Origin of the sequence: Halalkalirubrum salinum (assembly GCF_005543295.1) — an archaeon.
GTDB lineage: Archaea > Halobacteriota > Halobacteria > Halobacteriales > Haloferacaceae > Halalkalirubrum > Halalkalirubrum salinum.
Genome location: NZ_SRSG01000059.1, coordinates 130,397 through 301,713 on the forward strand (window position 1 = coordinate 130,397; position 171,317 = coordinate 301,713).

The following is a 171,317-nucleotide window of genomic DNA, read 5'->3' on the forward strand; positions in this document are numbered from 1 at the left end:
TGATAATCTGATCGACCATATTTGCGCTCTTTTCTCGCTCGCGTTCGGCAGCGCGCTCTTGCCAGCCGGCGATCGCCGCCTGAATCTCGTCTTCGCGGGCGACCGCGAGTTCGTCAACCTCCTGGATCGTCACCTCCTCGGCGGGTGCGACCGGGATGTCCGCCTCGAATAGGAGCTCCGAGGCGATATCCGAGAGCCCACCATCGCGCAGGACGATCCGTGGGTCAACGTCAACGAGCCGCTGAGCCGTGCTTCGGCCTGCGCCGCTGGCATCCCGGAGATAGATGACGTCTCCGGTTGCGAGGCCGTAGGCTTCCTCGGCGTCGGCGATCGCCCCCTTCGTGAACTGCTCGATGATTTTGACCGACACGAGGTTTCGCCCCTCTGCAATATCCGAGAAATCGGAGTGATCGAGTTTCCAGAGGCGCTTGAGCCGTTCGAGCTTCGCGTCGAGTTCATCCGCACGCGTTTCGGCGTCGTCGCGTTCGCGTTCAAGCCGATCGATCTCGCGTTTGAGCCGGGTGACCTCCCGTCGTTCGCGTGCCTCACGGCGCTCTTTTCGCTTGGCCTCGGTGAGCTGTTCTTTGTACGACTCGATCGTTTCGTCGCGTTCGTCGAGTTTTGCTTTGAGCGTCTCCACGTGCCCCGAGAGGCGATCGACCTGCTGTTCGAGTGCGGCGATCCGCTTTTGTTCGGGTGTCCGCTTGGGCTCCGGCTGGCTGGTGTCCTCTTCGGTTGTGTCGTCATCGTCCGACAGGGCATTCAACGCGGTCTCGACGGAGTGCTCACCAGCCACGACCTTCGCGATGACCTCTTCGCGATCGAACGCCGGCGGGGTCTTGTCGGTGATGCGATCGAACTGCTCGGCATGGTCATCGAAGGCGTACAGCGCTGCCGCCATCGCGTCGCGCTCGTGGTCGTTCTCGTAGCTCTCCTCGCGGGTCCGGTGGAGCTTTTCATCGACCGGGATGTCGCTGTTTGGATTCCAACCGGCGGCATCGAAGCTCCGGCGGAACTTCTCGACGGTTTCTGGCATCGGATAGACGTCGGCGGCAACGATCACCGGCCGGCCGTGTTCGATGATCCACTCGGTCACGGCGGCGGTGTCGGCGGTCCGACTGGAGTACGTTTCGAGTACGCGCCCATCAAGCGAGACGATCGCCACGCCCGTCGTCGTTCCCGGGTCGATCCCCACGATGACTCGATCGCGCCGCTGGACGAGTGGCCGATACTCAATCCCGTCGAGGCATTCGCGCTCAATTTCGATCCGCGTGTCGCCCGATCGGTTCGCCGACACCGGCAACTCGTCGGGGGTGGCCTCGACGGTGAAAACGGCGTTCGAGTAGCCGCCGTACTTCTCGGTCACGTCCATCTCGTACGCAAGACTGGCGTCGTCGAGCTTCGATTCGACTTCGCGGGCGCGTTTGCGGACGTTGCCATGAATCCGGCGAGTGTAGCGATCCTGGCTCCACCCGCCCTTGCCGGTCGATCGGCCCCGAGAGACCTTCACGGTCGTCGTGTTCGTGAAGGCAGCGACCTCGTGGCCGACGCCCATCGCGGCGAGGCGCGCGGCGGCTTCGGCCTCTCGCATCGGCTTTTTGTCGTACGGCACGCCGTGTCTGGAGGCGACTCGCGAAAGCGGTTCGGGGCGCTCTGCGCCGGTAACCTGGACAAGTTTCGTCGAAGACGGAAGCGATCGAAGCAACTGCACCAGCGCGCCTTTGTCTTCTGCGAGTTCGTAGGCGTTGTCCGTCCCGATCAGTGCGGGCTCTGTTGAATCGATCAGCCGCAAGAGCTTCCGGTAGGAGACGACGTCCCGGGTCACGGAGCCGTCATCGAGGATCACGAGCGCGTACGATGGCGCGTCCCCACGGATGTCGCCGCTTTGGATGTCGACGCCGAAGACCACCGAATCCAGCGCGTGTGTCCGGGCGTTCACGCCGCAGGATACGGCATCAGCAAATAAATAGCCCACGCCGGCACGATCACAGAGAACCGCTCGGTCGATCTGTCACCGGATGGCTGTTTCGTCAGTTGACAGCTGGCCCCGTTGGTTGGCCTGTCGACAATCTGTGGCGACTACACGGACGGTCTCTGCGAGCCGGTGATACGTTTGCGGGCCACGTTTGTGGACGAACGCGTGTACTGGTCCCAGCGGTGGGAGTTCTGCCCGTTCCGTCGCCGACATCATGATAACCGGGAGTGTTGGATCGATCGCCTTTGCCTCCGATCGTACTGCCGGCCCGTTCATTTCTGGCATGCGAAAGTCAGTAACGAGGCAGTCGATCGGTCGGCCGACACGGAGGAGATTTAGCCCGGCAGAAGGCGTAGGTACGGTGGTGAGCGTAAATCCTCCGAGCTGATCAAACGTATCCGCGAGCAGTTCGAGCGTGGCCTCGTCGTCGTCGATCGCGAGTACCCGGATTCGGCCTGGCATGGGTGGATGTTCGCTCGATCGGGTATAATGGCTGCTAAGAGGGCTATATAGCTCGACTGTACGCTATGGTTTGGTACTGATCGCCGCAACGATCGACAACGCTCACTCCTCCGCATCCGGGAACGGCACCTCGATCCGTTGGCCGTCCTCGGCGATGAACACCTCGCCGTCGAACTCGGCGGCGGCCGCTTCGCGAATTGCCGACGCATCACCTGCATATCGCGAGGAGATATGGGTCAACGCGAGTCGCTTTGCACCGGCCTGACTCGCGATGCTCCCCGCCTCACGACCCGTCGAGTGGGCCGTTTCTCGCGCACGACCGGCATCGTCCTCGGCGAACGTTGCGTCGTGGATCAACAGATCCGCATCCGTGGCTGCCTCGACGGTCGCTCCGACTGGCCGCGTGTCGCCGGTGTAGACGACTCGTCGTCCCGGTCGCGGCTCGCCAACGACCTGTTCGGGTTCGATTACGCGGCCGTCATCCAGTTCGACGCTTTCGCCGCGATGCAACCGGCCGTAGGCGGGCCCGGGCGGGATCTCGAGTTCGTGTTCTGCGGTTTCGCGATCGAACCGCCCGGGGCGATCGTCTTCCACCAGTGCATATCCCTGTGCTCGCGTGTGATGATTCGTCTCGAAGACTCGGACCTCGTAGTCTTCCATCCGCAGGGCGACGTTCCCCGGGGCGACCTCGTTGATCCTGATTGGGAACCCCGGCCGGTGGCCTGCAGCCTGGGTGAGGTCTTTGATTTCTTGTCTGGTTCCTGGCGGGACGTGGATGGCGAGGGAGGCGTCACGATCGTTAAAATCCCAGCTCTGGATCAGTCCCGGAATCCCGAGGACGTGATCGCCGTGGAGGTGCGTCACGAAGAGATGCGAGACGTTGAACCCGGTCCCAAAGCGCATCATCTGTCGTTGGGTACCCTCCCCGCAGTCGAACAAGAGGCGATCGCCCTCGCGGTTGACGAGCACCGCGCTCGGCGCCCGGCGGGTGGTTGGGACAGCCCCGCTGGTCCCGAGAAACGTCACGCGTAAAGACATACCTGCGTCTCATCGGCCGACCGATAAACCGGCTTCGGAACCGACCGATTCTTACCGTCCGATCGCTGAGTCATCCCTAATGGACGGGCCGCTCTGGATCGACACGCACGCGCCGGCGATCGAGGACCTCCCACAGGAGCCGGTCCGAAGCCGACTGCGTCGCGCGGTCGACGAGCCGATGAACCTCGTCGTGCAGGGACCGAAAGGCGTTGGTAAAACCGCCGCCGTCAGAGCGCTTGCGGACGCAGCCCACGAGGACTCCGACAGCGACCTCATCGAGATCAACGTCGCGGACTTCTTCGGGCGCACAAAAAAAGAGATCCGAAGCGATCCGCGCTTCTCGCAGTTTCTCACAGGCCGCAGCCGAATGGCAAAACGCGACATGATCAACCGTGTCCTCAAAGAGTCCGCGAGCTACGCACCCGTGTCAGGAACATACAAGACGATCGTCCTCGACAACGCCGAGGCGATTCGTGAGGACTTCCAGCAGGCCCTCCGGCGGGTGATGGAGAAACACCACCGAACCACCCAGTTCGTGCTCGCGACGCGACAGCCCTCAAAGCTCATCGCGCCGATCCGATCGCGGTGTTTCCCAGTCCCGGTTCGATCGCCGACGATCGACGAGACGATCGAGGTGCTCGAAGCGATCTGTACAGCCGAGGACGTTGACTACGACGTCGACGGCCTCGAGTTCATCGCCAGCGCCGCCGGCGGTAACCTCCGAAAGGCGATTTTGACCGCCCAGACGACCGCTTCGGGCTCGGAGGCAGTGACGATGCAGGCCGCCTACGAGACACTTGGGGAGATCGGCGACGACGATGCCCTGCTGTCGGCGTTGTCGGCGGCGCGAACCGGTGATCTGAAAGACGCCAGAAAGACGATCGACGACCTGCTCGACTCGGGGTATGACGGAAAGACGCTGCTCGAAGAACTGCTCAGGGTTTCCCGGAAGGGCGACTTCGACGCTGTCTCGGTTGCACGCCTGCACATGCTCGCTGGCGAGGCAGATTTCGACCTCGTGACCGGGCTCAATGCCACAATCCACCTCACGCACCTGATCGGCGCATGGGCGGCTGGTCGAACTGAACTCCGGGAGCCTGCACCCGCATGAGTCTCCGACCGTCGCTTCCGTCGATCGCCGTCGCGCCGGGCGCATGGCGATACGCCGCGGCCGCGTTTGCAGGTGCGGTGCTCTTGGTGCCGATCGCCTTTCCGGCGGCGATCGCTGCGCTCGTGCTCGGAATTTTTGTGTTGTGGTTTCACCGCGATCCCGATCGATCGCCGCCGGAGACTGGATTTGTCTCCCCCGCCGACGGCAGCGTCTCGGTCATCAGAACGGAGTCCGACGAGAACGGACGCGATCGGGTCCGGGTGGGCGTGTTCATGAACGTCACCGATGTGCACGTCAACCGCGCGCCGGCGGGTGGGATGGTTCGATCAGTCGACCACAGATCCGGCGCGTACAAGCCCGCGTTCTCAAAAGACTCCGATCGCAACGAGCGGGTCGTGATCGACCTCGACGGCTACGAAGTCGCGCTGATCGCCGGCTGGTTCGCGCGTCGGATTCATCCCTCGGTCGATTCGGGTCAGGAAGTTCACCGCGGCGATCGGATCGGGCACGTCTCCTTCGGCAGTCGGGCAGATGTGCTGTTACCGCCACGGTACAGCCTTGGGGATGTGTGTGTTGAGCGCGGTGATCGCGTCCGAGCTGGCGAGACTGTCGTAGCCGATCGGTAACTGAGCTAACGCGTCGATCGTTTCGAAGTCCTTTTGACCCGAGCGATCAGAGTCGACCGCATGGACGTAGATCGGGAGTATCTTCGGCAGATCGCCTTTTCTCTCGCCGCGGTCGTGCTCTTTTTTGCCGTACTGTTGGCTATTGGTTCCGCGGAGAACACGACAAACGGGCTCACTCCCGACGGTGCGATCGCCGTTGTCGGCGCGATAACCGGATTCATTATCATTATGGCCGCGATCGGGCTGTTCCTCGCGAAAAAGTGAGCACTGGGGTCGATTGTCAGCGTTCGGTTGCTGATTGCGTTTGAGATCATTCTCTCCAACACTGCGGTTCAATACACAGTCGTGTCCACTGGCGGGCACACTTATGTATTTCAATGAATTACATTGTATACATGGCGTCGATCAGTGCGCGGGTTCCCGACGACGACGAAGACGAACTTGAGGCAGTCAGTGAACTCTTGGACGAAGACAAGAGTACAATCATCCGCAAAGCACTCGCTGAGGGCCTGAAATCGATTCGCCGACGCGTTGCTATCGAACGGTATCAGAGTGGGGAGATTTCGGTCAACGAAGCTGCCCGGCTTGCCAACGTGAGCCTCGCAGAGTGGCTCGAGATCGCTCGTGAGCACAACCTTACGACCCAGCTCTCTCCGGAGGACCTCGAATTCGATGCTGCGGCTGCGCATGAGCTATGACGCGCATTTTTTGTGATGCCACGGCGCTCATTGCGCTCGGCGCGATCGGCGAACTCGAGCACCTCACCAGCTTTTCTGGGACGCTTGTTGTCCTTCAAGCAGTCAAAAACGAGGTGACGACAGAACCCGCCAACACAAATCTCAGTCACTTTGGTGAGACAGACGATATCGAGACGGCAGATCCGCGTATTCACGATCGGCTGGAGCAAGCCAAAACGGTCCTTGCTGAAACAGATGAGAATGGTGATGTGTTTCTCATTGCTGCGGTTCTCGCTTACAGGGCCGAGGATCGTCCGGTCGGTATCATCTCTGACGATCGGCGTGTTCGGACTACTGCTCGCGGTCTCGGTGCAACCGTAACGGGCACGATTGGGGTCGTCGTCAGGGCCGTAAAAGAAGGACTGCCTCGAGAGCAAGCGTACACACTCGTCGATCGAATTGACTCACACGGTCTTCACATGACCGGCAGTCTTCGAGCGAAGGCGTACGAACTCATCGATGCGGCTGCTGAGACAAGATCGATCGAGTAACCACCACTGTCCGGAGCGCGTGTCAGTTACGCGTTCGCTTCCCGCCAGTCGGTCACCGAATCGCCCCGCTCGTCGAGCTGTCGTTTGTAGTAGGTGAGCGGATCGCCAGCAACCGTCCAGTGGTCGTCTTCGTTGTGACACAGCCCGTACGCTGCGAGGGTCTCACAGGTCGGCGGAGGGTACTGTGTGCCGCGATTGTCGGCCAGATACTCCGTTTGGTAGCGAATGCCCTCCGGCTCAAGCGAGGCATCCGCACAGAAGGCGACGATCTCGTCGGGGTCCATCCCGATCCCGGTGAGAAACGCCATCAGTGAGAAACTCTCGAAGGGCTCCAGCTGGGTACCTGCTTCGGCCTTCTGCAGCAGATTTTCGACACAGGGTGGAAATAGCTCGCGGGCAACAAAGTCGATTTCTTCGATGGTCGTTCGCTGCGACAACAGCCGTTCGATGTCGGAGAGCTCATCCGACAGGGCGGTGGCGATCGGGTCCTCACGGGAGAGTCCCTCGAATGGTAGCCCTTCGGCGACTCGCTGGGCGATCGCCTCTCGAAGCAGCCGGTTCAGTCCCGTGCGCTGGACGCGAACCCGGCCGTCCCACACTTCGCGGTTGACGAGTTTCCAGCTTGGCCGCCACTCCGCGGACGTGAGCTTGAGGTACGGCCCAAGATCGATCCAGAACTGATCGCTCTCGCGGGCGCGAGTCGTGTCGACTTCGCCACGCTGTCTCCCGGCTCCTTCGTGGCTTCGATCGGGCGTCACTGCCGCTGAGAGGTCGAGTTCGGCCAACAGGCGATCCCGGTCGAGACGGTCGGTATCGGTGCTGCGGAGGTCATCGTCTCCGGCCGCGAGATCAGCTTCGAGCCGCTCGATCGCGGTTTTGGCCTCTGCTTGGGCGTACTTGTCGATCGCCGGGCTCGAATCGACGAGCGAGACGAGGATGCGGGCGATCGGGTACGACAGCAGCTCCTGTGTTTCGGTCCAGTCCTCTGGCGTCTCGGAGGCTGCCGTGCCCTCGAGCAGCGCGCGTTTGACCCGCTCGTGGGCGCGATCGACGGCCGGATCTGCGGAGTTGACGAGCGTGCCGAGATCGACATCGGCCGATCGAACCGCCTCCCGAGCCGCCTCGAAGAACGGGTAGCGGGCGAAGAGCGGGCGCATGTACGCACATCTGCGGGGGACTCGAATAAGCCCGACGGTCCGTCTCGGATACCTCCGAGCGGTTCGTTGCCGGTCGACGCTGAACCGGACAACTCTTTAGAACCGGACGAATAGGGGCGTATCGTGCCGCGCTTTCAGTACCCTTGCCCTGGCTGTCGGACGACAAACAGCCTCCACGACGCCGACTGTCGCTTCGAGGGGACGCCGTGGCCCGAGATCGAGAAGGCCTACACGGACATTATTGCCGTGCTCACGACCGGTGAGTGTACGGAATCGACGCTGCGATCCACGACCCACGGCGACTGGAGCGACAGACATACCGGCGCGCTCGAGACGCTCAAGCGCGATCGACGCGTCGACCAGGACGACGACGGGACGCTCCGGCTGTTGACTGCCGCTGAGTACAAAGAGCTCGTTTCGGAGCCGACGATCGAACCCATGCGGACGATCTACGAACGCGGCAGCGTTCCCGGTTGTCACGACCACGCGGTCTTTGCGATGATTGCGTGGTACGAGATGGTCGGACTCTCTTGGCGAGAAACTCGCGAGAACGTGATCGACTGGCTGCATTCCAGCGGGACGTGGGCCCGCGGCGGCTTCGAAGAATCCTCTCCTGGCGAACTCGTCGACACCAAACGGCACGTCTACGAGTCCGGCTACGGGTGGAAGCAGGCCGCTCAAGAGGCGAAAGCGGTCATCGATCGATCGCGGTAAGAGCCCTCAGTGGTCGGGTAGGATACAAATACTTGCTGCAGGTTAGTTGTCGCGCCCTATTCGAAGTTTGGCGACCGCAGTGTCCTAAAACGATCGTCAAAACGACGATCAGTTGTCGTTCTCGATGTCGATCGAACGCAACGTGGTGGAGCGATCGCCGTCATCGTAGATGAGGCTGACTGTCCCAGATGCACCAGTGGTTTTGAAGGTAACCGTGTTACCCGCGCTTAGTGATCCGTTGACCTGCCACCGTCCGTCTTCGTCAGCGACATCGTCACCGGGGTCGTCGACAGCACTGACATCACCGCTCAGCACGATGTACGCAGTCCCGTTCGAGATCTCGTCACCGCTGCGGTGTGTGAACGTCGTCGTGTTCGCGTCGCTGTCGTGTTCGGCGTCGAACGACGCGCTCGGCGTCGTATCGCCGATTCCTTCGCCAAGCCCGATCACGAACGTCCCGATGACGGCCGCGAGGATGACGGTAATCGCAACCATCAGGATAACACCGATGACCGGCGAGACAGCTCGTTCTTCAGCGAGTAATTGTGTGAATTTCATGATATGTACGAGAGTGGTCGACCGATTTTGGCAATTAATAACTTCTTAACCGTAATCGAGACGATCTCGTGCTGTGAATAATAGTACTCGCTGTAGAGAGATAAATACATCGTGACGCGTGTGTACACCTGCCGACAAGCGGTAGGAGTAGATTACCGATCGATATCGTAAGTATCTGCGATCATCCGTGCTAACACGCCGTCACGGCGGAAGACGATGTGGACCGCGACAAACGCGTGATCGGCGGGTTCGAGAACGAACACTGCTCGTTCGTTGTCGTCATCGAGGTCTGTCTCGGCTCGTTGGATGAGCGGCTCGATCGGAATCCCGCCAGTACGGATCGCGTCGATCGTCCGTCCACCCGGCCCGTCCGCGAAGACGTACAACACCCCGTTTGGCTCCGTGTCAGTGTTTTGTGTCACGATCGAGTGCATTCCCTCGCCCGCTGCCTGCGCAGTGTGCCACGCCTCGACCGCGGCCTCGTACATTCCCTCGACCACCTCAGCGTAGTAGATCCGATCGGCCCGCTCGACCGTCGCCTCGACGACCCGCGCCACGTCGCCGTCCCACTCAATTGTCGCCTCAACAATCGATCCGGCGTGCAGGTCGAGGTCCTCGATCGCGGCGGCGATCGGTGCGAGCGCGTCCTCGTTGGCGGTTTCGGGCGCGTCGATCGCGGTGACGGCCTCCGAAAGGGAGATCAGCCGCGCGAGGGATTGATCGCGATCAACCGAGAGCACCCGGTAGCGATCGGTCGTCGTTGCGTCCATCTGTTAGGCCACCTGCGCGGCGGTTTCGCGGATTACGCTGTCGAGGATCTCCGGCAGCGTTGGGTGATACGCGCGATCCGGGAGGTCGCGGACGTCCAGGCCGAGTTCGACGATCACCTGCATCGTCTTGGCCATCGTGTCCGCGTGGGCGTGCAGCCCTTGGTAGCCGAGTACGGTCCCCGTTTCGGCGTCAACGGTGAGCCGTGCGAGGCCGTGCGGGATGTCCTTGACTTTGAACACGCCGTCGTCTTTGGCCCACCGAGTCGCTTCCACCACCTCGTGACCAGCCGCACGAGCAGTCTCGGCGGTGTGGCCGACGCGGGCGAACGGATAGACGCTCGCTCCAGAGAACATTACGTGATGGTGGACGTTCTCGTAGGGTTCGGGTTCTGCGCCGGCCGCCATGTCGAGGATATTCTCAGCGGCTTTGTAGCCCTGTTCTTTGGCGACGTGGAGGATCGGCTCGTGGCTGTTGACGTCGCCGACCACCAAGACCCGATCGTCGTCGACCGCCTGCATCGTGTCGCGAACCCACCCTGACCGTGGATCGAGCACGGTTGGTTCGAGATTGAGCCGATCGAGATTTGGCTCTCGACCGGTGAACAAAAACAGCTGTTCGGCGTCGATCGTGTCGGCTTTTCCGTCGACTTCGACATGGAGCCGAACGCCGTCCTCGGTCGATTCGATCGCCTGCTCGTAGGTGTGTGTGCGGATGTCGATGCCGAACTCCTCGCGGTAGATCGCCATGAGTTCGTCGCCAAAGGCCGAGTCGGCCTCGTCGAGCGGGCGTGCGTCGTGTTCGACCACGGTGAGGTCCTCGACACCCGCCTCAACGAGGTACGGCGCGAGCTCGATTCCGACGTAGCCAAAGCCCATCATGATCCCTGAGTCTGGCAGGGTCGTCGCGTCGAGGACATCTGCGCTCGTCATGTACTCGACCTCGTCCATGCCCGGGAGTTCAGGGACCTTCGGAACTGAGCCGGTTGCGATGACGACGTAGTCGGGCTCGTAGGTCTCGTCGGCGACCATGACGGTTCGATCGTCGATGAACGTCGCCGGCTTGTGGATAAACTCGACGCCGTCGCGGGCGGCCATGTCATGGACGGCCCCACGGCGGTGTTCGGCGAAGCTGAGCACCTGTTCGTCTTTCGTCTCGACGACGCTCTTGAGGTCGATCGCGTGGGGCTCACCAGTCAGTCGCTCGTCGGCGCGGGCCTGATAGCGGTGGGCTGCCGCCGACAGCACGGCCTTCGAGGGCATACAGCCGTCAAGGATACAGAGCCCACCGCCCGGATCGCCGTCGTCGACGAGCGTGAGCCGATCGATCGGTCCCTCGGGGCCGACGTGGTCGACCAACCCTTCTGCGGTTGCGACGCCGGCGCTGCCGTACGCGCCGATCACGAGAACGTGCATACCACGGCTTTGCCCGAGGGCCACTTAGTTGTAGCAGACTCCGGCGGAGTCCGCCGGCAGCGGTCGGTCCGCGCTGTCTGACTGTGGGCAGTCGCTCACTCTGAGCGTCGCTGATCAGCGTGCCCTGGATAGTCTCGCTCGAAGCGATCCTCGATCGCCGGCCGATCGAAGCGGATCACCGTCGGCCGCCCGTGCGGACACTCGTAGGGATTCTCGCAGCCGTCGAGTGCCTCCAGCAGTCCGACGATCGATCCCTCGGTCAGCGACGTGTTCCCCGTCACCGACGGATGACAAGCGAGGTCCGCGAGGAGTTCGTCGGCCACATCGTCGATCGTCTCTGTGCCGCCGTCTGCGGCGGTCACCAGGGAAACAAGCACGTCTCGAAGGATCTCGGGCTCGACTGTCGCGTCGAGAATGGCTGGCACCTGTCCGACCCGGAGCCAGCGATCGTCGATCCGCTCGGCAGCGAATCCGAGTTCGGCGATCGACGCTCGGTGTTCGTCAAACAGCGCGGCCTCTCGGGCAGTGAGTTCGAGTTCGACCGGTGTCGCGAGGGCCTGGGCGGTCCCATCTGCTGCGAACGCCGCCTGGAGACGCTCGTAGTGCACCCGCTCGTCGGCGGCGTGCTGGTCGATCAACACGAGGCCGTCCTCGCTCTCGGCGACGACGTAGGTGTCGTACAGTTGCCCGAGGACGCGAAGCGACGGCAGTGCGTCATACGTTCGCGCGGCTGTCGCATCGTCGCCGTCCAGCGTCCGCTGGGTTCCCGTGTCGGCGATCGCTGCGTGTCGACTGGGATCTGTCGTCTCATCTGGTTGTGACGCAGCGGTGTTTGTCACAGACTGAGTCGTGTCGGTCACGGACGCAGCGGTATCCGTCTCGGATGTGGTCGGAGCCGTTAGGGCCGCCGTGGATTCGGATGAGTCAGTTGTCTCTGTGGGCGATCGATCCTGCGTGGGGGCTGCGTCAGTTGATCTCGCCTGCGTCTCGTCTCGTACAGTTTCGTCGGGGAGGGCGTCTTTTTTTGGGTTAGTCGATTTCTGTTCAGCCTGCTTTCGCTCCTCAGCCGCCTCCTCGCCGCCGAGTCCGTCGACCGTCCACGCCTGCGCGCTCTCGGGATCGATCGGTTCGGCGGTCGTACTCTGGCGATCGGCTGGTTCGGCGGTTGGGCGTTGGCGATCGGCTGGTTCGGCGGTTGGGCGTTGGCGATCGGCTGGTTCGGCGGTTGGGCGTTGGCGATCGTCCTCCTCGGGTGCCTCATTGTGATCGCGAGCGGTGTCGACGGCCGATCCGCCGACGACTGGCTCTTCGCTGGTTGCCGGTTCAATTTCAGTCTCCGCAGGGGCCGATCGCCCGCGAGGTGCCGACGACCGTATCAACCCGGCGTCAACCAGCGACTCGGCGACCGCAGCCTGCACGGTCTTCGAGACCGCCTCCTCCTCGTCGAAGCGGACCTCGAGCTTGCGCGGGTGGACGTTTACGTCGACAGACGCCGGCGGGACCGAGACGAAGAGGACGGCGAAGGGATACCGATCGGCGGCGAGTTGGCCGCCGTAGGCGTCAACCACGGCTTCCCGAAGCGTCGCGGCCGTCACGTATCGATCGTTGACGAACGTCGCCAGATACTCGCGGGTGCTTCGGTTTGTCTCGGGGTGGCTGACGAGCCCGTGGATTCGTTTGATCGGTCCTGAATCGGGCGTCTCGTCGATCTCGATCATTGACTCGGCGACCGTTCGGCCGTAGACGGCCAAGATCGCCGATCGAAGATCACCGTTGCCTTCCGTCGCAAAGCGCTCGCGGCCGTCGTGTTCGAGCGCGAACGCGACATCCGGATTCGCCAGCGCGTACTGCGTCACAACGGTCTGGACGTGATCGAACTCCGTGGCGTCGCGTTTGAGGAACTTCCGTCTGGCCGGCGTGTTGTAAAACAGCTCTTCGACCTCGATCGTCGTCCCAGTCGGACAGCCGACCGGCCGCGGCTCGTCTGCGTCGCCGCCCTCGACGCGTAGCTCTGCGCCGACGGGCTGAGCTTCGGGTTTCGATCGGAGCGTGAGCTTCGAGACCGCGGCGATCGTCGACAGCGCCTCGCCGCGAAAACCGAGGCTCGCAACGCCTGATTCGAGGTCGTCGATCGCGCGGATCTTGCTCGTCGTGTGCGGCTCGACAGCGATCGACAGCTCCGCTCGTGGAATTCCCGCCCCGTCGTCAGCGACTCTGATCCCGTCTGTACCGCCGCTCTTGACGGCGACGGAGATCCGCGACGCGCCGGCGTCGAGGCTGTTTTCGACGAGCTCTTTGACCACCGAGGCGGGGCGCTCGACGACCTCGCCCGCAGCGATTCGCTCGACTGTCGCCTGATCCAGCGGCTCGATCGACCGGCGATCGTCGCTCATGGACTGACGATCGTCGCTCACGGACCGATCACCGCCGCGCGTGGGCCGTTGTTCGTCGGTATTATCATTGATTACGATTCTGGGCGGCGAGCACTTGAACACGGGTGTTCGTTTATCGGGCGCACGGGAGTCACACGCCCGAATCATTCGAGCGATCGTCGACATCCTCGGGTCGATCGACATCCCGACGGATTCCCGGATCGGCGACCGCGACCAGCGCGCTATTGTCGCCGCCGAGGAGGATCGCTCGCCCGCCGATGTCTCCATCGACGTCACGAAGTGCCGAAAAATGGCTTCGATCGAAGAGCACCGGGTTCCCCCGTTGGCCATCGACGGCGGGCGCGAGGGCATCTCCAGCGTCGTCGGCATAGGCAGCGACGAGCGTCTGGATCGTTTCGGGTCGAACGAACGGCATGTCACCTAGCGCGATGACCACAGCATCGGCATCCGTGGCGGCGATCGCCTTGATCCCACGTGCGACCGATGTTGCTTGGCCGTCCGCGTAGCGATCGTTTTCGACGATCGTCACGTCAAGCCCGGCCAGCGCGGTACGGACACGATCTGCCTCGTGTCCGACCACGACAGTCACGCCGTCAAGATCGGCCGCGAGCAGGGTTTCGGCAACATGACGGACGATCGGCCGCCCGTCGACGTCTGTTACGAGCTTATTTCGATCGCCGAAGCGGCTGCTCGTTCCCGCAGCAAGGAGGAGTCCTGCAACCCGCAGCCCGTTAGTTACCGCCTCGTGGCGCGGTGGGTCGACGATCGGGAGCTCCGATCGATCCTCGTCCGTCATCGTTCGACCACAGGATACGGCACAACCTCAACGGAGTCGTCGGCGCTCAAGCCGCTCTCGGTCAGGACGAACCCGTCCGCCCGGGACGCGCGAGTGCTCGAAGAGAGAACACTCGGATTGAATGTCCGATCGTACACCGACAACCCTGATCCCGTCTGTCCGAGCGGGGTCACGACCCGATTAGCCGCATCATTCGTCAGGGTTCCGTCATTCGCGATCGTCACTGGAATCGCGTACGCGAACCCCTCGACGGGGAGTTCGACGTCGGCGTCGATCCGCGCAGACAGCTACGGGAGCGAGATATCTCCGGTAAAGATGGGACGTGCGACGAGCGTGGTGACCGCATGTGCACCGATCGGCTTGCCGGGGATCGCGAGCGCAACCGCGTCGTACTCGGGAAGATCCGCAACCGCGATCGGCTTTCCGGGCCGGAGCTTCACTCGGTGGAACAGGACATCGCCAAGTTCCTCGAGTGCACTGATGACGTAGTCTTTCTTCCCAACGCTCGTCCCGCCGGTGGTGATCACCACGTCATAGCGATCGGCGAGGGCGGCGATGCGATCGACGACCTGGTCGCGATCGTCCGGGACACTTCCCTCGTATGTCGCCTCCCCGCCCCACGATCGGACCAGCCCGGCGAGCATCGGCGAGTCGAGATCCTGGCTGCGCCCCTCGTGGATCTCTGTACCCGTCGCGAGCACGCCTGCGGTGATCCGCGCTTTAGCTGGAACCGTCTCGCATCCGAGATCGCCGAGCAGTATCGCGTCCTTCGGGCTGAGCCGATCGCCCGCGTCGAACAGCGTCTCCCCGGCGGCGACGTTGCTCGCTTTGGCGTAGACGTATGTTCCCGGCTCGATCGCTGTGCCGGTCAACTCCCCGTCCTCGACAGTTGCCTCCTCGCGTTTGAGGACCGCGTTTGCACCCGCCGGCAGCGGCGCGCCCGTCGCGATCGGGATCGCTTCGCCGGCCTCGATCGCGGGCGCAGTGTCCTCTGGAAAGACGTCCCCCTCGTGGACGGTCAGTGGATACGACTCGGTCGCGTCGATCGCGTACCCGTCCATCGTCGCGAAGCTCTCTGGGGGACTGTCGGCCTCGGCGACGATCGGCTCAGAGAGCGTCCGTCCAGCGATCGAATCGAGTGAGCACTCTTCGGTATCGAGGCGATCAAGGACTCGCTCGCGCAGCGCGAGTACGCGCTCGGCCCCCGCCCGCCAGGTCAGCATATCGTCGTGGCCGTGGTTAACGCCCCCCGTTGAGGATCCGTCTGACTCCGTCATCGCGATCGATCGCGGCTGTACACCCCGATCGGCCTCGACCTCGGCGGCGGCTCGCCGTATCAGATTGCTCACAGCATTGTCGCAGAAGCACTCGCGGTGTCGAACGATCGTGACCCGACTCACCTCAAAACCCGTGAGGGACACATCCATGAGCGAGTGTCGATCGAGCCGTCGGATTGACGGCTCCGATGGCCACCATCTTGGCTGGCCGCGTCGATCAGGCAGTTAACTTTGCGAAAACTATGTATATGCTATTCACATAGGCTACACCAATGGGAAACCTGACCGATACGAAAATCTCCGAAAAGAACCTCACGACAGTCCCCAAACCAGTGCGGAACTTCCTCGATCTCAAAGAGGGCGATCGTGTCGAATGGCACGTCGAAGACGGTCGTATCGTGGTCAAAAAACGCGAGCCGTGACTCGCCGCAGAATCATTTGATGACGAACACCGGAACGGACGCGTTGTCGACGACCCGATCGGAGACGCTCCCGAGGCTTTCGAGCTTCTCGCGCGGCGTTTTGCCGTGTGTCCCAATGACGATCACGTCGATGCCGTGTTCGTCGGCGTAGCGGACGATCGCCTTGTCGGGAGTTCCTTCGACGATCGCAGACTCGCTCTCGACGCCCGCCGTTTTGGCCTGGTCTTCAACCGTCGCGAGGGCGGTTTCACCCTGCTCGCGGAGGTCGCTGGCCACGTCCGTGCGGAGTTCCTCGGAGCTCGCCTGGACGATCCGTCTGTCGAGGACGTACAGCGCGTGGATGGTTGCGTCGTTGTCTTTCGCGAGCGGAATCGCGTGTGTGAGCGTGTTTTCGACCGTTTTGCTACCATCAGTTGGGATGAGAATTGAATCGTACATTGTGTGTTGTCCTTGGACCGATGAAGAATTAAATACCGGCCCCGATCGCAGACAGCCGAGAACGCGTCTGGACGGCTGGGCCGATCGTAGCCAATCGAGAATCCTTCTACGCAGTCAGCCCGATCGATCCGGTGGCTCCGCCCCGGTGTCTTCGAGTGACTCCTGCCACGACTGTACTTTCGCCATGAGTTCGATCGGAGATGTTTCGTTGACGTCGATCCCCGCCAACTCGGCCACGACAGACTCGGCTTCGGGATCGAGGCCAGCGTTGGACTTCTTTTCGTTGCTCTCTTGTCGATCGATCTCTTGATCGTCGCCTGCAGACCCGCCGTTGGTCGCCGCGCTAGCATTCCCTGTGGTGAACTGCCCGCTTGCGAGATCGAAGACGGCCTGCACGGGTTCGCTCCCCTCACCGCCTCTGGCCTCGATCGCCTTCTCCTCGCGGAGCCGATCGAGCACGTCGCCAGCCCGATCGACAACGGGGGCGGGCACGCCGGCGAGATCAGCCACGTGGACGCCGTAAGAGCGATCGGTCGGGCCGTCTCGGACCGTCCGCAGGAAGGTCACGTCGCCGTCGCGCTCATCGACGTCGATGTGGACGTTTTCGACCCGCGGGAGGTGTTCGGCGAGCGTCGTGAGTTCGTGGTAGTGGGTCGCAAACAGCGTCTTCGCGCGGATCTCGTTGTGGAGGTACTCGGTGGCCGCCCAGGCGATCGAGATGCCGTCGTAGGTGGCGGTCCCGCGGCCGACCTCGTCGAGAATGACGAGCGACTCCTCGGTCGCCGAATGAAGGATGTTCGAGAGCTCCTGCATCTCGACCATGAACGTCGATCGCCCCTGGGCGAGTTCGTCAAGCGCGCCGACACGGGTGTAGATGCCGTCGACGACGCCGATCGTCGCCTCACGGGCGGGCACGAAGCTCCCTGCCTGTGCGAGCAGCGTGATGAGCGCGGCCTGTCGCATATACGTCGACTTCCCGCTCATATTCGGCCCTGTGACGAGCAAGAGCCGGCGATCGCCGCCCAGCCGGAGATCGTTCGGGACGAACTCCGTCGTCGTCTCGACGACCGGGTGTCGCCCCGCCTCGATCTCGATCGTCCCCGGCTCCGTGAGTCTCGGTCGGGTCCAGCCGCGTTTGGCCGCGTGGGTCCCGAAAGAAGCGAGCGCGTCAATCTCTGCGAGCGCACGCCCGACGTCCTGCAACAGCGCCGATCGATCGGCGACGCGCTCGCGAAGTTCCTCGAACAGTTCCCGTTCTAGTTCGCCTCTGACCTCCTCGAGCCGAAGGATCTGGCGCTCGCGTTCGGCCAGTTCGTCGGTGACGAATCGTTTCGAGTTCTTCAGCGTTTTCACGTGCGTGAACGAGTCGGGCACGTCGTCAGCTTCGGACTTGCCGACCTGGATGTAGTAGCCGTCGGTCGTGTTGCGATCGACGGTGACGTGGGTGAGGCCGTACTGGCGTTTGACACGATCGGCCAGCCCGTCGATCCACTCTAGCGCCGCGTCGTGTTCGTCGATCAGCTCGTCGAGTTCGTCGTCGTAGCCGTACGCGAACAGTCTGCCCTGTGTGACGGTTGCCGGTGGCTCCTCGGCGATCGCCGCCTCGAGTTCTGCGGCGAGCGCTTCGGTGGCCTGTCGATCGGGCCGGTCGACGATCGCCGAAAGCGGCGACTCGGCGAGTTCGGTATCTGCGATATCATCGGCCAGCTGTGGGAGGATCGACAGCGTCGTTGCGACCGACGTGAGATCGCGGGCGTTGGCGCTCCCGCTTGCGGCCATGCTCGCGAGCCGTTCGAGATCGTAGCCCCCAGATAGCCGATCGCGGATTCGATCGCGGGCCAGTGCGGCGGATGCCAGTGCCTCGACGGCGTCGTGGCGACGCTGCAGCGCGGCTCGATCGCGGCTCGGCCGGGTGAGCCACTCTCGAAGCAGCCGTGTGCCAGGGGCAGTGACAGTGTGGTCGATCGTCTCGAACAGTGATCCCGATCGATCCCCGCGCATCGTCTCGACGAGCTCAAGATTTCGCTGGGTGGTCGCATCGAGGGCGACCCCAGAGTCGTCTGCGTACGCCTGCAACCGCGTCATTGACTGGGTCACCCCCACTCCGGTCGCGTCGACGTACGACAACACGGCGCCAGCGGCGGCGATCGCCACTGTTGAATCAACGCCAATGCTGTCGAGGGTCTCCTCGCCGAAGGTCGATCGAATCGCGTGCGTCGCCCGTCCAGGGGCGAACGCGTTCGTCTCGTGCAGTGTTACTGAACTGTCGAGATCCTCGCGAATTCGACTCAGGAAGTCGTCGTCGTTTCGCAGCCCCGGCCCGGGAAGGAGTTCGGCGGGGGCAAATCGGTATAGTTCGGCGTGGGCGTCGTCGATCGTCTCGGCTTCTGTGAGGAGAAACCGGCCAGTCGTTACGTCCGCAAATGTGAGGCCATACGGGCCGTCGGTGTTGTCGTCTCCTGTCGCAACTGTCCCAGCCGCGACAATCGCCGCGAGGTACTGTGCGGCCGCGTCAGTCGTCTCAAGCAAGGTCCCGGGTGTGACGGTTCGGACGATCTCGCGGTAGATCTCGCCGTCGTCGGTTTCGCGCTGATCGGCCACCGCAACCCGGTAGCCACGCTCGACGAGTGCTTTGAGATACGGCGTGAGCTCAGAGAGTGGCACGCCCGCCATCGGGTACGAAGAGCCGTGTGAGGACTTCTGTGAAACCGCCAGATCGAGCACCTCCCCGACCGTTTCGGCGTCATCAGCAAAGAACTCGTAGAAATCGCCGCACTGCATCGCCAACAGGTCGGCGTCGCTGTCGGCTTTCAGCGACAGGAACTCCCCGACGATTCCGTCTGCCATATCCGTGGTGTACGCGCGGCCGAATAAAACGCTGCGGGTCGGCGATCGCGCGGTGCGATCGCACCGCAGCTGTCCGGCTGATCTGTCCTGCACACCGCACCACCCACCTATATCATCGATCGCGGTCGAAATACCATCAAGATATGTTCGGAACGAGTGGTGTACGGGGACGGTTCGGCGAGGAAATCACCGCGGGGTTGGCGCTGTCGATCGGCCGCGCGCTCGTCGCCGATGGGGCCGATCGCGTCGTCATCGGACGGGATCCGCGAACGACAGGCCCGTTGCTCGCGGACGCGCTGGCGGCTGGAATCCGCGAGTGCGGCGGCGAGGTCACAGACGTGGGGATGGCGTCGACGCCGACGATCGCCCGCAGCGTCGCCTGGGCCGGTGCGGACGCGGGTGTCTCGATCACCGCCTCGCACAACCCGCCGACGGACAACGGAATCAAACTGTGGACGCCGTCGGGGATGGCCTTCGACGCCGATCGGCGTGCCCGGATTACGGAACTCGTCGAGCGGGAGACATTCGAGCCCGCCGCCTGGGACGCGGTCGGCGATCGCGAGTCTTTCGAGGGGGCGATCGATCGCCACGCAGCAGCGATCGCTGCGGCGGTCGATCCTGTCGACGGGCTTCGAGTGCTCGTCGACATCGGCAACGGTGCCGGCGGCGTGACAGTCCGCGCGTTGCGGTCGATCGGCTGCACAGTCGAGACGCTCAATGAGGGTCCAGACGGCCGGTTTCCAGCACGACCAAGCGAGCCCACCGCCGAAAACTGTACGACGCTGGCGGCTGCGGTCGCCGCGACGGACGCCGATCTCGGGATTGCCCACGACGGCGACGCCGATCGGATGATGGCCGTCGACAAGACTGGCTCGTTCGTTCCCGGTGACGCCCTGTTGGCGCTGTTCGCCCGCGATGTCGCCGACGCCGGCGATCAGGTCGCGATGCCGGTGAACACGAGCCTCGCGGTCGAGGACGCGTTGGCCGCGATCGACGCATCCGTGGTTCGCACGCGAGTCGGTGACGTGTACGTCGCTGAAGCGGCCCGCGAGGATGGTGTGGTCTTTGGTGGTGAGCCAAGCGGCGCGTGGATCTGGCCCGCGGCGACGCTGTGTCCGGACGGGCCGTTCGCCGCCGCACAACTGGCCGCGTTCGTCGATCGTATGGGCTCGCTAGCAGATGCGGTCGGAACGATCGAACAGTACCCCATCCGGCGTGAGAGCCATGAGACGACCGCGAAGGCCGCAGTCATGGAGACGGTGGCCGATCGCCTGACCGCAGAGTACGATTCGGTCTCAACGATCGACGGCGTTCGCGTCGAAACTGACGACGGGTGGTTCCTCGTCCGCGCCAGCGGGACCGAGCCGATCGTTCGAGTCACTGCTGAGGCACGGACCGACGACCGCGCGGACGAACTCGCGGCCGTTGGGCGATCGTACGTGACAACTGCGATCGAAGCGGAGGGCTGAACAGTTCGAAGCGTTCCCCGATCCAAACAGTGCGGATAGCCGAACGATATTTCCGATCGGTCCGTGACCCACTTGTATGGACGCCGTGATCATGGCCGCCGGAAAGGGAACCCGGATGCGGCCGTTGACCGAAACGCGCCCGAAGCCGCTGTTGCCTGTCGGGGGCACGACGTTGCTCGAACGCGTACTGTCACAGTGTGTCGGACTCGTCGATCGGTTTGTGCTCGTCGTTGGCTACGAGCGTGAATCGATCGAGGCGGCGATCGGCGATACCTTCGAGGGTATCCCAGTCGCGTACGTTGAACAGGCCGAGCGGCTTGGCACCGCCCACGCGATCGGCCAGACCGAAGACGTGGTTTCAGGTCCGTTTCTCGTACTCAATGGCGATGTCGTGGTCGATCGAGACGTCATCGAACAGCTCGCCGCGGCCGAGGGTCACGCGATCGCGGTGACGACCGTCGAAGATCCCTCCTCGTACGGTGTTGTCGATACTGAAGACGACGAGGTCACGGCGCTGTACGAAAAGCCCGACGACCCGCCGTCGAACCAGATCAACGTCGGGCTGTACGCGTTTCGACCGAGTGTGTTCGACGCGATCGACCGGACCGAATCGAGCGAACGCGGCGAGTACGAGATCACCGAGTCGATCGAACACCTCTTGACCGCCGGCGAACGCGTCGCTGCCGTCGAGTACGACGGCACGTGGCTCGACGTCGGCCGGCCGTGGGAGCTACTGGCCGCCAACGAGATCCTCTTGAGCGAACTCGGCGGATCTGGTGAGCCAGCCCAGCGCCTCGACGGCACCGTCGAGGACGGCGCGACGCTCAATGGTCCGGTGATCGTCGAGGAGGGCGCGCGAGTCCGATCGGGCGCGTACATCGATGGGCCGGTGATCGTCCAATCAGGCGCAGACGTCGGACCAAACTGCTACGTCCGCGGGGCGACCGTCGTCGGCGAAGACGTCCGGATCGGCAACGCGGTCGAGGTCAAAAACTCGATCGTGATGGCCGACACCGCGATCGGCCACCTCTCGTACGTCGGCGATTCGATCCTCGGCGAAGCCGTGAACTTCGGCGCGGGGACGATCGTCGCGAACCTCAGACACGACGGGGAGTCGGTTCGGATGACCGTCAAAGGCGATCGCGTCGACACGACCCGGCGAAAGCTCGGCGTCGTGGTCGGCGATCGAACGAAAACCGGAATCGACACCAGTCTGAACGCCGGGGTTATCCTCGGTGTCGGGGCTCGAACGGGCGTTGGCGAGGCTGTGACGCGCGATCGAGACGGCGAATAAAAAGCCAAAAGCGGCTGTGCGATCCGTACAAACCCGCGGAGCCGTCACCAGGTCAGTCCTTCGTAGATAATCCCGTCACGGCGATCGATCGCCCGTCGACCGTCAACGACGACGGGCGTCGCCATCGTGTCGAAGGCGTCGTCGAGCGCAGCGATCTCGTCCCACTCGGTGACCACGAGCGCGGCGGCCGCGCCGTCGACAGCCGCCTCCGGGGAGTCCGCGTACTCGATGTCGGGGAACTGCTCGCGCATGCGATCGCTCGCAACCGGATCGTAGGCGACGACTGTCGCGTCGCGTTCGAGCAGTCCCTCGATGACTGGAATCGATCGAGCGTTCCGGATGTCATCGGTCCCCGGCTTAAATGAGAGCCCGAGGACGGCGACTCGCTCGCCCGCCACGTCGACGTGCCGATCCATGAGAGAGAGAAGCTGCACCGGTTGTCGATCGTTTACTGTCACGGCCGCATCGAGCATGACTGGGTCGTACCCCTTTGCGCGGCCGGCCGCGGCGATCGCACTGACGTCTTTCAAAAAGCAAGATCCGCCCCAACCAAGCCCCGATCGGAGGAACCGCGCGCCGATCCGATCGTCCAAGCCGATTGCGTCGGCGACCTCGTAGCTGTCGACGTCGTAGGCCTTGCAGATGTTGCCGAGCTCGTTGATGAGGCTCACCTTCGAGGCGAGGAACGCGTTGTTCGCGTACTTGATCATCTCCGCCTCTCGAATGCCCGTCTCCACGACCGCGGTATCAGCGTTGGAGGCATCGACGAGCGGGTCGAACACCGCGTTGAGCCGATCGCCCGCGAACGCGGTGTCTGTGCCGAAGACGATTTTGTCGGGATGTCTGAAATCCTCGACCGCAGTGCCCTCTCGGAGGAATTCGGGGTTCATTGCGACCTCGAAGTCCTCCCCGCGCGTGAGGTCCCCGCCGGCTTCGACGGCCGGTGCGACGACCGTCTCTGTGGTCCCCGGGACGACAGTGCTTTTGACGACGACGAGGTGGCGATCGGACGTGGCTGCGAGCGTGGCGCCGAGGGTTTCGGCGGCCGCCTCGATGATGCTCGTGTCGTTGCTGCCGTCCTCGTTGGATGGCGTCGGCAACGCGAGGAACGTCACCTCGGTGTCCAACAGGTCCTCGTAGTCTGTCGAGGCCGTAAGCCGATCGCCTGCGTGAGTGCTGACGAGGTCCGCAAGGCCTGGCTCGTGGATCGGCGGCGTCCCCGCGTTGAGTTGCTCGACGATCGACTCGTCGATGTCAATATTCACTACCTCGTGGCCGAGGTCGGCGAAACATGCGGCGATCGTCGTGCCGACGTAGCCGCTGCCGACGATTGACACTCGCATGTCGGTTACTCAGCAGCCGCCGCGTCGGTCAGGCGCTCTTCGGCCTCGTCGCGGTCTTCTGGGTAGCCGATGTCGAGGCGCCAGCCGTCGATCGGGATCGCGTCGATCGTCCGCCCTGATTGGATCAGCAGATCGATCGCCTCACTGATCTCGTATTCGCCGCGGTTCGACGGCTGGACAAGGTGACATGCGTGGAAGATCGCGGGCGTAAACGTGTAGAAGCCGGTCATCACGAGGTTCGATGGCGGATCATCTGGTTTTTCGATCACGTCGGTGATCTCGCCGTACTTGTTCGTATCACAGACGCCGTAGCGGCTCGCGTCCTCCCAGTCGACTTCCTCGACGAGGAACGCCGCGTCTGCGCGATCTTCTTCCTGACGCTTGACAACGTCCGCGAGGTTGGCCTGGAAGATGTTGTCTCCGAGCATCAACATGAAGTCGTCATCGATGTACTCCTCGACGGTGAGTAACGCGTGCGCCAACCCAGACTGGTCACGCTGGTGGGCGTACGTGATCGGAACGCCCTCGAACTCGTCGCCGTAGTGTTCGATGATGTTCTCTTTGAGGTATCCCACGACAACGACGAACTCGTCTGCGCCGAGCTCGGCAAGCTGTTCGAAACAGTGCGTAAGGATCGGCTTGCCGGCTACCTCGACCATTCCTTTCGGTTTGTCCTCGGTAAGGGGGCGGAGACGCGTCCCCTTTCCTGCGGCGAGCACAACTGCTTTCATTGGTACATAAACCGACACCATCGATCGGAATATATCTTTGCATGCGATCGATACGAAGCCAGTTTTGATGTACGATGCCGCCGAATACGGACGTATGAAACTTGGTATTGTCTCGGATACTCATGACAACCTCGACCTGGTCGACGCGGCAGTTTCGACCTTCCAAACGACGGGCGTCGACGTCGTCATCCACTGCGGGGATTTCATCGCACCGTTCGCCGTTTCTCGGCTCAACACGGACGCCTTCGACGTCTACGGCGTTCGCGGAAACAACGACGGCGAGGAGTCGATCGGCCCGACGATCGACGAGTTCGGGACCTTCTGGGGCGAGTGTGGCACGGAAACGTTCGATGGGACGTCCGTGGCCGTCTATCACGGGACGAGTCCAACCCTGACAAACGCCCTCGCCGACTGCGGCGACTACGACTTCGTCTTCCACGGTCACTCCCACGAACACGGAGCCTGGAAGCACGGCGAAACCGTTCGCGTGAACCCCGGCGGATTACCTCTGTCGTTTGCCGACGACGCGTTCCACGTGGCGATCGTCGACACCGATCGATCGGGACTCGACGCTGTCACACACCACGAACTCCCGTAGCAATTCACCCGGAAAAATAGATCCGAAGTATCGCCAATTAATCGTCCGCCGAGTGCGGGACAACTCGCTGTCGGATCCCCTCGAAGAGACTCTCTAACCCGACGCCCAGTCGATCGTCAGTGATTGCCATGCTATCGGCTTGGCTCTCTCGATCGGTGATCGCACGGATCGCGTCGATGTTTTCGGGGACGACATCAGCTTCCTGATGGATCGACTGAAAGAGATACAGGTCACGACCGTCAGTGGAGATCGAGTCCGCCCAGATGCAGTTCTCCCAGAGGTCTCCCCGCGGCCGCCCGGTGTCCATTGCGAACTCTTTGAGCTTCCCGGTGCCGTCGATTCCGGCCTCTTGGGGCACTAAAAACAGCCGCGACTCCGCAGAAAGAAGCTCGCGCACCTCCGCTGCAGACGGCTCACTTTCGAGGGTGATATTGACGCTGTGGAGGTGCATAAGCGTCGCTGGGACCTTCACGCCCAGTGTGTCGATGTTCACGTCTGGGTAGATCGTGTTCACGTCCGGGCCGTGGTGGGACGGGACGGTGATCGGGTCGGGCAGAATGTCGTTGATCGGGCCGCGATCGACCTGGCCTGGATCGCCGCCACGGCGGATGAGCGTCACTCGCGCCTTCTCGACGCCGTACGTCTCTTGCAGCGGCGCGAGCAGACGCGACAGCCCGGTTGTGTTACAGGAGACGACCCGAACCACGTCGGCGTCGATCGCATCGTCGTAGTTCGCGCGGGCGACGAAACTCGCGTCAACAGCGTCGGCGTCCTCGCCACCCTGCAAAATTGCGGGCGTCTCGTACTGCCGATACAGTTCGCAGTTTGCCTCGCCAATCCCTGAGGGCGTGGCGTCGACGATGACGTCGCTGGCGATGATCAAGTCTTCGACCTCGCCGGCGAGGTCGATGCCCGCCTCAGCGAATCGATCGGATCGTTCGGGAATCGCCGCATAGAGCGGGTATCCCTTCCGGACGGCCGCTTCGGCCTCGTAGTTTGGCTGGGTCTTTGCAACACCGGTGAGCGTCATGTCGGGCTGGGCACCGATTGCATCGGCGACGCGCTTACCGATCGTCCCGTACCCATTGACGCCGACGCGTATCATATCTACTTCTCCCGTAGCCCAGGGTATAATTCTTTCGAGGATTTTGAAGAGAAATTAACTCCGCGGCGAGTAACGGATTGTCCCGTTCGCCGCGGCCTGGCTCGGCAGATCGGGGCGGCCAGCGAGGAGAACCCCTATGTCGATCGCCCCAAAATCAGGAGCCATGGACGACCACGGTATCCCGTCGGCGCTTGCTTCTGCAGTCAACACCGCGATCGAGCAGTGTCTAGACCTCTCGACTGACGAGTCGTGTTTGATCGTGACCGATGACGCCCGGGAGACGATCGGGACTGCACTCTACGCGGCTGCGGCCGACGTGACAGACGACGTGTCGATTATGCAGTATCCCCCGGGAGCACAACACGGTGAGGAGCCGCCAGCTGCCGTCGCCGCGGCGATGACCGCGGTCGATGCTTTTCTCGCACCGACGACAAAGAGTCTCAGCCACACCCGCGCTCGCGGGAACGCAACCGACGCAGGGGCTCGTGGATCGACCCTCCCTGGAATTACTGAGGCGGTGTTCACAACCGGGCTGGACGCTGACTACGAGGCGATCGCCGCCGAGTGTGCTGACCTCCTTGCGACGATCGGCGACGCCTCCGAGATCAGGGTGACGTCTCCGCAGGGCACCGATATCACGTTCGAGCCGGGCGATCGCGAGTGGCTCTCTGACACTGGATTAGTTCACGAGCCCGGTGACTTCTCGAACCTCCCGGCCGGCGAGGTCTTCATTAGCCCCGAAACAGCGACGGGCCGCTATGTCGTCGACGGGACGATGATGCCCTACGGCCGGCTCGATCCTGACCAGACGCTGTCGTTCGAGGTCGAAGACGGCTACGTGACCGAGGTGTCCGACGACGAGGTTCGATCACAGATCGAAACCGCCGCCGAGACGGTCGGTCGGGACGCGTACAACCTCGCTGAGTTGGGAATCGGGACCAACGTCGGTGTGACCGACCTCGTCGGGTCTGTGTTACTTGACGAGAAAGCCGCCGGTACCGTGCACATCGCGATCGGCGATGACGCTGGGATCGGCGGCGACACCGACGCCCCGCTGCACCTCGACGGCATTTTGACTGACCCGACGGTGTACGCCGACGGGGAGCCGATCGAGCTACCGTCACCGTCGCCAGCAGAATAACCAGCTCGCCACCGTGACACCAAGACACAGATAACCAGCTCGCCACCGTGACACCAAGACACAGATAATCAGCTCGCCACCGAGACAACGGCACGCACAGAGTCCGCACAAGCGCGCTTTTTTACGCGTTCGCCGGATAGACGGCCGCATGAGCGAGATTCACGCCGGCGATCGGATTACCGTCGCCTGTCCGGCCTGTTCGCCGGACGAACCTGTTATCCACGAGGTCCTCAAACCGGGTGGGACAGTGACTGTCAGGTGTATTGACTGCCACCACGTCCACAAGACACAGATCGAGACCACGGCCGACATCGAGGTTGCCGTCGTCGTCTCTCAGGGCGAGGAGTCATTTCACACGCAACTTGAGGCCGATCCGGACGAGACGATCGAGGCCGGCGACGAGTTCATTGTCGATACCGATGAGGCGATCCACCAGGTTCGGGTGACGTCGATCGAGATCGGCGACGATCGCCGGACGGAGCACGCGACAATGAGCGAGGTCAACACCGTGTGGACTCGCGTGGTCGACAACGTGAGTGTCAACGTGACGCTGCACCCAAAAGACGGCAACCGAGATCAAACACGGAGTCTCACGATCCAGGTGCCTGGTGACTACGAGTTCCGTATCGGCGAGACCGAGTCCTTCGGCGAGGAGGAGTTCGAAATTGAGGGAATCTACGTCCGAAGAGAGGTTGAGGGATACCGATTTGACAAACTCGATCACGAGGGTGATATGGTGTTTGCGAAAGACATCAAACGGATCTACGCGCGCGACGAGACGACAACCGCGTGGTCCGCGTGGTAGCGACGGATACGGTACCACGTCGCGGGGCGCTCGGGAGCGTGCAGTTGATTAGCCTCGATCGCTGAGTGCCTCCAATGGATCGTTCGACCCTCCGGGAGGACATGATCGACAGCCTCGAATACGGGCTGGAGCAACCGCTCTCGGGTGCGGTGTTGACCGCGCTTCGATCGGTCCCCCGTGAGGCGTTCGTCCCTGAGTCGCCGTACCAAAACCGCAGCAGCGAGGTTGCGGGTACCCGCGTGCTCGCCCCCGGAACGGTTGCGGCGCTGTTCGAACCGCTGTCGCTGACGCAGGGCTGTTCGGTCCTCATCGTCGGTGCAGGCGTGGGGTACACCGCCGCAATCGCCGCCGAACTGGCCGGCGAAACCGCTGTCCACGCGATCGACATAGATCGATCGCTCGTCCACCGCGCGCGAACGAACCTCGCAGACGCCGGCTACGATGGCGTCCTCGTCGATCGAGCGGACGGGGCGAACGGACTCGCCCACTACGCGCCGTTCGATCGCATCCTGATCGAGGCGGCGGTGGTCCGTCCCCCGACCGCGCTCCAATCGCAACTGGCTCCCGGCGGACGGATCGTGTTTCCGAAGGGGACTGGTGCCGGCGAGCAGCCGATCGTCGCGATGGAGGCCAATGCTGACGGCAGCCTCCGATCTGTTGGGGAGTTTGCCACCGGACAGTTCCGACCACTGCTCGCCGCGAGCGAACGATCGAAGAGCCGCCCACGAAATCGGATGCACCGCGAAGACGCTGAGTTTGCCGAACAGGGCTATTTTGCAAAACACGGCTGGGAACACGAGTGGATCGACTGGGACGATCGGCTGTAACCGGCCGATCAAAGCAGTTAGATGCCCACAACGCGTATGTTTGCTGTGTCCGAACGTCAAGGATCTGTCGGGGCCGAGGAGGGTGTCAGGGCAGACCCTGAACCTAAACCTGAATCTGAGATGGAGAGCGACGGAGAGGGGAATGAGTCGATCGATCCTGAGTCGATCGACCTCGAGGAGCTGTCGATCAAAGAGCGGATCGTGCTCGCGACCATTCAGCGCCCGACAACGGCGTTTGTGTTGGTGTTGTTGCTGTTGATCGCGTTCACGTTTTTGATCGCGTTTTTGATGTACGTGGCGTTCGCCGTGACGTGACAGATGGTCCCAGCTACGCGTCGTTGGGATGAGTCAATTCGTAATCGCTCGCCCAATTGATTGCGGGGTGGTCGATCTTCTGAATAGTTGCCTCCTCGATCGGAATCCAATACAGTGTCTCTGTCGGTGGATACCGAACCAGAAACACGTCGATACGACCGGTATATGGCTTTTCGTGGTAGTCTCCGTTCTTAGTGGTCTGTGAGTGGGTATTGAATCTGATAGTGTGTTCTTTGTTTTGCCAGGCGGTCTTGCACTGAACTCGGTATAATTGGTCGCCATCGTCAGCGATCAGGTCGTACGGATCGTTATCACCGAAAGGGACTGATACGCTGTATCCTAGTTCGATCAACGTGGTGAGTGCTTTGGCTTCAGTCTCATCGCCAACATCTTTGCTGTTTCCAGTCGACGGGAGCGTCGTCACGGTAAATTCATGCAGGGCCCAATCAGTCAAAAATCGATCTCTTGGCTGCGTTCGACAATGCTTGATATAAAATTGCATGAATTGATGAAGCGCCATATCCGTATTCCTGGGCTGCGTTCGACAATGCTTGATATAATATGTTCGAGACGAAATTTGAACCTCGGTCGCTCGGCTTGCGCCTCGCTCCCTGGTTCAAATCCCTTAGAAACCGATTTCCGATCACAGGATACTCACGGTCAGCGTGCTGACCGCTCGTGTGAGTGGAGATCGGAAAAACGCCCGAGGCGGGATTTGAACCCGCGTCACAACCGTGACAGGGTTGTATGATGGGCCACTACACCACCCGGGCAATAAAGACAGCGCCCGAGGCGGGATTTGAACCCGCGTCACAACCGTGACAGGGTTGTATGATGGGCCACTACACCACCCGGGCACGCTGTCTTATCGCATCCTATCGTATCCGGGAGGTACAAATAAGGCTTACCATCCGACGGCAGCGTGCGGATCGCTCCCGACCCAGCCGTTCGCAAAGGTTTTTATTAACTCTCCACGTGAGTACAGCTATCACGATCGCACCGTGGTCCGAGAGCGCCGCTGCCCAGCGACGCTTGACAAAGATTAAATGGACGGGTCCAATAGGGACCTGTAGTATCTCGTGATAGCCGTTTCTTCCCCCAGCCAAACGCACTCATGGTAGACGTAAGCCAACACGAACTAGTACCGGAACACATCCTGCTCGACGATGACTCGGAAGTCGAGGAGGTGCTCGAGGAGTACAACATCAAACGAACCGATCTCCCGAAGATCAAACGCAACGATCCGGCGCTGCCCGACGAGGCCGAACCGGGCGATGTGATCAAGATCGTTCGGGACTCACGAACCACCGACACCGCGATCGTCTATCGGTTGGTGGTACGATGAACCGACAGGATCGCCGCGTCGTCTCCCGAGAGTTCTTCTCGGACGATCGGCTCGCCGAACACCACTTCCGCTCGTTCAACAACTTCCTGAACCGCGGCATGCAGGAGGTCGTCGACGAGAAAGCGACGATCGACACCGATATCGGCGACAAAGAGGGCCAAGAGCCCGTCTACGTCGAACTCGGCGACGTCAGAATCCTGACGCCCCGGGTCCGAGAGGCCGACGGCTCCGAAGAACTCCTGTACCCACAGGAGGCCCGCCTGCGCAACATCACCTACGCTGCGCCGGTGTTCATGGAGATGTCGATTATCCGCGGCGGCGAAGAGGAACCCGAGACCGTCGTCGACTCGACGGAGACCAAGGTCGGCCGGATGCCGATCATGGTCGGCTCGGACAACTGTAACATCACCGGTTTCTCGGACGAAGAGCTGATCGAGATCGGCGAAGATCCCGTCGATCCCGGCGGCTACTTCATCGTCAACGGCTCCGAGCGGGTGTTGATGACGAGCGAGGACCTCGCACCGAACAAGATTCTCGCGGAGTACGACACGAAGTACGGCGACGAGATTCAGGTCGCCAAAACGTTCAGCCAGCGCCGCGGCTACCGCGCGCTGGTGCTTTGCGAGCGGAACCGAAGCGGGCTGCTTGAGGTCTCGTTCCCCTCGGTCTCCGGCAGTGTCGACTTCGTCACGCTCGTTCGCGCGCTCGGGCTCGAATCCGACGAGGAGATCGTCCACCGGGTTTCGGACGACCCCGAGATCGTGAAGTTCATGCTGGAGAACCTAGAGGAGGCCGACGTCCAGACCGAAGAGGAGGCGATCGAGAAACTCGGCAAGCGCGTCGCCTCCGGACAGGGCAAAAACTACCAGCTCAAGCGGGCAAACTACGTGATCGATCGGTACCTCCTGCCACACCTCCACGAAGAGGGTGTCGAAGAGGAAGACGTCCGGATCAACAAGTCGTTTTACCTCTGTCGGATGGCCGAGGCGTGTTTCGAACTCGCGCTCAACCGCCGCGAATCCGACGACAAGGACCACTACGCGAACAAGCGCCTGAAGGTCTCCGGCGATCTCATGAAGGACCTGTTCCGGACGGCGCTGAACAAGCTCTCTCGGGACGTCAAATACCAGCTCGAACGAGCAACGATGCGGAACCGTCAGCTGACGGTCAATACGGTTGTACGTTCGGACGTGCTGACAGAGCGGCTCGAACATCCGATCGCGACGGGCAACTGGGTCGGCGGCCGCTCTGGAGTCTCTCAGCTGGTCGATCGAACAGACTACATGGGCGTACTGAGCCACCTTCGGCGGCTGCGATCGCCACTGTCGCGATCGCAACCGCACTTTGAGGCGCGTGACCTGCACGCGACACAGTGGGGTCGGATCTGTCCATCTGAGACGCCCGAAGGACCGAACTGTGGACTGGTGAAGAACTTCGCGCAGGCGATGGAACTGAGCCAGAATATCGAGGACGAACAGGCGCTCAAACGAGAGCTCGCGTCGATGGGTGTCGAGGGGATTCCCGGCATCGAAGGCGTGAACCGAACGACACCGGCGGACGACTAACACATGGCGCAAGCACGAGAAGCGAAAGTATACGTTAACGGTAGCTTGGTTGGGACACACCCTGACCCCGAACAGCTCGCAAACCAGATTCGAGAGGCCCGACGGCGCGGAGACGTCTCCGAGATGGTCAACGTCTCAGTGAAAGAGCGCACCCGTGAGGTCATTGTCAACGCTGACGCGGGGCGGGCACGTCGCCCGCTGATCGTCGTCGAGAACGGCGAGCCGCTCCTCGGCGACGAGGAGATCGCAGCGGTCGAGGCCGACGAACTGTCGTTCGAGGATCTCGTCGATCGCGGCTATGTCGAGTTCATCGACGCCGAAGAAGAAGAGGACATCTACGTAGGCGTCGACGAGGACGAACTCACCGACGACCACACGCACCTCGAGATTGACCCACAGCTGATCTTCGGGATCGGCGCAGGGATGATTCCATACCCCGAGCACAACGCCTCGCCGCGGATTACGATGGGTGCAGGGATGATGAAGCAGTCACTCGGGCTGCCGTCGGCAAACTACCGGATCCGTCCGGATACCCGTCAGCATCTCATGCACTACCCGCAGCTGGCGATGGTCAAAACGCAGACGACAGAACAGATCAACTTCGACGAGCGCCCGGCCGCACAGAACTTTACCGTCGCAGTCATGTCCTACGAGGGGTTCAACATCGAGGATGCGCTCGTCATGAACAAAGGCTCCGTGGAGCGTGCGCTCGCGCGATCGCACTTCTTCCGAACCTACGAGGGCGAAGAACGACGCTATCCGGGCGGTCAGGAAGACCGATTCGAGATCCCGGATCAAGACGTTCGCGGCGCGCGCGGCGAAGACGCGTACACGCATCTCGATGAAGATGGGCTCGTAAACCCCGAGACGGTCGTTGACGAGAACTCCGTGCTGCTCGGAAAGACGAGTCCGCCGCGGTTCCTCGAAGAACCAGACGACATGGGCGGGCTCTCTCCGCAGAAGCGCCGGGAGACGTCCGTGACGATGCGATCGGGCGAAGACGGCGTCGTCGACACAGTGACGCTCATGGAGGGCGAGGACGGTTCGAAGCTCTCGAAAGTGAAGGTCCGCGACGAGCGGATTCCAGAGCTGGGCGACAAGTTCGCGTCCCGACACGGTCAAAAGGGCGTTGTCGGTCACCTTGCACCACAGGAGGACATGCCGTTTACCGAAGACGGCGTCGTTCCCGACTTGGTCATCAATCCCCACGCCCTGCCGTCGCGGATGACGGTCGGCCACGTGTTGGAGATGCTCGGTGGGAAGGTCGGCGCACTCGAAGGTCGGCGTGTCGACGGGACGCCGTTCCAGGGCGAAAACGAGGATGAGCTTCGCGGCGCACTCGAAGAACACGGGTACAAATCCTCTGGCAAGGAGATCATGTACTCGGGTGTGACCGGCGAGAAGATCGAGGCCGAGATTTTTGTGGGGATCATTTTCTACCACAAGCTGTACCACATGGTCTCGAACAAGCTCCACGCGCGATCGCGCGGGCCGGTGCAGGTCCTGACGCGACAGCCGACCGAAGGCCGAGCCCGCGAGGGTGGCCTCCGTGTGGGCGAGATGGAGCGGGAGGTGTTGATCGGCCACGGTGCGGCGATGGCGCTGAAAGAGCGGCTGCTGGACTCCTCTGACCGCGAGGAAGTGTACATCTCTGCAGATACTGGTATGGTCGCCGTCGAGGACAGAGAGCAGCGCCGGATCTACGACCCCGTGACCGGCGACGAGGACAACATCCACAAGATCGAGGTCAGCTACGCGTTCAAGCTGCTGTTGGACGAGATGAAGGCACTCGGGATTCGACCGACACTCGAACTCGTGGACGCGGTCTAACTGGAGGAACCCACATATGTCAATGCAATCACCAAAAGAAATCGGCGGGATCAGCTTCGGGCTGATGGACCCCGAGACGTATCGAGACATGTCCGCGACGAAGGTCATTACCGCGGATACCTACGACGACGACGGTTATCCGATCGACATGGGCCTCATGGACCCGCGGCTGGGTGTTATCGACCCCGGCTTGGAGTGTCGGACGTGCGGGCGACATTCAGGCTCGTGTAACGGGCACTTCGGCCACATCGAGCTGGCCGCACCCGTTATCCACGTCGGATTCACGAAACTCATTCGCCGGCTACTGCGGGCGACGTGTCGCAACTGCGGGCGGCTCACGATGTCCGAGGAGGCCAAAGAAGAGTTCCGCGATCGGCTCATCCGTGCTGAAGAAATCAACGAAGACCCCGACGACGTGCTGAAAGCTGCCGTCCGACAGGCGCGGAAGTCTTCGACGTGTCCGAACTGTGGCGAGCCGCAGGCGGACATCAAACACGAGAAGCCGACGACTTACTACGAAGTCCAGAACGTCCTCTCAGGCGAGTACTCCGAGCTGATCGCCGAGGCGATGCAGCCCGATCCCGACGACGAGGACGACGTTGGGATGGCTCCCCAAGAGCTGGCTGAGGAGGCTGATCTCTCCTTGCAACGGGTCAACGAGATCCTCGCCGGCGAGTTCCGGCCACGAAAGGAAGATCGTCGCTCTCTCGAGAAGGCGCTCGGGATTGATCTGACTGAAGAGGACATGAACAAGCTCATGCCCTCGGACATTCGCGATTGGTTCGAAGACATCCCTGATGAGGACATCGAGGTTCTCGGGATCGATTCAGAGAAATCGCGTCCAGAGTGGATTATTCTCACCGTCTTGCCGGTCCCACCGGTGACGACACGGCCATCGATCACCCTCGACAACGGCCAGCGATCCGAGGACGACCTGACGCACAAACTGGTCGATATCATTCGGATCAATCAGCGATTCATGGAGAACCGCGAGGCCGGTGCGCCGCAACTGATTATCGAGGACCTCTGGGAGCTGTTGCAGTACCACGTCACGACGTTCATCGACAACGAGATTTCGGGTACACCGCCCGCGCGTCACCGATCGGGTCGGCCGCTAAAGACCCTCAGCCAGCGCTTGAAAGGCAAGGAAGGCCGGTTCCGCGGCTCGCTGTCGGGGAAACGCGTCAACTTCTCCGCGCGGACTGTAATCAGTCCGGACCCGACGTTGAGTCTCAACGAGGTCGGGATTCCAGACCGTGTCGCTACGGAGATGACGATCACGATCAACGTCACCGATCGGAATATCGAGGAGGCCAGACAGTACGTTAGCAACGGTCCCGACCGGCACCCGGGATCGAACTATGTCAAACGTCCTGATGGCCGTCGCCTGAAGGTCACTCAAAAGAACTGTGAAGAGCTGGCGACGAAAGTCGAAGCCGGCTGGGAGGTCAACCGCCACCTGGTCGACGGAGATATTGTGATCTTCAACCGCCAGCCGTCGCTGCACCGGATGAGTATCATGGCCCACGAGGTCGTCGTGATGCCGTACAAGACGTTCCGGCTCAACACCGTCGTCTGTCCGCCGTACAACGCTGACTTCGACGGCGACGAGATGAACCTCCACGCCCTGCAGACTGAGGAGGCCCGCGCGGAGGCACGCGTGCTCATGCGCGTTCAAGAGCAGATCCTTAGCCCGCGATTCGGCGAGAACATTATTGGGGCAATCCAGGACCACATTTCGGGAACGTATCTGTTGACCCACGAGAACCCCGAGTTCTCCGAGACGCAGGCGCTTGACTTGCTTCGGGCAACCCGAGTCGACGAACTGCCTGGCGCTGACGGCACCGACGAGGTGGGCGAACCCTACTGGACGGGACGGACGATCTTTTCGCTCCTGTTGCCGGAGGATCTTCACCTCGAGTTCACCTCCTCGGCGGGCGATACAGTGCTCATCGAGAACGGCACGCTCGTCTCAGGGACGATCGACGAGGACGCCGTCGGCGCGTTCGGCGGTGAGATCGTCGACACACTCGTCAAGAACTACTCGGAGCGACGGGCCCGGATCTTTGTCAACGAGATCGCCTCGCTCGCGATGCGTGCGATCATGCACTTTGGGTTCTCGATCGGGATCGACGACGAGTCGATTCCGCCGGCGGCCGACGAACAGGTCGACGAAGCGATCGCGAACGCTTACGAACGGATCGAGGGGCTCATCGAGACGTACCGCAACGGCGAACTCGAATCGCTGCCGGGACGAACGGTCGATGAGACGCTGGAGATGAAGATCATGCAGACGCTCGGAAAGGCTCGTGACTCCGCCGGCGAGATCGCGGAAGACCACTTCACCGAGGACAACCCAGCGGTCGTGATGGCCCGATCGGGCGCGCGTGGGTCGATGTTGAACCTCACGCAGATGGCTGGCTGTGTCGGCCAGCAGGCGGTTCGCGGCGAGCGAATCAACCGTGGGTACGAGGATCGGACCCTCGCACACTACCAGGCGGACGATCTCTCCGCGGAGGCACACGGCTTCGTGGAGAATTCCTATCGTGGCGGGTTGACGCCGCGGGAGTTCTTCTTCCACGCGATGGGTGGCCGCGAGGGGCTTGTCGACACGGCGGTCCGGACCTCGAAGTCCGGGTACCTCCAGCGGCGGCTCATCAACGCGCTGTCGGAACTGGAAGCACAGTACGACGGCACCGTCCGGGACACCTCCGGGACGGTTGTCCAGTTCGAGTACGGTGAGGACGGCACCTCGCCGGTTCGGGTGTCTTCGTCGGCCGATCACGAGATCGACGTCGAGGGGATCGCCGATCGGATCGTCGAGGCGGAGTTCGACTCCGACGCGGAAAAGGAGGCATTCCTCGGCCGCCAGGAGCCGCCGACGAACCTCTCAGAGTATGCTGAGCCGCGCGGCTACGAGGAGGTGGAATCCGATGACTGAGTACGAATACGTCACTGCCGACATTGAAGCGATCGTCGAAGATGCTGACCTGCCGCGACGGCTGAAAGATCGCGTCTACGAGGTCATCGACGAACGCGGCGGTGTCACGACAGAGCAAGCCGACGAGATCGCGCGGGCGGTGTCCTCACAGTACAACGATACGCGGGTCGACGCACTCGATCCGGTCGGAACGGTGTCGGCGCAGTCGATCGGTGAACCCGGAACGCAGATGTCGATTCCGTACGACGAGAAGGTAATCGTCCGGCAAAACGGGGATACAGCTGTTACTGAAATTGGCCCATTTGTCGACGGAATTCTGGCAGGAACAGAGACCCGATCGATCGAAGATCACGAGGTCGGTCTCGCACCAACTGGTGTAGAAGTTCTGAGTCTCCGCGAGGATGAAAAGACCGACTGGAAACCAGTCGAAGAAGTGAGCCGACACGAAACACCAGACGAATTACTCGAAATCGGCCTCGAGTCGGGTCGGACGATTAGAGCGACCAAGTCGCACTCGTTTGTTACCCGTGAGGAGAATCGGGTCGTTCCAGTTTCCGGTGACGATCTCAATGCTGGTGATTGGTTGCCTGTTATTGGATCCTACGATACTACTGAACCGACAACAGAGATCGATCTCCGATCGGCCCTCCCAAGTGATTCGTACTGGTTTACGTCCACACTGACAGACGGCGGTGTCGACGCTGTTCCTGGTGGATCCGACCAACTTCGAAATAAGCGTCAGGCACTGTCTGAGGGTACACTGAAGACGGATTACGTGTATCCGAAAGGAGGCACAGTTGGTCTTCCACAGTCCTTCCCGCTTGATGAAGAGACTGGATTCTTTGTTGGTGCTTGGCTCGCGGAGGGGAACTGTACAGAGTACTATACGTCGATCTCCAACATCGATCCCGAATATCAGGACCGAATTCGAGCATTTGGCGATCGGTTCGACCTGAGTCGGAACGAGTACGAGAACACAAGCGGATTCTCGACCGGATACGATATTCGGCTCAACGGGACTGTGCTCGCGGACGTCCTTCGTTCGATCGCGACAAAAGACGGGCAGAAAGTCGTCCCGTCAGTTGCATTTGGAGCAACAGATGAGTTCGTTTCTGGCCTGCTCGCAGGGTACTTCGGTGGAGATGGAAATATATCAAAAAGTGCAATTCGGGCGAGTTCGACGTCTGAACAGTTGATTCACGGGATCTCCTTACTCCTTGCACGGTTTGATGTGTACGCAACCCTCGGCTCACAGGATAATTCGACGACACTGCGTATCCCGAAAAAGTACGCTCCGACGTTTGCTGAACACGTGCCAGTAGTTGGTGACCGTGGCGACCAACTAAGAGTACTTGTAGAGTCCGTTGATCCAGATGCTGCGGACAGCACGGACCAGATACCGAACTTCGGAAACGTCTTACGAGAAGTTGCAGACGCAGCTGGAATCCCCAAGAGACAGATCAACAGCGCCACGAAGCGCCAGCGCATTGGTCGCCGAAGACTTGAGCGGCTCGCCGATCGCGTTGAGAGTGAGGAAGCCGTAGATGGATTAGATGCGATGGATGCCATCGAACAAGCGATCGCTGGAGATGTTGTCTGGGAGCGCATCGAATCGATCGATCGCGTCGAGAGTGACCACCCGTACGTCTACGACTTCTCCGTCGAGGGCTTAGAGACATTCACGACTGCCCAGGGTGTTGTCACACACAATACGATGAACACCTTCCACTACGCGGGTGTCGCCGAGATCGACGTGACCCAGGGCCTACCGCGGCTCATTGAGTTGGTCGACGCGCGGAAGACGCCGGACACGCCGATGATGACCGTCTACCTCGAAGACGAGTACGCGATCGATCGCGAGCGGGCTCACGAGGTCGTCTGGTCGATTGAATCGACGAAAATTCTCGCGCTGGGTGACGTCTCGACGAACGTCGCCGATATGGTCGTTCGGGTCGATCTCAACGAGGACACCCTTCTTGAGCGGTGGCCGACAGTTGACGATGCGGGCGTTGTTGCGTCCGAGATCGCCGAGACGATCGAGGATGCACTTGGGGTAGACACTCGTCGCAGCGGGACGGCAATCGAGTTCGGCCCGAGCGAGCCGAGCTACCGCGAACTCCTCCAGCTCGTCGAACAGCTCCGAGATGTCGTGTTCAAAGGCATCGAGGAGGTCACGCGCGTCGTGATCCGCAAAGAGCAACTCGACGACGGCACAGAAGAGTTCGTGCTGTACACCGAGGGATCGGCGTTCGGCGACGTGCTCGCGATCGAGGGCGTCGACGCCTCCCGGACGACGTGTAACAACATCCACGAGATCCACAAGAATCTCGGAATCGAGGCAGCCCGCGAAGCCATTATTAACGAGACTGTCAACACGCTCGAAGAGCAGGGGCTTGACGACGTGAACGTCAGACACATGATGCTCGTCGCAGATATCATGACCAACCGCGGGACGATCGAGTCGATCGGTCGTCACGGCATCTCCGGATCGAAGGATTCGGTGCTCGCGCGGGCGGCGTTCGAGGTGACGGTGAACCACCTCCTGTCGGCGGCGATCCACGGCAAGGCCGACAGACTCGACGGCGTCATCGAGAATGTGATCGTCGGCAAGCCGGTGTCGATCGGGACTGGCGACGTGAAGCTCCGGATGGGCTCGATCAGCACCGACGGCGGCAAGCCTGCAGACGACTGATGCGAGTCACGCTTTCGGACGAGGCGATGCGGTTCATCGGGCTGTTCGATCAAGAGACCGGCGTCAGCCCCCGTGATTGTCTCGTCGAGAGCGATCGACTCGTGTTCGTGATCCCTGCCGGCGAGATGGCCGACGCGATCGGTCCCGGCGGCAAGACCGTCAAACGCTTCGAGCGGAAGGTCAGTCGCTCGATCGAACTCGTCGAAGACGCGGACACCCGCGAGGCGTTCATCGAGAGCGCGCTCGCACCCGCCGCGGTTCGCGGCATGACGATCTCAGAACAGAACGGGAACGTCGCGTTCGTTGAGGTTCCAGAGGCCGATCGGGGCGTTGCGATCGGTCGAGACGGGCGTAATATCGAAACTGCACGGCGACTCGCACGACGTCACTACGATATCGACGACATTCAGCTAACGTGAACCACGACGCGATTGAGAACGCGCGCACAACAGACCTGTGAGCTGAAACGACGACGTTTCTGGTCTCGAACGCGGCTCTTGTCGGCACTCGATCGGTCCACGCGGAATTCTTGTGTTACCGAAACGGACTCAGATCGCCGTAGCGCACCCTAAGAAGCGATCTCGACACGTTTTGGTGGATTCAAAAAGGGAGGCTTAAGTAGCTCGGTCGGAAACGCGTAGGTACTATGGCAAACGGCAAATACGCCGCCCGTAAGCTCAAACAGGACCGCCAGAAGCGTCGGTGGTCAGATTCGGAGTACGCTCGCCGAGAGCGTGGGCTCAAAAAGAAGTCAGATCCCCTCGAAGGTGCACCACAGGGCCGCGGTATCGTCCTCGAAAAAGTCGGTATCGAGGCGAAACAGCCCAACTCGGCGATTCGAAAGTGCGTTCGGGTCCAGCTGATCAAAAACGGCAAGCAGGTCACCGCGTTCTGTCCCGGTGACGGCGCGATTAGCTTCATCGACGAACACGACGAAGTGACGATCGCCGGGATCGGCGGCGCGAAGGGTCGCGCAATGGGCGACCTCTCGGGAGTGAACTATAAGGTCGAGAAAGTCAACGGTGTCTCGATGATCGAACTCGTCCGTGGGAACGCCGAGAAGCCGGTGAGATAAGATGGCAGAAAGCGAAGCTCCCGAGCCAGAACCCGAAGCCGACGAAGAATCCGAGGAGACCGCCTCCTCGAACGCACTGTTATTCGACGTCTGGGACGTCTCAGAGATCGAGTACACGGATCCGAGCACCAAACGGTACCTGAACGTGACGCCGATCGCACACACGATGGGCCGACACGCCAACAAGCAGTTCGAGAAGTCCGAGATCTCGGTCGTCGAGCGGCTTATCAACCGGCTGATGCAAAGCGAGGATAACTCCGGGAAGAAACAGAAGGCCGTCGGAATCGTCCACGACGCTTTCGAGACGGTCCACGAGCGGACCGAAGAGAACCCTGTCCAAGTGCTCGTTCGGGCGGTCGAAAACGCCGCACCGCGAGAGGAGACCGTTCGGCTGAAATACGGTGGAATCTCGGTGCCGAAGGCAGTCGACGTGGCCCCCCAGCGTCGCGTCGACCAGGCGCTGAAGTTCCTCGCGGACGGAACCGCGAGTGCGAGCTACAAAACAACGACGAGCGCGAGCGACGCGCTGGCTCAACAGATCATTGGCGCGGCAGACTACGACGTGCAGGCGTACGCGATCGCCCAGAGGGAAGAGCGCGAGCGCGTTGCCGCTGCAGCCCGCTAACGTCGCAGATTCTATTCTCTTTGTCTTTTTGTCTTTTTGCTCCGATCAGTCAGCAGCGACGCCAGTCGCGTACTCGCGGGTCACATCTACGAGCGACTTCCGGTACTCGCTTTCTGTCGGGTCGTCACCGAGCGATCGGAACCGTCGTTTGAACGCCGAGACATCAACGGATGGCGCGTCGTCAGCGGCAGCGTGAGCGAGGTCGTACAGCCGGTGGGAGCGATCGACGACGCTGTGGCGCTCGACGAGCGCAAGCGCGAATGCGGCATTGACGGCGGTGATTTCGGGATCTGATCCCGGCGTTTCTGGCGTCGAATCTGGACGTGGTCCCGGACGTGGTCGGTCAGCGACAGCGGCGGCGAGCTGCGATTCGAGGAAGCAGACGAGCTTCGTTGCTGGCGCAAGCGAGAGGGTGATGTCGTCAGCGTAGATGTCTTTCATATGGTTTGCGATCTGGTAGCAGTGGGTAAGTTTGCGGCGTTCGATCGACTCGCCAGTCAATCCCAAAAACAGCGCCTCTTCCACCGATTGGATGTGGGAGGGGTGTTCCTCCTCGTAACGGGCCATGTGGGCGTACTCGTGTAAGGCGAGTTCACGCGCCATGACGCTCGTTGCGGCCTGTCTGGAGATATTCAGGACGTGCCGATCGGGGTAGTGAGCTGCCCACGTGCGGACGTCGGGATCCTCTCGGATACGGACGTGCACTGGAAGTTGTAGATCGCGTTCTGTAGTAAGCAGGTCCGCCGCACTGAGAAACGGATCTGGCGGCACCTGCCCCAACACTCGGACATCCATGTGTATTAGTATCATGGATTGTGGACGTATTATTCTTCCGTGAGACCAGCTTGCGGCAACGTGTCGGGGAATGGAGTGCGATCGTGTGCGACCTTGTTGCACACATATCTGGGAGAAATCCGGGTGTATCCCGCGTATTCGGCCGAATCAAAGAACGGAGAAACACTATCCTTTTGACCCTCCTGCCGGTAAAGGACTGTATAATGGGCCGACGAAAGAAGATTGTACAAGAGTGTGAGAAGCTGATGGACAACCCGGAGAATATCCGGAACATTGCCATCGCTGCTCACGTCGACCACGGCAAAACGACGCTTTCGGACAACCTCCTCGCCGGGGCGGGCATGATTTCGGACGACACCGCGGGTCAACAGCTCGCGATGGATACGAAAGAGGACGAACAAGAGCGTGGGATCACGATCGACGCAGCGAATGTGTCGATGACCCACGAGTGGGAGGACACAAACCACCTTATCAACCTCATCGACACGCCGGGTCACGTTGACTTCGGCGGTGACGTGACTCGCGCAATGCGGGCGGTCGACGGGGCACTTGTTGTTGTTGACGCTGTCGAGGGCGCGATGCCACAGACCGAGACTGTCGTTCGACAGGCACTTCGGGAAGGTGTCAAGCCGGCACTGTTCATCAACAAGGTCGATCGACTCATCAACGAACTCCAAGAGGGTCCCGAAGAGATGCAACAGCGGCTCCTCGACGTCATCCGCGACGTGAATGAGCTCATCCGCGGGATGACAGAGGAGAAAGACTACGACTGGACGGTCTCCGTCGAAGACGGCACCGTCGCCTTCGGGTCCGCCCTGTACAAGTGGGGCGTCTCGATGCCGTCGATGCAAGAGACCGGGATCTCCTTCGGCGAAGTCATCGAGATGGAACAAAATGACCAGCGCCAGGAGCTCCACGAGGCGACGCCGCTGTCGGACGTCGTCCTCGACATGGTCGCCGAGCATTTCCCGAATCCGCTCGACGCTCAGCCACGCCGGATCCCAACGATCTGGCGCGGCGACAGCGAAAGCGAGTTGGCCGAATCGATGCGGCTCGTCGACGATGACGGAGAAGTCGTCTTTATGTCAACAGATATCTCAATGGACCCTCACGCCGGCGAAATCGCGACCGGGCGGCTCTTTTCGGGCACGATCGAGAAAGGCCAGGAGCTGTACGTCTCTGGGACCGCAGGCAAAAACCGCGTCCAGTCGGTTGGGATCTTCATGGGCGGTGAGCGCGAGGAGGTCGAGCGCGTTCCCGCCGGTAACATCGCCGCAGTGACCGGGCTGCGAGACGCGATCGCCGGCTCGACGGTCTCATCCGTGGAGATGACGCCGTTCGAGTCGATCGAGCACATCTCCGAGCCGGTCATCACCAAAAGCGTCGAGGCGACGAAGATGGACGACCTGCCGAAGCTCATCGAGATTCTCCAGCAGGTCGCAAAGGAGGATCCAACGATCCGGATCGAGATCAACGAGGATACCGGCGAGCACCTGATCAGCGGACAGGGCGAGCTCCACCTGGAGGTCATCACCCAGCGAATCCGTGACAACCAGGGCATTCCGGTCCACACCGGCGAACCGATCGTCGTCTACCGCGAACAACCTCAACAGCAGTCCCGCGAGGTCGAGGGTGTCTCGCCAAACCGCCACAACAAGTTCTACATCACGGCGGAGCCGCTGAGCCAGGATATCGTCGACGAGATCAAACTCGGGAACGTCTCGATGGACATGCCCGAACTCGAACGACGTGAAGCGCTCCAGGAGGCCGGCATGGACAAAGACACCTCCCAGAATGTCGAGCACATGTTCAAGACGAACATTCTCATCGACGACACGAAGGGGATTCAGCACCTCAACGAGACGATGGAACTCGTCATCGAGGGACTCGAAGAAGCCCTCGACAACGGCCCGTTGGCCGCCGAGCCGGTCCAGGGTGCGTTGCTTCGGCTGCACGACGCTCGGCTGCACGAGGACACGATCCACCGTGGGCCCGCACAGGTGATCCCCGCGGTTCGAGACGCCGTGCACCGATCGCTCATCGACGCGAAGATCAAGCTGCTCGAGCCGATTCAGAACGTCCGGATCGACGTTCCGTCCGAGTACATGGGATCGGCCTCTGGCGAGATTCAGGGTCGACGCGGTCGCGTCGACGACATGTACCAGGAGGGTGATTTGATGGTGATCGAAGGAATCGCCCCGGTCGAAGAGATGATCGGGTTCTCCTCAGACGTCCGCTCTGCGACTGAGGGCCGTGCGTCCTGGAACACCGAGAACGCCGGATTCCGTGTCATGTCCGATAACCTCCAGATTGACAAGATCACCGAAATCAGAGAGCGCAAGGGCATGAAGCTCGAGCTGCCGCCGTCGGTCGACTACATCTGAGCGCCCGCACTCACAGCGATCGATCGGTGCGTTGGCCCTGCCTGCCAATTGGTGTCGCATTTTTTAACACGATTCGCCTTCGACGAAGTCTTATAGCCAACGGAAATATACATCCATAGTACATGTGGAGGCAGCTACGACCCGCCACCCGACGTATCGAGCCGGAGCTCTCACGCGACGCGTCGGGATCCACAACACCGCCGCGATTGCCAACGGAGGGACACCGATGACCGCGACGGATCGAACCGAGACTCAGACCCACACCGTTCGCCTCGAACTCGTCGACGAGCCGGGTGAACTGCTACGAGCACTCAAACCCATCTCCGAGAACGGTGGGAACCTCATGTCGATCTACCACGAACGGGGGAACCTCACCCCACGGGGACACATTCCGGTTGAGATCGACTTCTCGTGTGCGCCCCACCAGTTCGAGACGATCGTCGATGCCCTGCGTGGGGAGGGCGTGAACGTGATCCAGGCAGGGACCGAGCGGTACGACGAGGAGCTCACAGTGTTGCTCGTCGGCCATCTCGTCGACACCGATCTCTCGGATACTTTACAAAAGATCGAAGCCTGCGCGAACGCGTCGCTGAAAGACCTCTCGTTGTCTGCCCCGAAGGGGACCGAGGAGGCCTCGAGCGCGCTGTTACGGTTGGCCGCTCGATCGGGAACCACCGAAGAGACGCTGTCGACGCTTCGGTCGATCGCTGACGGGAAAGACCTGCACGTGGTTGAACCGCTCACGGAGGGGAGCCGATGACCGGTCGGCTCGCGGTGATTGGCGCTGGCGCAGTCGGGCGCTCGGTCGTCGAACTTGCCGGTGAGTACGGCTACTCGGTGACCGCAGTCGCTGATTCTTCGAGTGCGGCGATCGACAGTGAGGGGCTTGACGCCGAGGCTGTGCTCGACCGGAAAGATGAAACAGGGAGCGTTGGGAATGAGACGCCTGAGGCGGCGTTGGACGCAGCATACGACGTTCTCATCGAGGCGACACCGACAACGCTCGGGGACGCCGAACCCGGGTTTTCACACGTCGAGGCGGCGCTCGAACGCGATCGTCACGCCGTGTTGGCAAATAAAGGCCCTGTCGCAGAGCGCTACGGTGACCTCATGGATCTCGTCGATGCCAGTGAGGGCGATATTCGGTTTGAAGCGACAGTCGGGGGCGCGATTCCGGCGCTCTCGACGATCGAAGACGTTGGTGCGACGAATATCACGGCCGCACGCGGTGTGCTCAACGGAACCGCGAACTTCATTCTCACCCGGATGGCCGCAGAGGGACTCGATTATGAGCACGTCCTCGCGGAAGCCCAGGATCTGGGCGTCGCGGAAGCTGATCCGACCTTCGACGTCGAAGGGACAGACGCCGCGCTCAAGTGTGTTATCCTGGCGAACGTGTTGGGCCAGGGCGATCGGGAGTTCACGCTCTCGGATGCGACTGTCGAGGGGATCACGAACGTCCCCGGCAGCGCGCTTGAGTTGGCCGCGGAGTCCGGCCGGACTGTCCGGCTTGTTGGTGAAGCTTCTCCGGGGGCAGTCCGTGTCGGGCCGCGGCTGATCCCCGAAAACGGGACGCTCGCGGTGAGTGGAACCCAAAATATCGTCCAACTTGAAACCGAACACGCCGGACAGCTGAACATCAGCGGTCGCGGTGCGGGCGGTCCAGAAACCGCAACGGCGGTGCTTTCTGACGTCGGTCGGCTGTTTTGAGTCTACAGAGAAAGCAGGCAGAGTGCCTCGGGGCTTGACCCCGAGAGTGAATGCCGTCACAATATTAAACAATTTAAGAGATTCGAGCTATAATACACTGACAACGACCAGAAACAAACATCTCAAAGTATGAACTAGATGACCTCTAGTTCTTTGCTGGTCGTTGGTTTGGAATTGCGACTCCTCTCAAAACCGTCCATTGGGCGTGAGACGGGAGTTGTCGGGTCGTGGTGGAGCGACCGACTCCCACGGACACATCGGCGTGTTCGAGTGTTAATTCCAGCCGACTCCAACCGGAGAAGGTCGGGAGGAATTAAATTCGCCTGCGGGTGCGGTGCAAACCCAAGACGGTGAAACCTCGGGGCTTGACCCCGAGGTACTTCACGAGGTTGGGTTGCGGTGTTGTCACTGTCTCGAATCGCGGTCAGAACAGACTCCGCGTCGTGTGTCACCCCCGCATGCGACAACAGTCCACAAACCGCAAGACGGCGAGCGGGTGATCGAGGGGTCGTATCGAAATGGTTTTAGGGTAAACAGCCGAAAGATCCCCACAGAGCGCCTTAGCGCGTGACATACCATGAGTGACAAACCACACCAGAACTTGGCCATTATCGGCCACGTTGACCACGGCAAGAGTACGCTCGTGGGCCGACTCCTCTTCGAGACAGGATCGGTCCCCGAGCACGTAATTGAACAGCACCGCGAAGAAGCCGAAGAGAAGGGCAAAGGCGGCTTCGAGTTCGCGTACGTGATGGACAACCTGGCGGAAGAGCGAGAGCGCGGTGTCACGATCGACATCGCCCACCAGGAATTCGACACGGATACATACTACTTCACGATCGTCGACTGTCCGGGCCACCGTGACTTCGTGAAGAACATGATCACGGGCGCCTCCCAGGCAGACAACGCGGTCCTCGTCGTCGCCGCAGACGACGGTGTCGCGCCGCAGACCCGCGAGCACGTGTTCCTGGCACGGACGCTCGGAATCAACGAACTCATCATCGGCGTCAACAAGATGGACCTCGTCGACTACAGCGAGGACACCTTCGAAGACGTCAAAGAGGAGGTCAACCAGCTCCTCAAGCAGGTTCGGTTTAGCGACGAGACCACCTTCATCCCGATCTCGGCATTCGAGGGCGACAACATCTCCGAAGCATCCGAGAGCACGGGCTGGTACGACGGCCCAACTCTCTTGGAAGCACTCAATGACCTGCCAGAGGTCGAGCCGCCGACGGACGCGCCGCTTCGGCTGCCGATTCAGGACGTCTACACGATCTCCGGTATTGGGACCGTCCCTGTCGGACGAATCGAGACTGGGACGATGAGCCCCGGTGACAACGTCTCCTTCCAGCCGTCGGACGTCGGCGGCGAGGTCAAGACAGTCGAGATGCACCACGAAGAGGTCCCGCAGGCCGGCCCCGGCGACAACGTCGGATTCAATGTCCGTGGGATCGGCAAGGACGACATCCGTCGCGGTGACGTCTGTGGTCCCGCCGACGACCCGCCAAAGGTCGCCGAGACCTTCACGGCCCAGCTCGTCGTGATGCAGCACCCAAGCGTCATCACCGCTGGTTACACGCCGGTCTTCCACGCGCACACCGCACAGGTTGCGTGTACGATCGAGTCGATCGATCAGAAGCTCGACCCCGCCTCCGGCGAGGTCGCCGAAGAGAATCCGGACTTCATCCAGTCCGGCGACGCCGCGATCGTCACCGTGCGACCGCAGAAACCGCTCAGCATCGAGCCGTCCAGCGAGATCCCAGAGCTCGGCAGCTTCGCTGTCCGTGACATGGGACAGACCATCGCAGCCGGCAAAGTGCTCGAAGTCAACGAGCGATAAATGCAGCAAGCACGCGTTCGCCTCGCGGGAACCAGCCCCGAGGACCTCGACAACATCTGCGACGATGTGCGCGAGATCGCCGAGAAGACAGGCGTCAGCCTGAGCGGACCGATCCCGCTGCCGACGAAGACGCTGGAGATCCCTGCGCGCAAGTCACCCGACGGCGAAGGGACCGCGACGTGGGAGCACTGGGAGATGCGCGTTCACAAGCGTCTCGTCGACATCGACGCGGACGAACGCGCGCTCAGACAGCTCATGCGTATCCAAGTGCCAAACGACGTGAGCATCGAGATCGTCCTCGAAGACTGAGATCGACTGCCGGCTGCGATCGAGTCGCGGCCACTCAGCTCACACGGCGCTAAGGTGTATCACACCTCGCTTCGATTTCTTTTCTTTTAGCTTCGGAGCGACTGCGATAGCGCTCGACGTTGGACACTCCTCGAGCATGGTCGTGTTTGGGAGACATGCAGCCGAGGCTCCCGGCGATCGCTTTTACTGGATACACAGCCTACGTGCTGTATGGCTCGCAGCCCGACGATCGAGGTGCTTGTTGTTTGTACGGTCGTCTTCGTCGTGCAATCGATACTCGGGTTGTTCAGTTCTCCGATCGCGACAGGGCTGTTCGCGCTGACCGGCCCCGTGGCGGTCAACCCGCTTTCGATCGTGACGAGCGTGTACGCCCACGCAGGGCTCGGCCACTACGTCGCGAACATGGTTGCGCTGTTGGTGTTCGGCCTGCTCGTCGAGCGGCGAACGACACGCGCCCGTTTTCACGTGTTCTTTCTCAGCGTCGGGATGCTCGCCGGTATCGCGGAGGTGACGATCGGCGGGCTCCTCCGGGGACCCGTGGCAGTGCTCGGTGCCAGTGGCGCGATCTTCGGGCTGCTGGGGTACCTGCTCGCGGGGAATACGGTTTCGCGGACGGTGTTCCGATCGATCGAGCTGTCTGGACGCGCCCAGCTCGCGCTGTTTGCGGTTGTGGCACTGGGTGTGACGATCGCCACGGGCCAGCCGGGGGTTGCACTCATCGCGCACTTTACCGGGTTGCTGCTCGGATTGGTCGCTGGTCGTGTTGGGCTGTTAGATGTGCGGCGATCGGGACACAGCACCGCATACGACGGCTAAAACAGAAGCTACAAGTATTGACGTCGGCTCTATTTTTGTGAGGGCTCGTAGATCAGTGGCAGATCGCTTCCTTCGCAAGGAAGAGGCCCCGGGTTCAAATCCCGGCGAGTCCATTCGTCTCACTTCGTTCGACTCATTCCCTCGCCAACCCTCGCGAATGCTTCGCGTTCGCTCGGTCCCGGCGAGCCCACTTTTGCCTTATCCGCTATTTTCGGGAGATTCAGATTCTCTACCGCCCACTGAGTATGTCATTACTGATTCGGTGAGAATTCGTTACGAGTCGTGACGGGGGTCATCGCTGGCCTGGATTCGCAGTCTTCGACTCGGAGACAGTCAAAATAATCACTCGGTCAACGGGACAGACTGACAAGCACACCGAGTGGGTCGGAAGTGGTAATCTCCGAAACGCTTTAGATTATAGTTCGCGTACTATGAACTATGTCTGACGCTCCACCTATCACGTACTCACCGGACGCGGCACACACTGCTCGCCGGTTTTTTGCCTTCCAAAAATTGTTGGGAACTCCCGAACTCGCCCGGTTCTACACGGATCTGCTGATCAACTCCCCGACGGCGGTCACCGCGGCCCGTGAGCGCCAGGGATGCTCGAAAAGCACTGCGTACAAGTATGCCAACACGCTGGCCGAGTTGGGAGTCGCAACTGAACTCGACGAATACGAGGACGGATCGGCCCTCTGGCGTGCCGACCCTGTGAGCGGCAACTGGACGGACGAAACGACGCTCGAACTCGGTCCAGTTATCATCGCCGTCTACGGGGCCACCAGCGTCGATGATGACCTCGAACTGTTCGTTGACCGTCACGGGAAGGCAGCACTCGCCCCCGCCGTCACGGCGACAATCGACTACCTGAAAGGCAACACGACACGCCGCGGCGTCGCGGATGACCTTGACGTCCCTGCTGTAGAGGCCATCGCAGTTACACAGGCGATCGAGCGGATCATCGCCGTGGTGAAAGACCACGATCCGACGCTCGACGACGTCACGTTCGACGTAGACGTCCACGACCGGGCGATCGAGCAGGCACCGTACCAGCGCAGCGATGAGTGAGCCGCATCCGTCGCCGTTTCCGACTGCGCTCATCCTCGATACGAGCTTTCTCCGGACGATCGGTGGGGCGGGAAGTGAGCCCTACCAGACGTTCGTCCAGTACGTCCAGGCCGAAGACCGAGAGCTGTACTTGAGTAGTGGTGTCGTCGAAGAACTCACCGAACAGCGTGGCTACATCAGCGTCGATTGGGTGGACCGAGCGGACACGACGGAGTGGATCACTCTCGCAGGTGAACTCCAACTAGGGGTCCGAGTACACGATGGACCGCGTGCCGGCGAAGTCATGGATCGGGTTCACGAGCGGTTGGCAGCGTTCGAACAGACGAACCCCGACGAGCTGCGAAAGACGGACTCGGAACTGCCGGCAGTCGGGGTGATGCTTCTCGGCTCTACGCCACACGGCTCCGTCGGGATTCTGATGGACGACCGAAACGCTGAACGAGCGATCACTGGCGTCATCGAGAACTCATACTACGAAGGACGCATCCGTGTCATCGATATTTGGACGGCAATTGAATACATGGAGTCACAACTCGGGTGAGCGAGGGAACCCGAGAGAAGCATAGAATTTATCCTCCGGTGTCACTACTGTCTGTTGCATTACCACAACGACTGGCGGACTAATCGCCTGACAGCACGGGGATTAAACGGATTTTTTGAAGTAGCGTAACGGAATCCCGGCGAGTCCACTCACTTTCTTCCGTCGCTTCGCTCCGTCAGTCGTTCGTGGACTCGCCGACCTTCGCGAAACCTCCGGTTTCGCTCAGTCCCGGCGAGTTAATTTGTCTCGCTTCGACGAGATTCCCGTAGCTCTTGATCGATCGGTGCCTGTTCCAGTGTGGTTTCTTTGGTCTCATACTCTGCCTGAGAGTACATGCTGAGATTTACAACGAAGAGAGAAATTCACCCATAAAAATAAGTCGTGTGTGTTGATATATTCTTCCAAGATTGATCCATGTCGTTAGGTACAAATCAACAGTTGGCAAGTGATGTTGTCTCAGCAATCAAGGAATGGACGCCATCAGAGGCTCACGGTCACGAGTCGAAGTTTCAAAACGAGTTGCAGGAGTATCTCGATTATCGACTAAACTCGGGCAGCAGCATGATCGGTGCAAATGAGCAAATTGTAGTCGAACGTGAACACGGCAATGTCAACGGAGATGTCGTTGTCAATGGGGCCATCGGGATTGAGATGAAACGTGACTTTTCGAACAACCAAGCCAAGAAACTACGCGGGCAAATTGAAGAATACCAGAGAGAGTACACTCATGTCATTGCTCTCGCTTGCGGTATTGAAGATATGGACGGGTGGCGAAAATTGAAAAACGACTACGAGAATCAGCCAGGTATAGGGATGAATCCAGACGATGCCCCCGTACGGTTCATTCACAAAGCAAAATCAAACTACGGAACAGGAGACTCCGCGAGTAATTACGAGCATGCAGATGGGAGCAGTCAGGGTGGGGCAGAATTAGAAGAACTCGCTGAAGTCATTGAGGGGGGCGTGAAAGGGTATCAATCACTTACAGATGGTGGACCTATGGACTCTGGTAAAGCCGTTATAGCTGTCGCCCAGGCCGTCTTTGTTGTTGGTTTTGTTCTTGTTCTTATCGGCGTTATTTTGTTCAGTTTTGTTCTGTGAATAGCCCATCCTGTTTAACTCTACTGAGACGCTGAGTAACTGATATGCATCGTGTTCGAGCAGGGAGATATATTTAATATGAGGATATGCTGAAATACTCATTTTTTGACACATACTTCGTACCGCATACGGAGGGTAATTCCAGCAACAAAAAAGCAAATTACGGCAGCGATCGAGGTGATTGAGAGTGTAGATTTATATCAAAATGGGTGTCTGTTACCCCGAGATGACGGGTTTCACCGATCGCCCATCCATCGAGAGATAAAATAGGGACGTAACGAATCAAGATTTGGCTTAGTGACGAGTGAAAGCGGGTTCTTGATCGGTGAGTGCGATTGTTAGAGCCGTCCTTACGACGATCTGCTGCATCGATCGTTCTTCATGCAACTCTTACTCATTTGATTAAATCAAAAGAAATCTTGAGTAGGTATGCGGTGATCTCGATCCGACGACAATCCAGCAGTTCAACACGTCAGTACTTGGAACTCGATATCGGATATCGATCGAAAGTAGATATCAATAGCGTAAGTATGTTATTTATTCGGATTCTCCGCTTGCCAGTGTGGTCGACCGATCTCCATCGTCGAACACCAATGAGACCGTTTCACCGGAGCTAACGTTACCCACTCTTAGTGATTCTCCCGCTGTTAGTTTTTCATTGATTTGTACTCGGCCGTCAACGTCGGTAGCATTAATGCCGTTAATGTCGCTCTCAGAAACGTCCCCAACAATGTATGACTGATTAACCGGGATAGAATCGCCACTTCTGTGAGTGAAGGTAATATTATCTCCTTCTGGTTCCACATCAAACGATGCCTGCGGCGTTGTATCCCCAACCCCATCACCGAGTCCGATCACGAAGGTCCCGATCACCGCAGCCAAAATTACGGTGATCGCCACCATGAGTATGACTCCTATGACGGGTGAAACGGCGCGTTCCTCTGTGAGTAACGTTTTGATTGTCATGATTGCTCCGTATCGACAGTGCACCAGTAGGAAGCACCCAACCCACACCGAGGGTGCCTCCGGGCAAGTCACCTGCCGTTATCCGTGAACATCCTGGACACGTATATAAAATATCGCCTCAAATTATCATGTATGAAACCTACAGTATATAAAACCGCTCTTTATCCCCAATTTAGAGCCGATCGCGACGACCGACGTTCTGTGCCCGTCCAGTCATATTATCTGATATGTTCCGTCTCTTAATAATTGATGTGAGTCACAACACAACGAAATTCTTTTTCTAGAGAAAGTTATCTTCGAAAATAGCCGTGCCTCGTTCGCTGTGGGAGCGTCGAGACTAGCTGCTGTAGCCCTTCGACTCGCTGTCGATCGGGCCAGCGAAAGTGCGATACAGGAATCTGAAGTACCAAAGCACCAGCAATAAGACGGGAAGCCCGAGGATCGTGGTCAGGTTGAGCGCAAGCGGAGAGACAACAACGGCATCGATGGTGAGCCCGCTTTCGGGATAGATCGTCGGGTAGAGGAGGGTGCCGACAAGCCCGACTAAGAGAAACGAGAGCCCGACGGTCGATCCGAACCAGAGCCGGTGTCGACCCTGTCTGGCGGCGACAATCCCACCGATCCCGAAAACGACGCTGGCAAGAACGACAGCGATCGCCGGCAGTGTCCACAAGAGGGCTCGAACGTTCGAGGGGTTGAGCCAGGAGACAACTATCAGCAAAAGGACAACGCCGCCGAGATAGGCAGCCGTCGACGCAGTGCCGTATCGAACCATTGTGTCGGCCAGTGAGCCGCTCGTTTTGGCCGCCAGAAAGGCTGCTCCGCTGGTCAGACAGAGCGCAACGAGGCCGACGCCGGTGAGCAGACTCGGAAGGCTGACCACCGACGTTCCGAAGATCCAACTGCCGACCAGTGTACCGAGAAGCAACGGGGTGACGGTGCTGCCGAAGACGAACAGCTGATCACACCGTCGGCGCCACGCAGGGTCCTCACGCTGTTCGCGGAGCTCAGGCGCGATACCGCGAAAGAGCAGTGCCATCACGATCGCGATCGCAAGCAGGTAGTGCTCGCTCAACAGCCGCGAGTAGACCGCCGGAAACGCTGCCAAGAGGGTCGTCCCAAAGGCGACAATCCAGACCTCGTTCGCGTCCCAGATCGGCCCAAATGCCGACAGCAGTGTTTCGCGATCGTGCTCGTCACGGGTGGCATACAGCATGCCGATCCCGAAGTCCATCCCGTCGAGGGCGACGTACATCGCCAGTGTGAACATGACGACGCCGAACCAGACGGTCGGCAGCGACTCGATGAGATACGAGTCGACCGGAATCAGCAGGGGACTAGTCATCGCCGCCCACCCAGGGGAGCTGCGGTCGATCAGACTCCGCAGGCGTTCGGACTCCCATCCGTTCGAGTTCGGCCTCGATCAGCCACTTGAGAACGAAACCGAACGCCGTCAACAAGGCGAGATAGAGGACGACAAACGCGAGGAGCGTACCCGTCGCTTCGGTGCCCGTCAGCGTGGTCGATACTGCATCGTTGGTCTTGAGGACATCCTGAATAACCCAGGGCTGTCGACCGATTTCAGTGACGTACCAGCCAGTTAGCAGGGCGATAAAACCCAACGGGCTTGCCAGCATCATCGCCTGAAGGTACCGGGTACTCTCGTGGAGTCTGCCCTGTCGAAGCAAGTACCCACCCCAGAGAGCAAGGCCAATGAACAGGAACCCGAGTCCGACCATTACGCGGAACGACCAGAAGACAAGTGCGACAGGTGGATTGTCGTCGTACTCGTGTAAGCCAATAACCTCGGCTTGGAAATCACCCCCACTGGCGAGAAAGGAGCCCAAAGCAGGGAGACTGATCGTAAAGAGGTTGTCCGTCCGCGGATCTGTGAGTGCGTCAACGCTTTTCGGCACGGCAATCAGATGGAGATCAGCCTGACCGGTATCGTAGTGAGCTTCCATGGCGGCGAACTTCTGTGGCTGGGTGTCGGCGACGTGTCGACCGTAGGCGTCTCCGTGGATCGCCTGAAACGGCGCAGTGATCAAAAGCAGGACGACCGCCATTTTGAGGGCGGTATTCCACGCCTTCGACGTGCGGTTGTGCCAGACGAAGTAGGCAGCGATGCCGGCGACGACCAGCGTCACTGAGATCACTGACGCGTTGATCATGTGGACGTACATCCACGGCATCCGCGGGGTGAAAAACGCCGCTATCGGGTCCGTGAGCGTGGCAATCTCCATTCCGTTGCGATCGATAAGCTCGAAGCCCTGTGGCGTCTGCATCCACGCGTTGACGACGAGAATCCAAAATCCAGAGAGCCATGCTCCAAAGCCGGTTAGCACTGCTGAAAGGATGTAGGTCCGATCGGAAACCCGCTCGCGACCGAATAGCAAGACACCGAGGAAGACAGCCTCGAGAAAGAAGGCCATCTTGGCCTCAAACGCTAAGGGTCCGCCGATTAGCTCACCGGCGACCTCAGAGAACACCGGGAAGTTCGTCCCGAACTGGAAACTCATCGGGATTCCCGTTACCGTCCCCATCACGAAACCGACAGCAAACACCCTGACCCAGAACTCCCGAAGGCTGGTGTAGGCTGCCGCGTCGCTTGTGACATCTTTCCAGGTGAAGTAGATAATAAACGGCGCCAGTCCGATCGAGAGCGCCGCAAAGATGATGTGTACAGTAATCGTCCAGCCGAACTGCGCTCTGCTTGCCAGTTCGGGAGATAACAGTAGACTGGTTTCTACGAGTTGGACCCCACCGCTCAGTACAGCGTTGGATGCGGCTATCATACGCTCTTGTCCCCGTAAAACAAGGCAGTGAGCTATCTATACAGTTGTGGTATGATAGTGAAATTCTAGTGTGAGAAATAAGCTATTTGCTGGTGTATTTTTGATACTCATACCAAATATAAGTGTTAATATTGTTTATTATATACTATAGCCCGTTGCACGTCTTCAAAATTAGTGCGAATCTACCCCCTATTTCGCTGCTTTTGCAGTACAAACCCCGACATTAGAGTACATATATGTCCGCTGGGGCCCAGCTAATAATGAAGATGCAATAGGCTATACTATACTGGTACCAATGTTCTGGTCCGATTATACCCCGCACATCTGTCGATCGACAGCTGTGTCACCGACAGAAGCCAGTCTTTGCAACCGCGGCGACGGCCTCGGCAACAGATCCCGGCTGGAGACCAAGTTCGTCGTCAGAAACCGATTCGAGGTAATCGATCGCTGCAGCCTTCTCAGGCACTACGTCTGGGTGTTCGACAGCGAAGTGGACCAACGCGATGTGTCCATAGGTATTCACGACCTCGTGGGAGTCTTCGAGAAGATCGAAAAGCCGCATTGAGGTCCGTGGGAACCGTTGGGGATCTTCGCCGAGGAGGTTTCCGGCGGCGATCGCTGCCGCCGTCCGGACGCGTGGCTCGCTCGCAGTGGCCGAACGAGCGATCGAGCGGTCTCCCTGGCTCACGCGCTCGGTGTCTCGAGACCCAACCTCTGCGAGCAGCGAGAGTGCACTGACCCGCAGGTTGGAACTCGGGCTATCGAGCCGTGAGAGCGCAGGATCAATTCCTTTTGTCGCAGCCTGCTCGTTTACTGTCGCCATCTGTGCGAGCGATCGGAGCCCAACGAACGCCAGCTCCGGATCATCCGACCGAGCGACGGTCCGAAACCCCTCACTCCACACCACGAGCTCCCGGGGGCAACGAATCCCGATCCACTCGATCGTGTCGCTGGCCCGACGGTGGACTGACCGGTCGAGAGATCCACTTTCCAACAGCACGAGCAGATCGCCGATCCGATCACCGGCTGCCGCCACATCAGTGAACACGAGATCGTACACTCGAGCAACGTATTCAGCCGACGACAGCGGTTCTGGATCCTCAGTAGACTCGTCGTCGAATCCACGGTCCGCGCGGACGTCTGTTTGAGTCGATCGATATACAGAGGGATCTGCTGGCTGTAGGTCGGTAACAGCATCGATCGACGGGACGCAGACAGATGACTGATCGGTGGCGTGGCCCGGTCTGATGTGAGAGCGCTCGTCGTGGTTTGAGGAGCCCGGGTTCGGTGCAACCATTATACGAAAACACCCATGATGTATGAGCTATCCAAACCACGGAAATTAAACTTTTGTCAGACAGTATCGAATCTGAGAATCAGCTAGCCACGTAGTGCCTCGACAGGTCGAAGCGTTGCAGCCTTGTACGCCGGGTATGCGCCAGAAATAAGACAGATGAGAACACCGAACGCGAACGCACCAAGCAGGTACAGACCGTTTGAGGCGACGAACACCACATCGAAGCCGATCGGTGAGATGAATACGAGTCCGATCGCTGCCAGTCCTGCCAGGACCGCCCCAAAAAAGCCACCAACGACACCGAGGAGCGCGGCTTCGGCCAACAGCACTCTGAGCACGTCGGCTTTGTGAACCCCGACAGCCCGGAGTACGCCGATCTCTTGTTTTCGCTCGTTTGTGCTCATCAGCATAACATTGAAAATACTCACACCGGCGACGACAAGTGAAATACCGGCGATGCCGAGGAGGAACCGGTTCAACAGCGAGAAGAACTCGTCGATCGTCGCAAGCAAACTCGAGAGCTCAAACACAGAGACTCGTTCTTCACGGGCGTTGAGCTGTGTTCGAATTCGATCGGCGATGGCCGTCGCTGCGGCTCCGGAATCAGCCTGAACGACGACTTGATCGTACGTCCGTCCGCCAATCGCAGATTCAGGAAGGACGACCGCGTTGTTCGGCGAGACCGGCGAGATTTGCTCTTCGGATTCGAGGATCGCGATTACCCGATAGCGTGCGCCGGCAACCTCAATTGCGCTGCCAACGTCGAGATTGAGCTCATCGGCAACAGCTGCGCCAACGATCGCACCCTGTCTATGGCGGTCGGGGATTGTCCCTGCAGCAGCAGTAAAGAGTATACCTGGCGTATCAGTCCCGTAGACCTGTCCAAGCGTTTGGCCGCCGCTGGCGCTGATGAGGGCGTTGTCCGTTCGAAGCGCAACCGCACTCCCATCCCCCCCTGTCGCGCGAGCGATCGCATCGACATCTCGAACGGTGAGGCTGTTCGTGCCAGTATCTTCGTTCGGGGTGACAATTACTTGATCACCGATCCCGCCGAGTTCTGCATCTGCAGACAAAGCGAGGACGTTTCCAAAAATTCCGAGCGATGCAATGGCGAACACACCAATGAGCACACCAAGGGCAGCCAGAGCAGTTCGAATCCGGTTGCGCCCCAGGTTTCGCACGGCCATTCTGATCGCCGGAATCGATCGATCGAGTTGCCGGCGAAGCCTTGTACGCAGAAGTTCACTTGTCACGAGAGATCACCCCGTCGATGAGTTCGATCGTCCGATCGGCGTATTCGCTCACCAACTCGTCGTGGGTGACGGCGATCACGCTCACGCCGCCATCGCAAATATGGCGAAACTCTTCGAGAATTGTGGCACCTGTATCGCGATCGAGGTTCCCCGTCGGCTCGTCCGCGAGGACAATTTCGGGCTCGTTGATGAGCGATCGCGCGATCGCGACCCGCTGTTTTTGTCCTCCTGAGAGCTCATTCGGGGTGTGGTCGGTTCGATCTGCGAGCCCAACCCGTGAGAGCAGCTCGATCGCTCGATCAGTCGCATCGCGATCACGATCGAACATCGTCGGCATAGTAACATTTTCCATGGCTGTGAGCGTTTCCAGGAGGTGAAAATCCTGAAATACAAAGCCGATTGACGCTTTTCTGGCACGGGTTCGTTCACGGTCGGAGAGCTCGGTCACGTCACGACCCCGCAGACGAACAGTGCCACGTGTTGGTGTGTCAAGTAGCCCGAGAAGATTCAACATCGTGCTCTTGCCGCTCCCGCTTGGTCCGACGATCGAGACGAACTCTCCAGTCTGGACCGTTAGATCGACACCAGACAGCGCCTCAACTGTCTCGCCGCCGGTTTCGTACCGTTTGACGACCGACTCGAGTGCGATCGCTTGTCGTCTCAGTTCGGGAGCAGGCGACGGTGAGCCAAGCGGACTGGTTTGGTTCATTGGCGGCGGTACACGATCGCGGTGACTCCGATGAGAACCGCCCCGAGTATCGAAATCACGGCTAGCCCAGCGACTGGAATACTCGATCCAAAGACCGCTCCACGAGAGGCACCTCCGTCGGACGCGCCGCCACGAGCGTGCGCATCATCATATGGAAGTGCAAACTGTTCGGTTCGGGTCTCACCGTCAACGCGGAAGGTCACCTCAACCGGCACAGTCGTCGCGTTGGCACCGTCGACAGTCGCGGTGAGATCGAACGGCGCAAACTCACCGGGTTCGAGCGTCCCGACAAAGTAGTCTCGCTGTGGGTACGTCGGTGCGACGTGTTCGGTCTCGTTGATTGTGACGACAACGCCGGAGACGGTTCCGCCCGCTGGATTCCCGAGGTTGCCAGTCAGCGTAAGTGTATCCTCGGATCGCTGTATGTCTGCGCCAGTAAGTGTCACGTCGCCAGCATCAGGGCGGTGGTCGTACTGAAGTACCGTCTCGTGGGAGCGGTCGCCCGTCTCGTATGTGGTATTGAACTGTACCGTCCCGGCTGGGACGCGGCTCAGATCAACCGTCGTGGTCGCCGACTCACCGGGGGCGAGCGGACCCTGAACAGTTACTCTGGGGAGTTCCTCGCCATCAACAGTTGGCGTCACGACGACCGCTTCGGCAGGGGCATTTCCGAAGTTCGTCACTGTCAGACGGACGCCTCCCATCGACTCACTCTCATCAGTATCGTCATCGTTATTCCCGCCCTGCCCCCCGAGGAGCCCATCCAGGCCGGCGATCCCACCGTCGGGCGATACGCTCACCCCGTCGTTCGAGGTGGCTTCGTCACTCGAGGCTACAGCGGCACTGACACCGAGATCAGCCACGAGAGGCTCAGCGGTATAATCGACGGGCCGATCGACGGTTGCTGTTGCACCGCTCGAGGTGGTGTAGGTAACCGAAATTTGGGCCGTCTCATTGCTGGCACTGCGTGGAACGACTGTCATCGATCGTTCGGCTGTTTCGCCAGGGGCAAGCGAGGCGATCGATCGCTGATCGGTCACCGCCTCTAGGTTCGCTCCAGAGACCGAGAGAACGACGTTTCTGAGCGGTTCGTTCGTCGGATTGCTCACATTCAGTGCGAGTGTGGTTTCGGTCCCCGCAACGGTTTCAACAGGATCAACGTCAACGAGCGGTGGCGCCTGTTCGACGACAATCGAGAGCGGACGAGTCGCGGTCGTTGTGTCACCGTCCTCGTCAGTGGTTTCAGCAACGACGCGGAGCGATCGCTCGCCAGACTCTTCGAACGTGGTTGTCACCGGAACGGTGAGGCTGCCGCCTGGACTGAGCGAACCAAGCGAATCCGCACTCGCGAGTTCGTCGCCGTCGGTCGTTTCAATCCGAACTGAATCGAGTTCCACGGCGGTCTGGCTCGCACCGTCGAGCGCGACCGTCACGTCGATCGTTGTCGGCTCACCGGTAACGACCGTCTCGGTCGTGGGTGTCGCCTCAGTGACTGTGAGCCGTGCGTCTGGAACGGCTGTCGCGACCGCGATCGCCGATGTTGCGAACAGCACGAGAACCGCTAGGAGGACCAATCGTCGCATCAAGTATTGTAGGGGACACACACGCATATGCGTGTCGCAGGCAGCCACCGACCATAGTCGTGCAAAGCTGGCGTCTCAGACCTCGTGTGTCGCTTCTTCGGGATCGTCGACAACCTCGATCCCACGGTTGTTCACCGCGTATGGATCGAGGCCGACCTCCTGGAGGTATTGTTTGTAGAGCCGTTCAGCGGTCTCGCCGTCTTTTTGTTTGTCGGAAGCGCGATCGGCCAGTTCGATAAGGTTCTCGGGGACATCGTTCTCGTGGACGATCCAGTGGTTGACGAGGTCCGAGAGCCGCCGGATCGGACTGGTGAAGTGCCCGTAGATGTCGAAGTTCAGCGCGTGGTGGCCGCCGAAGGGGTCGTTCATGTACTTCGCCCGCGGCATCACCTTGAGCACGGCGCGTTGGATTTTACTGAGCGATCGGCCGGGTGACTCTTCGAGTGCGGCGTTGACCGCCTTTCGTGGATCGTCCCACGACGCCCCCGGAATCGAGACGCCATCGAGTTCCTGGATCTCTCTGAGCGCTTTGTTCCACTGGTCCGGGGTCGGCTGGGGGTGGACGCGGTACATCGCCTCGACGCCGCGGTTCCACATCAGCTCGTGGGTGACCGCCTTGTTCGCCTTCAGCATGCACTCCTCGACGATCGTGTGCGCGCGATCGCGCGAGGGATTCAATACTAGCGAGCCGTCGGCCTTCCGCTGTTCGTGCATCTGGTCGGCCAACTCGTAGACGAGCGCACACTCGGCGGCAAGTGGCTCGCCCTCGGCGTCGATCCGGGCTTCGGTTTCGCTGTACGTGAGCCGCTCGTCGCTGTGGATGACTGATTTGTAGATGTCGAGTTCCTCGAACGACAGCGTCTCTTTGTCGATCTCCATCTCGACGGTGTGCGCGAGTCGATCCTCGTTCGGAACGAGAGAGCAGACCGTCTCGGCGAGCACCGGTGGCAGCATATGCACCGTGTACGACGGTAGGTACACCGTGTTACATCGCTTGACTGCCTCCGCCCACATGTCTGAGTCCGGGTGGACGTAGTGGCTCACGTCGGCGATGTGCACCCACAGCGTGTAGGTCTCTTCGTGTTCGGCGATGCTGATCGCGTCGTCGAAGTCCTGGGCGTCAATCGGATCGGTCGTCCACGTGGTGAGGTCTCTCAGATCCGCGCGATCGTCGAGTTCGGCGTCGATCTCGGCGGTCACGTCCTCGGTTCGCTTTCGAGCCTCGACCAGTACGTCGGAGGGGAATGAATCGCGGATCTCGAACTCCTCGAAGAGTTCCTCGCGTTTGGCCTCGAGGCGCTCGGCCATCTCCTCGGTGATTTTCACGGGGCCCTGGCCCTCGGCCGTGCCGGCGTAGGCCTGTTCGTCAGTCATACCGCTTACAACGAGGGTCGGGTAAAAAGGCGTGTCGGGGCGAGTGCCCTGGCAATTTGACGGCTCAAACGGGCAGCAACGCGACCCAATACTGGCCACCGATGACCCACCCGATCGCGATCGTAACCATGCCGATCGCGATCGGCACGAGCGACATACCGAACAGCCGAAGCGCGGTGCGGCGGACTGATGTATCAGAGACGACAAACGGCGAGCCGTCGAGAATTGCCGCCTTCGCCTCGCCGATCCCCGCGTCTGGATTCGGGCTCGTCGCGCCGACGACGGTGGCCTCGTCGCCGGCCAGAAGGTGTCGCTGGGTATACCGGCGGCGACGACCGGTTCCGATCTCGATCGGGCCGATCGACAGCGACGTCTCCTCGGAATCCACATCGTCGGTGTGTTCGATGAAGCGCTGGATCGGGTCGGGTGGGGTCTCTCCGCCGTCAACGACGAGACGGTAATCGCGGGCCAACGAGTACCGCGCGGCTGTCGGATCGATTCGGACGTCCGCGCTGCCAGCGTCGACGACGAATGGTACCCCTGCGGCTCCCTCGTCGATCGTTACCCACGATCGGGTTTTGCCCTGCTGTCGGCGCTCTTCGACCTCGTACTCGACGACCAGCGTTTCGTCGTCGGTGAACGGTGCTGGAAGCGTCTCGTCTACTGGACGAACAGGGCCCTGAACGCAGACGCGGGACTCGTCGTCGGCGATCGAGAGCCCGTCAGTCGGCCGCAAACGAAGGATACGGATCGCGGTCACCGAATGGGAGAGTCCGTAGACGATCAACGCCGCGCCGACCAACGCGAGGAGGCCGAAGACGACTGCAACAGACGGGATGGTACCGAAGTGTGCAGCGGTGGTCTCAAGCGGGGGGTGCATGTGCGCGCCGTCGTAACCGATCGGTGAAAACGTTGGGATCAGTGTCACGACACACACCTAGACAAACCGATAAATATGTATCGAGTCCTCCGGACGAGTAATAGCGGTATGTACGTGTCTGTGTCGGTATTTTTCGCTCATAGTTAGCTTTGTTTTAATCTGTTTCAACAGTATATTATGAACATTCTGTTGATTGTCTTGGATTCTGTCCGGGCAAAAAACTGTTCACTGTACGGCCATCGACGAGAGACAACTCCCGAACTCGAAGCCTTAGCGGCCGAAGCGACGGTGTACGACCACGCTAGAGCGCCCTCAAACTGGACGCTACCATGTCACGTCTCGATGTTCACAGGGTTGGAGACACACGTCCACGAGGTAACGGTTCATCACCGTCTCAATCCGGGGCATACGGTGTTTGAATGGCTGGCAAATGAGGGCTACAAAACCGGATTGTTCACCGAGAACGGGTTTCTGGCGTCTCACGAAGTCGGACTCAAAAATGCGTTTGAAACAGTCGAGACGATCCCAGAGAATGCCCATGATCGCTACCTGACCGGCAAAATCAACGACGGCCCAAACGGCTACTACTACGCCGATCGGTTCCTCTCATGGGCGGAAGATCGTGGTAAGCCGTGGGCAGCGTGTCTCAATCTCATGGACGGCCATCGACCGTTCGAGCCCGCACCGCCATACGACCACTGGGGCGATCAGCGTGCCCGAAGACTCCAACAAGAGCTCGACCTCCGGTGGGAGCCGACATTCCACGGTGGTGACCGCCCGTACTGGCAGCTCAACGGGCTCGAATCGTTGTACGATGGAGCAATCAGGCAGGCTGATGCGATCGTTGGCTACGTGACAGAGCACCTTCGCGAGCAGGGCATGTTGGAAGAGACCCTGTTGGTTGTCTGTGGCGACCACGGCGACGGGTTTGGTGAAGACGGCTACCTCCCCGGCGAGCCGCCAGCTGTCTCACACATCGTTCCGATGCACGAATCCTTGCTACACGTCCCGCTCATTGTACGGCATCCAGGCGGCAATGGTGGTGATCGAATCAGTAAACCAGCTGCACTCACTCGATTCCCAACAGTGGTACGGGCAGCCATTGACGGTGGCCGGGCGTCGTTTGTCCCCGAACACCTAGTCGTCTCAACAAAGCTACCCGTGACTGCAGATCTCAAACGCCAGTTCGAAGCTGCCAGCGAAGCGCCCGAGCCGCTGTTTGCACCGAGCCGTGCGGTTTACGACACCGTTGGCAGCGTAGTTCGCAAACGGTACCATCACGGAGACGCCGCAGGGACACTATTGACGCCGAGTGCAAACGCAAGCGTTGTCGATCGGATCGATAGGGATTCGGAAACGCTCACTCACACGGCGATCGATGAGGTGTTCAACAGATTCGAACCACAGGAGGTTCGATCGCCAAGACCAGACGACGAACTGCAGACAGAAACCAAAGAACAGCTTCGAGCGCTCGGATACTACTAGTTTGGCATCGGGTTAGGACTCTTCGATCGGGCCGTACTCCTCTTCCATGCGGTCGACGTACCGGCGCAAAAACTCCGCTTGGCTGAGTCCGTCAGCTTCGATCTCACAAATGAGCGCTTCGAGTTCGGTTCGCGGCTGGTGGGAGATGTCCTTGAAACACGGCTTACAGAGGTACTCGAACGCCTTGTCGTGTCGTTCCCACCGATTTCCCTCCTTGTCGTACTCGCGTGCATCCGCTCGCGGCACCGAGTCTCCACAGGCGATACAGACGACGGTGTTTTTGTCCCGGCCTCCGCGGGAGCCCCACATGCGACCCACTTCGTGGGCATTCGACTTAGCGTTTATCCGTGCGCTGGACGCACCCGACTGAAGAACGCGCGTTTTATTCGGCTCTCGATCGATGACTCGCATATGGAAGTCAAATCCCGCCACCATCTACGAAGCGACGCGATCGCGAAGCTACAGGACGCTGTCGACTCAGGACTCGGCGTCTCGATCGACGGCGATAGCTTCGAGCTCGTCGAGCTTGCAGATGCCGCGTTCGACATCGTCCTTGTGGATGGAGAGCCGTTCGTGTTTTACACTGACGACGAGCCGTTTTTGACCGTCCGCGGCGCGAACGAACACCCACCCGAATCCGGCATCGTCACCGTCGACGCTGGCGCAATCTCGTTTGTCTCCAACGGCGCCGACGTGATGCGACCGGGCATCACCGACGCCGACGAGTCGATCGAGGCGGGCGACCTCGTGGCGATCGCAGAGGAAACACACGGGAAGGTGTTGGCGATCGGCCGCGCACTCGTTGACGGCGATGAGATGGTCGGTGACTCCGGAAAAGTCATCGAGTCGATTCACCACGTGGGCGACGAACTATACGACCTCTCGATCTAACCGCGAAGTGGCTGCTGCAGGCATGCAGGGGACTACTCGGCAGCGTCGATGTCGTCGTCCTCGTAGGCGTCGGCGTACTTTTCGACGGTGGTTTCATAGCCGCGCAGCGCGGCCTCGTAGGTCGTCCGCAGGTCGTCGATCGGTGTTTCGGTCGCGTCGACACGAAGATCGTTGTAGAACCGCGAGTAGGCAAACTCCTCAGTCGAGGCGACCTGCAGCGCAGCGCTCTGAATCGGGAGGTCTTCGCGCTTATCGCCGCCCTCGGCGTGGCCCGTCGCGAGCGCATCGATGAGCCGTGAGGCAAGCGGTTCCTCGCCAAATGCGGTGGATTCGTAGGCCGCAGCGGTCTGTTCGATGACCGCTTCGCCGGTGAGAAGGTTCCCGGCGACAGTGTAGTTCTCACCGGTCGTGTGTCCGTACCAGTCTTTGCACGCATCGCCGGAGAACGCGAACGTCGTCTCGGCGTCCACGCCGTGGAGTTGGCGGTTCTCACGGCCCGAATCCGCATTCAACAGCGCCTCGAGGGCGTCGTCGATCGCAAGCCCATCGGCGAGATACTGTTGGCCTTTTCGACCGAGTTCGACGTTGACGAGACTCTGCGTGGCGATCGCGCCGTCTTCGGAGGCGAACGGACAGAGCGTTCCAACGCCGGGAAGCCGAGTTGTCACCGCGACGCCGAACCGAAGCTGAGAGTCGCCGTCGTCGTCCGTGTAGGGTTCTCGAACGCAGATGCTGAAGGTCATGGGCGGTATTTCTCGGGCAGTGACAAAAAGTCCGGTGTGGCGGCCCGATCGGCCGGAACCTAGCGTCCGGATGCGCGCAGTGCACCACGAGGTGAACGGTCGGGGGGTTACAATGTCCGTCTGACGTAAGAACTAACCTCCGAGCCTCGTTGTAGCGTGTATGGGCATCATGAGCAAGATCCTTGGCGGCGGTGGGGAGCGATCGACAGAGGACTACGTCGAACTGGACATGGATGATTTCGATGCGGCGAGCGCCGGCCCCGGACTCAGCGTTCGGATCGCCGAGATCAGCGACAAACAAGACGTAATTGCGATCAAAGACGCGGTGTACGACGGCGATCTCGTCATCGCAGACATCACCCGCCACAGTACAAGCGATCGAACGGTCGAACACATCATCGACGAACTCCGGCAGGTGGCTGACGAGGTCGACGGCGATATCGTCCAGAAAGGCGACGATCAATTGATTATCACGCCGACCGGAATCAGCGTCTCGCGACAAAAACTGAACTAATTGGTGACACCCAGCGGTGGTCCGGCCCGATCGACGACTACCGCTCGAACTCGGTGAGGTCCGGAGAGCGATCGGCGTCGATCTCATCGTGGACCTCGTGGTAGGTCTGCTGGTAGCGCCACAATTTTCGAAACAACACCAGCCCGAAGATACCCATGAATAGCCCGACGTAGGCGACGAAGGAGGCGAACTCCGGGATTCCCGTTAGACCGCGGATGACCGCAGAGCCGATTCCGACTGTCGAGTTGTACGTCGCGTGGATCACTGCGGCGATGAGCAATCCTTTCAGAATAATTGGTCCGCGGTTTTCGGGGTTGAACTTTGCGAGCCCGAGATAGTACCCCGCAAACGCCGAGTAGACGACGTGACCCGGACCAGCGAGCGCGCGGATCGCGGCGATCTCCCCGCCAGCAGTAAAGGCGCTGATCCCGAGGGAAAGATCTGCCAACATCCCAGATTCCTGGAGGTTCTGGACAATATACAAGAGATTCTCAATAAATGCGAATCCAAGACCGGCGATCGCGCCGTACACCGCGCCGTCGAGGACGGAGTCGAACCGGGCGTCGTTGTACGCGTACAGCCGAACCGCGAGCAACTTCACAGTCTCCTCGCCGGGGCCGACGATTAAGAAGAAAAACAGTATTAGTCCAACGAAGCCGAGCGGTTCAAAAAAGCCTCGGAGCTCAGTGTTGACGATCGCCGCGAACGTCGCCGTCAAAATAGACAGCAGAAACGTCGCAACGAGAAGCGAAAGTGGTTCTCGTGCGGTCACGTCCGAGTAGTAGACATATCCGGCGAGCCCAAGCGCTGGGACGACCGACAGGACGGTCAAAAGCCCCAACGCGGGGTTCAAGATGGTTCCGAGGCCGACCGCACCGAGGATTGATAGCAAAATCAACAGCGCAATTGCGAGCACAATCGCCTTGGCACTGCGGGTCAGCAGCCAATACAGTGCCACCGAGAGTCCGTCGAGAGAGGTTCGTTCCTCCCAGGTAGCGATATCGTAGAGGTCTCGCTGTCCGTCACTGGCAGATTCGATCGGATCCCGTCGCTCAGCCATTACCGATACGTTCGGCGAGCGATTACCTAACAGTTGTCACCAGTGAACACCTAAACGACCTTGAGGCCGGAGCTACCATCTACCGGTATGGCAGACGCTGAGATCGACAAGGTGGATAAGACGATCCTTCACGCCCTACAGGAGGACGCACGAAACATCTCTTCGGGAGACATCGCTGAACGGACCGGAACCTCTGACAGCACGGTTAGAAAACGGATCCAGCGGCTCGAGTCGACAGGTGTGATCAAGGGATATAGCGCGATGGTCGATTACCAGCGATCGGGCTATCCGCTCAGAATGTTGTTGTACTGTACGGCGTCGATCCCAGAGCGCGGCGGACTCGTGCCGGATATTCTCGACATCGACGGGGTCGTCTCGGTCCAGGAGTTGGTCACCGGTGAAAAAAACCTGCTCGTGACCGCAGTCGGGGAATCAGACAGTGACATCACGCCGATCGCTCAGGCGCTGTTGGAACTGGGGATTACTGTCGCCGACGAGGTGCTCGTCCGGAGCCACGAAACGCAGCCATTCAATGGGTTCGATCGTCCCAGCGAAGACCACGACTAGCACAGCACCCGTTTGACGTCTGTTCCTGTGGCCCGCCGAACGACGGCACTGACCGGATTAACGGTGCCCGAGAGGTTGTCAGAGTCGCCATCAAGCACGGTGAGCGCCGCACGCCGACCCGGTTCGATGACACCACAGTCGAAGCCAGCGATCTCCGCGCCGGCCGTCGTCGCCATCCGAAGCACCTCTCTGTCGGTGACGTCGAACCCGGCGGCGGTGAAGGCCATCTCGCGGAACATTGACGGCGGGTTGAGCATGACGTTGTCCGTCCCGAGCGCGACGGTCGTGTGATCGAGCAGCGCTCGAATCGGCGGCCGGCCGACGCCGAGCGTGGCGTTCGCGCGCGGGCAAACCGCGATCGGGATCGATCGATCGGCGACCACCTCGAGATGTTCGGCAGCTGCGTGGACCATGTGGACGAGGAGGTCCGGGTCCAACTCGAGCGCCGGAAAGATGTCTGTCGGGTCGGGCTCGCCCGCGTGGATCGCGAAGGGAACGCCAGCAGCGTCGCAAGCGTCCCGCTCGGTGGCGAAGTCGTCGTCGTTCGCGCCGCTGGCACCGTAACCGTCGGCAATATCGAGGACCGTGATGTCGCCGCTGCCGAGGATGAAGACGTCGAGATCGACGCCGTCTGCGGCTGCACGGAGCGCACGGGCACCTGGCGGCCCCGACTCGCGGAAGTCGATACAACCCATCGTTCCCGTCTGTTGCATGTACCGGAGCGTCCGTCGCATGGCAGTCACGAGTTCGTCGCGATCGGCTGCCGCGAGCGCTCGGTGTTTCACGCTGTCGGGCGGCGCAACTGCCTCCTCGAGGCCAAGCCCGACTGCGGCGTCTTTCGTTACCGAGTCGCCAAGGTGCGTGTGGGCGTTGACGAATGCGGGGAGAATGATATCCGTTGACGCCGTCTCGGTTTCTTCGACCGCTTCGATCCGTCCGTCTTCGATCACGACACGCCCGTGGATTGGCTCGAACGATCGGCCACGGAGCACGGTTCCATCCAGTTCCATGGCGTCGATCGGCACTCGATCCCGAAATACGTGTGTGTTTGGCGCCATCGAACGAGATGGTAATTTCTCGGCTCCAAACGATCGACTCGTTGCCCTGCACACAACCGCGTCCCTGCGAACTGAGCGCTGACAGGTACAAATAGGATGGTTTGTCGCGATGGCTGGTGCCTGATGGTTTATGACGATGGTCAGTGTGTCCGCTGAGAACATAATGTTCTATAATGTGGTTTAATTCGAACGTTTTGTGAATATAGTTAGATTTAATAGTGAATCTGTTCGTAAAATCGGTAGAGACGATCGATCGCGGTCGTACGTGGGCTGGACGCCCGGCGCGATCGACTATCGTCGGACCAATCGATGACCGAGCACGAACCGAAACCGACTGTTGGACAGCTTCCGACCGTATCCACCGCGGCGTCACACGTGCCGAACGCGGTGACGACCCTCTGTTGGCTCCTGTGGATTGTGGGCCTCGGGGTCCTCGCCGCACACATCCGAGGCGGCGGCCCGTGGGAAATCCCTGGTATCGTCGTCGTGGACGGGCTCACCGCCGTCATGTGGACGGTGGTTGGGTTCTTCGCTGCGATCGTCGCGAGCTACTCGAAACGGTATCTCGCTGGTAGCCAGACGATCGAGCAGTTCTTTGCCCGGGTGTTCGCGTTTACGCTGGTCGTGATGGTCCTCGTCGCCGCCGACAGCCTGGCGCTGTTCGTGGCCGCGTGGATCGCGATGGGGCTCGTGATGGCGTCGTTGATCGGACACAACAGCAAGTGGCCGCAGGCACAGGCGGCCGCCGCACTCGCCCGGCGGTACTTTTTGGCTGGCGGCCTCTCGCTGGCTGTCGCGGTTACCGGCCTCTGGTGGTTCGGCGACATTACGTCGGTTTCGGGCGTCGAGGCGGCGATCGCGTCGCTGCCCCGACCAGGCCTCGTGGCGATCGCCACCGCACTGGTAGTGACAGCGGCGATCCAGTCTGCGCTCCTGCCGTTTCACACCTGGTTGCTCTCGTCGATGACCGCCCCAACCCCTGCGTCGGCGCTCATGCACGCGGGATTCGTCAACGCTGGCGGCATCTTGCTCGTCCGGTTCGCGCCGATCGTGGCCGCCGAACCTGCGATCATGGCGGCGATCGTGCTCGTCGGCGCGGCGAGCGCGCTGGGAGGGAAGCTCCTGAAGACCGTCACGACCGACGCGAAGCGGGCGCTTGGCTGCTCGACAGTCGGGCAGATGGGCTTTATGCTCATGCAGGTCGGGCTTGGCTTCTTCGCCGCCGCGGTGGCACACCTGATTGTCCACGGCTTCTACAAGGCCTACCAGTTCCTCTCAGCGGGGAGTGCGATCGAACATACCGCACCGAGGCCCTCCGAGGCGGCAGCCACCGAACCGCCCAAATCGACCGGACTGGGTGGATTCGTCGCGATCGCCGCGACGGGCCTCGCGGGCGGGGCGTTGTTCGCCTGGCTGACCGGCAAAGGGACGTCCCTCGACAGCGGGCTCGTGTTGACGCTGCTCGTCGTGGTGACCGTCCTGCACGCCTCTCGGGATGTCGTCCGCTCGAGTGGCGTTCCCGCGTCGGTTCGCTACGGCGCCGTGCCGCTCGTCGCCCTGCCGGCGATCGCGGTCTACGCCGGGGTGTATCAACTCGTCTCCAGCCGGCTCGCAGCGCTCCCCGCTGTTGGCGAACCGGCATCGTTGACGGCGGTACACATCCTGATTGCGGCGGCGTTCCTCATCGCATACATCGCTGTCGAGACCGGGGTCTACCGCCGCAGTCGCCGGCTGTACGTCGCGTTGGTGAACGCGACGCAGCCACCATCGAATACGCTGTTATTCACCACGGAGGAATACAATGAGCAGTGAGCACGCGATCGACCGGAGCATCGCCGCGGCCGCTGACGCGGTCGGAACCGTCTGGCCACTCCACTCGTTCGTGACGGCCAATCCACTGGCTGGCTTCGAGGATCGACCGTTCCACGAGGCGGTCGCAGACGCAGAATCAGTTCTTGGCGGCCGAGGGTATCCGACCGCAGCCGTCTTTGAGCAGGCCCTGGAGTCGGGAGCGATCGACCCCGATCTCCTCCGCGGACGGCTGGCCGAACACGGCTACGAGACGGATCTCGAGGCGTCACTCGATCGTCTCGCAGACAACGAGTCGGTGGTGCCGTCTCCCGAGAAGGCGACAGCGACCGAGCGCGTGGACGCGGTCGTGACAAAGTGGCTCGCGGCGTTTCTGGATCAGGGCCGCGCCGAATGGCCGATGCCAGACCGTGAATCAGGCTTTTACGCCGCGTTCTGCGCGATGGCCCCCCACGACAGCGACATTCCCGACGCAGCGGCGATCGACGCCCTCCCTTCGGAACCGACTGCGGCGATTCGGTCGATGCTCACCGATCGGGCTGTCGGGAGCTGGCAGGATGTCTTCGAGTTCCACCTCGCGGCGCTGCCGGGCTGGACGGGGCTTATCAAACAGCGTGCGGCCGACAACGGGTCGTGGCAGTCGGCGTACCCGATCACGCTGGCGGGCTATCTGGCGGTTCGGCTGGCGCTTGCTGACGGATTCGACGCGCCGATCGTCCCGCCGGAGGAGTTCACGACGTCTCAGCCGCACGGAGACGATGTTCCGCTCGAAGAGGTCTGGCTGTCCGCGTGGGAGGAGACGTATCGGACGGAGCTCGTGACGGCGATCGCCGACGACTCTGGGTCGACGAGAGCGGACGCTGCGGCGGCCGAGCGGCCGGACGCGCAGTTGGTGTTCTGCATTGACACCCGATCGGAGATCATCCGCCGGCACATCGAATCCACCGGCGCGTACGAGACTCACGGCTACGCCGGATTCTTCGGGATTCCGATGCGCTACGAGGGGTACGACTCCGACGTGAGTGTCGACGCCTGTCCGCCGATCCTTGAGGCCCAACACCACATCACCGATCAGCCAGCCGAGGCTGCAGCGGGTGAACGGAGCCGCTACGATCGCTGGCACGCCGTCACCGAGACGGCGACGCACGCGATGAAGTCGCTGAAATCCAATGCCGCAACGGCGTTCAGCTTCGTCGAGAGCGCTGGAATGGGATACGCGGCCGCGTTGGCCGTGCGGACGATCGCCCCGAGTTGGTTCGCGAACGCGCTCCAGAAAGCCGGCAACCGCGGGCCCGACGACCACGAGTTTTGTGCGCCGTCGATCGAACACGAGCACGACCACGCACCAGATGAGCTGCCGACCGGGCTCACACTCGACGAGCGGGTCGAGTACGCCGCAACGGCGTTCGAACTCATGGGAATTGAGCAGTTTGCCCGGGTCGTCGCGTTCGTCGGCCACGCTAGCGAGACGGCGAACAATCCGTTCGAATCGAGCCTCGACTGTGGCGCCTGTGCGGGCAACCCCGGCGGGCCGAACGCTCGGGTGCTCGCGGCGATCTGCAACGACGAGGCAGTACAGGCGGCACTCGCCGATCGCGGGATCGAGATCCCAGACGACACCGTCTTCGTCGCCGGCGAACACACGACGACGACCGATGAGGTGACGTTGTACACGGATTCTGTCCCTGAGACGCACGCAGACGACATCGCCGAACTCCGGGCCGATCTCTCGACTGCACGCGAGCGTGCGGCCGGCGAACGCGCAGGGGACATGGGTGCAGACCCCTCGACGGGCGTTCGCGAAACTGAACGCCGCGCGGCTGACTGGGCCGAGACGCGTCCCGAGTGGGGCCTCGCGGGCAACGCGGGCTTTGTCATCGGCCCACGGGCGCTCACTGCGGGACTCGATCTCGACGGACGGGCATTCCTGCACTCGTACGACTGGCGGACTGATTCGGACGGCTCGGCACTCGAGGCGATTTTGGCCGGGCCGATGGTCGTCACCCAGTGGATCAACACCCAGTACTACTTTTCCACGGTGGACAACGCGGCCTACGGCAGCGGATCGAAGGTGACACACAACCCGGTCGGAAACATCGGGGTGTATCAGGGCAACGGCGGCGACCTGATGACCGGGCTCCCGCTGCAGTCGACGATGGCGGCCGACAATGAGCCGTATCACCAGCCGCTGCGGCTCTCGACGATCGTCCACGCGCCGGTCGATCGCGTCACCGACATTCTGGCCGACCACCCCGAAGTCGCCGAACTACTCGACAACGGCTGGCTCTCGCTGACGGTCATTGACCCCCAACAGGACGGCCGGGCGCTGCAGTATGAAAAAGAGCTCGCGTGGACGGCGATCGACGAGGAACCGGAACCGATCGAGTCGATCAACAGACCACAGCCTCCAGCGGCTGCAGACGATTGAGATCGACGGAGTCGAGTCCATGACCGCCGGCGATCGCGCTTAGAGGAGACGCCAGACCGGCCGTAGATCGGCGAGATTCAAAAGGATCGACGGCGAACAGAGCGTATGCACTTCGACAGGCGGACACAGGCAGCGCTCGAAGCTGTCGGACTGGACCGCGAGGAAATCCGGGAGGCGTCCGATCGCGTCACGGAGGCGGTCCGGGCCGACGCCGATCGGATCGCAGCCTTTTTTGATGGCGGCGGAACCGTCTACTCCGATATGGAACTGGCTCACAGCACAGCTTCGATCCACGAACACACCGTCGACCACGTGGACCTGTACACCCACGGGGCAGCGCTGCGCGGGTACCTTCGGTTCGACACCTGGGGCGTGCCGATCGAGGGCGGTCGCATACTGAACGATGAGGTGATCGAACTGACGCTCGGACCGACCGTCGACGGCCGCGTCCGGTTCGCACACGATCGAGACGAGCTGTGAGTATGTCGGAAACTGCTGTTCGGGTTCGGGGCATCTACACGACCGCGCTTACCCGACTCCTGCTCGACGAAGCGCTGACAGTTGTCCAGGCGTCCGAGCCGATCGAGCGGCGCTTCGAGACCTCGTTCCCGACAACTGCAGCGGACGCGGTAGTCGAGACAACCACAGATCGCCAGGGGGTCTCGATCACCGGCCATCCCGATGCCGTCGCGGACGTCTGCGACGCGATCGGGTCGGTCGGAATCGACACGTTCGTCTGGCGGGACGCGCTTGCGCCGGGGACGATCGCCGACGGACGGGTCGAACGGACGGTAGGTGGTGGGGCGATTGTCGATCTCGGGCTCGAATCGATCGACGGCCCCGGGGACGGGACCGGCTATCTGCCCTTCAGCGCGGTCGACGATCGGATCGACACGGGCGACGTGGTTCGCGTGCAGGTCGAATCGGGGGCTCCGCCGTGGGGAGACAGTCGCCCGCGTCTGCGTGGATCGATCGCGGTCGACGCGGGGCTTGCGAGGGTCATCCCCGGCAGTGACGGCGTCACGGTCGACACGCACGATGAGGCCGCCGGCCGGGAACTGGTCGGGATGACGGAGTTACTCGGGACGACTCCACCGGATGGATGGGGACTGCACTGGTCGCACGCGGCGACGAAGGCCGTGATGGACGAGCTGTCAGCGTCGCTGGCTGTGGCGACCGATCGAGCCGAAACGATTGCAGAAGCGCTCCCCGGAGCGATCGAGGGCGGCACGGACGCGGCGGGAGATGAGCCCATGGTTCTCGTGAGCGATCGCGAGGCGCGGTGGGCGTGGTTCGGCCGAGAGTCGCGATTCGAGCTGGACGAGATTCGGCAATCGGTCACGACCACCATGACCGGCCACCACCGGATCAAAGCCGGGACCGATCGTGCGAGCGCCGGGGTAGACTTCGTCGAGGCGCTGTGTGATCTCGACAGCGAGGCGGAATTTCCATTCGAGGTCGTGACCGATCAGTTCGGCCCGGCGACAGGCGATCGCGTCGCGATCGAACACGGCAAACCCGACGGACGCGCGTTTGCGCTCGGAACGGGAACAGTGACCGAACGGACCGCAGATGGGACGCTCACGATCGAGCGGGAGATGACCGGCGGCGGAACGTACGACGCGCTGGGGGTCGATCGGGTCGCAGGCGACATCGCAACGACAACCGTTCGTGAGGGGCGATGGTGGTATCCGACTGTGTATCGAAGCGCCGACGGCGACCTGAAGGGGACGTATGTGAACGTCTGTACGCCTGTGGAGTGTTTCCCGGACGCAGTCCGGTATATCGATCTTCACGTCGACGTCATCAAACACGCCGACGGGCGCGTAAAGCGAGTCGACGACGACGAACTCGACGAAGCAGTGCAAGCGGGGGAACTGACCGAAGAGATCGCCGAAAAGGCCCGATCGGTTGCGGCGTCGATCGATCGGGCGCTGAAGTCGTAAAAATCTCAGAAGTGGTCGGCAGACTCTGTCGAGTACTGTAGATCGCCACCGCGGCCGCCTTCGACAGTGTCTGCACCCATGTCGCCCGTCGAAGGAACCTTGACCTGAACGTCTGTTATCTCTTCAAACTCAAAATACATGTCGCGTTGAATGTTCTCAGCGGTAATATTCGAGATCCCACAGCCCGAGCAGGTCCCGCCGAGTTCGACCACGACCTGTCCAGTCTCTGGATTTGCCTCACGGACAACGCTTGTGCCCCCGTGCATCTGAATAATCGGCATCTGTTTGACCATCCACGTCTCGATCCGCGATTTGAGGCTCTCGTCAGTCATTACCACCCCTTGGCGGCGCAGCTATGGGTAAGTTGTGGTTTTCTCCATCTGCTGTGAGCCGTGAGAAAGTATAACACGATAATTCGGGGTCGATCGCTGCGAGCGGTTACTGTTGGTCGGGACAGACACTCAGAGCCGCGAGCGATCGCCGGTTCCGCCGGTCATGGCGCTCGCGACCGCGCCTTTGACGACCACGTCGTCGCCGAGCGACGTGAGTTCGAGTTGTGGGATGTTAATGAACACCATCTCCTCGAGTTTCTCGCGGATCGGCTCAAGGATCTGTTCGGGATTGTTCAATGCGACCGCACCGCCGACTTTGACGATGAGTGGGGCGTACGCGTGGATGATGTTGGCGATCCCCATCGCGTTCCAGTGGCCGAGTTGATCGACCACGTGTGTCGCAAAGTCGTCGGAGCCGGCGTGTTCGAACACATCGACTGCAGAGAAGTCGGGATCTTCCAGTGGGAGTGCCGTGTCGATCGGATCCTCCGCGTGGAGTCGTTCGGCGTACCGCGGGATGTTGTTGCCCGAGCAGTACGCTTCCCAATGACCCTCGTGACCACAGCCACACGTCATGAACCCGTGCGGATCGAGCGTCAGGTGCCCGACCTCGCCCGCATTCCCGTCCCACCCTGCCAGGACGTTCCCGTCGACGCAAACGCCCGCGCCAACGCCCGAGGATATTGTCACGTACACCATATCCGCGGGGTTTCGTTCTGAGTGGAACCGCTCGCCGATTACGCCGGCGTTGGTGTCGTTGTGGAGGTACACTTCCTCAGTATCGAGGAGCTTCGAGATCGGCCCGGTAAGTGGAATCCGATCGATCGTATCCGGCAGGTTTGCGGGGTTTTCGACCGCACCCTCCGCAAGGTCCAGCGGCCCGATCGAACCAATCCCACACGCGACCGCGTCGGTCGGGTCGATGCTTGCCTTCTCACATGCGGCCCGGACGATGCGAAGCACCGCCTCAGTGACGGCGATACCGGTGGGACCACGTGGAGTGCGATCGAACGCGCTGCCAAGAATCGTCGCCGACTCGTCTGCGACGACCGATCGGACGTTTGTCGCCCCAAGGTCGACGCCAACGTAGTAGGCCATTACCAAAATGAGATACCCGATTCCACTTAATTAAGCCGTTTTTTCTTCGTGTATGCCGGCGGGTTACTTTGTATCTGAACGGACAAACGTTACCGGACACGGAGCCGAGAGCATGATCTCCTGGGCCGTGCTCCCGAAGACAGCCTTGCCTGCTGGCGATCGTCGTCGCCCGCCGACAATAACGCGATCGGCGTCGGAGGCTTCGGCGAGGTCAACAATCTGCTCGCCGTGTGAGCCGACCGCGCCGCGGATCTCGTAGTTGATGGTAGCCGCATCGAGTGCCTTTGCGAGCGCCCTGATCGACGAGTGGCGGTTCGCGACAGTGTCCACATTGACCTCATCGCGTGTCCGATCGAAATCGAGGTTTTCGACAGCCTCGTCGTACTCTGATTGGGTGAACACGTGTGCGAGAACGACTGTTGCGCCGGTTGGACCGGCCACGTCGATCGTCTCTTCAGCTAACCGCTCGATTCTGTCTGCATCGCTTGGCCCGACGGCCAAGAGGATCGTATTGATTGCCATAATACTGTATTGGACGGCAGCACAGTTAAAACTAGCGGAATTTTTACTCGGAAGCGAATAAATAATTCGTGTTATTTCTACGTGTTATCATTTTGCAGAGTATGCATGCTAACATGACGCACATATTCTGAACAAAACAACCGCTGCGGGCGAGAAAGGGGGCAGACAGAAAGATCGATCGCCGATCGGTCGACACGATCTGAGAATGCAGTCAGCTCAGAGGGATTATCGTAGCCATCCGGAGATTTTGAAACCGATCCTCCGACCCTGTGTCTCGGTCCCTCAGCAGCAAATTATGACGTTCTACGATAATCCCTATCAGACGTCGGGCGCGTCGTCTTCGACCGATCGCTTCAGCGATTCACGGCGAGATTTCGCGTCGCGTCCGGTCGCTTGTAACAGGAACTCGTTCTTGTCGCTGACCGCGTCTGCCGCGGCGTCGGCGTTGCCCTCGGCAATGACTTCTTCAGCGGGTCGTTCCTCGAAGTGGACAGCAAGTTTGTCTTTTTTACCGCTGTACGACGCTGCGCCCGCGAGAATCCGATCGAACACGGGGTTGGTCGGCTCCTCGACGACATAGAGTTCGTGACCGTTGTGTTCTTCGGTGCCAGTCACTGGGCCAAAGTACTCTTCGATCGTCGCTTTCATATCGGGGATTCGGTCTTCCAGATGTTCGCCACGACGCATTTTGTACTCCTTCATGGAAGAGGCGTTAGCAAGCGGATGGTTTACCTGTTTCGTCGTTTCGACGGTACGGTGTGTGTCAGCGAGGTGCGATCGTTCCCAACCGAGTCAACGAGGTGCGATCGTTCCCAACCGAGTCAACGACAGATTGCCTCACAGCGACGGATCATCGAGCGGTCGCTCCGAGATATACCCTCGTCGACACTCGGGACAGATATCGCCGGCACGCATCGACGACCGCCCCGCCTGCCGGGTGAGCCCACACTCGGGACAGAAAAACTCCGTTCGAATGTCGTCTTCCATGCGCTCGAACGACACGTCAGTTGTATCGACGCGAGTAAATCCATCGTCTGGCTCGAGTACGTCGTCGGAAGTGTCGGAAGTGTCGGAGGGCCCAGCGGGTTGCTCGGGCGAAAAGCCGCCACTGAACGTTACATCATCGGGGGCACCCTCAGTTGGCTCTGCCGCGTCGAATCCCTCGTCCTCACCGTCATGATCGGGCCACGGGGTTGGTTCGCTGTCGCCAGCGTCGGTGGCGACATCGTCGTGATCGGGCCACTCGCCGGGAGCACGGGTGCTCGGCTGGCCGGCGTCCGTATCCGTCTCAGAGAGAATGATCCCATCATCCTCGGCCGCGGAGGGTTCCGCAGTCGGTTCAGTACGCTCATCGGTTGGGTGAGAGTCGTCCGATTCAACAGCGTGGGTCGGATCATCACTGCTGAATGATTCGTCGACGTCTGTCGATTGAGGTCCTGTCGTGATAATTTCAGCGTCGTCAGTCACCTCGGGCTGCTCTGTGGCGGTGGAATCCAGATCAGCGGTCGCTGGATCGTCCGGGAAGTCGTCGTGATCGGGCGCTTCAGAAGTGCGAGCGCCAGGTCCGGACGTCTCTCCGGGGACTGTCGATACGGCCGGGTCAGCCCCCTCCTCGGAGGGAGAGTTCTGCTCATCGGCAGCCGCCCGCGAAAGCTGTTCGATCGAGGTGACCTCCTTGTTCTCACTGACGATCCGCTCGGTTCCACAACGTGCGCAGGTCGTGACCTCCCGGACCGTGACAACCATTTCGTCGCCCCGTTCCTCCCGTTCGCGTTTGAGCTCGGGATCGCCGAAGTCGTGCCCGAGCAGACACCTGAGTCCCATTAGCCGACATTCCGAGTTCTGCGACTAAAAAGTACCCCCTCTTGTGTCTGCCGCCCGTCAGACGCGCACCAGCGGATGTGCTGGCCGAGGAGGGCGAGTGAGACCAACGCTGGCCGGTACACGTTTACCGGTACCCGTCCATAGAGATAGTCATGGGAGCGAAGCGGGAGTTCCGCAACCGATCGGACGTGGAGGTCGAGATCCTGGACGCGCTCGTCGATCGGAACGAAGAGGGCATGACGGTGCTCGAACTCCGGGCGGCAGTCGACCACGACATCGATCGGATCGAGTCTGGGCTCTCAGAATTAAAAGACGATCGGCTGATCACCGTTGAGGAAAACGGAAGCCGCCTCAAGATCTACCCTGCCGAGCGGGTTGTCCCCGATGTGATCGAAACCGAACCCGACGAGTCGGGGCTCCTCGAGAGCGTTCGCGATCGGCTGGGGTTGTGAGGAGTCGATCGAACTAATCGAACCGATCGAACAGAGCAATAGTGGCCGCCCAAGACGGCGTTGTTTTACTGGCGGACACCTAATTGGAGCGTATGACTCTCGTCGGTGAGCTTCACACGGAATACGGCGCGACGTTCGCCGATCGCGGCGGCACGTCTGTCGTCGCGAACTACGGCCGCCCCGAACGAGTGGGCCGAGCGGTCCGAAATGGCGTTGGCGTCATCGAACACGGCTACGGAATCGTCCGCATTACCGGGGACGACCGCCTCGACTATGTCGACAACATCGTCTCGAACCGTGTCCCGACCGCAGATGGACACGGCGTGTACGCGTTCGTGTTGGACCCGAACGGTCGGATCGAGACCGATATGTACGTCTACAACGCCGGCGAGCGACTGCTGTTATTTACCCCACCGGAGACCACCGACGCGATCGTCGAGGAGTGGCGGTCGAAAGTATTCATCCAAGATGTAACGATCGAAGACGCCTCTACGGAGCTTGCGGTCTTCGGCGTCCACGGGCCCCAATCGACCGAAAAAGTTGCGAGTGTGCTCAACGGCGCCGGCGCGCCCGAACCCGAGCTTACGTTCGATCGCGGGACGATGGGTGATGTCGGCGTGACGGTGATTGCGGGCGACAACCCAATCGGCGAGGAGGGCTACGAGGTCATCTGTGCGGCCGGAGACGCCCCAGACCTGTTTGAGACGCTGATGACTCGCGGGATGAACGCCGCGCCGTTCGGCTACGACACGTGGGACGCGCTGACGCTCGAGGCAGGTACGCCACTCTTTCGGAGCGAGTTGCGCGACCGACTCCCGAACACGACTGGCGTTCCGAACGCCGTCGACTTCGAGAAGGGCTGTTTCATCGGCCAGGAGGTGGTCTCGAAGGTCGAAAACCGCGGCCAGCCGAGCCGTCGGCTCATCGGGCTCCGCTGTGCGGAACCGGTCGACGCCGGCGCAGCGATCGTCGACGGCGAGACGATCGGCGAGATCACCCGATCGGCATACGGGCCGACGGTCGAAACCAACCTGGCGTTCGGTTACGTCCCCTACGACGTAGATCTTGAGACGGTCACGATTGAATCAAACGGGTCCACGGTCGAGGGAACGGTCACCGCGCTTCCCTTTGTCTCCAGTGGGCGCCAGTCCGATCGCTGTCCGCGCTAGATGGACACGACATAATAACGCGATCGGGTTACTGGTGTTCAAAACAGGGTGACTGGCGTCGGAAGCAGTTCTCGCCCGGCCGTGGCGTGTCTCTCAGCGTGGATTGATACGATCGTTCTTTGCGGGCGAGCCGCTCAGAAGCCGTATCGTTTGTGCGCTTCGTCGATCGGAACGATCTATAGGACTCGCACCTCTTTTTTCTCTTCTAAAGGGAACAGCGAGAGTTCCACGGGTTTCCGAAATGTCCGTTTTCGGCTTTCGCAAATCTTCGATTTGCTCAACACCTGACCCGTGGGTGAATAGCGTACGCTTGCCTAATGTTCCGTCTCCTCGATGTACCGACGAACCACATCCTCGGAAACTGCATCCATTGTTCCGGCGTAGTATCCGTCCTTCCACAGGCCACTTCCCCAGAAGTACCGCTGTTTGAGTTCAGGGTGACGCTTGAGAATCGTTCGTCTCGAGTAGCGCTTGAACTGCTTCGCTATCTCGGCAGGACTCCATTTGGGGTCGGCCTCTACGAACAAGTGAACGTGGTCGGTGGCAATCTCTATCGACACAATCTCGTGACTAAACCGTTCAGCAGTCCCTTGGAACAATTCCACAAGTTCGTCTCGAACTAATTCCAACACCCTGTGCCGGTACTAAGCGGAGCGAAGCCCCGCGAGGTACGCAAAGCTTCGCTTTGCTTGACTTCGGACATTGCAAATCTCTGATTTGCAAGCAGTCAATCTTTGATTGACGACACCATACGAAATGATACTTACACAAACTAATCGAATGTGCATGACTCCTATAGTCTTCTATCATAATCCCTACTTTTATTATCATTAAATGCGATAGTTAAGGTATGGGTATCGAAGAAGTCACGAAGACCGCACGCACCCGACTCTGTATCGAGTCTGGTGAGCGGTCGTGGCTCAAAGATGCCCGTTACATTGCACGAGACATAGCCAACGACACACTCCGACTCAAACAACAAGGCTACAACAAGACCGAGATTCAACGGGAAGTTGACCGTGAGGACTTCCTTCGGAACAACAAGTGCGCGGTCGTCGGCAAAGCTCTGCAAGCGTGGGATTCCTACAAAGAACTTCTCAACTGGTGGTACAACCAAGACGACACCAACGTCGGGAAACCGTCGCCACCAGCCACAGACAAGAAAGGAGCCTACCCACTTGTCATGGCACACACCGAAGGGTACCGACTCACCTACAACGACGAAACTCACCGCGTTCAGTTCCGTGTGAGTCCGAAGCCGTACAAGAAGGTGAAAGGACACCTTCGAGGACGATCAGAAGACCTCAATCTCATCGAGTCAGCATTGGTGGAAGATGAGTGGTCGTTGGGGCAGGCCGAACTTCTGTCTCGAAAATCAAAGATTTTCGACGAGTCATCGAAGTGCCGTGGCACTTCGAGATACCGAGATGGCGTGTACTACCTACACGTCACGGTCAAAACAAAAATCCAAGTGCCTGAACCAGAAGACGCTGACACACTCGTCGGCGTCGATATTAACGAGCGCAACATCGCTCTCACCGCTCTTACTCGTGAGACGGTGGAGACGCTCGGAACACTCGTACTTGATTACGGCTCGGTGAAAGCCGAACGCCAACGCTACCACACCATCACGAAACGGTGTCAAGAACACGGCCAACACTCCATCCACCACCAACTCGGAGAGAAAGAAGAACGCTATACGGAGTGGATTCTTCACCGACTCTCCCGAGTCGTGGTGGAGTTTGCTCAACAGTTCTCGAACCCAGTTATCGTGTTTGAGGACTTGAGTGGGATTCGAGACGCCATCAAGTACGGCACGTACATGAACCGTCGATTGCACAAACTGCCGTTCCACAAGTTCGAGAAACAGGTTCGATACAAGGCCACGTGGAATCAAATCCCGTGTGAGACGGTTGAGTCGCCGTACAACTCGAAGTCATGTTCGTGCTGTGGACACCGTGGCTACCGCCAAGGTCGGCGGTTCCGGTGTACGAATGATTCGTGTGCGGTTCAGCAAGACCATGCTGACCGGAACGCAAGTGTGAATGTGGCGTGGCGAGCGTGGGCAAAACACGCTGGCGTAGATGTTGAATTGGTTAATTACCGGACTCACAAAACCCAACCACAAGTTCGGTTGGTGCGTCTGTCCGGGTCGGGGCGCTCTGTAAACCGCCCATCCTCATCCCGTGAAATCGCTTCGCGTGGAGTGCTATCGGCATAGGCTGAGGAAATTACAAAAGCCACGGGTCACCCGACCCGTGGTTGTTTACCTCTTGGAACCATTGCTCGAGATCCTGCCGTCGACGCTGCTGGGCAAGTTCCTGAAGGAGTTCGTCGTAGGTCTGCCCGGGCTCTTTCAGGTCGTGGAGTTCTTTCCGGGTTTGTTCGGTCACCGGGATGCGTTTGTCAGCCGACATGGGTTACACGGATGTACAAGACTGACAGCTTTAACAGTTCGATCGCTATTCACTCAGATCCGATCGACTCGCTTCGCTGTCCGTCCGCTGTGCAAAGAATTGTTCAGGCCGGCGATCGGCCCGCCTCACGGACGACCAACGAGTCGTTTGAGATGGGCGGCTGAAAAAAACGAGGTCGGTTTGTCCATATGGACGCCGATCTCCCCGGACAAGGCCCTAAGCCCGGCCCGCTGGACCGGTTCAGGGAGCGAATATGCGCGCCTGATGAGCTTCCCGAGCCGAATTTCGGCCGACAGCGCCCGCCGCCAGGTGTCTTCATAGATCGCCAACGACTCGGGACGACTGGGCTGGATGTGCCTGGCTGCGCAGTCCGCTGCCGTCATCCCGTAGAGGATCCCGCCGCCGGTGAACGGCTTGGTCTGTGCAGCGGCGTCGCCGATGAGAAAGACTCGATCGGTCGTTACCCGATTGGGCGGGCCGATCGGGATCGCCCCCGAGCAGAATCGATCGGTCTCGACGCTGTACTGGGTGGTGAGCCGATCGAACAGCTCGTTGACTTCGGTTCCCGGTGGAGCTGCCAGGCCGTACTCAACGCCAGCATCTCCGCGGGGAATTCGCCACGCAAAAAACGTCGGGGCAGTGAGGTGGACGTCGACGTACTCGCCGTGGTCGTTCTCGTCGGTGAACGCGAGCACACCGTGGAGCTTCTCGTCTGGCTCTGGAAGCTCAACGGTACGGCGGACCCGCGAGACCGGCCCATCACAGCCGGCAACCATCTGACTCTCGAACGTGCGTGTCTCGCCGGTTTCGGCCCGTTTTGCGGTCACAACGACGCGGTCGGCCCGTTCGTCAACGGCCGTAACGGTGTGGCCCTCGCGGACATCCGCCCCAGCGCGCCGGGCGCATTCGGCGAGCGTGCGATCGAGTTCGACACGGTCGATTACGTTCGATACCTCCTCAGTTTTATAAAACAGGTGCGGATCGTCGTCGGGTCCGCCCACGTGGAAGTGTGCGCCGTAGATCCGGTTTTGAAACAGCCGATCCCTGGCGGCGGCAGGAACGTAGTCCCAGATGTCCGTGCTCACGTGTCCCGAGCAGGCCAGCGGCGTGCCGATCTCGCCTTTTTCGAGGGCGAGCACATCGTGGCCGGCCTCTGCCGCTCGACGGGCAAAGCGAGCGCCAGCGGGGCCGACACCGACGACGATGAAGTCGTACATACCCGTTAGTACCGATCCGAAGCTAAAGAAGGTGTCAGTCCGCGATCGTCTCACGGCCAGCCCGGAAACAGAGCGTTGGTGCCGGTCGAACGGCCGTCACCGCCTGAGCTCGAAGCGTTCGAACTCTGCGGGGCGGTCACGCCAACGATCGTGGCGATCCTCGGCGTCGAGAAGCTGTTCGAGCCGAATTTCGAAGGCTTCCTCGGAGATCTCGTCTCGGGCGTACGCGGCTTTGAGCGCGTCGACATCGTCGATCGACCACGGATCGAGCGGTGCTGGCTCGGACTTGGTGCGGTCGGTCGATCGCTTTTCGAGCACTCGAGTCGCGCCGTACCACACGAGGGCGATCGGGATGAGCGGGACCGACAACAACAAAAGCGCCGCGAGGAAGGCGAAGGGCAGTAAGCCAGCGAGAAAGCCGTATACGCCCCAAAGCATCCCCGAACCGACCGCGAACGCCAACAATAGCAAAAATATCGAGGCGACGGTTACGGCGGCGATTTTCACTCGGCGGTGGAGGGTCATACCAGCAGATATCACCGCGAACGGGAAATATGTTGCTCAGGGGTGCTGGCAGCTACGCGCCGCGCCGATGCTCCACGCGGCGGATCTCGCTCAGTCCGCGATCGCACACAGTCCCCTCGGCGTCTGCGTCTCGAACGCCTCGGGCCACGCCAGCCCGATCGGCATCCACGAAGAGCCGAAGTCGATCGACCGGAACACCCCGCGGTTCGTCACCGCATAAAAAACGCCCCGAGATGGCCCGCTCGCAAGGACGGCCCGAACGACACCTACACCGACGGGCAGGCCGCGATCGTCCAGGCGCTCCCACGGCTCACCGTTTCGTTTGCGATAGACGTACGTGTCGGCGCGATCGACCGTGTGTGCTTGGCGGGCGCTGTGGGCAGCCGACACCAAGACCATGTCTGGGTCGTCGCGATCGACGGCGACACTCCAGCAGTACCGGTGGGAGAGCCCTTCCTGTGGGTACGTCCACGTCGTACCGCCGTCTGTCGTTTCGGCGTAGCCATCCCCCGCGGCGGCGTAGGCGCGTTCGGGCTCGGCAGGGTGTGTCGCGATCGAGTGGGTGTCGAGCCGTCCGCTCGGCACGCGATCTTGCCACGTCTGCCCACCGTCGACGGTCCGCACCAGCGCGCCGGCCTCGACGGCGACGTAGAGTCGATCGGGATCGGTTAGATGCGGTTCGATCCACCGAACGTGGTGGGTGTGCGGCCGCGGCGGAAACGACCACTCACTCGCAGACGACAGGTCGGTAAGGCCTGCTCGCTCGGCCCAGCTCTCGCCGCCGTCGGTTGACCGGTACACGCGGCTCGGCTCCGTGCCAACCCACACCAGCTCGGGATCGTCTGGGGCCACGGCCACAGCGGTGACCGCTTCCGGCGCAATCGCGTCTACGCCGATCCGCTGGAACGTCTGGCCGCCATCGGTCGATCGCTGCAGGCCGTGCTCGAAGGTTCCGACGAACACGTGGTCTGGACGCGCTGGATGGACCTCGACGCACTCCAGTCGGTGTCCGTCCAGCGCCCGGGTCGTCTGGGTCGCAGCGCCAACCGTCAGAAACCCAGACTCCATTGCCACGTGAAGTGTGGTCATAGGTATCAATGTGCGGGGAGGTGACAAAAACGATCGGGAGAGCGCCACGGAGAATCCGCGATGCGGTCAGTCGTCGCTCGCCGCCTTCGCAGGCTTGCGGCGATCGCTTCGCGGGCCCTCAATCTCGACGGCGGGCAGTTCGTCGCGGAGGTATGTTCCGGTGTAGGTTCCCTCCTGGCGAGCGATCGCTTCGGGCGTGCCGTAGGCGACCAGATCGCCGCCGTTTTCGCCGCCCTCGGGACCGAGGTCGATCACGCGATCGGCGTTTTTGACGAGATCGAGCTCGTGTTCGATGACGACGACACTGTTGCCGTTGTCGACGAGACGGTGGAGCACGTCGATCAGCTTCCGCTCGTCCTCTTTGTGGAGTCCAGTCGTCGGCTCGTCGAGCAGATACAGGGTGTCACCGGTGTCGCGTTTGCCGAGTTCTTCGGCGAGTTTGATCCGCTGGGCTTCCCCGCCCGAGAGCGTCGTCGAGGGCTGTCCGAGCGTCATGTACCCGAGCCCGACATCCTCAAGCAGCTGCAGCCGACGGCGAATCTGGCTGTTTGCCTCAAAGAACGCGAGGGCTTCTGAAACCTCCATGTCGAGGACGTCTGCGATCGTCTTGTCCTTGTAGGTCACCTCAAGGGTCTCGTCGTTGTACCGCGCACCCTCACACTGCTCACAGGGGACGTACACGTCCGAGAGGAAGTTCATCTCGATCTTGACGGTACCCTGTCCGCCACACTCCTCACAGCGGCCGCCCTTAACATTGAACGAAAAGCGGCCCTTCTCGTAGCCGCGTTGTTTGGCGAGTTTCGTCTCGGCGAACAGGTCGCGGACGTAGTCGAAGACGTTCGTGTACGTCGCGGGGTTCGATCGCGGCGTCCGACCGATCGGGCTCTGATCGATGAGCCGAACCGTGTCGATCTCGTCGATTCCCTCGATCGCGTCGTGCTCACCCGGATCGACCGAGGTGTTGTCGTTCATGGTTCGCGCGAGCCCCTTGTAGAGGATGTCGTGCATGAGCGTCGACTTCCCGGAGCCGGAGACGCCGGTGACGGCAGTGAACACCCCAAGCGGGAACTCCACATCCAGATCGCGGAGGTTGTGTTGGCGCGCCCCGCGGACGACGAGTTCGCCGTCGGGGTCGCGGCGGGTCTCAGGGACCGGGATTTCCTTGCGGCCCGAAAGGTACTCAGCAGTGACGGAATCTTCGGCGTCGACAATCTCGTCAAACGTTCCTTCTGCGACGACGTCGCCGCCACGCTTGCCGGGGCCGGGGCCCATGTCGATGATGTGGTCCGCGCGCCGCATCGTCTCCTCGTCGTGTTCGACGACGACGAGGGTGTTTCCGAGATCGCGAAGGCCACACAACGTATCGAGCAGTCGATCGTTGTCCCGCTGGTGCAACCCAATTGAGGGCTCATCGAGGACGTACAACACGCCAACGAGCCCGGAGCCGACCTGGGTTGCGAGTCGAATCCGCTGGCTCTCGCCGCCCGACAGCGTCGAGGCCTCTCGATCGAGCGTGAGATACTCTAAGCCGACCTCTTCCATGAAGCCGAGCCGGGCGCGGATCTCCTTGAGGATCTCTTCGGCGATCGTCCGATCGCGATCGGACATCCCTGCCTCCATGCCCTCGAAGTGCTCGCGGGCCTCGCCGATACTCATTCGGTTGACCTCGGTGATCGCGGTGTCTGCGACGAGCACGTGCCGAGATTGTTCGCGCAGCCGGGTGCCATCACAGGACGGGCACGTCGTCGTCGCCATGTACTCCTCGATGTGCTCTCTCGTGCCCTGTGAGTCGGTTTCGACGTGGCGGCGCTGGAGGTTTGGGATGACCCCCTCGAAGCGTTTGGTCTTTCGGCGCGTGCCGTTTCGGGTCGTCCGCTCGAAGACGACCTCCTCGTCGGTGCCGTAGAGGAACTGGCGTTGAATCTCCTCGTCCAGTTCCTCCCACGGGGTGTTGACACTCACGCCGAAGTGCTTTGCTACCGAGTCGATCCGAGTCCGGTAGTACGATCGGTTGTAGCTCCACGCCTCGAAGACGTCCCGCAGCGGCTTCGTTGGATCAACGACGATCAGATCCTTGTCGACCTCTTTGCTCTGGCCGATTCCCTCACACTCGGGACACGCCCCGTATGGGCTGTTAAACGAGAACGATCGGGTCTCGATCTCTGAAAACTGAAAGTCGCTGTTGGGATTCCCCAGCGACTCAGAGAACTCTAACGTGAGCCGATCGTCGCCCTCGCCGGCCAGATCGCCGGTCGATCGGGTGTTCGAACCGATGTCGAGGTCTGCTGGCGGATCGGGAATGATGATCTTGAGGAGGCCGTCGGTCTCTTCGAGCGCAGTTTCGACGCTGTCTGTAATCCGCGATTTCGCGTCTGCGGAGAGCACGACCCGGTCGACGATCACGTCGATCGTGTGGTCGTAGTTTTTATCCAGTTCAGGTTTCTCTGTGGTGAGGTCGTAGCGCTCGCCGTCGACTTCCACGCGGGCATAGCCATCGGCGACGAGTTCGTCGAAGAGGTCCTCGAAGGCACCCTTCTGGTCGCGGACAATCGGCGCGGCGATCATCGCTTTCGTCCCCGCAGGCAACGACAACAGCTGTGAAACCATATCCTGGGCGCTCTGCTCGCCGACCGGTTCGCCGGTGATCGGGTCGTGTTGGACGCCGACCCGCGCGTACAACAGCCGGAGGTAGTCGTGGAGTTCGGTGACGGTCCCGACGGTCGATCGGGGGTTGTTCGCGCCGTTTTTCTGGTCAATCGAGATCGCCGGCGACAGCCCCTCGACGGCCTCGACCTGCGGTTTGTCCATCTGCCCGAGGAAGTTTCGCGCGTACGCCGACAGCGACTCGATGTAGCGCCGCTGGCCCTCGGCGTAGACGGTGTCGAACGCGAGTGAGGACTTCCCAGAGCCGGACAGCCCGGTCACGACGGTGAATTTGTCGCGGGGGATCTCGACGTCGAGTTCTTTGAGGTTGTGTTCCTCCGCGCCACGGACGGAGATGACGTCATCCGTCATCGACCAATCGACCCCTCCTCGGCGCGGGAGTCACGTGAAAACTGTGTTTCGTCGGTTCGATCGCCGATCGCGTACATGTACGTGCACACGGGCGCAAGGAACTTAACCCGCCCGTTCGCGCCGATCGGACCAGCCCGTTCGCGCCGATCGGACCAGCCCATTCGCGCCGATCGGACCAGCCCATTCGCGCCGATCAACCGGCCTCGTATCCCGACTGGCCGGGCCGGCTACACTCGATCGCCGAGCATGTTTTCGACGTACTTTGCGATCACATCGACTTCGACGTGGACCGGGTCGCCGACGGACTTGCCCTCGAAGTTTGTCACCTCGTAGGTCGTTGGGATGATCGCGACCTCGAACGTCCCGGTCTCGCGGTCGATCGACGCCACCGTCAAAGAGATGCCGTCCAGACAGATCGAGCCCTTCTCGACGACGTACGCCGCGTGATCTGCTGGGAGTTCGAACCCAAAGCGCCAGTCGTCGCCGACGCGGTCGATCGAACGGATCTCGGCGGTCGTGTCGACGTGGCCCTGGACGACGTGACCGTCAAACCTGCCGTCTGCAGGCATCGCGCGTTCGATGTTGACTGCGTCGCCGGCCTCGACGGCGCCGAGGTAGGTCTTCTCGACCGTCTCTTCGGCCAAGAAGATCGTGAACCAGTCGTCACCGAACGTCTCAACGGTGAGACAGACGCCGCTGACGGCGATCGACTGACCGTGATGAAGATCGTCGAGTCCCTCGGCGGCGATCCGAAGCCGCCGCCCACCCTCGTCGTCGGATACGTCCTTGATCTCGCCTGCGGTTTCCACGATGCCGGTGAACATAACCAATTGTTGGACGGCACGGCCAAAACGCATTGCGACTCTGCGGAGCCGGGCGTCGATCGGTCAGCGGGGAATCGCGATCGCACCCACCACAATGGGATCGGTCGCACGGCTTTTGCCGTTCGGCGGGGTAAACACCGCCAATGAGACTCGGGATCTTCGACATGCTTACCCTTGCGGGCTCGTTGATTTTCGCGATCCCCGTGGGAAACTTCGGCGTCAGCCAACTGTTGGCCGGCGAGACGGCGATGGGCGTTGGGATGATCGTCGTCGCGATCGCGATGGTCGTGGTACCCCAGTACGTGTTAGATCCGCGAACGATCGCGAAACGACTCTTCGCTGGGCTGTTGCCGGAACGGCTCCAGCGGAGTGACACAGACAATCGATCCGACGGCGATGAACCGAGCGAGGAGTCAACCGTTCGTTCTGATCGGGGCTAAGCGACAGAAGTGAGCCAATGTGTGTGATCGGATCGGGAGTGAACGGCTGAGACAATACCAATGAATGACAAATAAAAGATTAGTTGGGGCAAAATCAGCATCCGGGAGCGAATGATTTATCCTGAACATCTATGATATACAGTCGATGGCAACAGCAGACGCAGAGGCGTCAGCAATTGAGACGATCGGGTATCGAATCGCGACCGTAGTCGAACGGTGGGTGCCGAGCCCGTTTTTATTTGCGATCATTCTGACGTATCTCGTGTACATCGGCGCGTTGATTTTCGGGCAAATTGGCGTGATCGAGCAGCCGGGCGGCGGCACAGCCGGGCCGTTCGCGCTGATTGAACTGTGGTATGGCGGATTTTGGGATTTCCTTGCGTTCGCCATGCAGATGACGCTCATTCTCATGACCGGCTTCGCGCTTGCGTACCACCCAAAAATCAACGATGCGCTGGTCCGGCTGTCGTCAATCCCCAAAACCGGCGGCCAAGCGGTAGTGCTGGTTGCCGTGTTTGCAATGGCGATTGCCTGGCTCCACTGGGGATTCAGTCTGATTCTCGGCGCAATTTTCGCCCGTGAAATGGGAAAGACCGCACACGAGCGGGGCATTGACGTCCACTATCCTGTCCTCGCGGTTGCGGGATACATGGGCCTTGGACTGACGTGGCACTGGGGGCTGTCGGGATCGGCCCCGCTCCTTTTGACAGACGCGAACGCCGTCGGCGAAGGGACTGCGTTTGCGATGCTTGACGGTCCGGTTCCGGCCGGTGAGACGATCCTCCACGGCTACGGCATCGCGTTGACGCTCTTGTCGATCGTATTCGCTGCGATCGTCCTGTATCTGATTACCCCTTCGGGCGATCGATCCCGCGGGATCACCGAATACATCCCTGAAAGCGAACTGTTCGACGCCGCCGCCGACGGGGGTGCCGACGACCCTGACGAGCCGCCAGCAACCGACCCAGAGCCGGAACCGGGCGCGGAGGCGACCGAGACTCGTCCGGTCCCTGCGGAGATAATCGACAACAGTCGGCTGTTAGGCGGGCTCGTCGCACTGGGTGGGGTTGCATACGTCGTGTGGCTGTTTGTCGATCAAGGACGCAGCGCGCTGGCGCTGAACGTCGTCAACTTCGGCTTCCTGATGGCAGGGCTGTTGGTCTGGACGAATCCTTCGGCGTACCGCGCGAAGTTCGGAGAGGCCGCAGGGGCCGCCGCAGGGATCATCCTTCTGTTTCCGTTTTTCGCAGGCATTCAGGGAATTATGGCCGGATCGGGCCTCGCAGGCGAGATCGCACAGATACTGATCGATCTGTCGACGCCAGAGACGTTCCCAGTATTCGCGTGGCTCGCGGCCGCTGCGGTGAACCTCTTTGTGCCCTCCGGCGGCGGTGAGTGGATCGTCCTCGGACCATCTGTGCTCGATGCGGCGATCGAACAGAACGTCCCCGTCGGACAGGCGACAATGGCGTACGCAGTTGGAGACGCCCACACCAATCTGTTGAATCCGTTCTGGGCGATCCCGCTTTTGGCGATCACGCGGATCAAAGCCCGCGAGATGTTCGGCTACGCCGTCGTGATGTTGCTTGCGCTGTTCCCGTTCCTCACCGTGCTGTTACTCGTGTTGCCGTACGAGGCCCTCGGGTTCTGACTGGGTCGCAAGCAAAAGCGAACAGACTGGTTTTACGCGGTCCAGATATCGCTCCACTCCGTCGACGGAATGCGAATTCGATCGCCGTCGCCGTCACCATCGATTGGCTCAAGAATTACACCCGTGATTTTGCCAACCGAGCTCGTCTCAGTTTCGACGATCCGATACGTTCGGCCGTCCCCGCGTGGATCCTCGACAGTGTCGCCGATCTCCATTGTGCTCAGGTCTTCCATACTGGGTGGTACCACATCGAGGGATAAAATCGTTGAGCTGATCGGTCACGGCCGTGTGCCCACCCGGCGACGGGCAAACATGATCGCTGTCGATCAGTCAAGAAACCGATCGGTGCTGGGCACAATTGACCGCGGGTATGTCGCGAGCCGCTCAGCGCCGCCGTCGGTGATAACGACGAGGTCTTCTAAACGGACACCGCCGCGATCGGGATCGTACACTCCGGGTTCGATCGTCACGACGTGACCGGGTTGCAGTTCCGTATCGCCGGTGAGCCCGGGCGCTTCGTGGAGACTCACCCCGACACCGTGACCAGTCCCGTGGGTGAACCCTGCCTCGCCTTCCTCGGCAGCCGGGAAGCCATAGGCGGCGAGTTCGGCAGCAGCCTCTGCATGCACCGACGCAGCGGTGACCCCGGGAGCTAGCTCCGCAAAAGCCACATCCAGCGCAGATTCGACCGCGACATACGCGCGCCGTTCCCACCCACCGTCGCCGTCGACGACGAAGGTGCGGGTAAGGTCACCGTAGTATCCGTGTGGTCCCCGTGGGGAGATGTCGATCAACACCGTCTCACCAGGGTCGATCGCGGCGTCGCCGGTGAAATGAAGATCCGCTGCACTCTTGCCTGCACCGATTACCGTGTTTCCGGCGTCTCTGACCCCGCGGGCCGCTAACTCGGCGTTGATCTCCCTGCGGAGGCGTCCGGTTGTCAGTCGATCGCCGTCCCAGCGAAGTTCGTCGTTGATCTCGGTGCTCTCGGCGAGAACGGTCTCCGCGCGGGCCATCCCTGCAGTTGCGGCGGTCTGGACTATCTGTAGCCGATCGAGCTCCATGTCGGTTTTTACTGCTCGCTGTTCGGCGACCGCGCTGGTCGATTGGAGCTCGTAGCCTGCCTGCTGGAGATACACGGCCGCATCGTGCGGAATGTGCTGTGGGACGAGCACGCTGCCGGTCGTAACGCCAACTGCGTCGAGCGCCTCGACTGCCCGAACCCCCGCTGGTTCGCCTGCGGCGTGTGATCGGACCGATCGATCGACAGCATCGACGGTTACGTGGGCGGTGACGAACTCCCGTTCGGCCTGCTCGCGGAACAGCCGCGGGGCACACAGAATCGCGCGACCGCCACCGCCAGCCGGCTCCTGGCTGTCCGCAGGGACGTGGACGAACGCGTACGGCCGATCTGGCCCCGAAAAGCGCGTCAGGTACCGCATCGTATCATCGAACCGATCGCCCACGTGAACGAACGCTCTCGCGTCGGCGTCATCGATCGCGCGACGCAGAAATGATAGCCGCGTCGTCGGGATCACCGGGTCAACCGGCCTCTCGGGCTGTCCGCTCACGGCTCGGGTTCGACTGGCTCAAGCTGGTCGTCGATCGGCTCTTGTGCTGCCTCGAGTAGCTCGTCGAGCGGCTCGTCGCGGATCTCATTGTGCAACAACACGCTGATCGGGAGCGTCGGTGCGCCGCTAATCAGGTTCTCCATGAGGACCAACCGCTCGCGTGCCCGACTCATCCCAACGTAAAACACCCGTCGTTCATTATCGGTGAGCCGCGGGACGGGACTCGTCCGCTTCGTGAATTCGGCTTCGCCGTCCTCCTCGCGGCCACTAATCGTTGCAGCCATCTGCTCGACGACCTTCTCGGTCAGGTCGGTTGCAACGAAGACGTGATCGGCCTCCCGGCCCTTCGCGGAGTGGATCGTTCCCACCCGCACCGCGTTCGGGTCACGGCCATGGTAGTCGCCGGCGAAGTACGCGTCGATCGATTTGCGCTGGAAGCTCGTCACCTTTCGGACCATGTCGCTCGCAGCGGTGGGGTCTGGCATGAACGGCGCGAAGCGTTTGACCTCCTCGGGACCGAGCGGAACCGTCGAGATGTCGTCGGCGTCAGCGTTCTCTTCGAGCTCTTCGAGGAAGTCGTAGAACTCCTCGCGATCGTTCGATCCAAACGCCGAGGACTGCAACATGTCTGCGAGCCGTCTGCCCTGCAGTAACGTCATCGCCTCGTCAGCGTCATATGCTTCGACCGCCCGGACGTAGTCAGTGAGCCGATCGGTCCACAACCGCTGGTCGGTCAGTGCTTTGAACGGGATTCCTTCCCCAACAAACTCCTCGATGAACTGAAACAGCTGATACCGCGCCCGGAATAATAACATGATGCTCCCTTCATCCTCGTCGACGGTGTAGCGGACGTTCCGAACCAACTCGAGGATCGATGGATTCTGGATCCCCTCGACGACGCCACCCTCTTTGCGCGGCCTGAGATCTTTCTCCTGGCGCTTTTCGATGTGACGAATCTCTTTATTGACGGCGTTGAGAATCTTCGAGGGCAGCCGGTAGGAGTTCGGCAGGATCTCGTCGTGGTCCCGTTCGGTGTCCAACAGCAGATCTGGATCTGCACCCTGCCACGCGTAGACGACCTGGTCGTCGTCTCCGGCGATGAGGACCTTCTTCATGTGGGGTTTCCACTCCTCGTACACGTCGTATTGTAGCGTCGTGATATCCTGAAACTCGTCAATGATGAGATAATCGACGTTCGGCAGGAGCGATCGCTGTTTGACCCGTTCGAGCATGTCTGCGAACCCGACGAGGCCGTGATCGCCCTTGTAGGCGCGCCACGCGCGGATCGCCTCGGGGATCTCGATTCGATCGTCGTCAGTCGTCCACGTTGGGGTATACTTGTTACCCTCCTGGGCTCGGGGGTCGATATCCGGCGGCAGTCGGACCTCCTCGACGTTCCACTGGAAGGGCACGTCGTACCAGTCGGCGACGTCACGGCGGGTCCGCTGGAGCCACTGGCTCGTGGCGATGATCTTGTTGCCGATCGTTGTCGATCGGGCGGTTCGGCGGCCGCCGCTTTTGTACTCGTCCTCGTATTCGAGGCCGTACTCCTCACAGAACGCCTCCTTGTCGGACTCGCTCACGACGTCACCTCGTGAGAGGTTCAATAGCTCGTAGGCCTTCGCGTGCATCGTCGAGACGTTACCCTGCAGCGCTCGAGGTGTCGTGTCGGTTCGCTCGGCCAGTCGTTCGCGGATCTCCGCGGCGGCCGCGCGGGTATACGAGACCACGAGGATGTCGCGGATCGTCACGTCATCCTCCGCCAGTAGTTCGTCGACCCGATCGAGCAGCGCGGTCGTCTTCCCGCTGCCGGGACCACCGAACAACCGGGTCACGGTCACGTTCTTGCTCATTGTCCGCGTACACGCGCTGCTGGGTGATAAACGACGTGACTCGACGATGGAAAATCAGGGCCGCAGTCGACTAAACGGGCGTCCACCCACAGACGGTACAACGTGTTGCTGTCTCATCGTGGATGCCCCCACACTCTGGGCACTGTTTTTTGTTATACGATCGCTCCCATCGCGGCGCGGATATCTCGTGGCCATTCGTTTCGAGGAACTGATCGAACAACTCGTCGTCAGTGCGCGGTGCTGAGGCCATACATGCTATGGTATGGCATACCTCTACTTAGCTGTTTGGGCGGTTCCCAAATCAAGAGAATCACTGATCGGTTCAGTACATCAAATTGCTCCGAGACGCTCGCACCCAGCTGCGGAAACGCCTAACCGCAATCAGGCGAAACAGCATACAATGGCGACACTCGAACGGCTCAGGGTATATCCAGTGAAAGGCCTCGACGGGATCGACCTCGAGGCGGCAACGGTGTTGGACGGTGGGACAATCGAACACGACCGCGAGTACGCGCTCTTCGACGAGAACAACGAGGTGTTCAACGCAAAGCGCAGCGATCGCTTTCACCGCCTCCAGATAGCCTACGACACCGACACCGGCACGCTCACGGTTCGACCGCCCGACGGCGACACACGACAGTTCAACCTCCGAGAGGATCGCGAGACCGCGAGCGAGTGGTTCAGCGGCTACTTCGGGACTGATCTCTCGCTGCGACGCGACGACGCGATCGGGTTCGTCGATCGACGGCAGATGGGCCCTTCAGTCATTAGCACCGCGACCCTCCAGACGGTCGCCTCGTGGTTTGACGACCTGACCGTCGAGAGCGTGCGGCGACGACTCCGGGCGAACATTGAGATCTCTGGCGTTGAGCCGTTCTGGGAGGACCGCTTTGTCGGCGAGCGCGCTCCATCATTTGAGATCGACGGGGTGACCGTCGAGGGCGTGACGCCGTGTGCGCGCTGTGCCGTCCCCGAACGGGACCCAGACACCGGCGAACCGCTCCCAGAGTTCCGGCAGCGATTTATCGAAAAGCGCGAGGAGACATTTCCTGAGCACGCCGATCGGGAGGCGTTCGATCACTTCTACACACTGATGCTCATTTCACGCGTCTCCGAGGCCGATCGCGGCAGCACGCTTCGGGTCGGCGATCCGGTGGCCCTCACAGACGAGCAGTAGCTGCGGTGTCGGCGATCCGGTGATGGTCGGAGATGATCTGTAGTTGCGGTGTCGGCGATCACACGATCGAGAGTGCCCCGCCCACGATCCCGATCGTCACCAGCAGCCGGCCGAGGCTCCCAAGAAACGTCGCGATCGCAAACCAGACGTAGTTCCGATCGAGCACAGCGAATGCGTAGATCGAGAGAGTATCCGGGAAAAACGGGACCGAGAGTGCGATCGCCAATCCCGCGTAGCCGTAGCGGCGTGCGAGTTGAACCGACCGTTTTTCTGACCACTCGAGAATGTTCCAGCGCGATTGCCGAAGCCATCGCGTGACCGGCCCGGCATCTTTGACCTCCTGACCGATGTGGAAAGCAAACACGCTCCCAGCGGCCTTGCCGGTCGCACTCACGAGCATAATGCACGAGAGTTGCGCCCACGTTGGAAGCCCAAGATCAAGCGGGGCTGCGAGCACGACCTCACTCGGTCCGGGCAGCGCGAACGCGATCAGAAACGAGTACACAAAAATAATAACTATCCCGGGCCAGCCGGTCGCAGATTCGACAACCGCCGTCATCTCGCCGAACATCAACGCAGTCTCCACTGTTGACGCTGACTCACCCCCAGGTCCATCTCGCGTCGAGAACGTATCGGTAGACCCCACTGACGAAGATCGCGACCGCGTTCGCGGCCAGATAGAGGAAGTTTTGCCAATCGACGAGCAGGTACAAGATCGCGAGCTGGATCGGAACCGCCGATCCGCGGACGAGATTTGTCTTTAGGAGTCCGATCGCGTACTCGAGGCGCTCTGTCTTTTTTGAGGCGCGGAACGTCCAGTAGTTGTTGAGCACGTACGAGAGGATGATTGTTACCTCGATCGCGATCGTCGCCGCGATCAGGTAGTTGACATGGGCAATGTCGACAAACAGGTAAAGGAGAACCATCTGCACGCCCGCAGCGAACACGCCGACCAAGAGGAACCGCCGCAGTCGGATCGCAACCGGCCCCTCGTATACCTCGCGAATGAAGCTCCGGATCATGTGTGGTTATTTATATCCAAGCGCTTGCAGCCGTGCGTCCAGATCCTCATCAACCGCCGCGGCGGACGGCTCTTCGTCACCCTGTGCAGCCCGATCGTGGAGTCGATCGGCGTGCGCTTTCGCAATCGGCTCAAAGCGGTCGATGACCTCGCGGCTCTCGGCGGTGTCCGCATCTGAAAGGTCCTCTTGTTGTATCGGATCCGGCGGGCGGTGATACAGCTCTTCGGCACCAGTGTCGGTGTTTTGGATGTAGATCCAATCGCGGTCGCGAACGCTCACAAGCAGGTCTCCGTCCGACAGTGCCCGCGGGATCGGCTGTGCGGTGACGTCCTCGCCACGAACCGACACCGAGACGACCGGCTCGTCTGGCGGGGCCTCTCCTTCGCAGATGCTGTCAACGAGTGACACCCCTTCCCACGCGTCTGCTCGGTCGACGGAGAGGAGCTCGGCGATCGTCGGCGGGATCGCGTCCAGGCCGACCTGCCCCTCAATGTGGCGCGCCTCAGCGTCTGGAACGTCGACGATGAACGGGACGTGAATCAGTTCGTCATACAGCTTTGGGTAGTGTGCGAGGTGGCCGTGTTCTTGGAACTCTTCGCCGTGATCGCCGGCGACGACGATCGCCGTGTTGTCGTCGAACCCCTCCGCGGAGAGCGTCTCCGTAAGCCGGCCGACACTGGCGTCGATCTGTCGGACAGCCGCCTGATACAGCGTTCGGAGGTCCGAAAGTGTCCGTTCGCCGACTTCGAGCCCGAGACCGGTTCGGGTGTGTGCGTGCAACATTCGGTGGGTTCCGAGAATGTTCGAGGAAACCTCTCGAATGTACCGCGGCGCGGGGACGTACGGGGTGTGTGCGTCCATGTAGTGGACCCACAAAAAGAACGGCCCGTCAGTCTCCTCGAGGAACTCCGCAGCAGCGTGTTCGACGTCGAACATCCGTGAGGTGTCTAGAAACGGCCGATCGTCGGTTTTACCACGGACCAACGAGTTCAGACGTCGAACTGGTGAGGTCGCGAGCTGAATCCATGCCTCGACAGTAGGGTGGGTCGCCAAATAGCGACTGTAAATACTCGACCCAACACTCGCGACGAACGGTTCGAACTCGTCGAACCCCTCGTCGTAGCCCCAGTGGGACGTCAAAAAGCCGTTCGCGGCGTTGAAGCCGCCAGTTTCGATTCCGGCATCCGAAAGTGCCTGCGCGAGTGGCGTCGATTCGGCGATTCCGATGTCGTTCGTATCTGAAAAAACGTGCCGTGAAGCGAGGATAGAAGGAAATGAGAAGGGCGTCCAGTTTCCGTTTGCGAAGGCGCGATCGAACACGGTCCCACGATCAGCAATCGAGTCCAAAACGGGCGTGTGGCGGCTGTCGTCGTACGCGCCAAGCGCGTCGGTTCGGAGCGAGTCGATCGTGATGAGAAGGACGTTCGAGACGTCCGATGTGCGGTCCGTGTTCATATGAAGGTGATGGTGACGTAGGAAGGAAGGTCGTCAGAGTCCGAGTGCGTTGTCAGGATCGACACCGTCGTGTCCACGTTGGTCCTAATAATGACAGCGTTCGTAATGATAGTTTCGATGTAGAGCACAAAACCAGCGGAGAATTCACAAGAAATTGGCCAGCAATGGCCTTTTGCGTGCAAAATCCTAACTACAAATCCGGGCGCTCGGACCGCAATATACGGTATCGGTGACGAGCGCACGACACACAGATGACCCACACGACAACCGTACTCGTTATTGGCGGTGGCGCAACCGGCGTCGGGATCGTTCGGGACCTTGCACTCAGAGGTATTGATGCGACACTCGTCGATCGCGGCGGACTCGCAAGCGGAACCTCGGGGCGGTCTCACGGCCTGTTACACAGCGGCGCGCGCTACGCAGAGGCCGATCCAAACGGTGCCAAAGAGTGTATCGAGGAAAATCGGATTCTTCGGGATATTGCGGGTGAATGCATTCGCGACAGCAGCGGGCTGTTTGTCGAGCTTTCAGAAGACGATTCGGCGTACTTCGAATCAAAGCTGGATGCGTGTCACGATCTTGGGATCCCGGCGACCGAGCTGACCGGCACGGAGGCCAGAGCACGCGTGGCCGATCTCTCCGAGACGGTCCAGCGGGGCTTTGCCGTTCCGGACGGCGTCGTCTACCCGTCTCGGCTCGTCGCAGCGACAGCCGGAGATGCAGTCGAACACGGAGCGACGATCCACACACACGCGCCGGTCGAAGGGATAACGACGACCGCCGGCGACGATCGACGAATCCAATCAGTCGCAGTGGGCGGGACCGTGGATGACGAAATCCGTGCGGAGATCGTCGTCAACGCCGCCGGTGCGTGGGCTGAAGGCTGCGCAGCGATGGCTGACGTGTCGGTGCCAATGCGCCCGACAAAAGGCGTCATGGTGGCCGTTCCGTACGAAGGGATCGAGCCAGTCCTCAACCGCTGTCGACCGCCAGCCGACGGCGACATCATTATCCCGCATGACGAGCAGGTGATCCTGGGAACAACAAGCGTGGCGGTCGACGATCCCGACGAGTACGCTACCGACGCTGCTGAGATCGAGTTGATGTTCGACGAGTGCGCTGCGATGGTGCCCGCGCTTAAGCGCCGTAGCGCTGTCCGGCCCTACTGGGGCGTCAGACCACTGTACGCGCTCGATGAGGACGATCGAGGCACCGTTGACGAAGGAACTGGCGACGCCCGAGGCATCTCGCGGGATTTCACCCTCCTCGATCATCGGAAAGATGGCGTCGAAAACTTCCTGACGATCGTCGGCGGCAAACTCACCACCCACCGCCAGATGGCAGCGGCCGTCGCCGATCGTATTGCCGATCGTCTCGGGGTGACGACTGCGTGTCGGACCGCTGAGCAACCGCTCGCAGCCGCAGACGACCCGGCAGCGATCGATGCACTTGTCGATCAGTTTGACGCGCGATCGCCCGCCGACGAGGACGTTCTCACGCACCCGGAGCACATAGAGACCTGAATGACACAATGAAGCACATAGAGACCTAAATGACACAATGAAGCACATAGAGACCTGAATGACACAATGAAGCACATAAAGACCTGAATGACACAATGAATATCTGACGTCCAACTGTTTGCGGGCGTTACGATCTCCTTGCGCACGCGAGACCGGAGCCCGCACAACCGAACAATGTGCGCGGCGGGGACCCCGGTCACCAGAATGACAGCACGAAAAACTCGTGTCGTAAGTGGCGTAAAAGCGTCGAGCGCATTGGAAGCGTCGATAGCGCGGACTGTTGAGGAATCTGTATTCTATACTTTGTATGTTCGCGTTACCAGCACGATCGGCAGCCGGATTGGATATGTAGTCAAAAAATTGTCCATTTGCATGAACTATACCAGTCCGGAGTACATCCAGCAGGGTATGACACAACGCGTCACTGTCTCGCTCGACGACGATTCGAAGACGTCACTTGAGAGGCTCAGTACTGAAACGGGCAACGGACAAAGCGAAGTTATCCGCCGTGCACTGGCATTTTACGCGGCGAACTTCGGGGCGGCAAAAGTCCAACCAAGTGATAACTTAGAACAGTACTACCAGATGCTCTCGTCTGGCGAGCACATTCTGTTAGATGTCGACTTCCTACACGCCTTCCTCGAACACGTCTACGATCGTGATGGGCCCGATCCGTCGTTCGTCGAGGCCGCCGATCGGGTCTCAGACTATCACGCTTGTGAGTACGCAGAACGATTCGACGACATCGGAGACGTACTCGAGTGGCTCTCGTTCTGTGGGTTTCTTGCGGTTCGACACGAAGATGACGGAGTGTATCACGTCGTGTTCCCATCTGAGCCGGTTCGCTGGTTCATGTCGCGATTTATTGAGCGCAGCACAGCCGAGTTACCGACCGACATCAGGATCGAGCCGGGCGTTTCAAAAGCGATCATTACCGAGCGTCCGGCGGCGGATACAGTGTGATGTGTCACCTCATACCATTTCATACGGTTTCACACCAGCTTTTTTGATCGCCCCACCGCGTATGAGGAATGCTTAACAACTTTTTTACAAAACACAGCGAGGCTTGTGAGTGGATAACGAATATGTCACTCACAGATCGTCTGAAATCGGTTGGACCCGGTGCATTAGTCGCAGCGGCGTTCATCGGACCCGGAACCGTCACGACAGCAAGCGTCATTGGCGCAGAATACGCCTACGTACTACTTTGGACAATCGTCTTCTCGATTTTGGCGACCATGGTGCTCCAAGAGATGAGCGCCCGATTGGGGTTGATTACCCAGCAAGGCCTAGGTGAGGCGTTGCGCAAGCAGTTCGACAATCCCGTGTTGAGCGCGATCGCGGTCGGGCTGGTGGTGACGGCGATCGGTATTGGCACAGCTGCGTTTCAGACCGGAAACATCACCGGCGGTGCAGCGGGACTCACGACGATCACCGGCGTGGGAGAGAACGTCTGGGGCCCGGTTATTGGGCTCGTCGCCGGGGCGTTACTGTTCACTGCCAATTACAAGCTCATCGAGCGGGTCTTTATCGGGCTCGTGGTGGTGATGGGGCTTGCATTCGTCGTGAACGCAATCGCCGTTCGACCCGACTTCGGCGCGCTGAGTGTCGGGCTCGTCCCCACAATACCGGACGGTTCGGCGCTGCTGATTGCCGGACTTATTGGTACGACGGTCGTAGGATACAACCTCTTTCTGCATGCGAGTACGGTCCAAGAGAAGTGGAGCGATCCGGATGACCTCAAGGAGGTCCAGTACGACACGATCCTTCTCGTCGCGGTCGGCGGGCTAATTACCATGGCAATCGTCATCACCGCTGCGGCAGTGTTCCCGGAGGGCACCACGATCGCAGATGTCGGCGAAATGGCCGACCAGCTCGAGCCGGTCATGGGAGGATATGCGCTGACGTTCTTCGCGATCGGCTTATTCGCGGCTGGCTTTACGAGTGCAATGAGCGCACCGCTCGCCGGGGCATACGCCACAGCGGGTGCACTCGGCTGGGAGCGGGACCTCAAATCTACTCGATTCAGGGCAATCTGGATGACGATCCTCGGGGTCGGTATTATTTTCTCCGGGATGGGTTTCAACCCGGTGGAAGTCATTCTTCTCGCACAGGTTGCGAACGGGCTGCTGTTGCCTATTCTCGCGATCTTCCTAATCTACGCGATGAACAACGAGGCGTTGCTCGGTGAGCACACGAACTCTCCTGTGCAAAACGTGCTCGGGGGTATCGTCACGCTGGTCGCGATCATGATCAGCGTGTTGACACTCAACGACAATCTTCCGGCGTTTATTGAGGTTCTGACTGGATTACTCGGATAATCAGTATGCAAAAAGAAACCGCGATCGGCGTCGACGTCGGCGGCACGTTCACCGACGTGGCGTTGTCAGTAGACGATCGACTCGTAACGGCGAAAGTACCGACGACCGACGACCAGAGCGTCGGCGTCTTAGCGGGGATCGCGAAAGCCTGCGAGACGGCCGGAATCGATCCGAGCGATCTCGACGAGTTCGCCCACGCGATGACCGTATCGGTCAATGCCCTGCTCGAGCGTGGTGGCGCGAAGACTGCACTCGTGACGACCGAGGGCTTTCGAGATGTCTTAGAGATTGGCCGGCAGGACCGACCAGACTTGTACGATCTCGAGGTAGAGAAACCGGAACCGCTCGTCCCGCGACGACGACGATTCGAGGTCGACGAGCGAACCACGGCCGAGGGCGTCGAACAGCCGGTCGATCCCGACGCAGTGCGTTCGCTCGCGGCGACTCTCAGAGCACAGGACATCGAGGCCGTCGCCGTCTCCCTGCTGCACGCCTACGCAGATCCCACGAACGAGGCAGTCGTTACTGAGATCCTTCGAAAAGAACTCGACGTCCCAGTTTCGGCCTCCCACGAGGTGCTCGCAGAATTCCGTGAGTACGAGCGTACTTCGACGACAGCCGTCGACGCCTACGTTCGACCGGCGATCGACAGCTACGTCGGCCGACTGGTCGAAGAAGCACAAGCGTCGGGGATTCCTGCACCGAAGATCATGCAGGCCAACGGCGGGATCGCCGATCCCGAAACGGTCCGTAAACACGCCGTGACGACGACGCTTTCGGGCCCCGCAGCCGGCGTTGTCGGCGCTGCGGCGACCGTCGACGACACCGACGTCGAGGGACTCGTCACGTTCGACATGGGCGGGACCTCAAGCGACGTCAGTCTCGTCCGGGACGGCGACGCAGAACGGACGACTGATTCTGAGATCGCGGGCATCCCGATCCGCACGCCAATGGTCGACGTCAACACCGTCGGCGCGGGCGGCGGTTCCATCGCCTGGGTCGACACCGGTGGGGCGTTGCGTGTCGGCCCCCGATCTGCGGGTGCCAATCCCGGCCCCGCCTGCTACGGACGTGGGGGAACGGAAGCGACGGTGACCGACGCTAACGTCGTGCTCGGCTACATCGGAGCCGAGACTGCTCTCGGTGGCGAGATGACGCTCGACGTCACGGCTGCCCGCGATGCGCTCGAGGCACTCGCTGCGGAAGCGGGACTCGGGGGCGCACTCGAGGCAGCCCAGGGCGTCTACCGCGTCGCCAACGCGACAATGACCCGGACGATCCGATCGGTGACCGTCGAGCGAGGGCACGACCCGCGCGAGTTCGCGCTCGTCGCCTTCGGGGGGGCCGGCCCAATGCACGCAACCGCACTCGCGGAGGCGCTCGAGATCGACCGCGTTGTCGTTCCTCGACCCAGCGGTGTGCTTTCGGCGTTCGGGCTGCTGGCGGCCGACGAGAGCTACGACGCCGTGCGGACAGTAGGTGTTGAGCTGTCCACGGCCGATCGCGACCGACTCGATCGTGTGTACGACGATCTCGTTTCTGACGTCCTCGCAGACGTTTCAGACCGTGACACGGCGGTCGTTTCACGTGCCGCTGACTGTCGATACGCCGGGCAGAGCTTCGAGTTGACAGTTCCTGTCGACGAGACGCTCGACATGTCAGCAATTCGAGAGCGATTTCAGGAGGCCCACGATCGGGCCTACGGCTACACGATGCAAGCGGAGATTGAGATCGTCAATCTGCGAACAACGGCGACGGTCGAAGGAGCTGAACCGGTCGTCCGTCACGACGGTAATGGAGACGCCGTACTCGGCAGTCGAGAAGCACACTTCCCAGATGTCGGTCCCAGAGAAACAGCCGTGTACGATCGCGACCGACTGGAGAGCGGGACGACGATCACCGGGCCAGCAGTGTTAGAACAGGCAGAGAGTACGACCGTCATGCCACCCTCTTGGGTGGGTGATGTGCTCGCGGACGGAACGCTCGTTATGCGCCAGGAGGATATACGCAACCGATGACGAACAGAACCGACGACCGAATCGATCCGATCACGCTCGAGGTGTTGCGCAACCAGTTCGAAAGCGCCGCCGAAGAGATGGGACAAACCCTGATTCGTGGGGCGTACTCACCAAATATCAAAGAACGGCGAGACTGCTCGACCGCACTGTTCGACGCGGCGGGCCGGATGATCGCGCAGGCCGAACACATCCCGGTGCATCTCGGTGCGATGCCACAGGCCGTCGACGCCGTCAAAACGTACGATCCTGAACCGGGCGACGTCTTTGTGCTCAACGATCCCTTCAGCGGAGGCACCCACTTGCCGGACGTGACGATGGTCTCACCGCTTGCACCCGAGGGTGAGATTGTCGGGTACGCTGTCTCGAGAGCCCACCACGCAGACGTCGGCGGGATGACCCCCGGAAGTATGCCCGCCGGTGCACGCGAGATCTATCAGGAAGGGCTTCGCATTCCACCGATTCGTCTCGTCGAAAACGGCGAGATTCGCGAAGACGTTCGCTCGCTCGTGCTCGCGAACGTGCGAAATCCTAGCGAACGAAAGGCAGACTTCCGTGCGCAGCTGGCGGCGAACGAACGCGCGGAGGTCCGCCTCGCGTCGCTGTTCGACGAACACGGACGCGAGACCGTCATCGACGGGTTCGATGCCTTGATCGAGTACTCTCGCGAGCGGATCGTCCGCGAGATCGAGGCGCTTCCGGATGGAACGTACAAGGCGACGGATCTCCTCGAGGGTGACGGGCTCACAGACGAGGACATCGAGATCGCCGTGACAGTAACTATCGACGGCGACACGATCGACGTCGACTTCACCGGAACGGCCGACCAGGTCAGCGGCAACCTCAACGCACCCCTTGCGGTCGCGATGAGCGCAGTTTACTTTGTCGTTCGCTGTGTCACAGATCCCGAAATTCCGCCGAATCACGGCTGTTATGAGCCCATCACAGTCGAGGCGCCGAAGGGATCGTTGCTCAATCCCGAGCCACCGGCGGCGGTTGTCGGCGGGAACGTCGAGACCAGCCAACGGGTCACCGACGTTGTCTTCACAGCGCTCGCAGCAGCTGCCCCCGGCCGCGTTCCCGCACAGAGTCAGGGCACGATGAACAACCTGACGATCGGCGCACGGGACGGCTCTTTTACCTACTACGAGACGATCGGCGGTGGCTTCGGTGCGCGTGCAAACAAAGACGGGATGGACGGCGTGCAGGTTGGGATGACGAACACGCTCAACACGCCCATCGAGTCGATCGAGACGGAGTACCCCTTGCGGGTCGAACGGTATGCGTTCAGGCCGAACAGCGGCGGTCGCGGCCAGTTCCGTGGCGGGCTCGGCATCGAGCGAACCGTTACCGTCGAGCGAGACGCGACGATTTCGCTTTTGACCGAACGTCGTCGCCACGCGCCGAAAGGCGTCGACGGCGGCAAAGACGGGGGGCTGGGAGCGAATCTGATCGACGACGAGCCGGTCGCAGCCAAGACAACTGTCGACGTCGAGGCGGGGACCACAGTAACGGTTAGAACCCCCGGTGGCGGCGGCCATGGCGACCCCAACGATCGTGACGAAAAGGCGAGGGCGGCCGACCACGCAGACGGAAAGCGAACCGAAGGTGATCAATGATCGACGACGACTCACGGGGTCGACTTGGCCTGGTGGTCCCCTCTTCAAACACGACCGCAGAGGTCGAGTTTTCCCAATACACCCCCGAAGGTGTCTCGATTCACGCGGCACGAATGCCGCTCGAGTCAGTCACGGTCGACGAACTCGATTCGATGAGTGCGGATGCGTCCCGGGCAGCCGAGCTACTGGGGCACGCCAACGTTGACGTCGTCGCGTACGCCTGTACAACCGGGAGCCTTCTCCACGGCCCCGGGTTCGACGCCGAGTTGGAGGAGGCGCTTTCGGCCGCAGCCGGTGTTCCGGCAGTTGCCACGGCCCGCTCGGTCGTCCGAGCTCTCAACACCCTCGGAGCCGAACGAATCGCTGTCGCAACGCCGTATACCGCTGATCTCGACGAGCGAGAACGAGACTTCCTCGAGGCGGCTGGCTTCGAGATCGTCGCGATGGATGGCCGCGCGATCGAGGCGAACACGGAAATCGGTGCGCTCGGACCCGGCGACGCACACAACCAGGTGGTGATACTCTCGGAGACGACCGGAAGCGTCGATGCCATCTTCGTCTCCTGTACGAACTATCGGGCTATCGATGCGGTCGAGTCCCTCGAGTCAGAACTTGAGATCCCGGTGATAACGAGCAACAGTGCGACGCTATGGGATGCGTGTCGCGTCTCGTCGATCGCCACGGACGGAGCGGGAGTACTGTTCGATCACTAACAGAAATAGCCGACCACAGATCGGACAACCCGCGTCGTTTGTAGACCCTCAGCCTCCGTCACCGAGCCAGAACGGTCTGGCGAACAACCGGTTCTGGCTGGCGAACGAAACGCAACACGAGTCGTGGACACAAGGAGCCGCCGATGGTGGTGAGGGAGAGCGGTTTGATTTTCAGTGTGTCGAGCCACCGTCGGGGCGAGCCGGAGCCGACGGTGCGTCGACAGCTCTCGCGGTGGGCGTCTCAACGTCTACGGTATCAAACCGATCGAGCTCTGCCTGCAGCGTGCCAGTCTGATCACCGAGTGCGGTGAGCTCTTCGCGCATGTCGGCGATCGCCTGGGCGGTCTGTTCGGAGGAGGCCGCGGCCGTATCGCTCTCGTCGGCGATAGCTCGCGCTTGGTCGGCAACGCTGACGATCGCGTGTGTCACTTCCTCGGCGGTCGCGGCACCGTCATCGGTTGCACGGGCAACCTCCTCCATCGAGACTTCGAGCCCAGACATCGAGTCTGCAACGGATTCGAATACTTCGCCGGCATCGTCGACCGACCGACGGCCGTCGTCGATCAGCGATCGGAGATCGTCGATGTCGTTTCGGACGCCCGTCACCTCCTCGAGGGTTCCTTCGACGTCCCCACGGATAGTGGCAGAGTGGTCTTGGGTCTGGTCGGCGAGCTTTTTGACCTCGTCGGCCACGACGGCGAATCCATCGCCGGCACCGCCTTCGGTCGATCCACTCGCGCGTGCGGCCTCGATGTTCGCGTTCAACGCGAGGATGTTCGTTTGTTCAGCGATGTCGTCGATGAGCGCTGTCGCGTCCGACACAGAATCCATTCGGGTGTCGACCGCCTCGATCAGTTCGACGAGCGCACTCACGTGGGTGTCGACATCGTCCATCACGTCGATCGCGGCCTGGATCTGTTCTGTGCCGTCGTCTGTTATTTCTGCCGTGCGACTAGACTCCGCGGAGACCTCCTCAGCACTGGAGGCAATCTCTTCGATCGCCGCCGAGAGGTCACTCATCTCGTCGCTCGCGGACTCGAGTCCTTCGACCTGTTCGCGGAGTCGATCCGAGAGCTCGCGGACGTCTTCGGCCTGTTCGCGCTGTGTGCGTTCGAGCCGTTCGGCGCGATTGCGCGCCGATTCGGTGGTTGACTCGACGCTGTCGGCGAACCGACGGAGTTCGGTAATGACTGTCGAGAGGTCATGAGTCATGTCAGTGTACGCGCTGCTGACCTGTTGCATCGCATCGATATCGCTGTCGCGTGGCGGACGTTGTGTCAAATCTCGGTTTGCGACAGCCGACAGCGCGTCGGCCATGATCGCTGCTTCTGCCCGAAGCGTCTCGTTGAGTGCACCCATCTGTTCGCGCTGGGCTTCAGCCTCCTCACGAGCGGCGGCGACTTCCCGCTGTTTCGCTTCGAGCGCTTCGATGTCTGCGACGCGATCGTCGAGATCGCTGTGGGTCGCTTCGAGCGACTGCCAGTTGAACAGGATTGCAATGGCCAACCCAGAGACGAACACGGCGTGGATAAGCCCCCAGATCGCAGGGTTCTCGATCGCAGCCGGGTGGTTGAACACCGCGATGTGTCCGAACAGTCCGAAGATGCTGTGTTGGGCGGCGACGTAGCCGATCGAGACGGCAAACGGCACCCAGTCTTCATACAGTGCCACGACGCCAACGCCAACGAAGTACACGAAGTGCGCTTCGATGAACCCGCCCGAAAAGTATGCCAGCACCGCCGCACAGGTCATGAATCCAAGCGATGCGAACGACGATCGAATCCGCCGTGGGAGTTGTGGAATTGCGGCCACCACGACAAATCCAGCGATAATGCCGATGCCGACGATCGCGTTGACGAGCGGGATTACCGGGAACTCAGCTCCGGTTACGGGTTCCACCCCGACGAGTCTACTCAAGAGGAACAAAAACGGGATGTGCAGGGCGATGACTGCCAGTATGACTCGATGGCGCGTCTGAAACGATGCGTCCGTGATCCGTGTCCCGTCTGGAATCCGTCGGATGAAGGTTCGTACCTTCGATAGTGGCGGTTCGGTTTCGGTGGCAGACTCACTCATCATTCAATTACTGCTGGATCCGCCATCGGGTCATATATATTTACGGCTGGGATTATTATATCTGATATCGCCTTCCAACACACAGCAGAAGCCAACATAAAGAGTACCGACGGATTTCTGACTTGTTGTAAAGTACGATACGTTCCGTGTTGACTACGCATCACGCGGGTGAAAATAATCTCACGAAGCGGTTGTGGACAACATATTTGTAGGTGTTTGCCGTGGACATTACGTTATGAGAATCTCGCCGCGAGTACAACCTGGAGACACCTCGACAAATTATAGCATGATTCCGGGAGCGTGAACGGATGAGCCACCCAACCAGCTTCCGGCATGCGCTTTGGGATGGACTCCGGACGATCTATCGAGGAATCAGACGGACCGTCGCAACCGACAAAGAGCACAGCGGACCGGCATTTGTAGTGTCGGCGAATCTTCCCGACGTGGAGGCTGCGCTCGGTCGGCAGTATTTTGCGCCAAACTGGGCGTTCTCGTACAACAAGCGGGGCGAGGAGTTGAACCTCGCACGAATCGTGCACAATCGCCGTGAAATCAACCAGCACGAGTACATCTGGTGGCAGACACACGTTCGCGGCTGGATCCAGGATGATGGATCGGTCCGGCTTCGATCGCACTACGAGCTCGAGCCGACAGCGTACGATCAAGACCACCTTGACGGAATCGGCCTCGACGTCGACGCGGGTACCGATATTCTTGCCGAGGTGCTAGACGAAGAGGGGCTGTCCTACGAGTACTACGAGGATCTGCCCGCCGGTGGGCTGTCGAGATGAGTACCTACTCGTGAATTTTTGCGGTGAAAAATTGAACGCGACGAGATTAAACGGGGACATTGTTCGCGGTGAAATCAACCGGGAAACTCGATCGATCGAGACCGCTAGGTAGCTTGCTTCGCTGGTTGGTGTGAAAACGGGCGGAATCGAACCTCACTCCCCACTTGGTTTGCTGGTGGGTGGGTTCGGGCGGAATCGAACCTCACTCTTCACTTGGTTTGCTGGTGGGTGGGTTCGGGCGGAATCGAACCTCACTCGCAGCACAGCTGCTCGCTGGCTCGATTCCGCCCTCACAATTGCTCACACACGGCTCGCTTCGCTCGCCGGTGTGAGTGGGTTCGGGCGGAATCGAACCGCCGATCTCGTCCTTGTAAGGGACACGTCATAACCACTAGACCACGAACCCTGTACCCGTCGTACCCTGTCCGAACGAATAACGCTTTCTTTCTCCCCGGCCGAAACCGACAGCGGCGAAACCGCTATCTGATCGTCGACCCTCAAACAGACCGTGAACGCGCGCCAGACGATCGTCGCCATCCTCCTCATCGCCGCGATCGGTGGCTACGCCGCCTACAGCCTCGGATTCATCGCCGGCGGCGACTACGAGTGGACGACCGTCGAAATCGAAGACTCAGAAACCGGCGATCGCCTCGCAACGGTCGACGCCCGAGTCGCTGACGACTTCGCGAAACGCTACACAGGATTGAGCGACACCGCGTCGCTTGAGGAAAACGAGGGCATGCTGTTCGTTCACGACGAGACTGACTCACACACGTACGTCATGCGAGACATGGACTTCCCGCTCGACATCATCTTCATCGACGCCGACGGCCAGATCACCGAGATCCACTCCGCGCCGACTGAACCCGACGCTGATTCACTAACCGAATACCGCGGCGAGGGAATGTACGTGTTAGAGGTGAACGAAGGGTTCGCCGAACGCCACAACGTCTCGGTTGGCAATCGTGTCCAGATCGATCTTGACGAGCGACGTGACGATCGATAGCGCTTCGAAGAGCAGCACAGCGATCGATAGCGCTCACCGGCCGTCTCGCTCATCACGTAACGGCAATTGTGTCTGCTACTATTTCGATTCGAAGCGAATACTCTTGCAGGAGAGGCGCTAAACGGGGTGTAATGAGTAGCATCGACTGGGAGAAGGATGATCCGTTCGAGGATCAGCGCGAGTCGGTCGAAAAGCCGATGAAACGGCTATTGTTCGAGTATGGCCGCCCGCACTGGTTTTCGGTCGCTGCGGGAATCTCCGCGAGTATCCTCGCCCGGATCCTTGACCTTCTGCCACCGCTTTTGCTCGGCATCGCGATCGACGGCATCTTCCTCAACAACGAGCCGTTCGCGCTGCCGTTGGTCCCTGAAGCATGGCTCCCGGCAACCGAATCCGAACAGTTCATGTTGACTGTCGGAATTATTGCCGGCTCGTTCCTCGTTGGCGCAGCGTTCCACTGGATCCGCAACTGGGGATTCAACGCGTTCGCCCAGAACATCCAACACGAGGTTCGAACCGACACCTACGACAAGATCCAGCGACTCGACATGGAGTTCTTCGCCGACAAACAAACCGGTGAAATGATGTCGATCCTCTCGAACGACGTCAACCAGCTCGAACGATTCCTCAACGACGGGCTGAACTCCTCGTTCCGCCTCGGCGTGATGGTCCTCGGGATCGCCGTCATCCTCGTCTCGTTGAACCCACAGCTGGCACTCGTCGCGATGTCACCGGTCCCGCTCATCGCCGTGTTCACCTACGTGTTCGTCAAGCGAATCCAGCCGAAGTACGCCGCCGTTCGATCGAGCGTCGGAAAGGTGAACTCCAGACTGGAAAACAACCTTGGTGGGATCCAGGTCATCAAGTCCTCGAACACCGAGAACTTCGAATCCGATCGCGTCGACGACGTCTCACAGAAGTACTTCGACACGAACTGGGGGGCGATCGCAATCCGGATCAAGTTCTTCCCCGGCCTGCAACTCATCTCTGGAATCGGCTTCGTGCTCACGTTCCTCGTCGGCGGCTACTGGGTGTTTACCGGGGCTGGCCCGGGGCCGTTCACCGGCACGCTCAACGAGGGTGCGTTCGTGACGTTTATCCTGTTGACCCAACAGCTCGTCTGGCCGATGGCCCAGTTCGGCCAGATCATCAACATGTACCAGCGGGCGGAGGCCTCCGCCGAGCGGATCTTCGGATTGATGGACGAAGAGGGACGAATCGAATCCGAGACGGACGTCAACAATCTCGTCATCAGCGACGGCACCGTCACGTACGACGACGTATCGTTCAGCTACACTGACGGCGAGCAGATCCTCGAAGACGTGTCCTTCAGGGTTGACGGCGGCGACACGCTCGCGCTCGTCGGGCCCACGGGCGCGGGCAAATCGACCGTCCTCAAGCTGTTGCTCCGGCTGTACGACGCCGACGAGGGGACGATCGCGATCGACGGCCAGGACGTGACCGACGTGCGGCTGTCGAGTCTCAGACAGTCCATGGGCTACGTGGGACAGGACTCGTACCTGTTTTACGGGACCGTCGAGGACAACATCGCCTACGGCACCTTCGACGCCGACGAGGACGCGATCGTCGAGGCAGCCAAGGCCGCCGAAGCCCACGAGTTCATCACGAACCTCCCAGAGGGCTACGACACGATGGTCGGCGAGCGCGGCGTGAAGCTCTCTGGCGGGCAGCGCCAGCGCGTCGCGATCGCCCGGGCAATCCTGAAAGATCCCGACATTCTCGTCCTCGACGAGGCGACCTCCGACGTGGACACCGAGACCGAGATGCTGATCCAACGCAGTCTCGACGACCTCACCGCAGACCGGACCACGTTTGCGATCGCCCACCGACTGTCGACGATCAAAGACGCTGATACGATTGTCGTCCTCGAAGACGGCCAAATCGTCGAGCGCGGCAGCCACGACGCGTTGCTCGACAACGACGGACTGTACGCGCACCTGTGGGGCGTTCAGGCCGGCGAGATCGACTCGCTGCCTCAGGAGTTCATCGAACGGGCCGCCCGCCGGCAGGCACGCACCGAAGTCGATGCTGACGACGACTGACCGCCACCGAGCGGCGAAATTGAAGTGCCCGCCGATCGATCGTCCTGTATGAAGCTGACAGAGGCGACGTGGACGGACGTCCGCGACGCCGACCCTACACTCGGGATGATTCCAGTCGGGAGCACCGAACAACACGGGCCACACGCACCGCTCGGCACTGATCTGTTGCACGCCGAGTCAGTCGCCGAGGCGGCGGCCGATCAGTACTGCGAACAGACGGGTTCGCCGGTCGCCGTTGCGCCACCGATTCCGATCGGTATCGCCGAGGAACACCGCCGTTTCGACGGCACGCTCTGGGTCTCTCCTGACACCTTCCGGGCGTACGTCCGCGAAACCGCTGCGAGCATGGCGTTTCACGGAATCGATCGGCTCGTCATCGTCAACGGCCACGGTGGCAACATCGACGCGCTGGCGGAGACCGCAGCCACGGTATCACGCCACGAAGATGCCTACGCCGTCGCGTTCACGTGGTTCAACGCGGTCGGCGAGCACACGAAGCGGATGGGCCACGCCGGGCCGCTGGAGACGGGACTGTTGCGACATACCCATCCGGAACTGGTGCGAGAGGATCGCGTCGAGGAGGCGGCTGCGGACGGAAGCGATCGGTGGGGCGAGTGGGTTGCCGGCGTCAATCTGGCACACGACTCCAGTGAGTTCACCGACTCGGGAGTCGTCGGCGATCCGAGTGAGGGTGACCCAGCACTCGGCGAAGAATTGTTAGAAAGCGCGGCTGACGCACTCGTCGAACTGTTAGCTGCGGTCAAAAATCGCGACGTCGATCGGTATCCGGTCGGGTGAGCGCACGCAGTATTACGCGTCGTCGTCGTCCGCCCCATCGGCGTGGGCCTCGTCCAATGCGCCCTTGAGCTGTGGCACGGTCCCCGCGAGCGTGGCGACCTGTTCTCGGGTCGTTTCGATCTGTTCGAACAACGACTCAACGGTCTCCAGCTCGGCTTCGAGGTCCTCTGCATCCTCGAAGGCGTCCGCACGCTCGCCGATCGCGTACCACTTTTTGGCCTGTCGGAGTTCGTCAGCGGCGTCGCCGAGATCGAGCGATCCCTTTAGCGCGTTCAGCGCACCCAACACGTTGTCGGCTTCGACGGCCCAGAAGTCCTCGGTCGTCGGCAGGGCGGCCTTTGCCGCGTCGAGGTGGTCCTCGACGTCGCCGCGCATCTCGTTTGCAGCCTCGCTGAACAGCTCGTCGTCGTCGAACGTCGCTTGGCTCATACGCGAGTATTCGACCGCTCGCCGTTTAAACCCGATCCCAAAAGCGAAAGTGAAATATAAGCAATCGAGCCGAGAGACTGCCTTTCGGACGCGGTCGACCGATCAGTTTCAGTTCGGTGCCTCGGCGATCATCGTGATTATTCTTCGACTGCAACGAGTTTCATCAACGGATACCCTTCCTCCATTTCCATCCGCGTCCGAACGGTCGTCCCCTCGCGTTCGATCCGCATCTCGACCTCCATGAGTGAGCCAGTCAGTTCGGTATAACCGTTTTCGTGGCCGATCGCTGCCGCGACAGCCTCGTCGTCGATTTCGACGGTAACGGACGCACAGAACGGCTGGTTTTCGATCGATTCGGCCATCGCACGCTCGAGGCTTCGGGTACTGTCGGGGCTGACGGGCGTGCCCGCAAACTGGTGGTACAGCGATCCAAACTTGATTCCTGCTTCGAAACACGCCTGCTCGCGATCGGTTGGCATGTGCGATGTTTCACCTGCGGCCGTTAATCGGTGTCGACCGGGCCGAAGATGATGCCTCCCAGAGGTACACAGAAGAAAACCGCGTCTTACTTACGCTCGCTCGACGGTTAGACGAACGAATGGATCGACCAGTCCTGCTCACCGGGGCCGGCGGACGCGTCGGACAGGCCATTTTGCAGCACCTCGGTGACGCGTACGACTGGCGATTGCTCGACCGCGAGCCCTTGACCGACAAGAAACTGCCCGACGGAGTCGATCGATCGGCGGTAACGGTCGCTGACGTCACCGATCGGCGCGCGATCAAAGACGCGATGGCTGGCGTAGGTGTCGTGATTCACCTCGCGGGCGACCCACGGAAGACGGCACCGTGGACGAGCGTACTAAAAAACAACATCGATGGCACGCAGGCGATCTACGAGGCAGCCCACAATGCGGGTGTCGAAAAGATCGCGTTTGCCTCGTCGAACCACGCGGTGGGTGCGTACGAGACTGAGGAACGAACACCGGATCTGTACCGTGAGACCGACGAGTACCGTCTTGACGGCACCGAACTGCCCAGACCGGGTAATCTCTACGGCGTCTCGAAGGCGACCGGGGAGTTCCTCGGTCGATACTATTACGACGAGTACGGCCTCTCGACGGTCGCGGTCCGGATCGGTAATCTCACCAAAGAACACCCGCCGCGGAACTACGAGCGCGGGCAGGCAATGTGGCTCTCTCACCGTGACTGTGCACACCTATTCGAACGGTGTATCCTCGCGGACTACGGCTTCGAAATCGTCTACGGGATCTCCGATAACGATCGAAAGTACTACTCGATCGATCGTGCCCGAGAGATACTCGGGTACGATCCACAGGATAACTCCGCGGCGTACCATCTTGACGGAACACCAAGAGAGCAGTGAGTCGAACCGCCGCAACAGCTCAGAAGTCGTAGCTGACGCCAGTGAGCTCCGTAGAGACGTCCCAGAGCCGCTCGGCGTCCGCCTCGTCGTAGGATCGATCGCTCGACTCTTGCATCGTCGGCGCGCCGCGCATGTTCAACAGCCCGCCGGGCCCGACGTACTCGCCGCCGGACAGTTCTGGATGCGTCGCGGCGTACAACAACGGCCACGCGCCCTGTTCGGCCGGCTGTCCGAAGAGCGCGTTTGCGACGCCCATGAGCGCCGTCTTGAGCTGCGACCCCTCCATTTCGGGTCCGCGACGCTGGAGATTCGTGGCAGCGTATCCGGGATGACAGGCGATAGAGATGGTGTCGGCGTCAGTCTGCGTGAGGCGGCGATCGAGCTCGTAGGCAAACAGCAGATTCGCGAGCTTGCTCTGGGCGTACGCGTCCCACTTGTCGTATGATTGCTCGCTGTGGAGGTCATCAAAGTCGATCGCACCGCGTTCGTGAACGCCACTGCTGTGGGTGACGATCCGGCTTTCGCCGTCAGTGTCACGAATTCGATCGAGGAGCAACCCAGTCAACGCAAAGTGGCCGAGATGATTGACGCCAAACTGGGTCTCCAAGCCGTCTTCGGTCTCTGTTCGGGGGATCGCCATCACGCCGGCGTTGTTACAGAGGATGTCGATCGGCGTGTCCTCCTCGAGAAGTTTCTCCGCGAACCGACGGATCGATTCGAGGCTCGCGAGATCGAGCTTACCGACTGCGAGCGACGCGTTCGGGATCTCCTCGCGGATCGATTGCACCGCGTCTTTGCCGCGATCGACGCTGCGACACGCGAGGATCACGCGCGCGCCCTTTCGAGCAAACGCTTTGGTCGCCTCGTAGCCGAGGCCGCTGTTCGCGCCGGTGACGACGACCGTCTGATCGTGCATCTCTGACATATCCATCGCAGTCCAGTCGGTGGAGGCCATACGATCGGTACGGGTGCCGAACGGATAGATCCCTCACTCGTCTGTGCCATCGAACAGTCCCGAGACGTCGTCCTCCCTCGCGCGCCGGCGCTCAACGTGGCTTTGGAGGCGGTCGTAAACGACCGCGCGTCGATCGCGGTTGCGAATGAACTCGGTCAACAGCCCGGCGAACCGCGATTGCCCGCGATCGGCCTCTTCGGCCGCATACGTGCCCGCATCATCGAGGATCGAGCGGTCGTACTCCCCCTCACCGGCGATCGTGGCCGCGGCGATCGTCAGTTCAGGAATTCGTAACGTCGAAACAGTTACCACGGTACCTCGGTGGCGGAGCTTTGGTGGGGATTGTCGTTCGATCCGCTCGGGATCGGCCGCAAACGCCCGGAGGATCGATCGGATGCGAGCGACGTCAACGCCGCGATACTGCTCGCCGAGCGGCTCGAGATAGCCGATCGCGCTCGAACAGAGGCCGACACAGCCGCTCCAGTTTCGCGATCGGGCGTGGTGAATTGCCGCAGTGAACTGGATGAGCCCGTGGAGAAGCCGCTCGTCATCACTCCCAGAGTCAAGTTCGAGCCACCGGTCCTCCCAGGCATCGTGGGCGGCGTGGAACTCACCGGCGTTGTAGACGGCGATCCCTGCCCGGAGCACGTGGTCCATGGCTGTATGGAAGGCCAGCGAGTGGAAAACGGCGACGATCGCTCACTGGGTTTGCTCTCCGCTCAGATCCCCCGAGAGTTTTACTATGTACTGTTTGCTCGGCTCGGAGTGTTGTGTGAAAAAACGTCCTGACGGAGGTCTACGCGAGTTTACGAGCGTAGACCACGTCAGAGCGCGGACGTAGTGAGCGCCCTGAAGAAGATTTGAACTCGCCAAGATGTTCCAGGCGTGCGGCGCTTCGCGCCGTTCCGGGCTGCAACTTGTCTGCTCAAAGCTCCTTGAGTTTCTTTCAACACTACCGCTCGCTCCGCTCGGAGTATTGTGTTAAAAACGTCCTGACGGAGGTCCACGCGAGTTTGCGAGCGTGGACCACGTCAGGGCGCGAACGAAGTGAGCGTCCTGACGGAGATTTGAACTCGATCGCTCACTGCGTTCGCTCTCTGCTCAAATCTCCGGTGTCCGTTTTCCAAACACGGGCGACTCGCTATCGCTCGTCGCCTTTGTGTTTGGAAAAGCGTCCTGACGGAGATTTGAACTCCGGTCCCTGGCTCCGCAAGCCAAGAGGATAGTCCACTACCCTACCAGGACTCAATCAAGAGTACCCGGCACCGACATAAGACGGTTACGGTCCGGCGACTGTGTGCGCTCAATCGACACGCTAGATGGACCGCGCTGGCTCGCGTAGCAGCGGGTGAGACAAACGGCCATTTGTGCGTACGCGACCTTTTCGTGCTCAGGAAGCGACAGCGTACGTATGAACCGCCTCCGTCGATCGGTCCTCCAACGCGCTGCGATCGCCCTCCTGATCAGCTCAGTGCCAGGCTGTCTCACACGGTCGGGTCCCGGAGGCACAGATGATGACGGCTCTGGCCCCGACGATACCGGGAACGATACGGACGACTCAGACGATACGGACGATTCAAGCGATCCAGACGAAGCGAACGATGCGGACGATTCAGACGACGACAGCGAGCCTGACATCACCGCAGAATCGTTCCAGACGAGCGGCAGCTGTCAGAACCCCGAATCAGCGTCGATCGAGTGGGCCGACGAGTCGATCGCGATCGAGGGGTGCATTGTCGGCCGAAACGGCTGTGCAGACGCCCGGCTCGTCCCACTCACGCAAACGACGGCAGACGGCACTCTCGACGTCGTCGTCCAAACCTTCGTCGATGCCGACGACAACGAGGCGTGTACGGAGGTGCTGATCAACATCAGGTATGAATTGCGGCTGCGTGTCCCCTCGTCAGGTGACCCAACGCGGATTCAGGTGACTCACGACGATGTGAACGGTCGATCGGCTGTCGCAACCACAGACCGGCCCTGACGGTTGATCCAGCGGTTTTTATTCGATTACGACTCACCGGCAGATATGCGACGCACAGCTGCGATCGGGACCGCAGAAATTCGGGGCTACCTCGGCCAAGGACAACGTTTAACCGCAGGCTGGCCCTGCCACAAGCTACGAATATGGGAGCCATAGAGGACGCCTACGACGACCTCGACACCGACGTGTCATTTGAGGAGTTCGCCGACGCAGTCGAACAGAAGGTCGAGGAGATGGCGGGGCTCGCCGACGAGGAAACCGCTGCAATGTTGATTGCTCATGAACTGAAAGATGAGCAAGTCAACGGGATCGCCGACATTGCCCCTGGGATGGACGACGTCAAATTCATGGGCAAGGTCGTCTCGATCGGCGAACTCCGGACGTTCGAACGGGAAGGCGACGACGAGGACGGCCGTGTTGTCAACGTCGAGGTCGCCGATGAGACCGGTCGGATCAGAGTCTCACTGTGGGATGAGGTTGCAATGGCTGCGGTCGGCACCGAAGACGACCCCGGCGAACTGGAGGTTGGTGATATCCTCAGGATCGCCGGCCGACCGAAAGACGGCTACAATGGCGTCGAGGTCAGCGCCAACAAGGTTGAACCCGACGAAGACGCCGAGATCGACGTACCCGTGATGGACACCTACCGCATCGAAGACCTCACGCTTGGTGCCTCGGATGTGACACTGAAAGGAAAGATTCTCGATGTCGATACCGTCCGGACGTTCTCACGAGACGACGGCTCCGAAGGGAAAGTTGCGAACATGACACTCGGTGATCCGACCGGCCGCGTTCGACTCACTCTCTGGGACGAGAAGGCCGATCGCGTGGACGATTTCGACGGCGGAGAGTCGATCGAAGTCATCGACGGCTATGTCCGCGATCGCGATGGAGATATCGAGCTACACCTGGGCTCCCGCGGGACAATCGAACCGCTCGAGGACCCGATCGAGTACATCCCCGAGACGACAGACATCGCAGACCTCGAAATTGGCCAGACTGTCGACATCGCCGGCGGCGTAATCGAAGCCGATCCCAAGCGGACGTTCGATCGCGACGACGGTTCAGAGGGGCAGGTCAGAAATGTCCGAATCAAAGACGATACCGGTGACATCAGGGTCGCGATGTGGGGTGGAAAAGCCGATACGGATATTGATTTGGCTGATCGTGTCGTCTTCACTGACGTGGAAATCAAAGAGGGCTGGCAGGACGATCTCGAAGCCTCTGCGGGCTGGCGATCGGCGGTAAGCGTGCTTGAGCCGGAGTCCGCCTCAAGTGAGTCCGCTGAAACGTCTGCGTCGCAGGCCAGCAGCGACAACGTTGGGTTGGACACATTCGAAGACAGTAATGCTAGTTCGGACGCAATAGACTCTGCAGCGACAACGTCCGCAGAGGAGAGTGGAGGCGCGGTCACAGCCGAGGCGATCGAAATCACCGGAACGGTCGTTCAGGCTGGTGACCCGGTCGTGTTGATGAACGGCAACGAGACGTGGAGCGTCAATACCGACGAGTCCGTACGCCTCGGCGAGGAAATCACGGTTCGAGGGCCCGAAGCGGACGGAACGATCGAGGCCGAAGACGTCTTTTGAGGAACTGCGGCGGCGCAACGGAAAGGATTATACGCCGATCGAACTCGTATGTGCGTATGAGCGTTGAGTTGCCGTTCGCGCCTGTTGATGCGATCATCCGGCGCAACGCCGGGTCGCTGCGGGTGAGCGCCGGTGCAGCCAAAGAGCTTGCGCGTCGGATTCAACGTCGGGGTGCCTCTCTGGCCCGTGAAGCCGCTGCGGTTGCAGAAGCTGACGGCCGAAAGACGCTGATGGCGAGCGATTTTGGCGTCGAGCAAGTCGTTGCCCGTGACGAACTCGAACTGCCGATCGCCCCCGTCGATCGGATCGCGCGACTCGACATCGACGATAAGTATCGGGTGTCAATGGAGGCACGGATTGCCCTCGCAGACATCCTCGAAGACTACGCGGACAACGTTGCCCGGGCGGCAACAAAGCTCGCACATCACGCGGACAGACGAACCGTACAAGCAGAAGACATCGAGACGTACTTTTCACTCTTCGAGTAATGCAGTTCGGCTACAGTGACCTCTGTTTGGCACACGATCCCGGTGAACGCCACCCCGAATCAGCCGATCGGCTCCGCGCGATCAAACGCGGCCTCCAGAAACGCCATGGCGTTTCCTATCACGACGCCGACCGCGCAGACGCGAGCGCGGTGAAGGCAGTTCACGAGTCTGCGTATGTCGAAGAGGTCCAGGAATTTTGTGCATCCGGTGGAGGCAGTTGGGATCCAGACACAATCGCCGTCGAGAAGACGTGGGAAGCGGCGCTACAGAGCGCGGGCTTGGCACAGTGGGCCGCGATGGAAGCACTAGACGGCGCTGACGGGCGTCAAACGCCGTTTTCGATCGGTCGCCCACCAGGGCATCACGCCGTCGAAGACGACGCGATGGGGTTTTGTTTCTTCAACAACGCGGCTGTCGCCGCCCAGGCGGCGATCGACGACACCGGGATCGATCGAGTTGCAATCTTTGATTGGGATGTCCACCACGGCAACGGTACCCAGGACATCTTCTACGACCGCGACGACGTGTTTTACGCGTCGATCCACGAAGACGGACTCTACCCGGGAACCGGCGACCGAGACGAGATCGGAACCGGAGACGGCGAGAGGACGACACTGAACGCACCGCTGGCTGCCGGTGCCGGGGATGCGGATTTTTTATACGTTATCGACGAAGCGATCGCACCCGCGCTCGAGGCCTTCGAGCCCGAGTTGGTCATCATCAGCGCGGGGTTCGATGCCCATCAACACGACCCAATCTCGCGGATGCGAGTCTCGACAGAGGGATACGCGCTCATGACCGCGCGGATGCAGTCACTGCAGGCGTCGCTCGATATGCCGCTGGCATTTGTCCTGGAGGGAGGGTACGGCCTCGATACCCTGTCTGAGGGGGTTTCGATCGTTCACGAGACGTTCGATGGCCGCGAACCGATGCCGTGTGAGGATGACCCCACTGACAAGACCAAGGCGATCGTCTCGGAGCTACGCACGGCTCTCGATCTGTAGCGACCAAGCTGTTAGTGACCGACGGGTGCCATGATCAGGGCGTCGGTTCGAAGTACTCCCGAAGCGCTCGACCAAACGGCTCACAGAGTGTGGAAAGCTCATCGCCCGAGCGGATGTCGTATCCGGATTCAAGCGCAGACTCTATGTGCGTCCCCAGCCCGACCTCAAAGATCTGATCGCTCTGGAGGAGCGCACGGACGTCAGTGAACTCACGAGGTCGTTCGACGACGTAGCGATCGCCGTCGAGAAACGGCCCGTAGACGTCGGCGGTTGACTCGTACGCAGTAGTGAACCCTTCGGCGTGGGGTCTCACGTGGACCGGCGGCCCCTCGTGACGTTCGATTGCTGGGAGAGTGTCGGTTTCGAGTTCAACGAGGATGACCGATTGCGTGTCTGCAAATGTGGTTGATCGACAGACGCCGAAGCCGCAGCGGTCGAGTTCTGAAACGAGTCCACGACGCGATTTTCGCAGTTGTGGATACAGTTGATCTTCGACGATGTCCGGTGTCTCGAAGACGATCGCCAGGACCGCTGTTTCGCGGCGACGCAGATGCGCGTCGAGTTCGGCGGGTGAAAGCGGCTCGACCGGGGGTGGAAAGAACAGTTCGAGCTGCGGGTCCGCGCGGAGTTCTCGAGCGTAGTGTTGGAGCCGTGCGACGTTCTCCGCGGAGACAACTGCGGCAACGTTGCGATCGGAATCCGTGGGGTCGATGACGACGAGCGGGTCGTCGAAGTGACTCGTCCCGTGGGATTCAGGGTCGTAGACGACCGGCGGCCGCCACTCCGCGGCTGCATCGACGAGCGGCGCAAAGCCACCGTGTTCGACGACGAGCAACTCGGTCAAATAGCCCGAGAAACCCTGGGTTTTGAGATCGCTCCCATAGACGCCGATCCCCTTGAAAAACCGCTTGCAGACCCGGACTGCCTCGCGGAGCTCGTCGGTCAAACAGGCAGCGAGGTACTCGTTGTGAAATGGCGTTCGATCGACCGCTGAAACTAATCCAGACGCGTCTTCGACGGCATAACACGGGACGAGATCGATGTCGAACCCCTCGTACGTTCCGGTGACGTACGGGTGTTCGGCGTACTCCTCGTGCCCGTCAGGCAACACGGTATGACCGATCTGCAGGCCGTAGCGTTCGAGGTCGTCGCGATCAAGTTCCGGCGAGAATCGGACGAAGAGATCAATGTCTCGATCGCCAGCGAGCCACGTCCCTCGGGCGGTGCTCCCAACGCGGATAACCTCGGCGTCAACCGGCAGCGTCGAAATCGCCCGGTCGGCTGCCTGCGTCAGCTCGGCGGCGATGAGATCGAGACGATCGCGTTCGTCGGCATCCGGCGAGACGCGATCGAGGACAGTCTCGCAGACGCGATCGAGGGAGTCCATACTCTCGATTTCTGTGGCGCGTGTGAAAGCGTGTCGCTTCCGTGGGGTGAAAACGAAAGCCCTAATTATGCCACGGCGAAACGAACGACTGCGAGCCGTCGTAGCTCAGTTGGTAGAGCACCTCGCTGTTAACGAGGTGGTCCCAGGTTCGAGTCCTGGCGACGGCGTTGTTCTCTGCGGACCGGTCGTTGAGCGATCGCGTTTGCGTCATCGGCTCCCGATAGGCTCAATAGGCGGCATCAAAAATGTGGGGACAACGGGCCTTTAGCTTAGTCTGGTTAAAGCCCCCGGCTCATAGTTCCGCCGGCACGCGATCGGTGGGATGAGACACCGGGTGATCACCGGTTCAAATCCGGTAGGGCCCATTCCCCGGCGAACGACAGTGAGCCGTGGGAGAGTAGCATACGCGTTTGAATCAGACGAGTCACAGCCCGCGCAGCGAAGCGAGCAGGAATGTCTCGGCGAGGTTCAAATCCGGGAGGACCGATGTACTCGCGCCCAGCGAAACCGATCGTGTCGCCTGCCTTGACCGCGATCGCGCTGATCGCCACGATACCCAGCGGTTAAGTAACTCTCCGATGACCGTCGTTGCAATGACGACTGCGACTTCGTGGTTTCGGGATGCAGTGATCTATTCGCTCGACGTGAAGACGTTTAACGACAGCGACGGCGACGGCTGGGGTGATTTTCAGGGACTGATCGATCGGCTCAACTACCTCGACTCACTGGGCGTCGACTGTCTGTGGATCCGACCGTTCTTTCCGAGCCCGCTGCGAGACAACGGCTACGATGTCGCCGACTACTACGGCGTCGACGATCGTCTCGGGACGCTCGGGGACGTTCGAGAACTCGTCGATCGGGCCCACGACCGTGGGATTCGGATCCTGACAGACATGGTGTTCAACCACACCTCCTCGGAGCATCCGTGGTTCCAGCGGGCGCGATCGGACCCACACTCGCCGTATCACGACTACTATCTGTGGACCGAACACCCCGAGGAGGCGTTTTCACACCCGAACATCTTCCCCGATCGCGAGGATGGCGTCTGGACACACGACCAAGTAGCGGGCAAGTGGTACTACCACCAGTTCTATCACCACCAGCCCGACCTCAACACCGCGAATCCGGCGGTGCGCGAGGAAATCTACGACGTGCTTCGATTCTGGCTGCAGATCGGTGTTGACGGCTTCCGGATCGACGCGGCTCACCCAATGTTGCACCCGAAAGGCCACAACGCAGTGACGCCCGACATCGGGATGGGTCTATTCGAGGAGATGAAGTCGGTCGTCCGCGACGAACGCGAGGACGCAATCCTGCTGGCGGAAGCGGACGATCAGCCCGAAGTCCTCCGGGAGTACTTCGCCGACGGCGACGGTTTCGATATGCTGTTCGACTTCGTGACGAACCAGCACATGGCGTACGCTATCGCCGTCAAGGATATGTGGCCCATGTACCGCGCGAATGAGCAGCTTCCGGACCTCGGAGCGATCGGCCAGTGGGCGAACTTCCTGCGGAACCACGACGAGTTCAATCTCCTGAAACTGCCGGGTGAGGCGTTCGAACACGCACGGCAGTTCTTCGGCGACGACGAGGGAGACTCGTGGATCTTCGATCGCGGACACCGCCTTCGGCTCGCGGATCTCTACGCCGGTGATCACGATCGGATCGCGCTCGCACACAGCCTCATGTTCTCTCTCCGTGGGACGCCCGTGTTGTTATCGGGCGACGAGATTGGGATGGGTGCAGATATCTCGTTGCCGGAACGCGAGTCGGTCCGGACGCCAATGCAGTGGTCTGCCAACGACAACGGCGGCTTCTCGACCGCAGCGCCAGAAGCGTGTTACAATCCCGTTATCGACGAGGGCGAGTACAGCTACGAGCAGCTCAATGTTGCCGAGCAACTCGCCGATCCGGGATCGTTGCTCAACCGGATCAAGGCCTTGATTGACGCCCGAACGATGTGTCCCGAAATCGGCTCGGGATCCTACTCGATCCTCGACGTCCCCCCAAAAGAGGTGTTCGTCCACCGCATGGACGCTCGCAACACGGTGCTCATTGCTGCGCACAATGCCGCGACCGACCGACGAGAGGTGCAGATCCCCTTCGAGGTTCCTGCTGACGCTGCGACGAAGATCGTCGGCCCGGGATCGTACGCGATCGAAGATGAGACTATTCAGTTCGATCTCGGCGAGTGCGAGTACGTCTGGGTCCGTGGGGACACACGTGGCGATCGGATACCGATGGGCGAAGCCTAAGTCAAAAAGTTATCAGCAGCTCAGTCGCTCTGGATCCGCGGCGCGAGCATGTAGGTCACGTGACCGAGGCCCTCGGCGAACTCGTAGTGCAGTTTGACGGGGAACTCCTCGCCGAGGTCGATCGTCACCTCGGTGTCTTTCGGGATCGCCTTATTCATGTCTTTGAGGTAATCCAGCGAGAACAGCGAGTTTGCGGGCCCGGCGGTGAGGTCGATCAGGTCCTCGCGTTCGAGCTTGAGATCGACGTCGTCGGTGTCGCCCTGGGCTTCGATGTAGAACGCCTCTTCAGCCTCATCAACCCGGAGCGCGATGTGATCGGACACCATGTCCGCAGCCTTGATCCCGCGATCGAGCTGTGCGCCCTCGACGACGATCGATGCCGGCAGATCGAGTTCGGGAATATCTGGTTCCTGTCGGATCGAATCGGGATCGATGAGTGCAAGCGTGTAGGACAGCCCCTCCATTTCGATGTGGAGCTTCCGCGTCTCCTCGTCGAGTTCGAGATGCACGAGGTCGCCGCTGTTCGCCATTCCGGCGATATCCTCGAGTCGGCCGAGATTGACGCCGATAACGCCGCCGTCGGCCTCGTAGGACTCGAACGCCGCGGCGTCGAGCGTGAGATCGACCATGCCAACGTTGGCCGGGTCAACGGCTCGAATCGAGAGGTCTTCTTCATTCAACCGGATCTTGCACTCGTCGACCAGCACGCTCACAGAGTCGAGCGCGTCCCGGAGCGTCGACGCGCTCACGATGGCCTTGAACATATACCATTCGCTACGTAATCACCCCCTAAAAATACACCCGATTCGACCGCTTTCGGGACCACGTTCGGCCGCCGACGATCGTGTGGTATCGGCGCTCGACGGTCGAGCCCGATCAGTCGAGTTCGGCGTCGACAACCGGACGGACAATTGCCTCGCCGGCTTCAAGTACCGCGTCGAGACGCTCGGGACTGGATGCCTCCGCGTAGATCCGAAGCTTTGGTTCGGTCCCGCTTGGCCGAACGAGCAGCCACGAGCCGTCTTCGAGCAGGAGTTTGAAGCCGTCTTTTGTGACGATCGAGTCGATTTCCTTGCCGGCAACCGTTTCGGGCAGTGCTGCCTCGAGTGCGTCCAACACCGCACCCTTCGCGTTGTCGGGACAGTCGACACTGATCTTGTCGGCGTGGATCTCACCGTACTCCTCGGCAAGTCGGTCGAGCCGATCGTCGAACGGCTTGGCCGCAGCGATCGCACCCGCAAACAGCGCCATCAACACACCGTCTTTTTCGCGGAGATGTCCGCGAACGGAGAACCCACCTGACTCCTCGCCGCCGACGATGACGCCGTCGTCGTCCATCCCCTGGGCAACCCACTTGAAGCCGACGGGTACCTCGACGATCGACTCGCCGTGGGCCTCTGCGATCCGATCGAGCAGGAACGTCGTCGAGACGGTTCGGACTGCCCCGTTGGTCCCCTGTTCGGTTGTTGCCTCGCCATCGAGCAGCGCGTCGTAGAGGACGGCGAAAAACAGGTTCTCGTCGAGATAGCCCGCCTCGGGGGTACAGATCGCGATCCGATCCGCATCGCCGTCGTTTGCGACACCGAGGTCAGCATCGTGTTCGTCGACCGCGTCGGCCAACTCGGCGAGATTCTCTGCGCTCGGTTCGGGCGAGCCGCCGCCGAACGTCGGATCACGCTCACTGCGACGACTGATGACGGTCGCGCCAGCGGACTCGAGGAGTGCGTCGGTGACGCCGCGGCCGCTGCCGTGGATCGCGTCGTAGACGACGGTCAGCCTAGACAGATCGACCTCGCCGAAGTGTTCTGCAACGAGTTCGTGGGCGTGGTCGGCGTGCGGTTTGACTGGATCGACGCGAGTGACACTCCCGCGTTCGGCTTCGGGCAGCAGATCGGGTTCGGCGAGGTTCGCCTCGATCGATTCGGTGACTTCCGGCAGGGCAGGCGCGCCGTCGTCGGGGATGAACTTCACGCCGTTGTACTCCGGGGGATTGTGCGAGGCAGTGACCATGAGCGCGCCAGCGAGGTCGCGATCGACGATCGCATACGCCGCAGTCGGCGTCGGGCAGTCTCGCTCGGGGAGATACACGTCGAAGCCGTTGCCAGAAAGCACCTCCGCGAGACTTTCTGCGAATCCCTCTGAGGTATCTCGTGCGTCGTAGCCGACGAACACCGCCCTGTCGTCGCCGGCTTCGGTGAGGTGGGTTGCAACCGCCTGTCCAACCATCCGGAGCCGATCGTCGGTGAAGGTGTCGAGAGTCGCCCGCCAGCCGTCTGTCCCAAACGCAATTTTGTCCATACGACATCTCATGAGACGATCCGGAATAAAATGGGATGATGCTCGATCGAGGTCCCGTTCGGATGCCGGTGTGTTTTTTCGCACGGAGAACGGACTCTGGGCATGACACGAATCGTCGGTGTCTGTGGGAGTCGACGGGCCGAAAGCACCACCCGAGCAGCGATCGCCCACGCACTCGACGCCGCTGCCGATGTCGGAGCGGAACCGGACCTTCTTGATTTGGGGACCGTTGATCTTCCGCTGTACCATCCCGATCGCGACGAGCAAGGCGAGTCAGCCGCGCTGTGTGCACGAGTTCGATCGGCCCACGGCGTGATTCTCGGGTCGCCGGTGTATCACGGCTCGTACTCCTCGACGTTCCGAAACTTCCACGACTACTGTGGCAAATCCGAGTACGAAAACACGGCGGTTGGGCTGGTTGCGACCGCCGGTGGCGGCTCCTACGGTCCAGCCCTCGAACACATGCGGAGTACTGTCCGGGGAGTACATGGGTGGACTGTCCCAGAACAGGTGGGGCTCAGAAAGGCGTCCAGAAAGGTCGAAGGCGATCGTATCGTCGACGCCGACACGAGGGAACGACTCGAACGCGTCGCCCGTCAGGTCGTCTGGGCGGCCGAACGACTGCATGGCCGGGAGTGATCACCTGTCGGTCGATCGCGCTGGCTCTGGCTCCGGGGACGATTCAATGAGCGCCGCCTTGTCCGATCGCCGGAGCTGTTTGATCTCGTGTTCGCGGGTCATTGCGGCCGATTGGTCGGCATATGATTCGAGGTGAACGAGCGAGACAGGTGTTCGACCACGGGTGTACTTCGCGCCGGTACCGGCGTTGTGTTCGGCGAGGCGCCGATCGGGATCGGTGGTGTATCCGGTGTAGTACGTGCCGTCGTCACATTCGAGGACGTAGACGTAGTGCGATTTCACAGCCGCTGATTCGTGCGGTGTAATAAAAAATTCGGGTCGTTGGAACCGCGTGGCCCACACCCAGTCCCCGTCTCGCCACCGGCGATCGGGGACACTCTTGTGGAGCGGTTGGATCCGCGGCCCAGTTATTGGTTTTGTATGCGGGAGCGGTCACGGGCCGCTTCGGCGATTCCGGCGTTTGCCGAACAGGACGGGCAGGCGTTGAGCCGGCCGTGCTCGTCGGCGAAGACGCGAGCGAAGCGGTCAGAGACGTGTCCCCCGCAGTGGTCACAACGTGGCATCTGTTGGACCGGCACTCAACCGCTGCCGGCAGCAATATATTGGGGATACAGGCTCAAATACTCTTCATTTGTCGGAATTTGGACTCGACGATTCGGTGCCGCTCGATCGCGCCTCGGCGATCGCTCGCGCGATGAGTCCGGCCTGCGCCCCCGCCGTGTAGCCCGCGTCGATATTGACGACTGAAAGTGCCGTACATGACTGTACCATCCCGTAGAACGCCGCCTCGCCGTCCCCGCCTGCGCCGTAGCCGACACTCACGGGTAGCCCAATCACCGGCGCATCGACCAATCCTGCGACGACCGTCGCCAGCGCGCCCTCACGGCCGGCCGCGACGACGAGTACGTCCGCGCGGCGAAGTCGATCGAGTTGATCGACAACCCGCGTCAGGTTTGCGACACCCACATCACAGATGAGCTCGACCGTTGGCCCACTCTCGCGGGCGATCGCCGCTGCCTCCCCCGCGACCGGGAGATCTGCGGTGCCGCCAGTGACGACAGCGACCGTTGCGTCGATCGACGGCTGCTCAACCCCATCTGCCCGGGCGACGAGTGTTCGAGCCTGCACATTGTGGTCGATCGTCGCTGCCGTGAGCTGTGTCTTGAGCGCCGCGGCCACGTTGGGTTCGAGACGGGTGAGGATCGCTCGCCCAGTGGTCTCGAGCGCCGTCGTGGCGAGTTCGATGAGCTGTGCTTCGGATTTGCCGTCCGCAAGGATCGCCTCACAGATTCCGCGGCGACGTTCACGGGCTGCGTCAAACCGACCGGACTCCGTGGTCGCGTACCCGCGGAGCTCGGCCTCCGCTTCGGCAACGCTGCGCTCGCCGTCAGCAACCGCGCGTAAGATCTCTCGCATGCCATCGGAGAGGCGATCGAGGGTGTCGAAGCTGTCGATCGATGTCGGAACGCGCTTGCGGGGCGTTCGCGTATTTAAACGTACCGGTGTACAGCCCTCAAAACGACGGTATTCGGTAGTTTCGGCAGAACAGTATGGGAATCCTTATTAAGCCGGAATCGGTACGACCGATTGCATGGCAGATCTTATCGTCAAAGCAGCCGTCAAGGAAGCGCTGGCCGACAAAAACGTCGCTTCGGACTTCTACGACGCGCTCGATGAGGAAGTTGCGGAGCTGCTCGAAGACGCCGCCCGACGCGCGGAAGAGAACGACCGAAAGACCGTCCAGCCGCGCGACCTGTAAGGCGGTTTTACCCCTTTTTGACCGGTGAGCGGCCTCCGTTCACCGGTCGATTTCGATCCGATCGACTCCCGTAGCGGTGCCCACGTATATCACGTCTGTGAGGCCAACGAACAGCCCGTGTTCCAGCACGCCCGGGAGCGAAGCAAGCTCTGTAGCCAGGGCGGCAGGATCGTCGATCGGACCGAACGAGCAGTCGAGAACGAGATTCCCGTTGTCGGTGACGACAGGGCCGTCTTTGTGCGCGGCTCGCCGGAGTGTCGCCTCGCCATCGAGAGCGGCCACCGCCGCCGCAACTGTCGTCCGAGCGGCCGGGAGCACCTCGATCGGAACTGATCGGTCGAGCACGTCGGCGGTTTTCGACGGATCGACGACGATCGAAAGCCGATCGGCTGCGGCGGCGACGATCTTCTCACGAGCATGGGCAGCGCCGCCGCCTTTGATGCACGCACCGGTCGCGGGAACGATCTGGTCGGCGCCATCAATGGCGAGGTCGATCTGCTCGGTGTCGGCGACTGGGACGAGCGGAATTGCGTGCTCCCGGGCGAGTTCCCGGGCGGCAAACGAGGTCGGCACGCCGCGGACATCGAGCCCGCTGTCGACTGCCCGCCCGATCGCTCGAATAGCGTGTGCAGCCGTGCTGCCCGTGCCAAGCCCGACTATCATGCCGTCTTCGACCGCGGCGGCAGCGGCCTCACCGGCCCGGCGCTTTGCGTCGTCGTTTCCGCCTTCGGTTTTCATGGCAGTCGATTCTCGTGGAGACAAAAAGAGCTTCGTGCCGAGCGCCGACAATCGGCTCACAGACCACATCGCCGCCGGTCACTTCAGTCGATCAAGCACGGCCTGAGAATCGTACAACAGCGAGAGCTCTCGCGAGCGCCCTCGACCCTCTACGTCTGCGTACTCGGCAGTGATGATACCGAGTTGGTCGAGCTTGTTGATGATCTCCGAGTAGCGGGTGTATCCGAGCCCTGTCTCGGTATGGAACGCGTCAAACACCTCGCCAGCGAGTTTGCCGTCATTGTCAGCGACGACCCGGACGAGCGCGCGTTCGGATTCCGAAAGCCCACGAAGCCGCCGGGAGAGGTGTACGTGTTTGGACTTGTCGTAGGCGTCGTCGATGTCTTCGATCGCGATCGTCCGGGCCGCGCGCATCTCGGCATGCAAGCCGGCCCGGCGCATGAGGTCGATCCCGACCCGGAGATCGCCGCTTTCGGCGGTCAACTCGGCAATGCGATCGAGTTCAGGAGCACCGAGCACTCCGTCGTGAAAGCCCCGGGTGGCCCGCTCACGGAGAATATCGACGATCTCATCGACGTCGTACACGGGAAAGTACACCTCCTCCGGACGAAACACGCTTTGAACCCGCGTGTCGAGTTCGTCCATCAGCTCCAAAGAGAGATCCGAGGAGATGACGATCACGCCGATCCGGGCCCCCGGATGTGCCTCGTGGGCACGAAGCAGCGAGTACAGCGCATCAGAGGCCTCGTTCTCATAGAAGAGGTAGTTGACGTCGTCGAGTGCGACCACGAGAACCTCGTCGTCTTCGACGAGCCGATCGGCGACTTGCCCAAAGAGCTTTTTAAATGAGATACCCGAGGAGGGCGGTTCGTAATCGAAGATCGCCTCGAACAGCCGTGAAAAGACGGCGTAGCGCGTCGAATCGACTTGACAGTTGACCCGTACTGTCCGGACGTCCGTCTGCCCGGAAAGTTCCCCGAAGAGCTTCTGGACCGCAGTCGTCTTGCCGGTCCCGGGCGGACCGCGGATCATTGTGTTCAGCGGGCGTGATCCACGGACGGCAGGCCGGAGGGCGTACTTCAGGCTCTCGAGTTGGCTCTCGCGGTGGCGGAACGTCTCCGGGAGGTGATCAATCTCGAAGACCCGTTCGTTGCGGAACACAGTCTCGTCCCACGACAGCATCCCACCCTCGGGCTCATCAGCCATTGTCAAGAGTGCGATCCTCAGAGTACTTAATCATTCCCCGGAGCCAAGGTGAAAGTGGGGACCCGATCGGACGAAACGAAAGATCTCGCCGCGAGTCACCGCCGATTTCACTCTCACCGTGGCTGGCAGTCAATATCTCCGATTAGGGGCCTGTATCCGCCGGCAGCTGAATCTGATCGATCGTTCGATACGTCGGGCCATCCTCGCCCAGCACGCTCTCTTTGAGCCGTACCTCACTGACCTCGAACCCGCCGATCGAGGCGTCAGCGGCGAGTTCGCGCTGGACACGGTCTTTGCCGCGCGCGTCATCCATCCGCGCCAGCGTGACGTGCGGCGTGAACTCGTGTTGCTCGGGGTCGAATCCGACGGCGACGAGTTCTCGTTCGATCGGCTCCTGCAGCGCTGACACCCTCTCAGCTCCCTCGTGGACGCCGGCCCAGACAACGGTGATGTACTCCGGAGACGGAAATGCACCGAATCCGCCGAGCGTACACCGGAACGGCCCCACGCCTGCCGCCGCGACCGCAGTCTCGATCGCGTTCATAATGGCCGCCGTCTGGTCCGGATCGACGTCGCCGAGAAATTTCAGCGTGATGTGTGCCTGCGAGGGATCAACAAACCGTAGTCCCGCCGCATCGCGAAAGCGCTCCTGTGCGTCGCCGATCGCGTCGGCGAGCGTCTCAGGAAGGTCGATCGCAACGAAACACCGCATATCGGTGGATTCTGCGCCCAACGACGTAACGCTTACCCGGGTTCCGGCGGTAGAGTAGGGTATGACTGATGATCGCGAGCGCCGCCACCGCTTTTCGGAGGGCCAAGGCGTCGACGAGGACTACGACGAGTTCACGCTGGATCCACCGGAGCTGAAAGTTGATCCAACGAAGGTCGATCCGGTCGACTCGCGGGTGTTGACCGACATCCTCGATCGGCGCAACATCAACGCCGACAGCGTCGACGTGGAGACCCTGATCGACGTCGGGCTGTCGTACATGGGGATCAACCGCTACGAGGAGGCGACAGAGACGTTCGAGCGTGCCGCCCGATTTGCCGAAGAGGACTCCATCGAGAGCCAGGAGGCGTGGGTGAACAAAGGTGTTGCCCACGCCCAACTGGAGGAGTACGACGAGGCGATCGGCGCCTATCAGGAGGCGCTGCGGATCGATGACGACTCGGAGTTTGCTGCGGACGCAGAGACGAACCTGGCGTACTCGCTGTGGGAGTTCGGCGAGACCGAACAGGCGCTCGACCACGCCGAACGCGCCGTCGAACTCGATCCGCGATCGCCGCAGGCGTGGTACAATCGTGGCTTCTTCCTCTCCGAGCGCGGGCTCTATGAGGATGCAGTCGACGCCTTCGACAACGCGATCCGGCTGGGAATGCGAAGCGCCGAAGTGTTAGAAGAGAAGGCGGTGGCGCTCGAGGAACTCGGCAACTACGAGGAGGCCGAAACAGTCCAGGAACAGGCCGACGAACTCCGCGCGGAGGCCGAGGACGAACTGATCGAGCAGCATCGAAGTGGTCAGTAACCGCCCTGTTTAAACGATCTCGGCGACCCGCTCAAGCGTTGTGTACTGTGCGTTCGTGTACGCGATCACCCGTACCGCAGACAGGGTGTCGGCGTCGAATCGATCGATCGCCCGACAGACGATTTTTGCACCTGTTTCAAAATCGAACCCCGCAGCGCCGGTGCCAAGCACGGGGAGCACGATCGACTCACAGCCGAGTTCTTCGGCGGTCTCCAGCGCCCTTTTTGTCGCCGTATGGATGCTCTCCCGAGTCGCACGGCCGTCGCCGTAGTGGGGCATCGCTGCGGCGTGGATGACGTAATCGGCGTCGAGATCGAACGCGTCCGTGACGGCGGACTCGCCGAGGTCGATCGGTCCTTTGGCCATGGCGGCCTCGTTGATGGGGCCGTTTGCCTCGCGACGCAACGCGCCGGCGACCCCGCTGCCCATGCGGAGGCTGGTGCCGGCAGCGTTCACGAGCGCATCAGCGGACTGTGCGGCGATGTCACCCTGAACAGTCTCGATCTCCATACGTAGACGATCGACGCCCACGCTCAAAGTGGTTGCCCGGGCGGACAGCCGACAGATGGATGTATGAGCAGTGGGTACCGACCGGTACGATGCTCCTCCGTGAACGAGAGACGCCGAAGGGGTTGTTGGTGTCACTGTGCGATCGCGACTGTCTCGGTGAGACGTACGCGGAGGGACCGGTCACCTTGGAGGTGACAGAGTCGTTCTACGGCGGCCCCGAGGCCGAAGAGGTCGACGAAGCCGCAGCGATCGACGGCCTCCGACGAGCCAGCGTTGCGAACATCGTCGGCGAGACGGCCGTGACTATGGCGATCGATGCTGGCCTCGTTGACGAGGACCGTGTCCTCGAAGTAGGGGACACGCTGCACGCACAATTACTCTGGCTGTGACTGCAGTGGCCGCGTCACCGGAGGATTCGCCCAAACAGCAACGTGCGCTACCCGCGTCCTTAGCCGTCGAGTAACCGAATTTCGTTCCGTTGGACGTGGGAGACCGAAGGGATGTTAGCCTTCCAATCCCTATCATAGTTCAATGAGTACCCAGCGAACGTATCCGATCGACGTGGCGTCGATCCGCGAGGATTTCCCGATCCTCGATCGCCATGTTGGCGGCGACGTGACGGTTGCCGGCGAATCCGACGGAGACACAGAGCCGCTCGTCTACCTCGACAACGGCGCGACGAGCCAGACGCCTCGACAGGTGGTCGACGCTATTGTGGACTACTACTACGGCTACAACTCGAACGTCCACCGCGGCATTCACCAGCTGAGCCAGGAGGCCTCCGTGGCGTACGAGGCGGCACACGATCGAGTCGCCGAGTTCATCAACGCGGCCGGCCGCGAGGAAATTGTCTTTACGAAAAATACCACCGAGTCGATGAACCTCGTCGCGTACGCGTGGGGGCTCGAAGAACTCAGCCCTGGAGACAGCGTCGTCACGACGGAGATGGAACACCACGCCGCGCTCGTGACCTGGCAGCAGATCTGCAAAAAGACCGGCGCGGAGCTTCGGTTCATCCGGATCGACGGCGAGGGGCGGTTGGATATGGACCACGCCGCCGAGTTGATCGACGACTCGACGAAAATGGTCTCGGCAGTCCACATCTCGAACACGCTGGGAACAATCAACCCAGTGAGTGATCTCTGTGACCTCGCACACGAACACGACGCGTACGCCTTCATCGACGGCGCGCAGGCGGTTCCGACGCGGCCGGTCGACGTCGCGGCGATCGACGCGGACTTCTACGCCTTCTCGGGACACAAAATGCTCGGTCCGACGGGAATCGGCGTCCTGTACGGCAAAGAGTCGATCCTCGAATCGATGAGCCCGTACCTCTACGGTGGCGAAATGATCCGAACGGTCACCTACGAAGAGTCCACCTGGGAGGACCTCCCGTGGAAGTTCGAGGCCGGCACGCCTGTCATCGAGCAGGGGATCGCACTCCACGCGGCGATCGACTATCTTGAGGACATCGGGATGGAGAACGTCCAGAGACACGAAGAGCTGCTGGCCGAGTACGCCTACGAGGAGCTGACCGCACACGGCGACGTCGAGATCTACGGCCCGCCTGGCGACGATCGCGGCGGCCTCGTGGCGTTCAACCTCGAAGGCGTCCACGCCCACGATCTGTCGAGCATCCTCAACGACTACGCGGTGGCGATCCGAGCAGGCGATCACTGTACGCAGCCACTGCACGACAAACTCGGCGTCGCCGCCTCGGCCCGCGCCTCGTTTTACATTTACAACACGACCGAGGAGATCGATCGGCTCGTCGAAGCGGTCGACGCGGCCAGACAGCTGTTTGCGTGAACGCCTCTGCCGTCATCTTGGTGTGAGCGTGTCGTTCGATGCGTGTCGGTGACCTACTGATGGACTGCGTAGTGTTTGTGTCGGCCCTCAGTCCGAGGGAGCAGCAGTTGGGGACATCGACGCACGAACTTGGCTGATTCTGACACGGAGAATTGTGGCGGCGATCAGCCCGATGACCATTGCAGCGGCAATGACGTACATCGCACCCTCAAAGCTGCCGGTCGTGTCTCTGAAGTACGCGATCATCTGCGGGGAGGCGAGCCCCGCAATTGACCACGCAGTAAGCGTGTATCCGTGGATGACTGCGACGGCCTTCGTCCCAAAGAGGTCACCAATATACGCGGGAAGACACGCAAATGAGCCACCCATACAGCTGACAACAAGAAAGAGCATCGCTGCAAATATCCAGACGTTGGTCACATTCGGCATCGCGAGGAACACCGCACACTGGATTGCGAGAAAGAACGTGAACATGTTCGTTCGTCCGGTGTAATCAGAAAGCGCCGCCCAGCCGATTCGTCCGCCGGCGTTGAAAATCCCGATCGCGCCGACGATGGTCGCAGCGAGCGCTGCAGAGGCACCGGTGATTGCCTGGGTCATGTTCGCCGCCTGTGACAACACCATCAGCCCGGCGGAGATGCTGAAAAAGAGCACGATCCACAGTAAATAAAACCGTGGTGTCCGGAGCGCTTCTCGGCCCGTCAGCTGCTCAAGATCAGCCGCAGTTGATCCGACTGGCCCCTCGGCAGCACCCGACTCGGTTAAATCGCCTGGGGCCCAGCCGTGGGGCGGCTTTTCGAGGTAGAGCGATCCGAGGACGATCATACAAAAATACCCAATCCCGAGGGCGTAGAAGGTGCGTGAGACCGTCGTGACGTTCATGAGAGTCTGGGCAGTAGGAGCGGTAACGAGTGCGCCGCCACCGAAGCCCATGACTGCTAACCCGGTCGCAAGACCACGCTTATCGGGAAACCATGCAACCAGCGTTGAGACCGGCGCGATGTACCCGATCCCGAGTCCGATACCACCGAGAACCCCGAACGTCGCGAGGAACATCGGTAAGATCCCAAGTTGGACACTCAAGCCGGCACCCAAGATTCCAGCCCCAAAAATTATGGCTGAGACCAATCCCGCGCGGCGAGGGCCATGTCGTTCGACAAACCAACCCATGCTGGCTGCAGTGACTCCGAGGAAGAACAATCCGAGGCTGAACGCGAGAGTCACCTGAGAGTTCGACCAACCGTGCAGTTCTTGCAGCGGATTCTGATACACACTGTATGCGTAGATCGATCCGATCGACGTGTGAATCAACACCGCTGAAAGTGCAATGAGCCACCGGTTTTTGTCAGCACCTGACATTGAGATCCGTATGGAATCTATAAATAAAAATCATTATATTGTCAGCACAAAGAGATGATCAATGGCACCGATAGATGAAAAGGCGTACGTCGCCGCTAACACGGCCTGCTATGGAGGATGTTAGTGTGCCCCGGAACCCTTTTAGAGACACCTACCGTAGCAATTTCCAACGATGGGACTCGGATCGGACATGTACCGCCAGCAGATTCTGGATCACTACAAAAGCCCTCGCAACTACGGGGAGATGGAGGAGCCAACGTTCTCTCACGTCGGCGAGAATCCGTCCTGTGGGGACACAATCCAGGTCGACGTGCGGCTCGAAGACGACGAAGAGACGATCGAGTACGTGAGCTTTACCGGCGACGGCTGTGCGATCTCACAGGCCTCCGCCAGCATGCTATCTGAGCGGTTACAGGGGATGACACTCACCGAACTCCACGAACTCGACACCGACGACATCACCGAGATGCTCGGCGTGACGATCTCGCCGATGCGCGTGAAGTGTGCCGTGTTGGCCCGACAGGTCGCCCAGGACGGTGCGAAGCTACATAACGACGATATCGACGATCTCGAACTCACCAACCTCGAAGCAGACGAAAACTGAGCGAGCGATTGTTTTGGTCGATACAAGTGCTCAGAGCCGATCGGCAAGATCCTCCGCAAAGTAGGTCAAAATCAAGTCCGCGCCAGCGCGCTTGATCGACAACAGCGACTCGTAGGCCGTCTCCTCGAGATCGAGCCAGCCCTTCTCGCTTGCGGCGTGTATCATTGCGTACTCGCCAGAGACGTTGTAGGCGGCCACCGGCTGGTCGAACGATCGCCGAACCGCGGAGACGATATCGAGATACGGCAGCGCGGGTTTGACCATGAGCACGTCCGCGCCCTGTTCGACGTCAAGTTCGACCTCGCGGATCGCCTCGCGGGCGTTGGCGGGATCCATCTGGTAGTGACGCCGATCGCCGAACGCGGGCGCGCCATCGGCGGCGTCTCGGAACGGCCCGTAAAACGAGGATTCGTATTTCGCCGCGTAGCTCATAATCGGCACGTTCGCGTATCCCTCGTCGTCTAATGCCGCCCGAATCGCGCCGACCATCCCGTCTGTCATCGACGAGGGTGCGACCATGTCTGCGCCGGCGTCAGCCTGTGAGACTGCTGTTTTGGCGAGCAGTTCCAGCGTCTCGTCGTTTTTTACCGTCAGCGTTGGATCTGTAGCGGCGCTGGATTCGACGATGCCGCAGTGGCCGTGGTCTGTGTACTCACAGAGACAGACGTCGCCGATGAGGTAGACATCCGTTTCGGCGCTGATCGCTCCCATTGCCCGCTGAACGACGCCGTCTTCGGCGTATGCTCGGCTGCCGACGGCGTCTTTCGATTTGGGGATGCCGAACACCATGACCGCCGAGACGCCGGTGTCAGCGATCTCTTCAACGCGATCGACCGCCTCCTCAACGGGGACTCGCTCGTGGCCGGGCATCGACTCGATCGGGATCCGCTCGTCGGTCGTCGCGTCGACAAACACCGGGGCGATCAGGTCGTTGGGCGTCACCGTCGTCTCACGGACGAGCGGGCGCACCCCGTCGGTCCGGAGCCGCCGCGGGCGTGCCTCGGGCTCGAACTCCATAACGTAGCGTCGGCGATCGACCAAAAAAACCGTATCGTTCGGCGACGGCCGTTCGAAACGGCGGGCCTAGTCGGTTCGGGTGACGTCTAGCTGTTCGCGAAGGGCTGCGAGTTCCTCAGAGTCAGACAGCTCCGTGAGGCGCTCGCGGAAGTGCTCCGAACAGAGACCGACGGAGATGCCGTCGCTCTTCGCGGCGTAGGCAGCCTCGCGGTCGCAGTAATGACAGCGCATATCGGAGCTATGACCCCGACGAGCTATAAGGTTGCGCTCGCGGGAGCAACTCGCGGACTTCGGTCACTGTGTCACCGTCAATCGAGACGAGACCCAGCTGGTCGCTGTGGGCGTCACTCCCTCCAGTTACGAGAAGTTCGTCGCGATCGATCGCCGCCTCAAGACGATCGGTGTCGACGTCGAACCCGTAGGGATAGTACCGCTCGACAGCGTCGAGTGAGTCAAGCCGCGAGAGCGCGGCAGCCGGGTCCGGATATCGAAACGGGTGGGCGAGCGAGACGAACGCGCAGGCGTTCGCAAGCAGCTTGACACCTCGGTCGAACGGCGTTACGTCTCGGGCGACGTAACACGGTCCGTCGTTTCCGATCAGCTCGTCGAACGCGCCGTCGAAATCGTAGGGTGCGTCGCTGTCGGCGATCGCCCGCGCGATGTGGGGTCGGCCGATCCCTGCACGTGGCTCAATGCCGAGTTCGATGTCAAGGCGATTTTCGACGGCGTTGATGATGCGCGTGCCCCGATCGATCCGATCGCGCTGGATTCGATCGAGTTCGGCAACGAGGTCATCAGTGGGGCGAACCGCATATCCGAGCAGATCGAGCTGTTGAACTGGCGTCTGCACCCGGAGTTCGATGCTCCTGACGACGACAATCCCATCAATCGAAACCACCGGTGCGGGCAGTTCCGGGTGAATCACGTCGTGGTCTGTCACCGCAACGAGATCGACACCGCCAGCAGCGGCAGCTGCAGGAAGCCGATCGATTGTCAACGTCCCGTCGGAGGCAGTCGTGTGGACATGCAGATCCGCACGCGAAGGGCCAGCGTCCATACAAGTACCAACGCGGCCACCGCAAAACCGCTATCGGCCGATTGTCCGACCGTCCGATCTTCTGGTCGTCCCGAGCTTCCGACAGCCGGAACGACGGGTAGTTCCTTAACTATCATTAAGGAATATCTATGAACTCATATACATACATAGAAAATCATTAAGGATCTTCCCCAGAGACCAACTGTTGATGCGATTGCACAGCACTGACGACCTGCTGACAGCCCACGAGTATCCCGCGACAACCACCGAGTTGATCACCGCCTACGGTGACAGCCGAATCGAACTCCAGAACGGAACCGAGACGCTCGGAGATGTACTCTCACGCCTCAGTGAAGAGACCTACCACGACTCAGCGGATGCGCGGGCAGCGGTCATGTCGGCGCTGAGCCACAAGGCGATCGGCCGACGCTTCTACAGCGATCGTGACCAGTACGCTCTTGGTGAGGACGGTCCCGATCCAGTGTCGTTCTGAACGCAACGGCGAGAGTCAAGCGCAAACCAACTTCTCCGGTCGCTTGCGTGTGGTAGTGGCATCTGTCAACAGCCACGGTAGGCAGCGTTGGCGTTTTCGAGCTGCCAGCTACCGTGCGTCGCGGCTAAACAGGCCCTGTTCGCCGATCGAAATCGCGTTCGACTGCCACGCGAGTGTGGCGAGGACCACCGCAACGGCGACTGAGCGGACGACAAGAGACTGTGGCGCAAGCGGTGCGAACATAATGAGGACCGACCCTACAAGAAGGAGGATCCGAACCGGCAGGGCGATTGGTCCGTCGAGGTAGTTGATGAGCGCCGCGGCGACCCCCGCAAACGCGATCGCGACCGAGACGAACGCGATGATCGTCGCAGGCAACTCCCAGTACAGGAGGCTGTCGTTGACGACAAAGACGTACGGAAGAATAAACAGCGGTGCGGCGAGGATGATCGACTTCCAGGAGGTTACCCAGAAGTTTCCGCCGCTGACGTTCGAGGCAACGAGACAGGCGATGGCAACCGGCGGCGTCAGCGCCGAGAGAATCGCGAAGTAGAACACGAAAAAGTGCGCACTCAAAATCGGAATCCCTAGTTCGACCAGCGCGGGAGCGATGAGCAACACCGCAGTGATGTACGCGGCGACAGTCGGCATACCAAGCCCGAACAGCAACGCGGCGATCATCGCAAAGAACAATAGCAGCCACGCGACGCCACCGGAGAGGCCGATCAGGCTGTTGGCGAACACCTGCGTGAAGCCGGTGAGGCTCAACACGCCAACAAAGACGTTCATCACACCGATCGCGACACCGATCGGGGCGGCGTTTTCAAGCCCTCTGCCCAGTCCGTCAAGCGTGTCGACACCGAAATCTCTGAGGTCGTAGTCATCGCCAAGAACGACGTTTTGAACGAACGCAGCCGGGAAGACGGAAGCGATCGACCAGAAGCCAGCGTACAGTGGATCGAACAACAGGATGACGAGCGTGTAAATCAGTACGCCGACGGGGACCCAAAGAGCAAGACCTTCAACGAGGAGGTTTCGCGCAGTGATTGCGCCAAATGAAACCGTCGATGGTGACCGACCGAACAGGCGTTCGAGCGCGTCAGTTCGCTCTTGTGTGGTGTCCTCAGCCTCGATCTCATCGATGTCGATTTCAGACTCCGAGAGACCCACCTTCAGCGTCGTGAGGTGGACGCCGATCGCGACGGAGAGGTAAAAAAGCAGCGCGGGGAGCAATCCGACGGCAATAATGGTAAGATATCGCGTGCCGGTGATCTGCGCCATGACAAATGCCGCCGCCCCCATGATTGGCGGCATAATCTGTCCCCCACTGGAAGCAACTGCCTCGAAGGAGGCGGCAGTCTCTTTATCCATTCCGTGGCGCTTCAAAAGCGGGATTGTGAACGCCCCAGTCGTCGCTGCGTTCGCCGCGGCGCTGCCGTTTACCGATCCCATCCCGAGGCTCGTAATCGTCGTCATTTGCGCGAGCCCAGATTTGATCCGACGACCCACAAGCGTCCCAATCTGAATAAAGTAATCGAGCGCACCGTATGCTTCGAGCATACCAGCAAGGATGAGGAAAATAACGATATACGTCGCCGATACGCCGGTGATCACACCAAAGAGCCCCTCACTGTATTCGATGCTGAGCGCTTGGATAACACGATTCAATGAGACACCGTTGTGATTCAAAATCCCCGGAAAGTACGGCCCATAGAGGGCGTAGACGATTCCACCGAGACCGACAATCGAGAGGATTGGCCCATAGACCCGTCTCGTGATGTCTAACACGAGCACGATCAACAGCGCACCGACGAACATATCCAGGTCGGTGTAGATCCCGATCGTTTCATACACCATCCGGTCGTAGTTCGTAAAGAGGTAGTACGTCGCGGCAGCGACGAGTCCAGCCTCAACAAGCGCGATCGCATTGCCGAGGCGCTCTCGGAGCGTCTCCGGTCCTGGGTCGTACGCCAACACAGCCGCACCGATCGCCATCAATCCGATGTGGATGACGCGGTGTTGGTTCTGTTCGACGAAGAAGCTCCGGACGTACCAGAGGTGGTAGACGGCAGCAACGACGCCGAGGAAGATCAAAAAGCCGTACTTGGCTGTTCGTAGCGTGTCCGTTCTGTCGGTGTCTGTGGACTGAAATAGTGACATTGTATCGATGAGGCGTGTACGCACCAAACTGAGCGGGGACGTGAACGAGGGTGTTACCCTTCGTAGTCTTCGAGAGACGTGAAGTCGTCGCTCCAGAGATCCTCTTCACGGTAGTAGCGCTCAGCACCCGGGTGGACCGGCGCGTCAGGTGAGGCGAGCAACAGATCCCCGACGAGGTCTGGACCGGCACCTTGGAGCACGGCGCTTGCGTCGCGGACTGCGTCGATATTTTCCATCACAGTGCTGACGAACTCGTAGCCGAGGTCCTCGTCGATGGATTCGGGGAAGATCGTCTCGTAGCCGACACCGACAGACGGCGTTGCATCCATTTCCATATCCTGTTCCCAGACGTCAGTCGGTGCCTCGATGTATTCGTATGGGAGTCCCGAGTCGATAACATCCTCTTCGGAGAACTCCCACTCGACGACCGAGACGTCTGTCGTTGCGTCCATCTCTTGCTCCCAGCCGGCGAGCGTTACCAGACTGACACTGTAGACGATACAGATGTCGAGTCGGCCATCACTCATCGACGAACCCTGGTCGCCCCAGTCAAGCGATCGGATGTTGTATTTTTCCTGCGGATCTTCAATACCAGACATTCGGAATCCGTCGAGTCCCGCAAAGAAGTTCGTTCCGCCCTGCTGGCCGAACGCCATGTTGATCGAGCCGTCCTGTGGAATGTCAGAAACGGTTTCGATGTCGGCCAACTCGTCGACATCGCGTTTGACGAGATAATACTCGAGCGACATGAACGGGAGAACCTGCGTCATCGTCTCGCTCAAGCCGTCGTTGTAGGGCTCTTCCGCACGATTGGCTTTGAACACACTCCAGGATGTACTCTGAGCGATATCGATCTCGCCTTGATCGACGAGCGTCGGGTTTGCTGCTGTGCCGCCCGTCGTCTGGGCACTCATGTCGATCCGATCAGACTCTTCGGAGATAACCTGTGACATCGCGACTCCGGACGCGTGGGTTGCCGAGTCGGATCCAGAGGTTCCGATCGTCCACTCAACAGTGTCGTCGCCGTTACCGTTGCCACCGTTTCCGTTGCCACCGTTTCCGTCATCACCGTTTCCGTCATCACCGTTTCCGTCGTCACCGTTTCCGTCGTCACCGTTTCCGTTACCGCCGTTGCCATTACCGCCGCCGGTACAGCCAGCGACGCCAACGACACCAATCGAACCTGCGGCTTTGAGGAATCGACGCCTGTTCTGTTTCGTAGAACCCAATTGAGTATCACGGTCCATAATGGATCTATTTATACAAACAAAGAGTATAATATATATTAATTGTGATTGCAGAGAAAAACACGAATGTACACAGAAAATAGACAAGCGCACCATGAAAATGAAAGTGAGTAAACAAGTAAACGATTCACCACAGCCGTTCTCGGTTGAATACCGCGGGATGGACGTGGTCTTCGGACGGGGGGAGCTCACCAGACTCGGATCGAGGCTCGAAACACACGGCTGTACCCGCGCCATCGTCGTCTGTGGGTCGAACGTGGGCGGGAACGACGAACTCATGGAGCCGCTTCGGGACGGGCTCGGTTCGATGCTCGTTGACGTGTTCGACGAGACAACGGCCGCAAAGCGGATCGAAACCGCCTTCGACGGGATCGAGGCGGTCTCCGCAGCCGAGGCGGATGTGATTGTCGGCGTCGGCGGGGGAAGCAGCCTCAATGTGGCCAGACAATTGAGTGTGTTGGCCGCGGACGGCCGACCAATCGACGAGATACGCGAGGCAGCGCGATCGGGTGAGACTGTGGAACTCTCCGCAGCGACCGAGCCCACGCCGGTTGCAGTCGTGCCGACGACGTTCGCCGGGGCAGATATGTCTCCCGGCGGAAGCCTCGCAGTTTTGCGTGCCGAGGAATCACCGACCGGCCAGCCGGTCGTTGCGAGCGGATCGCTCACACCCCTGCTCGTGGTCGAGGACCCCGCCGCGTTCGAGACAACACCGATGGGTGCGCTGGCAGGATCAGCGATGAACGGCTTCGACAAGGCGATCGAAACCCTCTACGCACGAGATCAGACCCCGATCACGGATGCACTTGCCGTGCGGGCGCTTCGATACCTCGGACCGGCACTGAAAACGCTGCGAACGGACACAGAAGCGAGCGCGATCGACCGCGCCGTCGTCGGAACGATCCTCTCGCAGTTCGAGAACCGGCCGTCGATCGTCCACGCGTTCGGCCATGCGTTCGCGCGGCGATACCCCGTTCAACAGGGCGTTGCACACGCAGTGGCGGTTCCAGCCGTGCTCCGATACGTCTTCGACACGGTCGAAGGAGGGCGATACGACATGGCCGACGGACTACGAATCGACACCGCGGATCTGTCCGAGGACGCAATCGCCGAAGCGATCGTTGAGCGTGTAACCGAGATCCGAGACGCACTCGGACTCCCGAGGCGGTTTGGCGAACTCTCCGGGACAACGCGAGAAGATATTCCAGAACTTGCGCAGTTCGTGCTCGACGATCCGGTTCTCGATCGTGCACCGTCAGGGTTGGATCCGACGATCGAAGCGAGTGAAGCTGTGCTTCGGGAGACGTGGTGAGCGCGAGTCGCCGACGCTGCTACCGGCTGCGGTTCGAAAAGACGGAAGCGATGTTCAGCGGCAGCCGTCCGATCGTGTACCCCTCGTAGGAGCCGTCCGGACGGGCGCGGAAGACGATCGCCGGCTTGTGTCGGACCGCGGGCTGTTCGGCGAGCACGGCAGCCCAGTCGTCGTCCGGAAACGACGAGCAATCAACACACAGAACGACGCCGCCGGCGTGATGGGTGAGCTGGCCGCTCGTTTTCGACTCCGCAGTATCTCGAACCGCCGTCACCGGCGAGTTGGCCGATCGGCGGTTTGGCGGCAGTGGTCGGGTAACTTCGACGAGGACGCCGTCGCTGCCGTCGGAGTTGATCGGATCTGCACGATAGTCGATCGAGTGGCCGGTCGTCACCTCGATTTCAGGCGTGATCGCATAGCCCGCGTCGACAAGCAGTCGGCCGACGACGAATTCACCCATTGCCGCGGCCATTCGGGTTCGATCGAGATACTGCGAGGTGCCGAGCTTGCCGGCCATCACATCGCGGGAAGGATCGAGCGCACCCGTTTTCAGGAATGTCTCGAAGAATCCGAGGGCAGCGTCTCGGGTTGTGTCGGGAAAGCCAGCGTGGTGCTCCGAAAAGAACTGCCGTGTCGTCTCACGGCCGTCCTTCGAGAGGAACACTGGCAGAAAGAACCACGAGATGTGCGGATACGATTCGAGCCACGGCGACTCGTCGTGGAGTTGTTTGAGCAGTTCGCGTTGGGCCCACCGGGCGATCGGATACGGCACCTCCTCGAAGCCGTACTTGTTGGTCCGCCACAGTGTTTCGGGCGTTTCGGTATTCCCCAGCCAGTAGCCTGCAGGGGCAGCGTTGAGGCCATTGGGGCCAATATCTCCAGCACTCCAGCAAAACAGCGCCATGTCGCCGTTGTCCATCTCGAACCGTCGTGCCTCGTAGCCAGACGGTGCCGAGAAGTGCGGCGATCGCTGTGTCGCACCGAGATTTCGATCCAGCGGCTCGAAGAGGTCGCGATTGACCCGATCGGGGGTCCACGACCCACGAGCGTATCGGAAGCGAAGCGGCTTTGCCACAGATAGGCTCAGACGTCAAGAGCAAAAACGTGTTTGGGTCGCAGTGTGTGTATATATAATGAACTTTCATAACCGTTAGATATATACCGGACAGTTTCCAAGTCAAGGTATACCATGTCAATGGGTGCCTACGACGAAGACGAACACGAGCGGCGCGAACAGAAGACGAGTACGATCGACGCAGATTTCGAGAGTGGTCGGTCAGAGTACGAGGGGACAGTGTCTTACGACACTGGCGAGTCCGCAGAGGCACTATTGGACCAGTTCAAACAGCTTCAGGGCAAGTGAACGGCGGCAATTGTACTCGCGGTGTTTCTACTGCACACTATTGAGAGAAGTCGGTTTCGCGATCGAAATAAGAGGTCGAAACGGGACTGCGATAGTGACAGGTCATTGTTGTCACGGCGAGCCCGAGCCATCATCCGGTGCGCGGACCGCATCCCATCCAGGCGTCTCCGGGGCACCGTCGGCGGTTTCGATCGCACCTGGTTCTTCGATCGTGGCGGCTGATCCAGACGTGTCCGCGCGATCATCCCACGTCTGGATTGATCGACCGACCCACGAGTCTGCGGCGGCGGCGAGTTCGCGGTAGCGATCGGCCGCCGCCTCGTTGATCTCGATCGTTCCGGGGCTCGATCCACAGGCGACACCGACGAAGCGGGTACGATCGTCGTCGGTCAGTTCGGCTGCAGCAAGCCGAGAAACGATCCCCGAAAGCTCGTCGGGATCGGGATAGGCGAACACAGTCGTTCCGATCGCAGCCGAGAATGTCGGGTCTGCGTCCGCAGGCGGCGTCGAATCGAGGAGACGTTTTGGCCCGCCGATCGACGTTTCGACGCGCTCGCACTCTGTTTCGCGCTCCAGTTGGAGGTTGTAGCCGGGGTAGACGCGACACGTATTTGGATACAGCTCCGAGTCGTGGATTCGACACTGCAGCGTCTCGGGATCGAGAAAACAACAGGCGGGGAGCCACCGCCGCTCGCCATCGAACGGGGCAACGGCCTTCGTGGGTTTGCGAAGGCCAAGGTAGAACACGGGACGATTGCCGATCGCCGCGAGCGCAACCCCATCGACGCGAACGCTGTCGTCGTCGGGCCCGGCTTCGAACAGTCGAGGGGTCATCGCGTCGCCGTAGCCGGCGTCAACGAGCGATCGTGCTTCACCGCTGCGAAGCGGAGCGAGGTTGTACGTGTCGTCGATCGGCGGGCGATCACTGCCGTGTTCCGCAGACGGCGGGACGTCCGCGATCGGACGCCAGTCGATGCAACAGCCAGCACAGCCCTCGCAGTTGACGTCCATACCCGCGCTACGATCGCCGATCGCATAACGCTTGATCCGGGTCAAGCAATCGCATAACGCTTGATCCGGTTCGTTCGATCCCCTCGAGCGTGTTTTGCGCCGGCAAATCGCTCGGTGTCTCCCGAGCGATCGGATGGATTCATACCGCTTCAAACCCTACAGAGACTATGACGAGTCGGCGCTGTGACGGGTGTGACACGAAGGTGAAGATCGCCGGCGGGATCGGCGATCTGTGGAGCCGCAGCTGGGGACCGACCGGCGGGATGTTGTTAGAGCTTGCAGACGGGAGCGATCACTTCCTCTGTCTGGACTGTGTCGATCGGCTGCCGGACGATCGCGAGCCGACAGCCGCAGATGTGGACGCGCTGCGGGTACCTGACGAGGAGTGAACGAGGCGTCTAGGTGCGGGTGTCGAGCCTCGCACCCGCAGGCTTTTGCCCGCGGACGCGCCACTGTCGCTCGTGCAACCGTCGCGGATCTACGAGGCGTTTCCGGCCCCGAGCTACCGCGGCGCACAAAAGGAGGCGCTCGCGGACATCAAAGCCGCCTTCGAGGCCGGCAACGACGTGGTGTTGGTCCGCGCGCCAACTGGCAGCGGCAAGTCGCTCCTCGCGCGGGCGATCATGGGCTGTGCGCGATCGCTCCAAGAAGCCAAGCCCGCCCAAGCGACCGGCGCATACTACACCACCCCACAGGTGTCTCAACTCGACGACGTGGCCGAAGACGACCTCTTAGCTGATTTCAACGTGATCCGGGGGAAAAGCAACTACACGTGCATTCTCCCGGATGAACACGACACGCCGGTCAACCAGGCACCCTGTGCCCGCCAGCAAGGGTTCGACTGCACGGTGAAGCACCGCTGTCCATACTACTCCGATCGCGCGATCGCCTCTGGGCGCGAAATTGCCGCGATGACGCTCGCGTATTTCATGCAAACGGCGGGCTCAGAGCTGTTTCGCAAACGCGACGTAGTCGTGATCGACGAGGCCCACGGGCTGGCCGAGTGGGCCGAAATGTACGCGACAATCGAGCTCTCACCTGATCGCGTTCCCGTGTGGGACGGACTCAACGTACCGGACGTCCACGAGGCGGACGATCCGCTCGATCGAACGGTGCGGTTCGCTGAGTCGCTCGTTGGTGTCTGCTCGCGGGCGAAAGACGCGCTGACCGGTCGCCCAGAGCTCTCCGCCCAGGAGGTTGCCCGGCGCGATCGGCTGAACGAACTCATTTCGGAACTGAAATGGTTTGTCGAGGACTATCGCGATATCGACAGCCCGACGACGTGGGTCGTCGATCAGGCCGGCGGGGCGGGGTCGCCGCTGTCGATCAAGCCGCTGGATCCGGCCCGGTACCTCCACCACACGGTGTGGGACCGGGGGAACAAGTTCGCGCTGTTGTCAGCAACGATTCTCAACAAGGCGGCGTTTTGTCGTGGGGTCGGACTCGATCCCTCGCGGGTAGCGCTCGTCGATGTCGAACACACGTTTCCGCTGGAGAATCGTCCGCTGTACGACGTGACACAGGGGAAGATGACGTACGAACACCGCGAGGAGACGATCCCGAAGATCGCGCGGACGATCGTCCAGCTCATGGCCACCCACCCAGATGAGAAGGGAATCGTCCACGCGCACTCGTACGGGATTGCAGCCGACCTCGTTTCCAATCTCGAACAGTTCGGGGTCGGCGCACGGGTTCGAAGCCATGAGGCGGCCGAGCGCGACGCCGCACTCGAAGCGTGGAAGGCGACGACCGCACCGGACGTGTTCGTCTCGGTGAAGATGGAGGAGGCGCTGGACCTGCGAGACGAGCTCGCGCGGTGGCAGGTGGTGTGCAAAGCGCCGTATCTCAACACGAACGACTCTCGGGTCGCCAGACGGCTTGAAGACGGCCAGTGGGCGTGGTACCACCGCGCGGCGCTGCGAACCGTCATACAGGGCTGTGGTCGAGTCGTTCGCGCCCCGGACGACTACGGCGCGACCTATCTGGCAGATTCGAGCCTATTGGACCTGTTCGATCGCGCCCGCTCGGACATGCCGCCGTGGTTCGCTGCCGCGGTCGATCGGCTCGACGCGCCGTCGCTTCCCGAATTCAACCCTGCGGACGCGCTGGCTGCGTACGACACCGAACCCAGGGCCGCGGGGCGATCGAATCCGAATCGAACCAACGGGGGGCCGGCTGGTGGGTCGACCACGAAAGACACGGAGCGCCGAACCAGCGGCTCGACAGATCGACAGACGAGTGACAGCAATCAGGACGGAGAACCGACTGGCCGCCGCAAGCGCCACCCGCTATCTGACGTGTGGGGCGACGGCTAGAGTAACGTCACGCCCCACGCGACCATCGAGCTCACCATCAGGAACGCGAAAAATATCGCGAAGAGCTGGGATCGATCCATATTTTACCTAACTTTGCGGATACGCTTAGAACCTCCGGAGCGCCTATCAACGCTGAGAGATGGAGCGAATATCGACGAACGTCTACGCCGATCGGGGACCGTGGGGAATAATTCATAATGTTTGTTAATGTAGTATTTATTTGGCCAGTTATATTTCTTTTTCTAACCGGTTTGTAAACCGCTTCCTGTATTTTATGATCGTCTTGCTACTGTGTCTCACGATAGTTTTACATACGTCCCATACACAGTAAGTGTATGGCGACACACGGTCTCCAAACCGCACTGACGCTGTACCGCAGCGGAACGTACTCACTCGAGCAGGCAGCCGCCAAGGCCGGTCGATCGGAAGCCGCGTTCCGCCGTGTACTCAAGCAGTACGGCATCGACCATACAGAGGCCGATCGTCGCGATCCCGCTGGCGCAACCGAGCAATCGCTCAAGGCAGACTGAACAGCCGACTCATTTTTCCAGAAGCGACCGATTGTCGAGCGGTGCCTACAACTCGTCGCCGTCAGTAGGGACAATGTACACGCCCGATCGATCCTTCAAGACGGAAACGGTGGTCGTCTCCGCAGTCACGAAGGATGGGCGAGAAACAGTGATCGACTCGTAGGTCTCTGGGTCGAGAATCTGCACTGCGTGATCGTCTTCGATCGCGACAACAGTCGTTTCGACAGCTTCAGAGACCACACCAATCTTCCGCGCGTCGGGAGCAGTCCCGTCTTCGCGCGGCGCGTCATACCGATCGCCGCCAGCGAGACGCGTGCCTTTCAGCGTCCCACGCGCGCTCGTAACGAGAACAGGTCCGTCTCCGTCTTTTGGATCGATCACGTCCCCGGCAGTGTAGCGCGGAAGCCGCACAACGAATGTAACCCGATACACCTCGTTACCATCGCCGTCTTCGGTCACGAGTGTCGGGTGGTTGTTGATTGTTCCGCCGAGGACATCACGGATGCGTGAGGCCGCACCCTGGCCGAGTTGGTTCGTCGACAGCTGGATGTCCGCGCCGTCGTCAGTCCGATCGACGGTGGAAATAAACGCGTTTCTGTCACCCGTCGCCTCGCGATCTGCCACATACGACTCCGCGAGGGCGATCGCCTTGTCGACTTCAGCCTCGGTGGGCGTGCGCCCGTCCGCGCGGAGCTGGATTTCGCTGGCGTAGTAGCCGCCGGCGATCCGTCCGCAGCGGTCACATGAACCGTACGAGAGCTTCACGGGGACGGTGATCTCGGCGTCGATTGGTGTCTCGCGGACAACACCGCTGAACGCACAGTGCATCCGGATCGTGGTCTCGTCGACCTGTTCGGGCTCGACGACCCACTCGACGTCGCGGGCGTTCACGTGAACCGACAGCGCCTCGGTAACTTCCTCGATTGCCACGTCCGTGTAGTCGCGCGCGCCAACGTCGACCCAGCGGTTGCCGCGCTCGATCGCCCCACAGCCCGAACAGACGTGGACCTGCACGCGGTCTGGGGCATCAACCAGTGCAAAATCTTCGAAGTAACACGCATCACAGAGGGCAGCTTCCCGGCCGCGTGGCTCGCCGGGCAGCGGTTCCGCGCGATCGGGGATTGACGCCCCACAGCGCGGACAGAACTCGCGTGCGTCGCTCATACCAGTTGTAGCCGGGCGATCCGGATAAGCGACGCGAAAGCCGCCCACAACAGCGGCGTCGTCATCCCTCGAGGTAGTCGATCGCCTCCTCGTCTGTCACCTGCGTGAAATCACGGAAGTGGTGCCCGACCGCGACGAACGGCTGGGGTGTCTCGATAACGACGACCTCATCGGCCGACGACTGCAGCTCTGCAACGACCTCGGCGGGTGCAACGGGGACTGCTAACACGACCCGATCGGCGCCGGCCGCCTGCAGCTGTCGAAGACACGCGCGAGCAGTCGCCCCTGTTGCAACCCCGTCGTCGACCAACACGACAGTCAACCCCGAGAGGTCACCGACGGCCTCGGTCGGATACTGCTCGGCTTTTTGTTGAGCGGCCTCGGCTTCTTCTGCGCGAGTGCGATCGATGTACTCCTCGGAGACCGACAGCCGCGAAACGAGCTCGTCGTTGAGCCAGAGGCTGCCGTCGGCGGCGACCGCACCAAGTGCCAGCTCAGGATTGTTCGGTGCGCCGAGTTTCGAGGCGATGACGACGTCGAGCGGGGCCTCGAAGTGGTCGGCGACTGGCCGAGCGACGGGGAGTCCACCTCGGGGAATGCCGAAGACGCGATCGGGGCGGATGTCTTTCTCATCGAGCAATGCTGCGAGCCGTTCGCCGGCTGCGTAGCGGGTTTCGAAAGCCATGGTCTGGATTTCAGATGTCTGGTGTTAAGTCTCGTACAGGACTGGTTCGTCGACGTGTTCGGTAGCTGCTGTCTGCCAACTATGACTCGGCTGCCAGCCGAACAGCGCCTCAGCTTTCTGCATCGAGAACGCACTCTCGTCGTCATTGAGGTCGATCGTTTCGGGCACCGAGCCGAAACACGCCTCGAACAGGTCGACGGTCGGACGATCGAAGTAGTTCTCTACGGCCATTGCGTGAACAGCCTCGTGAGTACCCGACGGAAGGGGGTTGTTGACGGCGGTCGAAACGAGGTCGGCGACATCACGAACGTCGATGTATGCCCAGAAGTTGCCGTCTCCAGAGGAGACGTCCGCGAGTTGCTCGGGCTCACGGCAGTGGTACTCGCCAGGATACTGGATCCACGACGGACGGATCGAGACTGCCGAAACGCCGTGCTTTCGCGCGACCATTGAGGCGATCTCTTCGGCGACGACCTTGCCGGTCCCGTAGGGATCTTCGGGGCGGTTCGGCTCGGACTCGACGATCGGCACGCGATCAGGGTGCTCGCCGTCGCGACCGAACGCGTAGCCGTAGACGCTCTCACTGGAGGCGTTGACAATGTTTGCGCCCGCGCGACCCGCAGCGGTCAACACGTTGTACGCGGCGATCGTGTTGGTCTCGTACACCTCCCCGCCGGAATGTCTCGTTGGCGAGGGGTGCGCAGCCCAGTGGACCACGTGGTCGGGTTCGAGTTCGCCGACGAGATCGTAGGCACGACCACGGTCTGTCAGGTCTGCCGCCCGAAAATCGATGCTGTCGGCCGGCGAGACCTCGAATCCAGGGTGGGTGAGATCGACACACCAGACGAAGTGCTCCTTGGCGAGCCGATCGACGATCCATCGGCCCGATCGCCCCAGCCCGCCAGTAACCATGACAGTGTCCATATGTCCTGGTTATCCAGCGTTTTATAAAATACCACGTGACCGTATCCCGGTAGCCTTTATGCCGACGAACGGCTACTTTCGGGTATGAAATGGAGTACAGACTGGGGGCTTCGGGGTCGAATGGCGATCACGATGTTCCTGCTCTTCGGGCTGTACATCGTCTTCCTCGGATTCCTCGTGGTTTCCACGGATATCGGGATAATCGGTGTGATTGTGATCATGGGGCTGTTCTCGTTCGTTCAGTACTACTACAGCGATCGCATCGCCCTCTACAGCATGGGGGCAAAGGAAGTCTCGCCAGAAGAACAGCCGGAGCTCCACCGGATGGTCGATCGGCTCTCCCAGCAGGCGGACCTGCCGAAGCCGGCGGTCGCGATCGCAGATACGCAGGTGCCGAACGCCTTCGCAACCGGGCGGAATCAAAAGAACGCGACCGTCGCCGTCACGAGCGGACTGCTCCGGACACTCAATCAGGAAGAACTCGAAGGCGTCCTCGCGCACGAGCTCGCACACATCAAAAACCGCGACGTGATGGTGATGACGATCGCGTCGTTCCTCTCGTCGATCGCGTTCATCATCGTCCGGTGGGGATGGCTCTTTGCGGGCAACGACCGCAACGCCCCACCGATATGGGTGGCGATCGCCGTCTCGTTACTCGTGTGGGTCGTCTCGTTCCTGCTCATTCGGCTCCTCAGCCGCTACCGCGAATACGTCGCCGATCGCGGCGCGGCCGCCATCACCGGCAATCCCGCCGCGCTCGCCTCTGCGCTCATGGCGATCAACGGGCGGATGGACCGCGTCCCCAAAGAAGACCTCCGCGAACAGGCGGAAATGAACGCGTTCTTCATTTTCCCGATCCGATCGGGCTTCATCGGCCGGATCGCGAGCACGCACCCGCCGATGGAAAAACGCATCGAGCGACTCCGCGAGATGGAACGCGAACTGGCGACGGCCTGAAACGGCACCCAGATATTTTTATTCGTTGCCGAAAATCTCCCAGCTATGGGCTACTGGAAAGAGCTAATCAAAGGAAATCCCGTAATCACAGGGGCAACAATCGTCATTAGCCTCGCGTTGTTGATCCCGATCGTTGCGATCGAGCCCGGGATTGTCGCCGTGTTGGCGACGTTCGCGTTCTTGACATGGCTCGTGGGGCGGGTTACCGGATCCTCCACAGAAGAGACTCATTCCGAGATCGAAGAGACCCCGATCGACGAACTCGAACGGCAGTACATACGGGGCGAGATCACCGAAGCAGAGTTCGAACACCGACTATCGGTGCTTTTGGATGCAGATGAGCGGACCGACCGGAGACAGGGAACCGATCGACTGCAGACACGGAGTCGTCGACAGACCGAACGAGCACACGAGCAGTGAGTGGCTGGACACTGAAGCGCCCATCACACACGCTGCAGCAACCGAAACAGTCCGTCGCGCCTTTCTTTGTCGCCCCCGTAGGCAACTGCATGGGCGTGTTTGATACGATCCGATCGGTACTCGGTGTCCGTGCGGAGGCTGATGCGACTCGCGAGGCAGACCCCGAGGATCTGTTCGGAATGTCGACGGCGTATATGACGATGGAAGCCGAGCTCGGCTATGAAAACGCCGGATCGGCGGCACTGTGTTTCTCTGCGGTCGATAGCACCGACTTCGGTGAGATGGTCGAAGAAGTCGAAGCGATCCTCGAGGCCGGGGAAGCAGAGACCGGAACGACGTTTCGAAAACACCTCGATCACCACGGCTACAACTGGGTGATCCTCGAGGATTCCGACCCCGAGGACCTGCTGACGAGCATTCACTTTGCTGCGGACACATTCATCGAACAAGGGTACGGCTCGCGGTTGCTGGCTGCGGTCTTTGCGTTCGACAAGGGAGATCGTCACGCTTACTGGATCTACTCGTTCCGCCGGGGAGCGTACTACCCATTCGTGCCGACCGGCTCCAGCACGCGCGACACGAAGACCGAATTCAAACTTCAATCGGTACTCGACGGTGAGCTCGGAATCGAATCCGACGAGAGTTACTGGTACCCGTTGTGGCCCGATCGCGCGGGCGACTACCCGTGGGAGTGAGCACCACCAGCGACGGTGACGACTCGTACGAATAGCCATCATAACGTACCATCCCGTGGCGAAGGTGTAGCTGACCGATAGCTACCAGCGTAGGCCAGTGAACGGACGATCGACCGCCGAAATTTCACTTTCACTCTACAGTAAACGATGCTTTATGTACGGTGCCGAACAAAGGTGGATATATGCCAGAAGACGATCTCGAAGCCCTACCAGGTGTTGGGCCCGCAACCGCTGATAAACTGATCGAAAACGGCTACGATAGCTACCAGAGCGTCGCCGTCGCCAGCCCCGGCGAGCTGTCGAACAAAGCCGATATCGGCGATAGCACCGCCGCAGACATCATCAACGCCGCACGTGATACCGCTGACGTTGGTGGCTTCGAGACGGGCGCGGCCGTGCTCGAGCGCCGCGAACAGATCGGCAAGCTCTCCTGGCAAATTCCCGAGGTCGACGAGATGCTCGGCGGCGGCCTCGAAACACAGTCGATCACCGAGGTCTATGGCGAGTTCGGTGCCGGCAAATCGCAGGTCACCCACCAGATGGCGGTCAACGTCCAGCTGCCGAAAGAACACGGCGGCCTCCGAGGATCGTGTATCTTCATCGACTCGGAAGACACCTTCCGCCCTGAGCGGATCGACGACATGGTTCGAGGCCTCGACGATGAGCTCATCGAAGCCACACTGGCCGATCGCGAAATCGAAGGCAGCATCGACGACGAGGAGACAATGACCGAACTCGTCGAGTCGTTCCTCGATCGCATCCACGTCGCGAAGGCGTTCAACTCCAACCATCAGATTCTCCTTGCGGAGAAGGCAAAAGAGCTCGCGGGCGAGCACGAAGAGACCGAGTGGCCCGTCCGGATGGTCTGTGTCGACTCGCTGACCGCCCACTTCCGCGCAGAGTACGTCGGCCGAGGCCAACTAGCCGATCGCCAACAAAAACTGAACAAACACCTCCACGATCTAATGCGAATCGGGGATCTGTTCAACACCTGCATTCTCGTGACAAACCAGGTTGCGTCGAACCCCGATTCGTACTTCGGCGATCCAACCCAGCCGATCGGCGGCAACATCCTCGGACACACCTCGACGTTCCGAATGTACCTCCGCAAATCGAAGGGGAACAAACGAATTGTCCGGCTCGTTGACGCCCCGAACCTCGCAGACGGCGAAAGCGTAATGCGGGTCGAAGGCGACGGATTAAAGCCCGAATAAGCGTCGTTCACACTGCGTCTGCAGATCAAACGCCTACAATCACCGCCGACAAAATTTTTCGCGCGCACCCCGGATACTGAGCGGCCGCAGTTGGGGAAATAGCATCAAAAATATTATAAGACAGTCGTCAAATTGTCAGGCAAGATTTGTCACACATTCTGGAGACCCACTACCTTATATTCATTGTACCTGTCCTTATATAAGACGATCGTTGGATAATACAATAGAGAAATTTCGTTTTTCAACGATTACCCTTATATGTATCGCTTCCATGAGCTACTGATGTGAGAGAGCACACAAACATGACGCAAAAAAGTAAATTGTCGTGTGATTGTCCAAGGAACAGTGGAATTAGTACCGGTGTTGAGGTGATCGTATGAGCGTCGATCCGGCAGTCCTCGTCGAGGGGATCAACCTGATGTGGGTTGCGCTCGTATGCTTCCTCATCTTCTTCATGCACGCCGGCTTCGCGATGTTGGAGGCTGGGCAGGTTCGGTCAAAGAACGTCGCAAACCAGTTGACAAAGAACCTCTTGACGTGGAGCGTTGGAGTCATCGCATACTTTTTCGTCGGCTTCGCGATCGAGGGGCTTGTCGGTGCGTACACCGGCGGTGGCTCACTGGGAATCGGTGAGGCCTTCGGGATCATCTCGCCGGCCGACGGCAACGACTGGATCGGCTGGCTCTTCGGCGCAGTATTCGCGATGACGGCAGCGACGATCGTCTCCGGGGCGGTCGCCGGCCGCGCAAAGCTCCGTGCGTACGTGACGTACACCATACTGCTCGCGGGCGTGATCTACCCGGTCGTCGTCGGCCTGACGTGGGCGGGTGGCTTCCTGGCCTCGTTCGGCTACTACGACTTCGCCGGCGGGATGATCGTCCACGGAATGGGCGGGATTGCCGGGCTTACCGCGGCATACGTGATCGGCCCGCGCATGGGTCGGTACGCTGAGGACGGCTCGACGAACGTCATTCCCGGCCACTCGATGACCTTCGCGGTCCTCGGGACGCTCATTCTCGCGTTTGGCTGGTACGGCTTCAACGTCGGCACAACCGCGACCGTCTTTGCGGTCGAAGGCGGCGAACTCGTCCTCGACGGCTACGCGGTCGTCGGCCGGGTCGCCTTCGCAACGACTGTTGGGATGGCCGCAGGCGCGATCGGTGCAGCAGCCGCGTCACTGTACCTCTCTGGAAAGGTCGACACGCTGTACGTCGCCAACGGGATCTTGGCCGGCCTCGTCGGCGTGACGGGAATCGCAGACGGGATCACCTGGTGGGGAACGATCGCGGTCGGACTCATCTGCGGACTGCAACTTCCGCTGGTCTTCGAGTTCGTCAGCGACACACTGAAGATTGACGACGTCTGTGCGGTGTTCCCGGTCCACGGCTCTGCCGGTGTGATCGGTGTTCTCGCGTTCCCGTTCGTCGCAGTAAGCGGATTTTCGGTGGCAGTGCTTATCGAACAGATCGTGTTCGTTGCGGTCGTAACCGTCTGGACAGTTGCTGCGACTGCGGCAGTCTTCGGCGCGTTCAAAATGATGGGGCAGGCCCGCGTCTCCCCGGAACACGAACGCGAAGGGCTCGACCTCTCCGAGCACGGCGTCGACACCTACCCCGAGTTCGGCAAGCCGGAAACAGCCGCCGATGGTGGCTCTGTCCGCACTGACGGAGGTGAGGTCAATGAGTGAAGAAAGCGAAATCAAGATGATCACCACGATTATCCGGCCTGAAAAGCTCGGTGATGTCAAAAAGGCGCTCGCAGAGGCAGGCGCGCCGTCGCTAACGGTGACGAACGTCTCTGGGCGAGGAAGCCAACCCGCAAAGAAAGGCAGCTGGCGCGGCGAAGAGTACACCGTTGATCTCCACCAGAAGGTCAAAATCGAGTGTGTGATCGCCGACGTGCCCGTCGACGACGTCGTGGATGCGATCCGCGAGGCCGCAAACACCGGCGAGCCGGGCGATGGAAAGATATTCGTCCTGCCCGTCGACGACGCGATCCAGGTCCGGACGGGAAAGACCGGCACAGAGGCGGTGTAATCTCGACAGCGCGCTTCACTCGCCGAAACTAATTAACTGTACAGCATCCCAAACGATCCGAAGTCGTCTATCATGCTTCCTGGTCGTATTCCGGGAGCACCGTTCTCACCAGACACGGAGCGACAGCGTTGACCCGTAGCGAAACCGCGTCGGGGTGTCGTCGTCGCTCCAGAACGCCTTTCTCGTCGGCGATCGAACCGTCGTGTATGAATCACGATCGCTCCAGAGCGCTGTACGATCGAGCGCTCTCGGTGCTCGCAGGGGGGGTCAACTCCTCAGTGCGGGCGACGATGCCGTACCCGTTTTTTATCAGCCGCGGTGACGGCGCACACGTCGTCGACGCTGACGGCAACCGCTACATCGACTACGTGATGGGCTACGGGCCGCTGTTGTACGGCCACGACGTTCCAGAACCGGTGCAGGCGGCGATCCAATCGCACGCCTCAGCGGGGCCGATGTACGGCGCACCGACCGAAATCGAGGTCGACCACGCCGAGTTTGTCGCCAGACACGTCCCGAGTGTTGAGATGATCCGATTCGTCAACTCGGGCACTGAGGCGACGGTGTCAGCGGTTCGGTTGGCTCGCGGCTACACCGATCGCGACAAGATCGTCGTCATGCAGGGCGGCTACCACGGCGCACAGGAATCAACGCTCGTTGAGGGGACCCCAGAGAACCCCCACCCGAGCACTGCGGGAATCCCAGAGAGTTTTGCACAGTACACCATTCCGGTGCCGTTCAACGACGAGGCGGCGATTCGAGAGATATTCGAGAAACACGGCGCAGAGATCGCCGGCGTCCTCGTCGAGCCAATCCTCGCGAATATGGGGATCGTGATGCCCGTCGACGGCTACCACGAGACCCTCCGGGAGCTGTGTGACGACCACGGCGCGCTGTTGATTTTCGACGAGGTCATCACCGGATTTCGGGTCGGTGGGCTCGGCTGTGCGCAGTCGAAATTCGGCGTGACGCCCGACCTGACGACGTTCGGGAAGATCATCGGCGGCGGGTTCCCCGTCGGCGCGATCGGCGGCCGCGCAGAGATCATCGAACACTTCACCCCCTCGGGAGATGTCTTCCAGTCGGGGACGTTTTCGGGACATCCGGTAACCATGGCTGCTGGCTTGGCGTACCTCGAATACGCCGCCGAACACGACGTCTACGAGCACATCAACACCCTCGGCGATCGACTTCGCCGGGGGATTTCGGATATCGTCGCCGACCAGGCCCCAGAGTACACGGTGGTCGGGACCGACAGCATGTTCAAGACAATCTTCACCCGCGAGGGCCCCGACGATCGCGACGGCCACTGTGCGGCCGGCTGTACACAGAATCCCGAGTGCCCACGCTACGGGCTCTGTCCGAAGACCGGCGCGGACGTGGCGCGTACAGAGACCGATCGCTGGGAGCGGATTTTCTGGCAGGAAATGAAAGAGCAGGGAATCTTCCTCACCGCCAACCAGTTTGAATCGCAGTTTGTTTCCTACGCACACACAGCAGAGGACGTCGATCGGACGCTTGAGGCGTATAAAGAAGCGATCTGAGCGGACGGCGCACTAATACGCGTGCGGGCGACCGCGAACTGCAGCCCTTTTCCCTCCCGGTCTCAGATCGTAGCGTATGACCACAGACGCAGACAACGGCCTCCGCCTTGCGACGCGCGGCTCTGATCTCGCCCGCCGGCAGGCCGCAGGCGTCCAGTCGTCGCTGTCGACGCGACGGCGGCCCGTGACGCTCACCGAGGTGTCGACCCGAGGCGACGAGATCCGCGACGAGCTCATCAGTCGGCTGGGCAAGACCGGTGCGTTCGTCCGATCGCTCGACGAGAAGGTGCTTTCGAGCAAGCTCGATGCGGCAGTCCACTCGATGAAAGACATGCCGACGGAGATGCCTGAGAGGCTTGTCGTCGCCGGCGTTCCAGATCGTGCCCCCTCAGGAGACGTGCTCGTAACCCCCGACGGCACCAGCCTCGATCGACTGCCACAGGGAGCGACCGTCGGCACCTCGTCGTTGCGCCGAACCGCCCAACTGCTTGCAAACCGGGCGGATCTTGAGGTCGTGCCGCTTCGGGGCAACGTCGACACGCGAGTACAGAAGCTCCTCGCGCCGACCCTGCAGCGCGAACACGAGGCACGCTTGGAGGCCGACAGCGATCACACGGACGACGCTGAGTCCGAAGCCGAGGACAACGAGTTCGATCAGACCGCAGAGGAGTGGTTCCAAACCCTGTCAGAACTCGAACGGGAGGCACTCGGCCGGACTGTCGACACGGAACTCGACGCGATCGTCCTCGCAGAAGCTGGCCTCAAGCGACTGGGATTGCTCGATCAGTTGGAGACCGAGCGGCTCGATCGCCGCGAGTTCGTTCCCGCACCCGGCCAGGGGGCGATCGCCGTCACCGCAACCGATCCCGAGACGATTGAAACAATCCGCAAGGGGATCGATCATCCACAGACACGGGTCGAGACGACCGTCGAGCGAACGGTACTGTCTGAACTCGGTGGGGGCTGTATCGCGCCGATCGGCGTAAGCGCGATCGTCCAGGGCGAGCACGTCCAGACCCACGCCAGGATTCTGTCGACAGACGGCACCGAAGAGGTGTCCGCGAGCGAGGATCTGAACGTGGAATCGCACCCCGAAGCGGCGGTGGCGTTCGCAAAACGGCTGCGGGCGGAGGGCGCGGCTGAATTGATCGAGGCAGCCACGAAGGAGGCCGAACGAGAGGATGACTGAGAACACGAAAGACGGCGACAGGAGTGCAGACGAGTCAACGGGAACGGTCTATCTCGTGGGCAGCGGTCCGGGCGACCCGGATCTACTGACAGTGAAAGCAAAACGGCTGCTCGAGACCGCAGACGTCGTCTTACACGACAAGCTTCCCGGCCCGGATATCATCGGGATGATTCCGGAGACCAACCGCGAAGACGTGGGCAAGCGCGCCGGCGGCGAGTGGACCCCCCAAGAGTACACCAACCGCCGGCTCGTCGAGCTCGCAACGGCTGGCAAGACTGTCGTTCGGCTCAAGGGCGGCGACCCGTTCGTCTTCGGCCGCGGCGGTGAGGAGATGGAACACCTCGCCGAGAACGGCGTGCCCTTCGAGGTCGTGCCGGGAATCACCGCTGCGATCGCCGGGCCCGGCGTTGCCGGAATTCCGGTCACCCACCGCGATCACGTTTCGAGCGTCTCGTTCGTGACGGGCCATGAGGATCCCACAAAGGACGAGTCTGCGATCGACTGGGGAGCGCTCGCGGCGACCGGCGGGACGCTCGTCGTGTTGATGGGCGTGGGAAAGCTCCCGCTGTATACTGACGCACTCCTCGAGGCGGGGATGGCTCCCGAGACGCCGGTTGCACTTGTCGAGCGAGCGACCTGGCCGGACATGCGCGTCGCAACCGGAACACTCGATTCGATCGTCGGGGTCCGCGACGAGGCGGGGATCGAACCGCCGGCGATCACAGTCATCGGCGAGGTCGCAGCCACGCGCGATCGGGTGCTCGAATTTCTTCGGAATGGGGAACAGCAATGACCGATCGCCCCTGCGTGGCCGTTTTTCGGCCGGATGACGAACGAATCGACGCCGCGGTCGAGACCCTCGAATCGCTCGGGGTCGACGCCGTCGCGGATCCGATGTTGGCGATCGAACCGACAGGGACGCTGCCGGGATCGGACGCCGAGTTCGTCGTCTTCACCAGCAAAACCGGCGTTGAGCTTGTCGCCGAAGCCGGCTGGGACCCCGGCGACGCGACGCTCTGTGTCATCGGCCCAAAGACCGCCGACGCGGCCCGTGCGGTGGACTGGACCGTCGACGTTGTTCCCGAGACGTTTACCTCCGCAGGACTGGTCGAGGTGCTGGCCGAGCAGATCCAGGGAGCACACGTCGAGGTTGCCCGCAGCGACCACGGCAGCGACGTCCTGCTTGCGGGCCTCGACGACGCCGATGCCAAGGTGACCGAAACAGTGTTGTACCGGCTGTCGATCCCTGAGTCAGCAGGTCGATCGATCGAACTCGCCGTGGCAGGCGACCTTGACGGCGCGGCATTCACCTCCTCGCTCACGATTGAACACTTCCTGACGGTCGCCGATCGGACCGACGACCGCGCGGCCGCGATCGCTGGGCTGGAGGATGCCGTCGTCGGCGCGATCGGCCCACCGACCGCCGAAACCGCCACGGCGGCTGGAATTGACGTTGATGTGATTCCAGAGGATGCGACATTTGATGCGCTGGCGGAAGCGGTTTCGAAGGCGATCACCGACGACGAATAAGAGGCGATCACCGACGACGAATAAGAGGCGGTTCCAAAAGCGATCACCGACCGAGAATAGGCGGTTACGTCGTCCGGAGGTAGTCTTGGGTGGGCTCGTACACCTCGCCCTTCCGGCGAAGCTTTTCAATTTCTTTTTCGGCTTTGGTCTGATCCATTCCGATCTCGCCGGCGCGTTCGAGAATTTCGTCGATCGGCGCGCCCTCCTCGTATTCCGCTTCGATGTCCGCGATGAGGCTTTTGATGTTCTTGATCCGATCGCGCTGGCTTTTCGAGGTGCCCGTCTCGACGACGTCGGCATCGAACTCCCCAGTTTCGGGATCGACACCGATGTCTTGCAGACACGAGCGGACGATATCGATCACGCGCGTTGCGTCTTCGGGCTCGACGGTGTCCGACAGGCGGATGCGTGCGCTCGCCTCCGACAGCCTGACCAGCCCTTCAAGCTTCCGGGCGGTAACGGGAACTGGCGCATCCTCGTCGGCACCCTTCGATCGGAGGTCGACGTAGAAGTCCCGAATCGCCTCTTTTGCCTCGTCTGTCATCGTCGGGAAGCAGCTCCGCTTGGCGTGGGCGATGTACTTTCTGAGGAGCTCGGCGTCGATCTCTGGTGCGACTTCCTCTGTCACTTCGTCGACCTGCGCTTGGGTGAACTCGGAGGTCGTGAGCCGCTCGCGTTGGGTGTTCAGCTCCCCGGCGTAGTTCGTTTTGAGGATGTGCTCGGCGAGGTTAGCGTCGTGATCGGGATCGGGCTGGTCTGTGACGGTGAAAATCAGATCGAATCGCGAGATCAACGCCGGCTCGAGGTCGATCTGCTCGCCGATCGGCTCGTAGCGATCGAACCGGCCGTACTTGGGGTTCGCCGCGCCGAGCAGCGAGCACCGCGATTTGAGTGTCGCGTTGATTCCGGCCTTCGAAACGCTGATCTGCTGTTGTTCGAGCGCCTCGTGCATCGCAGAGCGGTCCTCGGAGTTGTGGACGACCATGCCGTTGGCGACGAAGTTGTGCGTCTCCTCGACGGTGAGATCGTAGACTTTCGGGTCAGGTCGATCTCCTACAGTCGACGTATCGATCTGGGTGACCGAAGCGACGCGACGACAGGTCACGTCACCGTGAGGGTCTTCGGGCTGGTCGGTCTCTGACCGATCGACCGGGGCTCCCGACGACTCGGGGATGACAACGGAGCCACCGTCCGTCGCCGCGGCTGGTGACTGCGTCGGACGGTCCTCGGGGACGTACACTCGATCGCCCGCCTCAAGCGCTGCGGCTGAGCGTTCGATCCGCTCGCCGTCTTCGAAGACGAAGAACGGATGGTCGGGCGTCGACGTGAGTGATTCGCCGGATTCGAGCGTCACCGCCGTGAGTTCCTCGGGCGCGTTGTACTCGTGGACCGCAGTCACCGATCGGCGGACGAGCCGACCCGCCTCGGTCATGGTCCACACGTCGAAATCGACATCGCGGATTGTACGACCGTTCGGGAGTTCTTCGATCGCACCCGCGGTGGCTGCCTCCTCCGCAATAGCCTCGATTCGTTTGGATTGGCCATCTCCACGTTGGACGAGGGTATCACCAGTCACACAGCGCATCTTGTCTAACTCGTCGACAGCGGCGATCCCCTTGTCCGCGAGCACGAGCGCACCGGCTTCGAGCGTCCACTGCTGGCCGTCGCCGAAGTCATCGCGTACCGCCGCAGCGGTGTTGTGCGTAATCACGCCGTTGGCGACGAAGTTATGCGTCTCTGGGACGGTCAGATCGTAGACCTCCTTCCGCCCGGTGTCTTCGATCGAAACGACCTCGTCCCACCGGAGTTGTGCGTCGATGGCCTCCTCAACGATCGTGTGCGCCTCGCCCAGATCGAGATCTGCACACATCGCTGTCGCGCGCGATCGAGAGGGATTGTCTCCACGGGTCAGATTCGTATGATACGACCCTGCTGGTATGTCCACGGCTTCAAGCGCAGAGCCAATCGGGAGTTTCTCACCCCGTCGATCGGCATCGTCGACAACCTCCTCAAGCGCCTTCGATTTGACCGACGCGCCGAACCCAATCCGATCCGCGAAGCCATCGAGATTTCGGCCGTAGATCGCAAGATGGGTCTGTACTGCTTTGGTCTCGATCGTCTGCCCAGAGTCGAGTTCGTACGTGCCGCGGCGATCGCGGTCGCGGGTTCGTGAACGAATACCGTACGTTTCGAGCATGAGCTGTACCTGTCTGGCAAGCGCAGGACTGATCGTCGAGAACTGCACGCTCGATCCACCGTCGGTTCGTCCACACACCGACCCGTCGGCGTCGAACAACCCACGGAGGAACGCGTCGGCGTGTTCGGCCGTCGTCAGCCGCGGGTCGAGTGCTAACTCGTCTTTCGGTGTCCGCATACCAAGATTTGCAAACCACCGCGCGATCGTGACGCTCTGGATCCGAATGCACGGGACTCGCCCGTCTTGATGTTCGATTTCGACGGATTTGTCGAACTGCGATTCGATGATCGACGCAGCCCGATTCAAAATCTCCTCGTCGCTGTTCGAGATGCGAACCATGCCACGGTTGCCGTCCCGGCGATCGATCGCAATGTCGCCGTCACCGAAGACCAGACCGACGAGATACAGTAACTCCTCGTCGAACTCGGTTGGGATTCGGATGCTGTCGCCGTGGTTGACCATTGCTCGTTCGATGTCGATATCGTCGAAATCTGCGTCGATCGCCGCAAGAATCCGACCAAGTCGATCCCGCGGGAGGTGTCTGTTCGACAGCGAATCGTAAATGAAGTCCTCCGACAGCCCGATCGCAGCCGCTGCATCCCGAAGCGTGCCGAACGTCGCGGTGAGCTCACGGCGAAGGAACTCGATAGATTCTGCGGTCGGCTTGAGTTTCTCGGTGGTCAACCCGAGGAAGTCTGATACCGGCGGCGTCGATCGATCGATCACGTCGTATTTCGGCACCGCGACGTGATCGCCGGATTCAACATCCGACATCGATCGCCACTCAAGACCCTCGTCACTACAGACGAGCACTGGCGTGTTAACCGACGTTTCGAGCCGCTTGCCGTGGGCAGTTTCGAGGCGACGGCATGGCTTTTTCGGCATCCGCCACACGTGAGAACTCGATCGGCGGTCGATCGAGCCAGCGTCGCGGTTGTACGTGTAGAGGCCGTATTCAGCTTCAGCCGGTACGTTCTCATCAACCGGCTTGGGATGATGTTCGTGGGCGAGTTCACGGATCGGACGCAGTCCGTCGTCGGTGTGAATCAGCGTATCGCCGGTGACACAAAGCCCCGCCGACGAGGACCCTTTCCCAGAGGTGTACACCGATCGCGGGGCGATATTCTGGATGTACGAGAGCATCTGGGAGTTGTGCGAGACGATCTCGTTCGTGAGATAGGTGTGTGTGCCATCGATTTCGAGATCGTACACCCACGCCTCGTTGGGGTCGTAGCGGTCGATCGAGTCGATTCGATCCCAGCGGATCTGTCGAGACGCCGGCGCTGCGGGAGATTGAGACGCGACACCCCCGTCCGCGATCGAGACGGACGCGGTCCCCCCATCTGCGATCGCTACCGGGGCAGTGGCGATCGCGTCGCCAACGCTGAGCCGATCGGCCCGGCAAGCAACGTGACCGCCAGCGGTGGGGACAAAAAGCGGGTGCGACGGCGTGACGTCGAGTTCGCGGCCAGCTTCGGTTCGGATCCGGTACATCGTATCGGGAGCCTCGCGTTTCCACACTTTGGTTGCCGTCGCCGGCGCGATCGTCCCGTCAGTGTGGAGCGAGGGTACCTCGATGGCAACGTCGTCCCACATACCGTCGTCAATCGGTTTTGGATCAGTCAGATTTGATTCGACGAGTTCGCCGATTGGAGCCGATCGTCCGTCCGCAAGGGTGACCGCAGTGTCTCCTGAGACGCACTTGCCGGTCCCCGGGTCGCCGATGAGAAGCATGTGCAGGTCGCCGCGGATCCGCGAGCCGTCAGGGAGGTGTTTGGTGACGCCCGAAAACAGCTGTAAGATCATCGCGAGCTTCTCCTCGTCGTAGCCGTAGATCGACGGCGCGACCGAGGCGACCATCTTTTCGTAAATGTCGGGGTCCGAAGAGAGTTCAACGATCTCGGTCACGTCCTCTTCAGAGATGTCCATGTCTTCGAACTCCTCGTCCTCGACAGTAATCGAGACGCCGTCCATGTAGAGATCGAACAGCGCAGACTTCTCTTGGCCGTCAGACATCTGCTCGATGTGTAACACCCCGACGACAGTGACATGATCGCCTGGAGTCACCTTCCCGGTGATGTCGTCTTCGATATTGATGTCGATGCTCTGAGGCGTTTCGCCGCCGCGAAGCCCCTCGGGGCTCTCTTGGACCCGAATTTTCTGGGCGTCGATGAACTCGGATTGATCGAAGTTGATGCGGAACGGCCCCTGTCGCTCACAGCCTTGACACTCGTGAGGTTCTTGAAAGCCACCGTCGGCCTGCGGAATGTACGTCATCGTGCCACAGCGTTGGCACTCGAAGGCCGCCTCGGTAATCTTCGGCCGAACGTCGGTCGCCTTGCGGACGATTCCCTGCACCGCGATCAGCGTACCGATGTGATCGTCGTGGACCCGAATGTTTCGGATGTCGATCGTCCCCGGGAGATTTCGCATCCGGACGTGAGCGTTGCCGAGTTTGACATCCGCAGGGAGGTCGAACAGCCGTAGTCCCTCTTCAGCGTACTCGGTGAGCTGGTCGGGTTTCGCCCGAAAGTCCTCCGCGAGGTCCCGATCGAACCGATACAGATCGTCGTAGTCGATGTATAGCGATCGCTGCTCGTTCGGGTACCGCTGGGCGAGTTTCCCGATCTCGTCCCGGTAGTATCCCCGATAGAACTGAATGAACCGCTCTGTGAGGTCCTGGTTTCCCGCCTGAGCCATTGAAAATAGGGTATGTCGTCATCACGTATGAACCTCAGCATCTCTCAATATACCCGAACGTTTGTGGTGTGGGCGATCGAGGCGATCTGTGAGCCTGTACGAAAGAGAAATCAGCCGCTCGGGTGGTAGTGTGTAGTGATTCGAACAGATTACCGCTAAAATGCTCACTCGTCGTCTTCGTCTGCGAGAGCCTGATACAAGTCTGCGTTCTCCTCAACATCACGAGCCATGTCTCGTTCGGCGTCCCAGTTCATCGGCATACTAGTATTAACGGGGTTTCCGGTGAAATGTGTTTCCCTCAGGAGCGCTATTTCTCGCTCATAACGGTCCCCCAGAACCCGCAGATTACGCGGCTTTCGTCAGTGGTACTGATGATGACTCACCTCCGACACTAGAAACGTCTCTCGCCGTCGTGCGATTTCTGGTTATAAATGAGTGGGTTCGCCCAGATTTGAACTGGGGTTACAACGTCCCAAACGTCGAAGGATACCAAGCTACCCCACGAACCCGTGATCAATCGTTGCGCCGTTTTGATCTAAAGGGTTTCGTTCTCGGGACGGCCACGCGATCAGCTGACACGGGATGTGGGTGGTACACTCATTCATCCGGAGCAAGCGTCGACAGCGCAAACCCCCACGGTACGTCGACAGCTTCGTCACCGAATCCCTGTTCGAACGCGTAGCCGTCGCCATCCTGCGGATCAGCTGTCTCGGGGTGTGTCGTAACAATGAATCGCATGGTGCTGCGCTCACCGGGATCGTACGCCGTTGTACTCCGGCCCCGGACGATCGACTCATGAGGAAGAAATGCCGGTTCCCACCAGCCTGAGTCGGTGCGATCGACGAACCCTGGCGCGTACCCGGTCGCAGGAAGGAGAACCAGTCGTCGTGCCGCCGGTCCAAGCCCGACAGACGAAGCGAATGGCCAGCGCCGCATCGATGTGATCAGTGATCGCTCGTCGGTGACATTCTCAAGTGTCACCTCGATCAGGCCCGGATGAGTGTCGGTGACCGGTGCAAGCACGTCGACGGTGAACCGACCCATGAACTCCTCGGGAAGTTCCACCTCGTCGGCGACCACAAGCTCATGCACGATCGCTCCGTCGTCGGTCCCCCGATCGACAAGTTCGACCGTACCCGTTACCGAAAGCTGCCAGCCGTCGTGATCATTTTCCCGATCGGCGGGAAACAGCGTCTGTTCGATGGAAAATTCGTACGTGCCTGGCTGAATGCCGTGGGTCTCATCCGAAATCGAGTAGGTTTCGCGCACCGTGTCGCCAGGCTGGATCGCTGTCGAGAGGCCGATACTGTTCACGCCTGTAATCCCGAGATGGGGGCTGGTATGCACGTGAGTGGTCTCTTCGTAGGCCGGCGTCCAGGCAACGAGGTTCTGCGCATCATCGTGTAGCGAGAAGATACCGAACGGCTCTGGGGCACCGGTGTTGAAACTGAGTACTTCATCGCTCTGGTTCTCAATAGCAAGCGAGATCGACACCGTGTCGTCCTCGTCGACACCATCTCCGTCGATCGCAAACGAAACGGCTACTGGGGCATCCTCGTCGACAGTGACGTCCGATTCCGAACGCACGTCGAAGCCACCCATGCCGAAAGAAAAGTCAGTCTCGGCGTAGGTCGGCTCCGCTGGGGCCGCTCCGCGATCAGGAATCGGCTCTGCATCCGACGGCCACACGCCGGCATGGCCGTCTCCTGACTCGATCGCCATCACTCGACCGCCAACACTCACGTACAGCGTTTCGTCAGCGATCGCAGGGGGGCTCACCGGCCACTGGAACCGAAGCCACCACTCAAGGTCGCCTGTTTTGCGATCGAATGCGTATATCCGGGTTCGCGTGGTGACGTAAACCGTCTTCTCGGTACCGACAGCGCTCCCGGCCCCGAGATGGTCATCCCCGTAGGTCCACTCGACCTCGCCGGTCGCAGTATCCACAGCGAACGCCCGACCAATCCACTCGTCGTCTTCTCGTTGCCGACCTGGGAAATAGAGTGTGTCATCAATCGCGGCGATGTCCGTGTTGCGAAAGCTTCCGGGAAGCGTCCAGTCACGGTCGCCGGTCGCAGCATCGTGAGCGATCAGATCGCCGCGTGTGCCAACAAAGACGGTCCCGTTCGCGACAGTCGGTGGTCCGCCAGCTCGATCGATTTCCTTTTTCCACTCGGTCTCACCTGTTTCGGCGTCGAGCGCGAGCAGATCGGCGTTCCCAACGGCGAAGACACGTCCGTCCGCGACTGTCGGGGTCGTGATCGTGTGGATCTCGCGATGCCAGCGTCTGTCTCCGGTCGCGACATCCAGTGCAACAAGTGGACCACCCCCGCCCGCAGCAGTGAAAACGGTGTCATCGGCGAATGCGAGCCCCCACGAGGTATCGAGGTGGTCCATCCACTTCTGTTCGCCCGTCTCAGCGTTGAGCGCGTACACCCCACTCGCTGCCGCGTAGACGGTTCCATCGTTGACCGCGAGTGCGCGTGCAATATCGTCGCCGATCGGCGCCTCCCATTGTGTGTCACCGGTGGTCTCATCGAGCGCAACAACCAACTGGTTTTGGAGGCCAGTTCCGGCGTATACCGTCCCGTCCTCGATGACCGGAGCGGTCGAGAGCCCCCACGTATTGCTCCACCAACGGATCCGCCCACCACCATCCGGGCCGGCCATGGCTGTGGCTCCAGTGTGCGCGCCATCGGCCTGGAATTGACGCCATTCATTATTTACGGTGTCGGAGGTGGAGTTGGGATCAGTGTGTGGATTTTCTGTCTCATCGAGACACCCGGTGAAGAGGGCGACACCTCCAGTCGTCGCCCCAGACAGCAGCGTTCTGCGGTACATACGTGAATGTGTGGTCTCGATCAAAAAGTAGTTCTGTAGACACAAACACCGATCGTACATACCGGTGAACCACTACGGCGATTTGAGTTCTAGCTCCTGCGAGCAACCGATCTGAGAGTGAAGACTCGTTTGGACGAATCGCGAGCGTACCCGTACTCAGATCGATACTGCGTACAGACTATTGTCATTGCTGCCAAAGTAGAGTGTCTCGTCTACGAGCGTCAGTGACTCGTGTACTGTCCTGTCAGTTTCAAACATCCATTGTCGTTCACCAGACGTGCGATCGAGTGCATAGATTCCTGCTGCAGTGCGCCCGCCAGCACCAATGTAGAGGGTCTCGTCTGCGATCACCGGGGAGGAGTTGTAAATGGTGCCGCCGGTTTCGAACGTCCACACTTCGTCTCCCGTTTTGGCCTCAAGCGCATACACCGTCCCGTCAGCACTGCCGACATAGACCGTCTGATCGAGGACTGTTGGCGAGGACTGGACGCGATCGGCTGTCTCGAACGACCACTGTTCTGTTCCATCCTGCCGGTCGAGCGCATACAGCTGCGAATCGTAACTCCCGACATAGAGCGTCTCATTCCACCGTGCGACCGCACTATTGACGTAATCACCGGTCCCATAGCGCCATTCTTCCTGTCCGTTTTCAGCCCGAACGGCATACACATACCCGTCGTTGGAGCCAACATACAGCAGTTCCGCATCAAGAACGGCACGCGAAAGAATGTCGTCACCTGGCGAGTCAAACTGCCAGTTTGGCTCACCAGTCTCTCGAGAGAGCGCAAAGAGCGTATTGCTCGCACCGCTTCCGATGAAGACCGTCTCCTCAGTAACTGTTGGTGTTGCACCGACATATCCCTCGGTATCGAATTCCCACGTTTGTTCTCCGTCTTCTTTGGTTATCGCGTAGATGTACCCGTCCCAACTGCCACTATACACGTGCTGCTGTCTGACGATCGGCGAGCCAGCAACGCGAGCACCGGTCTGAAACTGCCACACTTCGTCGCCGGAGTCAGCGTCCACTGCGTAGACACTCCGGTCTCGACTTCCAGTATACACGAGTCCGTCGTCAACGGCAGGTACTGATGTCACACTATCGCCCGTCTCAAACGCCCATTGCAGACGGGACTCGGAGTCGCTGGCATCGATCGCGTGACAGCCACTGACGAGAGTGGCTCCGCCAGCACCGACCCTAGCGAGAAATCCACGGCGGTTCATAGCGACACATTTGAAACAAATCAAGTTATAGCCCCCGAACTGTCAAACAGCTATTTAATTTATCGTACTACGACGTACTTCCAAGCGAAGTGTGAATCTGGAGACCCTATTTGTGAAATTTTACTGAGGGGTACTGGCTGTAGAAGAACTTGACCGAACTATAGCGA

Annotated in this window: 160 protein-coding genes, 8 tRNA genes and 4 pseudogenes (1 of these 172 cut by a window edge); 87 read left to right on the plus strand and 85 right to left on the minus strand. The window is 60.7% G+C overall.

Annotated features, from left to right (window positions below):
- The 3 genes from E5K03_RS16035 to rnz all read right to left on the minus strand — a co-directional run.
- Positions 1-1,939, minus strand: the 5' portion of a protein-coding gene (locus E5K03_RS16035; protein WP_138007818.1) for a DUF460 domain-containing protein. Its footprint begins 32 nt before the window's first position; the window shows 1,939 of its 1,971 coding nt (coding positions 1-1,939); its start codon is at positions 1,937-1,939; its stop codon lies off the left edge, out of view.
- 72 nt (positions 1,940-2,011) lie between these two features.
- Positions 2,012-2,437 (minus strand): response regulator, encoded by a 426-nt coding sequence (locus tag E5K03_RS16040; protein WP_138007819.1) that lies wholly within the window; start codon positions 2,435-2,437, stop codon positions 2,012-2,014.
- Between the two features lie 102 nt (positions 2,438-2,539).
- Complete coding sequence (rnz, locus tag E5K03_RS16045) at positions 2,540-3,475, minus strand: ribonuclease Z (protein ID WP_138007820.1); 936 nt, start codon at positions 3,473-3,475, stop codon at positions 2,540-2,542.
- A 79-nt stretch (positions 3,476-3,554) separates the two neighbouring features.
- Here rnz and E5K03_RS16050 point away from each other — a divergent pair, with 79 nt between their 5' ends.
- The 5 genes from E5K03_RS16050 to E5K03_RS16070 all read left to right on the plus strand — a co-directional run bounded on the left by E5K03_RS16050 (position 3,555) and on the right by E5K03_RS16070 (position 6,440).
- Positions 3,555-4,586 carry an AAA family ATPase gene (locus E5K03_RS16050; protein WP_138007821.1) on the plus strand — a complete coding sequence of 344 codons (1,032 nt, stop codon included), beginning with the start codon at positions 3,555-3,557 and terminating at the stop codon, positions 4,584-4,586.
- Between the two features lie 23 nt (positions 4,587-4,609).
- Positions 4,610-5,212 (plus strand): protein sorting system archaetidylserine decarboxylase, encoded by a 603-nt coding sequence (locus tag E5K03_RS16055; RefSeq protein ID WP_138007984.1) that lies wholly within the window; start codon positions 4,610-4,612, stop codon positions 5,210-5,212.
- A 60-nt stretch (positions 5,213-5,272) separates the two neighbouring features.
- A complete protein-coding gene (locus tag E5K03_RS16060; protein ID WP_138007822.1) occupies positions 5,273-5,476 on the plus strand; it encodes a DUF7472 family protein in 204 nt (67 codons plus the stop codon).
- A gap of 131 nt (positions 5,477-5,607) precedes the next feature.
- Entirely contained in the window at positions 5,608-5,910 is a 303-nt protein-coding gene (locus E5K03_RS16065; protein WP_138007823.1) for a UPF0175 family protein, read from the plus strand.
- Positions 5,907-6,440, plus strand: a complete 534-nt coding sequence (locus E5K03_RS16070; protein WP_138007824.1) for a hypothetical protein — start codon at positions 5,907-5,909, stop codon at positions 6,438-6,440. Before E5K03_RS16065 ends, E5K03_RS16070 begins: the two co-directional genes overlap by 4 nt.
- A 26-nt stretch (positions 6,441-6,466) precedes the next feature.
- Here the strand turns inward: E5K03_RS16070 and E5K03_RS16075 are convergent, their stop codons facing one another.
- Positions 6,467-7,597 (minus strand): DNA primase large subunit PriL, encoded by a 1,131-nt coding sequence (locus E5K03_RS16075; protein ID WP_138007825.1) that lies wholly within the window; start codon positions 7,595-7,597, stop codon positions 6,467-6,469.
- 123 nt (positions 7,598-7,720) lie between these two features.
- Here E5K03_RS16075 and E5K03_RS16080 point away from each other — a divergent pair, with 123 nt between their 5' ends.
- Positions 7,721-8,311, plus strand: a complete 591-nt coding sequence (locus E5K03_RS16080; RefSeq protein ID WP_138007826.1) for a DUF7474 family protein — start codon at positions 7,721-7,723, stop codon at positions 8,309-8,311.
- 108 nt (positions 8,312-8,419) lie between these two features.
- On the opposite strand, the gene E5K03_RS16085 is transcribed toward E5K03_RS16080, so the two are convergent.
- The 7 genes from E5K03_RS16085 to E5K03_RS16110 form a co-directional block, all read right to left on the minus strand.
- Positions 8,420-8,869 (minus strand): type IV pilin, encoded by a 450-nt coding sequence (locus tag E5K03_RS16085; RefSeq protein ID WP_138007827.1) that lies wholly within the window; start codon positions 8,867-8,869, stop codon positions 8,420-8,422.
- A 152-nt stretch (positions 8,870-9,021) separates the two neighbouring features.
- Entirely contained in the window at positions 9,022-9,639 is a 618-nt protein-coding gene (locus tag E5K03_RS16090) for a DUF6663 family protein (RefSeq protein WP_138007828.1), read from the minus strand.
- Positions 9,640-9,642: 3 nt separating this feature from the next.
- Complete coding sequence (locus E5K03_RS16095; protein ID WP_138007829.1) at positions 9,643-11,052, minus strand: dihydrolipoyl dehydrogenase family protein; 1,410 nt, start codon at positions 11,050-11,052, stop codon at positions 9,643-9,645.
- 95 nt (positions 11,053-11,147) lie between these two features.
- The gene (gene mutL, locus E5K03_RS16100; RefSeq protein ID WP_138007830.1) at positions 11,148-13,445 is read right to left on the minus strand and encodes a DNA mismatch repair endonuclease MutL; all 2,298 of its coding nucleotides are present in this window, start codon (positions 13,443-13,445) and stop codon (positions 11,148-11,150) included.
- Between the two features lie 130 nt (positions 13,446-13,575).
- The gene (locus E5K03_RS16105) at positions 13,576-14,241 is read right to left on the minus strand and encodes a nucleotidyltransferase family protein (RefSeq protein WP_138007831.1); all 666 of its coding nucleotides are present in this window, start codon (positions 14,239-14,241) and stop codon (positions 13,576-13,578) included.
- Positions 14,238-14,465, minus strand: coding sequence for a hypothetical protein (locus E5K03_RS17450; RefSeq protein WP_205743021.1), 228 nt, complete (start codon positions 14,463-14,465; stop codon positions 14,238-14,240). Before E5K03_RS17450 ends, E5K03_RS16105 begins: the two co-directional genes overlap by 4 nt.
- Before the next feature lie 63 nt (positions 14,466-14,528).
- Positions 14,529-15,518, minus strand: a complete 990-nt coding sequence (locus E5K03_RS16110; RefSeq protein WP_394343994.1) for a molybdopterin molybdotransferase MoeA — start codon at positions 15,516-15,518, stop codon at positions 14,529-14,531.
- A gap of 9 nt (positions 15,519-15,527) precedes the next feature.
- On the opposite strand from E5K03_RS16110, the pseudogene E5K03_RS17960 reads away from it, so the two are divergent.
- Positions 15,528-15,698: pseudogene (locus E5K03_RS17960) on the plus strand (XdhC family protein); the annotation flags it as partial.
- Positions 15,699-15,790: 92 nt separating this feature from the next.
- Positions 15,791-15,940, plus strand: coding sequence for an AbrB/MazE/SpoVT family DNA-binding domain-containing protein (locus tag E5K03_RS16120; RefSeq protein ID WP_138007832.1), 150 nt, complete (start codon positions 15,791-15,793; stop codon positions 15,938-15,940).
- A gap of 12 nt (positions 15,941-15,952) precedes the next feature.
- Here the strand turns inward: E5K03_RS16120 and E5K03_RS16125 are convergent, their stop codons facing one another.
- Both E5K03_RS16125 and mutS read right to left on the minus strand, forming a co-directional pair.
- Positions 15,953-16,378 carry a universal stress protein gene (locus E5K03_RS16125; RefSeq protein ID WP_138007833.1) on the minus strand — a complete coding sequence of 142 codons (426 nt, stop codon included), beginning with the start codon at positions 16,376-16,378 and terminating at the stop codon, positions 15,953-15,955.
- 114 nt (positions 16,379-16,492) lie between these two features.
- On the minus strand, positions 16,493-19,225 hold the full coding sequence (mutS, locus tag E5K03_RS16130) for a DNA mismatch repair protein MutS (RefSeq protein WP_138007834.1): 2,733 nt from the start codon (positions 19,223-19,225) through the stop codon (positions 16,493-16,495).
- Positions 19,226-19,368: 143 nt separating this feature from the next.
- On the opposite strand from mutS, the gene glmM reads away from it, so the two are divergent.
- Positions 19,369-20,694 carry a phosphoglucosamine mutase gene (glmM, locus tag E5K03_RS16135; RefSeq protein ID WP_138007835.1) on the plus strand — a complete coding sequence of 442 codons (1,326 nt, stop codon included), beginning with the start codon at positions 19,369-19,371 and terminating at the stop codon, positions 20,692-20,694.
- Positions 20,695-20,770: 76 nt separating this feature from the next.
- Positions 20,771-21,988, plus strand: coding sequence for a bifunctional sugar-1-phosphate nucleotidylyltransferase/acetyltransferase (gene glmU, locus E5K03_RS16140; RefSeq protein ID WP_138007836.1), 1,218 nt, complete (start codon positions 20,771-20,773; stop codon positions 21,986-21,988).
- A gap of 44 nt (positions 21,989-22,032) precedes the next feature.
- Here glmU and aglM read toward each other — a convergent pair whose 3' ends face one another.
- Together aglM and aglF are read right to left on the minus strand one after the other, a co-directional pair.
- Positions 22,033-23,331, minus strand: a complete 1,299-nt coding sequence (gene aglM / locus E5K03_RS16145) for a UDP-glucose 6-dehydrogenase AglM (RefSeq protein ID WP_138007837.1) — start codon at positions 23,329-23,331, stop codon at positions 22,033-22,035.
- A 5-nt stretch (positions 23,332-23,336) separates the two neighbouring features.
- Positions 23,337-24,062: a UTP--glucose-1-phosphate uridylyltransferase AglF gene (gene aglF / locus E5K03_RS16150; RefSeq protein ID WP_137197859.1), complete on the minus strand. Its 726-nt coding sequence runs from the start codon at positions 24,060-24,062 to the stop codon at positions 23,337-23,339.
- Positions 24,063-24,156: 94 nt separating this feature from the next.
- Here aglF and E5K03_RS16155 point away from each other — a divergent pair, with 94 nt between their 5' ends.
- Positions 24,157-24,660, plus strand: a complete 504-nt coding sequence (locus E5K03_RS16155; RefSeq protein WP_138007838.1) for a metallophosphoesterase — start codon at positions 24,157-24,159, stop codon at positions 24,658-24,660.
- Positions 24,661-24,697: 37 nt separating this feature from the next.
- On the opposite strand, the gene E5K03_RS16160 is transcribed toward E5K03_RS16155, so the two are convergent.
- Positions 24,698-25,765: a type II glyceraldehyde-3-phosphate dehydrogenase gene (locus tag E5K03_RS16160; RefSeq protein WP_138007839.1), complete on the minus strand. Its 1,068-nt coding sequence runs from the start codon at positions 25,763-25,765 to the stop codon at positions 24,698-24,700.
- Between the two features lie 163 nt (positions 25,766-25,928).
- Between E5K03_RS16160 and E5K03_RS16165 the strand changes: the two genes are divergently transcribed.
- The 4 genes from E5K03_RS16165 to E5K03_RS16180 all read left to right on the plus strand — a co-directional run bounded on the left by E5K03_RS16165 (position 25,929) and on the right by E5K03_RS16180 (position 28,853).
- Positions 25,929-26,906: an aminopeptidase gene (locus E5K03_RS16165; protein WP_138007840.1), complete on the plus strand. Its 978-nt coding sequence runs from the start codon at positions 25,929-25,931 to the stop codon at positions 26,904-26,906.
- A gap of 148 nt (positions 26,907-27,054) precedes the next feature.
- Complete coding sequence (locus E5K03_RS16170; RefSeq protein ID WP_138007841.1) at positions 27,055-27,711, plus strand: HVO_0476 family zinc finger protein; 657 nt, start codon at positions 27,055-27,057, stop codon at positions 27,709-27,711.
- Positions 27,712-27,785: 74 nt separating this feature from the next.
- Positions 27,786-28,538: a protein-L-isoaspartate O-methyltransferase family protein gene (locus E5K03_RS16175; protein WP_138007842.1), complete on the plus strand. Its 753-nt coding sequence runs from the start codon at positions 27,786-27,788 to the stop codon at positions 28,536-28,538.
- Between the two features lie 45 nt (positions 28,539-28,583).
- Positions 28,584-28,853 (plus strand): hypothetical protein, encoded by a 270-nt coding sequence (locus tag E5K03_RS16180; RefSeq protein WP_138007843.1) that lies wholly within the window; start codon positions 28,584-28,586, stop codon positions 28,851-28,853.
- A gap of 13 nt (positions 28,854-28,866) precedes the next feature.
- Here the strand turns inward: E5K03_RS16180 and E5K03_RS16185 are convergent, their stop codons facing one another.
- The 3 genes from E5K03_RS16185 to E5K03_RS16195 all read right to left on the minus strand — a co-directional run bounded on the left by E5K03_RS16185 (position 28,867) and on the right by E5K03_RS16195 (position 29,710).
- Positions 28,867-29,277, minus strand: a complete 411-nt coding sequence (locus tag E5K03_RS16185; protein ID WP_240730059.1) for a group I intron-associated PD-(D/E)XK endonuclease — start codon at positions 29,275-29,277, stop codon at positions 28,867-28,869.
- Positions 29,278-29,553: 276 nt separating this feature from the next.
- Positions 29,554-29,626 (minus strand) — tRNA-Asp (locus E5K03_RS16190).
- An 11-nt stretch (positions 29,627-29,637) separates the two neighbouring features.
- A tRNA-Asp gene (locus E5K03_RS16195) sits at positions 29,638-29,710 on the minus strand.
- Positions 29,711-29,967: 257 nt separating this feature from the next.
- On the opposite strand from E5K03_RS16195, the gene E5K03_RS16200 reads away from it, so the two are divergent.
- The 8 genes from E5K03_RS16200 (at position 29,968) to E5K03_RS16235 (ending at position 40,926) form a co-directional block, all read left to right on the plus strand.
- On the plus strand, positions 29,968-30,198 hold the full coding sequence (locus E5K03_RS16200) for a DNA-directed RNA polymerase subunit H (RefSeq protein WP_138007844.1): 231 nt from the start codon (positions 29,968-29,970) through the stop codon (positions 30,196-30,198).
- The gene (locus tag E5K03_RS16205; protein ID WP_137197851.1) at positions 30,195-31,763 is read left to right on the plus strand and encodes a DNA-directed RNA polymerase subunit B''; all 1,569 of its coding nucleotides are present in this window, start codon (positions 30,195-30,197) and stop codon (positions 31,761-31,763) included. Before E5K03_RS16200 ends, E5K03_RS16205 begins: the two co-directional genes overlap by 4 nt.
- A gap of 3 nt (positions 31,764-31,766) precedes the next feature.
- Complete coding sequence (gene rpoB, locus E5K03_RS16210) at positions 31,767-33,593, plus strand: DNA-directed RNA polymerase subunit B (protein ID WP_138007845.1); 1,827 nt, start codon at positions 31,767-31,769, stop codon at positions 33,591-33,593.
- 22 nt (positions 33,594-33,615) lie between these two features.
- The gene (locus E5K03_RS16215) at positions 33,616-36,534 is read left to right on the plus strand and encodes a DNA-directed RNA polymerase subunit A' (RefSeq protein ID WP_138007987.1); all 2,919 of its coding nucleotides are present in this window, start codon (positions 33,616-33,618) and stop codon (positions 36,532-36,534) included.
- Entirely contained in the window at positions 36,527-39,226 is a 2,700-nt protein-coding gene (locus tag E5K03_RS16220) for a DNA-directed RNA polymerase subunit A'' (RefSeq protein ID WP_138007846.1), read from the plus strand. Before E5K03_RS16215 ends, E5K03_RS16220 begins: the two co-directional genes overlap by 8 nt.
- Positions 39,226-39,645, plus strand: a complete 420-nt coding sequence (locus E5K03_RS16225) for a NusA-like transcription termination signal-binding factor (RefSeq protein ID WP_138007847.1) — start codon at positions 39,226-39,228, stop codon at positions 39,643-39,645. The genes E5K03_RS16220 and E5K03_RS16225 overlap by 1 nt, the downstream gene beginning before the upstream one ends.
- Before the next feature lie 227 nt (positions 39,646-39,872).
- On the plus strand, positions 39,873-40,301 hold the full coding sequence (locus E5K03_RS16230; RefSeq protein ID WP_021073582.1) for a 30S ribosomal protein S12: 429 nt from the start codon (positions 39,873-39,875) through the stop codon (positions 40,299-40,301).
- Between the two features lies 1 nt (position 40,302).
- On the plus strand, positions 40,303-40,926 hold the full coding sequence (locus E5K03_RS16235; RefSeq protein ID WP_138007848.1) for a 30S ribosomal protein S7: 624 nt from the start codon (positions 40,303-40,305) through the stop codon (positions 40,924-40,926).
- Between the two features lie 45 nt (positions 40,927-40,971).
- Here the strand turns inward: E5K03_RS16235 and E5K03_RS16240 are convergent, their stop codons facing one another.
- Complete coding sequence (locus E5K03_RS16240) at positions 40,972-41,721, minus strand: DUF5781 family protein (protein WP_138007849.1); 750 nt, start codon at positions 41,719-41,721, stop codon at positions 40,972-40,974.
- 203 nt (positions 41,722-41,924) lie between these two features.
- Here E5K03_RS16240 and E5K03_RS16245 point away from each other — a divergent pair, with 203 nt between their 5' ends.
- The 11 genes from E5K03_RS16245 (at position 41,925) to E5K03_RS18040 (ending at position 52,013) form a co-directional block, all read left to right on the plus strand.
- The gene (locus E5K03_RS16245; protein WP_138007850.1) at positions 41,925-44,105 is read left to right on the plus strand and encodes an elongation factor EF-2; all 2,181 of its coding nucleotides are present in this window, start codon (positions 41,925-41,927) and stop codon (positions 44,103-44,105) included.
- 226 nt (positions 44,106-44,331) lie between these two features.
- Entirely contained in the window at positions 44,332-44,865 is a 534-nt protein-coding gene (locus E5K03_RS16250; protein ID WP_138007851.1) for an amino acid-binding protein, read from the plus strand.
- Positions 44,862-45,815, plus strand: a complete 954-nt coding sequence (locus tag E5K03_RS16255) for a homoserine dehydrogenase (protein ID WP_138007852.1) — start codon at positions 44,862-44,864, stop codon at positions 45,813-45,815. Before E5K03_RS16250 ends, E5K03_RS16255 begins: the two co-directional genes overlap by 4 nt.
- 577 nt (positions 45,816-46,392) lie before the next feature.
- Positions 46,393-47,655, plus strand: a complete 1,263-nt coding sequence (gene tuf, locus E5K03_RS16260) for a translation elongation factor EF-1 subunit alpha (protein WP_138007853.1) — start codon at positions 46,393-46,395, stop codon at positions 47,653-47,655.
- Positions 47,656-47,964, plus strand: coding sequence for a 30S ribosomal protein S10 (gene rpsJ, locus E5K03_RS16265; RefSeq protein ID WP_137197842.1), 309 nt, complete (start codon positions 47,656-47,658; stop codon positions 47,962-47,964).
- Between the two features lie 210 nt (positions 47,965-48,174).
- A complete protein-coding gene (locus E5K03_RS16270) occupies positions 48,175-48,780 on the plus strand; it encodes a rhomboid family intramembrane serine protease (RefSeq protein ID WP_138007854.1) in 606 nt (201 codons plus the stop codon).
- A 41-nt stretch (positions 48,781-48,821) separates the two neighbouring features.
- Positions 48,822-48,893, plus strand: a tRNA-Ala gene (locus tag E5K03_RS16275).
- A gap of 325 nt (positions 48,894-49,218) precedes the next feature.
- Positions 49,219-49,848 (plus strand): DUF7437 domain-containing protein, encoded by a 630-nt coding sequence (locus tag E5K03_RS16280; protein WP_205743023.1) that lies wholly within the window; start codon positions 49,219-49,221, stop codon positions 49,846-49,848.
- Positions 49,841-50,389 carry a hypothetical protein gene (locus E5K03_RS16285; protein ID WP_138007855.1) on the plus strand — a complete coding sequence of 183 codons (549 nt, stop codon included), beginning with the start codon at positions 49,841-49,843 and terminating at the stop codon, positions 50,387-50,389. Before E5K03_RS16280 ends, E5K03_RS16285 begins: the two co-directional genes overlap by 8 nt.
- Before the next feature lie 414 nt (positions 50,390-50,803).
- Positions 50,804-51,490, plus strand: a complete 687-nt coding sequence (locus E5K03_RS16290) for a hypothetical protein (RefSeq protein WP_138007856.1) — start codon at positions 50,804-50,806, stop codon at positions 51,488-51,490.
- Between the two features lie 454 nt (positions 51,491-51,944).
- Positions 51,945-52,013 carry a hypothetical protein gene (locus E5K03_RS18040; RefSeq protein ID WP_449267304.1) on the plus strand — a complete coding sequence of 23 codons (69 nt, stop codon included), beginning with the start codon at positions 51,945-51,947 and terminating at the stop codon, positions 52,011-52,013.
- 14 nt (positions 52,014-52,027) lie between these two features.
- Here the strand turns inward: E5K03_RS18040 and E5K03_RS16300 are convergent, their stop codons facing one another.
- From E5K03_RS16300 to E5K03_RS16340, 9 genes and pseudogenes are all read right to left on the minus strand, one after another.
- Positions 52,028-52,456: a type IV pilin gene (locus tag E5K03_RS16300; protein ID WP_138007857.1), complete on the minus strand. Its 429-nt coding sequence runs from the start codon at positions 52,454-52,456 to the stop codon at positions 52,028-52,030.
- A gap of 337 nt (positions 52,457-52,793) precedes the next feature.
- Complete coding sequence (locus E5K03_RS16305) at positions 52,794-53,801, minus strand: cytochrome d ubiquinol oxidase subunit II (RefSeq protein WP_138007858.1); 1,008 nt, start codon at positions 53,799-53,801, stop codon at positions 52,794-52,796.
- Entirely contained in the window at positions 53,794-55,251 is a 1,458-nt protein-coding gene (locus E5K03_RS16310; protein WP_138007859.1) for a cytochrome ubiquinol oxidase subunit I, read from the minus strand. The genes E5K03_RS16305 and E5K03_RS16310 overlap by 8 nt, the downstream gene beginning before the upstream one ends.
- 343 nt (positions 55,252-55,594) lie before the next feature.
- On the minus strand, positions 55,595-56,548 hold the full coding sequence (locus tag E5K03_RS16315) for a hypothetical protein (RefSeq protein WP_138007860.1): 954 nt from the start codon (positions 56,546-56,548) through the stop codon (positions 55,595-55,597).
- A 170-nt stretch (positions 56,549-56,718) separates the two neighbouring features.
- Positions 56,719-57,735: pseudogene (locus E5K03_RS16320) on the minus strand (ABC transporter permease); the annotation flags it as partial.
- 55 nt (positions 57,736-57,790) lie between these two features.
- Complete coding sequence (locus tag E5K03_RS16325; RefSeq protein ID WP_138007861.1) at positions 57,791-58,510, minus strand: ABC transporter ATP-binding protein; 720 nt, start codon at positions 58,508-58,510, stop codon at positions 57,791-57,793.
- Positions 58,507-60,093, minus strand: a complete 1,587-nt coding sequence (locus tag E5K03_RS16330) for a hypothetical protein (protein WP_138007862.1) — start codon at positions 60,091-60,093, stop codon at positions 58,507-58,509. The genes E5K03_RS16325 and E5K03_RS16330 overlap by 4 nt, the downstream gene beginning before the upstream one ends.
- A gap of 75 nt (positions 60,094-60,168) precedes the next feature.
- Entirely contained in the window at positions 60,169-61,467 is a 1,299-nt protein-coding gene (locus tag E5K03_RS16335) for a ribonuclease catalytic domain-containing protein (protein ID WP_138007863.1), read from the minus strand.
- A gap of 64 nt (positions 61,468-61,531) precedes the next feature.
- Entirely contained in the window at positions 61,532-62,347 is an 816-nt protein-coding gene (locus E5K03_RS16340) for a hypothetical protein (RefSeq protein ID WP_240730061.1), read from the minus strand.
- 177 nt (positions 62,348-62,524) lie between these two features.
- Here E5K03_RS16340 and E5K03_RS16345 point away from each other — a divergent pair, with 177 nt between their 5' ends.
- Positions 62,525-63,832 carry a sulfatase gene (locus E5K03_RS16345; RefSeq protein ID WP_138007864.1) on the plus strand — a complete coding sequence of 436 codons (1,308 nt, stop codon included), beginning with the start codon at positions 62,525-62,527 and terminating at the stop codon, positions 63,830-63,832.
- Positions 63,833-63,844: 12 nt separating this feature from the next.
- On the opposite strand, the gene E5K03_RS16350 is transcribed toward E5K03_RS16345, so the two are convergent.
- Entirely contained in the window at positions 63,845-64,141 is a 297-nt protein-coding gene (locus tag E5K03_RS16350) for a DUF7562 family protein (protein WP_138007865.1), read from the minus strand.
- 102 nt (positions 64,142-64,243) lie between these two features.
- Here E5K03_RS16350 and E5K03_RS16355 point away from each other — a divergent pair, with 102 nt between their 5' ends.
- A complete protein-coding gene (locus E5K03_RS16355) occupies positions 64,244-64,723 on the plus strand; it encodes an RNA-binding protein (protein WP_138007866.1) in 480 nt (159 codons plus the stop codon).
- Positions 64,724-64,755: 32 nt separating this feature from the next.
- Here the strand turns inward: E5K03_RS16355 and E5K03_RS16360 are convergent, their stop codons facing one another.
- Positions 64,756-65,466, minus strand: a complete 711-nt coding sequence (locus tag E5K03_RS16360) for a DUF1028 domain-containing protein (RefSeq protein WP_138007867.1) — start codon at positions 65,464-65,466, stop codon at positions 64,756-64,758.
- A gap of 160 nt (positions 65,467-65,626) precedes the next feature.
- Here E5K03_RS16360 and E5K03_RS16365 point away from each other — a divergent pair, with 160 nt between their 5' ends.
- Positions 65,627-65,980: a cell division protein SepF gene (locus E5K03_RS16365; RefSeq protein WP_138007868.1), complete on the plus strand. Its 354-nt coding sequence runs from the start codon at positions 65,627-65,629 to the stop codon at positions 65,978-65,980.
- Between the two features lie 37 nt (positions 65,981-66,017).
- Here E5K03_RS16365 and E5K03_RS16370 read toward each other — a convergent pair whose 3' ends face one another.
- Complete coding sequence (locus E5K03_RS16370) at positions 66,018-67,040, minus strand: PrsW family intramembrane metalloprotease (protein WP_138007869.1); 1,023 nt, start codon at positions 67,038-67,040, stop codon at positions 66,018-66,020.
- Between the two features lie 87 nt (positions 67,041-67,127).
- Here E5K03_RS16370 and E5K03_RS16375 point away from each other — a divergent pair, with 87 nt between their 5' ends.
- Positions 67,128-67,607 (plus strand): Lrp/AsnC family transcriptional regulator, encoded by a 480-nt coding sequence (locus tag E5K03_RS16375; protein ID WP_138007870.1) that lies wholly within the window; start codon positions 67,128-67,130, stop codon positions 67,605-67,607.
- On the opposite strand, the gene E5K03_RS16380 is transcribed toward E5K03_RS16375, so the two are convergent.
- Complete coding sequence (locus E5K03_RS16380) at positions 67,604-68,617, minus strand: amidohydrolase family protein (protein WP_138007994.1); 1,014 nt, start codon at positions 68,615-68,617, stop codon at positions 67,604-67,606. The two genes, E5K03_RS16375 and E5K03_RS16380, sit on opposite strands and share 4 nt — an antisense overlap.
- 357 nt (positions 68,618-68,974) lie before the next feature.
- On the opposite strand from E5K03_RS16380, the gene E5K03_RS16385 reads away from it, so the two are divergent.
- The 4 genes from E5K03_RS16385 (at position 68,975) to E5K03_RS16400 (ending at position 74,848) form a co-directional block, all read left to right on the plus strand.
- Positions 68,975-70,477: a proton-conducting transporter transmembrane domain-containing protein gene (locus E5K03_RS16385; protein ID WP_138007871.1), complete on the plus strand. Its 1,503-nt coding sequence runs from the start codon at positions 68,975-68,977 to the stop codon at positions 70,475-70,477.
- Positions 70,467-72,902, plus strand: a complete 2,436-nt coding sequence (locus E5K03_RS16390; protein ID WP_138007872.1) for a DUF2309 domain-containing protein — start codon at positions 70,467-70,469, stop codon at positions 72,900-72,902. The genes E5K03_RS16385 and E5K03_RS16390 overlap by 11 nt, the downstream gene beginning before the upstream one ends.
- A 105-nt stretch (positions 72,903-73,007) precedes the next feature.
- Positions 73,008-73,382, plus strand: coding sequence for a DUF7532 family protein (locus E5K03_RS16395; RefSeq protein ID WP_138007873.1), 375 nt, complete (start codon positions 73,008-73,010; stop codon positions 73,380-73,382).
- A gap of 2 nt (positions 73,383-73,384) precedes the next feature.
- Positions 73,385-74,848: a DUF402 domain-containing protein gene (locus E5K03_RS16400; RefSeq protein ID WP_138007874.1), complete on the plus strand. Its 1,464-nt coding sequence runs from the start codon at positions 73,385-73,387 to the stop codon at positions 74,846-74,848.
- A 5-nt stretch (positions 74,849-74,853) separates the two neighbouring features.
- Here the strand turns inward: E5K03_RS16400 and E5K03_RS16405 are convergent, their stop codons facing one another.
- The 5 genes from E5K03_RS16405 to E5K03_RS16425 all read right to left on the minus strand — a co-directional run bounded on the left by E5K03_RS16405 (position 74,854) and on the right by E5K03_RS16425 (position 78,624).
- Positions 74,854-75,180 carry a NifU family protein gene (locus E5K03_RS16405; RefSeq protein ID WP_138007875.1) on the minus strand — a complete coding sequence of 109 codons (327 nt, stop codon included), beginning with the start codon at positions 75,178-75,180 and terminating at the stop codon, positions 74,854-74,856.
- Positions 75,181-75,309: 129 nt separating this feature from the next.
- A complete protein-coding gene (locus E5K03_RS16410) occupies positions 75,310-76,278 on the minus strand; it encodes an ROK family protein (protein ID WP_138007876.1) in 969 nt (322 codons plus the stop codon).
- A gap of 63 nt (positions 76,279-76,341) precedes the next feature.
- Positions 76,342-76,800, minus strand: coding sequence for a universal stress protein (locus E5K03_RS16415; protein ID WP_138007877.1), 459 nt, complete (start codon positions 76,798-76,800; stop codon positions 76,342-76,344).
- Positions 76,801-77,118: 318 nt separating this feature from the next.
- Entirely contained in the window at positions 77,119-77,502 is a 384-nt protein-coding gene (locus E5K03_RS16420) for a DUF5611 family protein (RefSeq protein ID WP_138007878.1), read from the minus strand.
- Between the two features lie 135 nt (positions 77,503-77,637).
- Positions 77,638-78,624 carry a DUF7093 family protein gene (locus E5K03_RS16425; protein ID WP_138007879.1) on the minus strand — a complete coding sequence of 329 codons (987 nt, stop codon included), beginning with the start codon at positions 78,622-78,624 and terminating at the stop codon, positions 77,638-77,640.
- Positions 78,625-78,776: 152 nt separating this feature from the next.
- On the opposite strand from E5K03_RS16425, the gene E5K03_RS16430 reads away from it, so the two are divergent.
- Together E5K03_RS16430 and ygfZ are read left to right on the plus strand one after the other, a co-directional pair.
- Positions 78,777-79,076, plus strand: coding sequence for a DUF6432 family protein (locus E5K03_RS16430; RefSeq protein WP_138007880.1), 300 nt, complete (start codon positions 78,777-78,779; stop codon positions 79,074-79,076).
- Between the two features lie 92 nt (positions 79,077-79,168).
- Positions 79,169-80,245 carry a CAF17-like 4Fe-4S cluster assembly/insertion protein YgfZ gene (gene ygfZ / locus E5K03_RS16435; protein ID WP_138007881.1) on the plus strand — a complete coding sequence of 359 codons (1,077 nt, stop codon included), beginning with the start codon at positions 79,169-79,171 and terminating at the stop codon, positions 80,243-80,245.
- A gap of 314 nt (positions 80,246-80,559) precedes the next feature.
- Here the strand turns inward: ygfZ and tnpA are convergent.
- A pseudogene (gene tnpA / locus E5K03_RS16440) lies at positions 80,560-81,052 on the minus strand (IS200/IS605 family transposase).
- Between the two features lie 43 nt (positions 81,053-81,095).
- Between tnpA and E5K03_RS16445 the strand changes: the two are divergent.
- Complete coding sequence (locus E5K03_RS16445) at positions 81,096-82,466, plus strand: RNA-guided endonuclease TnpB family protein (protein ID WP_138007882.1); 1,371 nt, start codon at positions 81,096-81,098, stop codon at positions 82,464-82,466.
- Between the two features lie 10 nt (positions 82,467-82,476).
- Here E5K03_RS16445 and E5K03_RS16450 read toward each other — a convergent pair whose 3' ends face one another.
- From E5K03_RS16450 to E5K03_RS16480, 7 genes are all read right to left on the minus strand, one after another.
- Complete coding sequence (locus E5K03_RS16450; RefSeq protein ID WP_138007883.1) at positions 82,477-82,662, minus strand: hypothetical protein; 186 nt, start codon at positions 82,660-82,662, stop codon at positions 82,477-82,479.
- A 125-nt stretch (positions 82,663-82,787) separates the two neighbouring features.
- Positions 82,788-83,879: a geranylgeranyl reductase family protein gene (locus E5K03_RS16455; protein ID WP_138007884.1), complete on the minus strand. Its 1,092-nt coding sequence runs from the start codon at positions 83,877-83,879 to the stop codon at positions 82,788-82,790.
- A gap of 96 nt (positions 83,880-83,975) precedes the next feature.
- Positions 83,976-84,404 carry a hypothetical protein gene (locus tag E5K03_RS16460; protein WP_138007885.1) on the minus strand — a complete coding sequence of 143 codons (429 nt, stop codon included), beginning with the start codon at positions 84,402-84,404 and terminating at the stop codon, positions 83,976-83,978.
- A gap of 90 nt (positions 84,405-84,494) precedes the next feature.
- A complete protein-coding gene (locus E5K03_RS16465; protein ID WP_138007886.1) occupies positions 84,495-85,493 on the minus strand; it encodes a WD40/YVTN/BNR-like repeat-containing protein in 999 nt (332 codons plus the stop codon).
- A gap of 66 nt (positions 85,494-85,559) precedes the next feature.
- Positions 85,560-88,508 (minus strand): excinuclease ABC subunit UvrA, encoded by a 2,949-nt coding sequence (uvrA, locus tag E5K03_RS16470; RefSeq protein ID WP_138007887.1) that lies wholly within the window; start codon positions 88,506-88,508, stop codon positions 85,560-85,562.
- Positions 88,505-88,705 (minus strand): hypothetical protein, encoded by a 201-nt coding sequence (locus tag E5K03_RS16475; protein ID WP_138007888.1) that lies wholly within the window; start codon positions 88,703-88,705, stop codon positions 88,505-88,507. Before E5K03_RS16475 ends, uvrA begins: the two co-directional genes overlap by 4 nt.
- A gap of 30 nt (positions 88,706-88,735) precedes the next feature.
- The gene (locus tag E5K03_RS16480) at positions 88,736-89,332 is read right to left on the minus strand and encodes a riboflavin synthase (RefSeq protein WP_138007889.1); all 597 of its coding nucleotides are present in this window, start codon (positions 89,330-89,332) and stop codon (positions 88,736-88,738) included.
- Between the two features lie 143 nt (positions 89,333-89,475).
- On the opposite strand from E5K03_RS16480, the gene E5K03_RS16485 reads away from it, so the two are divergent.
- Together E5K03_RS16485 and E5K03_RS16490 are read left to right on the plus strand one after the other, a co-directional pair.
- Positions 89,476-89,772, plus strand: coding sequence for a DUF7533 family protein (locus tag E5K03_RS16485; protein WP_138007890.1), 297 nt, complete (start codon positions 89,476-89,478; stop codon positions 89,770-89,772).
- A gap of 145 nt (positions 89,773-89,917) precedes the next feature.
- A complete protein-coding gene (locus E5K03_RS16490) occupies positions 89,918-91,423 on the plus strand; it encodes a short-chain fatty acid transporter (protein WP_138007891.1) in 1,506 nt (501 codons plus the stop codon).
- A 32-nt stretch (positions 91,424-91,455) separates the two neighbouring features.
- Here the strand turns inward: E5K03_RS16490 and E5K03_RS16495 are convergent, their stop codons facing one another.
- The 4 genes from E5K03_RS16495 to E5K03_RS16510 all read right to left on the minus strand — a co-directional run bounded on the left by E5K03_RS16495 (position 91,456) and on the right by E5K03_RS16510 (position 95,097).
- Positions 91,456-91,656, minus strand: a complete 201-nt coding sequence (locus E5K03_RS16495; RefSeq protein ID WP_137197737.1) for a hypothetical protein — start codon at positions 91,654-91,656, stop codon at positions 91,456-91,458.
- Positions 91,657-91,749: 93 nt separating this feature from the next.
- Positions 91,750-92,994 carry a M24 family metallopeptidase gene (locus E5K03_RS16500; RefSeq protein WP_394343991.1) on the minus strand — a complete coding sequence of 415 codons (1,245 nt, stop codon included), beginning with the start codon at positions 92,992-92,994 and terminating at the stop codon, positions 91,750-91,752.
- A complete protein-coding gene (locus tag E5K03_RS16505; RefSeq protein WP_138007892.1) occupies positions 92,991-94,847 on the minus strand; it encodes a UvrD-helicase domain-containing protein in 1,857 nt (618 codons plus the stop codon). The genes E5K03_RS16500 and E5K03_RS16505 overlap by 4 nt, the downstream gene beginning before the upstream one ends.
- Positions 94,848-94,917: 70 nt before the next feature.
- Positions 94,918-95,097 carry an HVO_0416 family zinc finger protein gene (locus tag E5K03_RS16510; protein WP_138007893.1) on the minus strand — a complete coding sequence of 60 codons (180 nt, stop codon included), beginning with the start codon at positions 95,095-95,097 and terminating at the stop codon, positions 94,918-94,920.
- 150 nt (positions 95,098-95,247) lie between these two features.
- On the opposite strand from E5K03_RS16510, the gene E5K03_RS16515 reads away from it, so the two are divergent.
- The gene (locus E5K03_RS16515) at positions 95,248-96,024 is read left to right on the plus strand and encodes an MOSC domain-containing protein (RefSeq protein WP_138007894.1); all 777 of its coding nucleotides are present in this window, start codon (positions 95,248-95,250) and stop codon (positions 96,022-96,024) included.
- 58 nt (positions 96,025-96,082) lie between these two features.
- Here E5K03_RS16515 and E5K03_RS16520 read toward each other — a convergent pair whose 3' ends face one another.
- Genes E5K03_RS16520 through E5K03_RS16530 form a run of 3 tightly spaced genes read right to left on the minus strand, consistent with a single transcriptional unit; the run spans position 96,083 to position 98,501 of the window.
- Positions 96,083-96,595: a YqaA family protein gene (locus E5K03_RS16520; RefSeq protein WP_171006721.1), complete on the minus strand. Its 513-nt coding sequence runs from the start codon at positions 96,593-96,595 to the stop codon at positions 96,083-96,085.
- Between the two features lie 28 nt (positions 96,596-96,623).
- Positions 96,624-97,046 carry a GtrA family protein gene (locus E5K03_RS16525; protein ID WP_138007895.1) on the minus strand — a complete coding sequence of 141 codons (423 nt, stop codon included), beginning with the start codon at positions 97,044-97,046 and terminating at the stop codon, positions 96,624-96,626.
- A gap of 6 nt (positions 97,047-97,052) precedes the next feature.
- Positions 97,053-98,501: a sulfatase gene (locus tag E5K03_RS16530; protein ID WP_138007896.1), complete on the minus strand. Its 1,449-nt coding sequence runs from the start codon at positions 98,499-98,501 to the stop codon at positions 97,053-97,055.
- A 251-nt stretch (positions 98,502-98,752) separates the two neighbouring features.
- On the opposite strand from E5K03_RS16530, the gene E5K03_RS16535 reads away from it, so the two are divergent.
- From E5K03_RS16535 to E5K03_RS16560, 6 genes are all read left to right on the plus strand, one after another.
- Positions 98,753-100,024, plus strand: coding sequence for an FAD-dependent oxidoreductase (locus E5K03_RS16535; RefSeq protein WP_138007897.1), 1,272 nt, complete (start codon positions 98,753-98,755; stop codon positions 100,022-100,024).
- A 408-nt stretch (positions 100,025-100,432) separates the two neighbouring features.
- Positions 100,433-100,987, plus strand: coding sequence for a ribbon-helix-helix protein, CopG family (locus E5K03_RS16540; protein WP_138007997.1), 555 nt, complete (start codon positions 100,433-100,435; stop codon positions 100,985-100,987).
- 122 nt (positions 100,988-101,109) lie between these two features.
- A complete protein-coding gene (locus E5K03_RS16545) occupies positions 101,110-102,345 on the plus strand; it encodes an Nramp family divalent metal transporter (RefSeq protein WP_138007898.1) in 1,236 nt (411 codons plus the stop codon).
- A 5-nt stretch (positions 102,346-102,350) separates the two neighbouring features.
- A complete protein-coding gene (locus E5K03_RS16550) occupies positions 102,351-104,363 on the plus strand; it encodes a hydantoinase/oxoprolinase family protein (RefSeq protein WP_138007899.1) in 2,013 nt (670 codons plus the stop codon).
- Entirely contained in the window at positions 104,360-105,979 is a 1,620-nt protein-coding gene (locus tag E5K03_RS16555) for a hydantoinase B/oxoprolinase family protein (RefSeq protein ID WP_138007900.1), read from the plus strand. Before E5K03_RS16550 ends, E5K03_RS16555 begins: the two co-directional genes overlap by 4 nt.
- The gene (locus E5K03_RS16560) at positions 105,976-106,692 is read left to right on the plus strand and encodes a maleate cis-trans isomerase family protein (RefSeq protein ID WP_138007901.1); all 717 of its coding nucleotides are present in this window, start codon (positions 105,976-105,978) and stop codon (positions 106,690-106,692) included. The genes E5K03_RS16555 and E5K03_RS16560 overlap by 4 nt, the downstream gene beginning before the upstream one ends.
- Positions 106,693-106,863: 171 nt before the next feature.
- Here E5K03_RS16560 and E5K03_RS16565 read toward each other — a convergent pair whose 3' ends face one another.
- Positions 106,864-108,768, minus strand: a complete 1,905-nt coding sequence (locus E5K03_RS16565) for a methyl-accepting chemotaxis protein (protein ID WP_171006722.1) — start codon at positions 108,766-108,768, stop codon at positions 106,864-106,866.
- Between the two features lie 308 nt (positions 108,769-109,076).
- Here E5K03_RS16565 and E5K03_RS16570 point away from each other — a divergent pair, with 308 nt between their 5' ends.
- Positions 109,077-109,559: a hypothetical protein gene (locus tag E5K03_RS16570; protein WP_138007903.1), complete on the plus strand. Its 483-nt coding sequence runs from the start codon at positions 109,077-109,079 to the stop codon at positions 109,557-109,559.
- Between the two features lie 333 nt (positions 109,560-109,892).
- On the opposite strand, the gene E5K03_RS16575 is transcribed toward E5K03_RS16570, so the two are convergent.
- A tRNA-Val gene (locus E5K03_RS16575) sits at positions 109,893-109,965 on the minus strand.
- A 102-nt stretch (positions 109,966-110,067) separates the two neighbouring features.
- On the opposite strand from E5K03_RS16575, the gene E5K03_RS16580 reads away from it, so the two are divergent.
- The 3 genes from E5K03_RS16580 (at position 110,068) to E5K03_RS16590 (ending at position 113,426) form a co-directional block, all read left to right on the plus strand.
- Positions 110,068-110,565 carry a DUF192 domain-containing protein gene (locus E5K03_RS16580; protein ID WP_138007904.1) on the plus strand — a complete coding sequence of 166 codons (498 nt, stop codon included), beginning with the start codon at positions 110,068-110,070 and terminating at the stop codon, positions 110,563-110,565.
- Between the two features lie 131 nt (positions 110,566-110,696).
- Positions 110,697-112,628, plus strand: coding sequence for an ABC transporter ATP-binding protein (locus E5K03_RS16585; protein WP_138007905.1), 1,932 nt, complete (start codon positions 110,697-110,699; stop codon positions 112,626-112,628).
- Between the two features lie 48 nt (positions 112,629-112,676).
- Positions 112,677-113,426, plus strand: a complete 750-nt coding sequence (locus E5K03_RS16590) for a creatininase family protein (protein WP_138007906.1) — start codon at positions 112,677-112,679, stop codon at positions 113,424-113,426.
- Positions 113,427-113,438: 12 nt separating this feature from the next.
- On the opposite strand, the gene E5K03_RS16595 is transcribed toward E5K03_RS16590, so the two are convergent.
- On the minus strand, positions 113,439-113,855 hold the full coding sequence (locus tag E5K03_RS16595; RefSeq protein ID WP_138007907.1) for a DUF5790 family protein: 417 nt from the start codon (positions 113,853-113,855) through the stop codon (positions 113,439-113,441).
- A gap of 137 nt (positions 113,856-113,992) precedes the next feature.
- Positions 113,993-114,334, minus strand: coding sequence for a dihydroneopterin aldolase family protein (locus E5K03_RS16600; protein ID WP_138007908.1), 342 nt, complete (start codon positions 114,332-114,334; stop codon positions 113,993-113,995).
- A gap of 119 nt (positions 114,335-114,453) precedes the next feature.
- On the opposite strand from E5K03_RS16600, the gene azf reads away from it, so the two are divergent.
- The gene (azf, locus tag E5K03_RS16605; protein ID WP_138007909.1) at positions 114,454-115,239 is read left to right on the plus strand and encodes an NAD-dependent glucose-6-phosphate dehydrogenase Azf; all 786 of its coding nucleotides are present in this window, start codon (positions 114,454-114,456) and stop codon (positions 115,237-115,239) included.
- Positions 115,240-115,258: 19 nt separating this feature from the next.
- Here the strand turns inward: azf and E5K03_RS16610 are convergent, their stop codons facing one another.
- The 3 genes from E5K03_RS16610 to E5K03_RS16620 form a co-directional block, all read right to left on the minus strand.
- The gene (locus E5K03_RS16610; RefSeq protein WP_138007910.1) at positions 115,259-116,194 is read right to left on the minus strand and encodes an oxidoreductase; all 936 of its coding nucleotides are present in this window, start codon (positions 116,192-116,194) and stop codon (positions 115,259-115,261) included.
- 33 nt (positions 116,195-116,227) lie between these two features.
- Positions 116,228-116,851, minus strand: a complete 624-nt coding sequence (locus tag E5K03_RS16615) for a DUF309 domain-containing protein (RefSeq protein WP_138007911.1) — start codon at positions 116,849-116,851, stop codon at positions 116,228-116,230.
- 515 nt (positions 116,852-117,366) lie between these two features.
- Positions 117,367-117,439, minus strand: a tRNA-Arg gene (locus E5K03_RS16620).
- A 166-nt stretch (positions 117,440-117,605) separates the two neighbouring features.
- On the opposite strand from E5K03_RS16620, the gene E5K03_RS16625 reads away from it, so the two are divergent.
- From E5K03_RS16625 to E5K03_RS16640, 4 genes are all read left to right on the plus strand, one after another.
- Positions 117,606-118,178, plus strand: coding sequence for a hypothetical protein (locus E5K03_RS16625; RefSeq protein WP_138007912.1), 573 nt, complete (start codon positions 117,606-117,608; stop codon positions 118,176-118,178).
- Positions 118,179-118,321: 143 nt separating this feature from the next.
- Positions 118,322-119,767: a single-stranded DNA binding protein gene (locus tag E5K03_RS16630; protein WP_138007913.1), complete on the plus strand. Its 1,446-nt coding sequence runs from the start codon at positions 118,322-118,324 to the stop codon at positions 119,765-119,767.
- Positions 119,768-119,823: 56 nt separating this feature from the next.
- On the plus strand, positions 119,824-120,255 hold the full coding sequence (locus E5K03_RS17805) for a histone (protein WP_138007914.1): 432 nt from the start codon (positions 119,824-119,826) through the stop codon (positions 120,253-120,255).
- On the plus strand, positions 120,255-121,259 hold the full coding sequence (locus E5K03_RS16640; RefSeq protein WP_138007915.1) for a histone deacetylase family protein: 1,005 nt from the start codon (positions 120,255-120,257) through the stop codon (positions 121,257-121,259). Before E5K03_RS17805 ends, E5K03_RS16640 begins: the two co-directional genes overlap by 1 nt.
- A gap of 34 nt (positions 121,260-121,293) precedes the next feature.
- On the opposite strand, the gene cca is transcribed toward E5K03_RS16640, so the two are convergent.
- Positions 121,294-122,646 carry a CCA tRNA nucleotidyltransferase gene (gene cca / locus E5K03_RS16645; RefSeq protein ID WP_138007916.1) on the minus strand — a complete coding sequence of 451 codons (1,353 nt, stop codon included), beginning with the start codon at positions 122,644-122,646 and terminating at the stop codon, positions 121,294-121,296.
- 94 nt (positions 122,647-122,740) lie between these two features.
- On the opposite strand from cca, the gene E5K03_RS16650 reads away from it, so the two are divergent.
- From E5K03_RS16650 to E5K03_RS16660, 3 genes are all read left to right on the plus strand, one after another.
- Positions 122,741-122,813 (plus strand) — tRNA-Asn (locus E5K03_RS16650).
- A 91-nt stretch (positions 122,814-122,904) separates the two neighbouring features.
- A tRNA-Ile gene (locus E5K03_RS16655) sits at positions 122,905-123,011 on the plus strand.
- A gap of 228 nt (positions 123,012-123,239) precedes the next feature.
- Positions 123,240-124,901, plus strand: coding sequence for an alpha-amylase family protein (locus E5K03_RS16660; RefSeq protein WP_138007917.1), 1,662 nt, complete (start codon positions 123,240-123,242; stop codon positions 124,899-124,901).
- 20 nt (positions 124,902-124,921) lie between these two features.
- Here E5K03_RS16660 and E5K03_RS16665 read toward each other — a convergent pair whose 3' ends face one another.
- Together E5K03_RS16665 and E5K03_RS16670 are read right to left on the minus strand one after the other, a co-directional pair.
- Positions 124,922-125,665, minus strand: a complete 744-nt coding sequence (locus E5K03_RS16665) for a DNA polymerase sliding clamp (RefSeq protein WP_138007918.1) — start codon at positions 125,663-125,665, stop codon at positions 124,922-124,924.
- A gap of 112 nt (positions 125,666-125,777) precedes the next feature.
- Entirely contained in the window at positions 125,778-127,199 is a 1,422-nt protein-coding gene (locus E5K03_RS16670; protein ID WP_138007919.1) for a phosphoglucomutase/phosphomannomutase family protein, read from the minus strand.
- 102 nt (positions 127,200-127,301) lie between these two features.
- On the opposite strand from E5K03_RS16670, the gene E5K03_RS16675 reads away from it, so the two are divergent.
- Positions 127,302-127,838 (plus strand): NADPH-dependent FMN reductase, encoded by a 537-nt coding sequence (locus tag E5K03_RS16675; protein WP_138007920.1) that lies wholly within the window; start codon positions 127,302-127,304, stop codon positions 127,836-127,838.
- Here E5K03_RS16675 and E5K03_RS16680 read toward each other — a convergent pair whose 3' ends face one another.
- The 3 genes from E5K03_RS16680 to larB form a co-directional block, all read right to left on the minus strand.
- Positions 127,839-128,120 (minus strand): GIY-YIG nuclease family protein, encoded by a 282-nt coding sequence (locus E5K03_RS16680; protein ID WP_138007921.1) that lies wholly within the window; start codon positions 128,118-128,120, stop codon positions 127,839-127,841.
- A gap of 125 nt (positions 128,121-128,245) precedes the next feature.
- Positions 128,246-128,401 carry a DUF7563 family protein gene (locus tag E5K03_RS17330; protein WP_171006723.1) on the minus strand — a complete coding sequence of 52 codons (156 nt, stop codon included), beginning with the start codon at positions 128,399-128,401 and terminating at the stop codon, positions 128,246-128,248.
- A gap of 64 nt (positions 128,402-128,465) precedes the next feature.
- Positions 128,466-129,254, minus strand: coding sequence for a nickel pincer cofactor biosynthesis protein LarB (larB, locus tag E5K03_RS16685; RefSeq protein ID WP_138007922.1), 789 nt, complete (start codon positions 129,252-129,254; stop codon positions 128,466-128,468).
- Between the two features lie 175 nt (positions 129,255-129,429).
- On the opposite strand from larB, the gene E5K03_RS16690 reads away from it, so the two are divergent.
- Positions 129,430-129,597, plus strand: coding sequence for a DUF1931 family protein (locus tag E5K03_RS16690; RefSeq protein ID WP_137197702.1), 168 nt, complete (start codon positions 129,430-129,432; stop codon positions 129,595-129,597).
- A gap of 39 nt (positions 129,598-129,636) precedes the next feature.
- Here the strand turns inward: E5K03_RS16690 and rpiA are convergent, their stop codons facing one another.
- The 3 genes from rpiA to thpR form a co-directional block, all read right to left on the minus strand.
- A complete protein-coding gene (rpiA, locus tag E5K03_RS16695; protein ID WP_138007923.1) occupies positions 129,637-130,335 on the minus strand; it encodes a ribose-5-phosphate isomerase RpiA in 699 nt (232 codons plus the stop codon).
- Positions 130,336-130,413: 78 nt separating this feature from the next.
- Positions 130,414-131,541 carry an ORC1-type DNA replication protein gene (locus tag E5K03_RS16700; protein ID WP_138007924.1) on the minus strand — a complete coding sequence of 376 codons (1,128 nt, stop codon included), beginning with the start codon at positions 131,539-131,541 and terminating at the stop codon, positions 130,414-130,416.
- Positions 131,542-131,683: 142 nt separating this feature from the next.
- Positions 131,684-132,253 (minus strand): RNA 2',3'-cyclic phosphodiesterase, encoded by a 570-nt coding sequence (thpR, locus tag E5K03_RS16705; RefSeq protein ID WP_138007925.1) that lies wholly within the window; start codon positions 132,251-132,253, stop codon positions 131,684-131,686.
- A gap of 61 nt (positions 132,254-132,314) precedes the next feature.
- Between thpR and E5K03_RS16710 the strand changes: the two genes are divergently transcribed.
- Positions 132,315-133,067: a tetratricopeptide repeat protein gene (locus E5K03_RS16710; protein WP_138007926.1), complete on the plus strand. Its 753-nt coding sequence runs from the start codon at positions 132,315-132,317 to the stop codon at positions 133,065-133,067.
- A gap of 9 nt (positions 133,068-133,076) precedes the next feature.
- Here E5K03_RS16710 and E5K03_RS16715 read toward each other — a convergent pair whose 3' ends face one another.
- Positions 133,077-133,577 carry a macro domain-containing protein gene (locus tag E5K03_RS16715; RefSeq protein ID WP_138007927.1) on the minus strand — a complete coding sequence of 167 codons (501 nt, stop codon included), beginning with the start codon at positions 133,575-133,577 and terminating at the stop codon, positions 133,077-133,079.
- Positions 133,578-133,666: 89 nt separating this feature from the next.
- Here E5K03_RS16715 and E5K03_RS16720 point away from each other — a divergent pair, with 89 nt between their 5' ends.
- Together E5K03_RS16720 and E5K03_RS16725 are read left to right on the plus strand one after the other, a co-directional pair.
- Positions 133,667-133,966: a DUF424 domain-containing protein gene (locus E5K03_RS16720; protein WP_138007928.1), complete on the plus strand. Its 300-nt coding sequence runs from the start codon at positions 133,667-133,669 to the stop codon at positions 133,964-133,966.
- Between the two features lie 142 nt (positions 133,967-134,108).
- Entirely contained in the window at positions 134,109-135,386 is a 1,278-nt protein-coding gene (locus E5K03_RS16725; RefSeq protein ID WP_138007929.1) for an aminotransferase class V-fold PLP-dependent enzyme, read from the plus strand.
- Between the two features lie 87 nt (positions 135,387-135,473).
- On the opposite strand, the gene E5K03_RS16730 is transcribed toward E5K03_RS16725, so the two are convergent.
- A complete protein-coding gene (locus tag E5K03_RS16730; protein ID WP_240730063.1) occupies positions 135,474-136,745 on the minus strand; it encodes an L-lactate MFS transporter in 1,272 nt (423 codons plus the stop codon).
- 172 nt (positions 136,746-136,917) lie between these two features.
- Here E5K03_RS16730 and E5K03_RS16735 point away from each other — a divergent pair, with 172 nt between their 5' ends.
- Positions 136,918-137,349 carry an iron-sulfur cluster assembly scaffold protein gene (locus E5K03_RS16735; RefSeq protein WP_138007931.1) on the plus strand — a complete coding sequence of 144 codons (432 nt, stop codon included), beginning with the start codon at positions 136,918-136,920 and terminating at the stop codon, positions 137,347-137,349.
- Positions 137,350-137,379: 30 nt separating this feature from the next.
- Here the strand turns inward: E5K03_RS16735 and hemB are convergent, their stop codons facing one another.
- From hemB to E5K03_RS16745, 3 genes are all read right to left on the minus strand, one after another.
- A complete protein-coding gene (hemB, locus tag E5K03_RS16740) occupies positions 137,380-138,366 on the minus strand; it encodes a porphobilinogen synthase (protein ID WP_138007932.1) in 987 nt (328 codons plus the stop codon).
- Between the two features lie 66 nt (positions 138,367-138,432).
- Positions 138,433-138,597, minus strand: a complete 165-nt coding sequence (locus tag E5K03_RS17335) for a DUF6757 family protein (protein ID WP_171006724.1) — start codon at positions 138,595-138,597, stop codon at positions 138,433-138,435.
- A 7-nt stretch (positions 138,598-138,604) separates the two neighbouring features.
- Complete coding sequence (locus E5K03_RS16745) at positions 138,605-139,423, minus strand: PHP domain-containing protein (RefSeq protein WP_138007933.1); 819 nt, start codon at positions 139,421-139,423, stop codon at positions 138,605-138,607.
- 187 nt (positions 139,424-139,610) lie between these two features.
- On the opposite strand from E5K03_RS16745, the gene E5K03_RS16750 reads away from it, so the two are divergent.
- Positions 139,611-139,895 carry a DUF5789 family protein gene (locus tag E5K03_RS16750; protein WP_138007934.1) on the plus strand — a complete coding sequence of 95 codons (285 nt, stop codon included), beginning with the start codon at positions 139,611-139,613 and terminating at the stop codon, positions 139,893-139,895.
- A 108-nt stretch (positions 139,896-140,003) separates the two neighbouring features.
- Here the strand turns inward: E5K03_RS16750 and E5K03_RS16755 are convergent, their stop codons facing one another.
- Positions 140,004-142,055: a TRAP transporter permease gene (locus E5K03_RS16755; RefSeq protein ID WP_138007936.1), complete on the minus strand. Its 2,052-nt coding sequence runs from the start codon at positions 142,053-142,055 to the stop codon at positions 140,004-140,006.
- A gap of 53 nt (positions 142,056-142,108) precedes the next feature.
- Positions 142,109-143,302, minus strand: a complete 1,194-nt coding sequence (locus E5K03_RS16760; protein ID WP_138007937.1) for a TAXI family TRAP transporter solute-binding subunit — start codon at positions 143,300-143,302, stop codon at positions 142,109-142,111.
- Positions 143,303-143,408: 106 nt separating this feature from the next.
- Here E5K03_RS16760 and E5K03_RS16765 point away from each other — a divergent pair, with 106 nt between their 5' ends.
- Positions 143,409-144,614 carry an iron-containing alcohol dehydrogenase family protein gene (locus E5K03_RS16765; RefSeq protein ID WP_240730064.1) on the plus strand — a complete coding sequence of 402 codons (1,206 nt, stop codon included), beginning with the start codon at positions 143,409-143,411 and terminating at the stop codon, positions 144,612-144,614.
- A gap of 19 nt (positions 144,615-144,633) precedes the next feature.
- On the opposite strand, the gene E5K03_RS16770 is transcribed toward E5K03_RS16765, so the two are convergent.
- Entirely contained in the window at positions 144,634-145,689 is a 1,056-nt protein-coding gene (locus E5K03_RS16770; protein ID WP_138007939.1) for a DUF5784 family protein, read from the minus strand.
- A 114-nt stretch (positions 145,690-145,803) separates the two neighbouring features.
- Here E5K03_RS16770 and E5K03_RS17340 point away from each other — a divergent pair, with 114 nt between their 5' ends.
- Positions 145,804-145,977: a DUF5786 family protein gene (locus tag E5K03_RS17340; protein ID WP_394343992.1), complete on the plus strand. Its 174-nt coding sequence runs from the start codon at positions 145,804-145,806 to the stop codon at positions 145,975-145,977.
- A gap of 111 nt (positions 145,978-146,088) precedes the next feature.
- Here E5K03_RS17340 and E5K03_RS16775 read toward each other — a convergent pair whose 3' ends face one another.
- Positions 146,089-146,988 (minus strand): YkgJ family cysteine cluster protein, encoded by a 900-nt coding sequence (locus E5K03_RS16775; RefSeq protein WP_138007942.1) that lies wholly within the window; start codon positions 146,986-146,988, stop codon positions 146,089-146,091.
- A 167-nt stretch (positions 146,989-147,155) separates the two neighbouring features.
- Here E5K03_RS16775 and E5K03_RS16780 point away from each other — a divergent pair, with 167 nt between their 5' ends.
- From E5K03_RS16780 to E5K03_RS16790, 3 genes are all read left to right on the plus strand, one after another.
- Positions 147,156-147,377: a DUF7561 family protein gene (locus E5K03_RS16780; protein ID WP_138007943.1), complete on the plus strand. Its 222-nt coding sequence runs from the start codon at positions 147,156-147,158 to the stop codon at positions 147,375-147,377.
- Positions 147,378-147,449: 72 nt separating this feature from the next.
- Positions 147,450-149,303, plus strand: a complete 1,854-nt coding sequence (locus tag E5K03_RS16785; RefSeq protein WP_138007944.1) for a helicase C-terminal domain-containing protein — start codon at positions 147,450-147,452, stop codon at positions 149,301-149,303.
- 335 nt (positions 149,304-149,638) lie between these two features.
- Entirely contained in the window at positions 149,639-149,833 is a 195-nt protein-coding gene (locus tag E5K03_RS16790; RefSeq protein ID WP_138007946.1) for a DUF7317 family protein, read from the plus strand.
- A 45-nt stretch (positions 149,834-149,878) separates the two neighbouring features.
- Here the strand turns inward: E5K03_RS16790 and E5K03_RS16795 are convergent, their stop codons facing one another.
- From E5K03_RS16795 to E5K03_RS16805, 3 genes are all read right to left on the minus strand, one after another.
- Positions 149,879-150,997, minus strand: coding sequence for a 60S ribosomal export protein NMD3 (locus E5K03_RS16795; RefSeq protein WP_138007948.1), 1,119 nt, complete (start codon positions 150,995-150,997; stop codon positions 149,879-149,881).
- 61 nt (positions 150,998-151,058) lie between these two features.
- Entirely contained in the window at positions 151,059-151,682 is a 624-nt protein-coding gene (locus tag E5K03_RS16800; protein ID WP_138007950.1) for a phosphoribosyltransferase, read from the minus strand.
- Positions 151,683-151,706: 24 nt separating this feature from the next.
- Complete coding sequence (locus E5K03_RS16805; protein ID WP_138007952.1) at positions 151,707-152,606, minus strand: NAD-dependent epimerase/dehydratase family protein; 900 nt, start codon at positions 152,604-152,606, stop codon at positions 151,707-151,709.
- Between the two features lie 84 nt (positions 152,607-152,690).
- Between E5K03_RS16805 and htpX the strand changes: the two genes are divergently transcribed.
- The 9 genes and pseudogenes from htpX to E5K03_RS16850 all read left to right on the plus strand — a co-directional run bounded on the left by htpX (position 152,691) and on the right by E5K03_RS16850 (position 162,191).
- Complete coding sequence (gene htpX, locus E5K03_RS16810; RefSeq protein ID WP_138007954.1) at positions 152,691-153,563, plus strand: zinc metalloprotease HtpX; 873 nt, start codon at positions 152,691-152,693, stop codon at positions 153,561-153,563.
- A gap of 45 nt (positions 153,564-153,608) precedes the next feature.
- Positions 153,609-153,983, plus strand: a complete 375-nt coding sequence (locus E5K03_RS16815) for an SHOCT domain-containing protein (protein ID WP_138007956.1) — start codon at positions 153,609-153,611, stop codon at positions 153,981-153,983.
- Positions 153,984-154,072: 89 nt separating this feature from the next.
- The gene (pspAB, locus tag E5K03_RS16820) at positions 154,073-154,678 is read left to right on the plus strand and encodes a PspA-associated protein PspAB (protein ID WP_138007958.1); all 606 of its coding nucleotides are present in this window, start codon (positions 154,073-154,075) and stop codon (positions 154,676-154,678) included.
- 182 nt (positions 154,679-154,860) lie between these two features.
- Complete coding sequence (radA, locus tag E5K03_RS16825; RefSeq protein WP_138007960.1) at positions 154,861-155,892, plus strand: DNA repair and recombination protein RadA; 1,032 nt, start codon at positions 154,861-154,863, stop codon at positions 155,890-155,892.
- Positions 155,893-156,268: 376 nt separating this feature from the next.
- Positions 156,269-157,928 (plus strand): annotated as a pseudogene (locus tag E5K03_RS16830) (ammonium transporter).
- A gap of 206 nt (positions 157,929-158,134) precedes the next feature.
- On the plus strand, positions 158,135-159,472 hold the full coding sequence (gene hemL / locus E5K03_RS16835) for a glutamate-1-semialdehyde 2,1-aminomutase (protein ID WP_138007962.1): 1,338 nt from the start codon (positions 158,135-158,137) through the stop codon (positions 159,470-159,472).
- Between the two features lie 76 nt (positions 159,473-159,548).
- The gene (gene hemC, locus E5K03_RS16840; protein WP_138007963.1) at positions 159,549-160,661 is read left to right on the plus strand and encodes a hydroxymethylbilane synthase; all 1,113 of its coding nucleotides are present in this window, start codon (positions 159,549-159,551) and stop codon (positions 160,659-160,661) included.
- A complete protein-coding gene (cobA, locus tag E5K03_RS16845; RefSeq protein WP_138007964.1) occupies positions 160,654-161,454 on the plus strand; it encodes a uroporphyrinogen-III C-methyltransferase in 801 nt (266 codons plus the stop codon). Before hemC ends, cobA begins: the two co-directional genes overlap by 8 nt.
- Complete coding sequence (locus tag E5K03_RS16850; RefSeq protein ID WP_138007966.1) at positions 161,451-162,191, plus strand: uroporphyrinogen-III synthase; 741 nt, start codon at positions 161,451-161,453, stop codon at positions 162,189-162,191. Before cobA ends, E5K03_RS16850 begins: the two co-directional genes overlap by 4 nt.
- A 64-nt stretch (positions 162,192-162,255) precedes the next feature.
- Here the strand turns inward: E5K03_RS16850 and E5K03_RS16855 are convergent, their stop codons facing one another.
- From E5K03_RS16855 to E5K03_RS16870, 4 genes are all read right to left on the minus strand, one after another.
- Positions 162,256-167,088, minus strand: a complete 4,833-nt coding sequence (locus E5K03_RS16855) for an LAGLIDADG family homing endonuclease (protein ID WP_138007968.1) — start codon at positions 167,086-167,088, stop codon at positions 162,256-162,258.
- 436 nt (positions 167,089-167,524) lie between these two features.
- Positions 167,525-167,597: transfer RNA gene (locus E5K03_RS16860), tRNA-Pro, on the minus strand.
- An 88-nt stretch (positions 167,598-167,685) separates the two neighbouring features.
- Positions 167,686-169,929: an outer membrane protein assembly factor BamB family protein gene (locus E5K03_RS16865; RefSeq protein WP_171006725.1), complete on the minus strand. Its 2,244-nt coding sequence runs from the start codon at positions 169,927-169,929 to the stop codon at positions 167,686-167,688.
- Positions 169,930-170,085: 156 nt separating this feature from the next.
- On the minus strand, positions 170,086-171,150 hold the full coding sequence (locus E5K03_RS16870; protein WP_138007971.1) for a beta-alanine-activating enzyme beta-propeller domain-containing protein: 1,065 nt from the start codon (positions 171,148-171,150) through the stop codon (positions 170,086-170,088).
- Positions 171,151-171,317: the final 167 nt, after the last annotated feature.

What these genes read in the sequence shown, in the direction of transcription:
- E5K03_RS16040 (WP_138007819.1), bottom strand. Translation starts at nt 2,437, where the DNA reads ATGCCAGGCCGAATCCGGGTACTCGCGATCGACGACGACGAGGCCACG.
- rnz (WP_138007820.1), bottom strand. Translation starts at nt 3,475, where the DNA reads ATGTCTTTACGCGTGACGTTTCTCGGGACCAGCGGGGCTGTCCCAACC.
- E5K03_RS16050 (WP_138007821.1), top strand. Translation starts at nt 3,555, where the DNA reads ATGGACGGGCCGCTCTGGATCGACACGCACGCGCCGGCGATCGAGGAC.
- E5K03_RS16060 (WP_138007822.1), top strand. Translation starts at nt 5,273, where the DNA reads ATGGACGTAGATCGGGAGTATCTTCGGCAGATCGCCTTTTCTCTCGCC.
- E5K03_RS16065 (WP_138007823.1), top strand. Translation starts at nt 5,608, where the DNA reads ATGGCGTCGATCAGTGCGCGGGTTCCCGACGACGACGAAGACGAACTT.
- E5K03_RS16070 (WP_138007824.1), top strand. Translation starts at nt 5,907, where the DNA reads ATGACGCGCATTTTTTGTGATGCCACGGCGCTCATTGCGCTCGGCGCG.
- E5K03_RS16075 (WP_138007825.1), bottom strand. Translation starts at nt 7,597, where the DNA reads ATGCGCCCGCTCTTCGCCCGCTACCCGTTCTTCGAGGCGGCTCGGGAG.
- E5K03_RS16085 (WP_138007827.1), bottom strand. Translation starts at nt 8,869, where the DNA reads ATGAAATTCACACAATTACTCGCTGAAGAACGAGCTGTCTCGCCGGTC.
- E5K03_RS16090 (WP_138007828.1), bottom strand. Translation starts at nt 9,639, where the DNA reads ATGGACGCAACGACGACCGATCGCTACCGGGTGCTCTCGGTTGATCGC.
- E5K03_RS16095 (WP_138007829.1), bottom strand. Translation starts at nt 11,052, where the DNA reads ATGCACGTTCTCGTGATCGGCGCGTACGGCAGCGCCGGCGTCGCAACC.
- mutL (WP_138007830.1), bottom strand. Translation starts at nt 13,445, where the DNA reads ATGAGCGACGATCGCCGGTCGATCGAGCCGCTGGATCAGGCGACAGTC.
- E5K03_RS16105 (WP_138007831.1), bottom strand. Translation starts at nt 14,241, where the DNA reads ATGACGGACGAGGATCGATCGGAGCTCCCGATCGTCGACCCACCGCGC.
- E5K03_RS16110 (WP_394343994.1), bottom strand. Translation starts at nt 15,518, where the DNA reads ATGACGGAGTCAGACGGATCCTCAACGGGGGGCGTTAACCACGGCCAC.
- E5K03_RS16120 (WP_138007832.1), top strand. Translation starts at nt 15,791, where the DNA reads ATGGGAAACCTGACCGATACGAAAATCTCCGAAAAGAACCTCACGACA.
- E5K03_RS16125 (WP_138007833.1), bottom strand. Translation starts at nt 16,378, where the DNA reads ATGTACGATTCAATTCTCATCCCAACTGATGGTAGCAAAACGGTCGAA.
- mutS (WP_138007834.1), bottom strand. Translation starts at nt 19,225, where the DNA reads ATGGCAGACGGAATCGTCGGGGAGTTCCTGTCGCTGAAAGCCGACAGC.
- glmM (WP_138007835.1), top strand. Translation starts at nt 19,369, where the DNA reads ATGTTCGGAACGAGTGGTGTACGGGGACGGTTCGGCGAGGAAATCACC.
- glmU (WP_138007836.1), top strand. Translation starts at nt 20,771, where the DNA reads ATGGACGCCGTGATCATGGCCGCCGGAAAGGGAACCCGGATGCGGCCG.
- aglM (WP_138007837.1), bottom strand. Translation starts at nt 23,331, where the DNA reads ATGCGAGTGTCAATCGTCGGCAGCGGCTACGTCGGCACGACGATCGCC.
- aglF (WP_137197859.1), bottom strand. Translation starts at nt 24,062, where the DNA reads ATGAAAGCAGTTGTGCTCGCCGCAGGAAAGGGGACGCGTCTCCGCCCC.
- E5K03_RS16155 (WP_138007838.1), top strand. Translation starts at nt 24,157, where the DNA reads ATGAAACTTGGTATTGTCTCGGATACTCATGACAACCTCGACCTGGTC.
- E5K03_RS16160 (WP_138007839.1), bottom strand. Translation starts at nt 25,765, where the DNA reads ATGATACGCGTCGGCGTCAATGGGTACGGGACGATCGGTAAGCGCGTC.
- E5K03_RS16165 (WP_138007840.1), top strand. Translation starts at nt 25,929, where the DNA reads ATGGACGACCACGGTATCCCGTCGGCGCTTGCTTCTGCAGTCAACACC.
- E5K03_RS16170 (WP_138007841.1), top strand. Translation starts at nt 27,055, where the DNA reads ATGAGCGAGATTCACGCCGGCGATCGGATTACCGTCGCCTGTCCGGCC.
- E5K03_RS16175 (WP_138007842.1), top strand. Translation starts at nt 27,786, where the DNA reads ATGGATCGTTCGACCCTCCGGGAGGACATGATCGACAGCCTCGAATAC.
- E5K03_RS16200 (WP_138007844.1), top strand. Translation starts at nt 29,968, where the DNA reads ATGGTAGACGTAAGCCAACACGAACTAGTACCGGAACACATCCTGCTC.
- E5K03_RS16205 (WP_137197851.1), top strand. Translation starts at nt 30,195, where the DNA reads ATGAACCGACAGGATCGCCGCGTCGTCTCCCGAGAGTTCTTCTCGGAC.
- rpoB (WP_138007845.1), top strand. Translation starts at nt 31,767, where the DNA reads ATGGCGCAAGCACGAGAAGCGAAAGTATACGTTAACGGTAGCTTGGTT.
- E5K03_RS16215 (WP_138007987.1), top strand. Translation starts at nt 33,616, where the DNA reads ATGCAATCACCAAAAGAAATCGGCGGGATCAGCTTCGGGCTGATGGAC.
- E5K03_RS16220 (WP_138007846.1), top strand. Translation starts at nt 36,527, where the DNA reads ATGACTGAGTACGAATACGTCACTGCCGACATTGAAGCGATCGTCGAA.
- E5K03_RS16225 (WP_138007847.1), top strand. Translation starts at nt 39,226, where the DNA reads ATGCGAGTCACGCTTTCGGACGAGGCGATGCGGTTCATCGGGCTGTTC.
- E5K03_RS16230 (WP_021073582.1), top strand. Translation starts at nt 39,873, where the DNA reads ATGGCAAACGGCAAATACGCCGCCCGTAAGCTCAAACAGGACCGCCAG.
- E5K03_RS16235 (WP_138007848.1), top strand. Translation starts at nt 40,303, where the DNA reads ATGGCAGAAAGCGAAGCTCCCGAGCCAGAACCCGAAGCCGACGAAGAA.
- E5K03_RS16240 (WP_138007849.1), bottom strand. Translation starts at nt 41,721, where the DNA reads ATGGATGTCCGAGTGTTGGGGCAGGTGCCGCCAGATCCGTTTCTCAGT.
- E5K03_RS16245 (WP_138007850.1), top strand. Translation starts at nt 41,925, where the DNA reads ATGGGCCGACGAAAGAAGATTGTACAAGAGTGTGAGAAGCTGATGGAC.
- E5K03_RS16250 (WP_138007851.1), top strand. Translation starts at nt 44,332, where the DNA reads ATGACCGCGACGGATCGAACCGAGACTCAGACCCACACCGTTCGCCTC.
- E5K03_RS16255 (WP_138007852.1), top strand. Translation starts at nt 44,862, where the DNA reads ATGACCGGTCGGCTCGCGGTGATTGGCGCTGGCGCAGTCGGGCGCTCG.
- tuf (WP_138007853.1), top strand. Translation starts at nt 46,393, where the DNA reads ATGAGTGACAAACCACACCAGAACTTGGCCATTATCGGCCACGTTGAC.
- rpsJ (WP_137197842.1), top strand. Translation starts at nt 47,656, where the DNA reads ATGCAGCAAGCACGCGTTCGCCTCGCGGGAACCAGCCCCGAGGACCTC.
- E5K03_RS16270 (WP_138007854.1), top strand. Translation starts at nt 48,175, where the DNA reads ATGGCTCGCAGCCCGACGATCGAGGTGCTTGTTGTTTGTACGGTCGTC.
- E5K03_RS16280 (WP_205743023.1), top strand. Translation starts at nt 49,219, where the DNA reads ATGTCTGACGCTCCACCTATCACGTACTCACCGGACGCGGCACACACT.
- E5K03_RS16285 (WP_138007855.1), top strand. Translation starts at nt 49,841, where the DNA reads ATGAGTGAGCCGCATCCGTCGCCGTTTCCGACTGCGCTCATCCTCGAT.
- E5K03_RS16290 (WP_138007856.1), top strand. Translation starts at nt 50,804, where the DNA reads ATGTCGTTAGGTACAAATCAACAGTTGGCAAGTGATGTTGTCTCAGCA.
- E5K03_RS16300 (WP_138007857.1), bottom strand. Translation starts at nt 52,456, where the DNA reads ATGACAATCAAAACGTTACTCACAGAGGAACGCGCCGTTTCACCCGTC.
- E5K03_RS16305 (WP_138007858.1), bottom strand. Translation starts at nt 53,801, where the DNA reads ATGACTAGTCCCCTGCTGATTCCGGTCGACTCGTATCTCATCGAGTCG.
- E5K03_RS16310 (WP_138007859.1), bottom strand. Translation starts at nt 55,251, where the DNA reads ATGATAGCCGCATCCAACGCTGTACTGAGCGGTGGGGTCCAACTCGTA.
- E5K03_RS16315 (WP_138007860.1), bottom strand. Translation starts at nt 56,548, where the DNA reads ATGGTTGCACCGAACCCGGGCTCCTCAAACCACGACGAGCGCTCTCAC.
- E5K03_RS16325 (WP_138007861.1), bottom strand. Translation starts at nt 58,510, where the DNA reads ATGAACCAAACCAGTCCGCTTGGCTCACCGTCGCCTGCTCCCGAACTG.
- E5K03_RS16330 (WP_138007862.1), bottom strand. Translation starts at nt 60,093, where the DNA reads ATGCGACGATTGGTCCTCCTAGCGGTTCTCGTGCTGTTCGCAACATCG.
- E5K03_RS16335 (WP_138007863.1), bottom strand. Translation starts at nt 61,467, where the DNA reads ATGACTGACGAACAGGCCTACGCCGGCACGGCCGAGGGCCAGGGCCCC.
- E5K03_RS16340 (WP_240730061.1), bottom strand. Translation starts at nt 62,347, where the DNA reads ATGCACCCCCCGCTTGAGACCACCGCTGCACACTTCGGTACCATCCCG.
- E5K03_RS16345 (WP_138007864.1), top strand. Translation starts at nt 62,525, where the DNA reads ATGAACATTCTGTTGATTGTCTTGGATTCTGTCCGGGCAAAAAACTGT.
- E5K03_RS16350 (WP_138007865.1), bottom strand. Translation starts at nt 64,141, where the DNA reads ATGTGGGGCTCCCGCGGAGGCCGGGACAAAAACACCGTCGTCTGTATC.
- E5K03_RS16355 (WP_138007866.1), top strand. Translation starts at nt 64,244, where the DNA reads ATGGAAGTCAAATCCCGCCACCATCTACGAAGCGACGCGATCGCGAAG.
- E5K03_RS16360 (WP_138007867.1), bottom strand. Translation starts at nt 65,466, where the DNA reads ATGACCTTCAGCATCTGCGTTCGAGAACCCTACACGGACGACGACGGC.
- E5K03_RS16365 (WP_138007868.1), top strand. Translation starts at nt 65,627, where the DNA reads ATGGGCATCATGAGCAAGATCCTTGGCGGCGGTGGGGAGCGATCGACA.
- E5K03_RS16370 (WP_138007869.1), bottom strand. Translation starts at nt 67,040, where the DNA reads ATGGCTGAGCGACGGGATCCGATCGAATCTGCCAGTGACGGACAGCGA.
- E5K03_RS16375 (WP_138007870.1), top strand. Translation starts at nt 67,128, where the DNA reads ATGGCAGACGCTGAGATCGACAAGGTGGATAAGACGATCCTTCACGCC.
- E5K03_RS16380 (WP_138007994.1), bottom strand. Translation starts at nt 68,617, where the DNA reads ATGGAACTGGATGGAACCGTGCTCCGTGGCCGATCGTTCGAGCCAATC.
- E5K03_RS16385 (WP_138007871.1), top strand. Translation starts at nt 68,975, where the DNA reads ATGACCGAGCACGAACCGAAACCGACTGTTGGACAGCTTCCGACCGTA.
- E5K03_RS16390 (WP_138007872.1), top strand. Translation starts at nt 70,467, where the DNA reads ATGAGCAGTGAGCACGCGATCGACCGGAGCATCGCCGCGGCCGCTGAC.
- E5K03_RS16395 (WP_138007873.1), top strand. Translation starts at nt 73,008, where the DNA reads ATGCACTTCGACAGGCGGACACAGGCAGCGCTCGAAGCTGTCGGACTG.
- E5K03_RS16400 (WP_138007874.1), top strand. Translation starts at nt 73,385, where the DNA reads ATGTCGGAAACTGCTGTTCGGGTTCGGGGCATCTACACGACCGCGCTT.
- E5K03_RS16405 (WP_138007875.1), bottom strand. Translation starts at nt 75,180, where the DNA reads ATGACTGACGAGAGCCTCAAATCGCGGATCGAGACGTGGATGGTCAAA.
- E5K03_RS16410 (WP_138007876.1), bottom strand. Translation starts at nt 76,278, where the DNA reads ATGGCCTACTACGTTGGCGTCGACCTTGGGGCGACAAACGTCCGATCG.
- E5K03_RS16415 (WP_138007877.1), bottom strand. Translation starts at nt 76,800, where the DNA reads ATGGCAATCAATACGATCCTCTTGGCCGTCGGGCCAAGCGATGCAGAC.
- E5K03_RS16420 (WP_138007878.1), bottom strand. Translation starts at nt 77,502, where the DNA reads ATGAAGGAGTACAAAATGCGTCGTGGCGAACATCTGGAAGACCGAATC.
- E5K03_RS16425 (WP_138007879.1), bottom strand. Translation starts at nt 78,624, where the DNA reads ATGGGACTCAGGTGTCTGCTCGGGCACGACTTCGGCGATCCCGAGCTC.
- E5K03_RS16430 (WP_138007880.1), top strand. Translation starts at nt 78,777, where the DNA reads ATGGGAGCGAAGCGGGAGTTCCGCAACCGATCGGACGTGGAGGTCGAG.
- ygfZ (WP_138007881.1), top strand. Translation starts at nt 79,169, where the DNA reads ATGACTCTCGTCGGTGAGCTTCACACGGAATACGGCGCGACGTTCGCC.
- E5K03_RS16445 (WP_138007882.1), top strand. Translation starts at nt 81,096, where the DNA reads ATGGGTATCGAAGAAGTCACGAAGACCGCACGCACCCGACTCTGTATC.
- E5K03_RS16450 (WP_138007883.1), bottom strand. Translation starts at nt 82,662, where the DNA reads ATGTCGGCTGACAAACGCATCCCGGTGACCGAACAAACCCGGAAAGAA.
- E5K03_RS16455 (WP_138007884.1), bottom strand. Translation starts at nt 83,879, where the DNA reads ATGTACGACTTCATCGTCGTCGGTGTCGGCCCCGCTGGCGCTCGCTTT.
- E5K03_RS16460 (WP_138007885.1), bottom strand. Translation starts at nt 84,404, where the DNA reads ATGACCCTCCACCGCCGAGTGAAAATCGCCGCCGTAACCGTCGCCTCG.
- E5K03_RS16465 (WP_138007886.1), bottom strand. Translation starts at nt 85,493, where the DNA reads ATGACCACACTTCACGTGGCAATGGAGTCTGGGTTTCTGACGGTTGGC.
- uvrA (WP_138007887.1), bottom strand. Translation starts at nt 88,508, where the DNA reads ATGACGGATGACGTCATCTCCGTCCGTGGCGCGGAGGAACACAACCTC.
- E5K03_RS16480 (WP_138007889.1), bottom strand. Translation starts at nt 89,332, where the DNA reads ATGTTCACCGGCATCGTGGAAACCGCAGGCGAGATCAAGGACGTATCC.
- E5K03_RS16485 (WP_138007890.1), top strand. Translation starts at nt 89,476, where the DNA reads ATGAGACTCGGGATCTTCGACATGCTTACCCTTGCGGGCTCGTTGATT.
- E5K03_RS16490 (WP_138007891.1), top strand. Translation starts at nt 89,918, where the DNA reads ATGGCAACAGCAGACGCAGAGGCGTCAGCAATTGAGACGATCGGGTAT.
- E5K03_RS16495 (WP_137197737.1), bottom strand. Translation starts at nt 91,656, where the DNA reads ATGGAAGACCTGAGCACAATGGAGATCGGCGACACTGTCGAGGATCCA.
- E5K03_RS16505 (WP_138007892.1), bottom strand. Translation starts at nt 94,847, where the DNA reads ATGAGCAAGAACGTGACCGTGACCCGGTTGTTCGGTGGTCCCGGCAGC.
- E5K03_RS16510 (WP_138007893.1), bottom strand. Translation starts at nt 95,097, where the DNA reads ATGGCCTCAGCACCGCGCACTGACGACGAGTTGTTCGATCAGTTCCTC.
- E5K03_RS16515 (WP_138007894.1), top strand. Translation starts at nt 95,248, where the DNA reads ATGGCGACACTCGAACGGCTCAGGGTATATCCAGTGAAAGGCCTCGAC.
- E5K03_RS16520 (WP_171006721.1), bottom strand. Translation starts at nt 96,595, where the DNA reads ATGTTCGGCGAGATGACGGCGGTTGTCGAATCTGCGACCGGCTGGCCC.
- E5K03_RS16525 (WP_138007895.1), bottom strand. Translation starts at nt 97,046, where the DNA reads ATGATCCGGAGCTTCATTCGCGAGGTATACGAGGGGCCGGTTGCGATC.
- E5K03_RS16530 (WP_138007896.1), bottom strand. Translation starts at nt 98,501, where the DNA reads ATGAACACGGACCGCACATCGGACGTCTCGAACGTCCTTCTCATCACG.
- E5K03_RS16535 (WP_138007897.1), top strand. Translation starts at nt 98,753, where the DNA reads ATGACCCACACGACAACCGTACTCGTTATTGGCGGTGGCGCAACCGGC.
- E5K03_RS16540 (WP_138007997.1), top strand. Translation starts at nt 100,433, where the DNA reads ATGACACAACGCGTCACTGTCTCGCTCGACGACGATTCGAAGACGTCA.
- E5K03_RS16545 (WP_138007898.1), top strand. Translation starts at nt 101,110, where the DNA reads ATGTCACTCACAGATCGTCTGAAATCGGTTGGACCCGGTGCATTAGTC.
- E5K03_RS16550 (WP_138007899.1), top strand. Translation starts at nt 102,351, where the DNA reads ATGCAAAAAGAAACCGCGATCGGCGTCGACGTCGGCGGCACGTTCACC.
- E5K03_RS16555 (WP_138007900.1), top strand. Translation starts at nt 104,360, where the DNA reads ATGACGAACAGAACCGACGACCGAATCGATCCGATCACGCTCGAGGTG.
- E5K03_RS16560 (WP_138007901.1), top strand. Translation starts at nt 105,976, where the DNA reads ATGATCGACGACGACTCACGGGGTCGACTTGGCCTGGTGGTCCCCTCT.
- E5K03_RS16565 (WP_171006722.1), bottom strand. Translation starts at nt 108,768, where the DNA reads ATGAGTGAGTCTGCCACCGAAACCGAACCGCCACTATCGAAGGTACGA.
- E5K03_RS16570 (WP_138007903.1), top strand. Translation starts at nt 109,077, where the DNA reads ATGAGCCACCCAACCAGCTTCCGGCATGCGCTTTGGGATGGACTCCGG.
- E5K03_RS16585 (WP_138007905.1), top strand. Translation starts at nt 110,697, where the DNA reads ATGAGTAGCATCGACTGGGAGAAGGATGATCCGTTCGAGGATCAGCGC.
- E5K03_RS16590 (WP_138007906.1), top strand. Translation starts at nt 112,677, where the DNA reads ATGAAGCTGACAGAGGCGACGTGGACGGACGTCCGCGACGCCGACCCT.
- E5K03_RS16595 (WP_138007907.1), bottom strand. Translation starts at nt 113,855, where the DNA reads ATGAGCCAAGCGACGTTCGACGACGACGAGCTGTTCAGCGAGGCTGCA.
- E5K03_RS16600 (WP_138007908.1), bottom strand. Translation starts at nt 114,334, where the DNA reads ATGCCAACCGATCGCGAGCAGGCGTGTTTCGAAGCAGGAATCAAGTTT.
- azf (WP_138007909.1), top strand. Translation starts at nt 114,454, where the DNA reads ATGGATCGACCAGTCCTGCTCACCGGGGCCGGCGGACGCGTCGGACAG.
- E5K03_RS16610 (WP_138007910.1), bottom strand. Translation starts at nt 116,194, where the DNA reads ATGGCCTCCACCGACTGGACTGCGATGGATATGTCAGAGATGCACGAT.
- E5K03_RS16615 (WP_138007911.1), bottom strand. Translation starts at nt 116,851, where the DNA reads ATGGACCACGTGCTCCGGGCAGGGATCGCCGTCTACAACGCCGGTGAG.
- E5K03_RS16625 (WP_138007912.1), top strand. Translation starts at nt 117,606, where the DNA reads ATGAACCGCCTCCGTCGATCGGTCCTCCAACGCGCTGCGATCGCCCTC.
- E5K03_RS16630 (WP_138007913.1), top strand. Translation starts at nt 118,322, where the DNA reads ATGGGAGCCATAGAGGACGCCTACGACGACCTCGACACCGACGTGTCA.
- E5K03_RS17805 (WP_138007914.1), top strand. Translation starts at nt 119,824, where the DNA reads ATGAGCGTTGAGTTGCCGTTCGCGCCTGTTGATGCGATCATCCGGCGC.
- E5K03_RS16640 (WP_138007915.1), top strand. Translation starts at nt 120,255, where the DNA reads ATGCAGTTCGGCTACAGTGACCTCTGTTTGGCACACGATCCCGGTGAA.
- cca (WP_138007916.1), bottom strand. Translation starts at nt 122,646, where the DNA reads ATGGACTCCCTCGATCGCGTCTGCGAGACTGTCCTCGATCGCGTCTCG.
- E5K03_RS16660 (WP_138007917.1), top strand. Translation starts at nt 123,240, where the DNA reads ATGACGACTGCGACTTCGTGGTTTCGGGATGCAGTGATCTATTCGCTC.
- E5K03_RS16665 (WP_138007918.1), bottom strand. Translation starts at nt 125,665, where the DNA reads ATGTTCAAGGCCATCGTGAGCGCGTCGACGCTCCGGGACGCGCTCGAC.
- E5K03_RS16670 (WP_138007919.1), bottom strand. Translation starts at nt 127,199, where the DNA reads ATGGACAAAATTGCGTTTGGGACAGACGGCTGGCGGGCGACTCTCGAC.
- E5K03_RS16675 (WP_138007920.1), top strand. Translation starts at nt 127,302, where the DNA reads ATGACACGAATCGTCGGTGTCTGTGGGAGTCGACGGGCCGAAAGCACC.
- E5K03_RS17330 (WP_171006723.1), bottom strand. Translation starts at nt 128,401, where the DNA reads ATGCCACGTTGTGACCACTGCGGGGGACACGTCTCTGACCGCTTCGCT.
- larB (WP_138007922.1), bottom strand. Translation starts at nt 129,254, where the DNA reads ATGCGAGAGATCTTACGCGCGGTTGCTGACGGCGAGCGCAGCGTTGCC.
- E5K03_RS16690 (WP_137197702.1), top strand. Translation starts at nt 129,430, where the DNA reads ATGGCAGATCTTATCGTCAAAGCAGCCGTCAAGGAAGCGCTGGCCGAC.
- rpiA (WP_138007923.1), bottom strand. Translation starts at nt 130,335, where the DNA reads ATGAAAACCGAAGGCGGAAACGACGACGCAAAGCGCCGGGCCGGTGAG.
- E5K03_RS16700 (WP_138007924.1), bottom strand. Translation starts at nt 131,541, where the DNA reads ATGGCTGATGAGCCCGAGGGTGGGATGCTGTCGTGGGACGAGACTGTG.
- thpR (WP_138007925.1), bottom strand. Translation starts at nt 132,253, where the DNA reads ATGCGGTGTTTCGTTGCGATCGACCTTCCTGAGACGCTCGCCGACGCG.
- E5K03_RS16710 (WP_138007926.1), top strand. Translation starts at nt 132,315, where the DNA reads ATGACTGATGATCGCGAGCGCCGCCACCGCTTTTCGGAGGGCCAAGGC.
- E5K03_RS16715 (WP_138007927.1), bottom strand. Translation starts at nt 133,577, where the DNA reads ATGGAGATCGAGACTGTTCAGGGTGACATCGCCGCACAGTCCGCTGAT.
- E5K03_RS16720 (WP_138007928.1), top strand. Translation starts at nt 133,667, where the DNA reads ATGCTCCTCCGTGAACGAGAGACGCCGAAGGGGTTGTTGGTGTCACTG.
- E5K03_RS16725 (WP_138007929.1), top strand. Translation starts at nt 134,109, where the DNA reads ATGAGTACCCAGCGAACGTATCCGATCGACGTGGCGTCGATCCGCGAG.
- E5K03_RS16730 (WP_240730063.1), bottom strand. Translation starts at nt 136,745, where the DNA reads ATGTCAGGTGCTGACAAAAACCGGTGGCTCATTGCACTTTCAGCGGTG.
- E5K03_RS16735 (WP_138007931.1), top strand. Translation starts at nt 136,918, where the DNA reads ATGGGACTCGGATCGGACATGTACCGCCAGCAGATTCTGGATCACTAC.
- hemB (WP_138007932.1), bottom strand. Translation starts at nt 138,366, where the DNA reads ATGGAGTTCGAGCCCGAGGCACGCCCGCGGCGGCTCCGGACCGACGGG.
- E5K03_RS17335 (WP_171006724.1), bottom strand. Translation starts at nt 138,597, where the DNA reads ATGCGCTGTCATTACTGCGACCGCGAGGCTGCCTACGCCGCGAAGAGC.
- E5K03_RS16745 (WP_138007933.1), bottom strand. Translation starts at nt 139,423, where the DNA reads ATGGACGCTGGCCCTTCGCGTGCGGATCTGCATGTCCACACGACTGCC.
- E5K03_RS16750 (WP_138007934.1), top strand. Translation starts at nt 139,611, where the DNA reads ATGCGATTGCACAGCACTGACGACCTGCTGACAGCCCACGAGTATCCC.
- E5K03_RS16755 (WP_138007936.1), bottom strand. Translation starts at nt 142,055, where the DNA reads ATGTCACTATTTCAGTCCACAGACACCGACAGAACGGACACGCTACGA.
- E5K03_RS16760 (WP_138007937.1), bottom strand. Translation starts at nt 143,302, where the DNA reads ATGGACCGTGATACTCAATTGGGTTCTACGAAACAGAACAGGCGTCGA.
- E5K03_RS17340 (WP_394343992.1), top strand. Translation starts at nt 145,804, where the DNA reads ATGTCAATGGGTGCCTACGACGAAGACGAACACGAGCGGCGCGAACAG.
- E5K03_RS16775 (WP_138007942.1), bottom strand. Translation starts at nt 146,988, where the DNA reads ATGGACGTCAACTGCGAGGGCTGTGCTGGCTGTTGCATCGACTGGCGT.
- E5K03_RS16780 (WP_138007943.1), top strand. Translation starts at nt 147,156, where the DNA reads ATGACGAGTCGGCGCTGTGACGGGTGTGACACGAAGGTGAAGATCGCC.
- E5K03_RS16790 (WP_138007946.1), top strand. Translation starts at nt 149,639, where the DNA reads ATGGCGACACACGGTCTCCAAACCGCACTGACGCTGTACCGCAGCGGA.
- E5K03_RS16795 (WP_138007948.1), bottom strand. Translation starts at nt 150,997, where the DNA reads ATGAGCGACGCACGCGAGTTCTGTCCGCGCTGTGGGGCGTCAATCCCC.
- E5K03_RS16800 (WP_138007950.1), bottom strand. Translation starts at nt 151,682, where the DNA reads ATGGCTTTCGAAACCCGCTACGCAGCCGGCGAACGGCTCGCAGCATTG.
- E5K03_RS16805 (WP_138007952.1), bottom strand. Translation starts at nt 152,606, where the DNA reads ATGGACACTGTCATGGTTACTGGCGGGCTGGGGCGATCGGGCCGATGG.
- htpX (WP_138007954.1), top strand. Translation starts at nt 152,691, where the DNA reads ATGAAATGGAGTACAGACTGGGGGCTTCGGGGTCGAATGGCGATCACG.
- E5K03_RS16815 (WP_138007956.1), top strand. Translation starts at nt 153,609, where the DNA reads ATGGGCTACTGGAAAGAGCTAATCAAAGGAAATCCCGTAATCACAGGG.
- pspAB (WP_138007958.1), top strand. Translation starts at nt 154,073, where the DNA reads ATGGGCGTGTTTGATACGATCCGATCGGTACTCGGTGTCCGTGCGGAG.
- radA (WP_138007960.1), top strand. Translation starts at nt 154,861, where the DNA reads ATGCCAGAAGACGATCTCGAAGCCCTACCAGGTGTTGGGCCCGCAACC.
- hemL (WP_138007962.1), top strand. Translation starts at nt 158,135, where the DNA reads ATGAATCACGATCGCTCCAGAGCGCTGTACGATCGAGCGCTCTCGGTG.
- hemC (WP_138007963.1), top strand. Translation starts at nt 159,549, where the DNA reads ATGACCACAGACGCAGACAACGGCCTCCGCCTTGCGACGCGCGGCTCT.
- cobA (WP_138007964.1), top strand. Translation starts at nt 160,654, where the DNA reads ATGACTGAGAACACGAAAGACGGCGACAGGAGTGCAGACGAGTCAACG.
- E5K03_RS16850 (WP_138007966.1), top strand. Translation starts at nt 161,451, where the DNA reads ATGACCGATCGCCCCTGCGTGGCCGTTTTTCGGCCGGATGACGAACGA.
- E5K03_RS16855 (WP_138007968.1), bottom strand. Translation starts at nt 167,088, where the DNA reads ATGGCTCAGGCGGGAAACCAGGACCTCACAGAGCGGTTCATTCAGTTC.
- E5K03_RS16865 (WP_171006725.1), bottom strand. Translation starts at nt 169,929, where the DNA reads ATGTACCGCAGAACGCTGCTGTCTGGGGCGACGACTGGAGGTGTCGCC.
- E5K03_RS16870 (WP_138007971.1), bottom strand. Translation starts at nt 171,150, where the DNA reads ATGAACCGCCGTGGATTTCTCGCTAGGGTCGGTGCTGGCGGAGCCACT.